We start from the raw sequence: 230686 nt of genomic DNA on the forward strand, positions 1-230686 counted from the left end.
CCGCCGGAGCCGACACCTTCGTGGCGGGATCGGGGATTTTCGGCTTTCCCGAAGCGGGCGATGCCAACCGTTACGATACCATCGTCGGAAAAATGAAGGCGGAATTGGCCAAGGTCTGATTTGTTTGAATGAATGATGAGTCCGCAAGTGAACGCGAATAAACGCAAATGTTTTTGACGATATTACTAATCAGACATGTAGGGTGCGGCTTGCCGCACCATTGATATGTCGGTTCAACCGTGCACGGTGCGGCAAGCCGCACCCTAACAATAAAACGATCAATAACTCTCCATTCGCGGACCTTTTACAGCCTCCGATTGAGAACATGCAGTCATGATTAAGAAACCCGAAATGATCCTCATCGACGTGGACGGCACCCTGGTCGACAGCGTGCCTGATCTGGCCTATTGCGTGGATGAGATGATGGATCGGCTGGGTCGACCGCGCCACGGTGAAACAAAAGTGCGGGACTGGGTCGGTAATGGGGTGGAGCGCCTGGTGCGCCGTGCCCTCATCGGCCAGCTTGACGGTGAACCGGACGAAGCCGACTATGAGCGCGCCTATCCCATCTTTCTCGATCTCTATGCTGAAAACACGAGTAAGCGTTCAGTGCTCTATCCGGGAATTCGCGAAGGTCTGGACTATTTGAAGAGACAAGGCTTTCGCCTCGGCTGTGTGACCAACAAGGCAGCCCAGTTCACCCTGCCGCTACTGCGGGATCTGGGTGTTCATGACGATTTCGAGATAGTCATTGCCGGCGATACGCTGCCGAAGAAGAAGCCCGATCCGATGCCGCTGCTGCATGCAGCCGAACAACTGTCGGCTGACCCGACCGCCTCACTGATGGTGGGTGATTCACAGAGCGATGTGAAAGCGGCCCGTGCCGCCGGTTTTCAGATTGTCTGCATGAGTTACGGTTACAACCATGGCGAGGATATCCGGCACTATAACCCGGATGCCGTGCTCGACTCATTGGCCGAGATCAGCGCGTTGTTGGAAAATGCCGCTTGAGACCTGCCCAAGTTTTGATTATGGTTAGCAGCAACTATTGACGGTAAACAATACGAAATGACCCTGCTTTCACACAACACGACCTTGATGTATGGCGCGCGATGGCGTTGGTGATTCCCGAACCAACCCGTTAAATCCCGTCGTCTGGTCTTTTGTGTGGAGAGGAAAATGACCCCCCAACAGTTCGCCGCCCTGGCGCAACAGGGCTATAATCGCATTCCCGTCGTCTGCGAGGTCCTGGCGGACCTCGATACCCCCCTAAGTGTCTATATGAAGCTGGCCCATGGCCCCTACTCGTATCTATTTGAGTCGGTGCATGGTGGGGAGAAGTGGGGGCGCTACTCCATCATCGGCCTGCCATGCCGTACCCATGTCAGGATTGACGGCCTGCAGATCGAGGTGGTGAGCGACGGCGAAGTGATTGAATCCCACCAGGTGGATGATCCATTGGCCTGGATCGAGTCCTTCCAGCAACGCTTCAAGGCCGCCGAGCTGGAGGATTTACCTCGTTTCAATGGTGGTTTGGTGGGCTATTTCGGATATGACATCATCCGTTACATAGAACCCAAACTGGCCGATTGCCCCAATCCCGATCAACTCGGGACGCCCGATATTCTGTTGATGGTTTCGGACGAAGTGGTGGTGTTCGATAACCTGTCGGGGCGGATGTTCGTCATTGTGCATGTGGATCCCACCCAGGGAGGCACTCTGGCGTCGGCCGAATCGAGGATCCGCGAGTTGGTATACGCCATGAGGCAGCCCGTACCCCGGGAGAGTTGCGGTCCTGAAAGAATGGTCAATGAGTCCGATTTCGTCTCCGGGTTTACCGAACAGGGCTACAAACAGGCGGTGGAACGGATCAAGGAGTATATCCTTGAGGGTGACTGTATGCAGGTGGTCGTCTCGCAGCGTCTTTCCATCCCGTTTCAGGCACCGCCCATCGATCTCTATCGGGCCTTGCGTGGACTCAATCCTTCACCCTACATGTACTACCTCAATCTTGACGGTTTTCATATCGTAGGCTCCTCGCCGGAGATCCTCACCCGTCTCGAGGATGGGGTGGTAACGGTACGCCCCATCGCGGGTACCCGCCGGCGGGGACATACGGAAGAGGAGGACAAGGCCCTGGAGGCTGAGCTGCTGGCGGATCCCAAGGAGCTGGCGGAACACCTGATGCTGATCGACCTCGGACGCAACGACACCGGTCGCGTGGCGAAGATCGGAAGTGTGGAGTTGACCGATAAGATGATCGTCGAACGTTACTCCCATGTCATGCATATCGTCTCCAACGTCATCGGAGAGTTGCGTGACGGTATGAGTGCCATCGATGTCCTGCGGGCCACCTTTCCCGCCGGTACGGTAAGTGGGGCACCGAAGATCCGCGCTATGGAGATCATCGATGAGCTGGAGCCGGTGAAGCGGGGCATCTATTCCGGCGCGGTCGGTTATCTCTCGTGGAACGGCAATATGGATACGGCCATCGCCATCAGGACCGCGGTCATCAAAGACGAGACCCTGCACATCCAGGCCGGCGCGGGGGTGGTTGCAGACTCCATCCCCGAACTGGAGTGGAAGGAGACCATGAACAAGGGGCGGGCGGTGTTCCGCGCGGTGGCTCTGGCAGAGGCTGGGCTGGATCGGCATGCCTGTGATGAGGAGGCGTAATCATGTTGTTGATGATCGATAATTACGACTCTTTCACCTATAACCTGGTGCAGTATCTGGGTGAACTCGGTGTCGAGGTCAAGGTGGTGCGCAACGATGGGATTACGGTAGGGGAGATCGAAGCCATCGCCCCCGACCATATCGTCATCTCTCCCGGGCCCTGTACACCCAACGAGGCCGGCATCTCCGTGGAGACCATCCGTGCCTATGCCGGACGCATACCGATCCTGGGTGTCTGTCTTGGCCATCAATCCATTGGCCAGGCCTTTGGCGGCAAGATCGTGCACGCGCGGGAGGTGATGCACGGCAAGACATCCCCCATTTTGCATGCCGGGGCAGGCGTCTTCAGCGGACTGGAAAATCCCTTCGAAGCGACGCGCTACCACTCCCTGGTGATCGAGAATGAGAGCCTGCCCGCGTGTCTGGAGATAACGGCCTGGACAGAGAATGAGGGTGAGATGGATGAGATCATGGGTGTACGGCATAAGGAACTGGCAATCCAGGGGGTGCAGTTTCACCCCGAATCCATCCTCACCCGTTATGGGCATGACCTGCTACGCAACTTCGTCGAGGGACGTTAGGTTTTTAAAGTCCGCAAATGAACGTAAAAAGACGCAAATGATGTTCTGGGTGTAGTGTGCGGCTCGCCGCCCCGACAACAAATCCCAAGGGCGATTCCTTCGGGGCGCATCCCTTTAAGGCAATACTCCTTCTTTATCCACCATCCGATGCTGTAGATTATTGCATGAACACTTCAGGCCGTATGCCGTAACTCTCAGCAGATTCCAGGCGCAGTATGCGATCCTTTTCGCCCTCCGGCTGGTTTGCCAGATCGAGTAGCCGGGGTGTGATAAAGCGGCGCTTGCGTAGGTCGTAAACCATGTTGACCAGGGGCTCCAATAGGCCTTCCTCGGGCGACTGGACCACGATAGCCAGGCGTTCGCTTTCCAACGCCACCACTGAGCCCACCGGATAGATGCCGACACACTGAATAAAGTGCTGCACCAGCTTTGGATCGAAATGGGAACCGCTCCACTCCATCATGCGCTTCAGCACCACGCTTGGCAGTTGTCCCTTATGGTAGACTCGATCGCTTGTAATGGCGTCGTAGACGTCCACTACGGCCGCCATTTTCCCGTACAAACCGGTCTCATCACCATGCAGTTTGCATGGATAGCCACTGCCGTCGATGCGTTCATGGTGCTGCGTCACGACTTCCAGCGCGGTGGCGGATATCGTTTCCACGCCGTCAACCAGGCTGTGGCCAAGATTCACATGTTCGCGTATGACCGCGAACTCTTCATCGTTCAGACGCCCCGGTTTATTCAGGATCTTATCGGGAACACGCATTTTGCCGATATCGTGCAATAATCCACCAATGCCCAAATCCCGAATAATCGACTCTTCCAATCCAAGTTGTTTCGCAAATGCGATCAGCAATACCGACACACTCACAGAGTGCTCAAAGGTGTACTTGTCCATCTGACGGAGGCGGGTCAATCCCAGCAGGGCGTCTTCGTTGCGGAATACCGACCCCATCATATGCTCCACGACCGGCGACACGCGTTCAGCATCGATCCTTTTACCCAGCTTGATGTCCGCCATGATCCCCGTGATCACACGCTCGGCCTCTTGCTTGACCGCACAAGCCCGCTGCCGCTCCTCCGCCACCGAAATACGTTTCTGCCTGTCTTTCGGACATTTAACCTCTTTTTCAACCGTCTCTTCCGGCTGTGGATCCGAGGCCTGGGTTGCAATCCGCACATCGACGTCAAGACCCTTCTCCGTATCAATCAAAATTTGACTGAGTTTTACGCCACGCAATTTACGTACATCATCCATATCTTTGATGAGGAAGCTATTTCTTGCGAAAGGGTGATCCAGCCATGAGCAATCCAGTTTATGGACATACATGCCCGGTCTGATTTGTTGCGTGGTAATCTGTTTAATCATTTCACTGGAGTAGTACCATAAAAACAGTGGTATTGTCGCAATGGTTGTTGTCGGCTAATTTGAACTTTGCTTGAGTTATAAAATGTTAAATAGAAGGAGCATTCCGATTTGTAATGCGTGCATTTTATGTTGTTCTTTATAAATAGGATTTTTATCGTACTTTTTGCGATAGGCAGCGGTAGAGACTGCCGACCAATTACCCGATATGCGAATAAAACGGCATCTGTCGTGCATGACCCGATTGTTACAGATCAGGAAAATAGTGACTATTTACCCTCGATGTGTCAGAAGGTCCTTCAGTTAAAGTCTATCCGGCCGATACACGTTGTAGTTCAATCTGTCTTTAAAGGCACCTACCGCGATGAAAATCAATCTACCGATCAAGGATCAGGAATCCTCGGTAGCATCGGACGCTGAACTCATATCGACCACTGACCTTAAAGGTATCATCACTCAGGCCAATCAGGCCTTTGTTGACATCAGTCAGTACTCCCGGGATGAACTGCTGAATACCAACCACAATATCGTTCGCCACCCGGATATGCCGCCAGAGGCCTTCGCCGATCTATGGGAGACGCTGAAGCGGGATGAGTCCTGGATGGGGATTGTGAAAAACCGCAGCAAGGATGGCGGCTATTACTGGGTGGACGCCTATGTGACGTCGGTGTATGAGGGTGAGGCCAAGGTGGGTTACCAGTCGGTACGTGTCGCTCCCAGCCGTGAACGGGTGGCACGGGCGGAGAAACTCTATACATCCCTGCGCAAAGGCCGCATACCCTTCGTGCTGCGTTTTCGGCCCGGCAGCACACTGCGTCAGTTTTTCTGGCTGGCGTTGATCTTCAGCCTGCCGATGGCGCTCTTCTCGTTATTGGGTGGCTGGTCATGGTTGCCACAGCTGTTGGGTTGGATGGGCGGCATAGTGATCAGCTATGGCGTGGCATCAATTGCGACCCGCGAAGTGAGACAATCGGCGGCGCGGGCCAGGCAACTGGTGAATAACCCGATCATGCAGTATGTCTATACGGGCAATATGAGCGATGTCGGTGCAGTGGAGTTGGCGGGAGTGATGGTGCAGGCGGGATTGAGGACCGTGCTCGGACGCCTGGATGAAACCGCGAAACAGTTGGCGTCTGATGCCTGTAAATCGGCGGAAACCGTTGCTGAAGTCGGTAATGAGATCTGTCGACAGCGCTCCACACTCGAGCAGATGGCCACCGCTTCGGAGGAGATGTCCCATTCCATCGTCGAGGTGGCCAAAACGGCAGAGAGCGCGGCCGATACTACCAGAAAATCGAATGATGCGGCCACCGCCGGAAGGTCGGTCGTCGGGGAAGCCATGGATATGATCAACAGCATGGCCGGCGAGGTCGAGACGGCGGCTGAGACGATCCGGACCCTGGAATCGGAGAGTGACGCGATAGGCAAGATACTCGACGTGATCAGGGAGATAGCCGAACAGACCAATCTGTTGGCGCTGAACGCGGCCATCGAAGCGGCAAGGGCCGGTGTACATGGCCGAGGCTTCGCGGTGGTGGCGGATGAGGTCAGAACCCTGGCGGACCGCACCCAACGATCGACGGAAGAGATCAATCAGATGATCGAAAAACTGCAGCGACGGGCCCATGAGGCGGGCCGGGTGATGGATGAGGGCAGCAACCAGGCGCGGGTCGGTATCGATCAGTCGAGCAAGGTTGTCGATGTGTTGAATGAGATCACGGGGATGATTACCGAAATCAGCGACCTCAACCAGATGGTGGCCACCGCCGCCAATCAACAGAGCATCGTCGCCCAGGACATCAGCGGTAACATCCACTCAGTGGGAGATGCTGCACAGACCAATGCCCGTAGCGCGGAGGCCATGACCGAACTCTCCAAGGATCTTGCCGGGCTGGCTGAGAACATGCGCTCCGTGGTTCGCGGCTTTAGGATCTGAGCGCTCAACAAAGCCGAAATTTACACAAGAAAGCTATTAAGCGATGTAAGCTCATGTGATGTCTTGTGAAAGCAGACGAGGATCAGGCATTATTCAGAAACCTGATATCCGGTAGGCCTCAATGAGCCTGAAGCAGAACCCGGTATAATGTTCGAAACTGCTCTCAATATTCTGACTCAATATAGAGCCAACGCTTGGGATCAATCTATAACCGCTCGCGTAAAGTCGCTGGATTATCGCCAACAAATCCTCACTTGTCCTCCAGCACCTGTCCGATCATCAAGTTGAATGCAATGTAAGGGTTACCTCGCGCGGCATGCGTTGCCGGCATTGGGTTGTTCTCTGAATGTTGCCTCATTAAATTTATAAAAAGTACATTCTGGGCGGGCGCCTTAATTATCTCTTTGGTGATTGTATTGAGGTGGATTATCAACAAGGCTATCGATTTCATTAAAGTCGAAATCCTATTAAAATGCCTTGGTTCCGGATAACAGGCCCTAGAGGAGACGATCCGTGGAAATGCAGCAAGCAATAAAAAAAGTGCTGGCCCGCCAGGACCTCGCCGCCGATGAGATGACTGCCGTGATGCGCAACATCATGACCGGTAATGCCACCCCGGCCCAGATCGGAGGATTTCTTGTCGGCCTGCGCATGAAAGAGGAGACTGTCAGCGAAATCGCCGCTGCCGCTTCGGTGATGCGTGAGCTGGCCTCCGGTGTCTCCATTGCTGATCTTTCGAATACGGTAGATATCGTCGGTACGGGCGGTGACGCTTCGGGCACCTTCAATGTCTCGACGGCCTGCATGTTTGTTGCCGCGGCCGCCGGCTGTCATGTGGCAAAACATGGAAACCGTTCGGTCTCTTCCAAGTCGGGCAGCGCCGATGCGCTTGAGGCCGCAGGCGTCAGGCTCGACCTGTCGCCCCAACAGGTGGAACAGTGCGTGCGTGAAGTGGGGGTTGGCTTCATGTTCGCCCCCGGCCATCACAGCGCGATGAAGCACGCCATCGGTCCGCGCAAGGAGATGGGTGTGCGCACCATCTTCAATGTACTGGGACCACTCACCAATCCCGCGGGGGTACCGAATCAGCTGCTTGGCGTTTTCGACAGCGACTTGCTTGAACCCCTGGCGGAGGTGTTACAGCGACTGGGAAGTCGGCATGTCATGGTGGTTCACTCCCATGACGGCCTGGATGAGATCAGTATCGGGGATGTCACCGATGTGGCGGAGTTGAAAGATGGCCAGATCAGGCGTTTTACCATCCAACCCGAGCAATTCGGTCTGCAGCGCAGTTCGCTGGATGCCATTCGGGTCACCGACGCTGCGGGGAGCCTGGCCATGATCCGCGGGGTGCTGGAAGACAGCCCCGGACCGGCGCGGGATATCGTGGTGTTCAATGCCGGGGCCGCTATCTATACCGCCGGCCTGGCTGAGAATCTGCAAGCGGGTATCGAGAAGGCCAATCACGCCATTACCAGCGGTGAGGCCCGCAACCGTCTCGATCGCCTGGTGGTACTGACCCAGAGCTTTGAGTGATCATGACCGGCACTCCCGATATTCTGTTGAAGATCACCCGGCGCAAACGGCAGGAGATCAGTGAAAGGGCATCGCTACGATCCATCGCCGAGCTGGAGACGCAGCTATCTCAGGCTACTGAACCGCGCGGCTTTGCGGATGCGATTGTAGGCAAACTGGCGGCAGGCGAGTCGGGTGTGATCGCCGAGATCAAGAAGGCGTCACCCAGCAAGGGTGTGTTGAGAGAGTATTTTGAGCCTGCGCAGATCGCTCAGAGCTATGCTCAAGGCGGGGCTGCCTGCCTCTCTGTATTGACCGACATCGACTTCTTTCAAGGTAGCGATCAATATCTGCAACAGGCGCGGGCCGCCTGCAATCTGCCTGTTATCCGTAAGGATTTTATTATCGATCCCTATCAGGTCTATGAGGCGAGGGCGATCGGTGCAGACTGTATTCTATTGATCGCCGCCTGTCTCGATGACCGGCAGCTCAACGGATTGAATGATCTGGCCCACCAGTTGGGCATGGATGTCTTGATCGAGGTCCATGATGGCGAGGAGTTGCAGCGGGCCTTGCGGGTGGACAACCGTCTGATCGGCATCAACAACCGCAATCTTCGGACCTTCGATGTCAGTCTCGACACCACTTTGGCGCTGCTGCCCATGCTTCCACCCGACAGGATCGTGGTGACAGAGAGTGGCATTCTGACAGTCGAGGATGTTGCCCTGATGCGCAGCCATCAGGTAAACGCCTTTCTGGTGGGCGAGGCCTTAATGCGGGCCGAAGATCCGGGGGCGAAGCTGGCTCAACTCTTTGCCTGATGCGTCGCGCCGACCGCCTCTTTCGCATCAGCCAGGAGCTGGATACGAAATGCTATCTTACCGCCCGGGAGCTAGCCCGCATGCTCGAGGTATCACAACGTACCATCTATCGCGATATCGATGCCCTGTCGGCGTCCGGTGTCCCCATCGAGGGCACGGCAGGTGCCGGCTATCGCCTATGCGAGGGATTTCGCTTGCCGCCCTTGATGTTCGATGACGAGGAGCTGAGTGCCCTGTTGCTCGGTATCCGTATGGCGCAGGCCTGGTCGGATCGTGATCTGGCCGGGGCGGCGGCTCGGGTGCGACGCAAGATTGAAAGAATAGTACCGCAACGGTTGCGTCCGGTGCTCGAAGATGAGGCCATGCTGGTGCCAGACATACATCTGTCCGAAAGGGTGCGTGAGCATGTCGCGATATTGCGCCAGGCCATTGCTGTTAAATGCAAAGTAAAGATGGGATACCAAAGGGTGGATGGTGTTAAATCCGAACGTATTGTCTGGCCCCTTTGTCTCTTCTACTGGGGTGAGAAATGGACCTTGGGTGCCTGGTGTGAGCTGCGTGGTGCGTTTCGCCATTTTCGACTCGACCGGATAGATGACATTTTACAGACGGGTACCCGTTTTAACCCCGAGGAGAGACGCACACTGAACGATTTTCTCCTGGTCGTGGGTGCCACCGCTGATGCCTGAGTGCGGCTCCGGGAACACTCAGGCCACGGGAAGACCGCCAAGACCTGGGCGCGGCGGGTAAAGCCGGCTCAGGAGACCTTCCCGCCGGTTACCGCTTACGCCGTTTAACGGCTTTCAATCTATCTTCCAAATCATCGATAACAGATTCGGCCGATTTCTCCCTTTTCTTCTGTTTGACGGTTTTATCCAGTGTAGAGACTGCCTCATCTCTGTTGTCGATCGCCATATGGCTGTCAGCCAGTTGCTCGATCCGCCGCAATAGAGAGACTGGGATGCCTCCTGGCATGTCATCAGGTGGACAAGCGCTTCGCTGTTTGTCATCTATCCGGTTGCAACATATGTATAGTTTCTGCTTGGTGTCCTGATGACATGACATGGTTTGTTATAGTTAGGTCCAAGCCAGTCACCTTTGTCAGCGCCCAACTATGAATAATCACTAACCGGTGATAAACAATTCACCGAACTGAAGAGCGGATGGTATGGGCAATACTGACACAATGGTGTCAGTAGCCGTGGAGTAACATGGTTTCACTGGACAACCACCGACCGGGAGTAGTGTGACTATGGAACCAAGAATCAATCTCATCACTCTGGGGGTAAAGGCCCTGAAACAATCCATCGGGTTCTATGAGGCCCTCGGTTTAACACGCTTCGATTTTGACAGCCAAGAGGTTGCCTTTTTTCAGCTGCAGGGTAGTTGGTTGGCGCTCTATCCGAAACAGGCCCTGGCGGATGATGCCAATGTTTCCGGCCAGGGTTCCGGTTTTCCCGGTTTCACCCTGGCGCACAATGTAACCAGCCGGGAGGCGGTGGATAGGGTAATGTCAGAGGCATTGAGCGTCGGTGCGCGGTTGGTGAAACCGGCCCAGGAGACCTTTTGGGGCGGATACTCCGGTTACTTTGCCGATCCGGACGGTTTCCTGTGGGAAGTGGCCTATGTGCCCCACTTCTGGATAGGACCTGATGCCGGAGAAGAGGAATGAGTGGCGATAAACGGTGTCCATGGTGTCTGGGGAATGAAGAATATATGCAATATCACGATGTGGAGTGGGGTGTCCCCTCCCATGATCCGCGCCACCTTTTCGAAATGCTTGTTTTGGAGGGGGCCCAGGCCGGCCTCTCCTGGTTGACCATCCTGCGTAAGCGTGAGGGCTATCGTCGCGCCTTTCATGATTTTGACGTGGAGCGGATTGCTCGCTATGACGACGGAGACGTGGCGAGGTTACTCGCTGATCCAGGTATCGTGCGTAACCGGCTCAAAGTGGCTTCGACGATCGATAATGCCAGAGCCGTGTTGGAACTGGAGTCGGGGGAGGGATTGGCCAGGCTGCTCTGGTCATTCGTGGATGGTGAGCCGATCCACAACCACTGGCGCAGCCTGCAGCAGGTGCCGGCTTCCACACCTCTATCCGATACGATGAGTAAGGAGCTCAAACGACGCGGATTTCGCTTTGTCGGCAGCACGATCTGCTATGCCTTTATGCAGGCAGTGGGGATGGTGAACGATCATCTGCTCAGTTGTCCGCGACATCGGACTGTCGCCGGAAATGCTGAATGAGGCGCGCGGGTCGGGATTGGTATGCGGCATCCGCCGCCCCGGCAGCGGGTACTTGGGCAGCCGGGGGATTTGTGGAACCCGTGTTCAGCGGGTGCCGAAGACGACGATGGTCTTGCCCTTTACGCTGATCAGCCCCTGCTCTTCCAGGTTCTTCAGTACCCTGCCTGCCATCTCACGGGAACAGCCGACAATACGGCCGATCTCCTGACGGGTAATACGGATCTGCATACCGTCGGGATGGGTCATAGCGTCCGGCTCCTTGCACAGATCGAGCAGCGTTCTGGCGATACGACCGGTCACATCGAAAAAGGCCAGATGCCCGACCTTGTTGCTGGTCTGATTGAGACGCTGTGACAGCTGCGCCCCCATGGCATACAGGATGTCTTTGGTATAATCCTTGAGATCGTGGTTGAAGAGCTGTTCCAGTCGCTGATAGCTGATCTCCGCTATCTGACAGGATGTTCGCGTGCGAACCATCACACTACGCTTGGGTTCGGGGATGAAAAGACCCATCTCGCCGACAAATTGTCCTTTGTTGAGGTAGGTGAGGATAATCTCCCGACCGTCTTCATCTTCGATGTAGACAGCTACCGAGCCTTCCGTGATGTAATAGAGGATATCCGCCGGATCACCGATATGAATAATCTCGGTATTCTTGGGGTAACGTCGGCGATGACAAAAGGAGAGGAATCGCTGAAGATACTCAGGTTCCTGCGGTGGCGGTTTTATGATCGTCATGATCTTGGGACTCTTAGCTGTTGTGGGGAGAGATCAGCCTGCAGAATGATCCAGCTATCTGCCTGTCGGCAGGTTCAGGTGATCTTCATCGCAGTAAAATCTGAGCCCTCTTCCGTAGTTTTATTGTCGTCGTCTCTAAAAAGAGTTTAGGATCTAGTTTAGCAACCCTTTTCAACTTGTCGAATGTACAACCTTCAGTATATTCAATAGACGCATAGTTTAACAAAAACAATAGTTCATTAATTTAACGCAATTCATACTAATCATCTATCCCCGGTGTCACATCTTCGCTGGCTTCGGGGTGGATAACTGGAGCAGCTGATGAAAGCACGGGTCGTATGGGTGGAGGATTCTGTGATGATGGGGGAGTCCGGGAGTGGTCATGGGATTGTGATGGACGGTCCGCCAGAGCATGGTGGCCGCAATCTGGGCGTCAGGCCGATGGAAATGCTGCTGCTTGGCATGGGGGGGTGTACCGAATTCGATGTGTTGTCGATTTTACGTAAATCCCGCCAACAGGTGACCCGTTGCGTGGTGGAGCTCGAAGCAGAGCGGGCACAGCAGGATCCCAAGGTATTCACCCGAATCCATGCCCATTTCATCGTTTCCGGCAAGGGACTTAGCGAAAAACACGTGGCCCGCGCCATCTCGCTAAGTGCTGAGAAATACTGTTCCGCATCCCTGATGCTTGGAAAGAGCGCTGAGATCACCCACGACTATGAGATCCGCGATGAGCAATGAGGCCGCCGCCTTTGACAGTCTGATCGCAGACTACTACAGGGTGTGGTTCCGTTTTCATCCGGTGGCGGCTGTCTATGCATCGGTGCCGGGCTACGAGGGGCTGCTGGCAGCCGATGGGGACGACGATATGGGGGCGCTGGCAAGCCTGATCAGTAATCTCCTGGTGAGCCTCAAGGAACTGGACTATGATGCCCTGGATGCTGATCGTCAGCTTGATCTGCAGCTGATCTACGGTACCGCAATGGTTGAGCACCGTTTGCTGCTCGAGCACGACTGGCGCCATCGGGATCCCGCCCGCTATCTCCCATTGCATCTGCTCCAGGAGCTGGTAGTGCGCCAGCCGGAGAAGTTGTGCGAAGCCCTGATGGGAGTATTGGAGAAGACCCCCAACTACCTGCGGGATGCCAGAGGGCGGCTGGGAGAGCTTCCGGGACTGGTCTCCACTCTGTGGCTGGCCGATGCCCTGGAGACAGCGGAGAAGGGCGTGCCCTGGCTGAAACGGCTTGGCAGGGATCTTCCGCAGACCCATGAATGCTGTGCCGACAAGGGACGTTTGCAGTCCCTCAGCAGCCAGGCAGCGGAAGCCGTGGATGATTTCAAGCTGGCGATGATCAAAGATCTGACCCCGTCAGCCTCGGGAACCGCCGATTGCGGAAAGGAACTGCTCGCCTGGCTGTTGCGTCACCGCGATCAGATCGATATCCCGGTAGAAGATGCCCTGGCCTATGCCCGCAGGCGATTGCACCAGACCTACGAAGAGCTGGAACGGCAGGGGATATCGCTGCAGGCTGTAAAACAGGACAACGGCAAGCAGCTCAACGGTGACTACAGATTGCAGGCCTATCGGGAGGAGGCGGCTGGTCTAAGGTCATTCCTGCAGCGGCTCGAAATCCTGCCCGACTCCCCACAGCCTCTGGCATTCCGCATTACCGACAGCTGCTTCAGGCAACCTGATTGCGGCAGCTATCTGCGCACGCAGCAGGGAGGGGTCTTTCTGATACCCCATGATCAGCAGGTCGGGGGTGGTGAGAGCCGTTCCGCCATTCGAATGCGCAATCTCTACAGCAGTTGGGCGGGGCGCCACTATCTGGCTTGGGCCGGTGGGGTCTCGGCACACAGTCTGGTGCGTCAGATCAACCCCTCCGCCGCTTTCAAAAGGGGGTGGGCCCACTACATGAGCCGAATCCTGGAGGAGCGCGGTTACTTTACCGAAAATGATCGTCTGTCGCTCTATCAGAGACGTCTGGCCCTGGCCGAACAGGCAACGATAGACCTGGAGTTTCATGCCGGTGAGATCAATAGCCGTCAGGCTCTGGAACGGCTGAAACGGCTTTCGGACATACCCTGCTGGGCGGAAGTCAGCCTGACGGCGATCTCAAGGCGCCCGACGGACGCCTTCATGGCCCTGTTGGGGGCCGAATTGATTGAACATCTCTGCCAGCGACAGCTCGAGCAAAGGCCGGGGTCCACTCTCCGTTCGTTACACGAAGAGTTACTGGCCCATGGTGCAGTGGCCCTGCCGTTGGTGGTGCAACGCGCCTGCGACCGGGAGACCTGGGAACAGGCCCTGAACGAGGTACTCTCATGAAACAGCCGTCGCAACATCTCGGCATGCGCCATGTCGCCCTGAATATCAGGGACATGGCCGCCAGCGAGCACTTCTACGTCGAGCTGCTGGGAATGGAGGTCGAATGGCGGCCGGACCAGGACAATCTCTATCTTACATCGGGATCGGACAACCTTGCCCTGCACAAGACAGCGGCGGAGTATCTGGACGAGGCTGCACAACGCCTCGACCACATCGGTTTCTTCCTCTCCGATCCCGATCAGGTGGATGCCTGGTACGACTATCTTCTGGCGGCCGGGGTGAGGATGCGCAATGCGCCGCGCACACACCGTGACGGAGCTCGCAGTTTTTACTGTTTCGATCCCGATGGCACCACTATTCAGATCATTTACCACCCACCTATCGTAGAAAACGTATCAAGTTACTGAGATAGTTGACGATGCAATATATGGTCTTATCGTCAAGACCGTACAGTTAAAACGGATACAGGAACCTGGTATGAATCGATATCTGATATGGGTGGCCAAAGCAGTGATTTTAATGCAACTGTTGTTGCTTACCGCCTGCGGCGGCGGTGGTGGCGGTAGCAGTGATGGAGACACGACTGGAACCACCTATACAATAAGCGGCACCATTACGGGGCTAACGGGCAGCGGACTGGTATTGCGGAATAACGGCGGTGATGATCTATCGCCAAACAGTGACGGCAGTTTCAGTTTTACCGTTGAGCTGAGCGACGGCAGCACATACGCGGTAAGCATCGCTACCCAACCCGCCGACCAAAGCTGTGCGGTGGCTGATGGCAGCGGTACGGTTGCCGCTGCTGATGTCACCAACATCACCATCACCTGTACCGACAATACCGGATTCTTTAGCATTGGCGGCAGCGTCAGTGGTCTGGCGGGTGATGGCCTGGTGTTGCAAAACAACGGCGGTGACGATCTTACGATCACGGCCAGTGGCGAATTCAGTTTTACCACCCAACTGGAAGATGGCAATACCTATACAGTGACGATTGCCACCCAACCCACTGGCCAGACGTGTACAGTGGTGAATGGGACTGGAACGCTTAACGGGGCCACTGTAACCGACGTTCAGATCAGCTGTCCGCCCGACGCGGATCTCACCGCGAGTGTCAGCGTGGCGGGGCCCAAGCTGTTGCGCTTCAGCTGGAACGACGTGGGGGTTGATCACTACCGGTTGCTGTACAATCCGGATGGGATCTCCGGCTTCAGCCAAGTGGGTGACAACATCACGGCAACCACTGTGGACGCGGTGATCTCTGTCCATCTGACCGACTGGGTGAATGCCAGCTACATGGTTCAGGCCTGCAGCGCCAGTGAGGATTGCGCCGATTCGACACCTGTCACGGCTTTCTCGCTGATACTCGATGCGATCGGCTATCTCAAGCCCTCATTCATCGGTTCAGAGGATCAGTTCGGCAGTAGTGTCGCAATTTCCGGTGATGGCTCAACACTGGCGATAGGCGCGCCTGAAGAGGACTCCACAGCGACAGGGATTGATGGTGACCCGGTCGTCGATACCGAAATGGCAACGAGTTCCGGCGCAGTCTATCTGTTTAGTCGGGATGGCGACAGTTGGAGTCAACAGACATACATCAAGGCGTCCAACGCCGAAGCCGGTGACAAATTCGGTTCTGCCGTGTCGCTCTCTGATGATGGACAGACACTGGCCGTCGGTGCGCTATTCGAGGATTCGGCCGCTTCAGGCGTCGACGGCAACCAGGCAGATAACTCCTTGTCAAGATCCGGAGCGGTGTATGTCTTCAACCTTTCCGGCTCGGCGTGGGCCCAGCAGGCCTATATCAAGGCATCCGCACCTGTGTCAGGCGCCAATTTCGGTAAACAGGTATCACTCTCCAGCAGCGGGACGAGGCTGGCGGTCAGCGGTGGAGGTGTCTTCGTGTTCGACCAGGGTGGCAGTGGTTGGGCTCAGCAGGCGACCCTCGAGGTAACCAGCGGCGAGGGTCCGGACGAGTTCGGCGCCGCCCTGGAACTCTCCGGTAACGGCTCGACGCTTGCAGTCGGCGCTCCGGGAGAAGACTCATCCGCAACCGGCATTAATGGCGATCAAACAAACAATGACGCGCGGGGAGCCGGTGCGGCCTATGTATTCGCCTATGACGGCGTTAGCTGGACGCAGCAGGCCTACCTCAAGGCATCAGCAACCGACAGCGGGGATGAATTCGGCAACGACGTGTCAATCTCCGCAGACGGCAGTACCCTGGCCGTGGGTGTCTGGAAAGAGGATTCATCGGCGATCGGAGTCAATGGCAGCTTCTCCAACAATGGCAGGGAGAACTCCGGTGCGGCCTATCTGTTTGAGCGTCAGGCCAATGTATGGACGCAAACCGCATACTTCAAGGCATCGAATGCCGATCCGAATGACGGGTTTGGCAATAAAGTGGCCCTTTCCGGGGACGGGAACAGCCTGGCCGTGAGTGCGGCTTTTGAAGACTCTGTCGGTCAGGGCGTCAACCGCAACCAGGCAGACGATAGCGCGACCTCTCCGCCAGGTGCGGTCTACATGTTTACACGCGGCGACACCGGCTGGTTTCAGCACTCCTATGTCAAGGCCTCGAATACGGATGCGGGATGGCCACAGCCGGGTTGTTCATTCTGTCCCGAATTAAACGATGAGTTCGGCGATAGCCTGAGCATCTCCAGTGATGGAACAACACTGGTTGTGGGCGCCCCATTCGAGAATTCGGGGGACAGTGCAAATCAGGAGGATGATACAAGTCCTTACGCTGGTGCTGTTTATCTCTACTAAGAGCTAGGTTGCAAAATCAGGGCGCCAGCAGTTCAGGTCAATGGTGACTGCCTGCTGGGCGCCCTTGCTGATCCGCCCTGCAAGAAAGGGAATATATTATTGGGAATCCTGGCGGGTTTACGCTCTTCGCTATAATTCTGATTAATCTGTCCGTTTGTGTTGGGAGTGATAGAGTGATTAAGCTCATGGGGTTAGCTTGACCTAACCTTATAGTGAACCTCGGTGGAGCTTCTCATCCTCCATCTAGAGGATTCTGTTACAGGCACCAAAAAACCCGCACATGGCGGGTTCTGTATTGGCTGGGGATGGAGGATTATTCGGCCCGTTGGGCCTCACCCCTACGGGGCCAGCTTGTGCTGTTCGTCTTCACGTTGCTCAGACGTCGAACCTCTTATCGGTTCTAATCCTCCATCCGGGCAGCTTTGTAGTGACATTAAAAAAACCCACATAGTGTGGGCTTTAATATGCTGTTGGCTGGGGATGGAGGATTCGAACCTCCACATACGGAGTCAGAGTCCGGTGTCCTGCCGTTAGACGAATCCCCAGTTGCAGGCTCGTGAGAGCCAGGCTTAGCGTTTGGAGTATTGAGGACGCTTGCGGGCCTTGTGCAGACCGACCTTCTTACGTTCCACGGCGCGGGCGTCGCGGGTCAGGAAGCCGGCTCTGCGCAGAGTGCCGTGCAGGGACTCGTCGTAGGCGTCCAGGGCGCGCGAGATGCCGTGGCGAATGGCGCCTGCCTGGCCGGTGGTGCCGCCGCCGTTGACCGTCACTTTGATATCGACCTTGTCACGGGTTTCGGTGGCATCCAGTGGTTGGCGAACCACCATGCGGGCTGTCTCCCGGCCGAAGTACTCGTCAAGGGGACGGTTGTTGACCACGATATTGCCGCTGCCTGCGGTCAGGAAGACGCGGGCGGTTGAACTTTTACGGCGTCCTGTGGTGATATGCTTGTCTGCCATGTTCGTTACTCTAATTTAAATGCTCAGATGTCCAGCGGCTGGGGCTGCTGGGCCTGATGGGTGTGCTCGGGACCGGCGAAGACACGCAGTTTTTTCAACATGGCGCGGCCCAGCGGGTTTTTCGGCATCATGCCCTTGACCGCGTGTTCTATGGCGCGTTCCGGGGCCTTCTGCAGCAACTTCTCCAGATTGATGGATTTCAGATTGCCGATGAAACCGGTGTGATGATGGTACATCTTGTCGCTCAGCTTGTTACCGGTTACACGGATCTTTTCGGCGTTGACAACGACGATGTAGTCGCCGGTATCGACGTGAGGTGTATATTCCGGTTTATGTTTACCGCGCAGGTGACGGGCAATTTCCGTGGACAGACGACCCAGGGTCTTGTCTGTTGCATCCACGAGATACCAATTGCGGCGTACCTCTGCCGGCTTCGCGCTTACAGTAGTCATCCGATGTCGCTCCGATGGAGAACTAAAAATGCCTTGAAAAAGACGGCGGATATTACATGATCCAGGAATGGGAGACAAGACCTAATCCATGATATTTAGGCCTGAGTCGAAGGCGTGTCGGTTCTCGACGATGACCGGGCGTGTGGCAAAAAAAAGCGCGACAGGGGGATGTCGCGCTGAATCTATATTTACCACCAAAGGAGGAATACTGACGCTCAATGCATCAGTATGTATGAATTATCTAATATACTAAGATTCTTGTCAAGCCAATCGCTGTGTCTTTCTGTTATTATCTTTTCCCTCAGCTCCCCAGTAGCCGATCAATAGCCAGCTAATGACAGTCAAGAGATACATTCATTCAGCCCCTGGCTTTTGTATCATATTGAATATTAAATAAATATTTTATGTTTCTTTTCAGTGTTGCGATACTTGTCGGCTTGGTTGTACTCGTTTGGAGTGCCGACCGGTTTATCAGTGGGGCGGCTGCCCTGGCAGATAATCTGGGTGTCTCACCCATGCTGATAGGGCTCACTGTTGTCGGTTTTGGCACTTCAGCGCCAGAAGTGCTGGTTTCTACCATGGCGTCCTTCAACGGCAACCCGGGCCTGGCTATCGGCAATGCCATCGGCTCCAATATTGCCAACATCGGGCTGATACTCGGTTTCACTGCCCTGTTGATCCCCCTTTCCGTCCACTCCAGTGTCTTGAAACGTGAGTATCCGTTACTGCTAGCGGTCTCGGCGATGGCTTTTCTTTTGATGTGGGATGGTGAACTGAATCAGTTCGATGGGGTAATCCTGGTCGTGACCCTGGTGGCAGTGCTGGGATGGATGATCTATACCGCCAAGACCGGGGCTGCAGACCCAATCGCCGGAGAGTTTGATGCAGAGATTCCGCACGATATACCTACCCAAAAGGCGATTGTCCTGCTTTTGGGCGGCTTGATATTTCTGCTTTTGAGTTCCCGACTGCTTGTTTGGGGTGCCTCGAATGTGGCATCTGCGCTGGGCGTCAGTGATGTCATTATCGGTTTGACCATCGTTGCCATCGGCACCAGCCTGCCTGAGTTGGCTGCCAGTATCACCAGCGCTCTGAAAGGGGAGGATGACCTCGCCATCGGCAATGTCATCGGTTCCAATCTCTATAATCTGCTGGCGGTACTGAGTATCCCGGGCTTGGTGGCACCAGGAGCCTATTCACCTGAGGTCATGGAGCGTGATCTTCCGGTGATGATGGTGCTTACCATGTTCCTCTTCTTTATGGGGCACGGTCTGGGTAAACAGGGGCGTATCAACCGTCTGGAGGGATTACTCCTGCTGCTCTGTTTCATTGGCTATCAGTCTCTGCTCTTTGTGTCACTGGTGAATGCCTGATCTATGGATGTTTCAAACCTTATGTGAGTGAGTTGTCTAATGACCAAAGCCACAAGTCCAACTAAAGAAGAGATGATTCGGATGATCGATCTGGGCAGGGCTGTGATCGAAACTGAGGCTGATGCAGTCCAATCGCTGATCCCCAGGTTGGGCGATGAATTTGCCCTGGCATGCAGTTATCTTCTCCATTGCCAGGGCAGGATTGTCGTTATCGGAATGGGCAAATCGGGTCATATCGGCAATAAGATCGCTGCGACCCTGGCCAGTACCGGCAGCCCGGCCTTTTTTGTTCATCCGGGTGAGGCCAGCCACGGTGATCTCGGTATGATAACTCCTCAGGATGTGGTCCTGGCGCTGTCCAACTCAGGGGAGACCGGCGAGTTACTGGTCATCCTGCCCCTGCTTAAGCGACTGGGTGCGCCCTTGATCGCCATGACCGGAAAACCTGAGTCGACGCTGGCAAGAGAATCCGAGGTACATATCGATGTCAGCGTTCAGAAGGAGGCCTGCCCCCTGGGCTTGGCCCCGACATCAAGCACGACTGCGGCATTGGTGATGGGTGATGCGATGGCGGTTGCATTGCTGCAGGCACGGGGTTTTACCGCCAAGGATTTCGCCCTCTCTCATCCGGGAGGCACCCTGGGAAGGCGGTTGCTTTTGCGGGTCAGTGATATAATGCATGCGGACGGGTCTTTGCCGTCGGTAGGTCTCGATGCCACATTGCATGAGGCGTTGGAAGTGATGTCGGCCAAAGGCCTGGGTATGACCGCGATAGTGGATCCGGAGGGTGGAGTGGCCGGAGTCTATACCGATGGCGATCTGCGGCGTACCTTGAACAAGCCTATCGATATACACCATGTCAAGGTGAGTGAGGTCATGACCAGCGACTGCCTGACAGTATCACCTGAGACGTTGGCAGCAGAAGCCTTGCAGATGATGGACGAGAAAAAGATTAACGGCCTGCTGGTTATTGATGAAAAACAGCAACTGATCGGTGCATTCAATATGCATGATCTGCTTAGAGCCGGTGTGATGTAGGGGGGTAGAGAAAGTGCAGGATATACATGCCAAGGCCAGTGGTGTGAAACTGGTCATTTTTGATGTCGATGGTGTGCTGACCGATGGTGGTCTGTTTCTTGGTGACGACGGTCAGGAGTATAAGTCGTTCAACTCCAGGGATGGTCACGGTATGAAGATGTTGCAGAAATCGGGTGTGGTAATCGGCATTATCACCGGACGAAGCTCTGAGGTCGTGCGTATCCGTATGGAGAGTCTGGGTATCGAGCATGTCTATCAGGGTAAGTTGGACAAACTGCCGGCCTATGAGGAGTTGCGCAATAAACTGGGCCTTTCGGATGACCAGGTAGCCTATGTGGGTGATGACGTCGTCGATCTGCCCATCATGCGGCGTGTCGGATTGGCCATCGCCGTGAATGACGCCCATCCCTTTGTTCTCCAGCATGCTCACTGGCAGACACGCCACAACGGTGGGCGTGGCGCCGCCAGAGATGTTTGCGAGATGGTGCTCGAGGCCCAGGGTAATCTTAAGACTGAGTTGGACAGCTATCTTTGAAGCGTCAATTAATCGGTCTCTTTTTTATAGGTGCGGCGCTGCTGAGCCTGGGCTGGTGGATGAATAGGTTGATGCAGCCGGAGGAGGCCCGAACGCCGGGTGTTAGACACGATCCCGATTCTTACGCCGAGGAGTTGGTTGTGCAAACCTACGATGAACAGGGTGCACTCAAACAGCGATTGCAGTCTCGGGGGATGAGGCATTTTGAAAAAACCGGGATTACCGAACTGCAACAACCGGTTCTCTGGCATTACAACCAACAGAGCCCCCCTTTGCAGATGCGGGCGCAGGATGGTCTGATCAGACGCAGTGAAGAGAGTCTCCATCTTGCCGGGGGTGTGGTTATCGATCGTCCTAGCGGCGCGGACACTGCGCCGTTGCATATTGTCACGCAGGATTTGACGCTGCACTTTGAAGATTCATTTGCTACAACCGATGGCCCGGTACGCATCGAGAGCGATGACCAATGGATGACCGCAACAGGTATGGAGGCCTGGCTGAAGGGACCGCTACGGCTCAAACTGCTGCATGAGGTGCGAGGCTATTATGAATTCCAATAGAATGAAATACGTTGTGACCTGTCTGGTGTTGCTGCTGATCATTTGGGCGCCGGGGCATGCGTTGGAAAGTGACAAGGATCAACCCATGCATCTGGAAGCGGACAGCCTTTCCGTCGATGAGGCATCCGGTGTGGTGTTATATGAGGGAAGTGTCGAGATCACCCAGGGCAGTCTGAGGATTTGGGCCGATCGGCTGTGGATCCATCGTCGCCAGGGCAAAACGGAGAAGGTCATCAGTGAAGGGAGTCCCGTTCGCTTTCGTCAGTTGACGGAGAAAGGGGATGAGGAGGTTCATGGCGAAGCCCGGCGTGTGGAGATCAACGCGGAGCGTGATGAATTGCTGTTGATCGATGATGCATCGCTTGAGCAGGGTGGCAACCGTTTTCGCAACGACCGGATTATCTACAATCGCGCCAAGGCAATGGTCAAGGCGGGTACAAGCGCGCAAGGTAAGCAACGCGTGCAGGTTGTCATCGAGCCAAACAAGCAGCCATGAGTCAGCTACAGGCCAAGGCGCTTCAAAAGCAGTATGGTAAGCGCAATGTTGTGGACGGCGTCTCACTTAGCGTGAACAGCGGTGAAGTGGTCGGGTTACTGGGGCCCAATGGGGCCGGTAAGACCACCAGTTTTTATATGATCGTCGGTCTGATCCCGGTGGATCATGGCGAGATACTTCTCAATGGGGAGGTTCTGACCGATCGGGCTATGCATATGCGAGCGCGCAGCGGTATTGGCTATCTGGCGCAGGAGCCATCGGTATTTCGACGGCTTACGGTTGAGCAGAACATTCTTGCGATTCTGGAGACAGTGGAGGTTCTGGATGCCGGCAAGCGCCGTGAAATGTGTGACCAGCTGTTGCGGGAATTCGGTATCGATCACTTGCGGGACAATCTGGCAATGAGCCTCTCGGGGGGTGAGCGCAGGCGTCTGGAGATTGCCAGAGCCCTCTCCGTCCAGCCGCGCTTTATTCTATTGGATGAGCCTTTCGCCGGTGTCGACCCTATTGCTGTCATCGATATCAAAAAGATCATTCAACATCTCAAGGCCCTGCAGATAGGCGTTCTGATTACGGATCATAATGTTAGAGAGACACTGGATATCTGTGATCGGGCCTATATCATCAATAGCGGTCAAGTGCTGGCTGAGGGCTCCACGAATGAGATTCTTCAGAATGATGAGGTGAGAAGTGTCTATCTTGGCGAAGATTTTTCTATGTAGAGATGGTTTTGTGGGGGTAATGCATCCCCTTGATTTCTAATGGATTCCAGGATTGATCCTGGAAGCTTGCAGTGACAAGTTTTAGCATTCTGGCGGGATTCCGGGGAGAAAATCTTTTTCCTCGGTGAGTTTTTTTAGCTAGAATGAAGTTAAAGACATACAAATAACATACCAGGTCCAAAGATATCATCTGCGATGAAGCAGGCGCTACAGCTCCGACTCGGACAACATCTCACCATGACACCACAGTTGCAGCAGGCAATACGCCTGCTGCAACTGTCTGCTCTCGACCTCAGTCAGGAGGTTCAGGAGGTGATCGAGACCAATCCTATGCTCGAAGTGGAGGAGGAGTTCGGTCAACAAAACAGCACTCAGGAGAATGAGGGCGCTGACAACGGGGCGGCGGAAAATTCAGCGGCAGAGGGTTCGAGCAGTAACGACATCAACAATGAACGTGAAATCCAGACTGATGCGTCTCAGGTGACTGAAGAACTGCCGGTCGACAGTGAATGGAGCGATGTCTATGACAGCTATCAGCCGACGACGGGTGGCAGTGGCGAGAGTAATGACCACGACTATTTGATACAGAACAGTAGCGCCACGACGCTACAAGACCATCTGCTGTGGCAGATGAATCTGACTCCCTTCACTCCGCAGGATATCTATGTCGCCACAACCATCATCGACAGCATCAACGAGGATGGTTATTTCACCGGAGATCTGGAGGAGGTGCTGCAGTCGCTGAACGATGAAGAGGCCACCATTGACGATGTCAAAGCGGTGTTGCATCGAATACAGGCATTCGATCCACCCGGTGTCGGCGCCCAGGGTCCTCAGGACTGCCTGCTTATCCAGTTGAATCAACTGTCCGAATCGACCCCCTATCTACAGTCGGCAATCAGGCTTTGCAAGGACCATTTCAGCCTCCTGACCGCGCAGGACCAGAACCAGATCATGCGTAGGATGAAGATCGATCAGGACGAGCTGGCGGCAGTGATGCAGCTGATTCGTACGCTCAATCCCCATCCGGGTACACTCATTGCGAGCAGCGAACCTGAATATGTCATACCTGATGTGTTCGTGAGTAAGCGCAACGGCCGATGGGTGGTTGAACTGAATGGCGAGGTGACCCCGAAACTGCGGGTAAACACCGGCTATGCCAATCTGATCAGACGCGCGGACCAGAGTAAAGACAATACTTTTTTGAAGAACCATCTGCAGGAGGCCCGGTGGTTCATTAAGAGCCTGATGAGCAGAAACGAAACTATTTTACGCGTGGCGAGTAAAATCGTAGAGTATCAACGGGGGTTCTTTGAGCATGGAGAGGAGGCGATGAAACCTCTGGTATTGAGGGATATCGCCGAGGCGCTGGAGATGCATGAATCGACGATATCCCGTGTGACGACACAGAAATATATGCATACACCCAGGGGTACGCTGGAGTTCAAGTATTTCTTTTCCAGCCATGTCAGCACCAGTGCGGGAGGTGAGTGCTCGTCTACTGCAATTCGTGCGCTGATAAAAAAAATGATTGCCGCTGAGATTCCCAACAAGCCTCTCAGTGACAATAAGATTGCCGCCCTCTTGTCCGATCAGGGTATCGAAGTTGCCCGTCGGACAGTGGCAAAGTACCGTGAGTCGATGGGTATTCCACCGTCGAACGAACGTAAACGTCTGATATAGGAGTTGAATGCGCGACTGATCACCGGCTGTTGACAGTAATCCCTTTGCGGATGCAACCAGGCACAAGGCTTATGAGGATTGCCAAACAGCATATACTGTAAATGTGGCTTGTCGCCATTTAGTCATGTCAGGCAGGGTGATGGGTAACCTCATCTAAGATAGGAGAAAATTATGCAAATTAGCGTGACCGGTCATCATGTGGATGTAACCAATGCCTTGAAAAGCTATGTGGATAGTAAATTTGAGCGCCTGGAGCGCCATTTCGATAATGTGATAAATGTTCACGTTATCCTGAGTGTGGAAAAAATGAGGCAGAAGGCAGAAGCCACAATGCAAGTGAACGGTGCGAGTGTTTATGCGGATTCTGTACAGGAAGACATGTATGCAGCTATAGATCTGCTCACGGACAGGTTGGATAGACAGGTGCTGAAGCACAAGGAGAAAATGAAAAGTCATCGCGCCGGAAGCGGCGTAAAATATGCGTCTGAATAATACGGGCTGATTGAACTGGCGAGGTTTCCATGTTTCCAAACGGTTATCTTGTGGAAGAACGGATCGGTTGCAATGTGGAGGCGGCCAGCAAGAAGCGCGTATTGGAACAGCTCGGTCAGCGACTGGCCGAGGCTGTTCCAGATCTCAATCAAGATATGGTTTTTGATGCGCTCCTTGAGCGTGAAAGGCTGGGCAGTACCGGTTTGGGCAAGGGTATAGCACTTCCCCATGCCCGCATGCCGCATATCACCGAGGCTCTCGCGGCGTTTGTCCAACTGCCGGAGGGAATCGATTTCGATGCCATCGACAATCAACCGGTTGATCTTGCCTTCGCCATGTTGGTGCCGGAAGAGGCGACCGATGAGCATCTGCAATTGTTGGCCAAACTGGCGCAGATGTTTGACGATCACGATTTCTGTAGTGAGTTGAGGCAAGCGACAACTGCGCAAGATCTTTATCAACTGATCCAGCAACGGGAAGCTATAATCTCCTCTTAATGAAGCCAATCTATACCATTCGGGATCTCTATGAAGAGCTGGCCGGCGAGCTTTCGCTGAGCTGGAATGGTGAAGGGGGGGACACTGAGATCGTTCTGGATATTGAATCTCAACATGGAAAGCCACCCGCAGGTCCCCTCAATCTGGTTCGGCCCAATCAGATCCAGGTTATCGGGCCGCCGGAAAGGGAACATCTGTTGAATGATGAAAAGGATGTCTATCATGATTATCTACAGGTACTGTTCAAGGCCTCCCCCGCATCGCTTATATTCACCGATGGACTGAAACCGCTTCAGGAATGTGAGGAGCAGGCACTGGAAAGGAGTATTGCGCTTTTCTATACCCCTCAACCCGACAATCAGGTGATAAATCGCCTATTGGAACGCTTCAGTCAGCCGGTGGGTGAAAAACTGCTGGTGCACGGGGTCTACATGGAGGTCCTTGGCAGGGGCGTATTGCTCAGCGGTGATCCGGCGATCGGTAAAAGCGAACTCGCATTGGCATTGATTTCACGGGGCCATTGTTTGATCGCCGATGATGCAACAGAGATCTACAAATCCGCCAGTAATACACTTATCGGCCGCTGTCCGAAGGTGTTGCAGGATTTCCTGGAAGTACGCGGTTTAGGGATGATTAATATCCGCGCTATGTTCGGAAACAGTGCGATAAAACCCAACAAAGAGTTGCATTTGATCATTGACCTGCTGCACTTCGATGACAAGAAACTGCATGAAATGGATCGTCTCGAAGGTTGCCATTCAAAACGCTCGATGCTGGGGGTCGATATACCGCAGACAAGTCTGCCGGTAGCCGCCGGTCGGAATCTGGCTATTCTGGTGGAGACAGCTGTGAGACAGCATATGTTGATGCTTGACGGCTACAATGCCACACAGGACTTCATCGATCGTCAACAGATCTATATCGATCAGGATCAATAAGAGACAATCATGTCCGAGGGGATCAAACTGCAAATCGTCAGCGGCATGTCGGGTTCAGGCAAGACCATAGCCCTGCATACCCTGGAGGACATGGGCTATTATTGCATCGATAATCTGCCGATTTCGCTGTTGATCTCGATGGCTGATCATCTTATCGGCAATCCGGAGGCCATTTTCAACAAGACCGCGGTGAGCATCGATGCCCGCAGTCAGTCTAGTCAGCTATCCACCCTGCCGGAGATGGTGGAGAATATCCGGCAGCGCGGGCTCGACTGTAAAATGCTTTTTCTTGATACCAAAGCCGATACATTGATCAAGCGTTTCAGCGAGACCCGTCGTAAACATCCTTTGACGAATGAACAGCGCTCACTGCCAGAGGCAATTCGTTATGAACGGGAGTTGCTGTCGCCGGTGATCGAAGCGGCAGACCTGCGACTTGATACCACCTATACCAATCTTCATGAACTGCGTGACCTGGTGCGACACCGTATCGGGGGGGATGAGGGCAGGGTATCGATACTGTTCGAATCCTTCGGCTTCAAACACGGTCTACCCAGGGATGTCGATTTTGTGTTTGATGCCCGCTGTCTGCCGAATCCCTATTGGCAGGAAGAACTCCGTGTCTACAATGGTATGGAGGCGCCGGTAGCGGACTATCTGTCGGCTCATCAAGAGGTGACCGGCATGCTTTCCGACATGATCGATTTCCTGGCCCGCTGGATACCGGCGTTCGAGGCGGATGGGCGTAGCTATCTCACTATTGCCGTGGGATGTACAGGGGGTCAGCATAGGTCCGTGTTTTTAGTGGAACGGCTGGCAAAACACTTTTCTGAGGCGGGTTTGGATGTCATGAGCCGACATCGGGAACTGTCATGACCATCGGCCTGCTGCTCATCACTCACAGCAGGATCGGGGAAGCAATGCTGGAGACCGCGGGGAAGATGCTTGAAGGTGCGCCACTGGCTGTTGAGACCCTGCCTGTCGGCATCGACAGCAATCCGGAAAAACTTGTCCAACAGGCCAGCGGATTGATCGAGCGGTTGGACCAGGGCCAGGGAGTGTTGGTGTTTACTGATATGTATGGTTCCACACCCAGCAACATCGCCTACAGTTTGGCGGACAAGGGGCGGGTAAATGTGATTTCGGGTATCAATCTGCCAATGTTGATACGAACCCTCAATTATCAAACCATGGATCTCGACGGGTTGACCGAGAAGGCGATGAGTGGCGGGAAAGAGGGAATAATCTGCTGTGAAACCCTTAATAAATAGCGAAGCGTATGTTGGATAAAGAGATTGAAATCATAAACAAACTGGGGTTGCATGCCCGCGCGGCGGCAAAACTGGTGAGCTGCGCCAACAGCTTCTCGAGCGACGTTTTTCTGAATCGTAACGGTCAGCGCGTGAACGGTAAAAGCATTATGGGCGTTATGATGCTGGCAGCCAATCAGGGCTCCACATTGCATCTTGAGATTGAAGGTAGTGACGAACAGGAGGCAATGCAGGCGTTGATCTCTCTGATCAACGAACGATTCGGAGAAGATCAGTGACGCTATCCTGCCAGGGTATAGGTATCAACACCTCTCGCGAAGTCGCGATAGGTGATGTCTATCTGCTGCAGCAGGGCATTCCGGAGGTTACTCATCGTGAGATCAGCGAGGATTTGATTCAGAGCGAAATCGAACGCTTCGAAAACGCCCTGCATATCACCAGCAACCACCTGCGTCTGGTGCGCGAACAGATACCGACCAACACGGCATTGGATATCAGTGAATTCATCGATACCCACCTGTTGATGTTGGAGGACTATGCCATCAGTCAGGCGACGATCAATCTCATCAGGGAGAATCTGTTTAGTGCCGAGTGGGCGTTACAGGTACGCAGGGATGAGTTGGTCAGGGTGTTCGACGAGATGGATGATCCTTACCTGCGAACCCGCAAGGATGATGTGGATCATGTGGTGGGTCAGGTGCAGTTTGTACTCGCGGGAGGCAAGCCGCAACAACAGAGTGACCTGAATGGGCGGATCGTGGTGGCCAAGGACCTGACACCCGCCGAGACCATCATGATGAAGAACCAGGGTGTCGTTGCCTTCGTTACCGAATTTGGCGGCCCTCTCTCTCATACCGCGATTCTAGCGCGCAGTCTGGGTATTCCCGCGGTTGTGGGTATTCACCAGGCGACCTCTCTGTTCAGGCATGGGGAACAGCTGGTGGTCGATGGGGCGCAGGGTGTGGTGCTTGCGGACCCCACACCGCGAATCCTCGACTATTATCGCCAGCGCATCGAGGAGAGGCGTCTCAGAGAGGAGGAACTGCGGCGCCGAGTCGATCTGCCGGCACTCACGATAGATGGTGAGCAGATCTTTTTGCACGCGAACATTGAACTGCCGGAAGATATTGAGATCACGCTCAATAACAGGGCAGATGGTGTGGGTCTGTTCCGCACCGAGTTTCTCTTTATGAACCGGCCAACACCGCCAACAGAAGAGGAGCAATTGGAGGCGTATCGCGAAGCCGTCAAGGGATTGGGTGGTATCCCCCTCACCATCCGTACCCTCGATTTGGGCATGGACAAGACCACCGGAAGTATCACTGACTCAGGCTGTATGCCGGCTATCAACCCTGCCTTGGGCCTGCGTGCGATTCGACTCTGCCTGAAGGAGCCCGAGTTGTTCATACCGCAACTCAGGGCGATTCTGCGTGCCTCCGCCGAGGGGCCGGTGAGATTGATGCTGCCGATGCTGTCGGGGATCCAGGAACTGAAACAGGCTTTGCGGATGATCGAGAGGACCAAGGAGGAGCTGCACAATGCGGATTTGCCCTTTGATGCCGATATCCCGATAGGCGGGATGATCGAAGTGCCGGCTGCGGCGTTGGCGGCTGACAGCTTTGCCCGCCACCTCGATTTTCTCTCGATCGGTACCAATGACCTGATTCAATATACCCTGGCGGTCGACCGCATGGATGAGGAGGTGAATTTCCTCTTCGACCCGCTCCACCCTTCTGTGCTCCATCTGATACAGCGAACCATCGATGCTGCCAACCGGGCGGGTATTCCGGTCAGCATGTGCGGCGAGATGGCGGGTGAACCTCGCTATGCAAGACTATTGATCGGTATGGGACTGCGCGAGTTGAGTATGCAGCCCAGCGCGCTGCTCGAAGCCAGGGAGTTGGTGAGACAGTCATCACTCTCAACATTGCAGCAGCGCACCGCAGAATTTTTCAGGCAGCTCGAAGCCAGCGGTGACAGCGGGCATTTCGATAGCCTGTTCGATTGAGTCAACTCCGCCTTCCGGCTTGTCTGTCAGCACTTTGATCCACGTCTTCTATATGTGCGGAGCGATCCCGGAGGAGGCTTAATCGGGTCTTTCATGACATAAAGTACAACTCACCGGTGTGCCTTTGGCAACGAAGCGGAACCTCTCCCCGTCATCATCACTGAGAAAGGTCCGGTCTGCCGCGGTCATCGAGAGGACAGTCCCCTCCAGGTTCTGTCCATGACAGCTTTTGCAGGCATTGGAGTTGTCTTCGTAGAACTCCTCGTGTTCAAGGTTCCAGCCACGACTGTTGACGTTGTGCATGCCATGGGGGCCGTCAAGAGTAAGGGGCAGGCTGGTGTGGCAGCTGCTGCATTCGCTCAGCGTCCCGGCATGACCCTGAAGCTGATTGGCAGCCAGGTTATCGTTGGCGGAAGCGAGTGGATTTGGCCAGATCGCATGGGTCGAGCCGTGACAACCTTGGCAGGCAACGCCGCCATGTCCGAGGCTGTTTCGATAGAGCGTACCGCTATTTTCAGCAAATCTCTTGTTACCGGCCAGGCGGGGTGTGGCGGTATCGATATCATCTTCCCAGGCTTGGGTCAGGCGCAGGGAATCACCCAGGTGGCTGTTCGCATCGCCGGTGTGGCAGGATTCGCAGCGGGGTTCATCCAGCCAGGGCCGCCGTTCATCGCCACCCACCGCAAGCATGCTGCCATGGCAGTCCTGGCAACTGATGCCTGCAGCACCCATTGCACCCCTGAGACATTGGGTCACCTTACCCGGATGGCACTGATAGCAGGTCTCCTCCAGGCTGCCATCTACCGGGAACAGTGCCTGGTCGGTATCCGGGTCTATTAAGCGGCCGTGGTGACCATGCATGACCTGGGACATGGTATCCACTCTCAATTGCTGGCCGGTGGGGCCTGCGCCGGTGAGATCGAGTGCCGCCGAGTAGTGGCAACCGGCACATAAAACGGGAGTTGCATTGATAAGGTCAGTGCCGTGCTCGGCGTCGTGCAGCGCCAGGATATTCCATTTCGCAGCTTGTAAAACACTGTTTGGATCATTGATGTCGTCGGGCAGGATGAAATCGATGCTGCTGTCGAGAGGGGCGGCGATCTCTCCCGCGGCATGGCAGTTCTGGCAATCCGCTTCGGAGGCGACAGGCAGCACTACATCCAGGCTGGCAAGGGCATCCGGATTATCCGACTTGCTGGCGGTGACCCGCATCAGCGGATAGGCATTCAGCTGCCCGGAATCGTCGATGGGAAGTATGGGTACGCCATCGGCGGCAAACCATTTTTTATCCGGGTCATAGTGATTGAAGGCCTGCGCATCGTTTGTGTTATAGGGATTCAGAATGCCTGGCATCGACTGGCCAAAGAGCAGGCCCTCATCCGGTGCCGGATTGAGTCCGAACAAGTCGCTGACAAAGCTATTGCCGGTGGCGGGATTGATGTCCCAGAAGTTTGTCTTGCTGACGCTTCCCGCCAGGTTTTGGCTGGTAGTGTTGATGGAGCCGTTGCCATCCGCAATGGCCAGGTAGTGGACATTGACGCTCGATGCATCGAGGATGCGGGGTGTTGCGCCACGCTCGATTACCTGGGTATGTATGACATTGAAAGGCGGAAGGATGACGAAGGTCGAGTAGTCCAGATCGGCGCAGTGCATGCCCAGATCGTTGAATGCCAATACGCGATGGCTGCCCGTTGCCTGTGATACTCCCGATCCGTTGTGGTGGTCATCATCGTCATCGTCGTTGTCATCGCCACCACCACCGCCACAGGCGGTCAATGACAGTAATATGATCAGTGCGGTCAGCCATTCCCGGTGCCGTTTCATCGTGTACACTCCCTGAACCGTAATCGTCGAGATGGTGTATTTGGGAATTATATCCTAAAAATCATGCTGACTGCACCTGTTCGTATTGTCGACCGCCATTCTATCTCCGACGGTGGTTTCGTTAGGCTCGGTATAGTTAAAAATCTATCTGATCGGCTTCACATGCCAGATTTTTTCAGCATACTCCTGGATGGTGCGGTCGCTGGAGAAATAGCCCATACGGGCAGTGTTGAGAATTGCCCGCCTGTTCCATTCGGCGGTGTTGAGATACAGCTGGTCGGCCCGGTCACTTACTTCAAGGTAGCTCTTGAAATCGGCGATTACCTTGAAATGATCTTTGTTGAGAAGATTGTCGGTGATCATACGATAGCGCGCCGGTTCTTCCGGTGAAAAGAAGCCGTTGGCGATCATGTCGATGATACGTTTCAATACCGGGTCCGAATCATAATAACGCCGGGGCTGGTATCCCTGTCGATTTAGTCTTGTAATATCTTCTGTCGTCAAACCGAAGATGAAAATATTATCGGCACCGATATTCTCTTGCATCTCTACATTGGCACCGTCCATGGTTCCCATGGTCAGGGCGCCATTGAGGGCAAGTTTCATGTTGCCGGTACCCGATGCCTCCATGCCGGCTGTGGAGATCTGTTGCGAGAGTTCCGCCGCGGGGATGATATCCGAAGCGGTGGTAACGTCGTAATTGGGGATAAAAAGGATCTTCAGGCGATCGCTTACAGCCGGGTCGTTGTCGATGACGTCGGCCACATCATTGATGAGGCGGATAATCAGTTTCGCCATGGTATAGCCAGGTGCCGCCTTACCCCCGAACAGGATGGTGCGTGGCACGTGATTTGCGTTGGGATCATCCAGTAGGCGATTGTAGAGGGCTATGGCGCGAAATAGGTTGAGCAGTTGACGTTTGTATTCGTGAATTCTCTTAACCTGAACGTCGAATAGCATGTTTGAGTCAACCTTGCTGTCCAAATAGTACAGGATCAACTTGGCAAGGCGTTGTTTGTTTGCCTGCTTAATGGCACAAAATCTCTCCTGGAAGGCACTGTCTTCGGCCAGTGATTCAAGCTGTTTTATCTGGCTGAGGTCTCTGATCCATTCCGGACCAATGGCATCACTGATCAGTGTTGAGAGCCCCCGGTTGGATTGATAGAGCCAGCGTCGTGGTGTAATCCCATTAGTGATGTTGATGATCTTGCCGGGATAGAAGCTGTTGAAATCCTTAAAGGTTGATTTGCGCAGAAGCTCACTGTGGAGTGCCGAGACGCCATTCACCTTGTGACTTCCGATGATCGCCAAGTGGGCCATGCGAATTCGTCGTCCGTTGCCTTCATCGATGATGGAGAGGCGGCGCAGGATATCCATGTCCCCCGGGTGGAGGTGGCCGAGCATCAGCAGAAAACGCCGGTTGATCTCCATTATCAACTGCAGGTGCCTTGGCAACAGTTGTTCGAAGATATCCACCGGCCATGTCTCCAACGCTTCGGGCAGCAGGGTGTGGTTGGTGTATGAGAAGACCCGGGTGGTGATCTCCCAGGCAGGTTGCCATTCGAGGTGGTGCTTGTCCATCAGCAGTCGCATCATCTCCGGGATGGCGATGGCTGGGTGGGTGTCGTTGAGTTGGATTGCCACCTTATTCGGTAGTTCGCTCAGACTGTCATGATCGGTGAAGAAGCGGCGTAGAATATCCTTCAGTGAGGCGCAGACAAAAAAGTATTGCTGCTTCAGCCGCAGGCGCTTGTTCATAGTGGAGCTGTCGTTGGGATAGAGTACCTTGGAGATGTTCTCGGACAGGGTCTTGCCGACGACGGCCTCGGTATACTCTCCCTCATTGAACCGGTTTAGATCGAAGTCCTCATAGGCCTTGGCGCTCCACAGTCGGAGATTGTTGACGGTATCGTTTTTATAACCGGGTATCGGGGTGTCATAGGCCTGGGCGATCACGACATCGCCCTCTATCCAATCAAAATGGCGCCGGCCTGTTGTATCCTGATACTCCATGACTCGCCCGCCGAAGCGGACCCGGTAGGAGACCTCTGGGCGGGGAAACTCCCAAGGGTTATCGTGTATCAGCCAATTTTCCGGCAGCTCGACCTGGCAGCCGTTTTCGATCTTCTGTCTGAACATGCCATATTCGAAACGGATACCGTAGCCGTATCCGGGAATGTTCAAACTGGCTATGGAGTCGAGAAAGCATGCGGCCAGGCGTCCGAGTCCGCCATTGCCAAGCGCCGCGTCATGCTCAAGGTTGCGTAACCGCTCAAGTTCGATGCCGAGTTTATGCAGGGCCTCGGTACACGCATCGTGAATATCCATATTCAACAAGCTGTTGATAAGACTGCGCCCAATAAGAAATTCCATCGACAGGTAGTAGACCCGCTTGGCGTCGTGTCTGTAAAAGTTACGCTGGGTCTCCATCCAGCGTTCAATCAGGCGGTCACGAATCACATGACTGAATGCCATCATCCAATCATGATCGGTGGCGGTGTAGGGATCCTTGCCAATGGTGTAGACGAGGTGATTGGAGGCCGATCGTTGGATGTCCTTTGGATCTGAGCCTAGAAAATCATACTTGAAAGCACTGTGTTTGACTTTGCTCATGACAGACGAAGCACTGTATTGGTTGTGGTACTGAACGATAAGGGTCTGAAAATAACCGGACGATTACCACTGACATATAGATTAACTATAACCCAAATCGATAATATGCTGTTGATCGAGATGGCGGGTAGAGACTATTCAAGGCCTGTTTATACTGATCCAATTGGCACTCTAGAGTGAGAAAACAGCCCTGGCCCTTCAGGTGTATCAGAGCCGATTGGTCTAGTGTGTACGGTTCCTGGAAGCGCCGTTACGCAGTGCCTGGATCAGGGGGATCCGTAACAGTAACGGTAACAGCAGTGGATAGATGAGCAGCCCCAGGATATCCGCCACCAAATCCCAGGTGGAGAATATACGATGAGGTATGAAGGCTTGCACTACCTCGATGAAAAGACCATAACCGAAGAGCGGTAGATATTTTATCGGTTTCCATTTTGATCGAGGCCATGAAAAATCGACCAGAAAGGCGAGCGCAAAAAAGGCCACAATATGGGACAGCTTGTCATTGAACTCTGTGACGACGGGGGTATCCAGGGGCGTGAACGCGAGATAACTGATCACCAGAAGCGCCATTGCCAGCAATACACGAATGGTGTGTGTGCTGAAGATGGAGGCAGCCGTAGCAACCCAATGCTTCAATTGCGCTCTTCCCTGGCAATCGCACGGTATGCGATGTCGGTGCGGTAATAGACATCATCCCAATGGATAGAGCGGGTCAATGCGTAGGCGCTCTGTTGTGCCGATGTGACGCTTTCTCCCAGAGCGGTGGCACATAATACCCGTCCACCTGTGGTGACGACCCTGTCGTCATCCAGCCTGGTGCCGGCGTGGAAGACTTTACAGGAGGGGTCGGCGGATTCAGGGAGGCCGCTGATGACCTTGCCTTTTTCATAGGGGCCTGGATAGCCGCCTGCCGCCAGCACAACACCCACGGATGCTCTGGAATCCCATTCGGTCCGCTCCTTGTCAAGCCTTCCATCCAGTGCGGCCAGGCAGTGCGCAACCAGGTCGGAACGCATGCGTAACATGATCGGTTGTGTCTCGGGGTCGCCAAAGCGACAATTGTATTCGATAACCTTGGGTGTGCCGTCCGCAGTAATCATCAATCCGGCGTAGAGGAATCCGGTATAGGGCATGCCCTCCTCGGCCATGCCCTTGACGGTGGGCCGGATTACCTGCTGCATGATCCTCTCATAGATGGTGTCATCGACCACGGGTGCTGGAGAGTAGGCCCCCATCCCGCCGGTATTGAGACCGGTATCGCCATCACCCACCCGCTTGTGGTCCTGGCTGGTTGCCATCGGCAGGATATGATTACCGTCGGCCATGACAATGAAACTGGCCTCTTCACCTTCCAGGTACTCTTCGATGACCACGCGATGACCGGCTTCGCCGAAGGCATTGCCCGCCAGCATGTCGCGGACCGCTGATTCAGCGGTAGAGATGTCCATGGCGACAATGACGCCTTTTCCGGCCGCCAGGCCATCCGCCTTGATGACGATGGGAGCGCCAACTTGGTTGAGATAGGTCAGCGCGGCATCGATCTCGGTGAAGGTCCGGTAGCTGCCGCTGGGAATGTCGTGGCGTGCGAGGAAGTCTTTGGTGAAGGATTTTGAACCCTCCAGTTGCGCCGCATCCTTGCTTGGCCCGAAACAGTGCAGACCGGCTGCTTCGAAGGCATTGACGATGCCGTTCACCAGCGGCGCCTCCGGGCCGACAATAGTCAGTCCTATTTGTTTGGCCTTCGCGAATTCGATCAGTTCATCGATCGAGTCGGCATCGATTTCCACATTCTCGAGCTTCTTTTCGAGGGCCGTGCCGGCATTGCCGGGGGCGACAAAGACCTTATCCGCCAGATCCGATTGCGCGGCTTTCCAGGCAAGGGCGTGTTCACGGCCGCCCGAACCGATGACCAGAATATTCATCAGTGACGGAAGTGGCGCATACCGGTGAATACCATCGCCATGTCATGCTCATCGGCGGCGGCGATCGCCTCATCGTCGCGCATCGATCCACCGGGTTGAATGACGGCAGTAATGCCGACCTCTGCGGCATTGTCTATGCCGTCGCGGAATGGGAAGAACGCATCCGAGGCCATCACCGAACCCCTGACTTCAAGCGAGGCGTGTTCCGCTTTGATTGCGGCGATACGCGCAGAGTTGACCCGACTCATCTGGCCGGCGCCGACACCGATGGTCATGCCATCCCTGCCATAGACGATGGCGTTTGACTTGACGAACTTGGCGACGCGCCAGGTAAACAACAGATCACGCATCTCCTGCTCTGTGGGATGCCTTTGGGTCACAACCTTGATGTGGTGGGTCAGCTGCAGATCGGCATCCTGGACCAGCAGGCCGCCATTGACCCGCTTGTATTCGGTGCGGTGGATTGCCTCACTGAGCCATTCACCACACTCCAGCAGGCGTACATTTTTCTTGCTGCTGACAGCCTCGATGGCCGCCGCCGAGATCTTCGGTGCGATGATCACTTCAACGAACTGGCGGTCGATGATGGTTTTTGCCGTCTCCCCGTCCAGTTCACCGTTAAAGGCGATAATGCCGCCAAACGCCGACTCGGGATCGGTAGTGTAGGCGCGATCATAGGCCTCCAGCATGTTGGCGCCATATGCCACACCACAGGGATTGGCATGTTTGACGATGACGCAGGCGGGTCCTTCGTCAAAACTCTTAACACACTCCAATGCGGCGTCGGTATCACCGATATTGTTGTACGAGAGCTCCTTGCCCTGCAGTTGCTTGGCCGTGGCCACGCTCGCCTCATCGATCCTGTGCTCGACAAAGAAGGCCGCCTTCTGGTGGGGGTTCTCCCCATAGCGCATGGTCTGTGCCTGTTTGAATTGAAGGGACAGCGTGCGTGGAAAATCGCTGACTTCATCCCCCAGACGCGAGCCAAGGTAGTTGGCAATGGCGGCATCGTAGCGGGCGGTATGTTCGAAGGTCTTTACCGCAAGGTCGAATCGGGTGGCACTGCTCAATTCGTTGTTGTTGTCCCTCATTTCATGCAGCACCCTGTCATAGTCGAGTGCATCGACGATCACCGTTACATCCTTGTGGTTCTTGGCCGCTGCGCGAAGCATGGTGGGACCGCCGATATCGATGTTTTCTATTGCCGTCGGAAGATCGCAATCGGGATTGGACACTGTCTCTTCGAAGGGGTAGAGATTGACCACGATCAGGTCGATACCACCGATACCGTTCTCTTTCATGACACCGTCATCGATGCCTCGCCGTCCGAGTATTCCGCCGTGAATTTTTGGGTGCAGGGTCTTGACCCGGCCATCCATCATTTCCGGATAGCCGGTATATTCTGAGACTTCGATGACCGGGATATCATTTTGCGTCAGCAGTTTTGCGGTACCGCCAGTTGAAAGGATCTCAATCTTGTTGTCAGCGAGATTGCGGGCGAATTCCACAATCCCGGTTTTGTCTGAAACGCTGATCAGGGCGCGTTTAATCGATGCCATGTTGAAGTTTCCAAGTAAGTGTAAGCCGGCTTCAGTCGAGGTCGTATTGTGAGAGTTTCTTGCGCAAGGTGCTTCGACTGATACCTAGAATGGATGCTGCCTGGGACTGGTTGCCGCCGGTATGTTTCATGACACTTTCGAGTAATGGCGCCTCCACCTCGTTCATCACCAGTCTATAAAGGTTGTTTGCACCATGCCCGTCAAGGTTATTGAAATAACGTTGCATTGCATCACTGACACACTGGCGTAAGGGTTCTGATTTCTTACTGTGTGTGACTGTCAGATACTCTTGATTCTCTTTTTTGCTAAGAACCGCATCAGTCATCATGCCGCCAATTCCCCATTGTTTTGTAGGCAATCAAAATAGTTACGGATAGCCTGCAGTTGTTGTTCCGCAGACTCTGTGTAGTTTATTTTGTTCCTAAAAACTGCGCCGTCAGGGCGCCCCCTGCTGTACCAGGCGATATGCTTGCGCGCAATACGTATGCCAAGGTACTCCCCATAAAAATCATACAGTTGCCTGACATGTCCGATAAGGATACCGGCAACCCATTCGAGATCAGGTTCCGGCATCTCACTGCCGGTGTGTAGATAGTGGTTGATCTCATCAAAAATCCAAGGGCGTCCTTGCGCAGCGCGACCTATCATCAGGGCATCGGCCCCGGTTCGTTTTAAAACAAATGAGGCTTTTTGTGGTGAATCGATATCCCCATTCGCGATAACCGGGATGTTGACTGATTGCTTGATGTCGCTGATTGTTTCGTACTCTGCATCACCTGAAAACCTGCACGCACGTGTGCGACCGTGAATGGCGAGGGCTCGGATACCTGCTGCTTCCGCGATGGTCGCGATACGTACACCGTTGCGGTTTTCGGGATCTGTACCTGTGCGGATTTTCAATGTCACAGGTACCTCGACGGCACTGACAACCGCCTCCAATATCTTTCCTACGAGATTTTCATCCTCCAACAACGCAGATCCTGCGGTGCGCTTACAAACCTTTTTTGCCGGGCATCCCATATTGATATCGATTATCTGCGCACCATTGGCGACATTGGCCCGTGCCGCTTCCGCCATCTGATGCGGATCGGAGCCGACGATCTGTACACTGACAGGACTCGTTTCACCTTCGAGATCGAGACGTCGGACAGTCTTTCTTGTTCCTCTTAGGGAGGCATCAGAAGAGACCATCTCCGAAACGGCAAGCCCAGCGCCCATCTCCCTGCAGAGTTGCCGGAAGGGTCTGTCCGTGACGCCGGCCATGGGCGCCAATAGCAGATTGTTCTCTAATTTATAGGGTCCAATTTGCATTCAGAATGCCACTCATCAGGGGGTCCGTCTTGGAGAAGGAGGGTGTGGGATACTACCGCTAATTGTTGGCGGAATCAAAGGCAAATTGAGTATGAATTGATCTGATACAAATGGCGTTTGTGGGTCTACCTGTGAATCGGCTGGAAGGGTGGTGAGTAAGCTCTTAAATCTTAGGCAGATATGTAAATGATGGCCTATAACTGGCAATCAGAAGGGAAATGTAAATTCATTGTGTAGAATTTAATTCCTTACTGATGCTGTCTGATAATCAGGTGTCGAACTTTTTTACAGTCACCTCACCGAATGTCTCTATCTCGATGCGACACCGTTAGGGTTTGCTTATGCCATTGACCTTTCATTACCGCACTGAACTATCGCTGGAGCATTGGTCGGATAGTGGCGTTGACGCGAAACTCTTATAGCCACTGTCTCACTGAATCTCAGAATGATTCTATTGTTTAAACTATTGCGGTGAATGATGGGCTATCAATCCGGGCGGATATATTATTTAACAAGATATGACTGGATTACTAAGATGAGATATTCGTTCGTAAGAGTGGCGTATAGGGATATTCAGAGTAACGTCAGAGGGAGTCGTCGGCACTTTTCCATGTGAAAGACAGTGCCATATGCTACTCACCGATAAGACCTGACAGCAGGAACCGGTATAGTGGAAGAGAAGTGACTATCTGCACTGATCCGGCAGACTGAAGCCGCTAAAGGAAGTCGAATTTGAAGCCGGTAACTTCATTGCCCGGATCTTGCAGTTCGAGTTCTACATGCATGGTTCTTAATTTTGGCATCATCGGGTTGGACTGGTATTGATCGGCCTTGTATTCATCCGGCAGGAAGGTACGCCTTGCTATGATTGTACCCATATCGTTGTAGAGGCTTAACTGCAGTCTTGGAAAGGGTTGTTGGAAGGCCGCTGCATTCACCATCTCGAGTTTGAGTGACAAAATACCCTCCTTTTCCGGGTGAGCGGTGAGGGCGCGATCACTGATGATTATCTGTTCGGTATCACGGCGTATGGGCACCTCGCAACCCGCCAGGTTGCAGACGCCCTGGAGAATCTGCCTTCCGGCATAGTGGGAGACGAGGCTGTCCCTCAAGTACCATGTGATCTGTCCGCAGAGAGGGAGCAGCAGGAGTAATGAGCCGATAATCCAATAGCCTCTGTAGCGGCTGGGTTGCGGTCTTTCAAACTCCTCCTCAAACGTAAAGCGGGTCTCCTCATCCAGCGACTCCTGTGACTGTATAGACTCTTCCTCGGTGGGGATGAAATCCTGTTCCAGTGGTATGGATTCCGGCGATATCTCTTGCTCGGGCTTCTCGTCTGATAGTATCGATTTTTCCTCAGCGGGGGATTCATCGACTGTGCCCGTCGATTCTTCTTCATCGGTCGGTACCTCGACCGGGTTTGACGAGTCAGTACCGGTAATCGTTTCTTCGCTTGATGTGCTTGGTTCTGGTTCAGCAAGAGATTCCTTGTCATGGTTATCGAATGAAATAACCTCTGCTAACCGATTATCCGCACCTTTTTCTTCGAGAAGCAGAGAGGCGGAATCCCGATCGAGTAGTTCGGACATTTGCGATTCGGTACCAGCGGCAAAATAATCCGGTTCCGTTTCGAGTCCGTCATCACGCTCAAGAAGGAATTGGTTTTGACTATCGAATTCAGAACTATTCTCATCCACTTCAAGGATTGATTCTTCACTCAATTGCTGGACGGGGGGCTCTTCGTCAGCCAAGGCGTCAAGTGACTTCTCGACTTCGCTGTCACTGACCAAGCTCGATTCAATAACAAGCCCATCCGAGTTTGCCTCCCCATTCGATGGTTGCGGGGCTGCGACGTCTCCATTCTGGTCAATTTGCGCCAACTCCTCCTGTAAATCATCATCATTGGTAAATGATGTGGGAAATTCCATAAGTTTATGCAGTGCGTTGAATACACTGTTGCATTGACAACAGCGTACTTTTCCGTCAGCGGCCTTAAGTTGTTCCGGTGTGATGCGGAACATGGTTAGACAGTGTTGGCACTGGGTAAACATGTGGCGGATTACTTTCTATCTCTGCTTCAATTAATGTTTGGCTGTTGTAATGGCTAAGGCCGTGCAGACCTTTGTGTGTATTCAATGGGTATCTTCAGTGGAACAAGGGAACAAATCCCTTGCACTATCCAATTGAGCGGTGACGAACCCTGGGTTGAGGTCGATTTTCAGGTCACCGTTCAACACCTCTACGTTAGACCGAAGCCAAACGGCAGGCAAGTCCTTTGTGGTAAATTCGGACTGATTTTAGCGGCATCCGCAAGACCTGGATATGACTATTCGCTTATTGCAGGGAAGAGTGATCATAACCCCGGAATATAGCTTTCTGTATGGATGATTTAAGCGGCTTGAGGCTGCAGTTCTCTTCGTCGCAGTACTATTGACAGCTGACTGTACCGCTCAATAGCAGCCATTCCTGTTGCCGTTTGGATGCCTCCAGGGTTGCAAATGCCTGGTAGGCAGGCGCTACCTCGGATTGTTGCTCTGCGAGTATACCGGAGAGGGCAAACCGACCGCCGGGTCGGATGAGCCGCGCAAAATCGGGGGCCAGTTGGATCAATGGGGCAGCGAGAATATTGGCAACCAACAGGTCGAACGTTCCATTTGGCAGTTCATCCGGCAGGCATGTCAGGAGTCGATCCGAAACGCTGTTCTTCTCCGCATTGTCTCTGCTGGCTATCAAGGCCTGAGGGTCATGGTCGAGGGCAACGGCGGAGGACGCACCAAGTTTCAGTGCAGCGATCGCGAGGATACCTGAGCCACAACCATAGTCTATGATGCGCTTTCCCGCCAGGTCCTGAGCGTCCAGCCATTCCAGGCAGAGTGCTGTGGTGGGGTGCGTGCCGGTACCGAAGGCCAGTCCTGGATCGAGTTTAATCACAACTGCATTCAGTTGATCGATCGAATCACCTGCCGGACATACCCACAGGCGCCGTCCGAATGAGATGGGCTTGAAATGATCCAGCCACACCCGTTCCCAGATCCTGTCTTCTATGCGTTCCCATCGGAGTCTGCCGACCATTTCGGGATCGAGGACCGTAGCAAGGGCATTGCGCAGCTTCAGCGGCTCCTGATCTCCCTCGAACAGTGCAGTGACTTGGGTATGTTGCCACAGCTGGGTCGACTCCGGTGGGGTTTCAAGCAGCGGCTGATCACCAGCGTCGCCCAGGGTGACAGACAGGGCGCCGAGGTTTTCGAAGACCAGTTCCAGCAGGGGGGCCTCCTTCTCATTGCAGTCGATTGAGAGTTGCAACCACATATTATGAGTTTTGAGTTGTGAGTTTTTAGCTATCAGTCAGTTGAGGGATAAGCCCTTCTCAACTTAAAACTCATAACTCACAACTCAAAACTCTTCTATAGTCCCAGTTTCTTTTCCAGGTAGTGGATGTTGGCGCCTCCTTCTCTGAAGGCGGCGTCACGCATGATATCCAGGTGCAGTGGTATGTTTGTCTTGATACCGCTGATCACCATCTCCTGCAGGGCGATGCGCATTCTGGCGATAGCCGAATCACGGGTCTCCCCGTGGGTGACAAGCTTGCCGATCATGGAGTCGTAGTAGGGAGGCACTCTATAGCCATTGTAAATGTGGGTGTCGACACGAACGCCTGGACCACCGGGGGTATGGAGTTGGCTGATGGTGCCGGGGCTGGGAAGAAATTTTACCGGGTCCTCGGCATTGATTCGGCACTCCACCGCATGGCCTTGAAGCTTGATCTCATCCTGTTTGTAGCTCAAGGGTTCCCCCGCGGCGATGAGAATCTGTTGTTTTACGATGTCGATACCTGTGATCAGTTCGGTGACCGGGTGCTCCACCTGCACCCGGGTATTCATCTCAATGAAGTAGAACTCGCCGTCCTCATAGAGAAACTCGAACGTACCCGCTCCCCGATAGCCGATCTGGCGGCAGGCCTCGGCGCATCGTTCACCCACATCTTTGCGTTGTTGTTCGGTAATGCCGGGCGCAGGCGCCTCTTCCACCACCTTCTGGTGACGGCGTTGCATGGAACAGTCGCGCTCTCCAAGATGAATTGCATTGCCATGGGTGTCGGAAAGGACCTGAAACTCTACGTGGCGGGGATTGCCGAGGAACTTTTCCATATACACTGTGCCGTTTCCGAATGCGGCCTCGGCCTCGGCCTTGGTCATGGCAACTGCATTCAGCAGCGTTGCTTCAGTATGCACCACTCGCATGCCTCTGCCGCCACCGCCGCCGGCAGCCTTGATGATGACCGGATAACCGATTTCGTTCGCCACATCCTTAGTGCGTTTGGCATTGTTGTCCAGCGGACCGTTCGAGCCCGGCACTGTCGGCACATTGGCCTTGCGCATGGCTTCGATGGCGGCCACTTTGTCGCCCATGGTGCGGATCGTATCGGCCTTGGGGCCAATAAAGATGAAGCCGCTGTTTTCCACCCGTTCTGCGAAATCGGCATTTTCTGAAAGAAAACCATATCCCGGGTGTATGGCAACCGAGTCGGTGACTTCGGCGGCACTGATGATGGCTGGAATGTTCAGATAGCTATCGCTGGAGGGGGCGGGACCTATGCATACGGATTCATCGGCAAGCAACACATGCTTTAGGTCACGATCAGCCTCGGAGTGTACGGCAACTGTCTTGATACCGAGTTCTTTACAGGCGCGCAGGATGCGCAAAGCTATCTCACCACGATTGGCGATTACGATCTTATCTATCATGGTTTCACTCAATCAATGATGAATAGCGGTTCGTTGTATTCGACGGGTTGACCGTTTTCAACCAGTATCTTTTTAACGGTACCGGCCTTGTCGGACTCTATCTGGTTGAGGATCTTCATCGCCTCAATGATACACAGGGTGTCACCCACAGCGACCGTTTGGCCCTCCTCCACAAACGGCTTGCTGCCGGGCGAGGGTGAGCGGTAGAAGGTACCCACCATCGGTGAGTTTACACTGTGCCCCTGAATCTCCTCGGTTGCGGCTTGCAGTTCGGGGGCGCCGGTAGTGGCAGGTGCTGCTGCCGGTGCGGGCGCCGGGGCTGCCGCAACCTGAGGCTGCATGCTGGGGATGGCTATCGTTGAGGGAATCGAGCTTTGGCGGCTAATTCTGACCGACTCCTCCCCTTCATGAATTTCGATCTCCGCGACGTCTGACTCCTCGAGTAACTCAATAAGTTTTTTTACTTTGCGAATATCCATGTTGACCTGTCTCTAAGAATTATTTGTTGAGCCGTTTGGCAGCGGCCTGCAAGGCGAGTTCATAGCCCTCCGCACCCAGGCCGGTAATGACACCTTCGGCCTTGTCAGAGAAATAGGAGTGTTTGCGAAACTCCTCTCTGGCGTGCACGTTGGAGAGATGGACCTCTATGTAGGGTATGCCTGTTCCCAATAATGCATCCCTCAGCGCCACGCTGGTATGGGTGAATGCAGCCGGGTTGATAATGATGAAACAGACATTCGATTGTTTTGCCTGATGTATCCACGCCAGGAGTTCGTGTTCCGCATTGCTTTGGCGGAAGTCAATGTCGAATCCCAACTCTCTGCCTCGGTTTTCCAGGCGCTGGCGAATGGCATCCAGTGTCTCATGACCATAATGACTGGGTTCCCGGGTGCCGAGCAGATTCAAATTCGGGCCATTCAGTACCAGGATGTTTGCCATTATCCAATATTCCAGGGCAGAGAAATACGTCTACACCCCCCAGCTATTGTTTCTGGTGCCGTTCCCCATCACAGGGATTCAGGAGGGTGGGTTATGAATCGCTAGATTCTGCAAGATCAGCGCGATTTTGTCCAGTTTCAATGCAGTACATGCCAAGATCGTCGCAAATTACTGTATGGCTCTGGTTGCGTGGGCGCTGAATTCCTCGGCGGGCTTGAATCCCACGAGCCGGTAGTTCTTGCGCTCCCGTCCATCACTGCCGTAAAAGATGATGGCAGGCGGGCCGGGTAGGCCGAAATGCCCCTGCAGCAATGCCTGGTCGATGTCGTCATTGGCGGTGACATCGGCCTGCAGCAGGTGTGTATTGGCGAGCGCATCGATCACCTGGGGATCGGAAAAGGTATATTTCTCCATCTCTTTGCAGGAGACACACCAGTCGGCATAGAAGTCCAGCATCACCGGTTTCCCCTGACTGCTGGCAAAAGCGACTTCACGTTGCAGGTCGTCCAAGCTTTTGATGCGTTTGAATTGAAGTTCCTGATGACCCTGGGCACTGCCAGAGCCTCCAGCTATGGCAATCCCGCGAAGTGGCTGCAAGGTATCCTTACCGCCTGCAGCAGCACCGACCAGCATCAATGTTCCGTATACCAGAAACACGAAACCGAGACCTTTCCACAGCTTCTGCCAACCACTTGCCTCGATCTCCAGATTGCGCAGGGCTCCCATGTAGATCGCGGAGACGATGAAGAGGATGCCCCAGAGCAGCATAGCGATATCGGCCGGAATGATACGTTCAAGCAGGATGATGGCGACAGCCAGCAGGGCGACACCGAATACGGCCTTGACGGCATCCATCCAACTGCCGGCACGCGGCAGCAGCTTACCGGCGGAGGTGCCGATTGCGATCACCGGCGTTCCCATGCCCATACTGAGGGAAAACAGGGCCAAGCCTCCCAGCAGCGCGTCACCGGTCTGGCCGATATAGATAAGCGCACCCGCCAACGGTGGTGCGACACATGGGCCGACTATCAGGGCAGAGAGAAATCCCATGATGGCAACCCCGGTGAGGGAGCCGCCCTGTTGCCTGTTGCTGACTTCGGTAAGACGGCTCTGCAGGCTGCTGGGCAGTTGCAGGTCATAGAAACCAAACATTGACAGGGCCAGCAGGACAAAGACCAAGGCAAAGGCGCTGAGTATCCATGGGTTCTGAAAATAGGCTTGCAGGTTTTCGCCGAACATTCCGGCCAGAACCCCTGCAATGGTATAGGTGATCGCCATCGCCAATACATAGACCAGTGATAGTATGAAGGCCTTTTGTGTGGTGATCTTGTCGCCGTGACCCGCAATGATACCGGAAAGAATGGGGATCATGGGAAAGATGCAAGGTGTAAATGCCAATCCCAGCCCGAGTAGAAAAAAGAGGCCGATGATAAGCAGGATTGACCCGCCTTTCATGGTTTCGGTGATCTCGTCCAGTTCAGAGATCGGCTCATTGGAGGATGCGGTCGGTGGGGTGCCGGCGGGGCTTATGGTTTCGTTTGCCTCAGCCTCGGAGATGGCTGGCAGTGCGAGGGTGAACTGCTTGTTTATAGGCGGATAGCATACGCCGATCTCGGCGCATCCTTGATAACCCACGTTCAAGGTGACCTCTGTTGCTTCCGTGCTGCTTCTTACCAGCGGCAGGATGAGGTCTATCTCGTCGTGGTAAACGGCAACTTCGCCAATGGTGCCATCGGGTCTTACCGTATCCTGCTTGATCTTCGGATCAGGCAGTGTGAACTGACCCAGGGCAATTCCCTGGTTCTCGCCTGCGGAAAGTGTAACCTTATCGTGATAGAGATAGGTCCCTTCAGCGATACTCCAGTAGAGGCGGAGATGGGTTCCATCCTCGACGGTTACCGAGAGTTTATAGGCCTCTTCCGGATCCAGCAGGTCATCTTCGATATTGTTGTCAAACAGTTGATTCGAAGCTGAATCGCCGATGTCGAATAACGGCTCAGCGACAGCTGCGGTGCGATTGCCGGCCGCCATCGGCTCCAGTGCCAGTCGTATCTCCTGCATGTGCGGGGGAAAGCAGATTCCCAGGTCCGCGCAGCCCTGAGAGCGGGCCTTTAACAATAGTGTCTCCTGGGATCCCTGCATGCGACGAATCGGGATTTCCGCAGTGGCTTTATTGCGGTAGACGGCGACCTCGCCGAAGAATTCGTCGTTCTTTATCTTGGCTTGCGATAGTTTCGGTTCTCCGATTTCTATGCCTATAGTGTCGCTGTCGAACTGGATCTTGTCGCGATACATGTAGTAGCCGTCGGCAATACGCCATTCTACGAGGAGCTTTTCCGTGCCATCGGTGCGGCCGGAGATCTGGAAGGCCTGGTCGGGCAACAACAGGTCTTCCTCGTTCCATGCCGCCATGCTCAGGCTGGATAACACCAGCAGCATCAGGAACATCGTTATTAAGTCTATTCTTTTGTGCATCTCTCCACCCAGTCGATGTAATCGTCCAGCCCCTGCTCTACAGGGACTGCGATGATTTCCGGAAGTTCATAGGGATGTTGTGCCCGGAGCGTTGCCTCCACATTGTTATATTGTTGTTTTGTTGTCTTGATCAGCAGCAGGATTTCCTCAGACTCTTCCAGCTTTCCCTGCCAATGGTATACGGAGGTTACGGGCGGGGAGAGGTTGACGCAGGCTGCCAGCCTCTGCTCTAGCAAAGACCTGGAGAGCTTAAGTGCAGTCTCCCTGTCCGGTGCGGTACAGAGAATCAAGAGGAGTGGTGTCGGCATTGGCGGAAAATACACTATCCGCATGCAACTGGCAAAATTCGCAACGGAGCAGTCGGTGTCTGCTGGGAGGATGATTCCCAAAAGTTATATGATTGCCGTGATGCATCAAGCCATATGTAATTGGCCGGGTTTGGCTCCGATGCGGAAATGATAAAGGCGGCCAAGGGCCGCCTTTATAGCTAGGCCTCTGGATCAGAGGCGGTGATCGACTCAGTTGCCGACTTTCAGGCGTCCACCCTTGCCCAGGCCACCCTTGACTGTCTGTGCCTTGTAGTTTCTCAGCGCCTTGACCATCTGGTTGAAGGAATCGGCGAAGGCTGCGGTAATCACCTTGCCTTCCGGGGTGTTGGTGAATGCGCCTGCGCCGCCAAAAGCGCCGCCACCGAACAGGCCGCCAAACAGGTTATAGTCAAAGTTCTTTGCATTACCCACAGAGGATGAAACCTGCACCCCTGAGCGGTTGTCCACCAGCAGCAGGGTGGTGGCGGCCTCGTTGGACTTCAATCCGCCAGCCAGTGCGCCGGCAACGGATCCGAACAAACCGCCGACAATGCCCTTGACGCCACCAGTGCCCTTTTCTGAGAACTGGATACTCGGATTCATGGTGTAGTCGGCAGCAACCATCTGACCCTTGCCGAAGTTACTCCCTTGGCGCATTTCTCCAGACTTCATCAGGGCGCGTTCCTGCATCATGTTATTCATCGCTCTGCCGCGTTCGACGACAACGAAACAGTTGGATTGCTGGATCATTGTGCGCAGAACCGGGACAGTGGTGCCCAGTGTGGGATAGCGATGCCTGTAGGTGGCCCACCAGGGGGCGGACTGATCTTCAACCACGGCCAGCGTGCCCAGTGTCTCATCGCAGCTCTCCAACGCGCTATTCGCGCCCTCCGAGGTTTCGCCGCCTGCGGCGCCGGTCACCGTGTGTCCGGATGATCCTCCCATTTTCGGCATTGTCGCCTCACATCCGCTCAGGCCGATGAAGGCCGCCGCCACTATGGCGGCCAGGGCGGTAAAGCCAGGTGTTCTCTGTAGATTGGTTGATAGTTTCATTTTCATCACTTTCCCTTTAACGAACAGATAATAATAATAGCTTGAATTGTGCAATTGCACTCTGGTTTCTTTATGTCGTCAAGTTTGATAAGAACATGAATATTTTTCGAAATCAATTGCCCCCAGAGCGTTGAATTCAAGCTGATTCAACCCTTGTGCAGAGCAATATGGTCTGTCGGCAAGGTGAATCCGACGACCAGGCATGGAGTCTTGTATGGGCCTGGCTCCCCGCGTAAGCTCTCCCGTTATGAATCCTCTGTTACTCTTTTTGCTGTTGTTTGTAGGCGTTCCGCTGGTGGAGCTCTACTTTCTTATCGAGGTGGGTTCCCAGATCGGTGCTTTTTCGACGATTTTCCTGACTGTTTTCACTGCCTTGCTCGGTGGTTGGATGGTGCGAACACAGGGCTTTTCAACCCTCTCCAAAGTGCGTGGCTCGATGGATCGCGGGGAAGTGCCGGCCTTTGAGATGATGGAGGGTGCGGTATTGCTGGTGTGTGGATTTCTGTTGCTGCTCCCGGGTTTTATCACCGATGTGGTGGGTTTTGTGTTTCTGGTTCCCCCCGTACGGCGATGGTTGATTACATTGGGATTGCAACAGGGTGGCGTCATGGGTCCGGCGGGACCGCCGCCCAATGGATCGGACAGAAGCCCGGAGAAGCGGGTGATCGAAGGTGAATTCAAGCGCGAGGATGATGAATAACAGGCCCTAACACATCCCGGCGTGTGCCGGGATGGGATCGGATTGCCGGTTAGGGATAGATTTCCGGGACAAATGTCTGGTCGGTGATCGGTGGCCTTACGTAACCTACATCGGGGGCGCGATGAGGAAGTTCGATAGGTTCGGGGGTCAAATCCTTGTAGGGGATCATGCTTAAGAGATGGGCGATACAGTTCAGCCGGGCGTGTTTCTTGATATCGGAGTTCACCACATACCAGGGTGCCTGTTTGATATCGGTGTGGGCAAACATCTCATCTTTTGCTTTAGAATATTCCAGCCAACGGGAACGGGACTCAAGATCCATCGGACTCAACTTCCAGCGCTTGAGAGGTTCTTCCAGTCTGCTTTGGAATCTTCGCTCCTGCTCCTCATCGGATACGGAGAACCAGTATTTGATGAGGATGATACCGGATCGTACCAACATGCGCTCAAACTCTGGGCAGGAACGCATGAATTCCTGATATTCATCCTCGCTACAGAATCCCATCACCTTCTCGACGCCTGCCCGGTTGTACCAACTGCGGTCGAACAGCGCCATCTCGCCGGCAGCGGGCAGATGAGGTACGTAGCGTTGGAAATACCACTGGGTCTGTTCCCTTTCCGTGGGGGCGGGTAGGGCGACCACGGGGCAGATACGTGGACTGAGGTGTTGGGTGATCCGTTTTATCACGCCGCCCTTTCCGGCCGCATCCCGACCCTCGAAGATGACAACGACTTTCAGGCCCTTATGTTTGATCCACTCCTGAAGTTTGACAAGTTCGAGCTGCAGTTTGAACAGCTCCTTTTCATATACTTTGTTGTTGATTTTTTTTGGTTTTTTGCTTGGTGCCTTTTTTTTCGATTCAGCCATATCAGCCTCCCAGTCTCACGCTTTATTTAAATTGTTAAAGACACTGGTTGTACGTGTAATAAACCTGTAGGTTACACGATTTCCAGCAGTTCAAGATCGAAGTTCAGTGCTTCTCCTGCCAGCGGGTGATTACCGTCAATCGTCGCATCCTTGTCGCTGAGAGCGGTAACAACCACATTGAAATGTTCACCATTCGGGCTTTGCGCCTGAAGATGCATGCCCACCTCGATATTCAGATCATCGGGGAAGTGCTCCAGTGGAACCTTCTCGATGAGGGCGTCGTTACGCTGACCATAGGCATCATCAGCGGGAATATGGATCGACTTCTGGTCACCGACCTGCATACCCTCCACGCCCGTTTCGAAACCGGGGATCACCGCTTTCTCGCCAAGGGTGAATTCGAATGGCTCCCGATCTACCGAAGAATCGAATTGGGTTCCGTCATCCAGTGTGCCGGTGTAGTGGATGCGGACGGTATCACCCTGTTTGGCTTGCCTCATGATCTGCCTCTTGTTGTATAGCTGTAGTGTAAATACGGTAATTATCACACAGATTAGGCTAAACGTGCTGGATAGGTGGCAATCTGCCGCTAAAAATCTCCTCAGGCAGCCTTGACTAACAGCTTTTTCCCTCTATTATTAGCACTCAGTTCTGGTGAGTGCTAACAGCCTTGCCTGGTAACAAGAACCCAATATCGATTTTTCAGAAAAACCATTTAATGAGGAGAATCAGTCGATGAATATTCGTCCGCTGCACGATCGCGTGATCGTTCGTCGTATGGAAGAGGAGCGCACCAGCCCGGGTGGCATTGTGCTTCCTGATGCAGCTACCGAGAAACCCGTTCTTGGTGAAATACTCGCTGTCGGCAACGGTAAGGTCACCGATAGCGGTGAGGCTCGGCCGTTGGATGTCAAGGTCGGGGATAAGGTGCTGTTTGGCAAATACTCCGGCACTGAAGTGAAGTTGGGTGGTGAGGAAGTTCTCGTCATGCGTGAAGAAGACATCATGGGTGTGATCGAAGACTAATCCCTGAACTTTCGAACACAGAACGATACAGGTAATACCTGGTAAAGATTCTCAACATTTACCCAAGGAATTAAGACATGAGCTCAAAAGAAGTACAATTTGGTGATGACGCCCGTCAACGTATGATAAAGGGTGTCAATATTCTGGCCAACGCTGTGAAGGTGACCCTTGGCCCTAAAGGCCGAAATGTGGTGTTGGAGAAAAGTTTCGGTGCCCCGACCATGACCAAAGACGGCGTCTCCGTGGCCAAGGAGATCGAGCTGTCCGACAAGTTTGAAAACATGGGTGCGCAGATGGTGAAAGAGGTCTCCTCTCAGACCTCGGACGTTGCCGGTGACGGCACCACCACTGCAACCGTCCTGGCCCAAGCCATGGTGCGCGAAGGCCTGAAGGCTGTCGCGGCAGGCATGAACCCGATGGATCTCAAGCGTGGTATCGACAAGGCTGTATTGGCGGCCGTGGATGAGTTGAAATCGGTTTCCCGCCCCTGCTCCGATGACAAGGAGATCGCCCAGGTCGGTACTATCTCTGCAAACTCCGACGTCAATATTGGTGACATTATCGCCGAGGCGATGCAAAAAGTGGGTAAAGAGGGTGTAATCACCGTGGAAGAGGGATCAGCGCTGCAGAACGAGCTGGATGTGGTCGAAGGCATGCAGTTTGATCGCGGTTACCTCTCACCCTATTTCGTTACCAATCAACAGAGTCAGTCGGCCGAACTGGAAGACCCCTATATCCTATTGCATGATAAAAAGATCTCGAATATCCGCGATCTTCTGCCGGTGCTCGAAGGTGTGGCCAAGGCCGGCAAGCCGCTGCTGATCATTGCCGAGGACGTGGAAGGTGAGGCCCTGGCCACCCTGGTCGTCAACAATCTGCGTGGAATCGTCAAGGTCACTGCGGTTAAAGCGCCCGGGTTCGGTGATCGCCGCAAAGCCATGTTGCAGGATATCGCAATCCTCACCGGTGGCACCGTGATTTCGGAAGAGGTCGGCCTCTCTCTTGAGAAGGCCACATTGGACGATCTGGGTAACGCCAAGAAGGTAACTATCTCCAAAGAGGAGACAACCATCATCGACGGCGCCGGTGCAGAAGGCGATATCAAGGCCCGTGTCGAGCAGATCCGAGGCCAGATCGAGGAGACCTCCTCCGATTACGATCGTGAAAAGCTGCAAGAGCGTGTCGCCAAACTGGCAGGTGGTGTGGCCGTGATCAAGGTCGGTGCTGCCACCGAAGTTGAGATGAAAGAGAAAAAGGCGCGTGTCGAGGACGCCCTGCATGCCACGCGCGCTGCTGTCGAGGAGGGCATCGTGCCCGGTGGTGGCGTCGCACTGGTGCGCGCACTGCAATCGATCGAAGAACTGTCGGGTGAAAATCACGATCAGGATGTGGGTATTGCGATCGCCTGCCGCGCCATGGAAGAGCCGCTGCGTCAGATAGTCGCCAATGCGGGTGGCGAGCCCTCAGTTGTGCTCGACAAGGTTCGCGGCGGAGAAGGCAATTATGGCTTCAATGCCAGCAACGACGAGTACGGCGATATGATGGACATGGGTATCCTCGATCCGACCAAGGTAACCCGCTATGCATTGCAGAATGCCTCCTCCGTGGCCGGCTTGATGATCACCACCGAATGCATGGTGGCAGAAGAGCCGAAGGACGAGGCTGCTGCACCGCCAATGGGTGATATGGGCGGCATGGGTGGCATGGGTGGCATGATGTAATCCGCCCCACAGGCAGATAACCTGTCGAAAAGCCCCTCGCCCCTACAGGCGTGGGGCTTTTTGCATTGTACGAGTAAATATTTTCCCGCTTGTGCCGTTATTTGTATTGGTTGAGGATTTTTATTTTTGACGGAGGGATGCGTCTTCCTATCGGGGAAAAGTCATGTTCAGGAATATAGGTATCACACCGCGGTTTGTCATTGCTACAGTCCTGGCTGTTGTTATCGTTCTTGCGATCACCCTCTCGGCCGCCTTTAACTTCATGGGTGGTGCACTGCACTCGGCGGAAGAGAATGAGATGCAGGAGATCTTTAAAACCGTAGTGGCAGGGATCGAGTCTGAAGGGCGTCTCGCCAAGGCGATGAGTGCCTTGGTTGCCGGTATTCCAGAGGTTCAGAGCTATTTCGCCAATCGTGACCGCGCCGCGCTGGAACAGCTCTTCGTGCCTGGCTTCCAGGTATTGAAAAAAGAGTATGGCGTGCGACAGTTTCAGTTTCATGAACCGCCGGCCACCTCTTTTCTGAGGGTTCACAAGCCGGCCAAGTTTGGCGATGATCTTTCCTCTTTCCGTCTCACCGTGGTGGAAGGTAATAAGAATAAAAAGGCGATACAGGGCCTGGAGGTGGGTGTTGCCGGTCTCGGTGTGCGGGGATTGGTGCCTGTCAGTCATGATGGTCAGCATGTAGGGACCGTGGAGTTCGGCATGTCTTTCGGCCAGTCTTTTTTCGACGAGTACTCCAAAAGTCATGAGATCGACATGGAGCTCTACATCAACCGCAACGGCACGATGGATAGGTTTGCCACCACCATGGCGGGGAATGAGCTTGTCGCTATGCAGCAACTGAAGAGTTTGGGTACCGACAAGCACATTTTCGACAAGGGCGAACTCGACGGCAAGCCTGTCGCCTACTATGCGGCACCGGTAAAGAACTACTCAGGTGAGTCCATCGGTGTATTGGTGCTGGCAAAAGATCGTAGCTATTTCGCGGACTCCATGTCGAATCTGATGATGATGGTGATTGGATTGGGTCTGCTCTCCGTATTGCTGATCGGGTCGATGGTGTGGCTGATCAGTCGTGGTGTGGTGAAACCGATTTGCGATGCCGCCGTAGCGATGGAAGGTATTGCCTCTGCTGAAGGTGATCTTACCGTACGCATGGACGAGTCGGGATCTGACGAGGTAACGCGGCTTTCACGGGCCTATAATCTTTTTGCCGACAAGACCGAGGGAATGATCAAGAAGGTCTCCAATGCGACAGCGAATCTGAGTATCCGGATTGGTGATTTCGCCACCCTGGCCGAGCATACCCGGGACGGCATCACCAAACAGCACGAGCAGACAACGCAGGTGGCGACAGCGATGACAGAGATGTCGGCGACCGTGCATGAAGTGGCGCAGAATACCACCCAGACTGCAGAGGCTGCACGGCAGGCCGACCAGCAGGCCAACAGCGGACGGGACGTGGTGAATGCAGTTACCAGCAGCATCGATTCTCTGGCTTCCGAAGTGGGCAGGGCGGTAGAGACGGTGCAGCATGTAGAGCAGGACAGTGAACGTATCGGATCGGTGCTCGACGTCATACGCGGAATCGCGGACCAGACCAACCTGCTGGCACTGAATGCAGCCATTGAGGCGGCCCGTGCCGGCGAGCAGGGACGGGGTTTTGCCGTGGTGGCCGATGAAGTCAGGACCCTGGCCAAACGCACTCAGGACTCCACCGAGGAGATCCAGGAGATGATCGAAAGCCTGCAGACAGGCGTCAGAGAGACGGTCACGGTCATGGAGACCAGCCAACAACAGGCTGCCGAGAGTGTCGACCAGGCCGGTCGTGCACATGAGGCCCTCGAGGAGATAACCCGGGTCGTCGATACCATCTCTCAGATGAGCTCCCAGATTGCAACCGCAGCCGAGGAACAGAGTGCGGTGGCGGAGGATATCAATCGCAATATCGTCGACATTACCCATGTGGCGGAAGCGACCTCCCAGGATTCGGCCAAGAGTTATGATGCGAGTGAGGCGATGTCGAAAGAGGTCGACCTGCTGGGTAAGTTGTTGTCGGATTTCAATACCGGGGATGCTCACTCCAATCACCTGCAGCAGGCGATGGCCGCGCATCTGAGCTGGAAGACCAAATTGCGGGGTTTTCTGGATGGCAAAGGATCCCTGGATGAGCGGGTCGCCTATAATCACAAGGCTTGCGGTTTTGGAATCTGGTATGAAAATGTGGGGCGTAAAGAGCTGTCCCATATCAGCGAAATAAACCAGATAGAAAAGCCGCACAGAGAGCTGCATGAACTGATCAAGCGTATAGCCGACCTCAAGGACAGGGGTGATATGCAGGCTGCCGAGAGGGAGTATCAGCGGGTTGGTCCCCTCTCTGAAGAGATCGTACGCATGATGCAGACCATTCAAAGCAAGCTGAACTGATCTTTGTATACAACCTGGCCCGCTGAGACATCTTTGCCTGCTCAGCGGGCCTTGTCATTTATATATCGGTGCGATACTGCGCTGCTGTTTGCTGGTATGGATAGAGCTCATCGAGCGGGATGGGCTGAGTATTGGCCTGAATAATCTGACAATGGTGGCGCCTAAGCGCCCGTGGATGAGGTACGCCGCATGAGTGAGCGATCAGCCCGCTGCCATAGTGAATCTTATCGACAAAATTCTTTATTCGCTGTGCCTTCTGTTGTGGATTGAGTCCCCGCTGAAGTCGCTTGTTGTGGGTGGTGATGCCCGTGGGGCAGGTGTTTCTATTGCACTTCAAGGCCTGGATGCAACCCATTGCAAGCATAAAGCCACGTGCCGATGTGACAAAATCCGCGCCAACGCAGAATGCCCAGGCGGTTTCCGAAGGCGTGATCAACTTGCCTGATGCGATCACCTTGATGCGATCACGCAGGCCATATCGTTGAAGGATATCGACTACTTTCGGCAAAGCCGCCTTGATGGGCAGCCCGACACTGTCCATCAGTGGCATCGGTGCAGCGCCGGTGCCACCGTCGCCACCATCGATGGTGATGAAGTCCGGTGCGCAGGCAATACCACATTGATGTATCTTTTCGCACATCTCTTCGAGCCAGATATGGGTTCCGACCACGGTCTTGAAACCAACCGGCTTGCCGGAGAGGTCGCGCACTAGATTGATAAAGTCCAATAACTCTGAAAAGTTGGAGATTTCGGGGTGACGATTGGGTGATATCGAAGCCTCGCCCACCGGGATGCCGCGTATCGCTGCGATCTCTTCGGTGACTTTCCTGCCCGGCAGTATGCCGCCCTTGCCCGGCTTGGCGCCCTGGCTGAGTTTTATCTCGAACATCTTAATCCGGGGGATGGCTGAAATCTCTGTCAGCCTCTTCTTGCAGAAACGGCCTGCTTGATCGCGTACGCCGTATTTGGCGGTGCCTATCTGAAATACCAGGTCGCAGTCCCCTTCCAAATGATAGGGTGAAAGACCGCCTTCACCGGTATTCAGCCAGCAATCGGCCAGTTTAGCCCCACGAGAGAGGGCGCGAACCGCCGGGATTGAGATAGCGCCATAACTCATGCCGGATATGTGGATCAGAGAAGCTGTCCGGTATGGCTCTCTGCAACCGGCCCCAATGATCACCGGCGGTGCATGGGCGGCATCGCTTGCCAGGGTGGGAAACGGGGTGTTGACGAACAGGATCGTGCCTGGCGTATTCAGCGATTTGGTGGAGCCGAAGGCGATGGTATTGTCGACCCCCGCAGCGGAGTGGTAGACCCACTCCCGTTCTGCCCGGTTGAATGGCATCTCCTCCCTGTCCATGGCAAAGAAATATTGTCTGAAAAACTCGCCCAGACGGTTGAACAGGGAGCGAAAGCGGCCGATTACCGGAAAATTATGACGGATAGCGTCCCTGGTCTGTGATAGGTCGATGATGAACAGGATGACAACCAACAATGCAGCACAGCCGATGACGAAGATAAACAGTGCTGAGAGTGCCGCTACACCCTGCATTGAAAAGAAACTGATCCAGTCCATCCCAGGTACCAACTGTATGGTGTATTGCCTGATTGTTATACGCAACGGAGAGGGGCTTGGATTTGGATCAGTGTTGGCAGGCCCTGGGAGCGGAGTCTCATGGTTCCACTTAAGGAAGCTCTGATCCAATCAGGGATTCCGTATCATTAAGCCGGAAAAAAACTGTTAGACTGGCAAAACAGTGGGAATAGGCACGGGTAAAATCAGTAAGTATCGAGAAATGACCGGATGATACCCTGTGTAGTATTGGATGATAGAAACATTACCACCCTGAATCTGACATGGGTTTGCGTGTGAATCTGCAACAAGAGACAGAAAAACAGTGGCAGCAGTGGCAGCAGAAACTGAATGAAGCGGGACTGCCGATACCCCAGGAGGCCGAATTTCATCATGCTGCGCTGAAGGTTTGGGAGGCAAGCGATTATGTGGTGCAGTGTGCGCTGCGTTATTTGGAATTGCTGCCGGATCTTTATCGAGATGGGGATCTGAAGCGTTCCCTCAGTGAAGGCGAAATGTCGCAGCGTCTTGCACTCGTGTTGGAGAGTGTCAGCGATGAAACGGGGCTTTCACAAACACTCAGAGAATTTCGTCGCCGTCAAATGGTGCGCATAATCTGGCGGGACCTTGCCGGATTGGCGTCTCTGGATGAAACCTTGGAGGATCTTTCCGCACTGGCGGACAGTTGTATCGATCGGGCGTTGCAGAAGCTCTATGCCTGGTTTTGTGATCAGATGGGCACACCTCGAAATCAGGAGGGAGAAGCGCAATCGCTGGTGGTCCTTGGAATGGGTAAACTGGGTGCCAGGGAGCTCAATCTGTCCTCAGATATCGATCTGATCTTCGCCTATCCGGAAGGCGGACAAACCGATGGTGTACGGCAATTCACCAATGAGCAGTTTTTTATCCGCCTCTGCCAGCGTCTGGTCCAGGTGTTGGACAATCATACCGGTGACGGTTTTGTGTTCAGGGTGGATACCCGGCTGCGTCCCTTTGGCAGTGTCGGGCCCCTTGCCATGAGTTTTGCCGCCATGGAGAGTTACTATGGCTCGCAAGGGCGGGAGTGGGAACGCTATGCCATGATCAAGGCGCGCGTAGTGGCGGGTGATTCGCGTGCCGGGGATGAGTTGATGGCCCTGTTGCGCCCCTTCGTCTACCGTCGATATCTCGATTTTGGAGCGATTGAATCCCTGCGCGAGATGAAGCAGTTGATCAGCAATGAACTGCATAAAAAAGGCATGGAGGCCAACATCAAGCTTGGTCCCGGTGGTATTCGTGAGATTGAGTTCATCGGTCAGGCCTTTCAGCTGATTCGCGGTGGCCGGGACAAGGAGCTCCAGATCAGGCCTATCCTGCTTGTGTTGCAATGCCTGCAGGAGCGGGGGCTGTTGCCGGAATATGCGGTGCAGGAGTTGAGTGAATCCTACCGGTACCTGCGCCTGGTGGAGAATCGCCTGCAGGCATGGCAGGACAGGCAGACCCATCTCCTGCCGGCGGATGAAGTAGGCAGGCTGCGCTTGGCCCGATCCATGGGATATGCCTGCTGGGATGACTTCTCCAGCCAGCTTGAGCACTACCGCAGACGCGTTCAGGGACACTTCGATATGGTGTTCGCCGCGCCGCAGACATCGAGTGACGAGGAGACTCAGCCACTTACCGGGGTCTGGCACGATAGTGTCGATCAAGAGCAGGCGATTGAAGCCCTGCGGGCAGCAGGTTTCAGTAATAGTGAACAGGCGTTACGTCAGTTGCATACATTTCGTGGCAGCCATGCCTACCGTCGACTGAGTACCAAGGGACGGGAGCGACTCGATCAATTGATGCCGTTGCTGCTAGAGGCTGTGGGGCAATCGGGGTGGGCTGACGATACACTGCATAGGGTGACCGGCCTGCTCGAAGCGATCGCCCAGCGTACCGCCTACATCGCGCTGTTGGTTGAGAATCCGTTGGTACTCTCACAATTGGTCAAACTGACGGCGGTTAGCCCCTGGGTTGCCAATATGCTGACCCGGCACCCCATCCTGTTGGATGAACTACTCGATCCAAGGCGGCTCTACTCCCCGCTGAAGCGTGCTGAACTCAATGTGGAATTGGCGGATCAGCTTGCCCGTATCGATGAGGATGACCTGGAGAGCCAGATGGAGTTGCTGCGTCTCTTCGCGCAGAGTAACAGGCTGCGGGTTGCGGCGGCGGACATCGCCGAGCAGATTCCTTTGATGGTGGTCAGTGACTATCTGACCTGGACTGCCGAAAGTGTCATTGAGCAGGTAATTCGACTCACCTACCGGGAACTGGTGCGACGCCATGGCCGGCCCCCGGGGCTGGCCCGTGATGAGACCGGTTTTGCGGTTGTCGGTTATGGCAAACTGGGTGGTATTGAATTGGGTTTCGGTTCCGATTTGGATATGGTTTTCCTGCATGGCTGCGCCGACAGGAACGCCTTCACGGATGGTGAAAAGCCGGTCTCTGTGGATGTCTTCTATGCCCGAATGGCGCAACGCTTTATTCACATCATGACCACACGGACACCCTCCGGCATTCTCTATGATGTGGATATGCGGCTTCGGCCCAACGGCAATTCCGGAATGATGGTCAGCTCGCTTGAGACATTTGAGACTTATCAACACAACAGTGCCTGGACCTGGGAGCATCAGGCACTGGTGAGGGCACGGGTAGTGGCGGGTGACAAGCGGATCAATGACCGCTTCGAAGCGATCCGTCGCCAGGTGCTCGGCAGGCGGCGGGATCCTGCGCGGTTACAGGGTGAAGTGGTGGAGATGCGCGAGAAAATGCGAGCCAGCCTGGATAAGAGCAACCCGGATCAATTTGATCTCAAGCAGGGAACCGGCGGTATCGTCGATATAGAATTTATGGTTCAATACACGGTCCTCCGGTGGGCGCACGACTATCCCGAACTCCTGGTGTGGACAGACAACATTCGTCTACTGGAGACCATGAGCAAGCTCGGCCTGCTGAACGATTATGCGGCTGAGCGGATGATGGGGATCTACAAGGTATTGCGCGCGGCCTACCATCGTAGCGCATTACAGGATCTGCCGGCTCTGGTCGAGATTGAAAAACTCGCCGAAGAGCGGGCGTTGGTACAGGACATCTGGTCCTGTCTTATGCAAAACAAAAAAACTGAACGAGAGATGTTTCAATGATGTCGACAATGGCAGACCGTGACGGTGTCATCTGGCTGGATGGCAAGATGGTTCCATGGCGTGAAGCTAAGACCCACGTCCTGACTCATACTTTGCACTATGGCATGGGGGTCTTCGAAGGTGTGCGGGCATATCACGCAGAGAAGGGCACGGCCATCTTCCGCCTGCAAGACCATACCGACCGGCTGTTTCGCTCCGCACATATCTTGAATATGCCGATGCCCTTTGATCGTGAAACCCTCAATCAGGCCCAAATAGCGGCGGTCAGGGAGAATGATCTCGATTCAGCCTATATCCGGCCGATGTGTTTCTACGGTTCCGAGGGGATGGGGCTGCGGGCCGACAATCTCAAGGTACACTGCATGGTGGCCGCATGGGAGTGGGGCGCTTATCTTGGGGCCGAGAATATGGAGAAGGGTATCCGTATCCGCGTCTCCTCGTTTACCCGTCACCATGTCAACATCACCATGTGCCGGGCCAAGGCGAACGGTAACTATATGAACTCCATGATGGCGCTTCAGGAAGCCCTGCATGACGGCTATGATGAGGCCTTGCTGCTGGATGCCGAGGGTTATGTCATGGAGGGTTCCGGTGAAAATATCTTTATTGTACGGGATGGCGTTATCTACACTCCGGATCTGACATCGGCACTGGACGGTATCACGCGAAAGAGTGTCATCGAATTGGCTGAACAGCGGGGCTACAAGGTTATCGAAAAGCGGATAACACGGGACGAGGTCTACATTGCGGATGAGGCGTTCTTCACCGGCACCGCGGCTGAGGTGACACCGATACGCGAGGTGGATAATCGCCCTATCGGCAATGGTGGTCGTGGCCCGATCACGAAAATATTGCAAAAGGACTATTTCGATCTCGTTCACGGGCGTCTTGCATTCCACCCGGAATGGCTCGCATATGTCTAATCAGGAGTATTGAGGATGACGCAAACAGAGACTCAAGCAACACAGCAAGATGCGCAAAAGGTCACGCGAAATGATTTGCCTTTGAGCTGTCCAAGGCCAGGTGAGGCATTGGCCGGATTACACCCGCGGGTCTATCTGCCCATTGAAAAGACCGGCAGTGCTGTCTGCCCCTATTGCGGGACCCGCTATCAGCTGAGCGATTAGATATAGAGGTACTGGTTCGCACCGTTCCCTGGTAAAGACAAGTGCCTGCTACAGATCCTACCGTTATTGACCTGGCTACGGTGAACAGACAGCAGCGTAAAACTGGCAGATCTATACTGGTGCTTTCTGTTTGCGATTATTTGGGTTCATTCACGGTCTTTGTTTCTGCATAGAAAATTTCAGATTACGCATTAACACACTAGCCGCAAGTCTTTACGGGTCTTTGCATGATATAGCCTGGGCTATACTCGATCCTTCATATGTTGTTCAAACGTCAACACATGGGTTTTAGTAGGATCTAAAGGGGAAGATGTATGGCTTTCACTTCAACCGGTCATATTCTGAAACGGAGCATAGCAATACTGGTATCTTCGTTATTTACGACAGCTTGCCAGCAGAGCGGAGAGAATCAGCAGAGTCTACCTGAGTCTAACGCTGACTATGAAAAAGCAGTGGAGATCACTGAGCGCAGGCATGCCCAACCTGTTTCGGTCAACTACCCTGAGACTGGCGTCGATGTCGGTTGGGGCTGGGATTCAGATGAAGGCTTACCACAGCCGAATGTCTGCATCGAGTATTCCATCGAAGAGGATAAAGGTCAGACCAAATATATGACCATGACCGAGGTATCCGACAGTCGTCAGCTGATGCAGAGCATGAATATTTCAGCCGCCGCATCGGTGAAGACCATCGCCTACAAGGCAAGCGGTAGCGCAAAGTTTGCGAAAAATACGAAAATAAACAGTTTCAGTTCCAACTTTGTGTTGAATGTGTCGGTGGACAATGGAGTTCGCTATGCAACACCGCTCTTGCCTGGCAGCCGCGGCGAAATCAAGGATCCGGAGACAAGAAAGACGCTGCCGGATGCAGGTTCCATCCGTTTGACCTCAGAGGCACTGCGGCTTGCGAAGAAACGCGATCTGACCGCCTTTCTGAACTATTGCGGTGACTCTTATGTAGCGGCGCTATATGGGGGGGCACGCCTGACTGCGGTCATCACAGTAAAAACGAGCAGCAAGAAGGAGAGTCAGGAAGCGTCCGCCAGTTTCAGCGGTTCCGGTTGGGGTGTGAATGTAAAAGCGAGCGCCAACGGTAAAAAAGTAGGATCCATTGAAAGTAAAAATGTCAGCATGCGTTTCTACCAGTCAGGCGGGCGAAAGGATAGGATTCCCGCATCGAAGGAGGACTTGCTGACAAAACTCGATACAATCACTACCGAAGCCAGCGACTACCCGGCCTACTATCGCGTTACCTTGATGCCTTATTCGGCCCTTGCCAATTGGCCGGAACGAACTATTACGCTCGATCTGTCGGAGCTTGATCAGCTTGCCGATTATTGGGCGGCGTATTTGAAACTGTATGAGGATATCGAACATATCCTCGACCAATCAGATAAGTTTCAGGCGCTAAATGGGGAGGGACTGCTTATCCCTTTGAGCAGTGATGAAGACGCTATCAAACAACTGGAAAGCCTTCAGGATCTGGTGCTGGCGGACTTGAGTCGATTGCGGGATGATGCCCTGCAGTGCAGTATGCCGGAAGATGATTGCAGTTTTCGCGAGGAGCGATACCTGTCACCCTATGCCTACCGCATTCAGATGCCCCTGCCGATGGATATCACAGAGGCGAACAAGCAGTGTCCTTGCGCTGATACCGGTCCCAAGGGTGAAAAGGCCAAGAATGCCGCCAGATTGGTTGATTACTATATTCGCAACCCGGTTAAACAGCTTTGTCTCGGCAATCCGGTCGATCCAGGCTGTCTCAGTAATGCCGCTATTGATCTTTGGGAGAAACGAGTGGGCAAGCGACTCATTGAATTGCCTGATGATGAAACTGCGGCCAAACTCAATAATTTTATCATCAATAGGGGAGAGCAGGGCGATGACTGGTTGGATGTGAATGAATCTCCACCCTATGCATGGCTCGATTCCGTCCACATCGAGGAGCACGAAAAGCCGCTGGATAAGCTATTGGCCTTAATAAAAGAGCGATAAATATATTGATTCCTGTCACATTACGCTCTGAGAATCAATGTTGCCAAACCTTGGCAGGTTTCCGAGAATTATTTTCAAGTTTACCTTGAATCACAACCGATGGTCAGTTCGATATGCCTAAATTCAGTGTTTTGACCTGGCTGGTAATTATCGTTGCACAAGTCACATACGGCTTGTTGGTCTATGCGATTACCCGCAGTTACTATGAAGATACAAGCGTGACAACCAGTCAGTTCCCTGCCGCCTCGCCCGACCCGGCGACCTATCCGCAAGTGGGTTCGTTCGATGCAGTCATGCAGCCGGCGGTAAAACTCCAACCTTCTTCTGAAGCCCTGACAACTGATGATCCGGCATTGATAGCCCGTCTTGCGGATGATTACTTTATGCGGAAGGAGTATCCACAGGCGATTGAACTGTATGAGCGTGCATTACGGATCAACCCGGATGATGTGGAATCCCATAACGATCTCGGGTTGTCACTGTTCTATATCGGACAATCTCAACGCGCGGTGGAGGTATTGCAAACCGGCGCCTCCAAGCAGCCCGATTTCCAGCGTATACAGTTGACTTTGGGGTTTGTGCAGGCACAAACGGGAAACAAAGAGGCGGCTTTTGCGGCATTCAACAGGGCGATAGAGTTGGGTCCTGAGAATACCGTGGGACAGGAAGCCAGGCGCATGTTGAGTGAAATCGAATAGTTGGGTACAGATTCTGTTGTACTCTATCACCCAACCGGGCTGGCGGCGGCGTGAACAGTGGTGGCTGCGCCACAGATTTCATCGGTACAGACGGCGCCTGCATTATCTGCGGTGGCGGGGTTTGTACCTACAATTGATCTATGGAGGTGAATTGGGCTATAGCTCTGCCTGATGTATACCACTATTGCCTGATTTTGGTATCCGGGTGCATATTGATCACCCCGTTTCGCTCCAATATACCGATTTTATCGCCGGACGGATCTGTGATCACAGGAACGACTTCCTGGAACAGGGGTCTGCGCACGAATTTCAGTTTCCAACCGAATCCCTCCGCTTTTTGCAGTGCCAGCAGTTGGAGATTATTCAGCACTTCATTGAGGTTGTCGGGGATCGGTTTGTCTCCTTTTCGGTTTTCCAGCACCATATAACTTCTCCTAATTTCCATTTCCATTTGCATATGCATATGCAGTAGCAGTATGTATGCGACTCAGCAAGGATGATAAATTATACGCCATCCCGTTGTATATGAAATAATTAGATTCCTGCACATAACACACCGAGAAATTTGATGATTATCCCAAACTGGCGGTCGAATGCGTGAAACACCCCTGAGCATGCCGCATGTATGCCTCTTCATTCTCAAGTTTGGCGACGGCGGTGTGGAACGGATGATGGTCAATATCGCCCGTGGATTGTCACTTATCGGTGTCCGGGTCGATTTCATCGTCAAAGAGACCGATGCCCCCTACTTGCACCTGTTGCCGCCGGAAGTGCGGATCATCAGGTTTCAGGTATCAAAGCAGAAGGCGGCGTTACCGAGGCTGATAGACTACCTGAGGAATAATGATCCGCATATTTTACTTTCCGCGAAGATATTGGATGATCAGGTGGCTTTACAGGCGAAACAGCGCCATGCCGGTCGAACCCGTTTTTTTCTACGGCCCGGGACAGCCCTGTTATCAAGAATGAAGGCGCGCGGTACACATCCGCTTCGTCGCTGGTTGAAGAAACGACAACTGGTTTCACTGTTCAGCAGGGCGGATGGCGTGGTTGCGGTCTCCCAAGGGGTGGCTGATGAAGTGGTGGAGATCAGCCATATTCCACTGGACAAAATCAATGTCATCAAGAATCCGACCATCACGCCGGAGCTTTATCAGCAAGCGCAGATGTCCGTTGACGATGAATGGCTGGCACCGGATCTGCCCCCGCTGATTCTCGGTATTGGGGGGTTGCGCAGGCAGAAGGACTTTCCGACCCTAATGCGTGCCTTTGCCCTGGTGCGGAAGCAATTGCCCTGCAGGCTGATGATCCTCGGCCAAGGCAACAAGGAGGAACAACTGTTGAGCCTGGCTCAGGAGCTGGATTTGGGTGAGGATTTCCGGCTTCCAGGATTTGTCGATAACCCCTATGCCTATCTGAAAGCGGCAAAATTGTTTGTTTTATCTTCGCTTTGGGAGGGGTCGCCCAACGTGTTGACCGAGGCACTCGCACTCGGTATCTCCTGTGTGAGTACCGACTGCCCGTCCGGACCCTATGAAGTTACCCGTGGGGGTGAGGTAGCGCCATTGGTGCCGATGGGTGATCCTGAAAGACTGGCCGAAGCCATGTTACAGACCCTCAGGCAACCACTGGATGCAAAACGCCTGAAGGAGGCCGTCAGTGACTACACGCTTGAGAAGAGCGCCCGTGGTTATCTGGCCGCGTTTGGGTTGACTGTGCCACAGGTAATCGATGGACAATAAACCCCGGATTGCCTGTTTTCTGGCCACATCCGGATACAGTGGCGTGGACCGGCTTGCAAAAAATCTGCTACCGGGAATGGCGCAGGCAGGCCACCCGGTCGACCTTCTCAAGATTGGCAACCATGGCCCCTATCTCGATACACCTCTCAGAGAAAACTTACAGGTTATCGAGTTCAATGCCCGGCATGTCTATACTGCACTGCCGGAACTATTGAGGTACTTGAAACGGGTTCGTCCCAATGTATTGTTGACCGACAAGGACCGGGTCAACAGAACCGCCATATTTGCCCAGGCATTAAGCGGTGCCAAGACACGCCTTGTGGTTCGCAGTGGCACCACAGTCAGTGCCAATCTGGCCAGCAGAGGCCGTTTTGATCGTTTCGTGCAGCGCAATTCGATGCGCTATCTTTATCGACGGGCCGATGCCATTTTAACCCCGTCAAAAGGCGCGGCTGATGACTTCGCTTCGACCATCGGTATACCCCGGGAACGGATATCCGCGGTGCCAAGTCCACTCATTACGCCTCAATTTATGCGTCAGTTGGATGAGCCCTTGGATCACCCCTGGTTCGGGCCGGGAAAACCTCGGGTCATTCTGGGCGCAGGTGAACTATGCCGGCGTAAGGACTTCACAACCCTGATCCGGGCTTTTGCGCTTTTGCCCGAAAACTATGATTGTCGCTTGCTGATACTTGGCGAGGGGCGTGCCAGGACAAGGTTGGAACAGGAGATAGATCGACTTGGTCTTGGAGATCGAGTCAGCCTGCCTGGGTTTGTGGCCAATCCCTATCCATATATGAAACAGTCGTCTCTGTTCGTGCTCTCCTCATTATGGGAAGGGATGGGGAATGTACTCGTCGAGGCGATGGCCGCAGAAACACCGGTCATCTCCACAGACTGTCCCAGCGGCCCGGCGGAGCTGTTGGGCGGTTTATCCGGTGAGCTGTTGGTGGCGCCCGGCGATGCTCCCGGGTTGGCAGAAGCGATGGTGCGTCAACTGGACAATCCGCTTTCGAAATCCGAACTGCTGGCTGCGGTGGATTCCTATCGGCTGGAAAGCAGCGTCGCAGGCTATCTTGCCGCGATGGGGCTGCCGGTGGAGTGATTTCCATTTTCTGTGTTGACTGCACCCACGCCACATCGCCCATCAAAGCAACTCACCCCGCAGTGTTGGAATGACACTGCCACCCACAGCCACCTCTGGCGCACCGTTAAGCATTCGTGCACGTAACATGACCAATGACGGCCTACGGACTTCGTGACCTTGTTCAATCCGCAATGAAAGAACGGATTCAGGGTAGAGCTTATGCGCCAATAGATAAGCACCGAGAAAAGCCGCACCATTCCCTGTCGCCGGATCTTCTCTTACCCCATGCGCTTCGAAAAAGAACCTTGCGGATAGGTCATTCTGGGGGTGAAGGGTCTGGCTGCAGAAGAGATAGACAAGCGGTGGGTAACCCTGTGCCAACAGCGGGGCAAACACCTCTAGATTTAGCCGACTGCGACGAAGCGCATCAAGAGTGGATAGAGGAACAATCATCGCCGATGTGCCTGCGGAGATTACCTGGATTGGCGCTCTCGTATCGATCTCTTGTGGTGATAGACCGAGCGCTGCCGCGACCGGTTCAAGAGGCGTCGTCGCCTCCAGCGACATTGGCGGTGCCTGAAACCAGGCAACCTCCCTTCCGTCAGCATCTGTCTCAAAGGTGACCGGAACCTGTCCCACGGACAGGTTGAGACGTACCTGTGTAGACAACTCAGGCTCAACATGATGGCGAATCACCCAGGCTGTTCCGAGTATTGGGTGCCCGGTAAAGGCTATCTCTCTCGCCGGGGTGAAGATCCTTACGTGATATCCGCCATCAATCTTTGGATCAGAGGCAACAAAGGTCGTTTCGGAGAAATTCATCTCTGCAGCGAGTTGCTGCATCGTTTCGCTAGCTAGCGGGTCTGTACCGACGAAGACCGCGAGCTGGTTCCCTGAGTAAGGGTGCTCCGCGAAAACATCAACCATGTAAAAACGATGAGTCATGATATTGAATGCCGGTTAAAAAAACCGGTGTTAAGTATAGTGATGCTGATTGTAGTTTAGATTGACACGTTTGATCTAAGCGTACTGTTATCTCTTGAGACAGGGACAGGGCAACCTGCTAAAGTCTACACCCATAAGCTGAATGAATGCCTAGTTCAAGTTTACTTATCATATTTGGAGCCAGCGATGTCGGAGACACCGGCCTGGAACTTGCCACCCGGCTCGGCAGGAAGTTAGGCAAACCGGGTAGGGCGGAAGTCACACTGATAGACGCAACCCGGAGCCATGTCTGGAAACCGCTGCTGCACCAAGTGGCGGCAGGCACCTTCGATCCGGCCCAGCACGCCCTCGGATACCTGGCCCATGCCCGCTGGAATCACTATCGCTTTCGTCTTGGCGTCATGAGCGACCTGGACCGGATTGGGCGCAAGGTGATTCTTGCCCCACTCTATAACGACAAGGGTGAGGAGCTGATTCCGAGTCGCAGCTTCGCATATGATTACCTGATTTTCGCTGTCGGCAGTGTGAGTAATGACTTCGGCATTCCCGGGGTCCAGGAGCACTGCCTGATGCTTGATACCAAGTCCCAGGCAAGCGCCTTTCAGCAACAGCTGTTGGAGGCATTGATTCGTGCCAACACCCAGCATGAACCCTTGCAGGAAGGGCAGCTGGACGTGGCAGTCGTTGGTGCCGGTGCTACGGGTGTTGAACTGGCGGCGCAACTGCATCAGGTTACTCGCCAGATTGCCCAGTACGGTTTCGAGATCATTGAACCGGATCGGCATGTGCGGCTGCACATCCTCGATGCGGGGCCGCGTATTTTGCCCGCCCTGCCAGAGAAGCTTTCAGGTCAGGTCCAACTGGAGCTGGAAGGGCTCGGGATTCAGGTGCATGTCTCCGAAACGGTCACCGAGGTGACAGCAGAGGGGGTTCACACTGCATCCGGACAGGTGATCCCGGCCGCTATCAAGGTTTGGGCAGCAGGCATCAAGGGACCGGACTTCCTTGGTAAACTCGGTCTTTCAGCCAATCGTATCAATCAATTGAAGGTCAATGGAGACCTGACGTTGGAAGACGATGATCGCATATATGCCATCGGCGACTGTGCCGCCTGTGTCATGAATGAACAGGGTGATCTGGTGCCGCCCCGTGCCCAGGCAGCCCACCAACAGGCATCTTTCGTTGCCAAGGCGCTGGAGAGGCGGATCAAGGGCCAATCGTTCAACAAGCGTTATGTCTACCGTGATTACGGTTCTCTGGTTACCCTTGGGCGCTACAGCACCGTTGGCAGCCTGATGGGAGCGATCACCGGCAGCGTACGGGTCAGTGGTTGGATTGCCCGTTGGGTCTACCTCTCCCTCTACAAAATGCATCAGCTGACCCTGTTCGGGTGGTGGCGTACAGGGCTGACTACCCTTGCCCGCATGCTACGGCGGAGTATCGACCCGGCAATCAAGCTGCATTAGTAGTAGCGGGTGGTACAATCGACATTTGTTGAAGTCAATTCAACGGCAAAGGCGCTTCTTCAATCCCAATGGAACGACTCCTCGTTACTTTGCTGAAACATAGTCTGTTGCCTGTCATGCTGGTGGGTATTGCCGCCTGCGGTGGTGGAAGTGGTGGCGGTGGTGACAGCGATACTCTCTCTCCCACGGGTGATACCGACGGGGATGGATTGACCAATCAGGCGGAGTCAGAACTTGGCACCGATCCTCGGGTTGCCGATTCTGACGGTGATCGCATTTGGGATCTCACTGAAGTATTGATGTTCGATACCGATCCTCTCACCGCGGATACGGATGGTGACGGTATTTCTGACGGTGCTGATCCCCAGCCGACCCAGTTCACACTCTCTCCAGTCGATCCCGGCAGCGGCTTGTCGATTGAGTATGGGGTGTTTACAAACAATGCCGCTGGCACTGACAGGCAACAGATCAGTTCAACCAGATACCAGGAGAATCATGTCGTCTATGCGCCGAATGACGCACCCGGCTCACCCTTTCTGATCTATCAGACCTATCTCGAGGATAGCAACGAAGATACGCTGTATGACGAAGGGGATCTGCCAGGCAGTGCCATCGCAGTCATGAATGTGGATGGCAGCAATCCGAGATTTCTCACCGACATCGATCCCGTGACAGGATTCGTTGCTTCCAACCATGCTGTCGATGCGACACCTGAACCCTCGCCCGATGGTGAATACATAATCTTTGTCAGCGATCGGGATGATCCGGGCAGCTTTCAGCTTCGTCTCTATGTTATGAATATCGATGGAACAGAGCAGAGGCCGGTCAACTATGCCTCGAATCCTCCGGATATCGCCGATGGCGAGATCGATGCCGATCCGTTCTGGGGAAATGGAGATATTATCACTTTCAAACGACAACGGTTCGGTACTCGCCAGGAGTTCAGCCGGGTCTATACCGCAACAATCGACAGAACTACGATGACCCTGACCGGTGTGGTTGAGCGTACTGCCGGTAGTAACACGGTGTTGGCAACACCCAATGGTCCCGGTGACTTCGATCCGAAACTTTCCCCGGACACCACACTGATCGCCAGCTATCGTCACCTATCGGACAGCGTCGCGCTGTTTGGCGATTACGATATCTGGGTAGGACCACACACGCATGCAGCACAGCCCACTGACGCATCAATAATGTTTGTGGAGCAGGATCCCGATTTGGCAAGCCTGTTCCCCAGGTGGAACCTGACTGGCGACAGGCTGGCTGCCTGGCAATTGGATACAAATGCCGTAAGTGCAGGGCGGGACCCGTTGGATATCGTGGTCTACGACTTGACCATACAGACTTCGCCTTTTTCGGTTACTGCCGAAAAAACCAACATTACGCCAATGAATGACGGTTGGTTTGAAACCATGCCGTCCTGGCAGACGGATCCAACCAGGGCCGACGAACTGATCTACTCGGCATCGAGATTGTTCTGAGATTAATATATTCCCAATTGGGCTGGTGTTAACGGGCCATCGCCCCATTCATGGTATAGATTTAATCCTCAGTGGAAGCAAGGCAATAGCAAGCCGGGTTATCACTCCCTGTGCCATGCAACTTGGAATGATGCCTTGGATTGTCTTGAATTTCGATCATGGATCGAAGCTGTATCCCAGCCCCTCTATATCCTTGTGGAAATGGTCGCCCACCAGCGCGGCCAATTCGTCTGTGTAGTAGCTTCGGTAGTCTTTTTTTCTGTCCGTCGCCTTGCGTTTGTGAGGCAGCTTCAGGTTAGGTACACCGATTCGCTGAGTGATGGTATTGAAGTCATCGCTCAGATTCTCGTAGTGGCCGATGAAATCGACCAGGACTTTACCTTCGAGATCGATCAGATAGTCGAGCTGCGACTGAATCGATGTATCGACATGGTATTGATAAGGTCTTTCCGGGTCGAGTTTCCAGCGCATGAATTGTCCGAAGTCATCGAGATGGGCAATCAGATGGGGGCGTTCGCGGCGAATATGGTGGTAGGAGCTGACCTGCAGATCCCAGGGATTGCGCACAATCGCAAACTTGAAGAGCTGTTTGAAGAATGGTTCAGGCAGCATCTCCTTGGCGGCGACGATGCGCGAGTGTCTGGGGAACTTGCTGCCCAGCCGATGACCGCTGAGGTGGCTGAGGCGTGAACAGACGAACATGGGGTAATACCAGGGATCGCGCCAGCGCAGGGATTGCAGGGCCGCACGTACACTGGTACCGCCGGTTTTGGCGATATGCACAAATAGAAAGTTGTATTTGACTGACAACAGCATCGATATGTCTCTTATGACCTAAGGCCAGTTAACAGGCCCTTTCAGGCCTTGGCAAGGCCCATGATTTCCAGATAACGGCTGGCGCTCTGGTGGGCATTGTATTCCTGTACGGACTCGCGCAGAAGGGTTGACTCAGGCGGGTTGTCGAGCACGCGCTGCATGGCCTGGGAGAGCGCCTTCCAATCGCCGACCGGGACCAGTGGCGCAATGCGCCCCCGATCGAGCAGTTCACTCGGGCCGCTGGGGCAGTCGGTGGATACCACAGGGGTGCCCAGCGCCATGGCCTCGGTCAATACATTCGGAGAGCCTTCCCATCGGGAAGAGAGCACAAACAGATCGGCCCGTTTCATATAGCTATAGGGATTGGTGGTGAAACCGGGTAGCGCCAGCGCCTTACTGATGCCCAACTCATGACTTAGGGTGAGCAGGTTTTCCCGCTGGCGTCCGTCACCCAGGATGATGAGCCTGCAGGGCCGGTGTTTGCGAAGATCCGCAAAGGCGCGCAACAGGGTGGCGAAATCCTTCTGCAGCGTGAGACGCCCGACAGCGAGAATCAAGGGATCTTCGGACTCATTCTCCCAGGTGTGTGGTGCCGGAGCTGACGCCGCCTCTATCATGCGGGGTGTGATGACCGGGTTGCGGATCACGACAACCTTTTCCTGATCGACACCGGAAATCGCCAGGGTATCTTGCCTGACACCCTCGGATACCGCGATGATGCGGTCGATGTGGGGGTAGAGCAGGCGGATCGGCTGCTGACGTAAAAACAACCGCCAGCGTGACTTATGGGCGAATGCGGCAGTCAGATTGGTACCCAGGCGCAGTACCAGTCGGGTATTTGAAGCGCCCGCCAGGGCGCGGGCGATGACCGCCATGCGTCCGGCCCTGTCCTTCGCCGCGAGCAGGCAGGGAGGCCGTATCCGTCTCAGATAGCGGGTGAGGGGTATGAGGCTGGTGGCGGTGTGACGAGTACCCAGATCGATGCGGTTGACCGCGGGATGAATCTCATCCAGATGCCTGCTTCGGGTCTTGATCAGCAGCAGATCGATATGCAAGCCACGCTCGGCCAAGGCGTTCACAAGATTCAGCACCATGCGTTCCACACCACCCTCACCGGAGAATGATGCAAGAATCGACAGGTCCGGATGCACCTCAGCCTGCCTGCTCATGTTCTCCCCGCCGTTTGGTCGGACGGTATGTTGCCAGTCCGAAGGCGAGCGTGGCACCGGCGATGATCAACCAGTAAAATCGCCAGTTCCAGTGCAGGTGTCTGAAGTCGGTCAGGCTATAGATAGCGATGAGCATAAAATTACTCATCAGGAATGCGAGAAAATAGATCGAGACTCTTTTCCGCCGGTAACTTTCCATCAGTTTAGAGATCATCACACCGCTGACCAGGGCTACCAGTACGATACCCAGCATACCCAGCTGAAAGACCACTTCCAGATAGGCGTTGTGAAGATGATCGAAACTGGAACCCGGGGGATCTTGCAGGGCGATATCGTTTTCCGCCTCAACCAGGGCGTGGGTTGTGCCAGGACCCCATCCGAATAAGGGTCTCTCCAGCCATTTCCGCAAGCCGAACTGCCACAGATGGAGGCGATAGGAGGAAGAGCCCAAGGGGGCGTTTTCGAGCCCCTCGTTGACGATGGCGCTCCACTCGTTGCTTTCACTGGCGATGCGCTGGCTGATGGTGTTCCAGTTCACGCCGAGGATGACGGTGGCAACCACTATCAGACCGATAATAGGGTAGCGCAGCCGGATTGGACTGTGTTGACGGGGCGGGCCGGCAAAGCGCAGGGTCAAAAAGAGTATTGGCAGGGCAAACAGCATCGCCAGCCAGACCCCCCTGGACTGGCTGATGATGAGACCCTGGGTGAAAAACAGTACGGCCAGCAGGGTCAGGCCCAAGCGCAATGCGACCCGCCGTCGGGTAGTGCCGTGTTTAGCGTCGATCCAGTACATACCCAGCGCCATTAAACCGAGTATCGCTGCAGCGCAGTCAAAACCCAAGATGATGGGCTTGCCGAAGTGGAGCCCTGTGCGTACGCCTTGTAAGGTCTGCGTCAGGGTTTCGCCATCCAGGGCTGTGATCATGCCAAGAGCGAATCCGCTGAACATCAGGGAAATGCTGATCGGGATGCGATAGGTCGATTGGCTTAACCACCAGGCCGGAATAAAAAACAGAAACAGTTGAATCCAGTCCCTGGCCTGGTTCAACTGGGTCTTCTGTTCAGCGACGATCTCCCCGGTGGACCAGTAGGTGCGTACCAGGATATAGATGATGGCCAGGAGGCAGAGCCAGGTGATGGACTGGGACAAGAGGTTTCTCCATGCCTGCCTCGACAGCATCAAGCCGATAATCATCAGGCCCAGCCCCAGATTGGCGCCCGCGATGCTCAACAGGGCGAAGAACGAGAACAGATAGAGGCCGATCAGGCCGATCCAGTTGCCGATCTGCTCAAACTTTGTTGTAGGTGCGTGTATCGGGATAAGGCTTGCCCGAAATATCTCCAACATAACCTAGGGCCTGTTAACACTAATCCAATCGGCCCTGCTGGGACTATTTTTTTGTCCAGCAAGGCAGAATGAGCGAGGTGTAGTTATGCTACATGAGCGAATGATAACGCCGCTGGGTGCAAAAACAGCCCCAGCCCTTCGGGTTGGGCCTGAAAAAGCGCCACTCGGCGTTGCTCGTCGTTCATTTGGAGTGACCAAACCTCTCTCCTCGCGCCTTGATTGGCGTTTTTTCAGGCCCAACAGGGCCCACCAGATTAGTGCTAACAGGCCCTAGTACCTGTACAGATCAATTTCTCAGACCGATCGCGCGGGCAATGCCTGCCGCTCTGTTGGTCCAACTGTAGGCAGCGGCATCCTGCCGCGCCTGCTGCGCAAGTTTAACTGCCAAGCGGTGATTGTGCATAAGTGTTTTTACCGCCACTTCCCAGGCTGCCGGGTCTTCCGGGGGCGCCAACAGAGCATTCCGGCCATGTTCCAGGATCTCTCTGATGGGCGGGATGTCGCTGGCGACAATCGCCCTACCCGCGGCCATGGCCTCGAACAGTTTCATCGGGCTGATCGCGTCGGCATGGCTCAATGACTGTTGGTAGGGCAGCACAACCAGCTCGCTCTCCGCATAGAGTGATGCCACCTCCCGGTGGGGAACGGCTGGCTGGTGATGCAGATTGGGTAATTCCGTCAGTCGATCCTCGCAATCACCCACCAGGCGCACTTCGCCGCTGCCGCTCGCTGCCAAGTGGCTCAGGATCTGCAGGCCGCGATCCCTGCTGATTCTACCGAGATAGATGATCCTGGGTCTGGCGAGTCGTTCCGGCTCAAGGTCGGGGAGTTCCTCGAAGCGCCGCAAGTCGACGCCGGATGGGCTGACATGGATGCGCGTTTCATCGGCACCCGCGGCCACCAGGGCCGCCGCTGCGCTTTGGCTGATCGGAATCAGGCAACCGATCAGTCTCCGGCGATGATAATCGATGATCTTGTCTAACATCCCCTTTTGATGCATCGGTTGCAGCGTGTGCACCTCGAAGTGGTGGGAAATACCCTGCGCGCCCAATCCCAGGCTAAGTTCGGGTGAGCGAACAAAGACCGCTCGAGCCCTGCGCAGCTGACGTTTATAGAAACGTGGGAAAAGTGATGTCGGCCAACGACGGTGCAGTAGCTGAACACCCCGAATATCGGGTGTGTTCGAGATCCCCATCTCCTCGCATCGCTGCTGCGGGGTAACCGTCTTGTGCCAGGGAGGCAGGTAGAGCCGGGTCTTTACCCCGATTTCCGCCAGGGCGGCGACCGTATGTAAGGTCTGGATCAGATTGGCTCGGTTGCGGTGCAACCGGCTGCGGCCCAGATAGATCAGCTCGGGATTGTCGACTTTCTGCATGCGTTGAAACTTTAAGCTAACGGCTAACGCTAACATATTCGCCGGCCAGCTTGTACTATAGGCGGAATTCAGGGCCGATTGGATGCATGTTAACAGGCCCTGACGGGACTATACGCAGAATTCGGTCATCCGCCACCTAAAATACCGTGAAATTGTCTGATCTTGAGAATCCGTCGATCCTGATCGTTCGCCTGAGTGCCATCGGTGATATCGTGTTTGCCACGCCTTTGATACATGCCATACGGCGCCGTTATCCAGAGGCGCGCATCAGTTGGCTGGTGCAGGCGGAATCGAAAGACCTCCTGGAGTGCCATCCGGAGTTGGACCAGGTTCTCGTCTGGCCGAGGCAGGCGTGGGAAAGTCATTGGAAAAAGCGACGTTGGCTGGATCTGTGGCAGGCGATCCGTCAATTCAGACAATTATTAAAGGTGCATCGTTTCGATGTGGCGCTGGATGTGCAAAGTTTGATGAAAAGTGGCTTTCTGACCTGGTTGTCAGGTGCCGAACACCGTATCGGTCTGGGTTCCAGGGAGGGTAGTCAGTGGCTGATGGATCAGGTCATAGCGAAGGGCGGGGAGCCAACGCGCATCGCATCTGAATATCACCACTTCGCCCAGCAGCTCGAACTGCCTGTGGATGAGTTCGAGATGCACATCGGTCTGAGTGATGAGGATAACTCCCAGGCGGATGCCTTGCTGACGGCACATGGACTTGAGCGGGGTTTCATCGCGATCTGTCCTTTCACCACCCGGCCGCAAAAGCACTGGTTCAACAGTTCCTGGAATGAGTTGCTGGCTGCAGTCGGGCAGCGATGGCAGTTGCCCGTAGTCATGCTGGGTGGGCCGGGTGACAGGTCATCTTCATTGGCGATTGGAGAGAGGAATCAGGAGAGTCTGATTAATTTGACTGGTGAAACAACCCTGCGCCAGGCGGCCGCCCTGATCAGAAGGGCCAAGCTGATAATCGGCGTCGATACTGGTTTGACCCATATGGGGATAGCAATGAATCGTCCCACTCTCTGCCTGTTTGGATCGACCCGGCCCTACCTCGATACAACGCACGATAATGCTGCAGTGATCTATCATCCACGGCAATGCTCACCCTGTAAACGCAAACCCACCTGTAACGGATCATTCGACTGTATGCGGGATATCAAAGTCACGGAGGTGATGCGTCACGCGTCCCGCCTGGCCGGACTCGATGGGAGGGTGAGGTGAGGGTTCTGCACATCGAGGCGGGGATGCATCTCTATGGTGGTGCCAGGCAGGTCGTTTATCTGTTGTCTGGCCTGCAGCACCATGGTATTGAATCACACTTGGTCTGCCCGCGTGGTAGTGCGGTGGCGGAGGCGGTACGCGAGATTGGCGTTACGGTGGAGGAGATACCCATGGGCGGGGATCTCGATTTGGGGCTGATTTTTCGCCTCAAACGCGCCATCCAAGGCGCTACCCCCGATCTGGTGCATATTCACAGTCGACGCGGAGCCGATATCCTGGGTGGAGTTGCGACACGCCTGTGCGGGATCAAATCAGTACTGTCACGACGAGTCGACAACCCCGAGCATCCGGTGTTGGTGATGGCGAAATATCGCCTCTATGATCGTGTAATCGCCATATCTCAGGGTATTGCCGATGTCTTGAGCGAGGAGGGCGTGCCGGCGGAAAAGCTGGTCTGCGTACGTAGTGCCGTTGACGTGGATCTCTATCAGCAGCACTGTGACAAGGCCGGGTTCAGTGCGCAGTTTGATCTGGCCGAGGATGCCTTGGTCATGGGTGTGGCTGCACAATTGATACCCCGCAAGGGGCATCGTTATCTGTTGCATGCACTGCCGAGGCTGATACAGTCATTTCCTCATCTGCATCTGCTGGTGTTCGGCAAGGGGCCGTTGCGTGAGGTGCTTGAACAGCAGATAGAGGCATTGCAGCTCCAACAGCATGTGACCTTGGCCGGTTTTCGCGATGATCTGCCACAGCTCCTGCCCTGTCTCGACCTGTTGGTGCATCCAGCCTTGATGGAGGGATTGGGTGTTGCCTTACTGCAGGCGGCAAGTGCCGGCCTGCCCATCGTGGCAGTTGAAGCAGGCGGTATGCCGGAGGCGGTTGAGGATGGGGTGAACGGTTTGTTGGTGCCGCCGGGCAGTGATGAGGCCTTGGCTGACGCAATCCATCAGTTGCTGGATAACGAGGAGCTGCGCCGGCGGATGGGTGAGTCCGGCAGGGAGAAGATGCGGCGCGGATTTTCCGTGGAGCAGATGGTGTTGGGGAATCTGGCTGTCTATCGGGATCTGTTGGATCTCCCTGAGGTGACGGGTTAGGGCCTGTTAGCACTAATAATGTCAGGGATACATTCGCTCCAGCTGATCGGCAGTAAATCCTTTGGTGGCGCGGAACGTTGGTTTCAGCGTTTTTCGCTGGCTCTGGCAGAGATGGGAAATCCGACGGAAATCGGTGTACGCCGTGGCCATGAACTCGATGGGGACCACTGGTCAGACCTGATCCGACATGCGCTTCCGATGCGTACGGTATGGGATCCGCTGTCGCGATTCGAAGTGAGACGACTGGTCAGGCGGTTGCAACCGGATATTGTACAAACCTATATGGGCAGAGCGACACGACTGACCCATCTTTCGCCCGCGGGCAATACGGTACACGTTGCCCGGCTCGGCGGATACTATAAGGTGGACGGTTATCGACATGCCCATGCATGGATCGGCAACACCAAAGGTATTTGCGACTACCTGTTACAGGCGGGACTGCCGAAAAACCGTATCTTCCACCTCTATAATTTTGCCGAACTGCCCGTGCCGGGGCTGCCGCCGGAAAGCTTAAAGAAGGATCTCGGCATTCCTGAGGATGCCTGGGTGTTGATGACCCCGGGAAGGTTTGTACCCTTCAAGGGGCATCGGTTCCTCCTCGAGGCGCTTGCCGGTTTGCCGGCTATAGTGGCCGGACGTCCCGTATGGCAGGTGATTTTGGGTGATGGCCCGCTGAAGCAGGCATTGCACGATCAGGCCAGGGCATCCGGTATCGATGAACGAATTGTCTGGGCCGGCTGGCAGCTCAATCCGGATGCCTACTATCGCCTTGCGGATTTGATCGTATTTCCCTCCACATACGCCGAGCCCTTCGGCAATGTCATTATCGAGGCCTGGGGTTACGCCAAGCCCTTGGTGACATCGGCCTCCATGGGCGCAAGCGAGGTGGTGCGGCATGAAGAGGATGGGCTGATGTTCGAGTGTGAAAATGCACTGGCATTGTCACAGACGATTGAACGGGCATTGAATGACGACGCACTCAGGCAGGGAATGGCTGAGAACGGTCGCCAGCGGGCGGTAAGAGAGTTCGCCCGGGATACCATCATGCAGGCCTATGTGGAGCTCTACCATTACCTGTTGGAGCATCGTTAACCCCCTTCACTTCATAACCACGTAATCCATTTGCTATTGTATAGCCGCGAATAAACGCCAATCACCGCAAGTTATCGCAAATGGTCTAACACTCTCCCGGAGGGAGAGGAAGTTAACGGGAAAGCCGCGAGTTTTGTATTGCAATGAACTGCTGACTTTATTCTCATTGCAGATAATTTGCGTTTATTTGCGGTTTGTTCTTCCAAAGTTCAATCCCAAATCAGATAAGTCGGTTTTTTATATGCAGGGCGATCCATTTACGGTAGTAGCGTAGCAGTGGCGCCAAACCAGGCCAGAATGGCACTCCCCTTTTGAGCAGTGGCAGAAAGGGCAAGGCATAGACAAACACTCTTGACGGACCGAGGTAGCTGTTGCTCGATTCAGCGCGATTGTTGATGCGTCTTGCCGTTTTCACGAGTGCCTCACCACTTTCAAGACTCTGAACATGAAGTTCCATAGATGGGTGGGAAGGTCGGCAAACATGGCTGCTTTCCAGGGTGCATTGAGTAAGTTGTGCCACACGGCGCGCGGATGAAGCAGCAGGCCACCAAGCCTGACGGGTGGTGATTTCAGGTTCAAGATGTTCTCATGGCCGAAGTCTTCACTATGGGCAAGCCCTGTAATATGCTCAATTTCATCTCTTGTGGGATAGATGATGGCCCGTTCCAGGAGTGCGAAGCCGTAAGGGCGCAGTTGATCGAAGTTCACACCCGTCAAGCGGTAAGCATTGACAAATGCTTCTGTGCTCGATTGTACGCCGGCATGTATTTGTTTGATTGATTCATTGCATTGTATCTCCGCCACTCGATCAGCGCTGTCATTTGGTTTCAGTATCGGCGATATCATTCCGTCGTCATCCGCATAGCCTGTGGTGGTGGCTTCCAGAGATCGCGCACCCTGTTCAAAGAGCTCTTCGAACTCGGTGGCTGTCTTAAATGCCTCCGGGTCACTATTGGCTTCGTACAGCAGGCCATGGACTCTGTTATCCTCACCGAATTCCTTATGTATCTTGCCGACAAAAGCGAAATAGTAACCGGACATCTTAGGGAAGTCGTCCCGATGGCCAAACGCACTCTTGAGATACTTCTGGATCGTCCCGTTCCATCCGATATCCACAAAGGCGACAGTGTCGTGGGAGAAGAATCCGAGCTGTTCCAGGTAGCGTTCAAGGCGCTCCCGGCAAAGGCTGCCGTATGCACTGATTTTGTGCTGTACTTCAGGGTCATCGAGAAAATCCTTCAGGCGTCTGTCCCGATGGTCTGTGAGAGGCTGATCCATCTCTTCGAAACCGTGGCGATGGGCCAGTGATTCGAACTCCTTCCTGTGCAGGCCAAAGGTTTTCAGTATCGACAGAAGGCCCTGCTGTTTTGGATTGAACAGCGCCATGCGCGCCTGATCGAGGGTCATGCCCTGGCTGATCGATGCGGCCATAATGGTTTTTCTGGACGCATAGAGATATTCACCCTGCGGGCAATCGTCACCCTTCCACATGGAATAGAGCTGTTGGAAGATAAATCCGTCTCTGGCAACGAAATAGAGTTTGTCTATCCGGTCCCGTCTGACAGCCTCTGTCAAGCCGGCCATGAAGATATTGAATAGGGGGCCGAGCCGATGGCGCCCATATTGGTAGAAAAAGCCGGATTCAACCTGGTTGCCCTGTTGTTGCGACAGTAGTGCATCGTATACCTGCGAGAACCACATGCCGGGCCAGGGGCCGCCGTAGTGACACATCTCGTGATGGAGTATTTGATGCTTGCGCCGTGTCAATTCATGCTTTTCATGCAGGTGCAGGCCGATCCCGCCCTGCGCCAGCAGCGCCTGACTGTCGGAGATCGGATTGTCTCCGATATGCAGCAGCTCCTCCGGCCGCCATTTATGTTGCTCCAATATATGCTGAAACAGTTTGCCGGAGTGTTTGCATAAGCCTGACTCTGAAGAGACATGGAGTTCGTCCAACCGGTCCAGTAATCCTTTTTCGCTCAGGATCTCCCGGATATGCCGTTCTCCCAGGTACATGTCCGATGTGGCGATGACCTTGAGATCGTGCTGTCTGATCCAGCTCAGCAATTCAACCATGTCCGGTTTGACGTAGAGTGCTAGACACTCCATCTCTACCTCGATTTTATGAATCAGGGTAGCAAGCAGGTCATTGGGAGTGTCGGAATTCAGCTCATTTACCCAGTCGTTGACCAGGTCGTCGAAATGGCACTCTCCGTCTCCACTGTTTTCACGCGCTGCCGCACGTAAATGCTGTTCCGCATTCTGCCGCGCCTGCCATACGCTTTCCGTGTTATGGTCTCCGCCCAAGATCGCCGCAAGTTCACGGCATACCGCCATCTGTACAGCCTCAGGGGGTTCGATGACCCGGGCCAGCAGCGTGTCGAAGATATCGAAAGAGACACATTTGAGCCGTGCACGATTTTTCAGTATGACCGCCTTGGTTTCTGCTATATCGTGTATGCGATGGGCGTTTCTGTTCAGAAACCGTGTCACCCGGCTTCGGAGGCGCTGTATGGGGCCTACTATCCTGTTTCCCAGTCGGTACGATGTGCTGTTATAGATGGCGGATATCTGCTGTTGATAGTTCTTTTCTGTTTGCCTGATTTGTTGCGTCAGCAGATTTATATGTTGCTTATGGGATGCTTCTCTTTGATTGACGGTGGTTTGCACATTGTCACCCAACCAGCCTATCTGCTCTGTGATGAGCAGTAGATTTTTGTCGCTGTGCTGTCTGGAGTGGGTAAGTATTTCAGGGATCGAGTCACTCAATAGCTGAGCGGTTTCAACATTGGCCGCGACAGGATTCTCCTGGATGGTATTGGTATCGTGTATTCGGTATTGCACCAGTGCGCTGTCGGCCAGCAGGGCAGTCTTGTAGCCTGCAAAGATCAGCCTCAGGACGAATTCATAGTCGTGCACGTAGCGATAATCGGCGAAGCCGCCATGCTTATCGTATATCTCGCGACTGAAAAAGAAGTTCGACGTGGTAATCAACAGATTGCCCTTGCACAGACCGGTGAGCAGCTGGCTGTTTTCCCGATAGTTGTCGAGCAATCCTGTGTACCATTGATTCCAGTGGCTGTCCGGGTCTGCCATGGGTGTGCCATCGGCAGTGATGGGTTGCACACCGGTTGCCAGGAAGGCGATGCCTTCCTGCGTTGCTTTGGCGTGGAGTTGCAGCAGTCTGTCTCGACTGTAGATGTCATCCGAATTGAGTATTGTCAGGAAGTCTCCCTTTGCCAGTGCCAGCCCCTCGTTGATGGTGTTGTGGGCGCCCTGGTTTTGTTTGTGCCGGCTACTATGAATTCGTTTATCTGTATAACTGTTGATTACACTCCATGAGTCATCATTGGAGCAATCATCGATGATTATCAGTTCCCAGTCACTGAATGATTGCCGGAGCACGCTCTCGATCGCCTGCGCAATGTAGTGTGCATGGTTATAGGAGGGGATGATTACGCTGATTGCTGGCATCTACAGAACAGGCCCTGGGAAAAGGCGTTAGTATAGCTGCCACAGGGGGATGTGAAAAAGGGTTGTTGACCGGCCCTAGTAGGGGTCCGGAATCACTTTTCGTTTTTTGAAGCGCCGATGTATCCAGAGATATTGTTCAGGCGCATAATCGATGGCCTTCTCAATCAGACCGTTGATGCGCGTGGCATCCTGCACTGCGTCCCGGGTTGGGAAGCCGGTCAAAGGTGGATGTATGATCAGGCGGTAGCAACTGCTGTCCTGCTTACGAAAGCCGCTGAACAGAATAACATCGGCGCCACTGATCTTTGCCAGGCGGGATGTGGCTGTATTGGTGCCGGCCGGTTCACCGAAAAACGGCGCCAGGGTACTGTTACGTCCTTTGAAACTCTGATCCGGGGCATACCAAACAGGAAGATTCTGCCTCAGCGTCCTCACCACCTGGCGTATATCGTTGCGCGGTATCGCCGCTTCGAAGCGTATGCGACGATTTCGACTGAATGCCCATTCGATGACCGGGTTTTCATGTGGTCGGTACATCACCGCTATCGGTTGGAACAGGCTCAGCAGCCTTCCGGTAATCTCCAGGTCGGTGAAATGGGCACTCAATAATATAACGCCTTTACCTCTGTCCAGGCTCTGTTGCAGGTGTTCAATCCCCTCGATATCGATCAGTGATCGCAGTTTGTCATCATTGGCCCACCAGGCGAATCCTATCATCACGATGCCGATACCCAAGGAATGGAAGTGCTCGCGCAGCAGTGCTTCGCGTTCGGTTTCGCTCATCTGGGGAAAACAGATGCTTAGATTGACAGCGGCTATATGTCTACGTTTGGCAGATAAACGGTAAACTAGCTTGCCGATTAGACGACCTATGAGTAGTGCCGGCCGAAAGGGAAGAGACTGACTCACCAGCCATAATACGCCCAGACCCGCCCATGTGGGCCAGTAGAGTGGGGAGTAGGGGGAGTGTTTACGCTTTTTTGCCATCAGCCGCAGTACATCAACCTGGATTCAGCTTGTTACCTTTATTGCGTCGATTGTTTATTATGCACTGATCTGTCGTTAATACCCATTGAGTAAAGAATTGTACTTATTCAGGTAAAAAGGCCCCATTGGATGTCGAAACACAGGTTCCATGGTCATTATATTCCGGTGGGGTATACCGCACCGGCTTACTCCGGGCAGGTGATATGTCATTGAGCGGTGGATAAGTTGCCTCAAATATCATTTGGCAGAGATTTTCTTGCCGGAAACACCCTCAGTGTATAATGTCGCTTAATCCGTAACCCAGCTGATATGTTAACTGTTTGATGCAATTTCATCTTCCCGACTTTAGTCAAGCGCATGTCCTGGTGATAGGCGATCTGATGCTGGATCGCTATTGGCAGGGTTCTGCCGCCAAGATCTCCCCCGAAGCACCGGTGCCTGTGGTACATGTGAGCGATAGTGAAGAGCGCCCAGGCGGTGGCGCCAATGTGGCGCTGAATATGGCTTCCCTGGGCGTCAGGGTGGGTCTGTGCGGCCTGGTGGGCGAGGATGAGGCGGGCGCCGCCCTGGCAAAACATCTTGAACAGGCTGGCGTGGCCTGTCATCTGCAGGTGGAGAAAGGTTTGCCCACCATCACCAAGCTGCGTGTGATCAGCCAACATCAGCAATTGATCCGACTCGATTTCGAGCAGCCGCTATGGGAGTGTGATCTGTCCGAGCTCGAGCGACTCTGGCTGCAGCAACTGCCCGCTACTGAGCTGGTGATTCTATCGGATTATGCCAAGGGTACCCTGCAACAGCCACAGCGCCTGATCGATGCTGCCAATGAGCGGCGCATACCTGTCCTGGTGGATCCGAAAGGTGGGAATTTTTCCAAATACAGGGGTGCCACCCTGCTGACCCCCAATCTGAAGGAGTTCGAAGCGGTTGTGGGTCGCTGCAGATCGGATCAGGAACTCAACGACAAAGGCGTTGAGCTAAGACAAAAGCTCAATCTGAAGGCCCTGCTGATCACGCTTAGCGAGCGCGGCATGCTGTTGATCGATGAGGATGCCCCGCCATTGCATCTGCCTACCCGTGCTCGTGAAGTGTTTGATGTGACCGGCGCCGGAGATACGGTAATCGGAGTGCTTGGCGCCGGCATCGCTGCAGGCATGCCCGTTCAGGAGGCAGCCGGATTGGCGAATGTGGCCGCTGGCCTGATGGTGGCGAAGCTTGGCGCCGGCAGCGTCTCCCTTGGTGAGTTGAAGGGCGCCCTGCGTAGGCAGGGGGACTTCCATACCATCCTGAGCCGGGATCAGTTGCGCGAGGCTACGGATGAGGCGCGCTATCAGGGTGAAAAGATAGTCATGACCAACGGTTGTTTCGATATTCTGCATGAGGGGCATGTAAGCTATCTGCAGCAAGCCAAGCAACTGGGTGACCGTCTGGTGGTTGCCGTTAACGATGACGATTCCGTGAGGCGCCTGAAGGGCGAAGGGCGGCCGATCAACAGTATCAAACAGCGGATGGCGGTGTTGGCCGGCCTGGCATCGGTGGATTGGGTTGTGCCGTTCAGTGAAGATACACCCGAGTCATTGATCTGTGACATCAAACCCGACCTTCTGGTGAAGGGCGGGGATTATCGGCCGCAAGAGATAGCCGGCTATGATTGTGTAGTGAAAAACGGCGGTGAAGTGAAAGTTCTCGAATACCTCGAAGGTGTCTCCACCAGTCGTATTGTCGAGGCCATGCGCGATGCAGAATGAGACCGGCGCACCATCCGGCCCCGGCATGACAGGTCGCGAACTCTATCTGCGACTGTTAAAGCGTGTACGTCCCTATTGGCGCCAGTTCAGCGGTGCGTTGGCCGCCATGGTGGTGTTGGCATTGACCGAGCCGGCCATCCCCTGGCTGATGAAGCCGATGCTCGACGGCAGTTTTGTGGAAAAAGATCCGGCGATTATCTTCTGGTCGCCGATCCTGTTGATCCTGCTCTTCTCCATCCGTGGCATCATGAACTTCATCAGCGGGGTCGCCTTCGAGTGGGTTGCCGGCAAGGTGGTACTGGATCTGCGTAGAATGATGATTGAGCGAATCCTGACCATGGGGACGCCCTATTTCGATGCACATGCCACCGGGAGCCTGATTTCAAAGGTGACCTTCAATGTCAATCAGGTGACCATGGCGGCAACCAAAGTGCTTACGACCCTGGTCAAGGATACGATCATTATCATCGGTCTTCTCGCCTATATGCTCTATCTCAACTGGTTGTTGACCCTGGCCGTATTTATGGCAATGCCGATTATTGTTGTCGCGGTACGTTATCTGGCGATACGGCTGCGGCGGGTGAATCGGGCCTTGCAACAGACCATGGGAGTGATGACCCAGGTTCTCGAGGAGTCGATCAGGGGGCACAAGGTGATAAAGATCTTTGAAGGTCGGCCCTATGAACAGCGGCGATTCCTGGAACGTGCGAATTGGGTGCGCCGCTATAACATGAAGAGCAAGGTGGCCGGTTCCGCGCACATGCCTTTGGTTGAATTTGTCGGTGCCGCGATGATAGCGGCATTGGTCTATGTCAGTACCCACCAGACCGCAGCCGGGGAGTTGACCGTTGGTGGTTTCGTCTCTCTGATGGTGGCCATCGGATTGCTGTTTTCACCATTGAAAAGGCTCACCGGTATCAATCAGCCGCTGCAAAAGGGATTGGCGGCGGCAGAGAGCGTGTTCAGCCTGGTGGATGAGCAACCCGAAGCCGATAACGGTACCCGTTCATTGGAAAATGTCGAGGGAAGAGTCTCATTCGATGCGGTCTCTTTCCGTTATCCCGCTATGGATAAGGATGCCTTGAAGCCGATCAGTTTCGAGATGGAGCCTGGTTCGACGGTCGCCCTGGTTGGGCATTCCGGTGGAGGTAAGACAACCATCGCCAACCTGATCCCCCGCTTTTATACTCCAACCGGTGGGAGGATCCTGATTGACGGTATCGATATCCAGGAGTTGAGTCTGATCAGTTTGCGCAGGCAGATCTCCTATGTGGGTCAGGATTCGGTATTGTTCGATGATAGCGTGGCGGCGAATATCGCTTATGGCGCTGTCGGCGAGGTCAGCCATGAGCAGATCGTCGAGGCGGCTAAAAGCGCTTACGCCCTGGAGTTCATTCAACGCCTGCCTGATGGATTCGATACCGTAATCGGTGAGGATGGGATTCGTCTTTCAGGTGGGCAGCGTCAGCGTCTGGCCATTGCCCGGGCGCTAATCAAAGATGCGCCTGTCCTGTTGCTCGATGAAGCGACCTCGGCATTGGATACAGAATCGGAGCGGTATGTCCAGGCAGCCTTGAAGACCTTGACTCAGGAACGAACGACACTGGTGATCGCACATCGCCTTTCCACCATTCAGCATGCAGACAAGATCCTGGTGATTCAGGACGGCGAACTGGTTGAAGAGGGTAAGCATCAGCAATTGATCGATCAAAAAGGCGTCTATTATCAACTCTGCCACCATCAGTTCAGCGACCAGTTTGAGAGTTTGGAATAAACAAACCGAGACGGAACGTCGATGCGGTATCTGTATACACTCATTTTTACACTGCTGGTCCCGGTCTATTTCCTGCGGCTCTATTGGCGGGGTTTCAGGGCGCCTGCCTACAGGCAGCGTTGGCTGGAGCGATTGGGTATTTTCGATACACCTATTGAGCAGGGCGGTATTTGGGTGCATGCGGTTTCGGTGGGTGAGGTGCTTGCCGTTGCCCAACTGGTCGGGCGTCTTCTTGACCGCTACTCCGACTTGCCTTTGCTTATAACCACCACCACACCCACCGGCGCGGACCGGGTCAAGGCACTGTTTGGCAATGATGTGACTCACCTCTATGCGCCGATCGATCTGCCGTGGGTGGTAAAGCGCTTTTTGACGGCTTTCCAGCCCCGGCTGCTGATACTGGTGGAGACAGAGATATGGCCCAATCTGATCTGCCACGCCAAACTCGAGGGTGTGCCTACTTTGCTTGCCAATGCCAGACTTTCAGTTAGGTCTGCCCAGGGCTATCATCGGGTCGCAGGCTTGACTCGTGAGGCATTGCGTAATCTTACCGTGATTGCCCCTCATGCGGAGGCGGATGCAGAGCGTTTTCATACGCTGGGTGCTAAACCCGACAAGATCGAGGTGACGGGGAGTATCAAGTTCGATGTGCATCTGCCGGGGAGTCTGTTGGAGCGGGTCGATGTGTTGCGGCGTGAGTGGGGAGGGCAACGACCGGTATGGATCGCAGCAAGTACCCATGAGGGTGAAGATGAGTTGATATTGCAGGCGCACGCCACCGTTCAACAGCATCTTCCCGAAGCGCTGTTGGTTTTGGTCCCCCGCCATCCCGAACGATTCGAACGGGTTGGACATCTGGCTGAAGAGGCTGGTTTTAAACTCGTAAAGCGTACTCAGCAACGACCCTGCGATAATGATACAGCCGTCTTTCTTGGTGACACAATGGGTGAGTTAACCCTTTTCCTGGGCGCATCGGACGTAGCTTTCATCGGTGGCAGCCTGGTCCCCCACGGCGGCCACAATATACTGGAGGCGACCGCCCAAGGTGTCGCTGTTGTGTTTGGTCCTCATATGTTCAACTTCAGTGAAATCAGCGAGCTGTTTCTTCAACACCAGGCAGCGGTTCAGATCGATTCCGCCGAGGCGCTGGCCGATCAGGTGAGCCGTTGGCTCAGTGACGCCAGTGAACGTAGTCGTGTGGGTGAAGCGGGCAGGGAGTTGGTGGAGCAGAACCGCGGTGCGCTGGATCGTTTGACCCAGCTTGTGGACAGGCTGCTGGTGAGCTGAGTGTTAGGGCCTGTTAACACTAATCCAATGCACCCTGTTGTGCCTGAAAAAGCGCCAATCAAGGCGCACCCCAAGGGCACTTCCTTCGGGGCGCAACCCGAAGGGCTGGGGCTGTTTTCGCCCCCAGCGGCGTTATCATTCGCTCATGTAGAATAACTACACTACGCTCATTCTGCCTTGCTGGGCACAAAAACAACCCCAGCAGGGCGTATTGGATTAGTGTTTACAGGCCCTAGTTCACGATATGGGCGGAAAGACCACAGGCGGTGGCTTGGTGCCGGTACCTGTAGTCTCTGCAACAATGGATTTGGCGTAGGATTGGCCCAGTGCAAAGGCCTGCTGCTGATCCATCTCAGATATTGAGTCGGCGGTCTCATCCTCTTTCTTCATATAGAGGGTTTGGGTGGGGAAAGCGAATTCAATCCCCAGTCTTTGCGCCAGGCGCAATATATCGAGCATAAAGCGATGTCGTTCCCGCAGTTCGGTATTCCATTCCGGCGTCTCCCAAAAGACATACAGCAGCACATCGAGAGATGAAGCGGCAAATTCATTCAGATAGGCATGGTAGTAGTCCTTGCGCATATACGGATGCTGCCTTACCAACTCTCTGACTCCTTCGCAAAACGCCTCGATACGATCGGGTGGTGTGTCATAGGTGAGTGACAACTTGCACGATAGGCGTCGATAGCGTCGCTCACCCATGTTGTCCACCGTGGCGGTTATGAATTTGGAGTTGGGTACCGTCACCACCGAATTGTAGAAGGTCCTGACCCGGGTACTGCGAAACCCGATTCGTTCGACGGTTCCCTCCACATCGTCGACAACGATCCAGTCACCTACGGAAAAGGTGCGGTCCATCAGCACTGTTACCGAACCGAACAGATTCTGCACCATATCTTTTGCCGCCAGGGCAAATGCCAGACCACCCAGCCCGAGGCCTGCCAGCAGACTCGATATGTCGATATTCAGGTTGTCGGCAATGAATACAAAGCCGATTACTGTGATGAATACCTTGAGGGTGCGGGGTATAAGCGGAACCAGTGCGTCATCCAGTTTGTTGGCTGACAGCTCTGCCTGTTTGTGCAGATAAGCAGAGACCAGGTCGACCAGTCGATAGGCGGCCCATACCCCGGAGATGCTGGCCAGGAACTTTACCGCCAACAGCAACACCAGCATGACACTTTCGGGCAGGCCCATCAGGTTGATGCTGCCCCACCAGACGATAGCCATCGCCATCAGACCGAGGGGGCGTAAGATATCCTCTGATATCTCTTTGAACTCGTCATGGCGGGTGCCTTTGCGCCAGCGGCGAACGCTGGTTTTGAGGAAGAATGTGATGAGCTTGTCGATGATAACGCCGGCCAGGATTGTCAGTAGAAGACCGATCCATTGCCAGTTTTGCAGCAGGAAAGTGGATTGTTTCAGTGGTAGGGGCACCTTTTGCCGCAAGCGGATATGCCAGGGGACATATGAGGCTTCATCGTCCTTACCACTGACACGTTCTGTGGTTGCGACTTCATCCATGATGAGCGGCAGGCTGTTGATTGTATTGCGATCGAAAAGCCATCGTCCGGAATCGGTGCGGGAAATGGCCACCTCACCTCTCTCATAGCGCTTGAACAGATACCTCGATCCATCGACACGATTAGGTATCTTTTCAACATCGATGATCTTTGTGCGATCGAGCACCTCCAGCAGCATCCAGGCCAGATCCTGTCCCCGCTCTTTTCTCACGATTGGGTTGATGTCGGAAAGATCGAGGGTGGATACCGCCTCCTCTATTCTGTCCGGCGCGCCACGTTTGATATCGTTCATTGCATGGAGGAAGGTCTCCATGGTGGCGCGGGGGGATTTCAGGTTTTCCGGAACGGCCTCCTTGGTGCTGACTTCTGGATCTGACGTCTTTTCCGAAGCCTGCTCAGCCCAGCCTGAATCTGCCGCAGTGAGCAGAATTACGATTAAAATCAATTGCTGCCATATGTTTTTAAAGTGCATGTTCCCACAACTCATTTTCTGTAATTGGCGGCTATTTTAGGGTCGAAACAGAAAATATTCATCCAATGCGTGGATTAAGTTCCCGCAATCGATGCCGATATCAAGTATGAAACTTCGGGATTGATCTCGTAGGGTCTGCCGGAAGCCCTCATGTGGATACCATCAAGGAAGGTTTTTATTGAGTTTGAGTCAGCTATGCCCGTGATGGAGTGTGATGGAGCACGATGGTGGTGACCATCGCTATTGCATAAGCCCGAGAGCGGACACTGACCGGAGCCCCGTAGGTTGTAGTTTCAATCAGATCTCATCTTGCTCTGTAGCATGATTACTACAGTCAGTGAAATTGCAGGGGGGTTGATATGAATGAAACCGGTCTTACAAATGGGGGCTTCCTGTACGGTACCCTGGAAGTCTTCGCCATCGCGTTGCTTCTGTTACTGGCTGGTCTGCTCGTTGCAGTCATCGTTACCTACATCTATGACATTACGCAGACCAAGACGGCGATTCGCCGCAACTATCCTGTGATCGGGCATTTCCGTTATTTTTTTGAACACCTTGGTGAGTTCTTTCGGCAATATTTCTTTGCCATGGATCGTGAGGAACTGCCATTCAATCGTGCCCAGCGGGCCTGGGTATACCGGGCGTGCAAAGACTTGCCGAATACTGTTGCCTTCGGTTCAACCCGGGATATTCGTCGTCCCGGTTCGATTCTATTCGTCAACTGTCCCTTCCCGACCTTGGGAGAGGACGCAGTGCCGTCTGGAGCGATCACCATTGGTGAAGGTTGCGACCATCCCTATACCACCGATTCGTTGTTCAATATTTCCGGAATGAGTTATGGGGCGCTGTCGAAACCGGCTGTATTGGCACTCTCAATGGGGGCAAAGAAAGCTGGCAGTTGGATCAATACAGGCGAAGGAGGCGTCTCTCCCTATCATATCGAGGGTGGTGCGGATATCGTGTTTCAGATCGGCACTGCGAAGAATGGTGTGCGTGATCTGGCTGGCAACCTTAGTGACGACAAACTCCGTGAAGTCGCGCGTATTCCACAGATAAGGATGTTCGAGATCAAACTCAGCCAGGGTGCAAAGCCGGGTAAGGGCGGCATTCTGCCTGCTGAAAAGGTTACCCGGGAGATCGCGGAGATAAGGGGTATTGCCCTTGGTGAGGATGCCATCAGCCCAAACCGGCATGTCGATATATGCAGTAACAACGATCTTATGGATATGATCAAGCGGGTAAGGGATGTCACGGGAAAGCCGGTTGGGTTCAAAACCGTGGTCGGCGGCCCTCATTGGTTGGATGGATTGTTCAAGGATATCAAAGCCAGGGGAGTGGAGTATGCACCGGACTTCATTACCCTCGATGGCAGTGATGGCGGGACGGGCGCAGCGCCGATGCCGCTTATCGATGCGGTCGGACTGTCATTGCGGGAGAGTCTCTATATCTTAGTGGACAAACTCAATGCGCATGGTCTGAGAAAGCGCATCAAAGTCATTGCTTCGGGAAAACTGATAACGCCCGCGGATATTGCCTGGGCATTGTGTGTAGGGGCGGATTTTGTCACCTCTGCCCGTGGTTTCATGTTTGCGTTGGGCTGTATCCAGGCTTTGCAATGCAATAAGAATACATGCCCTACCGGCATCACGACCCATGATCCAAAACTGCAACAGGGGCTGGTGCCTGCGGTGAAGGCTGAGCGCATAGCGAACTATGTGGGCCACCTGGTGCACGAGGTTGGTGTCATAGCCCACTCTTGCGGTGTCAAATCACCCCGCGAACTGCGGCGATGTCACGCCAGGATCGTAACCGCGGATGGGCCATCGGTTGCACTTGATGAGCGTTTTCCACCGGTAAAGGAGAGCGAGGCATAAGTCGGGCTGCTCTGTTCTCAGGGCTTGGCGCTGTTCGGATACGACTATTTTGGCACTACTGTCTTGGCTCCTTGTTCGGTGCCCAAAATCAGTACGTCGGCACCGCGCATAGCAAAGATACCGGTCGTGACCACACCCGCGATGGCATTGATTGCATTCTCCATCTCCCTGGGCTTCATAATCTCAAGATTATGGACGTCCAGGATGGCATTGCCGTTATCGGTGACGAAGTTTTCCCGCCAGATAGGGGTGCCGCCCATTTTAACCAGCTGCCGCGCCACATGGCTGCGAGCCATGGGAATAACCTCGACCGGGAGTGGAAAAGAGCCCAGCACATCGACCAACTTGCTTTCATCCGCTATGCAGATGAATTTTTTACTCGCCCCTGCGATGATCTTTTCTCGGGTGAGTGCACCACCTCCGCCCTTGATAAGATTAAGATAGTGATCCGATTCGTCGGCACCGTCGATATAGATATCAAGCTCTCCCGCGGCATTAAGGTCCAGTACGGGGATGCCGTGACCCTTCAAGCGCTCCGACGATGCCTCCGAACTCGAGACTGTGCCTTCGATCTTACCTTTGACACCGGCCAGATAGTCGATGAAGTGATTAACCGTTGAACCGGTACCGACACCTATGATGCCGCCTTTGACATATTCAAGCGCAGCCTCTGCGGCCTGTTTCTTAAGATCGTCTGCATTCATTCTATTCTCCTGATGCGGTCATTTAACTGGCCCGCAGAAATAATCACCGCACCGAACAACGTCATTATCACAGTTCAGATTAGAGGTCCAAAAAGTAAATTATGGGTGGCAGATGGCAAAGATCGGTCGATAATTTTCTGCGGCAGCCCCATAATCCGGAAAAGTAACTACACATTGGCCCAAAATATAGGGTTGATATTGTGTTACCAAAGCTTTTTCTTCGAGTGTGCGTAATAATAACCATACCAATGAAGAAAGTCAGGTCCACTGGTGGGATACAGGCTGTTACCATGCCATTGTCATCAAGGGTGTCTGTTATCGGATGAGTTCATGCCACAACGTTATATAGAGAAAATACTACGCGCCCGTGTCTATGATGTCGCCAGGGAGACCCCCCTGGATAGAGCCAATCGTCTCTCGACACGACTCGATAATCATGTTTTCCTCAAGCGAGAGGATCTGCAACCGGTATTCTCGTTCAAGCTGCGCGGTGCCTACAATAAAATGGTTAACCTGCCAGACACGATCAAACGCCAGGGTGTGGTCGCGGCATCAGCAGGCAATCATGCCCAGGGTGTTGCCCTGGCGGCGCAAGAACTGAAAATTCAGGCTTTGATCGTGATGCCTAAGACGACACCACCGATCAAAGTGCAGTCGGTAAAGAGTTTCGGCGCGAAGATAATCCTCGCCGGAGACTCCTATGATGCGGCCTATACCCGTGCACAGACAATTGCCCAGGAAGAGGGATTGACCTTTATACATCCATTCGATGATGCAGAGGTCATCGCTGGCCAGGGAACGATTGGAATGGAGCTGATGAGACAGCATCCGTCACCGCCCGAGGCGGTATTCGTCCCTGTCGGCGGGGGTGGTTTGATTGCCGGTGTGGGTGCTTACATCAAATATGTCTACCCTCATGTGAAGATTGTAGGTGTTGAGCCTGAGGACGCACCATCACTATATACTGCATTGGCTGCAAAGCGGCGTGTAAAGCTCAAGCAGGTGGGGATTTTTGCGGATGGTGTTGCGGTAAAACAGGTGGGCAAAGAGACCTATCGCATCGCAAAACAGGTGGTGGATGAAGTGATCTTGGTGAACACGGATGAAATCTGCGCCGCAATCAAGGATATATTTGATGATACCCGTACCACGGCTGAGCCTGCCGGGGCCTTGTCGATTGCCGGGTTAAAGCGATATGTGAAGCGCGAGGGGCTCACCGGTAAAAACCTCATAGCCATCAATAGTGGTGCGAATATCAACTTCGATCGACTGCGACACGTGGCTGAACGTGCCGAGTTCGGAGAGCGAAGAGAAGCGCTGTTCGCTGTTCAAATACCGGAACAGCCCGGTAGCTTTCTGCGTTTTTGTAAACTGATAGGAAAACGCAGCATCACTGAGTTCAATTATCGTTACAGTGATCCAAATCGTGCACAGATCTTTGTTGGCATTGAATTGAGCAACGGTGACGAGGAAAGACAAGCATTGTTCCAGCGGTTCATTGATAAGGGATATTCCATTGTGGATATGACCGATAACGAAACAGCCAAACTGCATATCCGTTATATGGTTGGTGGACACGCCCAGGGTCTTGAGGGAGAGAAGCTGATACGATTCGAGTTTCCCGAAAGACCGGGTGCACTGCTCTATTTCCTGAATAATTTGGGTACCGACTGGAATATCAGTCTGTTCCACTATCGTAACCATGGCGCCGCCTATGGACGTGTGCTTATGGGTATTCAGTTATCGAAAGCGGATAGAAACACCCTCCTCAGGCGCTTAAAGAAACTCAACTATCCGTTTTGGGATGAAACCGATAATCCAGCTTACAAATTGTTTGCGGGTGCCAGCTAGGTTCTCCATCATGATCGGTATGTCGGATCTGCTTCGTCTATGGGATGTGGTATAGACACTATGATCTCCCGTAACGTATGCCACATCCATGCGGTTGCTATCGAGTGATGTCGTTAACGTTGTTTATTGCGTTTTATGTGTCTGCGTGAGTCTTTGTAACTATATGATATTAAAGGTAAAAATAACAATTATTGTGGTACGGTACAGGCGGTAGCGCAGACAATAAAAAACCCCGCAGAGCGGGGTTTAGTATAGTTAAGAAATAACAGACTTATCTGGCTGTTCTTTTCTTACGTGGCGTCACTTTCCTGGGACGCGCAGGTCTCTTCTTAGCGACCTTCTTTTTAGTTGCCTTTTTCTTAGCAACCTTCTTCTTTGCGACCTTCTTCTTGGTTGCCTTCTTCTTGGCCACCCTCTTTTTGGTTGTAGCTTTCTTTTTAGCTACCCGTTTCTTTGCTGTCTTTTTGGCAACTCTCTTTTTGGTTGCCACCTTCTTCTTCGTGACTTTCTTCTTGGCTGCGACTCTCTTCTTAGTCGTTGCCTTCTTCTTGGCGACCCTTCTCTTTGCGGGTGCCTTCTTGGTTGTGGTTGAACGTCTAACAGTTGCCTTCTTTTTGGCGGCCTTTTTCTTCGCCATTTACATTCCCTCCCGAGAGAACTACCTGAATAGATGAACTGAGTATAATTCAGCTTTTAAAAAAATCCAGAATAGATGGTAATCTTTTATCAATTATTTCAAATCGTTGTTGATATGCAACACTTGCTAAGTGATGTTGATGGGTATCGATGAGTCTAAATATGATGATCTAAACATCCAGTTTATATGTTTTTGCTATTTGAACTTGTATATCGCTGCTTCTGTTATGACAGCATCGAGTGGTATATCCCAAGGCTTTACCGGTATTTGTGATTGCTGTTGAAACTCATGCGCCAAACCAACCAGTGTGGGGCCTTTTAGATGGCTGCGTTTTCTTTGAAATGCAAATGTCCGGTCATAGTATCCACCTCCCATACCCAACCGATTCCCTTTTTTATCGAATGCAATCAGGGGCACGAACACCAGATCAAGAGTCCATGGCATGATCAGCTTGCTATGATTGTGATTCGGTTCAGGAATACCAAATCGATTTGTTGTCAAGCTTGAACGAGATGTAAAAGGCGCAAACCATAGCCCACGGGATGGCCGCTCTCGCAGCACGGGCAAAAAAGTGGATTTGCCAGTATCCAGTGCAAGTTGCAACAAGGGTGACGGATCCATTTCACCCCGTACGGCGATATAAAAAGCGATGCGACGGCTATGTCTGAAGGGCTTGTAGTTTGCAGCCAGTCGGAGGACCTTTCGGCTATGGAGCTTGAGTGTTTGTAGGCTCAGCTGCTGCCGGTGAGCCTTGATTTGACGGCGGATATGGTGAGCTTGCATGGTTTGAGCGGGGTTGTATAAGAGACATCCCCCACCTGTGCCGTCGCAAACCGCTGTTCTTGAACCAGAGGGTTCAAGTGGGAACAACAGAAGAGCTTCAGGCTTCCCGCTAGGATGCGGACATGCACACCGGCCCTTTCATCATGCTCCCTGGGTAGATGTTAGGCTCAAGAAAATACCCTGGTTGCTTACGAACACCGCAGGGGATGTCATACCTCTAGGCTAAACCTATTTTGATCAAAGTTCCAGTTGATTGGTTGTATTGAGTGCAATCTCAATCTTTTCTTGTAGATTTTTTATACGACGCGATATGTTCTGCGAGCCATTTTCCTTGCTTTGCTGGCTGGAGAGCAGATCATTGGCAATATTGAGCGCGGCCATAACGGCAACCCGCTCAGTGCCTATGATACGCCCGTTCTGCCTGATCTCGCGCATCTGGCCATCGAGATAAGCAGCGGCTTGTAAAAGGGATTCTCGTTCTTCCGGCAGGCAGGAAATACGGTACTCTTTATCGAGGATATTGACTGTTACAGGCAATCGATCGTTGCTCACTGGGGTGTTTCCATGGATTTCAGTCGTGTAATCATGGCTTCAACCCTGGCACGAGCCAGCTCTGTCTTTTCGATGAGCGCGGCGCGTTCGGATACCAGGTTATCCTGTCTGACACGCAGTGATTTATTCTCATCTTTAAGGTAGGAGCAGGCCCGTATAAGCTCTTCAACCCGGATTTCAAGCTTCCGCAGGTCCAAATCCGCCGGATTTTGTGTCTCTTTCTCAGTCATGGCCAACAATATAGTGGTCAGATACTGGCGGGTCAATCTCTACATCTGCATGTTATGATTTGTTTCTAGGGCCTGCTAACACTAATTTGATTGTCACTGCCAAGACCCTGTTTTTTATCCAGCAAGGCAGAAGGAGCGTTGTGTAGTGGATCTACATATGCGACCGATAACACCGCTGGGTAAAAAACAGGGCCCTGGCCCATCGGGTTAAGCCCCGAAGGAAGTGCCCTTGGGGTACGCCTAAAAAAGCGCCGCCCGGTATTACTCGTCACATATTTGGAGTCACCAAATAACGCTCCTCGTGACTTGAATGGCGCTTTTTCGAGTGCCACAGTGGCAATCAAATTGGTATTAACAGGCCCTTAATCATAGAGGAAAATGTAAATGATTGAGAATCGCCAAATGCCCGATTATTCACGTCTTGTAGGGGCGTTGAGCTCAATCGGCCTAGATCTTGGCGCCAGCGAGATCCATGGCGTGATTTGTGGTCTGGTGTGTGCCGGTACCATTCAAAGCCACATCGATTGGATGACGGCGCTGTTCAAGGATTGGCCTCAAGAGGATCTGTTGGCGCGCGAGGCCAGAGAGATGATCGGTGAACTTTACTATATATCTCGTGACCAGATTGGCAATGATGATCTGACTTTCATGCCCTATCTTCCGGATGATACTCAACCCATTACCGCAAGGGCCAAGGCCCTGAGTGAATGGTGTGAAGGGTATCTGTATGGTTTGGGCATGTCGGGTATCACGGATCAGCAACTCGAAGGTGATGCCAGAGAGGCATTGCAGGATATTACCCATTTCACCCGGCTCGACTATGAATTACTCGAGTCGGGTGAGGCGACTGAACAGGCTTATGCAGAACTACAGGAGTTCCTGAAAGTGGTGACCTTGCTTATTTGGGGAGATCTGGCGAAAGTTCGGGAGCTCGACCATGGTGAAGAGTGAATTCAAACGGCGGCGACGTGAACTGATGCGCATGATGGGGCCGGGCAGTATTGCCATACTGCCCACGGCGCCGCAGCTGATTCGCAACAGAGATGTGCACTATCCTTACCGGCCCGACAGTGATTTCTATTATTTGACAGGTTTTCCCGAGCCGGAGGCTGTGCTGGTCCTGATTCCGGGAAGAAAGCAGGCGGAGTATATTCTTTTCAATAGGGAGCGCGATCCGGTAAAGGAGCAGTGGGATGGGGCCATAGCGGGACAGGAAGGCGCTGTCGATGACTATGGAGCAGATGATTCCTTTCCAATCGGAGATTTGGATGACATTCTGCCGCGCATGCTTGAACAGTGTGAGCGCATCTTTTACATCATGGGTTGTAATGCAAAGTTCGACAAACGACTCTCTGAGTGGATCAACGCCATTCGTTGTGAAGCGCGCAGCGGTGTTCAGGGACCGGTCGAGATCATTGCGCTGGATCACTATCTGCACGAAATGCGGTTATACAAGAGTCGATCCGAGCTGAAGGTCATGCGCCAGGCTGCAAGGATTTCCGCCAAGGCGCACAAAAGGGTGATGCAAGTCTGTAAAGCGGGTTTGTGGGAGTATCAGCTTGAAGCTGAGTTTGTGCGTGAGTGTGCACATCAGGGCGCCAAGTCCCAGGCCTATCCCCCGATTGTCGGTGCTGGCTTAAATGCCTGCACGCTGCACTACATTGATAACATGGACAAGGTTGCCGACAAACAGATGTTGCTGATCGATGCCGGCTGTGAAGTGGACTATTATGCCTCTGATATCACACGTACTTATCCGGTAAACGGCAGCTTCAGTAAGCCACAGCGAGAGTTGTATGAGTTGGTACTGGCGGCACAGGAGGCTGCGATTGCCAAGGTAAAGCCGGGTAACCATTGGAATGATCCCCATGATGCCGCAGTACGGACCATTACCAGGGGCTTGATCAAACTGGGAATACTTAAGGGTACACTGGCTAAATTAATTCGCGAAGAGAAGTACAAGGCTTTTTTTCCGCATCGCACCGGGCATTGGATCGGTATGGATGTACATGATGTGGGTGATTATAAAGTCGACGGAACCTGGCGTTTATTGGAACCGGGCATGGTTTTGACAATCGAACCCGGTATATACATACCCGCCGGCTCCAAGGGTGTGGCCAAGAAGTGGTGGAACATCGGCATCCGTATTGAAGACGACGTGGCAGTGACCAAAGATGGCTGTGAGGTCTTGACCAAGGATATTGTAAAAACAGTGGCTGAAATTGAGGCCATTATGGCGGCATGATATGGCAGATAGTTTTGATCTTCTGATCGTTGGTGGCGGTATGGTGGGCGCCAGTCTGGCGCATGCGGTCAGTGGGCAGGGATTGAGGATCGGTGTCATCGAAGCCTGGCCGTTCGACTCCTCGGCTCAGCCCAGTTTCGATGACAGAGTGCTTGCCCTCTCCTGGGGCAGCCGTATCATCTTACAGGCAATGGGTGTTTGGGATGACATTCAGGTCGCCGCCGAGCCGATATTGGATATCCATATCTCCGATCGCGGTCACTTTGGTTTTACCCGACTCAATCACCTGGATGAAGGAGTCGAGGCTTTGGGTTATGTGGTAACCGCTCGCGCACTGGGCCAGGCTTTATTACAGGATCTGGTGAATCATGACGCCATAAAAATGATCTGCCCGGCAAGACTGAAGAGTTTTGCAGTATCGGACAGAGATGTTGAAGTGCGCATCAGCCAGGATGATGGCGAGCAGGTTCTGAGCACGCGTCTGCTGGTTGCTGCAGACGGTGGTAATTCCCTGGTCAGGCAATTCCTGTCGATTCCCCTGAAAGAGAAGTCATACGGCCAGACCGCGATCATTGCCAATCTGCGTGCTGAACAAGCGCATCAAGGAATCGCTTATGAGCGATTCACCAATACCGGACCCCTGGCACTGCTGCCCATGCGTGATGATCGCCTTTCCATGGTGTGGACGGCAAAAGATGACCAGATTGCGGAACTGATGGCGTTGCGGGACGAAGCGTTTCTGCTCAGGTTGCAGGACCGTTTCGGTCATCGTCTCGGGCGTCTGTATGAATTGGGTAAACGGGTTGCTTATCCACTGAGTTTACGACAAGCGGTTGAGCAGGTCAGCTCCCGCGTGGCCCTGATCGGAAATGCCGCTCACGCGATTCATCCGGTAACGGGGCAGGGCTTAAATCTCGGTCTGCGAGACGTCGCCGTGCTGGCGGACCTGGTGTCCGATGCCGCGCAGAGGGGGCAGGATCCGGGTGATATCGAATTATTGAAGGAGTATGCAAATTGGCGCAAAAAGGATCAGAACAGTGTAGCCATGATCACCGATAGCCTGGCACGGTTTTTCGCTAATCCGTTCGGTCCGTTACGACTGGTTCGGAATCTGGGTATGGTGGGTCTTGATGTTGTTCCCAGTATGAAACACCTGGTGGCGCGTCAATTCATGGGATTGAACGGACGATTGCCAAGATTGGCGCGGGGGATATCACTTGATTAAAGATATGTACGATCTGATTGTCGTGGGCGGTGGCATGGTGGGGGCCGCATTGGCCTGTGCCCTCGCTGATGCCGGATTAAACATCTGCATCCTTGAAACGAGAGAGCCTCAACGCAGTTGGCCAAAGGATGAAGTCGATCTTCGCGTCTCTGCATTGACCCGTGCATCACAATGCATGCTTCAAAATCTAGGTGCCTGGCCGAGAATGGCTGAGATGCGTGTAAGCCCATACACCGATATGGAGGTATGGGATGCGGAGGGTAGCGGTCGAATTCATTTCAGCGCGTCTGAAATTGGAGAATCCGATCTGGGCCATATTGTGGAAAACCGCGTCACCCAGTTGGCGCTATGGGAAATACTGGAGACACTACCCAATGTCACTTTACGTCATCCTGCCGGTGTCGCGGAGTTACAGTTGGATCAACTTACGGGTGTCGTTATGCACGATGGTGAGCAATTGAGAGCTAAACTCATCGTGGCGGCAGACGGTCGTGATTCACAGTTGCGTGAGATGGCGGGTATCGACACAAAAGGGTGGGATTACAATCAACATGCCATTGTCGCTACGGTCAAACCATCACGCCATCATCAGCGGATGGCCAGACAGCGCTTCATGCCGCGAGGACCTCTCGCACTGCTTCCTATAGATGACGGGCGCTGCTCCATCGTATGGTCGACGTCACCGCAGCAGGCAGACGAATTGATGGCGCTCTCCGATGCATTGTTCTGTGATCAATTGACCCGTGCCAGTGAGGCTGTTCTGGGTGAGATAATCGATGTTGGACCACGCGGCCTCTTTCCGCTGCGTCTTGGGCATGCCCAAAGCTATTGTCTGCCCGGATTTGTCCTGGTGGGTGATGCGGCCCATGCGATGCACCCCTTGGCGGGACAGGGGGTCAATCTCGGATTCATGGATGCCATGACCCTCGCTGATGTAGTCATTGACGCCTATCGCACAGGTAGAGCAATTGGTTCTATCACCACATTGAGACGGTATGAGCGGGCGAGAAAGGGACCGAATATGGCCATGTTGGCCGCAATGGATGTCTTCAAACGCATTTTCAGCAACGACGTGATGCCGCTTAGACTGATTCGCAACCTCGGTCTGGATGTGGCGAATCGGTCCGGAGTTATCAAGCATCAGCTGATTCGTCGTGCCATGGGGATGAGTGGTGAACTGCCTTCCCTTGCCAGAGTCCGAATGCATTAGTGTAGGGCGCTACACCAGGACCTGTTAACACTTACCCATTAGTCGCTGCTACAACCCTGCAAATTAGGTCTGAACAGGCCCTGGGTGACAGCTGTCGAAGTTGCTTGCAAACCCTTGATCGGTGGTGAAACGGGACCGCCTATAAGGTTTTTCGCGATTGGCAAGCGGTTTGCGGCAAGGTATAGTCGTCATCTCGATCCACCCCCGTGGGAGAGGCCGGCCCAAGCCGGCGCCGAAGGCGCAATCCCGCCCGGAATCGCTCAGGCAAAAGGACCGTGGGGGGGAAGTCACCCTGTAAAGGTCAACCAACGGGGGATTTAGGTCGACTCTGGAGAGCGGTGTGACAACACCCACCGAAGGGGCAGGCGCTCTATAGTGCTGTTTGGACAGGCGGTAAATAGTGATTATCACCATGCCGAAACAAACAACAACGGCGCCAAACTCTCAGGTTTTGGACAGAGGGGCGGCGCGGATGGGTATTCATCCGCGCCGCCCCTTTTCACGTTTTGGACCTGGAGAAGGCAATGACTAAGCAGACTGTACTTTACGCTACGCACCAGGCAATGGGGGCCCGACTGGTTCCTTTCGGCGGTTGGGATATGCCTTTGCACTATGGTTCCCAATTGGAGGAGCATCATCAGGTGCGGCGTGACGCGGGTATGTTCGATGTATCGCATATGACGGTGGTCGATATCAAAGGCGATGGTGTTAATCCACTTTTACGCTATCTGTTGGCCAACGATGTGGATAAGCTGAAGCAAAAGGGCAAGGCCCTCTACACCTGTATGCTCAACGATACGGGTGGCGTGGTGGATGACCTTATCGTCTACTATCTGCATGACAGCTGGTATCGCCTGGTGGTGAATGCAGGCACCACGGAGAAGGACCTGGCATGGTTGGCGCAGAAATCCGAAACCTACGATGTGAACATCACACCCCGTCGCGATCTCGCCATGATCGCAGTACAGGGTCCCAATGCGCGATCAAAAGCGCTGCCACTGATGTCCGACATTCTGCGCCAGGCAGGCGCTGACCTGAAACCGTTCAATGCGGTTACCGATGGCGATTGGTTCCTGGCCCGAACCGGTTATACCGGTGAAGACGGTTTTGAGATCATGCTGCCAGGTGATCAGGCGGCACCCTTTTGGCGGCAATTGCACGATGCGGGTGTTGAGCCATGTGGGCTTGGTGCTCGGGACACACTGCGTCTGGAAGCAGGTATGAATCTATATGGCTCCGACATGGACGAGGAGACCTCGCCCCTGGAATCCGGGCTCGGTTGGACCATCGCCTGGGACCCGTCGGAACGCGATTTTGTCGGCAGATCAGTGCTGGAGCGACAGCGCAATGATCCGAATAGGCGGCGTTTCATCGGTTTGGTATTGACCGGACGTGGGGTACTGCGTAACCATTTGAAGCTGTACGATGCCGAGAGAGAGGTCGGTGAGATCACCTCCGGTGGATTTGCCCCAACATTGGAGCGATCCATTGCTTTTGCCCGGGTCCTGCCCGATATCGGTGAGACCTGCGAGGTTGAAATGCGTGGAAAACGGCTCAAGGCGCAAGTGGTCAAACCGCCCTTTGTACGCAACGGCAAGGCCGTCATCGACTTATAATCCGGAATGCAATTAACCTCGGGCTGAATCTGTAACTAATCTTCTTGAAGGTAAGAAATATGAGCAATACACCTACTGACAGACGCTACGCCAAATCCCACGAATGGATTAAAGATGAAGGCGATGGCAGTTATACCATCGGTATCACAGCCCATGCACAAGAACTGCTGGGTGATCTTGTTTTTGTCGATCTGCCTGAAGTGGGTTCCCAGGTCGAGGCCGGTGGTGACTGCGCGGTCGTTGAATCGGTTAAGGCCGCTTCCGATGTCTATAGTCCGGTAACGGGCGAGGTCATCGCTATCAATGAAGCCCTCGATGGGGCACCTGAAACCATCAATGAAGATGCCTACGGTAGCGGTTGGATGTTCAAGGTGAAAGTAACGGACACTGGCAGTATGGATGAGCTTCTCGATGCCGATGGTTATGATGCGGTGATCGCCGAAGAGGAATGATACAGGGTTTGTATCGATTATCCCTGCTGCGAGTCGTGGACTCGCCGGCATATTGAGATATGTTTTAAGACGAGACAGCTATGCCATTCATCCCCCACACAGAAGAAGATATTCAAGAGATGCTGACTGCCATCGGGGTCGAGCATATCGAGGCGTTGTTTGATGAGATACCCAAGGAATTGCGCTGCGGAGAACTAAACACGATACCAGCAGGAATATCGGAAATGGAACTCTCCAGGCTGATGCAGGCGCGGGCCCGTACCGATGGACAGCCCCTCTGTTTCATTGGGGCGGGTGCCTACGATCACCACATACCGGCGGCGGTCTGGGAGTTGACTACCCGGGGTGAGTTCTATACCGCCTATACGCCTTATCAGGCTGAGGCGAGCCAGGGGACCCTGCAACTGCTGTATGAATATCAGTCGATGATGACGGCAATAACCGGTATGGATGTCTCAAATGCATCGCTCTATGATGGTGCTTCAGCTCTGGCTGAAGCGGTTTTAATGGCAGTCAGAGCGAATCGCAAATCAAAGTCAAAACGCATTCTTATCCCTCACAACCTGCATCCAGCCTATCGCAAGGTGACCCATACGATAGTACGAAACCAGCAGATCGAGTTGGTTGAGGTGGCATATGACAGTGAGAGTGGCGAAATCGACAAGCAGGAACTGGAGCGCTATAGCGGTGAGGACTATGCCGCGTTGGTTATCCCGCAACCTAACTTCTTCGGTGTGCTGGAGGCGGTCGACGAGTTGACGGATTGGGCGCACGCAAACGGTATGTTGGCGATCGCAGTGGTTAATCCGCTCGCTATGACGGTTTTGAAACCGGCTGGAGAGTGGGGCGAGCAGGGCGCGGATATCTGTTGTGGAGAGGGACAGCCGCTGGGAGCGCCATTGGCTTCCGGGGGACCCTATTTCGGGTTCCTCTGCTGCACGCAAAAACTGGTACGTCAGATGCCTGGCCGTATTATCGGTAAGACAGTGGATATGGATGGAAAACCCGGCTTTGCCCTCACACTGCAGGCGAGGGAGCAGCATATCCGGCGTTCAAAGGCGACTTCCAACATCTGTACCAACCAGGGCTTGATGGTAACCGCCGCCACCATCCACATGACCCTCATGGGTAGCGAGGGTCTGCAGCGCGTGGCGGGCGCGAGCCATGCCAATACCGATAAACTGACCCAGGCGCTGACATCACTGCACGGTGTCGAGAGCGTGTTCAATGGCGCGGTCTTTCATGAACGAGTGGTGCGTCTGCCGATTGCCGCAAAGAAGGTACTGCGCGCGCTGGCGGCACATAATGTACTAGGTGGATTTGACCTCGGTGATGATTATCCCGAGTTGGGCGATGCGATTTTGGTATGCGCTACTGAGTTAAGAACCGACAGTGATTTGGAAAACTATCGGAGCAAATTGGAGCGGGTGATCGCATCCCAGGTGGAGACCCCCTGTCAGTTGAAACCCGATTGGTAATGGTGGCGATATGATATACGAACATTCACGAAAGGGGCGCCGAGCGACAGCGCAGGCACCGCGGGAGCAGGCTGAGCTGTCAGGTATCCCGTCGGCATTGCGGCGTGAAACTCAACCACGCCTGCCGGAAGTTTCCGAGATGCAGGCGGTACGCCATTTTACCCGTCTGTCACAGAAGAATTTCTCAATCGATACCCATTTCTATCCGTTGGGTTCATGCACCATGAAATACAATCCACGGGCCTGCAATACCTTGGCAAGCCTGCCCGGGCTGATCGGCAGACACCCCTTGGCGCCCGCGACGCACAGTCAGGGTTTCATGGCCTGTCTCTATGAGCTGCAGGAGATACTCAAAACTGTAACCGGTATGCACGCGGTCTCCCTGACTCCTGCCGCAGGTGCTCAAGGCGAGTTTGCCGGTGTTGCAATGATTCGTGCGTACCATGATGCCAGAGGCGATACGCAGCGCAGCGAGATATTGGTGCCGGATGCGGCCCATGGCACCAATCCGGCCTCGGCTGTGATGTGTGGTTATAAGACCAGGGAGATACCCACCGGAGCCGACGGGGATATCGATGTGGATGCGTTGAAGTCGGCGCTGGGTCCCCAGACCGCCGGTATAATGTTGACCAATCCATCCACCGTGGGTGTATTCGAGCGGCGTATCAAGGAGATTGCCGAGCTGGTACATGCCGCGGGTGGTCTGCTCTATTACGATGGCGCCAACCTGAATGCAATTCTGGGCAAGGTCAGGCCGGGTGATATGGGATTCGACGTCATTCACATGAATCTGCACAAGACCTTTTCCACACCGCATGGCGGAGGTGGTCCGGGTGCGGGTCCGGTGGGGGTCAGTCAACGTCTCGAACCCTACCTGCCGGTACCTATGGTCGATTTGGACGGCGGTGACTACCGCTGGCTGACGGAAAAGGACAGACCCGCATCCATAGGCCGTCTTTCCGCATTCGCCGGAAATGCCGGGGTGTTACTGCGTGCCTATGTCTATGCCCGCCTGTTGGGACGCGAAGGGATGCACCGGGTTGCGGAGTTTTCCACACTCAACGCCAACTATCTGCTCAAGCGTTTAATGGAGGCTGGCTTCGATGCCGCCTACCCCGAACGTCGCGCCAGTCATGAATTCATTCTTACCCTGAAGCGGCAAGCCAAGGAGTTGGGAGTCAATACCATGGATTTCGCCAAACGCATGCTTGACTATGGCGTGCATGCTCCAACCACCTATTTTCCCTTGTTGGTTCCGGAGTGTCTGTTGGTGGAACCCACAGAGAGCGAAGCGAAGGAGGAGCTTGATAATTTCGTTGAAATCATGACGAGTATCAAGCAGGAGGCTGAAACTCAACCCGAGCTTGTCATACAAGCGCCCCACAGCATGCCGGTAAGGCGGCTCGACGACGTGCGTGCTGCGCGGGAACTCGACCTCGCCTGGAGAGGAGATGAGTAGCTGTTGTCTGCCGGGCTTTTAGTCCGCAAATGAACACAGACTAATGCAAATGATTCTGTGTGTTTTATTAGTCCGCCAATGAACGCAAATAAACGCGAATCCAGATAGATAATCCTCGTTCCCACGCTCCTGCGTGGGAATGCCTACATCAGGTTGGGTGGTCTGGCTGAGGGATTCGACATGGTATGCATTCCCACGCGGAGCGTGGGAACGAGAATACGCAAATAAACGCGAATCCAGATAGATTCAAGCTTGAGTAATCTATTTACGGACAGGTATTGGGGAGCTGAGAGGTCTTCTGTCCTGGATAAATTACTGTTGTGGTGTGTAAGGTTAAAAATACCGCTTTGCATCCACGTTTCAACAATTTTTTTATACTTAACCGATATCGGCAAGGAGTAATCATGTCGGCCTTGATCTGTGGTTCTTTCGCCTTTGATACCATTATGGTCTTTCATGACCATTTCAAGCATCATATCCTGCCGGAACAGGTGCATATCCTGAATGTCTCCTTTCTGGTGCCCGACATGCGAAGGGAGTTTGGAGGATGTGCCGGAAATATTGCCTACAATCTGAAGATGCTCGGTGGCGAGGGTAAACCTGCGGGTACCGTGGGTGACGATTTCGCCCCTTATGCAAAATGGATGGATGAGTGTGGTATCAGCCGCGAGCAGGTGTTGGAAGTCCCCGGTAACTATACTGCACAGGCCTATATCACCACAGACAAGGATGATAACCAGATTACCGCCTTTCATCCGGGAGCGATGAACCAGGCCCACCAAATAGATGTCTCAACGATCGATGGTTGTACGCTGGGCATGGTATCGCCGGATGGCCGGCAGGGTATGATTGAACATGCCGCGCAATTTGCCGAGAAAGGCGTGCCGTTTATATTTGACCCCGGTCAAGGCATGCCCATGTTCGACGGCGATAGTCTGATGACCTTCACCGAACAGGCCAGTTGGCTCGCCTTCAACGATTATGAAGCGATGTTGATGCAGGAGCGTACCGGAAAAAGCCTGAAACAACTGGCGCAGATGGTGCAGGCGATTATCGTAACCCGTGGCGGGGAAGGCTCTGAAATCATCACCAGGGATAAGGTCTTTTCTATCCCTGCCGCACCGGTGAAAGCGGTGGTTGATCCAACCGGCTGTGGCGATGCTTACCGTGCTGGCGTGTTGTACGGGCTGATGAATGAGATGGACTGGGAGACGACCGGCCGAATCGCTGCATTGATGGGCGCGATCAAGGTCGAGCAGGCGGGTACACAGAATCATTATGTATCGCCGGATGAGATTGGCCATCGCTTCGAAAAGGCCTTTGATTATAAGTTTAAATAGAGAAAAGCTATGTCCGGACATTTTACAGAGAGCGATTTCGTACCCCTTAATCTTGCAATACTGACAGTATCGGACAGCCGTACTGAAGAGACTGACAAGTCAGGTCGGACCCTAAGGGAAAGGGCCTTGGATACAGGCCACCAGGTGGTTGACAAGCGTATCGTGCCAGACGATGTTTATCAGATGCGCGCGGTGGTTTCAGCCTGGATAGCTGACTCGAATGTGCATGTGATCATATCCACCGGGGGTACCGGTATTACCGGGCGAGACAGCACCCCGGAAGCACTGCAGCCGCTGTTTGATAAATCCATCGAGGGTTTCGGTGAGCTCTATCGCGCAATCTCCCTGGAGGAGATCGGCAGCTCCTCGATGCAGTCCAGGGCGATTGCCGGCCTGGCCAACGGCACACTGATATTTTGCCTGCCCGGATCCACCGGGGCTTGCCGCACAGGGTGGGAAAAAATCTTGAAATCCCAGCTTGATATACGTACCCGGCCTTGTAATTTCGCACAAATGTTTCCCCGCCTGTTGGAGAGTTAAGATGGGTGATTGCGATAGCCATCAAGCTCAGCTGAAACCGGTCGATGAGGCGCTGGCCTTCCTGCTCGATCAGGTCAAACCCATTACGCAACATGAGACACTGGCCCTGGATGAGTCTTTGGGGCGTGTACTGGCGGCGCCGGTTAAAAGTCAGGTCGACGTTCCACCCTGGGATAACAGCGCCATGGACGGTTTTGCAGTCAACAGCAATGATCTCCAAAGTGATGATGTCAGGCTGCATGTCGCTCAACGCATACCCGCCGGATCGGTGGGGACGTCACTCGAGACTGGGACTGCGGCGCGCATATTTACCGGTGCGCCGGTGCCTGAGAACGCCGATGCCGTGGTCATACAGGAGGTTTGCAGGATCGATGGCGAAGAGGTCGTGATCATGGAAAGTCCTGCTATAGGCGCCAATATCCGCAAAGCTGGAGAGGATATTCTGCAGGGCGAGGAGATATTGCCGGCGGGTACCAGGCTTGACCCACAGCACCTGGGATTGGCCGCTTCGGTGGGGGTGGCAGAGTTGACGGTATTTCGTCGGCTGAAAGTGGCGGTTTTTTCCAGTGGTGATGAGCTGGTGATGCCTGGAGAAGAGTTGAAGGCCGGGCAGATTTACAACTCCAACCAATTTACCTTGAGCGGTATGTTACAACGATTGGGTTGTGAAGTGATTCAGCTTGGGATTGTGGAAGATACATTCGAGGCGACATGCGATGCCCTCTCCCGTGCCGCCGAGGAGGCTGACCTGGTATTGGCGTCGGGTGGCGTTTCCGTGGGGGAGGAGGATCATGTCAAGCCCGCGGTGGAGCGGCTGGGCTCGCTGGAACTCTGGAAAATCGCCTCCCGTCCGGGCAAACCACTGGCATTCGGTTATATCGGGGAGACACCTTTTATGGGTGCGCCGGGGAATCCGGTGTCGCTGTTTGTCACCTTCTCCCTCTTCGCCAGGCCGTTCATTCTGCGCATGCAGGGACTATCCGGTGAGGTCCGTCCCAAACCTGTCAGTGTCATTGCCGGATTCGAGAAGGCCGCCACCGACAAGCGTCAGGAGTACGCCCGCGGACGTCTGGAGCTGAACGGGCAAGGGCAGGCGGTCGTCAAACTCTACCCCAATCGCTCGTCCGGTGTATTAAGCTCCGTAGTGTGGGCAAACGGACTTGCAGTATTGCCACCGCTTACCGCCATTAAGCCAGGTGATCCTGTGGATTTCATACCCTACAATGAGTTGATGACATGATTCAGATCCTCTTTTTTGCCCGATTCCGCGAGGAACTCGGTGTTGCGACCGAACAATTCGAGTTGGACGGCCTATCCTCCATTGGCGATCTTCTTGAGGCCTTGTGCGGACGCGGAGATGTGTGGGCCCGACTCTTTGCCGAGGATCAAAGGGTAATGATGGCAGTCAACCAAGAGCTGGCCGACAGAAATACACCCCTGAAGTCCGGTGACGAGGTTGCCTTCTTTCCGCCTGTGACCGGAGGTTGAAGGTTGAATAGCGTATCCATACAGGCTGACCCACTCGATCCCAATCATGAGGTGGACCTGTTATGCGGTAATGATCCCTCCATCGGTGCAGTCGTGACATTTATTGGCCTGATGCGAGACATCAACGAGGGTGACAGGGTGGAAGGGTTATACCTCGAACACTATCCGGGTATGACAGAACGTGCCCTGCAAAAGATTGTGGATGAGGCAAACAGCCGCTGGGAGATCCAGCATTGCCGCGTGGTTCACCGTGTAGGCGCCTTGTCGCCCACCGAGCCCATCGTACTGGTAGCGGTGGCGAGCCGCCATCGCAAAGAGGCCTTCCTGGCCTGTGAATTCATTATCGACTATCTAAAAACCAAGGCGCCGTTCTGGAAAAAGGAGACCACAGCGGAGGGAGAGCGTTGGGTGGATGCAAGAGAGAGTGACGATACGGCTACCCTGCAGTGGCAAAAAGGCGACTAAACAGAGGCTTGAACAAACAACAATTCCAGTCAGATCATCAAAAGCTATTGAATTGGCCGCATATAGGCACGAATCACAGCAAACTATGGCAAATGGCATGACAATGTACCTGTCCACCACATAGTACACTACCTAGCCAAAGCGCTCGTTTAGCATAACATTGAAGACCCCTGCTCACGTTAACAACAGTTTGCCTTTATCTGCGGTGATTCGCGTCCATTCGCGGCTTGTCTTTCCGCGGTTTTCCGCATGATAAAAAAGGAAGTAATAAGAAGGAAAAAGGCGAGTCTGAGTAGAACTGATCGTATGCTTGTAGGTAACTCGGTTGATGGGGGATTATCAACCGGGATGCGCGGGTGCATCCCGGTTCGAAGTTGAGCTACTTCTTGTTTGAGTGGAGCAGAACCTGTTCGAAGATATTTCTTTTGATGCGGCTGCGAATAGGCTCGGGTAGATTGTGCCATGCCTTGGCAACTTCGACCGCTTCATCGTCCATCACTGTGGTTGAGGATTCACCGAACATCAGCCATGCGGGATTAACGTCCAGAACCTGTGCGATCTCATCGATCTTTCTGGGACGAAGGCTCTTGCCATTCTCGATTTTCTGTATCACGGCCTGGTTGGTTCCGGCGCGGAGCGCCAACTCCTCCTGGGTCCAACCTCTTTCCCGTCTTTTCCTGCGTAGTCGAGAGCCTAAAGTATCCATTTCCCGCGGTATGTATGTTTCAAATTTTTGTGCGTGTACGTAGCTCATGGTCCTTCCCGTTAAGATGCCGATGTGGGTTTGCATCACCTGTACGTGGTAGCGGCGTAGCGTTCAAAAACTTGACACTTTGAAGAAGTCCGTCATGACGCTTGCGAAATAAATTCCAGTACATCGGGAAAATGTGACCAAATTCACAGTATCCTAACACGTTATATGTGCCATGAAATTGAGGATTTACGATTTCCCGGCACATTGGCGAACGCCATTCCTGTGATACCATGCACCCCCATGATCACATATCCAGTTATCGATTCCACCCTGGTAACCCTGGGGCCGGTGAGTATCCACTGGTATGGAATGATGTACGTCATCGGCTTTCTCGGAGGCTGGTGGCTGGGTCGCCGCCGGGTGGGAAGGCCGGGTATGATATGGGACGCCGATCAGGTCGACGATATGGTCTTCTATATCGTCCTCGGTGTGGTTCTGGGGGGGCGTATAGGATATATCCTTTTTTACAACCTCAGCGGATTTCTCGCAGATCCCATGATCCTGATAAAGGTATGGAGCGGTGGGATGTCATTTCACGGTGGCCTGTTGGGTGTGTTGCTGGCAATGTGGTACTTTGCCCATAAACATGGCCGCACGTTTTTTGAGGCGACCGACTTCATCGCGCCTTTGGTCACCATCGGTTTGGGGGCCGGCCGGATCGGTAATTTCATCAATGCGGAGCTGTGGGGCGGCGTCACTGACCTGCCCTGGGGAATGCGTGTTCCCTGTGGCGTGGCGGAAGGGCTCTGTACGCGGCTAGGATTGCCCTTGGATGCGGAGTACTCGCTCCCTGTCCACCCCAGTCAACTGTATGAAGCCTTCCTGGAGGGATTGGGGCTATTCCTGATCCTGTGGATCTTCTCGGCCAGAGCAAGGCCGAGAATGGCGGTTTCCGGGCTGTTTTTGCTCTGTTATGGGATATTTCGATTTATGGTCGAATTCGTTCGCATGCCCGACCAGCACATCGGATATCTCGCATTTGACTGGTTGACCATGGGGCAGCTTCTGACGCTGCCGATGATGATGTTTGGTGCCTTGCTGTTCTACCTGGCCTACAGGCCGAAGAACAGCCATGGCTAGCTTTTTTCCAGCAGGATATTGAGATGAGATTTGTTTTTGTAACTCACCGGGAAGCGTCGGCATGAAACAGTATCACGATCTGATGCGCCATGTACGCGATCACGGTGTCGACAAAGAGGATAGGACAGGTACGGGAACCCGGAGTGTATTCGGTTATCAGATGCGCTTCGATCTGGATGACGGATTCCCGCTATTGACCACCAAACGCCTCCATCTACGTTCCATAATTCATGAGCTGCTGTGGTTTTTGCAAGGCGACACCAATATCCGTTATCTGCAGGAGAACGGCGTAACCATCTGGGATGAGTGGGCGGATGAAAATGGTGATCTGGGCCCTGTATACGGCTATCAATGGCGTTCCTGGCCGGCACCGGACGGGGGACATATCGACCAGATCAGTCAATTGATCGGGCAGATAAGAAAAAACCCAGACTCGAGACGCCTGGTTGTCTCAGCCTGGAACCCCGCACAGGTGGAACATATGGCCCTGCCTCCCTGCCACTGCCTTTTTCAGTTCTATGTGACCGAGGGCAGGCTCTCCTGCCAGCTCTATCAGCGCAGTGCCGATATCTTTTTAGGTGTGCCGTTCAATATCGCTTCCTATGCACTGCTGACCATGATGGTGGCCCAGGTGACCGGATTGCAGCCAGGTGAGTTTGTGCATACCTTCGGTGATGCCCATCTCTACAGCAACCACCTGGAACAGGTCGATCTCCAACTCAGCCGTGAACCCCGGAAACTGCCGAAAATGAAAATAAACCCGGCGGTGAAGTCGATTTTCGATTTCCGTTTCGAGGATTTCGAGCTGGTTGACTACGATCCCCACCCCCATATCAAGGCGCCCGTGGCGATATAGTGAGTAGTCTTGAGCAAACAGCCTGCCGGATTGCAATCCCACTGCACCACACCAGTATTGACAGTGTTGGCAGGGCAGGTTGAATGAAGCCGATGATTTCCCTTATTGCAGCGGTGGCCAATAATGGTGTGATCGGGGTGGACAACGGTTTACCCTGGCGACTGCCCGCGGATCTCCAGCATTTCAAGTCGCTGACCATGGGCAAGCCCATTATCATGGGGCGCCGTACCTGGGAGTCTCTTCCGGGTCTCCTCCCCGGACGACGCCATATCGTCGTCACCGGTAATCGGGATTACCGGGCGGTAGGTTGTGAGCTCGTTCATTCAGTGGATGAGGCGCTGCAAGTCGCCGGTGAGGTACCGGAAGTCATGATTGTCGGAGGCGGAGGTCTGTATCGGCAGATGCTGCCGCGTGCCAACCGCCTCTATTTGACGCGGGTCGAGGCTGATGTGACGGGAGACGCCTTTTTTCCTGAAATAGACTGGAGTGAATGGCAAGAGGTCAGTCGTGATTCCCATCCTGCGGATGGGCGTAATCAGTTTGCCTATACCTTTATAGTATTGAATCGCGTCAACGTTTGATCGGGCAGGAGATCTGATAGGGTTTTGCCGGTTTGTTTTTACGCAGGCGCAGCGCTGTGAGCTCACCTCCCCAAAAGCAGCCGCTATCCAGACAGCAGATGTTGGCGCTCTGGCGGTAACCCAGGGTAGACCAATGGCCGAAAATGATGCGGTCATTTTTCGTCAGGCGTCCTGCTGCCTCGAACCAGGGGATCGCGCCGTTGTTCCGCGCTTCAGGGGGACCTTTCTCATTTAATGAGATACGACCGTCCCGGCTGCAATAGCGCAAACGGGTGAAACAGTTGGTGATGAAACGGAGCCGATCCATACCATCGAGGTTCTCCGACCAAAGGTCCGGTTGATCGCCATACATGACCCGGCAGAATTTTCCGAACTTGGGGCCGCGCAGGACATTTTCCAGTTCCCGGGCACATTTCATGGCGGTGGTTAAATCCCACTGCGGCGGTAATCCGGCGTGCACCATGCTGTATCCCTTTTTTTTATGGTGGGCCATCATGGGTCTGTGACGCAGCCAATCGATCAACTCCTGCCGGTCATGCGCTTCAAGAATATCCTTAAGGCTACCGTATTTATAGTGGCTGCGATTGCCTTGGGAGAGCGCCAGCAGATGCAGGTCATGATTACCCAGTACGGTGATTGCCTGATCACCCAGTGACTTCACGAAACGAAGCACTTGCAATGATTTGGGGCCGCGATTGACCAGATCTCCCGCAAACCAGAGCTTGTCCTTGGATGGATCGAATTGGATTTTCTCAAGCAGCCGCTGCAGCTCGTCGTAACATCCCTGAATGTCACCAATGGCATAGATCGACATCAGATCGCCCCGAGTCGAAACAGTTGCCTGTCGTGAATTTTAACCAGCAGGAGCTGGGCGCAGATGGCGCCGATAAGAGCCAGAAACATATCCGTCTGGGTGTCCCATGGATCGCCCTGGGTGCCCAGAAACGCCTCTGCTGCCTGTTCACTCATCAGTGCCACCCACCACTCGATCAGCTCATAGAATGCACTGAAAGCGAGACAGAAACAGACACAGAGAAAAAACAGCCAACGACCTGGTTTCAAGGGTGAGCGTCGCAACAATATCTCCCGCGCCAGCATGGCGGGTACGAATCCCTGAAAAAAATGTCCAATCCGGTCGTAGTGGTTGCGCGACAGTTCATAGCTGTCTCTGAGCCAGTTGAACAGGGGCACCTCGGCATAGGTGTAGTATCCGCCGATGATCAGTATGACGGCATGAAGCGCAAGCAGACGGTAGACCAGGATGGTCAAGGGAAAGCCTTGCCGGGTGTAATAGAGGAGTGGCAATCCGATCATGACGGGCAGGGTTTCCAGAAACCAGGTATAGCGGTCAGCGACCGGGTCGAGGCCGCTGAGAATGAGCAGCGAGGCAACACCGCCACCTAACCAAAGCAGTTCACTTTGAGCTTGCAGAGCCATGGTTACCTATACTATGTGGTTCGATTACAGATCAGTCGGTTGTTGTTTCTTAATGAAGACTGCCCGGACGGGCGAGGGAGAAGGGCGGTATCAGGGCGTCGAAATGGTTGCCCTGGCCATCGATCATGTCATAGCTCCCCTGCATACTGCCTACTGGCGTGTCGAGAACGGTACCGCTGGTGTAGCGGAAGGTTTCACCGGGATTGAGTTGGGGCTGTTCGCCCACCACGCCCTCACCTCGGACCTCCTGCACCTTGCCGTTGGCGTCAGTGATGATCCAATGCCGGTTCAACAGGCGCGCACTCGATTGACCGTCGTTTCGTATGGTTATGGTGTAAGAGAAGACAAAGCGATCTTCATTGGGGATTGATTGCGATTCCACGTAACGGGTTTCGACCTGAACATCAATCTGGTGCTGTGATTCCTTATCCATATATACGTGTTGACTCTGCTCTGGCATGTTTACGACTTCATATACTGCAAGGTTACTGAGGGGATGGATTGAGTGCAATGGGTTAAGAATTAAATGCCGGTGCCGATATTGGGGTTAAGTTACCAATTTAGAGTGTCAGCGAGTGAGAAACGTAAGTTTGACAGTCCTGCTGCTGTTGTTCAGCTCCGTCTGCTGGTCGGCGGAATCAACACAACAATCCCAGGCGCTGGTTTCAGCCGCCATGTTGGGGGATGTCGTTCGCATTAATGATCTTCTGGCGCAGGGTGTCGATGCCAACGGCACCAATCCTTCCGGCAGGACTCCCCTGCATATCGCGGCCTTCAACGGCAACCTGAAGAGCGTCAAGGCGCTCCTGGCCGCGGGTGCGGATCCCAACCTGGCGGATAGCAGAGGGATTACCCCGATTATGGAGGCGTCGGCATTTGGACATCTCGAGATTGTACGTTTGTTGTTGCAACGTGGTGTCGATGTGAACGCCTCTGATCAGGCGGGTAATACCGCCCTTGGTCTGTCGAACAGGGGTAAGCACGAAAAGGTGTCCGCCCTGCTTACTGAAATGGGTGCTATGGAGAGTCAGGATAAGGATGCCAAGTAGTGCTGTCTGGCAGATTGGTTTGATACTGATCAGTGTTTAGTAAGTAAAAGGATAAAGTGGCTGAATATTGAACAGTAACGTGAACAGGGTCTAAGTTAAGCTGGAAAACTACACGAATAATCTTAATTAAGTTATTGAATAGGCTTGTAAGGTAAATGAACAGACATCATCAACATCGTAAACCGGACTTCTTCGCCGTGGTCGTGGTGTTGGTCATGATCGGCTTTGGTCTGACATTGGCAGTACAAGTCAGTTTGGTTGATCGGCATCAGGTCGTGGACAGCGAGGTCACCGAGGTTGTACCCAAGGCGGGTTAGAAAACACCGCCGGCCTCAGAGATAGAACACCGATTTAGTCATCAATTTCGACGTCACTTTCATTGCAGCTTTGATGGGTGCGGGCAGATTCGCCCCGCCAGCCTCGAGCGCCACCGTTGCATGGTGGATCTCGTCCTCTTTCATCTGCTCGAGTATGGCAAGGCTCTTCTGATCCTGTGCCGGAATGCGTTGCATATGGTCATTCAAATGGGCCTCAACCTGATGTTCGGTCTCCGCCACGAAGCCAAGACTCCATTTGTCACCGGCCAGTCCCGCGGCTGCGCCGATCATGAATGAACCGGCATACCAGAAAGGGTTGAGCAGACTCTTCCGGTTATCCAATTCGTTGAGGCGGGTTTCACACCAGGCCAGGTGGTCATTCTCCTCTTGTGCCGCACGCTCCATGGTAGCGCGGATTTGCGGCAGTTTCGCTGTCAATGCCTGTCCCTGATAGAGGGCCTGGGCGCAAACCTCGCCGGTATGGTTGATCCTCATCAGGCGTGCAGCCAGATCCCGTTCCTGTTCGCTCATCTCCGCTTCATTGATGGTCTCGGCCGGATTGGCGCGCTCAGTCACCTGAGGCCGTCCGAACAGGGTGCGCAGGGCGCTGTCGATGCCGATCATGAAGTGGTCGGCGGAATTGAATCTTCGCTCTTTCATCCTAGGGCCTGTTAACGCTCATCCAATCGGCTCTGCTGGGACTATTTTTGTCCAGCAAGGCAGCAGCATGAGCGATGTGTATGTGTTCTACATGAGTGAATGATAACGCAGCTGGGCGGAAAAATAGACCCAGCCCTTCGGGTTGCGCCTGAAAAAGCGCCACTCGGCGTTGCTCGTCGTTTATTTGGAGTTACCAAACCTCTCTCCTCGCGCCTTGATTGGCGTTTTTTCAGGCGCAACAGAGCCGATTGGATGAGCATTAACAGGCCCTGAAAACATAGCTTTTTTCTTCAATGGGATACAGCTGTAGTCAGTAATCCTTTTAGCGCATCAGCCGGGCCATTGTCGATAGATAAGCTCGATAGGGTGCATGACCCGGACCTGTAGCCCGGCATCAGCGATGAGCTGGCGCAACTGCATTGCGCAGCCCGTATTGCTGGTGACGAGGATATCGACTTGGCCGGCTTGTAATTTTTCGATTTTCGCCTCACCCAATGTGGTTGAGAGTGAAGGTTGGGTGAATATATAACTCCCTGCCGCACCGCAGCAGACGCTATTGTCTGCCAATGGAAAGATCTCAGCCTGAGGGATTCTCTGCAGCAGCCTCATGCCGCCGTCATCACGACTGCTGCATGGGGTATGCACTGCAACTCTACCCGCATAGGGTTTCAGGGTGGGTATCTCCGTATCCGGCAGGGAAAGCAGGAGATCCGTCAGGCTGACTACAGGGATTTCACTGGCCTGCTGCTCCTGTAATTCAAGCTCACACGCGCTGGCCAGGGTAACCAGGGCTCGGGCATGGCTCCTTGCGGTTTGTTGCCGATTGGTCGAGCAGTATCGCTCCGCGCTCTCTTCAAATCCGTTGTGGCGATGTATGGCGCCGCAGCAACACTGCGTCTGCGGTATTTCGACCGCATAGCCAAGCCGGCGCAGCAGCGCCATAGCGCTTTCGAGGAGGGTCTGCTCCACCTGGGTGGAAACACAGCCGGTGAAAAGCTGTACCAGTCTTCCCTTGGGCAGGTCAGCGGGATAGAATCCGGCCTGGATGACGGCCGCGCCAGTGAGTTGTCCGCCCAGTTCTGGCAGACGTCTGTATCTGTCAGGCAGCAAGGCGGTAATCAATTGTGTAACCCCCAACTGTTTCACTAACCGGTAAAGTCGACTGATGCGTGCCAGTCGTTTCGGCTCTGTCAACTGAGTAAAGAGCCACCGCAAGAATGGTCTGCCTCGCTTGCGTCTGGCGATGAGGCTGCGGCTGGCATCCAGCAGTTGACCGTATCTCACCCCGGACGGGCAGGCGGTTTCACAACGGCGACACCCCAGGCAGCGGTCAAGGTGGGTCTCGGCGGCTGTGTCGAGATCGAGCTCACCCTCAGCCAGGGCCTGCATCAGGCTGATGCGGCCACGGGGCGAGTCAGCCTCGTTGGCAAGCAGCTGATAGGTCGGGCATTCGGGGAGGCAGAGGCCGCACTTTACACAGCGGTCCGCTTCGGTCAGCAGCTGATCAGGGGTCACGGTTAGATTGCGCGGGGCCGGAATTGATGAAACAGGCTCTATCATAACGGTTAATCGTCGTTGTATCATCGCCCGTGTGTCTTAAAGACTTTATTTGATCCATGTCCTACTATCGCCACCATCTTTTCTTTTGTGTCAATGAGCGTACCGATGGCCGTCCCTGTTGTGCCCAGCATGGGGCAAAGTCGATGCGTGACTACATGAAAGGTCGGGTCAAGGCGCTGGGGCTTACCGGGCCTGGCGGTGTCAGGGTCAATACCGCAGGCTGCCTCGATCGATGCGACAAGGGGCCTGTGCTGGTGGTCTACCCCGAGGCGGTCTGGTATACCTTTGTCGACCACGAAGACCTGGACGAGATCCTGCAATCCCATCTGATCGAGGGCAAGGTGGTCGAACGCCTGCTGGTGGGTTGATTATCGGCGGTGACCGATATGTGATTCCTGTCAGGATTGTATGATTCATTGCTAAAGAGGCGGGGAGAGCTGCCGCTAGTTTACTGACGCCGTGGTCGTAGGATCATAGCTGGTTTTTGGTTCCTTGATAAAAGCGTGAAGTGCGTCGGTATCGGGGAGAAAAAACAACCGGGTGATTGCTTATAATCACTTGCAATACCCGATTGATTGTATACTATTAAGAAATTAGTCTAAGTTTCTGCCCTTAATGGTCTGTTTCCTATGGGATTTTGGAGTTTGCCATGTCAGGTTTAGCCCGCTTATTAACCGTTCTGTCTCTGATGCTGCTGCTCGCTGCCTGTGGCGGTGGCGACCCCGATGTGCCTTGGGATTCATCCACAACAGGTGACACGGCTGATGGTGAGACGATTGACGATGCCGGTACTGCCGGGGCTGACATCTTTATCGGCAGCGGTTCAGGGAGTTCTTTCAATGCGGGTACCTTGGACATCGCGGTGACCTCACTCGCGGCAGGCGGTCAGACAACGATTACGGCAACCCTCGCCGATTCAGCGGGCAATCTTTACCAGGAGGCTGCCAACGTATCTTTTAACACGGATTGTTTTTCGACAGGATTGGCGACTATAGATACGCCCGTAGCTGCGAATGGTGGAGTGGTGACCGCTACCTATATCGCCCAGGGCTGTTCAGGTGCAGATAGCGTGCGGGCAACAGTTACAGTCAATGGTGATACCACAACAGCATCTGGTACGATCAATGTACAGCCCGCCGAGATCGGTTCAATGGAGTTTGTATCTGCTGAGCCTTCACTCATCGGCCTCAGAGGTGTTGGCCTGACCGAGGTCTCCCGGGTATCCTTCAGGGTACTGGATCAGAACGGTAATCCGGTTACTCAGCAACGGGTCAATTTCAGATTGAGTACCGATGTTGGCGGAGCGAGAATTGCTGTAGGGGCGGAGAGCGCAGTCAGTGATGTCAATGGATTGGTGGGAACGGATGTCAAATCAGGTACGATACCCACGGCGGTTCGAGTCACCGCCTCTTTGGATGCCAATCCACTGATCTCCACCCAGTCAGATGGTTTGATAATCTCAACCGGTATTTCCGACCAGAACAGTATGACCCTTGGTCCTGAGATATTTAATCCAGAGACCTGGCAATACAACGGTGTGGAAGTTGCCCTAACTGTCCATGCTGCCGACCACTTCAACAACCCGGTTCCTGATGGCGCCTCGGTCTATTTCACCACCGAAGGCGGACAGATCCAATCCCAATGCCAGATCGAAAATGGTAGATGCAGTGTCAATTGGACGAGTTCAAATCCACGACCGCAAGAGAATGATGTGCCTGACGGTATGGCGGGGCGGATCACTATCCTCGCCAGCATGTTGGGGGAAGAGAGTTTCATCGACGCCAACGGCAACGGTGTCCTGGATAACGGAGATCCCGCATTCGCTGACATACCCGAGGCATTCCGGGACGATAACGAGGACGGCGCCAAACATCCATCCCACGAGGAATTTGTGGATTTCAACACCAATGGTATCTATGACGGTGTCGGCAGCGATCCCAACTACAATGGCGTACTCTGCTGTGATACTGCTGCCGTGGCCGCGGCGGAAGCGGCGGTGGCCTCTGGTGAAGACCCAGGGGTCTGTTTCGGCGTCACGCCAGCCACTTTACCTGCCTGCAGCAGTGAAAAGAATATCAATGTACGAGAACAAACATTCATGATTATGGCGGAGAGTTTCGCCAGTATTACACTAATCGAGGGTGCGGTGGCTGCAGGCTCCTCGGCAACATTCGAAATAGTAGGTGCTGAAACTGGACAGATCATGCCTGCGGATACAAGCATTGCGGCCGAACTCGAAGAAGGTGACATAGATGACTCGTATTCGGTGCCAAATTCTGCTTTTAATGCCAGGCTAGGCAATCGAGGAGGATCCGATGAGTTCACGTTTAACATACCAGTCGACGCGATAGGTCCTCTGACGATTTTAGTAACAACACCAAATGGAAACGTCACTCGGCTAGATGTCATTTTTTAATCAATCATTATTTTAACTTTTATTATTTCAATGTTGGGTTATGTAGCAAGTAACCTCCGATACAGCATCTACGTGCTCTCCACATGGGATGGGGAGCCGGATTCTTACCCAAGTCTATTTTTAGTTGAGCCTTATTCAATTACGAATAGCATTTGGTTTCACCTTCCTGCCTGGTCTGTCTGGTAACTCAGTTATCCTTTGTATCGGCAAGCTACCACTTGACGCTCCTCCATCGCACAGCCACAATGCCCCGATCTTCAATCATCGGCAGGAACTTCCAGTTATAAGGCTACAGTGAACATTAGCGAACCACTGGTCAAAATCCGCAATCTCCACTTCGCCCATGGCGACAGGGCCATCTTCAACGGGGTGGATATCGATATCCCCCAGGGCAGGGTGACCGCCATCATGGGGCCCAGCGGCACCGGCAAGACTACCCTGTTGAAACTGATCGGGGGGCAGTTGCGTCCCAGCCGGGGGACGATCGAAGTGGATGGTCAGGATGTGCACAAGCTCTCCCGCAGGGCGCTCTATCGGCTGCGCATGCGCATGGGGATGCTGTTTCAGAGCGGCGCCCTGCTGACCGACCTGAATGTCTATGACAATGTCGCCTATCCGCTGCGTGAGCATACCGACCTGCCGGAGTCGATGATCCGGCGACTGGTGCTGATGAAGCTTGAGGCGGTCGGTCTGAGAGGCGCTCGTGAATTGATGCCGTCCGAACTCTCCGGCGGCATGGCGCGCCGGGTGGCCCTCGCCCGGGCCATCGCCCTCGATCCGATGATGGTGATGTACGACGAGCCTTTTACCGGCCAGGATCCGATCTCCATGGGGGTGCTGGCGCAGCTGGTGCGGCGCCTCAACGATGCGGCGCGGCTCACCAGCGTCCTGGTCTCCCACGACGTGGAGGAGACCGCCGGCATATCCGATATGATCTATGTCTTGTCCGGGGGCAAGGTGATCGAGTCCGGTACACCGCAGGCCCTCGGGGTGTCCCAATCGCCGGCGGTCAAGCAGTTCATGGGTGGGCTGCCCGACGGTCCGGTCCATTTCCACTATGCGGCACCCGCCCTGAACGATGATCTGCTGAGTATGCGGGGGGCGACATAGTGCTCGATGCATTGGCCCGCTTCGGCCGCCTGGGACTGGCGGCGATGGAACGTCTCGGACGCGGACATCTGTTGCTGATTCAGATTCTGGCGGGTATCACCAGTCTGCTGCCCAGGCTGGGATTGCTGATCACCCAGATCCACAGTATCGGCGTGCGGACCACCACCATCATCGTTGTCTCAGGTCTGTTTGTCGGCATGGTGCTCGGTCTGCAGGGCTATTACGTGCTGTCCCAATTCGCCGCCGAGGACAGTCTTGGTGTGATGGTCGCCGCTTCCCTGGTGCGGGAGCTCGGCCCGGTGGTCACCGCCCTGCTGTTTGCCGGACGCGCCGGTTCCGCCCTTACCGCGGAGATCGGTCTGATGAAGGCCACCGAGCAGCTCTCCGGCCTGGAGATGATGGCGGTCGATCCCATTCGTCGAATTCTGTCACCGCGGTTTTACGCCGGATTCATCTCGATGCCGTTGCTGGCCGCCTTGTTCAGCGCCGTGGGCATCATCGGCGGCTATTTTGTCAGTGTCGGGCTGCTGGGGGTCGACGAGGGTGCCTTCTGGAGTCAGATGCAGGCCAAGATCGACTGGAACGAGGATATAATAAACGGGGTGATCAAAAGTCTGGTATTCGGCTTCGTCTGCACTTGGATCGCTCTTTTTCAGGGGTATGACACCATCCCCACTTCAGCCGGTGTCAGTCAGTCGACCACCCGTACCGTGGTCCATTCCGCATTGGCGGTGCTGGTACTGGATTTCGTCCTGACGGCACTGATGTTCGGAGATTAGTCATGAATACAAGAGGATTGGAGATAACCGTTGGCGCCTTCATGGCGGCTGGACTGGTTGCACTGTTTTTTCTCGCCATGCAGGTCAGCAATCTGGCCAGTATAACCGCCAGCGAAGGTTATGAAGTGAAGGCCAGGTTTGACAATATCGGCGGGCTCAAGGTGAGATCCCCTGTCTCCATGGCGGGGGTGCGCATCGGCCGGGTGGTCGGTATCAGTTATGATCAGGAGAATTTCGAGGCGGTGGTTACCATGTCCATCGATCCGGCGTACAGTCAGATCCCGGATGACAGTATCGCCAAGATCTATACCTCCGGACTGCTGGGTGAGCAATACGTCGGGCTCGATCCCGGGGGCAGTCTGGAGAGCCTGCAGGGCGGCAGTGAATTGATGATGACCCAGTCCGCATTGGTGTTGGAAGAGATTATTGGTCAATTTCTGTTCAGCAAGGCGGAAGAAAACGCCATCAAGGATGAGCTTTAACCTATGACTATCACTAAAGTTGAACGGGATGGAGCATTCCGGTTTCATGTCCAGGGTGAGATGACTTTTTCGAGTGTCAAAGATCTATTGCTGCACTCCAATAAACTCTTCTCCGCGGTCGAGGAGTTGGAGGTCGACCTCTCCCAGGTCGATCATGCCGATAGCGCAGGATTGGCACTGGTGCTGGAATGGATGGCACAGGCAGCCGAGCGAAATGCCAGAATTGTTTTCACCGGTGTACCGGAATCCATGGTCTCCATTGCCCGCCTGTGCCAGGTTGAGTCGTTGCTGGAAGAGTGCACTTGAAGCGTAAAAAACGCGAATAGAGTGGAATGGCCGCCGTTTTTTTATAATTAGGCCTTGAAATATGATCAATTTTGGGATTGAATAATCAGTCCTATCCAGATGCCCCCCTCGATTTGTCTTTAAAGCTTGTCTCACGGTGCCGTTCTGGATTCATAGCGAGAATTAATGAAGCGGGATGACTCCGCTCAGCAATCCCCGATCATTCAGTTGGAGATCCTCAATCTATGAGTGAGCAGATTGTTCATGTAACAGATGATTCGTTTGAATCAGAAGTGCTTCAGTCGACGCAGCCGGTGCTGATCGACTACTGGGCGGAATGGTGCGGTCCGTGCAAGATGATTGCGCCGGTGCTGGATGATATTGCCGATGAGTATGATGGCAAACTAAAAGTGGTCAAATTGAATATTGACGAAAATCCCAACACACCACCCCGCTACGGCATTCGTGGAATTCCTACGTTGATGCTGTTTAAAGATGGTGAAGTTGAGGCAACGAAAGTGGGCGCAGTCTCTAAATCGCAGCTCGTGGCATTTATCGATAGTAACCTTTAAAAAAATCTCAGGCGTCGGACGTGCCGTCGCTGTCTGCCAAACAGAGTTCTCTGTAGACCACCTCGTTTCGTCCGGTAGCGCCTGATTAGTGAATCAACCAATAACCTCAAACTGCCCTGTGTGGCCAATCTCCCTTCCAACGGATTTCCCAGAATAGAACAACGCCTGAAAAATTATGAATCTGACTGAACTCAAGAAAAAGCCGGTATCCGATCTGGCTAACCTCGCTACCGAGATGAAAATCGAGGGAATGGCACGGACCCGTAAACAGGATCTGATATTTGCGATTCTCAAAGCCCATGCAAAGAAAGGCGAAAGTATTTTTGGCGACGGGGTATTGGAGATTCTGCAGGATGGGTTTGGTTTTCTGCGATCGGCGGATAGCTCCTATCTTGCGGGACCAGACGATATTTACGTCTCACCGAGTCAAATCCGGCGCTTCAGTCTGCGCACCGGTGATACCATTTCCGGCAAGATCCGCCCGCCAAAGGATGGTGAGCGTTACTTCGCACTGCTCAAGGTCGATGAGATCAACTACGACAAACCGGAAAATGCCAAAAGCAAGATTCTGTTCGAGAACTTCACCCCCCTGTTTGCCAACCAGCGTTTCCACCTGGAGATAGGCAACGGCAGTACAGAGGATATCACCGCGCGTACCATCGATCTCTGCGCACCGATCGGTAAAGGACAGCGTGGTCTGATCGTATCGCCGCCGAAGGCGGGTAAAACCATGATGTTGCAGAACATCGCCCAGTCGATCACCCATAACCATCCCGAATGCTATGTCATGGTGCTACTCATCGACGAACGCCCGGAAGAGGTTACCGAAATGGCCCGTTCTGTGAGGGGCGAGGTGATATCAAGTACCTTCGACGAGCCTGCTACGAGGCATGTGCAGGTCGCTGAAATGGTTATCGAAAAGGCCAAGCGGCTGGTTGAGCATAAACATGACGTGGTTATCCTGCTGGATTCGATCACGCGGCTTGCACGGGCCTACAATACCGTCGTCCCCTCATCCGGCAAGGTGCTGACCGGCGGTGTCGACGCCAATGCGCTGCACCGGCCGAAGCGTTTCTTTGGTGCCGCCCGTAATGTGGAGGAGGGGGGTTCCCTGACGATCCTTGCCACCGCCCTGGTGGATACCGGATCCCGGATGGATGACGTGATCTACGAAGAATTCAAGGGAACAGGCAATATGGAGGTCCACCTGGACCGGCGCATTGCCGAGAAACGTATCTTTCCCGCCATCAATATCAACCGTTCCGGCACACGTCGCGAGGAGTTGCTGATGAAGCCGGATGAGTTGCAGAAGATGTGGATTCTGAGAAAGATTCTTCATCCCATGGATGAGCTTGCGGCCATGGAGTTTCTCTACGACAAGTTGAAGGTCAGCAAGACCAACGACGAGTTCTTCGAGGCGATGAAGGGTTAGCGACTACCGGCGTCTATGGGTCTATTGGCACATATTAAGTCATCACTTTGTCAATCTGTGTCTAATATCGATAAACCCCCTGTTGTCTCGTGTACAAGCCTTTGCCGCAACGTGTGGCTTGTAAAAAAGGCGAACTAAAGCCATTCACTGGTTTCAATACCCCATATATCATCCAAGGAATGCGGGTTGATTTCCTGCCATACCGGGTTGTTGCGTGGACGATTTCCAGACTATTCGGTGCGACAAGCCGCACCCTACACTTCCACTACCCCGTATTTCCTCGTTCCCACGCTCCAGCGTGGGAATGCAGACCTCAGCACAATAGGAAAACTAGGTATGGATTCCCACGGGGGACCGTGGGAACCAGAATATAGCTACTTGTGGGGGTAAGGGAGAGATGGTATCTACATTGGTTTAGTGGTATCACCCGGATTGCGGCCCACCATCCTTTTGTGCCATTAATCTACCCTGCCGATCTACTATTTTTTAAGAACGGATTTTAGTCGTCATGTAGCCGCACTTGGGTCGCAGACACCTGTTCCTGCCACCCGGGGATGCGCATTTAACCAGAACCGGTTACATTGTTAGCAAGCTAACTAGCCACTGAAATAAAAATGAAAGCCATGATATTGGCCGCTGGTCGAGGCGAGCGTATGCGGCCCCTGACCGACAAACTGCCCAAACCGCTCCTGCCGATCGCCGGCAAGCCCCTGATCGTTCACCATATCGAAAGGCTTGCCGAGGCGGGTTTTAACGAGCTGGTCATCAATCATGCCCACTTGGGGGAGATGGTCGAAGCTGAACTCGGAGATGGCGCTGCCTGGGGGGTAGAGATACGCTATTCTCCTGAATCCGTGGCATTGGAGACTGGAGGGGGGATCTACCATGCGCTTCCCCTGTTGGGAGAGGGACCTTTTTTAGTGTTGAACGGCGATATCTGGTGTGATTTCGATTTTTCAGGCATGGACCTGAAACAGAAAGATGTGGCGCATCTGGTGTTGGTGCCCAATCCCGACCACCACTCGCAGGGGGATTTCCAGCTGAAACAAGGTCGGGTAAGTCAAGGCGGTGAGAGGCGCCTGACCTTCAGTGGGATTGGCGTCTATCATCCGCGACTGTTTGCATCCTGCAGGCCTGAAGCATTCCCGCTGGCGCCGTTACTGAGAGTCGCCATGGACAGGGGACGGGTATCGGGTGAGTGCTTCAGCGGCCTGTGGATGGACATCGGTACACCTCAAAGGCTAACTCGGTTGGAGCAATTGATCATGCAGGACAGGCCTGACGCCATCAGTGAATCGTGATGTCGATGACAACAGGATCCGAACGCATTAGCCTCAACCCCATCGATGGTATGTAAACGGCCGTTGTTCAATACTGGCGTTTTGGGTCAATGGAGAAACCATGGGACAGGAAATAGAATCGAGTGAATTCTCTGCGCACGATTTCGCCGAGTTTCAGCGCCGTCTCAAGCGAGAGACCGAACTGCTGGCCGAGTGGTTCGATGCGGGTGTATTCACCTCGGAAGGGGCCGTCGGGGGATTTGAGCTCGAGGCCTGTCTGCTCGACCGAAGGGCGGGACCGGCACCACTCAATCAACCCTTGTTGGAAAAGCTGGATGAACCTTTGGTGGTCCCTGAACTGGCGACCTTCAACGTCGAAATAAACAGCACGGCCAGGCTGCTGCAGGGAGATGTGTTTGAAAGAATGGCCGAAGAGTTGCAGCGGGTCTGGGACAAGTGCAATCGTTTGGCGCAACCACTGGGCGCCAGGATGGGCATGATCGGTATTATGCCCAGTCTTCAGCAACAGGCACTCACGCTGCATAACATGTCCCCCCTGAATCGCTACCAGGCCCTCAATGAACAGGTATTCAAGCTGCGACACGACAGACCATTGTTGGTACATATTGAGGGTAGAGAGACCCTGGATCTGCAACATGATGATGTGATGCTTGAGTCGGCGGCAACGTCGTTTCAGATCCATTTTCAGGTCGATGAAAAGAGCGCGGCGAAACTCTACAACCTTTCGAAAATAGCCTCAGCGCCGATGGTGGCCGTGAGCGCCAACTCCCCCTATCTGTTCGGTCACGATCTGTGGGACGAAACCCGAATACCCTTGTTTGAACAATCCATCGCAGTGGGGGCATCCGATTTGACCAAAAGAGTCAGTTTCGGCATCCGCTATGTTTATGAGTCGATGATGGAGAATTTTCTGGCCAATCTGCAACGCTATCCCGTACTGCTGCCGTTGTTGATGGATGAACCGGCCGAGAAGCTTGCCCACCTGCGGCTGCATAACGGTACCATCTGGCGATGGAATCGCCCGTTGATCGGTTTTGATGACAGTGGCAGGCCCCATTTGCGGATTGAGCATCGCGTGGTACCCGCGGGGCCAAGTGTTAGCGACTGCATTGCCAACACCGCCTTCTATTTCGGTCTTGTGAGCGGCCTGGCGAATCGCTACGAATCGCCGGAAAGCGACATGGGATTTATCCGTGCGCGAAGCAACTTCTACAATGCGGCACGGGAAGGTCTGCAGGCGGAGCTCTTCTGGTTCAACTGGAAAACATGCCGTGCCAAAGAGTTGATCAGGGAACAATTGCTGGGGGTGGCAAGAGAGGGATTGACGAGCCTCGGTATTGAAACGGCCTCTATTAATTTCTGGTTGGACATTATTCAGCAACGGGTCGTTCGTGGCATCAATGGCGCCACATGGCAGCGGCAGTGGGTGTCGCGTCATGGTATGGATTTTCAAGCCTTGATGGAGGCCTATCTCGAACAGCAGGAGAGCGGCAAACCGGTACATGAGTGGTCGCTGGATTAGTCTTATCAGGCCGAGTGGTGGCCCGATATGAGAAACCCGGGCTAGTCTCATCGATTCAGGTAAACTATGAGTATGCTGCAGGAATTCGATTATCTACCAGACAATCTGTTGGCCCTGGAGGCAAATCAGCTCGCCGCTCACCTTAGCGGTCCAACCCTGATTCATCTGCCCGGTAGAAGAGCACAACCGTTATTCGTCTCTGTGCTGATGCACGGCAATGAAACAGTCGGCTGGGAGGCTATACGGACCCTGCTGGCCCGTTATCAGGGAGGGCGGGATCTGCCACGGGCCCTGAGCCTGTTCATCGGCAATGTCAATGCGGCGGCCCGGGGGTTGCGCCTGCTGCCCGGGCAGCCCGACTACAACAGAATTTGGTGCGGCAGTGAAGTGGCTGAGACGCCTGAACATAAGGTTATGGAGCAGGTTGTTGAACGCATGCGTGAACGCAAGCCGTTTGCCAGTGTTGATGTGCACAACAACACCGGTCTGAATCCCCATTACGCCTGTATCAATCGATTGGATACCCGTTTTTTTCATTTGGCACTGCTGTTTTCCCGTACTGTGGTCTACTTTTTACGGCCGAAGGGAGTGCAGTCGATGGCCTTTGCCGATCTCTGCCCCTCGGTGACGCTGGAGTGCGGTAAGGTCGGCAGTGCCCACGGTGTCGAGCACGCAAGGGATTACCTCGAAGCCTGCCTGCATCTGGCGGAACATCCTCAGCATGCCGTGAGTCACCTCGATATCGATCTGTTTCATACCGTGGCTCAGGTCAAGATATCGTCGCTTACCAGCTTTGGTTTTTCACCGGGGGAGAGTGATATCGTTCTGGCTCCCGATATCGATCATTTCAATTTTCGTGAATTACCTGCGGGAACGCTGTTCGGCTGGATAAATGGCGTAGGTCTGGATGCCCTGGATGTCAGGGATGAACAGGGCGAGGCGGTGGTTGGCGACTATTTCTCCATTGAGGATGGTCAGCTCTGTCTGCACCGCTCAGTGATGCCCTCCATGTTGACCAAGGACCTCAATGTCATTCGACAGGATTGTCTCTGCTATCTGATGGAGCGTTATGATTCCCACCTGGCGCAACCGGTTTCCAATGCGTCAGGCTCTGGTTGATTGTCGAACCTGGCAGCTACCCCTGGATCAAGGGATTCGCCTGCAGATCCGCATGATAGGAGGAGCGCACCATAGGGCCGCTGGCAACACTGGAAAAGCCCATCTCCTGCGCGATCTCGCCCAGTTGCTCGAACTCTTCCGGCGAGACGAAACGGTCGACAGGCAGATGGTCCTTGCTTGGTTGCAGGTATTGGCCCAGGGTGAGCATCTCACAGCCGTGCTGGCGTAGTGCCTGCATGACTTCGAGTACCTCATCCCGCGTTTCCCCCAAACCCAACATCAGCCCTGACTTGGTGGGTAGATCCGGCTGACTCTGCCTGAAACGCTGTAACAGATTGAGTGAACCCTGATAGTCCGCTCCGGGGCGGGCTTGTTTATAGAGTCGTGGAACCGTCTCCAGATTATGGTTGAAGACGTCGGGCGGATGAGCTGACAATGCCTCAAGCGCCGGTTCGATGCGACCACGAAAGTCAGGCACCAGGATCTCGATCCTGATCTTGGGTCGTCGTTGGCGCACTGCCGATATGCATTGCGCAAAATGATTCCCACCGCCATCGCGCAGGTCGTCACGGTCGACCGAGGTAATGACCACATAGCTGAGTTCCATCGCGGCAATCGCCTCAGCGAGTTGTACCGGTTCATGCGGATCGAGGGGTTTGGGTTTGCCGTGGGCGACGTCGCAGAAGGGGCAGCGGCGGGTACAGATGTCCCCCATGATCATGAATGTTGCCGTGCCGTGGTGGAAACATTCGCCGAGGTTGGGGCAGGCGGCCTCTTCACAGACTGAACTCAATCCTCGTTCACGCAGGATGCGGCGAATGCGGCTGACCTCCTTGCCGAGCGGGGCCTTGGCACGGATCCACTTGGGTTTGCGCGGGAGGGTCTGCTGCGGTTCTACCTTGACCGGGATGCGCGCCAGCTTGGACTTGCCGCGTTGGTGACTTTCCGGTGTGGTGCGGGATGGCGGCAGGATGTCTTTGTCGAGGCTCATGGGTCTACTTCTGTATCGATGAAGGTCAGAGTGTAGCCTAAAGTTTGCGCCAGATGGTGGGGCAATTTTCGGCCGAGTGTGGCCAGGTCCGCATCTATCTGTTGATCGACCAGCTGGGTTACCTTGAGTCCGGGGTAACCGCAGGGATTGATGCGCGTGAATGGGGCGAGATCCATGTCCACATTCAGGCTGAGTCCGTGAAAGCTGCAACCCCGTCTTATCCGCAGGCCCAGCGAAGCCACCTTGCTTTCAGCGATATAGACACCGGGGGCGTCTCGGCGTGCAACCGCCGCGATGCCATACTCGGCCAGGAGTGATATCACCGCCCCTTCCAGATGGCCGACCAGGGTGCGAACGCCTATGTGGGCGCGTCGCAGATCCAGTAAAAGATAGGCGATAAGCTGTCCGGGACCGTGATAGGTGACCTGGCCGCCCCGGTCTGTCTTGATCACAGGGATATTGCCGGGATCGAGGAGATGTTCTGTTTTGCCGGCCTGTCCCAGGGTGAATACAGGTGGATGTTCGACTAACCAGAGTTGATCCGGACTCGAGGCATCGCGTGCATTGGTGTAGTCCTGCATGGCCTGCCAAGTCGTTTGGTAGGGCTGCAGCCCGAGTTGCCGGACCAGGAGATGAGAGGACACTTCAAGCGCTTCCGAGTGTATTGACGGATTATTGATTGGTGCGGTGGGCACTACAGCGCCATGACCACTTTTTCGTGGGCGCTGAGATCGAGGTAGATGGCATCGAGCTGGGCCTTGCTCTCCGCACGCAGGGTGATGGTGACAGAAACCCATTTCCCCCCTTTACTGAGCCGGCTGTTGACCGAGGTTTCCAGGAGCGCCTCCGTATGACGGCTTACCAGTTCCACAATCATCGCCTCAAATCCCGGCTCCGCCTTGCCCATCACCTTGATCGGGAAGTCACAGGGGAACTCCAGCAGTGTCTCTTCATCCTGGCTCATGATGATTTGGTCTTCACTCCAGCCACAACAGTGCGCTGTCTTTGATCAGCTGCCAGATATTGCCGTCGGCAATACTCTTCAGCGCCACCAGGGGGGCTTCAGTAACCGGTTCTCCATTCAGGGTGATACTGACATGACCGAGTACCTCTCCCTGTTTGACAGGGGCCATGATTTTCGGTTCGATCTCCAAGCGGGCATCGAGATTTTGATACTGGTGACGCGGAATGGTCACATTCAGGTCCTGACCGAGGCCGAGAGGCAGTTTCTCTTTATCCCCCTTCCAGATGCGCGCCCGGTTGAGCACCTCTCCTGCTGTGTAGAGCTGGTGGGTTTCATAGAAACGAAATCCGTAATTGAGCAGGCTTTGACTAGCCTGGGCTCTGGCCTCCTCTCCCTTGGTGCCCATCACCACTGAGATGAGGCGCATGCTTTCACGCTGGGCGGATGCCACCAGGCAGTAACCCGCCGCCTCGGTGTGGCCTGTCTTGATACCGTCGACACTATTGTCCCGCCACAGAAGCTTGTTTCGGTTGTGTTGGGTTATATCATTGAATACATAAGACCTGTCACTATACCAGGGGTAGTATTCAGGGAAATCGCGGATGGTGGCCGCCGCCACCTTGGCTATATCCGCAGGCGTGGTGTAGTGGTCATCGTCGGGCAGTCCGGTACTGTTGATGAAATGGGTGTTCGTCATGCCGAGTTCCCGGGCGATGTTGTTCATCAGTTCCGCAAAGGTGGCTTCGCTGCCGGCGATATGCTCGGCCAGTGCAACGCAGGCATCGTTGCCGGATTGAATGATCATTCCCTTGACCAGATCGATGACTTTGACTTTTTTACCGACCTCGATGAACATCCGCGAACCCGGTGTACGCCAGGCCTTCTCGCTGATCAGTACACTGTCTTCCAGGTTGATATTGCCCTGTTTCAATTCGCGAAATACCGCGTAAGCCGTCATGATTTTGGTCAGGCTCGCAGGCTCAAGCCGATTGCTTGCACCTTTTTCGGCAAGCACCTTGCCACTGTGAAAATCGACCAATAGATAACCTGAGGCGGCGACATCCGGGGGTGCCGGTGTTGGAACGGCGGCATAGGTTGCAAACGTTATCAGGCAGGAGAGCCACAACAGAGCGGTTTTTATGAATCTGGTCGGTGACAGTCGATGCATGGGTAGGGGTAATATCGTTGGCATAGTGATGCGCTATTCTATTTATCCTTCAGCGAATGACAACATGCGGGTTGGCAATTCCGAGTTTGCCGAGTTTTTGGCTCAGATGGTCAGCAAGCTCCACACTGGCAATCGGCCCCACCTGCACCCGATAGACCGGGCGTTCCGGGTGCGCGCTGTCTTCTATGAGTACACCCGCCTGTAAATGTTCCTCCAGCCTCTTTTTCAGGCGTTGTGCGTTCTCGGAACTGCCGAAGGCGCCAACCTGCAGGAAGAGCTCAGGCAGCATGTTGCCTTTTCTCAGTTTCACCGGTTTAGTCCTGACCGGCTCTATCTTGCTGCCGGGATCGAGACTGACCACCTCGACCAGGCCTGTTCCCTCACCGGTAATGCCCAGTTTCCAGGCTGCGGTATAGGAGAGGTCGATCAGGCGATTGTCATGAAATGGGCCGCGGTCGTTGACCTTGACCACCACACTGCGGTTGTTTTTCAAATTGGTGACGCGGACATAGCTTGGCAGGGGCAAGGTCTTGTGGGCTGCCGTCATGGCATACATATCGTAGGTTTCGCCGCTGCTGGTGCGCTGGCCGTGGAATTTACTGCCGTACCAGGAAGCGATTCCGCGGGCATTGTATCCCCGGCCATTGGTCATTGTGTAGTAGCGCTTGCCGAATACCTCATAGCTCTCGGGATTGCCATACCGGCTTTTGGGTTCGTCCTTGGGTACCGCATCGGGAATGGTTGCCATATCGGCGGGAGGGGGGTGGCGGTGACTGATGCCATCCCGGGCTGGGCTGCGTCCAACCTTGCTGGTGCTGCATGCGCTGATCAAGATCATCCCGCAGAATGCGACCACAATGGTCTTCGTCAAAACCCCGGCAGGCAATTGTATGCTCAAGCTTGTCATTATCTACTTGACTGCATCGGCCGCCTGTTTGGCGGCATTGATCTCCTGACTCAGTTGATAGACGGCCATGGCGTAGAGGTTGCTGTGATTGTAGCGTGTTATGACATAGAAGTTGTGCAGCCCCAGCCAAAACTCATGTTTCTCACCGGCATCCAGCTTTATCAGGCTGGTCAGTGTCCCGGGGGCGGGTGATTTGCCGTTCACCGGGCGGACGCCTTTGGCCAGCAGTTTGCCTACCTGGATGCTGGGCTTCATCCCGGCTTCGACAAAGGATTGCAGATCCTCTCCGCCATCGGTGAGCAGGGTAACGGGTTGGTTGGGTTTCCAGCCATGGGTTTTGAAATAACTGGCAACGCTGGCGATGATATCGGCATTGCTGTTCCACAGATCACGCCGGCCGTCGGCATCGTAGTCTACCGCGTATTCGCGATAGCTGCTGGAGATGAATTGGGGCTTGCCCATGGCGCCGGCATAGGATCCCATGGCGCTTTCGAGGTCGACTCGCTCTTCCCTGGCCAGCAGCAGGAACTCTTCCAGTTCGCGGCGAAAGAATTTCGCCCGTTTCGGATAGCCGAAGGCGAGTGTGGTCAGGGCGTCGATGACCCGGTAACGACCAGTGTGTTTGCCGTAACGGGTCTCCACACCGATGATGGCGACGATAATCTCGGCCGGTACGCCATAGCGTTCGCTGACGGAGGTCAGCAGGGCCTCATTCTCCTGCCAGAATCTGACCCCGCCTGCAATCCGGTCCGGCTTGAGAAAGATGGGGCGGTATTCGTGCCATGCCTTGGATTCAGCGGGGCGGGTGATTGCCGCGATGATGTCATCCCGAAAGGTTGTGCTGTTCAACAATTGCTCAACCCTTTCTGCGTTGAAGTTATGCTTGTTCGCCATCTCAAGGGCGAATTTTTTGAATTCTGTCGTCTGCCTCTGGGTGTGGGCGCATGCCTGTGTGGTCAGGATGAGGGTGAACAGGGGCAGAAGAAGGAGTCGGGTAATGAGTTGCATGATCGTTTATGTCGGTAGTAGTTTTTTATGGGTATGAATAGACATCAGCATACCGAAGCTGGCAAGAATGGTCACCAGGGATGTGCCTCCGTAACTGATCAGAGGTAAGGGTACACCTACTACCGGCAGTAATCCTGTGACCATTCCGGCATTGACGAAAAGATAGACGAAAAAAACCAGTGATAGTGATCCGGCAAGGATTCTGCCGAAGGTGTCCTGGGCCTGAGTGGCGATATAGAGCCCGCGCATAATGATAAAGAGGTAGAGAGAGAGTAGCGCCAGCACGCCCACCAGTCCAAACTCCTCGGAGATGACCGCGAAGATGAAATCGGTATGCCGTTCAGGTAGAAACTCCAGGTGCGACTGGGTACCGTTCAGCCAGCCCTTGCCGCTGATGCCGCCGGAGCCGATGGCGATTTTCGACTGGATGATATGGTATCCGGTACCCAATGGGTCGCTCTCCGGGTTGAGGAAGGTCAATACCCGTTGGCGCTGGTAATCGTGCATGAAGTACCAGGCGACTGGTCCGAGCGCAGCCATCAGCAAGCCTATGGCGCTAATCACGCGCCAGCTGATGCCGGCCAGAAAAAGGGCGAACGTACCAGCGGTCGCCACCAGGAGCGCGGTGCCCAGGTCGGGCTGTTTTGCGATCAGCAAAACTGGAATCAGGGTGAACAGGCCCGCAATTATCAATCGGGAAGGATTGGGTGGCAGGCGGTGTTCGGCCAGATACCAGGCGATCAGCATCGGCAGGGTGAGTTTGAACATTTCCGAGGGTTGAAAGCGGAGAAACCCGAGATCCAGCCACCGTTGGGCCCCCTTTCCCAGCTCACCGAACAGGATCACCAAAATCAACATGAGGACCCCGGCAGCATACAAAAAGGGAGACCAGCGACGTAAATTGGCGGGATGGATCTGGGCAAGTGCGATCATGGCGGTAAAACCGAATCCCAGGCGTATCAACTGCTTTTGCAGCAGTATCATCTCTTTGTCGCCGGCGCTGTAGAGGATGCTCAAACCAACACCTGACAGGATCAGTAAGCCGGTCAATAGTGGAAGATCGATATGCAACCAAGCCAGCAGTCCGCTGGCCTGCGCCGGCTGTGATTCGTAGAAGGTGGTGTAGTTCCTACCCCGCATCAGGTGCTCCGATGAGATAACGATCCATCACTTTGCGTGCTATGGGCGCGGCAACTGAACCGCCATGGCCGCCATTCTCGACAACCACAGCGATGGCGATACTGGGATCTTCAGCGGGTGCGAAGGCGATGAACAGGGCATGATCGCGTTTGCGTTTTGCAATCGTCTCTTCGTCATACTCTTCATCCTGTTTTATGCTGAATACCTGAGCCGTTCCGGTTTTGCCGGCAATTCGATAATGGTCGGTATGGATTGAGCGGGCGGTACCCCGGACGCCTTCGACGACCTGCGACATGGCATGAATGACCTGATTCCAGTGCATCGGGTCGAGCTGATGAAGGTCGTCCACAATCTTCGGACTCTCTATCAGTGTACCGTCGGGTTTTTCAATGCTATCAACGACTCTGGGGCGGATATGATGACCGCGATTCGCCAGGGTTGCAGTGGCGGAGGCGAGCTGCAGCGGGGTCGTCAGAAAATAGCCCTGACCGATACCGACGATCAGGGTCTCGCCTGGATACCAGGGTTCACGTTGTTTCTGCTGCTTCCATTCACGGCTCGGCATCAGGCCTGATAATTCGCCATCCAGGTCGATATTGGTGGGTTGGCCGAAGCCGAAACCGGTCAGGAATTCATAGAGTCTGTCGATGCCGAGTGTGCGCGCCAGCTCGTAATAGTAGACATCGCAGGACTCCACGATCGCCCGCTCCAGATCGACCTTGCCATGCCCCCATTTTTTCCAGTCACGATACTTGTGGTCTTTTCCCGGGAGCTGATAGTACCCGGGACAGTAGTTCTCCTGATGATAACCCACCACGTCGTACTCCAGGCCGGCGAGACCGATGAAAGGTTTAACGGTGGAACCCGGTGGGTATTGGCCACGGATGGCGCGGTTGAATAGGGGATTGTCGAGGGATTGCTCCAGCTCCCGGTAGGCCTTCGCACTGATACCCTCGACAAACAGGTTGGGATCGAATCCCGGTTTGCTGACCAGGGTCAGTACACCGCCGGTTTTGATATCGATGGCGGCGACGGCGCCGTTGTAGTCGCCCAGCGCCTCCAGGGCCGTAGCCTGCATATCCATATCCAGGAAGAGCCGCAGATTATCCCCGGGTCGCGGAGGTTGATTCTCCAGTACCCGCAATACCCTGCCCTTGGCGTTGACCTCTACCTGTTGCAGACCGACATTGCCATGCAACATGCTCTCATAACTTTTTTCGACACCATTCTTGCCGATGAAATTGGTGCCCCTGTAGTTGGAAGTGTCGATGATCTGGAGTTCTTGCTCGTTGATGCGACCGACATATCCCAGTAGATGGGCGGTCTTCATGCCTTGCGGGTAGTCGCGCAACAGGCTTGCTTTGACATCGACACCTGGAAAACGGTGACGATTGACAGCGATACGGGCAACCTCCTCATCCTCCAGGCGTACCCGAATCGGAATACTGTCGAACCGCCTGCGCTGTTTGCGCAACTGATGGAATCTGTTGATATCATCTTCATTTATGTCAATGATTTCACTCAGCTTTTGAATCGTGTAATCAAGGTTTTCAGTCCTCTCAGGGGTGATCTCCAGACTGTAGGCGGGGAGGTTTTGCGCCAGAATGGCGCCATTTCGATCATAGATCAGGCCGCGTGTCGGAGGGAGGGGTTCAAGTTTTACCCGGTTATCCTGGGACAGGGTGGTGTAGTGATCGTGGTTTTCCACCTGCAGGTAGAAGAGACGCCCAACCAGGATCAGCAGAACCAGAAGGACAAGAGTGCCTGAGGCGATGGCGCGCCCCAGAAACAACTGGCTCTCATGTAGATAGTCCTTGATCGAGGATTGGGGCAATCGAACCTCCCAGGGTCTGTCAGTGTTGATTCAATCGGTTCTGCCGGGGCTGTTTTTTTACCTCCAGCAGGACTGAATGGGCGCTGTGTAGTTATTCTACTATGAGTGAATGATAATGCTGCTGGACGCAAAAAACGCCCCAACCCCGCGGGTTTTATCTGAAAAAGCGACACTCAGCGCTACACATCGTTCATTTAGTATCACCAAACCTCTCTCCTCACGCTTTGTCTGATCCTTTTTTAAGGCACAACAGAGCCGATTGGATCAGCTTTAAAAAAACTAGCTGATGTGGAAACGGCGTCGCATGTCCCGAAGAATAATAAAAACCCAGGGCCATAGCAGGGTGCTGATCAAAGGTGTTATCCAGTACCAGAGCGAGGGAGTCGGATAGCCTGCCGCTCCCGTTGACCACAAAGCCAGCAGACGTTCCACGAGTAGCAGGATAAAAATCGTGAAGACTTGCTGACGCAACGGCATGACACGGACTCGCAGATGCAATTTCAACATAATATAGGCGATTACCGAGAATCCCAGGGCATGCTGGCCTAGCAGCGTACCGGTGAGTACATCCAGCAACAGGCCTGTTGTCCAGCTGATACCGACGCCAATGCGTTCAGGCACGGCCATGCACCAGTAGATCAGGATCAGGGCGACCCATTGCGGACGATAGGCGGTGGCCCACTCGGGCAACGGAATGATGGTCAGGATAAACCCGATCAGCAGGGTTAAGGTGATGATATAGTTGCGGGATTGCGCTTGATTGATCACTCGCCCGCCTCCCCGGTCGGTGCAGTTGACGCCGGTAGCGCTTCGTCCTCCTCTGTTGGCATGGAATCCGCAACGATGTCGGGATCCAGGGTCCATACCAGTAATACTTCGCGTATGCGATCCAGATGGGCGGTCGTTTGTGCGATAACCGAGGCGAAGGGTTGTCCAGGCTCGCGCCTCACATCAATCACTTCGGCCACGGGATAGCCGGGCGGAAAGCTGCCCCCCATACCTGAGGTGGTCAGCAGGTCGCCTATCTTGATATCGGCATTGTTAGGAAGATGGGGCAGTTCGAGACGGTTGATCAAGCCGGTACCCAGGGCGATGGTTCGCAGACCGTTGCGGCTGACCTGAACCGGGAGGGCATGGGCGGCATCGGTGATCAACAGCACACTGGCGCTGAACGGGTTGATATGGGTTACCTGTCCGACTACGGCATTTGCATCGACCACCGGCTGGCCTACGAACAACCCTGAGGTTTTCCCTTTGTTTATCAATACTTGTTGCCGGAATGGGTCCTGTTCCACGGCGACCAGCTCTGCGATCAACACCCGGTCTCCAACCTTGAACGAAGAGTCCAAAAGGCCTCTCAGGCGCATGTTTTCCGCTTCCAGGGCTTCGAATTTCTGCTGTCTCGCACGCAGCAGCAGATTTTCCGCATGCAGCCTGTCGCGCTCTGCCTCGAGTTCGCTGCGACTATTGATGGCGTCACTGGCGGACTCACTTAAAAGTAGGGGCAACGAGGCGAGATATTGCACCGGGAAGAGCAGTACCGAGAGTCCGGAGCGTAGTGACTCCAGATGGTTGTAGCGATGATCCAGGACCATGATTGCGATGGACAGCAGCACGGCAGCCACCAGCCTGGTGGTGATCGAGGGACCCTGTGTAAAAATGAGTTTAATGGCTGAATGACTCCACTTTCAATTCACTGGCTCCCTGCATCGTGCTAATGGTGTCGTTATGGGATTCGGTCTCCATCCAGTTGCAGGGGGGCAGACGCTAAGGCTCTAGTCAACCATAAAGAACTCGCCACCACGCTCATCGATGAGCTCCAATGCCCGGCCACCACCACGCGCCACGCAGGTGAGTGGATCCTCTGCAACGATGACGGGCAGACCGGTCTCTTCCTGGAGCAGCCGGTCGATATCCTTGAGCAGTGCGCCACCGCCGGTCAGAACGATGCCGCGTTCCGCCACGTCGGCGCCCAGTTCGGGGGGAGTCTGCTCGAGGGCGGTCTTTACCGCGCCCACGATACCTGAGAGCGGTTCCTGCAGCGCCTCAAGGATTTCATTACTGTTGAGGGTGAAACTGCGCGGAATACCTTCGGCCAGATTTCGGCCCTTTACATCGATCTCCTTGACCTCATTGCCGGGATAGGCAGAGCCTATATCATGCTTGACTCTCTCTGCGGTGGCTTCACCGATCAGTGTGCCGTAGTTACGGCGCACATAGTTGACGATCGCTTCGTCAAAGCGGTCGCCACCCACGCGCACGGAATTGGCATAGACAATACCGTTCAGGGAGATGATCGCCACTTCGGATGTGCCGCCGCCGATATCCAGCACCATCGAGCCCCGGGCTTCGTCCACCGGCAGGCCAGCGCCGATTGCCGCTGACATCGGCTCTTCAATCAGGTAGACCTCTCTCGCCCCTGCGCCGGCCGCCGACTCCTTGATGGCGCGCCTCTCCACCTGGGTGGAGCCGCAGGGTACGCATACCAACACGCGGGGACTGGGGCGGATGATGCGGCTCTCATGCACCTTATGGATAAAGTACTGCAGCATCTTCTCGGTGACGGTGAAATCGGCGATAACCCCCTCTTTCATCGGTCGGATGGCGGTGATGTTGGCGGGTGTTCGCCCCAGCATCTTTTTGGCGTCCTCACCCACGGCAACAACCGATTTTGCACCACCGGGACCGCGGTCCTGGCGGATCGCGACCACTGAGGGTTCATTAAGTACGATGCCCTGGCCACGGGCATAGATCAGGGTATTGGCGGTACCCAGGTCAATGGATAGGTCATTGGAAAATATGCCACGTATGCGTCGGAACAGCATGGATCTCTTGTCTTTTTCTCTATTGGTAAAGGCTTGGCCGAAACGTGGGCAGTTAGCGATCTGGAAGTTAGCTGAAAACCCTGCTCTGGCCAAACCGAAAGTCGGTTAATCTATCAATGGTACAGGAGTTGGGCAAGAATGGGGATGGTCAATTGAGCACAATTGGCCAAATAAATGGTGACTGTAAATAAGGTCTCTACCCCGATCAGGCTCGCGTTCCCTTGCAGGCTGAATCACAGCAGGGGTGAGGCCTGAAGCCTCACCCTGCCACCGGAGCCGGTCAATCCTTCTCTTCAATGCTGGTAGCGATCAGCACACCGTTGTCAAAGTTACCTTTCACCTCAATTTGTTGACTGGTGAAGCTGTTGTCATCCACGCCGGAGATATCAATGATGATACCGAAGATCTCGATTGTCGATGGACCAGCGGAATTGGGCGCGCCTTTGACCTCTGCGTTGTGGTTGGGGGGCACGTTTTCCAATTCCAGTTTGCTCGCTACAAGCATACCGTTGTCGATATATACCTTTGCCTCCAGATAGTCGGAGGAGATCAGTTGTTCCAGGGTGAAGGAGGAGCTCTCACCGACGTCGCTCTCCATGATGGTGGAGCTATCGACCTTGATAGTCTGGCCCAGCAGGGTCACTGTGCCGGCGGCGGTATCGACGTTGCCGATCCCGAGGAGACCACTGATTTCTCCACGCTCTGATGATGTGGCCTTCAGCTCAATCTCTTCGGCGAGCAGAATATCGCCGTTCATAACGCCTTCAACCTCTGCGATGCGCCCTAGCGCAAGTTGGCTGGCGGCCCCACTCAGAGAGGTGGCGGATGCGTCCACGACCTGTCCGTTAAGGGAGAAGAGATTATTAGCATCGAGCGCCTGTGTGATCTGGCCTTCAATCTCAACCTCTTCACCGTCTTCCGCCACCACACGACTGCCGTCACCTTCGATTTCGATGGAATCGGCAACGAACAGGCCACCGCTAAAGCTGTTACCTTCAACCTCGACAAATGTGCCTGCGGGCGGAATCGACGGGATGCTCGAGGCATCGATGACCAGACTGCCGATCTGGAATTGACTCCCGGAAACCGCACTGATTACTCCCGAGACCTCCAGTTCGCCACCTGCCCAGGCAAGCGACTTGACCTCTATACGGGTCGCCAACACGGTACCGGTACCATCGGTGAAACCGCTAACCTCCACTTCGCTATTGACCGGCAGGTTCTCCAGCGTTGTGGCATCGATCTGATTTTCATAAACCGTATCCCCGTCCACGGTAATGATTTGATCCATGACCTCGAGGGTGTTGTTATTGGTGATATCGTTGCTGCTGACTACACCCTCTATCAGGCTGTCGTAAGATACCGAGTCCGCAATACCGGATGCATTTGAAGCATCACTGCTGCCGCTGATGCTGACCACCATGCCGATCGCCAGGTCGTCCTGGGTCGCAGCCATATTGTTGACGGTAAAGCTGGCGTCGTCGGTATTGAATTCGATACCGTTGACAAAAATGGAACCGAAACTGGTTACTCTGCCCTGGGTGATACCGGTGCCGCCGATGCCGCCATCGGCGACTTGTGGACCACCGCCGCCACCGCAACTGGTGAGTCCTGCTACCGCAGCACCCATTGCCACCGAAATCAGGATCTTACGAATAAGACTATTCATCCTTTATTACATCCTGTTCGAAATAGTAGATGCCGATTCCGGCCTGTTTACGGCCGGTGCCATCGACATCAGGGTTGAGATCTCGATCGTGTTGAGACAGATACTTGTCGCACTCCACCAACAGGGACTGCGACATTTCAGCACTCATATTGCGAAATTCGATAAGCGCCTCTATGGGGAGGTTATCGTAAGCGACCTTGCGCTGAAAATAGGGAGTTCGCGAGCCTTGCTGTAAATTATGATCGATGGTGTCAATCAATAGTTGCACGTCCGTTCCCAGAATATGCAGTTTTCCTGTCTCACCGGTACGCGGAACATAGCCATCGCTGAGGAGCGTGATTTTACCGCTCTCATCCTTGGCGATGGTGCCCACCCTGATCAGTTCGTCGTAGATCGCACGGGGCGGTACATCACCGCTGTGTTCCTTGACCAGTTTACTGAAGCTCGCCTTCCCTTTGTCGAAGTAGAGCGGTGCCGGGGTGCCTTTCTTGGTTTGAAAGCGGGGATCACGCAGCCAACCTGAAATGACCCTGGCGGCGCGGTTATATTGATGCGCAATGGCGCTATCGTCGGGGGTGTCGATTTTTTGTAATCGGCTTACCTCTTTACGGGTTAGCCCTGTAATGACAGATACTCTGGAAACCGTCTGTTTTCGGCCGGGGATACCAAACTCCTTGGATGCCACGTCCATAAAGGTCCATTTGCTCAGATCGGCAAAATCTCCATAAGTAAAGCCGTTTCGCAGCATCAGCCTGACCAGCGGTCTGAGCAGCTTGAGAATGGATGCAGTAAGTGTTTTGCGAATCTCGTCCATGGGCGTTAATTACCGGGTGATTCTGTTTATCAATTTATCTGACTACTCTATATCCCAGCTATGTCTGGATGTCGTTGATATTTATCGCCTGTCAGGCTTGTTTTTTTTGTTACTGCAGTTTCCATCCGAACCGTTCAGCTGAACGCCATGCTGCATTATCGCCAGCAGGGCAGTCAGTGTCTGGTGTTGGGAATTATATCCCAATGCTTTCCTGAATTGAATTGTAGACCTAGTTGTCACTTTTCAGAAGTTGAATTTGGATCACACTTTAATGTGAGGCATTAACTTCCTGTTTTTTTAACATTTATAAGAATTCCACCTAAATTAATGTCCTGCTTGGCCCTGTGGATCTCAGGTATCCGCCAGGGAACGATGATCTGATTCTCAACGGGTATATGCTCGATCCGAAGACCCAACTACATCCTTTATTGGGCTATTTCCAGTTCAATCATCATGTATCGGCGCGGAGAATATGGTAGATTTGCCCATTTTTCAGAGCAGGTAGCAGGCGGATGTCTCTAGATAAGTCCGATGTCGAAAAAATTGCCCATCTGGCACGGATGGCCCTCGATGAGTCGCAGATCGATGCCTATGTCGAGGATCTCAGCAATATCCTCGATCTGGTGGAGCAGTTGGAAGCGGCGAATACCGATGCCATCGAGCCGATGTCCCATCCGCTCCACATGGCCCAACGCATGCGGTCGGATGAGGTGACCGAAGGCGATTGCCGTGAGGCCAACCAGGCTGTAGCGCCCAAGACTGAAAACGGCCTCTATCTGGTACCAAAGGTCATCGAATAACGGGCCCCGAGAATATGACCGGTCTGACCGTAATCTCTCAGATATTGATTGGACACAAATCATACTATGCATAGTAAAACCATTGCTGAACTGGGCGCCGCAATGCAAGCCGGAGAGTTCTCCAGCGTTGAACTGACACGCCATTTTATCGAGCGCATCGAGCGGTTGAACGGAGATCTCAATGCCCTGATCACCCCTACCCCGGATCAGGCGCTGGCGGAGGCCGAAGCCGCTGACAGGGTTATCAGGTCCGGGCAGGCCGGTCCCCTGACCGGGATTCCCCTGGTGCAGAAGGACATCTTCTGTACCAAAGGTGTGAAGACCAGCTGTGGTTCCAGGATGCTGGATAGTTTCGTCTCACCCTATGATGCGACGGTAGTGGAGAGGCTGAAACAGGCCGGCACGGTCACCCTGGGCAAGGCCAACATGGATGAGTTCGCCATGGGGTCTTCCAATGAAACCAGTTACTATGGGCCAGTACGCAATCCATGGGACCGGGATAGGGTGCCGGGAGGCTCGTCAGGGGGATCTGCTGCGGCAGTAGCCGCGAGGCTTGCAGTTGCCGGTACCGGTACCGATACCGGTGGTTCCATTCGCCAGCCGGCGGCACTGTGCGGTATTACGGGTCTCAAACCGACCTATGGACGGGTTTCCCGCTTTGGCATGATCGCCTTTGCCTCAAGTCTCGATCAGGCGGGCCCGATGACCCGTAGCGCCGAGGATGCCGCTATGCTGCTGCAGGCGATGGCGGGATTCGATTCCAGGGATTCAACCTGTGCCGATCAACCCGTGTCTGACTATTCGGCTACGCTGAACGACTCTTTGCGGGGACTGAAAATCGGTCTCCCCCGAGAGTATTTCGACGCGGGACTGGACAGCGCCGTTGCGGCATCCATCGATGGTGCGATCGATCTTTACAAACAGCTGGGCGCCGAAGTGGTCGACATCAGCCTGCCAAATACGGCCTTGGCGGTGCCGACCTACTACGTGGTTGCGCCGGCGGAGTGCTCATCCAATCTATCCCGTTTCGACGGCGTACGTTTCGGTTATCGCTGTGAAGACCCAAAGGATCTGGAAGATCTCTATAAGCGTTCCCGGGGAGAGGGCTTCGGCGCAGAGGTCAAGCGCCGTATCCTGATCGGCACCTACGCCCTTTCCGCCGGTTACTACGATGCCTACTATCTGAAAGCGCAGAAAACCAGACATCTCATATCCGACGATTTCAAGCGGGCCTTTGAAACGGTCGACGTAATCATGGGTCCGACCACGCCGACGACCGCCTTTGCCCTGGGCGAAAAGACCGATGACCCGGTGACCATGTACCTGAACGATATCTACACCATCGCCACCAATCTGGCCGGGCTGCCGGGGATATCCATTCCGGTGCAGCCGGTCGGCGGATTGCCTGTCGGGTTGCAGATTATCGGCAACTATTTCACCGAAGGAAAACTACTGAATGTGGCTCACCGGCTTCAGGCGGAGACGAATTGGCACCTTCAGACGGCTGAAGGTTTTGCATGAGTTTGGGCCGATCGGATGAGTGCTATCGGTCCCTGACTGGTCAAAGGCATCAAATCAAACAGTTTTAGAGAAAAGATATGCAGTGGGAAACCGTTATCGGGCTTGAGATTCATACTCAACTGGCGACCAGGTCAAAGATCTTCTCCGGCGCCTCGACCGCCTATGGTGCGGATCCAAACACCCAGGCCTGTATCATCGATCTGGGTTTTCCCGGTGTACTGCCGGTGCTGAATGAGTCGGCGGTGGATATGGCGCTCAAGTTCGGTATTGCGGTGAATGCCGAGATTGCGCCTCGATCCATATTCGCGCGCAAGAATTACTTCTATCCCGATCTTCCTAAGGGTTACCAGATCAGCCAGTTTGAGCTGCCGATTGTCGGCAAGGGCTCCATCGGCATAGATCTGGAGGATGGCACGCATAAAGTGATCGGGATAACCCGTGCACACCTTGAAGAGGATGCGGGAAAGTCATTGCACGAGGATTTCCATGGTATGAGCGGGATCGATCTCAACCGCACCGGTACTCCGCTGCTGGAGATCGTATCAGAGCCTGACATGCGCTCCATCAGGGAGGCGGTGGCCTACGCCCGCAGGATCCATCAACTGGTGGTCTATCTCGGGATCTGTGACGGCAACATGCAGGAGGGCTCATTCAGGGTCGATGCCAATATCTCTATTCGGCCCTACGGCCAGGAGGTCTTCGGCACGCGTACCGAGCTTAAGAACATCAACTCGTTTCGCTTCATGGAACGTGCCTTGAATTACGAACTGGAGCGCCAGATCGATCTGATCGAGGGTGGTGGCGAGGTTGTCCAGGAGACCCGGCTCTACGATGCCGATCGGGACGAAACCCGCTCCATGCGCAGCAAGGAGGAGGCCAACGACTACCGTTATTTCCCCGATCCCGATCTGCTGCCGGTCGAGATCGGCGAGGAGCGACTGCAACGGGCCAGGCAGGGTATGCCTGAATTGCCGGATCAGAAGCGGCAGCGCTTTGAATCAGAATACAAGCTGAGTGCAACGGATGCACTGACGCTGACCCTGAGTCGGGCAATGGCCGATTACTATGAAGAGGTGGTTGCAAGCGGTGGAGATGCCAAGACAGCAGCCAATTGGGTTAACGTTGAACTGGCGGGGGCATTGAACAAGACCGGACTTGATCTGGCGCAATCGCCGGTCAGCCCAAAACAGCTGGGTGGCTTGCTGCAGCGTATTGCGGATAACACTATTTCGGGGAAGATCGCGAAACAGGTGTTCGAGGCCATCTGGAACGGTGAAGGGGATGCAGATACCGTGATCGAGGCAAAGGGTCTTAAGCAGATTACGGATAGTGGTCAGATTGAGAGGATCATCGATGAGGTGATCGCCGCCAATCCCAAGCAGGTGGAACAGTTCAGGGCGGGTAAGGAGAAACTGCTCGGATTCTTCGTCGGGCAGGTGATGAAGCAGACCCAGGGCAAGGCCAATCCGGGGCAGGTCAACAAGATCTTGATGGCTAAGTTAAAAGACTGATCGGCGATGGGGCTGCCTGTCATCGATGAAACACTGTGATGATTTAAGGTGAAAAGGTATCCGTGATGCAGGAATCTGTGGCAAGACGTATGAGATGGATTCTGGCAACGCTTATTTTACTTTCTCCCGTAATCACAACCGCTGCAATCTGGCAGGACATGGATACATCTGAACTGGCGGCAAAAGGTCTCGACCTGTCATCCGTTTACTATCGCCGACTGGGGGCGGACAGCTCCGCGTTGAGGCAACGGCTGCTGCAGGCGCCGTTGCAGGATACAAGTTCTTCCGGCATTGAACTTGAGCTGCCGCTGCCCTATGGATCGATGCAGCGCTACGCCGTTGAGGAGTCACCGGTGATGGCTGAATCGCTGGCTCACCGCTATCCGGAAATACGCACTTACAGGGTGAGGGGAGTGGACGATGCCGCCAGTAGCGGGCGCCTGGATCTGACACCGCATGGCTTTCATGCCATGCTTACAACGCCGGCAGGGACTGTGTATATCGATCCGGACGGGGAAGGTGGCTATCGGAGTTATTACAAGCGTGATTATGCGGCTGTACAAGGTGATCGATTATCTCCCTTGGTCTGTATGCATCGCGATGGTCAACCGGAGAGTGATCATTTGGCCACAGCGTTTTCGCAAACCCTGGCAAGCAGAACTGTCAGTGGCGCACATCGCCGGGTCTATCGCCTCGCCGTGGCGGCAACAGGTGAATACAGCGCTTTTTTTGGCGGCACTGTCAGTGCCGCCCTGGCGCAAATCGTCACCACGATCAATCGGGTGAACCAGATCTATGGCCGTGACCTGGCCGTGCAGTTTCAACTGGTGGGGAATAACGACCGCATAATCTTTACCGATCCAGACTCGGATCCCTATACCCAGACCGCTGCCGGTATCGGTTTGATGCTGATCGAGAATCAGCAGCAACTCGATTTCATGCTTGGCGCGGACAGCTATGACATCGGCATTCTGTTCGGCACGGTCGGTGGCGGATTGGCCAGCGTGGGTTCCCTATGCACAATCTACAAAGCTCAGGCATATACCGGTACGCCTATGCCGGATAGCGACGGCTTCTATATCGACTTTGTCGCTCATGAACTGGGCCATCAATTGAATGCAACGCACTCATTCAATGGCACTACGGCGAGTTGCGGTGGTGTCAACAGAGTGGCAAGTGCCGCCGTGGAACCGGGTAGTGGTTCAACCATCATGAGTTATGCCGGCATTTGTGCCGAGGAGAACCTGCAGGCCAATTCTGACGCCACCTTTCATGCCGTCAGCATTCAGCAGATGAACGAGTTTATCACCCATGGCGAAGGCAATCAGTGCGGTCAGTTGACAGTCACGGGAAACAGCGCCCCGAGTGTCGATGCAGGCCAGGAAGGCGATGACGGCAGTCTCAGCATACCTGCCGCAACACCTTTCATGCTGAATGGCATGGCAAGTGACGTGGACGGGGACAACCTCTCCTATCAATGGGACGGGATGGATGCGGGGGGTGTTGCCGGTGCAACGGATGCATCAACCATTGGTACCGATCTGCCCGACGGCAGCAATCCGTTGTTCAGATCATTTCTGCCTAAACAAACTGCGGTGCGCTATTTCCCACGATTGAGTCAATTACTGACACGACAGGAGGATATTGGCGAGACCCTGCCTCAATCCGCTCGAACACTCAATTTCAGACTGACTGTGAGGGATGGTGAAAGTGGTGTCGCCAACGATGATATCACTATTCAGGTGGATGGCGATCAAGGACCCTTCAGGATAACCGGTGGGGATTTGAACCGTTCGTCTACCTATATGGGTGGTGGCTCGCATACCCTTGAATGGTCAACCGCGGGCACCGAGGCAAGCTGCCCAACCGTACATGTTTCACTCCTTAGTCTGAGTTCAGGCAATCCACCTGCAACATTCTGCAATATGCACGACAGCGGATTCGACCAGTTGTACCTGGGCGAGTTTTCCAATAGCGGTTCCGCCAACATCGTACTGCCGAATGTCTCTGTTGAGTATGCCCGTGTCATGCTCAGTTGCTCGGATAATATATTCTTCGCACTCTCCGATGCCACGCTAAGCATTGCAAGTGCAGAGGCGGCCCTTGGTAATGACTGTCAGCCGTTGGACGGAGAAGATCTGGAACATGGTGTGATCTTCAACGATGCTGACGGAGCGGAAAAGTTTGATAGCCCTGGTGGGGGCGGCCAACTGTTCTGGATACTTTTTGTTCTGACCTTTGGCGCTGTCTATCATTCGGCTCACTCAACGAGCAAGCCAGGCCGGACTTAGTGGAATCCATTGAAGATTGCGGCTGTTTCCATCTTCCCCATAAGCATTGACTATAGATTCAGTTAAGTCTTGCCTGTTTTGTCAGATCGACTGTCGAGCACTCCTCATTTCAACCCTGCACTTTGTATAGTTGTCGCCTATGGTTTCGATCAGAATTTGGTCTTGGACAAGATAGATTGCTTGGTGAATAGTTAAGCGCATGCGATGTCTGGGGTTGCCGGCGGAAAGTCAAAAGGAAATGTGTTTTCTCTTCCGATGCTCCATGGGAGCCTGCAAGTAGCTCCCTCCTTAACGGTGGCACACAGGTCGATGTTGCTTGTGGTTGCCAGCCACATCCAATCATAGTCAGAGGAGGAATTGCATGTCTATTATCAAGCCTGCGTCAGGTCTATTTGCAGTCTCCATACTCATCTTTTCACAAGGCATTGGTGCGGTAGGATTGCCGGCTGTTTCAAATGTTCATCAAGCAAAGGTGTTGCCTGAAACCGGTGAACTGTCCAGTGCCATTACGACCGGTAAACCTGATGTATGGTTGCGTTTGCGTTACGAGGAGGTGGAGGACGACATTCCCGCCGGCTCTCCACTTGCCGGTACAGAAGATGCCGACCTGTCGAGCCTGCGGGCGGCGCTTGGCTATACCTCAGCCCGTTTCCACGGCTTCTGGGCGCGGCTGGAGTTGGAACTCAATAGGCGACTGGGCAGCGATAGCGCACTAAACGTTGACGATGACCTAACCTTTCCCCCTGGCCCGGCGGGTTCGAGAATTGCCGAAGGTCATGCGCTGATACCGGATAATAATTTCGAGGAGATCAACGAGGCCTTCATCGGTTGGCGCAGTGCAACCGGTGGTTGCCCGAATGCACCTGGCGCCTGCAATGGCCACACCTCATTTAAACTGGGCCGGCAGTCGATCATTTACGATAATCACCGATGGGTGGGTAACATCGTATGGCGGCAAAATTTTCAGTCATTCGATGCATTTCGTTTTGACAACAGTTCAATCAACAACCTTACCTTTTCATATGCCTATGTTGATCGTGTAAACAGGCTGTTTGGCGATGACTCCCCGTTCAGGGAGTATGAGATGAATAACTCCCATCTCATAAATGTCGCGTATAAGTTGCCATTCGGAAAGTTGAGTGGATACGGTTATCTATTGGATTACGATGATAATTCGCGAACGCCTTTTCCTGAAGGTGTCGGTGTCGGACCCGGAATAACCAATTTCGACTCGGATACCTGGGGTTTGCGATTTACCGGGAAACATAGGCTACATGACAATTTAACCCTGTTGACGGAACTTGAGTGGGCAAATCAGGACCCGAGTGGTGATGCAGCTTCTAATCTCGATGATAACGATTACACCAATATCGAAATAGGAGGCGTTTTCGATGTGGCGGGTAAGCCGGTGGTGTTAAAGGTTGGGCAAGAGGTGCTGGAAGGAAATGGAGTCAATGCCTTGCAGACACCCCTTGCAACAGTACACGCCTTCAATGGTTGGACAGATAAATTTGTTGGCGCACCCGGAGGGTCGGCCACGCCGGCAGGGGGACTGGTGGATACCAGTGTCACCTTGGTCCTGAAAGGTTTGATGTCAAGCGTGATTGGTCCATCAAAGCTGGTTGTCCAATACCACAAATTTGAAGCTGATAATGTTATCGGCGGAGTTGACGATTATGGCGATGAATGGGGGGTGTTGTTTGCCAAACCCTTTGATAAAAAGTGGTTGGGTCTTATCAAGTTTGCCAGTTTTGAGGATGGCGGAGATGGTTTCAGCTTTGACACCGATAAGATTTGGTTGATGGGGCAATACCGCATGAAATAGACAAAAGCGTTGTCATCACCAACTGCTGGATGCAGTTGGTGACGCAACCATTTCTGATGATGGATTTCTATCGACGGTTTAGCGCCACCTTCGGTAGTTTCGCGGTCTTTGGCATAGTAAATGCAAATAATCTCCTGGTTATCCGCCATTCTCAGCTATCTGCCCTCACCCGACCTCTTCCTCAAGGTGGGTGTTGTAAGTGAAAACCGCAAATAGACGCAAATTTAATAAGTCCGCAAATGAAGGCAGGTTTGGCTTTTTTTGACGGTCCTGTATGGAGACCTTAGGTAAGGGTTTATGTTACACCTTATACATCTCACTATGGTCAGGTCACTGATTCAGTGGCTGGATACTGTGGGTAATCAGGGCTAAACGTTAGTGAAGCTGACCGCCCCCTGATTAATCCGCCATTTACAGTATGGAATTACCATTATTGTCAGAAATAGCTGACTGATATTCGACTGCAAAAAGGCATATCTATTTTTACCGCTTAAGCGCCGTTGGTGCATTTCTGTAACGGATTTTCGTGATGGTGTATTTCCGTGGGATGCCAATAATGACAATGACTTGCGTAATCATGAGGCTTTCTATAGCCAACTCCTATAGCGTTAATCAGATTTAGGTCTTGGACAAATAGTGATGCGTGGTAAATAGTTTCATTTAATGGTAGCTGTCTAGACATTATGAAAGATAGCGTCAAACCATATCGGCGCATGGGAACGGTAATAATGACTAAGCGGCGATAACCTGAATTATTGAATGCGTATGGCAACGGGTATGGATGTTGCTAATAATCGTTTGACCAGTTGATCCACTAAGCATGAGGAGAGGGGGTACAGATGCATATTGAACCAGGCGTTGTCGAAGGCGCAAAAATAGCACTTAGCGTTGTAACGGCCGCAGGCGCGATCGGATATGCGGCCAAACTTGCGTTGAGTACCGTTAAGCAGGATGGTATCACTACGATTGCTATTCGCAGTGTGATCACGACTCTGCTCGTCTTTTGCTTTTTTGAGGTATTGCCGCATTATCCGGTTGGGGTGTCTGAAGTTCACTTCATCCTTGGCGCAACACTGTTTTTGATCTTTGGTGCAGGGCCTGCAGCGATAGGGTTGGCAACGGGACTGCTCATCCAAGGGCTTTTGCTGGCGCCGGCTGACTTGCCTCAATACGGTATGAATGTAACCTCTCTACTTGTACCGCTGTTGCTGGTTGATGCCTTGGCGCGTCGTCTGATCCCGGCAAAGACCGCCTATAAAGATGTCAAGTATGGGCAGGCACTGGCTCTCTCAACCGCTTATCAGGGTGGTGTTATCGCCTGGGTGGCATTCTGGGCATTCTACGGTAACGGTTTCGGTGCCGAGAACCTGATCCAGGTAGGGTCATTCAGTGTTGCATATTTGACGGTCATTGTAATAGAACCGCTGCTGGACCTTGCGATTCTTGCAACTGCAAAGTCACTGCATCAACTCAAAGACAGCAAGCTATTTCACTCACGTCTCTATCGTGCAGCTGTATAACCTGTAGCAGTAAGAGGCCTCCTGACTGAGGCCTCTTATTTTTGCGTGCCGGAAATCAACCTTGAGTAGTAATGTCAAGTCAGCTGTGTCGGGATGAGAAACATGATGGCTGCCCGGGATCCCCACAGGTTTGTCAACGATCTTGGTGACGAGGCGGTCGAGCGCCTTATAGCCCGTTTGGAAAGTCGGGCAAAGGATAGTGTTTTTACAAGTCTCATTGATAAATACTCATCGCAGTTGATACTTACTGACCCTGCAAAGGTGTTGGAGGTTGGTTGTGGTACGGGGGCAATGATTCGGTCTTTCGTGCGCAGTAAAGACTTCAATGGTCATGCTGTCGGCGTTGATCAAAGCGGTAGCTTCATTAATGCTGCAAAATCATTTGCCCGCTATGAGCATCTTGAGAATAGGCTGCAATTTCAGATTGGCGATGCGCATAATCTTGATTTTCCATCCGCCAGCTTCGACACCGTTATTGCCAATACCCTGATAAGCCATGTTTCCGATCCTGCACGTGTGCTGGAAGAGATGGCGAGAGTAGTATGGCCTGGCGGCATAATCGCTGTTTTTGATGGCGACTACGCTTCGCTGACCTATGCATTTCCTGACCACGATTTCGGCCGGCAAATGGATAGTGCGCTGGCAACTGCTTCGTTCAACAACCCCAGAGTCATGCGTGACTTGCCGAGAATGCTGGATACATATGATCTTCAACTTGTTAGTGCTTGGGGCGATGCGGTGGTTGAGATTGGAGAGGGAAGCTATTTCAAATCTTTTGCTGAAACCTATGCGCCTTATGTAACGAGTTCAGGGTTGATGGCCGAAGACGATGTCGATAGCTGGTTGTCTGTACAGCGTGAAGCCATGGAGTCAGGGACATTCTTTGCGTCATGTAACTATTACACATATCTTTTACGTCGCGTATAAGTTGCCACGACCGCATACTTTCTGCCGTTAATCATCACAAATCAATTGGTTATTCTTTGCTGCCTGACAGGTAATAGGCAGTGCCTTAGTCCTTGGTTGTCTTGTGGTCGACTGTAATAGGGACATGAAAAATGATCAGATATATCTGACTGTCGTGAAGTATGTCTGAAATGGTTCCCTGCCAGGTAAGAACAAATGTCAAAACAGGAAATATACTATAGGGAAAAACTATAGATTCTATATAAATTAGCTCTTTGACAAATAGAAGTATCAGGTAAAAATTATTGTTACGGGCTATCCGTTTCTCTGTTGATTCAAGATTGTCGGGGTCCGGCTCTCATAAGTAAATTAGCATGTTATGCGGTTGTTCCTGTAACAGGAATTGCGCACAAGACAGCATGAAACATGCAGAACAATTCAGAGAAGTCAGCAAAAATAAAAAAATATGAAGGTCAAAACTATACTATCCGCTTTTTTTCTGGTATCGGATTTTATAACAATATCTGTTTTTGCTGATGAAGTGCCGGGTGTGAATGGTTATGTGAGAGTCGGTATTATCGAAACAAAGGATCAGGCAGGTGAAAGTGCGAGAGGTTCGGCGCTGGGTGGCAAGCTGGGCTATATCACGCTAGGGCCTGTTAACACTAATCCAATGCGCCCTGTTGTGCCTGAAAAAGCGCCAATCAAGGCGCACCCCAAGGGCACTTCCTTCGGGGCGCGAGGAGAGAGGTTTGGTTATTCCAAATGAACGACGAGCAACGCCGAGTGGCGCTTTTTTAGGCATACCCCAAGGGCACTTCCTTTGGGGCGCAACCCGAAGGGCTGGGGCTGTTTTCGCCCCCAGCGGCGTTATCATTCGCTCATGTAGAATAACTACACTACGCTCATTCTGCCTTGCTGGGCACAAAAACAGCCCCAGCAGGGCGTATTGGATTAGTGTTAACAGGCCCTAGATTGGCGTGGCCTGAGTGCTGGCCTATCCATATACACTACACAGGAACTGGCGGATAATGAAAATGGAGATTTCTTTGCCACCGATAATAAAGGGTACACCCTGATAGGCGAAGCCTATGTAAAGGGTGCTTTGCACTATACGACACTCAAGTTGGGACGATTCGAGATCGATACGCCTCATGCGGATACCGATGACATAAGAATGGTACCGAATACATTTCAGGGTGCGGTGATCAGCAATGAGGATATTGTTGATACTGCAGTTTCTATCGTCTTTCTGGATGAGAGGGCGGGTGTCGATGCGGATATACCGGAAAAATTTGAAGACATTAATGGTGACGACGGTTTATTTGCCTTAGGCATCGAGTACTATGGAATCGATGATGCTGCATTGCAGGCATGGTTCTATAAAGGCAGAGATCTTGCAAGCCTGATCTATGTCGAAGGCATATATGAAACAGAGCAGGTTTCCATCGGCTTTCAGTTTGGCTCGCAATCGGATGATACGATGGATGATAGCGGGCCGGACGGTGAAGTCTATGGCGTAATGGCGAGTTACACTGTGGATGGCATTGTTTTGTCAGCTGCCTACAACGATGTCTCAGGCACTGTGATCGACGGTTTCGGCGGCGGTCCCTATTTTACATCCGCGGATGATCATACCATTGGTGAGGTTGAAGACCAGCAGGCGGTAACCTTGGGATTTGAATATGTCGGGATACAAGGATTAACCCTGGGGTTGATGTATGCGGATTTCGATAGCGGGTCAAATGAAACGGATTACTATGCCATCTATGAATCGGTTGAAGATCTTGCGTTTGAATTTATCTATACGGATCTGCATGAAGAGGGTCATTTCGTGCGCCTGATGGGCAATTACTATTTTTAGCGGTTTACAAGCAGAGGTTTTCAGTAATCAGATTGCATGCTGGATTAGGGTTTTCTCGCTTTGATAAAGCACTCGTACGAGTGCATTGAATTGTCCTATGCAAACTAAATTTACAGACCAGCAGTTATCAGTGCCTGCCATAGCCAGCTCGGATGTGGAATTGCGGGCCTGCCTGCAGTGTGACTACTGCACACCAAATTGTCCAACATTCAAATTGCTGGGTGATGAATACGACAGTTCGCGTGGACGTGTCTATCTGATAAAGGGGCTATTGGAGAATGAGGATAAGCCTGACCAGAGGACGGTTGACTATATTGATCGTTGCCTTTCCTGTCTTGCCTGTATGTCCACATGCCCGTCAAGCGTCCACTATCAGCATCTTATGGATCATGCAAGGGAGGTGATCGAACGGAAACATCACCGCAAGCCTGTGGACCGGCTTTCACGCTGGTTGTTGGCAAAGATACTACCCTATCCGCAACGCTTTCGTCTGGCGATGCGGGCGGCAAGAACGATCAAGCCTGTAGCCTCGGTGCTGCCCGGCCCGATTCGTGGCATGGTTGATTACACCCCAGACCGGCTTCCGCCACCGAGCCCGAATGATCAACCGCAAGTGTTTCCGGCACAAGGTGAGTGTATTCGACGTGTAGCATTGTTGAACGGTTGTGCGCAACAGGCTTTGAATACGGATATAAATGACGCGACTATTCGTATTCTTCGCAGGCACGGTTGCGAAGTTGTGATACCACGTGGTGCCGGCTGCTGCGGGGCATTGACGCACCATATGGGTAAGACGAATGAGAGTCTTGCGGCAGCTGCAAAAAACATACAGGCATGGATGAAAGAGCTGGAAGGCGACGGGCTGGATGCAATAGTCATTAACACAAGTGGTTGCGGTACAGTTATCAAGGATTATGGTTTCATGTTTCGAAACGATCCTTTGGCGCAGCAGGCGGCAACTATCGCAGGTTTGGCAAAGGATGTAACTGAAGTGCTTTCAGAGATCGAATTAAACTATCTAATCAAACCTGGTCTGCGCATTTCCTATCATGCGACGTGCTCTCTGCAATTTGGTCAAAGAATAAGATTCACGCCAAGAAAGCTATTGAAATCGGCAGGTTTTACTGTACTTGAGCCAAGGGACTCACATACCTGCTGCGGTGCGGCCGGTACCTACAATTTATTGCAACCGGAGATCTCCAGGCAGTTGAAAGAGAGCAAGCTAAAGGAGTTGGAAACAGGATCCCCTGCAGCGATCGCAGCTGGAAATGTCGGCTGTATGGTGCACCTGGCATCAAGTACAGGAATTCCTGTTGTACATACGGTGGAACTGCTCGACTGGGTGACAGGAGGGCCAGTGCCCCGATCCTTGAATGATATCTGTAGCGAAGCAGGTTAAGCAGCTGCTTTGGTTTATCAATCAGGAAGTTGTTCCGGGCATCGAGGATTGGCAATCAGTTTGCACAGTGCGTGTATATGCGATGCTCGCTAATTGTGGCTGTTAGGTGTGCATACTTCTGACATCGGGCAAGGGCCGGTCCGTTTTACTGGCGTATCGTGACACCCTTCCACGCCCCATTCCGCAGCCAGTCCCTTGAACGCCAGAGAAGCAGGACTCTTGTACGAATCCTTACGGCTGATAAGCGTGATTGTGTGGTGCGGGAGTTCTGGAATCAGCATAACCGGAAATATCTCATTTTGTTGGCAGGCGATCGTGTTGGGGAGTATGGTCGCGAGCCGGCCTAATCGTAGAACCTCGATAATCGTACTTAGCGAGTTGGTCTCAATTGCAATCGAAGGTTTGATATCGTGTTCCAGGCAATACAGGTCGATGTGCCTGCGTAATGCAAAATCGCTATTGAGGAGTGCCAGCGGTTCCTGTTCAAGGGTGTGTTGATCCAAAGGAGTTTCTTGTCCGGCGTATTGGTGGGTCGATCCAACCGCCAAGTTGAGTGGTTCTATGAACAGATGTTGAGTCTCTATGTATTCATAATTGGCGGCTACGGTAAGTGTATTCGTGAATGCTATGCCGATATCGATATTACCAGCCAGAACGCCGCTCTCAATATCATCTTGCGGCATCTCATAAGTGCCTACGGAAATACCGGGATAACGTTTGTTGAATCGATCTATCAGTGGCGCTGCAAGATAATCCGTGATCGGTGTCATGCCAAGGCTCAGAGATCCGCGGCTCAGGTCCTGCAGCTCCTGAATGGCCCGCTTCCCGGCATCCAGCTCACCTAGCGCTCGACGGGCATAACTGATGTAAACCTCACCCGCATCAGTAAGGTGAACGGTACGACCTGTACGATCCAGCAGCTGTGTTTCGAGAGACTCCTCCAGTTGCTTGATTTGTTGCGACAGTGTGGGTTGAGAAACAAACAGTGTTTCTGCCGCACGGGTAAAACTGTGATGTTCTGCAACCGCCAAAAGATAGCGTAGCGAACGAGGGCACATGATATTTCTATCCATAGCCAACCCCTATGGAAGTTATAAAAAAAGCGGATTTTGCTAATCACTCCATGATGAGTCCTAGTGTAGACCAATTTTAAATTTGTGGTGGGGATCAGCGAATAAATCTTTGCCTTGCGAAATTAAATTACTTTTTCCATGTAAATCAACGGGGCAATTCGTGATGACCATAGCCATCGCCTATAGAGCTAATCAGAATTAGGTCTTGGACAATTATTGTGACCTGGTAAATAGTTTGACTTAACACGATTAGAGAATCGCGCACTTCGTGAATTATTAAGAACGACTTAAGTAAGGTGAATTTCCGCTGTGAAACAGATCATTCATCGATTGCTTAAGTATCAAAACAGTATATGCGAAATATGTAATTAAACATTAGGTAATAAATACAAGCTTTTAAAACCTAATCATAAGGAGGTCACGCGACCATGTCATCAGCCATCAGACAAAAAGTGATGAAACATCTGGAGATCGTCAAACAACTCCAGCCGTCTCTACACCAGGAGACTCATGCGCCCTCTCCTGATCAGGTCGATAACGAACACTATCGGGCCTATACACGTATGTCGCATGATGTCGGTGGTGAACCGGACGTACCAATCACATGGGAAGAGAAAGAGGAAGAGGTATGGGAGCACAACACCTTCGTAACATGTGAGGTGTTGGCTTGGCGGGGTATTTGGAATGCCGAGGAGAGGCGCCGCAGGCAGAATGTGGATGTGGGACAGACAATGTATCTGGGTTTGCCTTATTACGGTCGGTGGTTGTTGACCGCAGCAAGAATATTGGTCGACAAGCAATACATAACGCTCACCGAATTGTCCGACAAGATTGATGAGGTCAAAAAACGCTATGAGTAAACCACACTACGATCGAGAGCATCACGTCAAGAAGGCTACGGGTATCGGTGATCCCCAATGTTTTAAAGGCGAAGCCGGCGCGCCAAAGTTCAAGGTTGGCGACAAGGTAAGGATTCGGGATCTGCCCGATATATTTTATACCCGTACCCAGGTCTATACCCGCGGTGTACCTGCAACTGTCGCCGAACTGGTGTATGAAAGTCCCGCCCCGGAGGATGAAGCGTGGGACAACACTGACAAGGTGGTTTGGTTCTACAGTCTGGTGTTCAAGCAAAAGGATCTGTGGCCGGACTATCCGGATGCATTTGCAAATGACACTGTAGAAACCGAATTGCCTGAACGCTGGCTTGAGCCGCTGTAGCCGTGCCTGCCGATTGAGCACAAGACGTTTGTTTGGATAAAGAATCAGAGAGGATAGACAAATGGCGGAGAAACATAAACCTGCACCAATGGTTGATGAGGTCAGTGAATTTGAGGTGCTCGAAATCGCCGTTCGCGAACTCGCTATCGAAAAAGGCCTCTTCACCGCTGAGGACCATCAGCGTTGGACTGAATATATGCATACACTCGGGCCACTTCCGGCGGCACGCCTGGTTGCCAAGGCTTGGTTGGATCCGGAATTCAAGAAGCTGGCTGTAGAGGATGGGGTCAAGGCCAGCCTTGAAGTCGGAATTGACTGGGTCAACAGCATGCCGACCCATTTCGGCACACCCAGTGACTACTGCAATCTGCGTGTACTCGAAGACACGCCAAAGTTAAAACATGTGGTCGTATGTACGCTCTGTTCATGCTATCCACGTCCCATCCTCGGGCAATCGCCGGAGTGGTACCGGACACCGAACTATCGCCGACGCCTGGTGCGCTGGCCGCGACAGGTGCTCGCGGAGTTTGGGCTTCAAGTGCCCGAAGACGTAGAGGTTCGGGTAGAGGACTCGAATCAGAAATCACGATTTATCGTGTTGCCCGTACGTCCCGAGGGAACCGAAGGGTGGAGCGAGGACCAGTTGGCAGAGATCGTGACACGGGACTGCCTGATCGGTGTGGCTGTGCCGAAGCCCGGCAAGACAGCCAATGATCCGCGACCTGTGCGTCCGGCCGTCAATCCATACCACCACTAGGAAGTCCCATGGCAGAGATCAATCCAAAATATTTCGAACTCGACAAAGAGATGCGCGACCGCAATCTGGATGAGTCGACGCCTGTTTCACTGCTGGAAGATGTCAAAGGCAAGGGGCGGGTCTGGGACGATCTGTGTGAGCAGTATGGTGTGGACAATCCCGATCCTCCATGGCGGATCACCCTGGAAGCCACCTGCGATATGCTTGCCGGTGGTTATTGGGAAACCTTCAATGTCTGCAAGCCCAAGGAGGAACGCAATCCGGAGCAGGAACAGGAACACCTCGACGCCGTTGAAAGACGTTGGGAAGAGGATCAACTGGTCAACAAATACTATGACGAAGTGCCTTTCCCGGAAAGACAGTTGCTGGCGCTGGCGCATACGATGATCCGGCGCGGACTGTTTAATGAGGAAGAGTTGGCGCGCCGCATGGAAGAGATCGATCGACGTTTGAACAGCGCCTGATCGTGGAGATGCCGCTTTGCAGTCGAGCGACTGTTTCGCTCGATTGTAGTTCACCCGTTCGACACAGAGGTGAAACGGGTGGGCTGGAGACAGCATCCAAACGCAACAGTCAATTAAACCATCGGGGTGGCGAGGAGAGATCGATGCAGATCCGCTTGCTGTTTGGAGTGTGCATGGCCCCGCTGCATATGCAGCAACTATCAACACTTGACACAGAGGATAGATTGAATGTCTATACGCGGAGTCCGCATTAAGATTGAAGACCTTAGCCATCGCTATACTTCAAAAAGCCCGATCACATTCGACAAGGTCAATCTGGAAGCGAAGCATGGTGAGATCATTGTCATTATCGGGCGTTCCGGTTGCGGTAAATCGACCTTGTTGCATATTCTTGCAGGGTTGTTGAAACCGACGGATGGCTCTGTTCGTCTTGACGATACCTTGGTGACATCGCCATCGCCGCAATGGGTCATGATGTTCCAGGCGCCCCATCTTTTTCCCTGGATGAAGGTGTCGCAAAATGTGGGCATCGGCCTGCACTTTGCGGGTTGGGATGAGCCCAGGATGCGTGAAAGGGTTGACGATGCACTCAGCCTTGTCGATCTTCAGGACTATGCCGATAACAACGTGCAGGACCTGTCGGGTGGTCAGCAGCAACGTGTGGCGCTGGCGCGCTCACTGGTTATGGAGCCCGAACTGTTGCTTCTGGATGAACCCTTCTCGGCGCTCGACGCCTTTACCCGCGCATCTCTGCAACATGATGTTCGATCGATCGCAAAACGCCTCGGCTTCAATGTGGTGATCGTGACCCACGATATCGACGAGGCGGTCCTGATGGCGGATCGGGCACTGATCATGGCGGGCTCTCCCGGCAAGATCTACGACGAGCTCGAAGTCAATCTCCCCGATCCACGTGAGCGGCACGACCCGAATGTGCAGGCAATGCGGACACGCCTGATGGAGGCCTTCAAACAAGCCGCTAATGAGTACCCAAGCGCTTCCGGCAAGGATGCTGGTGACGAATCAAGTCCACACAGCGTCACGCAGCATGCCTGACCCTGCATAAGTCGGAATATCCGATTACCTAACGGAGGATATCGAAGATGAATGAGCAGAAGCAGCTTATAGATAAGTACGGTGACGGAATCAACGATCCCGATCTCGTCCTGGAATACGATCCCCTATTCAAGAACGTGTTAGGTAGTGGCGTTGATAGGCGTGATTTTCTGAAAATGGGTAGTCTTGCGGCGATGAGCAGCCTGATTCCTTCGGCAGCGACCTTTGCCCAGGAGAAGAAATGGGATCCGGTGGTTCGTATAGGTTATATCCCGATCACCGATGCTGCGGCGCTCCTGGTGGCCCATGAGTTGGGTTATTTCAAGAAAGAGGGTATCGATTCCGTTCGCCCGACCCTGATACGTGGTTGGTCACCCCTGGTGGAGGCGTTTGCCTCGCACCGATTCAACCTCACCCACATGTTGATTCCGATTCCGATCTGGATGCGTTACAACAACAAGTATCCGTTGAAGATCACTGCCTGGGATCATACCAATGGCTCCGCAATCATCGTGCACAAGGATAGCGGTATAAATACGCCAAAGGATTTCGGCGGTAAGCAGTTTGCCGTGCCCTATTGGTATTCAATTCATAATATCGTCTCGCAAAAGATCATGAAGGAGGCCGGTATCAAACCTGTGATACGGCCGCAAACCGCAAAACTGGCCCCTGATGAGTGTAATTTCCTGGTGCTCAATCCACCTGAGATGCCGCCTGCCCTTGCGGCCAAGTCGATTGATGGTTACTGCGTGGCCGAACCCTTCAATGCCCTGGGCGAGATCAAGGCGGGTGGAAAGGTGTTGCGCTTCACGGGTGATGTCTGGAAAGGTCATCCATGCTGTGTCGTAGTCATGCATGAGGCCGATGCGATGGATCCTGATCGTGCAGCCTGGGCTCAGGGTGTCCACAACGCGATTATCGCTGCGCAAATCCATCTCGGAGAAAACAGAGAGGAGATGGCGCACATGCTCTCCCGTAACGGCAAGAAATATCTGCCGTTCCCGAAGAAAGTCATCGAGCGGGCAATGCTGTTCTACGATCCCGCCTACTACAGCAACCCGGTGGCGATCAAACATCCGGAATGGGGTATGAACCGAATCAATTTTCAGAGTTGGCCCTACCGTTCCGCCACTGAACTCGTCGTTTCGGATCTGAAGAATACTGTACTCACCGGCGACGCCAGTTTCCTTGACGGGCTCTCACCGGAGCATGTGGCTGATGATCTGGTCAACTACAAATACGTGAAGAACGCCCTCGAAGCCAATCCGAAATGGAAGAATGACCCGAGCGTGCCCAAAACGGGCGACCCCTACTCCAGAGTAGAGGTGGTTAAACTGTGAGTGAAGATGCCGCATCTTTCAAGGTGGGCGAATCCCGACCGTACCGCGTCCTGAAATCATCAGGGCGCGGCTTATACAACTTCTTTGGTGGGTTGGCGATCCTGTTCGTCTTCTGGTGGATTGGCGGTTATTTCATATCCATCAATCCAACCACCGAACACTTCGCGGCATTCGGGCCGATTCCCACTTTTAAGGCATTTCCCGAATTATGGTCCTCCGGCACGATTCAGAGTGCGATAGCCGCAAGTGGATATCGTTTGGGTTTGGGCCTGCTGATTGCGATAGTAATTGGTGTGCCGATCGGAATTCTGATGGGCCGAAGCAAGCGCTTCCGCGAAATAAGCAATTCACCGTTTCAGCTGTTGCGCATGATCAGTCCGTTGGCTTGGATGCCGCTTGCGGTCATTGTTTTTGCAACCTGGAATCAATCGATCATTTTTCTGATTGCAATTGCATCGGTCTGGCCAGTGGCCTTTGCCACCGCCGCAGGTCTGGCGAAAATCGATCCGGCCTGGTTCAAAGTGGCGCGCAATCTGGGCGCTACGCCCATACACATGATGACCAAAATCATTCTGCCGGCCATCAGTTTCGATGTGTTTACTGGTATCCGGCTGGCGCTGGGTGTGGCGTGGATTGTATTGGTGCCGGCGGAATATCTGGGAGTCACCTCCGGTCTCGGCTACTCAATAGAAGACGCCAGGGAAACATTGTCATACCACCACCTTACAGCCATCGTGCTGGTGATCGGTGCTCTCGGTTACATCCTCGACAGTACCTGTGTGTTACTGATCAAACATTTCAGTTGGCACCGTGGAGATGAATCGTGAGCCATCAAAGCGAGGAGATAAAAAAAGCGTGTTCACCCGTTGGAGAGGTTTTTAAGCAATGAGTAATGATACCGCACCTGCCGGGTTGAATATCATCAACAGCATGATGGGTGAAAACGCATCGCAACGCCTATTAAAATCGTCCTGGCGGGGATTGTTGAATTTCATTGGCGGGCTCGCGATCCTGTTTGTGGTCTGGTGGTTTGGCATCTACCTGATATCTTCAAATACATCTACTGAACATTTCGCTGACTTTGGGCCGATACCTGCAATTCAGGCGATCCCCGTATTATGGGAAGAGAACACGATACAGAGTGCGATTACATCCAGCGGCTACCGTTTGGGTAGTGGATTGTTGATTGCCATATGCATCGGGGTGCCCATCGGCATTTTGATGGGACGCAGTAAGCGGTTCCGTGAATTGAGCAACTCACCCTTTCAGTTGCTGCGCATGATCAGTCCTCTCTCTTGGGAACCCATCGCGGTTATAGTTTTCGCAACATGGAATCAGGCGATCATATTCCTGATAGCCATTGCATCGGTTTGGCCTATTGCGTTTGCAACCGCAGCCGGTCTGGCCAAGGTCGATCCTGCCTGGTTTAAGGTGGCGCGAAATCTTGGCGCCAAACCCTGGCATATCGTGACACAGATTATCATACCGGCGATTACATTCGATGTGCTTACAGGTGTACGTCTTGCGCTCGGTGTGGCATGGATCGTTCTCGTTCCTGCAGAATTCCTTGGTGTTACTTCCGGTCTTGGCTACTCGATTCAAGATGCGCGTGAGGGTCTTTCGTACGACCATCTCATGGCGTGGGTGCTTATCATAGGTGCTATCGGTTACATCCTGGATAGCTCCTGTGTGATGCTAATCAAGCGCTTCAGTTGGCATCGTGGAGATCAGTGACATCTCGTAGTCTATGACGCGATAACAGCAACCTGAAAGGCTTGGTATCAAGCATATGTTGTGTGCTGGCGGATGCGAGGTAAATGTGATGAGCAGATCGAGATTCAGCGAAGAAAAGATCTTGGCTGTATTGAAGGAAGCAGAGGAGTCGGATGAGAAGATCACTGAAATATGCAGCAAGCATGGGATCTCCGATGCCACATTTTACAAATGGCGGTCGAAGTATGGAGACCAGTCAGTCAACGACTCAAGGCGCTTGAAGCAGCTCGAGGATGAGAATAAGCGACTTCGAGCGCTCGTTGCCGATCTCGCCTTACGTAATCAGGCGTTAAAGCGCGTGGTATCGAAGAAGTGGTGAACACCAAAGAGATGAATGTGGCAGGCATATTGTTTGGTTTTGCAGTGACAATGCATTAGAGAGAGAGGCGACAACTTCATGTCACAGAATTATCACATCGTTTGCTTGACTGGAACACGCGAAAAGTTACAGATGGCTGCAATGTTCGCATCGGTGGCGGCTGCCACGGGTGATCAGGTTACTGTCTTTTTTTCAATGAATGCATTGCCCTTCTTTATCAAGAATTCGGTACAGGATCCACCGGTGGAAGGCCGGTTTGGTGAATTGATGAATAACGAAGTGGGTGTGCCGCCGTTCAAGCAATTGTTTAAAAGTGCGGCGGAATTGGGCGATGCCAAGCTTTTGCCCTGTTCCATGGCCCTTGATCTGTTGAAGATTACCAAAGAGGCTCTTGATCCCGAGTTTGGTCCGCCGACAGGGCTGACCCGCTTTCTTAACGATGCGGAAGGCGGGCAGCTGCTCACATTTTGATTCGATAGCGGCTCAAACTATTTCAGCAAGAGGATATTGTGAATGAGTGAATTTAAAACCATCGATGCTCGAGACACTTTTTGTCCCGGGCCGCTAATGGAGCTTATTACCTATATGAAGCAGGCGGCAGTGGGCGATACCCTCGAACTGTTATCGACCGATAATGGAACGGCATCCGATGTTCCCGAGTGGATCGACAAGGTCGGACACGAAATGATCAGTAGTGAGAAGGTCGGGGAGGTCTGGCACCTGAAGGTTCGCAAGCTCAAATAGCGGTAGGTGAAGAGGAGTGGATTGGTTACTTGTTAATCAACGGCTCAGCTGGTTTAACAAATGAGATTTGTCTGACCAAGGGTCAGAGATCTCCTGTAATAGTGGATTAGGAGAGTGCAATGAGAATCTTAGTCGTCGGTGGTGGCTGCGGTGGTACCATATTGGCCAACAACCTTGCGCGGCGGCTGGCCAGCGAGATCCGCAGTCGGAAGGTCAGAATCACACTGCTTTCGGCCTCGGATAAACACATGTATCAGCCGGGTCTGCTGTATGTGGCGTTTGGACAGATGATGCCTGACGAACTGTATCGCGATCAGGAGAGTCTGCTTGAGCCCTCGATTGAGTTTCATGTGGATCCGGTCGAGGCGTTCCATCTTGATCAGAACAAGGTCACAACAAAAAGCGGTAAAATACATGAGTATGACGTGATGGTTATCGCAACCGGTTCACGTATCGTGCCTGAAGAAGTGCCGGGTCTGGTCGAGGGTTCTGAAACCTTCTATTCCGAGGCGGCTGCCGTGAAGATGTTCAAACGTCTCCGTGAGTTTGAGGGTGGCAAGGTTGCGATTGTCGTCGGTGTCCCGCACAAATGTCCGATCGCCCCGGTGGAGGTAACTTTCTCCCTACACGACTATTTCAAGACGCGCGGTATCCGCGACAAGGTGCACATCAAGTACCACTATCCGATCGGTCGTATCCATACCATTGAAAATGTCGCCAAATGGGCAAAGCCGGAATTCGACCGCATTGGCGTCGAATATGAAACCCTGTTCAACGTCAAGGAAGTGGATGTGGAGAATCAGGTGGTAAAGAGCGAAGAGGGTACCGAGACCGCGTATGATCTGCTTATCTCCATACCGCCGCATAGAGGAATGCCGGTGATTGAACGGGATCAGATGGGCGATGGCGGCTGGATACCCACTGATCGGTACAAACTCACCATGGAGGGACATGACAATGTCTATGTATTGGGGGATACCACCAACCTGCCGGTCAGCAAGACCGGTTCTGCGGCGCATTTCGAAGCCGAAGTGGTGGCCGAGAACATCGCTTCGATTATCAAGATCGGTACACCCGTACGTGATTATGACGGTAAGGTCTACTGTTTTATCGAGGCAGGTCATGATAGGGCGACCTATGCCATGTTCAACTATGAGAATCCACCCGACCTGAAGGCGCCCAATAAATCGATGCACTGGTTTAAAATGAGCTATAACAAAATGTATTGGACCAGCGTCCGCGGTCTACTTTGAGGAGGCGTGGTTATGACTGCTCAGACTGAATCACCTCAACCCGCAAACACCGTTGATCGTGAGGAGCTTGCCCAGGAACTGGAGCAGCTATCAGAACTTGCGACACTGGTTTTGTCGGCGCGGGATGCCTTGTCGGACGATATAGTTTCCCGTGTCGCTTCGGCATTGAGTGAAGGTATCACACTACTTGACCGCCTTACCCGCAATGAGGGTCTTATGCGCTTGTTGCAGGTGCTCGATAAGCCGGAGACTCAGCATCTGCTGCTTGGACTCTCCACTGCGCTCTCACAAATGAGTCGGGAAATCGCAATCTCACCGCCCGCCAAAGGTGGTCTCGGGGGGGTTGTCAAACTGGCGATGGAACCTGGCACGCAAGAGGGTCTGCGATCGCTTTCGCTGCTGGGTAAGTATTGGAGTGACAGCATGCGTGAACTACACCGTAAGGGCGGTAATTGAACGAAAAAAGCTACTGATTGTGATGGGCTGCCGGATGGTGCTGTCAACGGACGGTTTATTCGATAAGCAGCTTGAGAGGCTGCATCTCTTTATACATGATAACGAGAGGCTTTCTGCTGGCAAAGGTGAGAATACGGGTGCGCGATGGATAAAACAGATGGCTGCACAGGAACATGTGCATCTCCTCTCCACGCAGTAGAAACTCCTTAAGGCGAAGGATGTTCCTCATATCCACATCATCCTGCAGTGGGTGCTTGTAATGGTTCAATACCAAGCTATCATCGTACAGCGCCAGTTGCGGGATCTCATCGTGATGTCCCAGCAGCTCGTGTTGTGCCTGTTTGCGCAGGCGGGTGGAGAGGATCAACCCGGCCCGGTCTTCTCCGAATAGCCAGCTGATATCCCTCTCTTCATCGTAGTCGGCACTGTGTTCGCCAAAGGCGAGGCACCAGCCCCTGTAGTAGGCGTTGTATCGCTTGACGATCCGTGAGTCATTCATTGTATGATCAGGGTGTTGTTACCGTGCCATGCATTACCAGGTGGGCTGGGAAGCAAAAAGATATAAAAACAATGAGTAATCTTCGGCTGGCCTTTATAGGTGGAGCAATCTGGCCAGCTCCTCATTATGCAATGGATCGATCCTCATACTACTTAAAACGTTCTCTGCATACAATCTTCAAAGAGTGGGCTTACTGCGGCTGCACGCTGAATGTCATCTAAAACACCAGGTTCATCACCAGCATCATGACGGTCAGAAACAGTAGTGTCATGATGCCGCCCGCCCGCATAAAATCAGATACGCGATACCCTGCAGGCCCCATGATCAGTGCATTCACCTGGTGCGTGGGGATCAGGAAGGAGTTGGATGTGGCGATGGCAACGGTGAGCGCGAAAACGGCTGGGTTGCCGCCGGCGCCAATGGCGATATTCACTGCCAGCGGAACCAGTAGAACCGTCGCGCCCACATTGGACATGACCAGGGTGAAAAAGGTGGCGAGCACCGCAACCGACAACTGGATAATCCAGATCGGCATGTCTCCCACTACCCAAAGCACCTGATCCGCAATCCATTTTGCTGTGCCGGTGGTCTCCACTGCGAGACCAAGCGGTATCAGGGAGGCAAGTAAAAAGACCGTCTTCCAGCTGACCGCTTCATACGCTTCATCGATATTGAGGACGCCGGACAGCACCATCCCAATGGCACCGGTGAGCAGTGCAACCGAAAGACGGATGTCGGTAAACAGTACCATTGAGAGCGCGATGCTGAAAAACAGCATTGCCCATCCCACCTTGTGTGGGCGCAAATCCTCATGGGGGTATTCAGTGGTAACGACGACGAAATTTTTATCTTTTTCGATCCTCGGGAGAACATCCCATGGGGTGTGCACCACCAGGGTGTCTCCCGCCATAAAGGGCATGTTACGGATATCCTCCCCCTCACGCAGGGTTTCTCCGTTGCGGTGTAATCCGATCATGGCAAGGCCATAGGTCTTCCGCATCCACACATCACGTGCGCTCTTGCCGATGAGTGATGAGCCGGGCGGTATGACCACTTCGGCAATACCGGCCTTGTTGGCAGAAAGGTCATTGGAGAATGTACGCAGGGTAGGGCGTCTTTTAAGCTTGAATACCTCGGCGAAGCTGGCCAGGGAATCCGGATCGGCAACCACTCCCAACACCATGCCGGCTTCAAGATCGACATCCCGGGCCAGGGCTCCCGGACCGATTCGGTTCGCCTCGCCCGACAGCTTTGTCGCGATCACCCTGACCCGATAAGCGGTCTCGATATCATCCAGCTGCTTGCCGATCAGGCCGCTCTCATCGGTGACAACCACCTCTGACAGGCTGTAGCGCAAGCCGTAGACATCCTGGAAATACTGCATCGGATCGGTACCGCTGGTGCTGCTTTCACTCTTGGTTTTCGGCAGCACGAAACGTCCGGCCAGTAGGAAGTAGATGATCCCGCTGACAATCAGGGCAATCCCGATCGGCGTGACAGAAAAGAGTCCCCAGGTCTCCATCTGTTGGTCGGCGGGCAACGCCTTGTTTGAGGTGAGGATCAGGTCGTTGAGCAGAATCAGCGGGCTGGAGCCGACCATAGTCATGGTGCCGCCGAGAATAGCGGTAAAGCCCATCGGCATCAGCAGGCGGGACATGGGCAGGCCGGAACGGGCGGAGATGCGCGATACTACAGGAAGAAACAACGCAGCCGCGCCCACGTTCTGCATGAAAGAAGAGATGAATCCCACAGTGGCGGATATGATCGGGATAATCCTGCCCTCAGTGGTGCCGCCGGTCTTGAGTATGAATGAAGCGACACTGCCCATGATGCCGGTTCTATCCAGGCCGGCACCGATGATCATGACTGCGATGATGGAGATGACGGCATTGGATGAAAAGCCATCGAACAGATGCCTGTTATCGACCAGCCCCTGATCGAGTCCCATCAGTGGTGCAAGCAGGGACGAGAGGCCCAACAACACCATAATACTGGCTGCGGCAACATCCACCCCGACGACTTCGAAGGCAAACAGGTAGATGGTCAGCATCAGGATGGCCCCTACCCAGGCGATCTCGACAGTGGGGGATAGATTGGCCAGCAACAGTGCTGCGATGAGGAAGATGGCGCTTGCAATGAGCTGTTTAAGTGAGAGGAGCCTGCCTTGGCTGGGCATCGATTGCTGGTTGTTTGATGGTGTCATGCGATTACTGCTTTAAAAACTAGGGTTCGTGGGTGCTCGAACTGTCACCATCCCCGTGGCGCAAATGAAAAATAGTGCTGCACTGCACATTCCGATATGGAAATGCATTCGGGTTAGAATGGTGCGATATCTTGCAATTTCGGCCGATAGATGGCCTGAGAATCGGGGTATCCTGCCTAATGATTCAGATATTTTCAAATAAATAATAATGTCTTAATATTCCTTTATGGAATATTCAAATCTACCTGACCTGAAACATCTGGCGACATTGAGAGCGGTCGTCGAACAGGGTGGCGTTTCGGAGGCCGCCCGACTACTGCACATCGGCCAGCCTGCGGTGACCAAACGGTTGCGTGCCCTTGACGGTTGTTATGCGGCGAGTTTGATGCAGCGGCAAGGGCGTAATCTACAGCTTACCCCGGCAGGGGAGCGGGTCTATGCCTTTGCGCGACTGATGTTCGATCATCAGGCCTCCCTTTTGGATGATCTGGAGTATCTGCGGTCGGGTCTGAACAGACTGCGCCTCGAAGTCACCTTCGCAATCGGCGAACATCTATTGCCGAGCCTGCTGCTGAACTTCTCCGATAATTTTCCTCAGTACAGGATAGAGAGCCGCATGGGTTACAGTCGGCATATTCAACGCCGACTCGCTACAGGGCTCTCCGATTTGGCATTACTTGAGCAGGCCCCTGACCATCCCGAGGTCTTGGTGCAGAAGTGGCTGGACGATGAACTTGTACTGGTTTGCGGTCTGGGGCACCCACTTTGGGGCAGTGGACTGTTGCCGGTAACAGAGTTGGGAGATTTACGCTATGTGCTGCGCGAGTCCCAGTCGTCCATGCGGATCACCCTGGATAAGGCGCTCAGGGATATCGGCATCGATCAGTTGCCCATTGCCATGGAAGTGGGATCGACGGACACCATCGTGGAGATGCTGCAACATGGGGGGCATGTGAGTTTCCTGCCCCGTTTTGCAGTCGACGATGCCCTGAATGCCGGCACCCTCTACCATATAAAAATACAGGGACTTCGTATCAACCGTACCCTGTGGATTGCCAGAACCCGTTCGAATTTAAAAAATGCCGTGGCTGAAGCGTTTATCCAGTTGCTGCGTAAGAAATCATGGAACGGATAGACCGGCGTTTGGTTTCACCGGCCCTGCAAGGCGCAGATGACCACGGCATGAACTTACTACGCCTCCGGGCCGATCTCTATTTCGGTGTTCGACTGCTCTGTAATGCGCAAAATCTGCAATAGCACCGGTTGTTTCAGAGCGACGCCTCAATCTCGAAGTTGACTGAATGTGTAGTCCTGCCCTTTCTGCGGTTGATGGCAGGCAAAGCAGGCCGATGCGGCTTTATCGCCGACAACGCGATTTGTTGGGTCGCCACCGCCAAACCCCTCGAAGCCCCATCCGCCGGTTGCTGCGAATTTAGCGGAATCTTTATGCATCACACCCAACACCTTGCGTCTGCTCTCGGTGACGGCATTGTCGGTACGCACCGTATCCAGAAGGTCGAAGATGATGACGGCCCCATCAGGGAAGAGTCCTTTCCGGTAGCCCTCAAGCGCCTTGTCGTTGGCATAGATGTGATGAATGCCGCCAAATGCATTGAACAACGGATGGCCTTCTTCAATCACCATGCTCTTGACGTGATGCCAGTTACGATAATCTGTCGGGTAGGGGACATTGGATTCTGTCGCCAATGCAACGGATGCCGTTACCCATAATGCAGTAAATAAGTGTGCTTTCATCAATCTATCCTCCTTATGGAGTTGGCGGTTAGCGTAAACGGAACAGCAGATATGTCGAAAATACGGTATTTTATATATAGTAAGTAGTCCTAACATTTAAGGTTAATACAAACCCTGTCTGTGTTTAGCGCACATTTAAGCCGTCATCATGCGGCAGCTTCATGCTCCGGGCAGTCTACACGCAGATGCCGTTCCGCCATGGGTGCATCGACGAAGGCACAGAAGTGCGGGGTCTTGGTCCCGGGGGCAACGTTCTTACGGAAGTGGTGACAGCTTACACAGGTCCGTTGCGGTGCGATCAGCTCGCGCTGCTGAAGCTGGCTGATCATTTTGATGACCAGTCCCAACAGTACTTGCTGCTCGTTCTGGGTAAGACCCAGAATGATGGGCTCGAAGCTTGCCGGCCACTTCTGTGCGGCCTTTTTACCTTTGGCTGTGACCTTAAGCGTGATCGCCCTGCCATCCGCAGTGTCTGCGTATTTCCTTACCAGCGCCTTTCTTTCCAGGGCACTGACGGCATCGCTGGCGGTAGCCTTGCGAATCCCGGAATGGGCCGCCGCCGCGGTGAGTCGTGTGCCCTGCGGCCGGCTGACGACAAAGCGAAGTAGATCGGCCTGGGTCGGAGACAAGCCAGCCGCCTCGGCTGCTTGCCAGTCTAATTGTCGCGCCACTGATGCCAGTCTTGTGAGCCCGTCGGCGATTCGGCGGGTGAGTGGTTCTGTGATCTCATCGAAGTTCATAGTTAGGAATCCTAACAAAATAACCGGGCTGTGTCAATCTCATATTGCGGTTCCTGCAGTCGGGTGCCCTGGGGCATTGTCATACCTCAACGGTATCAACCGGAAGAGGATAACCACTACCAGGCAGGCGTAAGATAAATTGATGGTTACCGTGACATTCTGTCATTTAGCTATGACTATTTGTCATTATTGCTCCATATTTTCCGGTATTTTTAAGTTGCCGATTTTTTTAACCGAATAATTTGATCTATAAAAATTTCCCAACTAACCTTGCATTGTGCGCCCACTGTTTTTCGTTCAAATAGCGGAACCCTTAGTGGGTGATCAAACATCTTCTACGCCAATTCGACTCGCCCAAACAGCCTTGGTATCCGATTACCGAGGAGGTGATCATTCGTACCAAGAATAATTACAGCGTCTGTGTTGCCGGGTTAGTGGTCAGATCCAAGTTAAGTAAAAAATATTTCTAAAACTTAATGTAAGTTGGGAAGGAGAACAATATGCTCAGGTCCCTTTTGATAGATGCGGAAAAGTGTACGGGATGCGTGCAATGTGAATTGGCGTGTTCCTATGAAAATGAAGGTGAGTTTAATCCTGCCAAATCACGAATCAGGGTTTTTACATTCCACCATGAAGGGCGTTTTGTTCCCTATACATGCACACAATGCGCTGAAGCCTGGTGTATGCAGGCCTGTCCTGTTGACGCCATTACGCTGGATGCCGGTACTGGGGCGAAGGTTGTCAATGCCTCCGTCTGTGTCGGCTGCAAGGTCTGCACCATCGCCTGCCCCTTTGGCACCGTCAACTACAGCAGTGGCAGTGGAAAGGTGGTCAAGTGTGATCTCTGTGGCGGAGATCCCGCGTGTGCCAAGGCCTGTCCGACAGCTGCGATCACCTATGTGGACGCGGATCAGACGGGATTTGAAAAGATGCGTGCCTGGGCGGGTAAAACCGATGCCGGCAATGCTGCAAGTGCGTAATTCTGGAGGTATATAGCTATGTCATGGGCTGGAAAAATTCTTCGCGTCAACCTGACTCAAGGTACCTGCACCACCGAGGCGCTCAATCGTCAATGGGCACAGGAGTATCTCGGCCAACGCGGCCTGGCATCCAAGTATCTGGTTGAAGAGATCGACCCGCAAGTCGATCCCCTGAGTCCCGAAAACAAGATGATCATGACCACCGGACCCCTGACCGGGACCATGGCTGCGACCAGTGGTCGCTATTCGGTGGTTACCAAAGGGCCGCTTACCAACTGTATAGCCTGTTCCAATTCCGGGGGGTTTATCGGTGCCGAGATGCACTTCGCCGGTTGGGACATGATCATCTTTGAGGGTAAGTCGCCAAAACCGGTTTACCTCTATTTGGTCAACGACAAGGCGGAATTGCTTTCCGCTGAAGAGATATGGGGGACTAGTGTCTGGCACACCGATGAGTGGCTGCATGCAAAACACCAGGACCCGATGCTGCGTATCGCAGCTGTCGGACGTTCCGCCGAGGCGGGTTGTCTCTATGCGGCAATTGTCAACGACCTGCACCGGGCGGCTGGCAGATCCGGTGTCGGCACCGTCATGGCCTCCAAGAATCTCAAGGCGGTGGCCATCCGCGGGACTAAAGGGGTTGCTAACATTAAGGACCCGTCCAAGTTCATGCAGGCTGTCAACGATGGGAAAAAGGTGCTTGCCGACAACGCGGTTACCGGACAGGGATTGCCTACCTACGGCACCCAGGTGCTGATGAACGTGATCAACGAGATGGGCGCCCTTCCCACACGCAATATGCGTGAAGTACAGTTCGAGGGGGCGAACAAGGTTTCTGGTGAGGCGATGCACGAAAAACGTGCCTCGGATGGCAAGCCCAACCTGACAACCAATGCCGGTTGTTTCGGTTGCACCATCGCCTGCGGGCGTATCTCCACCATCGACAAGGGTCACTTCTCCATTGAAAACAAACCCGAGTATTGGGGCAGTTCCGGTGGCCTGGAATACGAGGCGGCATGGGCATTGGGGCCGGATACCGGCGTCGATGATCTGGATGCATTGACCTATGTTAACTTCATCTGCAACGAGGACGGATTCGATCCGATCTCATTCGGTGCCACCCTCGCGGCGGCTATTGAACTCTTCAAGATCGGCGCCATCACCACCGAGCATACAGGCGGACAGGAGCTCTCTTTCGGTTCTGCCGAGAACCTGGTTTGGGGTGCTGAGATTCTGGTCAAGGGCGAGGGCTTCGGCAGGGACCTGGGGCTGGGATCCAAGCGCCTGTGCGAGAAGTATGGACACCCCGAGCTATCCATGACGGTCAAGGGTCAGGAGTTCCCCGCCTACGATCCTCGAGGCATACAGGGTATGGGACTCGCGTATGCTACCTCAAACCGCGGTGCGTGCCATCTCAGGGGCTACACGGTGGCTTCCGAGATTCTGGGAATCCCGGAGAAAACCGATCCGTTGGAGACCGATGGAAAGGCCGGACTAGTGAAGGCCTTTCAGGACGCTACCGCCGCGGTGGATTCCAGTGGACTCTGTCTGTTTACCACTTTTGCCTGGTCGCTGGAGGATATCGCGCCCCAGGTGAATGGTGCCTGCGAAGGTGACTGGACCGCGGAGCGCATGCTGGAGCTGGGAGAACGGGTGTGGAACATGGAGCGGGACTTCAATCTGCGGGCCGGCCTGACCGCCGCGGATGATACCCTGCCGCAACGCCTGCTGAAAGAGGCGGCCAAAACCGGGCCTGCAGAGGGTCGTGTCAACGACCTGGACAAGATGCTGCCAGAGTATTACGAATTGCGCGGCTGGACGGCGGACGGTGTGCCCACTGATGCTACCCGTCAGCGGCTTGGCCTGACCTGACATGGCAGGAGATGTCAGATGCAATATATCGTAATCGGTGCCGGCCCGGCCGGTGTTACGGCCTGTGAAACCCTGAGGAGCCAGGACCCCGCCGGTCAAATCACTTTGATCGGCGGGGAGCCGGAACCGCCCTATTCACGCATGGCCATACCCTACCTGCTGGTGGAACAGATTGATGAACGGGGTACCTACCTGCGAAAGAGCGAGGACCACTATAGCCAAAATCGGATTGAACATATCAGGATGGCGGTGACTCAGGTGCATTCTGAACAGCATCGTGTCACCCTGGCCGATGGGAGCAGCCTGGAATACGATCGCCTGCTGATCGCCACCGGCGCCACGCCATTGAAGCCGCCGATCCCCGGTATCGACCTGGATGGTATTCATAACTGCTGGACCTTGGAGGACGCCCGCGCCATCGTGGCACGCGCCAAGCCGGGATCGCCTGTGGTGCTGATAGGCGCGGGTTTCATTGGCTGCATTATTCTCGAAGCCCTGGTTGAGCGCGACGTGAAGCTTACGGTGGTGGAGAAAGGCGACCGGATGGTTCCCCGCATGATGGATAACGTGGCCGGGAATCTGTTGAAAAACTGGTGCGAGAAGAAAGGGGTGCGTATCCTGACCAGCAGCGGAGTTGTCGGTTTCTCTGAATCAGGCAGTGGTTTGAGTGTCGATCTGGACAGTGGCGAGAGTCTGGCCGCGGACCTGGTGATAACGGCAATGGGGGTACGCGCGAATATCGACTTCCTGGCCGGATCGGGTATAGAAACCGACCAGGGTATCCTGGTGAATGACCATCTGCAGACCAGTTGGGAGGATATTTTCGCTGCCGGGGATGTTGCCCAGGGGCGTGATTTTTCCACCGGAGCTGATAGTGTCCAGGCGATTCAGCCCACCTCGGTTGAACACGGTCGTATCGCGGCAATCAACATGGTCAAGGACCAGGCGATCACGCATCAGGGCAGCCTGAACATGAATGTCCTGGATACCCTGGGCCTGATCTCCAGCTCTTTCGGTCAATGGATGGGCGTCGAAGGCGGTGACCAGGCAACCCTGTTGGATGAGGGTGAGTTCCGTTATCTGCAACTGCAGTTCGACGGAGACTACCTTGTCGGCGCCAGCAGTCTTGGGCATACCCAGCACATCGGTGTGCTCAGGGGATTGATTCGGAGTCGTGTCCCGTTGGGGGAATGGAAGGATCGCCTGATGAAGGATCCAACCCGCTTGATGGAGGCCTATCTCGGTTCCGTACAGGGTGCAAGTTGATTGGATGTCCGAGGTGAACGTCGAATTCAAACTCTATGCAAGCTTAATGACGTACCTGCCGTCTGGTGCGACCGATCATGCTGTCAATGTCACGCTATCCGAAGGCGCAACCATCTTTGATTTGATGGAACGCTACCAGGTCCCCCGCGAACAGGCCCACTTGGTTGTGTGTAACGGCCTGTTCGTGCCACCCTCGCAACGTGAGACCTATCGGTTACAGGATGGAGATGTCATCGCTCTCTGGCCGCCAGTCGCTGGTGGATAATCCCGACCAGTCCCGCTGACTGGTGCAGAATCCATGGTCAGCCGCACCAGCAGTCGGATGATGACAATTGCCCACGCAGAGTTTCTGCGCAGCCTGTCGCCACTCAAGCAACACTACCAGATCGAGATCGATGAAGCCCGAAGAGAAGTTGAGATCTCCTGCCGGGGGCTAAGAGCTGTTCTACAATTGCATGAAATGGGGCCGGTCAAACTGGGTTCGCTCACCATGCCATCACTGAAAGTTTTTTTTAGATTTGAAGATTCGGCCGTTGACGAAATATCACAGTTTTGGGCGCGCTTTGACCTTTGTTTCAGGAGAGGAGGAGGTTGAACTGGATTAGAATCTGTTTCGATAAAAAAAGTTCTGCTAACCAAGGAGGATAACACATGAAAAGAGAACAACAACGCTACGGAATATCGGGCATCTTAATTGTCCTGTTACTGATCCCCTGCCTGGTCCTTGCAGGGGATAAACCCTATGAACGTGTAGTCGTATTCGGCGACAGTCTTTCCGATCCCGGCAATGCTTTTTTTCTATCCGGGATCAACCTCAAACCACCCTATTCGACCCTGGATGAATTATTGATACCGGATGCGCCCTATGCACGAGGCGGTAATCACTTCAGTAACGGTCCCACATGGATTGAGCGGCTGGCAAAAAAACTCGATGTGGGAGGCAGTGCGAAACCTGCCTTCAAGGGCAAGAATGGCAAAAAACTGAAAATGACCAACTATGCCGTCGGTGGTGCCCGTGCCCGGGATAACGGTATCGATATCAACCTCAATACACAATTGAGCGCCTTTCTCAGTGATTCCCAGGGAGTGGCATCGATGGATGCGCTCTATGTTATCGCACTGGGCGGTAACGATGTAAGGGACGCCGTTGCCGCCCTTTCCGTCGATCCCACAGGCCAGGCCAGTAATGATATTCTGCAGGATGCACTGATCGCGCTATCCGATTCGATCATCGCACTGCATGGGGCTGGCGCGACAAAGCTGTTGATTGTCAACTCGCCTGATCTCTCTCTGACCCCGGCGATAAAACGCCTTGATAGCCTGTTCCCGGGTACCGCCCTGGGGGCGGCCGTGGCATCGCTGCAGTTCAACCTGAATCTTGCCGCGTTACTCGATGATCTCAGCTTGGTATTTCCAGCATTGGAGATTGCGCAACTGAATGTTTTTCAGACGCTGCACGAGATCGTGGACGATCCCGATGCATTTGGTTTGAAGAATGTAATTGATGCGTGCGTGATGCCTAATCTACCCCCTTTCGCCTGTAAAAAACCGAAGCGTTACCTGTTTTGGGATGGCATCCATCCAACCCGGGCCACTCACCGGATCTTTGCCAGGGAGGCTGCCGAGGTCCTCAATCTGGGCGGGGATGAGGATCGAGACTCCTTCGAGGATCAGGATGGTAAAGAAAGGGGGATGAGAGGCAGAAAATGATCGCCAATACCCACGGGAATATTCCTGTCAGAAAGTAGCTGTACTGAAAATGAAATGATAACCCTCGGCCATCCCTAAGCTGGACGGAACCCTTGTTGCTGCCTGTCCGATGAGTCGGTCCCATCAGCTGGGCTGGCGTGGCAACACACGAGTGTCATCTCATCAGATTGGAATTGGATTCATTTGAGGTTATGTTTTTGTTGTTGTTCAATAGGATCATGCTGATCATCTAATATCGCAATGCATGAAAACCCGGCAAACATATTGTGTTGAAGATCGTATCAGGAGCACAGACGGGAGTGGATAGAGCGGCATTGGATGCCGCCATAGCGTATGGTGTCGAGGCTGGCGGATGGTGCCCCCATGGCCGCCTGGCTGAAGATGGCGTCATACCCGAATGCTATCCGGTTACGGAACTGGCCAATGCAGGATATACGGAACGCACCCTGCAAAATGTCATCGATAGCGATGCTACACTGATTATCTATTTCGGTTATCTCTCAGGCGGTACGGAGCAAACGCTCGTCTTCTGCATTGCGCAGAGGAAGCCCTATCTGTTGATCGATGCCGAGGAGCTGAACAGGCGGCGCGCGGCAGAACGGATTCAGCAATTCATTGCTGACAAAGGGATTGCTGTCTTAAATGTTGCCGGGCCGCGGGCAAGTGGAGAAGCCTCGGCATATGACTATGCGAGAACGGTTCTGGAGTCAGTGTTGAGAACCCGCTCCATAAATCCGTCGGATCGATGTTAAGTACCACTCAAGCCTTGATTGGTGCAAGGATAATGCGGATTCGGTATGGATAAGAAAAATGCCTTGATTACAGGTAACAGCAGTGGCCTTGGATTGGGGCTCAGCAAAGTATTGTTGGCCCGTGGTTACAGGATTTTCGGCTGCAGCCGGCGGGGTTGCGATCTGCCGGGTGAGATCGTCGATGTTCATTGTGACCTTACCGAATTTGACGCCATTGCACAGAAGCTTGAGCAACTGCTGCAAGGGATTGAGACGCTGGAGTTGGTGGTGCTCAATGCCGGTATATTGGGTGAGATCAAGTATATCAGCAAGACTTCATTGGATGAGTTGCAACAGATCATGGACATCAATCTTTGGCCGAATAAGATAATCCTGGATTGGTTGTTGCAATCGCATATCAAAGTCGATCAGATCCTGCTGCTATCATCCGGTGCAGCCATTTTGGGTAATAAGGGATGGGGCGGGTATGCGTTATCGAAATGCGCGCTGAACATGCTGGGACGCCTGTATGCGCACGAATTCCCGGCGACCCACATTGCTTCCATTGCGCCGGGCCTGATCGAATCGGATATGATGGATTATCTGTGTACCCAGGCGGACAGCGAGGAGTATCCCGCATTGCAGCGACTTCAGCAGGCTAGAAGAGATGGTGCAGTGCTTTCGCCGGTCCAGGGCGCTGAACGGATCCTGGAAACCTTGTCACGCCTGAAGGAATTTGAAAGCGGTAGTTATATCGATCTCAGGCAGATTCTGGCCCCGGATGAGTATCATGCACTGATCGAGGCGAGAAACAGGGTATGACTTTGCCGACCTTTTTGAGGGAGATATTGCTGCTGGCATCCCTGGTACTGCTGTTGTTTCTGGCAATTGCACTCTACCTCTATCTTAACCAGACCAACCTGATTCATCTGCCCGATCTTCCGTCGAGACGTGTGGCTGCCACGCCGCATCAGGTGGGGTTGGGTTTTGAGTCGGTAGACCTGATGACCGCGGATAACGTGAAGCTGCACGGTTGGTTTATTCCCCATGAGAGACCTCGCGCAACACTGCTGTTTTTTCACGGCAATGCAGGCAATATCTCCCATCGCATGGAATCCCTGGCACTCTTCAACGCATTGGGGCTGGCGATATTGATCATCGATTATCGCGGTTATGGCAACAGTGAAGGGAAGCCGTCGGAAAAAGGGCTCTATCGGGATGCGGAGGCGGCATGGCGTTATCTGACTGAGATAAGAGCGCTGCCCGAGAAGAAGATCCTGCTCTTTGGTCGCTCACTTGGCGGCGCGGTTGCCGCCTACCTTGCGACTCATAATGATCCAATGGGCGTAGTCCTGGAGTCGACCTTCACTTCCGTCCCGGACATGGCCGCTGAACTCTATCCCTGGTTGCCTGCCCGCTGGCTGGCGCGCTATCACTACAATACCCTAGAGCGAATGGCCGCCATCGACAGCCCGGTGATGATTATTCACAGCCGCCATGATGAGATCATACCTTTCGATCATGGTCGCCTGCTGTTTGAACGCGCCCATCAGCCGAGACGTTTTCTTGAACTGAGCGGTGACCACAATTACGGTTTCATGCAGGATCTTGATCGATATCGGGATCACTGGGATGATTTTATACGCTTGGCAAGTAAAGAGCAGACCGGATGAAGACAATACCAATACGAAAAACCAAAATCGTAGCCACTATCGGCCCTGCCTCCGATTCGGTCAAAATCCTCGAAGAGATGATTGTGGCCGGCATGAGTGTCGCCCGGCTCAATCTATCCCACGGCAGTTATGCTGAACACAGCCAGCGTATCGGGTGTATCCGTCAGGCATCGGATAATCTGCGGATACCGGTAGCAATCATGATCGATACACGGGGCGTTGAGATCCGTACCGGAAAGATTCGCCAGGGAAGCGTTGAATTGACTTCGGGTGATACCTTTTCCATCTTCACCGACGGCCGTGCCGGTGATCAGCAAGGGGTTTCAGTCACCTACCAGCGTTTGCATCAGGAGGTGAATCCCGGCGATGTGATTCTACTCGATGATGGAGCGATGGAACTCACCGTGCAATCGATCCTTGATCGGGAGGTTCGCTGCAAGGTTGTATTGGGCGGAGTGCTGAAAGAGAACAAGGGTGTCAATCTACCCAATACCCAGCTTTCCATGACGGCTGTGGAGCCGGAGCATCGTGACGATATCCTTCAGGAGCTATCCTTCGCGGCGGAGAACGACGTCGACTATATCGCCGCTTCGTTTATTCAGGATGCCGATGAAGTCAACCGGATGCGGAAAATCCTGATCGAGAAAGGGGTGGATATCCCGATCATCGCCAAGATCGAAAACCGCGCCGGAATAAACAATCTCGAGGCTATCGTGGCGGCGTCGGACGGGATTATGGTGGCGCGGGGCGATATGGGGGTGGAACTGCCGATGGCGGATGTGCCGAGTATGCAGAAGAAGATCATCCGCATCACGGTGAGTAACGGCAAGCCTGTGATCACCGCCACTCAGATGCTGGCTTCGATGGAGCACAATCCAAAGCCGACCCGTGCCGAGGCGAGTGATGTGGCAAATGCCATTCTGGATGGTTCCTCCGCAGTGATGTTGTCCGGCGAATCGGCTATGGGCGACTATCCTGTGGAGTCGGTCAGGACCATGGAGATGTTGGCGATCCGTACCGAGGCATCGCTGCGTGAGTATGGCTATCTGCAGCATATCATTCCCCACCATTCCAACGTGGTGACCGAAGCGGTCAGTCATTCGGCCGTCAATATGGCCGATCGATTGAAGGCGGCTGCCATCATCAGTCTGACCGAGACGGGTTTCACCTCGAGGCTGATCTCCAAGCATCGGCCCGAGTGTCCCATACTGGCAGTCACCCAATCACCGAGAGTGACCCGGCGGCTGTGTATGAACTGGGGGGTAGTACCCATTCTTTTTCAGGAGGAGAGCACGGATGAGGCGAAGATCGCCTTTTGCATCGAACAAGCCAGAAAGCGTGGCCTGCTGAACAGTGGCGATATCGCCATTGCCACCAGTGGCTACAGTCAAACCACCGGTGGTACGGATCTGATCCGGGTGATGACTGTCGACGGGCCTGAATAGCGGTAGAGGTAAACTAGAACTTGAGTTTGTTCTGAATAGCTGGATAAAAGACAGGCCGCAAATGGACGCCAATCACCGCAAATTCATGAAAATAGTTTGGTATTAAACCGTGTGTAACCACCATCATGCTGTGTTAATGGATCATTTGTGATTTTTTAGCGGTGATTGGCGTTTATTCGCGGCTTACTAAGGCCTGGTTCATGCGTTCATCTTCCCCTAATTTCCACGCTCCTGCGTGGAACTCATATCTTGCCCTGATGCCCTGCCTACCTATGCATTCCCGAGTTGGGGTAGTGTCAATTATCTTGCGCACTTTTTCTTTGGTGATGGCTCCGGTTGCTACTCAGGCTGCTGAGAAAGCAGCTTCTTGATCCTTCTCTTTCAATAAATCCATATTCATGTACTTACGGGTTCCCCAAGTGGTCGCGGATACATGACGCAATCGTGCAGCAACCAACATTAGGGCTGAGTGTCCGTCAGGAAAAGCACCCACCACCTTGGTGCGACGCCTGGCTTCCTTGAGTAATCGCTCCATTGGGTTGTTGGTCTTCAGCTTCAGCCAATGCTGCGGTGGGTAAGCATAGTAGGTCAACGTCTCATGGATCGCTGTCTCTACCTGCTCAGCCGCTGTACCGAGTTTCTTCGCTTTGAGTTTTTCAACGACGTCCTGAGCCTTGCTTGCTGCCGCCTCTCGGCTCTCCTGCGCATGGATGGCCTTGAGCATCGCCGAAACCTCTCGCATCTTGCTACGGGGCGTGTGGGAGAATACGTTGCGATAAAAATGCACCACGCAGCGTTGCCAGTCGGCTTCAGGAAAGACCTCGGCTGCCGCTTCACTCAGACCCATGCAGGCGTCGGATATAATTAACCTGACACCCTTCAGGCCGCGTTTCTTGAGATATTTGAGAAAACCCAGCCAGCCTGATTTGTCTTCTTTATGCCCTTCCTGTACGCCCAGAACACGGCGAAAACCCGCTTGATCTACGCCGATGGCTGCCAACACGGACACGTTCTTGATCTCGCCGCCCCAGCTGCGTTTCAGTACGATACCGTCCAAGTAGACGTAAGCATACTCACCTTCGATGGGCTGGGTCCGCCAGCGCTCAATGTGCTGGTAGACCTTTTGGTTGAGCTTGGAGACGGTACCTGAGGATACCCGAGTACCCCATAGGGCCTCGGTGATATCCTCGATTCGGCGTACCGATACCCCGGCCAGGTACATCTGTACGATGGCTTCCTCAATCGAGATATCTCGACGCCGATACCGCTCTATAATAGCGGTTTCAAAGGTTTGCTGGCGTAAACGCGGCATCTTGACCTCGACCTCGCCGGCTTTCGTGTGTAACTTGCGCTTATAGTGGCCAGCTCGCGTATCGATGCGATCCGGCGAGTGCTCATAACGCCGCGCCCGGCACATCTCATCAGCTTCTGCATCCAGCATCTGATTCAAGGTCTCTTCAACCGTGCCCCTAACCATTTCATCTAAATGGGTTCGGATCTCGCTCTCATCAATCCGGATCACTTTGCTCATCGGTTTCGTGCTATCTTTTTCCATGGTGGTTCCTTATGGTCTGTACTGTGGTTTGGCGATTACAGTTTTAACAGACCGGAGCCACCCCCTCAAAATATGTGCACGTGATAATTTACGTTATCCGAGTTGGAGCGTGGGAGCGATATAAAAATTGCGTGAATTTGCGGTGATTGGCGTCCATTTGCGGCTGAATCAATGGCCTGGTTTAAGGGATCATCAACCAGGAAGCGCGGACTTACCCATGAATTTATTCCGGCACTGGCTCTAATAGATTCTGTATTGCGGCTGTACCTGATCATCCTGCCAGATGTCGTCAGGACTTACGTATTCGTCACGCAGATTGAAGGGTACCCCCACACTGTCGAAACAGTCGTAAACAAGCTCTGAGCAGATATATTTCCGGTCTCGGGTGCGGCGGCTGATCTTGAACAGGATGCGAATTCCAATGCGAATGATCTCGAAATTGTCATAGGGTTTGGTGAGTTCGTCCATCCCATAGCTGATAGCCTGGTTAAGCTTTTGTTTGTCAACCGGCGGATCCACCCTTGCAATCACGATGTTGCCTTTGTAGGGACGGTTTTTACCGTGGTAGTCGCGCAGATACTTGGACAGCGGCGCCAGACGCACACCTATCATCGTCTCGCTCTCCAGGACGAAGACCCGCTCCAGGGTCGGATCCTTATAGATCATGCCGACATGACTCCAGACGGATTTGGTGAATTTCTGTACTGCCTGTGAAAAAAAATATGATCCTGAACAGAAGACCAAGTCGCCTGTCTGCAACTCATCTCGCATTACACTGTAGGGTTGTACCTGGAGGTGCTCAATCTCTTTTTTTGATATCGTCTCAGCCATAGAGTGCCTCCCTGATTACTTGGGGCAAGTGTCTGATAAGCCGCGCAGTCGGTGTTGAAAGGAACTTTATTGGTTCTATATCGTAATATAGATATGGCATCAATAAACAGATTGTTTTTTTACAAAATCATCCCCTGGTTCCCACACTCCTGCGTGGGAACGATATGAAAGATACACTCTGTGATGAATGTGGTTTTGGCTAAGCATGCTTACTCAAAGCCGCATATATTTTATCAATGAGAGTTTGGTTTAGAGCATTGCGACGATACTGGATGATGGAGTGGGGCGAGGATATCGTTGATCAAGCCCCGCCAGTATGTATCCATACCGGCGGGTGATAGGGCGCTTAGCTCATGTTGCTTGCGACAAAGTCCCAGTTGACCACCTTCCAGAACGCCTCCAGATAGGCGGGGCGAGCATTACGATAGTCGATGTAGTAGGCGTGTTCCCAGACATCGGCTGTCAGCAAGGCCTTCTTGCCTGAGGTCATGGGTGTGCCCGCATTCGATGTGTTGAAGATTTCCAGGCTGCCGTCTTCGTTCTGCACCAGCCAGGTCCAGCCGGAACCGAAGTTGGTTGCCCCGGAGGTGGCGAACTGTTTCTTGAACTCGCCAAAGGAGCCGAAGGCCGCATTGATGGCATCCGCCAGGGCGCCACCGGGCGCATTGTCATCGTTCGGGCTTCGCAGACAGTTCCAATAGAAGGTGTGATTCCAGATCTGTGCCGCGTTATTGAATACACCGCCGGATGATTTCATGATGGTATCTTCCAGGGAGGCGTTCTCAAACTCAGTGCCGGGTATCAGGTTGTTGAGATTGGTCACATAGGTGTTGTGGTGCTTGCCGTGATGAAACTCCAGAGTCTCTTTGGAAATGACGGGTTCCAGTGCGTCGATTGCATAGGGCAGGGCGGGTAGTTCATGTGCCATGGCATGGTGCTCCTTCTTTAGATATGAATTCTTGTTGTGATCCTCGTAATCGAGAGATCCGGTCTATAACCTAGTAGAATGGTCAGCTATTCTAGCGGTGCTGATCCCGGGATGCAACAGGGGGTGTTGTGGGGGAAAATAATACCACTCTTATTGGGTTTGAGTAGCCGGGTTTGGTGTGGCATAGCGTTTTATTGGCTCGGTAATATGGCTGGCATGGAAAATGTTATTGTGTGCATGCAATCTGGCCTCAGGTTTTGGATGAATGAAATAGTTGGAGGTTTATGGACGCGGTCGAACTGAGTATCTTCTCCTCACGCCTGGAGGCGGTTTGTGACGAGATGGGTGCGGTGCTGCGCAATGCCGCTTTCTCGCCCAATATTCGCGACCGGCTCGATTTCTCCTGTGCGGTGTTCGACGCCAAGGGCGAACTTTGCGCCCAGGCGGCGCACATACCTGTCCATCTCGGCAGCATGGCCTACGCCATGGCGGACATTGTCGCCAGGGTGGAGTGGCACGAGGGCGATATGGTCGTGCTCAACGATCCCTTCATGGGTGGCACCCATCTGCCCGATGTCACCCTTATCGCACCCCTTTTCCATGCGGGTCGCTTAACTGCGTTTCTGGTCAACCGTGCGCACCATGCCGATATCGGCGCCAGTTCGCCAGGTTCGATGCCGGTCTCCCGCTCCCTCGATCAGGAGGGACGTGTGATACCGCCGGGCAAGCTTATCAGGGGAGGGGCTCTCGATAACCGTTTTCTCTCCATGATCACGCGCGCCAATCGCAATCCTGGTGAGTCTGAAGGCGACTTCGCGGCTCAGATCAGCGCCAACAGGAGTGGTTTGAAACGGCTTGCACAGTTGATCAACGAATGGGGCAGGAGTGCCTTCCTGCTTGGATTGGAGGCGCTCAATGCCTATGCGGAGCGCCTGGCGAGGGAGGCGCTTAAACGGATACCGGCAGGTGAGTACAGTTTCAAGGATCTGATGGATGATGACGGTCAAGGCAATGGAGATATTCCAATTCAGGTCAGACTGGACGTGAAGCCGGAACGGATTCTGGTGGATTTCAGCGGTACCGCCGATCAGGTTCCGGGAAACATCAATTCACCCCTGTCGGTGGCCGCCGCCGCGGTCTACTATGTGTTTCGTTGTCTGATGCTGCCGCAAACACCGGCCTGCGCAGGCAGTTTCAGGGGCATCGAATTGCATGTCCCACAGGGCTGTCTGCTGAACGCCAAACGTCCGGCTGCAGTTGCCGCGGGTAATGTTGAGACCAGTACCCGGGTTGTGGATGTCGTATTGGGCGCCCTCGCCCAGGTATTGCCTGATGAGATACCCGCCGCCAGTCACGGCAGTATGAATAATCTGGCGATGGGGAGTGTCAGTGGGGAATTTCCCTGGGACTATTACGAAACCATAGGTGGCGGCATGGGGGCGGGAAAGCAGGGCGGTGGACTGCATGGTGTGCAGACCCACATGACCAATACACTGAACACGCCAATCGAGGTGATCGAGACGCGTTTTCCAGTCAGGGTCGTCAGCTACGGTTTACGTCGGGGCTCGGGCGGTCAGGGCGTCAGAAGGGGAGGCGATGGTCTGGTCAGGTGTTTCAGATTTCTCGCGCCGACTCAAGTAACGCTGTTGACCGAAAGACGTGTCCATCCACCCTGGGGGTGCGTCGGCGGTCAACCCGGTGAGGCAGGGATCAACAGCCATAACGGAACACCCCTGCCGGCCAAGATCGCATTGACGGTCGAAGCAGGCGATACTGTCACCATTGAGACGCCCGGTGGAGGTGGTTGGGGTGTCATTCCGGTTCGGCCGGCATGTTCTCATCCCGGGTCTTGACCAGAGGCGGGATGGCGCACCCCGGCTCCGGATTGTGCTGACTCGGCTTGTCTGCAGTTAAGCGAGAGCTTGTTTGTATTGGGGTGTGATCAAGCTCAAAGCCTCATGACTTTTTGTCACCATCTCTTCAATCATAGGTGCTACGGTTTCCGCACTCAGACCCGTCATCTTCCAGGCGAACGGGTTGATAGCCCATAGCATCTCTTCGATGTTAAGACCGACCATATCCCCGTTTGCGATAGCCTTGGCGATATGCACAAGGGACGTCTCCAGTTGATAATCGCCCGCCTGCTGAGGATGATCATGGTATCCGGCCACCGCTGCGAAACTGTCGGGCAGGCCCCATGAGCGCATCAGTTCGGAGCCCACATCCAGATGTGTGAAACCTAGAACCTCGGCCTCGGTCTGCGCCAGTATCCAGTTATCGCCGCCGGTGATATAGAGGATATCGGTGGCTTTTTCTGGCAATGTGAGATAGATCACCAGTCGCCCCACATCGTGCAGCAGACCCATTACGAAGAGCCGTTCGCTGTGCAGCACGTTAGATTCTTTAGCCAGGGTTTGTGCCATCACCCCGGTGGTGACTGAATGTTGCCAATACTCTGTCATGTCGACCAGCTGCTTGGGAATGCCGGTGAAGGTGCGCATGGCGGTGGCCGCCATGACAAGGTTCCGTAACTCGTCTGCACCGACGATGGTGATGGCGCGGGAGAGGGTTTCGATCTTAGCCGGCAGACCGTAAAACGAACTGTTGACCACGCGCAGCAGCCGGGCGGAGATATCGGCATCCTGACTTATGATATCGGCAACTTGTGTTGAGGAGTAATTGCCGGACCCCATCAGCTGATTCACGCGAATACAGATATCGGGCAGGGAGACCAGATGATCAAGATCTTTGACGAGCGTTTTTGGATCCATCATGCGTGTACCTCAGTTTGATGGGTGGAAAAATTCTTCTTTATCTTCTATGTACCGGCAATACTTACAAAGAATTTATGGATTTTATCAATGGTGGACTCTGGAAATGAGAACTGGTTAGACATTATAGACGACCTCTGACGGGATCAGGCTGGATCGGTCGGTAGATCGACCGCATCCGTAGAGCGGTTCTGTGCACCCTCAAGGTTGCTGTTCAATAGCGATAAAAATGCATCTCCATAGCGCTCGAGCTTGTGATCCCCTACGCCTGATATCAGTGCCAGCTGCTGTTTGTCCCTTGGTCTCTTTACCGCCATCTCTATCAGGGTTGCGTCGTGGAAGATCACATAGGCCGGCACCCCTTGTGTCTGTGCGAGTTCGAGGCGAAGGTTTCTCAATGCCTGCCATATGGCTTGATTGCTGTCGCTGATTTCAGCAATGCGGGGTTGTTTGCGTTGTTGTTTAGCACCCATTTTTCGTGCCTTGCGCAACATCAGCCGGGTCTCGCCCCGCAGCACCGGCCTGCTTGCCTGGGTCAGGCGGAGCCCGCCATAACCCTCCAGGTCGACAGTCAACAGGCCACGGGCAATCAATTGACGATATACAGTACGCCATTCGGTGGCAATGAGATCTTTACCGATACCGAAAGTACTGACCCGATGGTGGCCGAATTGCGATATACGGTCACTCTCCTTGCCCAGCAGGACGTCGATCAGGTGATTGACGCCGAAGCGCTGGCCGGTCCGATGTACGCAGGAGAGGGCCATCTGTGAGGCGATGGTGGCATCCCAGGTCTCGGGGGGCTGCAGGCACGTATCACAGTTACCGCAGGGGTGTTCGAGATGATCGTCGAAATAGGCGAGGAGCGTCTGGCGGCGGCAGGTGGTGATTTCGCAGAATGCCAACATCGCATCGAGTTTGTGGCGTTCTACACGTTTGTGCTGCTCGTCAGCATCGGAAGAGGCCTGCATCTGGCGTAGGGTGATGACGTCCTGCAGTCCATAGATCATCCAGGCATCCGCAGCCTGCCCGTCGCGGCCGGCACGTCCCGTTTCCTGGTAGTAGGCCTCGATACTCTTCGGCAGGTTGAGATGGGCGACAAAACGGACATCGGGTTTATCTATGCCCATACCGAAGGCGATGGTGGCGACGATCACCACCCCTTCGTCGCGCAGGAATCGGGTTTGGTGATGCTGACGGCTCCGGTTGTCCAAGCCGGCATGGTATGGGAGGGCATCGATCCCGTTTTCTTGCAGCCAGGCGGCGATCTCATTTACCCGTTTGCGAGAAAGACAGTAGACGATACCGGATTCGTCCGGGTGTTCCTGGTGGATGAATCGTAGCAGGCGTTGCTTGGCATTGCCGTCATTCTCGCTGATCTGATATCGGATATTGGGCCGATCGAAACCGGCGAAGAACTCACCGGCCTGCTGCAGGGCCAGGCGTTGTACGATCTCTTTGCGTGTCGGTTTGTCCGCAGTGGCTGTGAGGGCGATTCTGGGGGTTTCGGGGAAACGTTCGTGCAGCTGTGAAAGCTGTATGTATTCAGGACGAAAGTCGTGTCCCCAGTGGGAGACACAATGGGCTTCATCTATGGCAAACAGGGCAATCCGTGACTGCATGAGCAGATCGAGCATGCGGGGTGTCAGCAGTCGTTCCGGTGCGATATAGAGAAGGTCGAGTTCTTCCCGGAGGAGTTGCTGTTCTACCTGATGGGCCTCCTCGGGAGCCAGTGCCGAGTTGAGAAATGCGGCGCGAACCCCATATTGACGCAGGCTGTTGACCTGATCCTGCATCAATGCAATCAGGGGCGAGATGATTATGCCGGTGCCCGCTCTCACGATTGCGGGTATCTGGTAACAGAGTGATTTGCCGCCACCGGTGGGCATCAACACAATGGCGTCGCCGCCATCGATCAAATGGCTGATGATTCGATCCTGTGGCGGACGGAAGTCGGAGTAACCAAAGGTATGCCGCAGCACTTCACGTGCATGCGCCAAGCCAGGGTTTGTCGGAAGAGTCTCAGTCATCCGTGACATTATCCTTTCCTTTTTCTTGTGTGTCAGCGTTTTTCACACTGACCAATCAAGACAGTTCAGTACGGATCGAACTGCGCCTTATGGGACGGCAACTGTTGCCTGAAGCTGCACAGCCTGCATCGATAGGGTGGTGCATCAGCCCATGTCCCGCCTAATCCTGTACCAGTAGGATTGTGTACCAGGCTTGTTCCAATGTCACTACATATACAATGTTATGGCATGACACATAAAAGGGCTTGGTGTAGGCTCGGACGTGGGATTGTTATCCGGATTCAGTTTGTATGTGTGGACTCTGTGGTGAACTGCGTTTCGATGGTGGGCCTGCCGATCTGTCGGCTATCGAGAGAATGAACGAAAGATTGCGCCAGCGCGGTCCCGACCATGGCGGGAGTTATAGCGACGGCGCATTGGGATTCGGCCACCGGCGGCTATCCATCATCGACCTGTCCGAACACGCGCATCAGCCAATGCTGGATCAGGAGCTGAGTCTGGCACTGGTATACAACGGCGCCATCTATAACTACAAGGAACTCAGGACAACCCTGCAAGGGCTTGGTTATCACTTTTTCTCCAGTGGCGATACCGAAGTGATTCTCAAGGCCTACCATGCCTGGGGTGAGGATTGTGTCGACCGGCTGCACGGTATGTTTGCCTTTGCGGTATGGGATTGTCAACGGCAGCGTCTGTTTCTGGCCAGAGACCGTTTCGGGATCAAACCTCTCTACTATACCCAGAACGGGAGGCGTTTCAGATTCGCTTCCAACACCCAGGCGCTGTTGGCTGCGGGCGGTGTGGATACCGTAATCGATCCCGTTGCCCTGCATCACCAGTTTACCCTGCACGGCGTGGTGCCGGCACCGCTGACCATCTTTCGGGGTGTACGCAAACTGGCGCCGGGTCACTGTATGGTGATCGAAGCGAATGGTACGGAACGCATTCGCACCTATTGGCGCTATCCCGCCACCCGTCCCGAAGTGCCGTTATCGGACGGGGAGTGGCTGGAGGCGATACACGACACGCTTCGCGAAGCGGTGTATAAACGCAATGAGATTGCCGATGTGCCTGTCGGGGTGTTGCTCTCCGGCGGTCTCGATTCCAGCCTGCTGGTGGCATTACTGGCAGAGTCCGGCGCCAGGGATTTGAGGACCTTTTCAGTAGGTTTCGAAGATCAGCCGGAAGAGAAGGGGAGTGAGTTCGAATACTCTGATCCGGTGGTCGAGCGATACGATACCCAGCACCATAAGTTCCTGGTACCCAATAGCGAGGTGTTGAAACGGTTGCCTGAAGCGGTGGACAACATGGCCGAACCGATGTTCGGCCAGGATGCGGTGGCCTTCTATCTGCTCGGAGAACAGGTCTCCCGGCAGATCAAGGTGGTGCAGTCGGGGCAGGGGGCCGATGAAGTCTTCGGCGGCTACTTCTGGTATTCGCGCATCATGCAGGAGCACAATGGCGAAGCGGTGGAGAGATTCGCCAAACACTACTTCGACCGCGATCACGATGAGTACTTGCGCATGGTCAGTGCGGAGTATGGAGGCGCCGACTATACGCGGGAGCTGATTGCCGAGCGGCTCAGCATGTCCGATGCAGAGACATTGATCGACGCCGTATTGCATTTGGATCAGACCATGCTGATTGTCGATGATCCGGTGAAGCGTGTGGACAATATGACCATGGCCTGGGGATTGGAGGCGAGAGTACCCTTTCTCGACCACCACCTGGTTGAGCTGGCGGCTCGCTGCCCGCCTGAGCTGAAATTGCGCGAGGGAGGCAAATATCCCCTCAAGGCGATGGCCAGGGGCATCCTCCCTGACGCGGTAATCGATCGTCCCAAAGGCTACTTCCCGATGCCTGCCTTGAAATATGTGCGGGGTGAGTTTCTCGAGTTCATGCGCGGCATACTCGATACCCGGGAGGCGAGGCAACGGGGGGTCTTCCAGCAGTCATATATCGACATGCTGATGGCCGCGCCGGAGATGCACCACACCCGAATACGCGGCAGCAAGTTGTGGCATATCGCGTTGTTCGAGTACTGGCTGCAACGCAATCTTCATCAGGCAAGGAGTATAGGGTGAAGCGTTATTTGCTACTGGCTATGGCGGTATCTGTCAGCGGGTGTTCAGATCCGGTCGATGTCGCACTCTTCAACTACCAGGGTTGTCGCAAGCAGATGACAGTGGAGTTTATCGACCAGGGGAGTGATCCGGTTGCCGCCAACATGAAAGCTAAGGCCTACTGTGAAGAGCGGATGGAAAAGTAGGGAATTCTCTGTGTCGTGTCTATTTCTTCAAGGGAGGGATATCCGCCTTGGAGACAGCCAGTAATGCTTTTACCGCATCCGGGCAAAACTGCTTTCCGCTCTCAGATTCGATCATCTTCAATGCATCTTGTTTGCTGATCTCCTGCCGGTAACTGCGAGTCGAGGTCATGGCATCATAGGCATCCACTACGGAAATAATGCGCGAGATGACCGGTATCTCATGACCTTTCAAGCCATCCGGGTAACCACTGCCATCCCAATGTTCGTGATGATGCAGAACACACTCTGCGACCTCGTTGAGTAGCGGGTGTGCCAGGGTGCGTAGCATATTCGCACCGATACTGGCATGGGCCTTGATGCCATCGTACTCATCTCCGTTGAGCTTGCCGGGCTTGAGCAGGATGTTATCGGGTATGCCGATCTTGCCGATATCATGAAAACCCGCAGCCAGCGAGAGTACATTCATCTCGTGCTTTTGCAGATTGAGATGCTTACCAATTCGCTCCGATAGTGAGACAACCCTGTTGCAGTGTTCCAGGGTGTAGTTGTCCCTTGCTTGCAGGGCATAGTGGAGAATCGGTTCCAGTTTAAAACCGATATGATCTTCAAGCAATGAAACACTTTTTTGTAAATTGTCGATATCTTCCTTTTGTATCACAATTCTCTGCCAATTATGCAACCTGTATTCCGGTTAAGCTTAAGATTACTAAATGATTTTACGTCACTTGGGATCTATTTCAGTCGTTTAATTCCCTTGTTGTCGTTGTGTTCATTGTGGTTTTGCCTGCACCAACAATAACCGGCATTCATCGATTCGCCGGTAAGTGTATCTTGTCAGCTGCCTGCAGTTCGAATCAGACATGCCGGACCGGCATAGTTGGATCTGTGTCGACAACTTCTCAAGCCCTGTCGGGTCAAAAGGTGTACGCTTGGATTATTACGGGTTTTTTATCCCGGCACAAATAGATAGAATTCCCTGATAAAATCGTGTTTGAATCTTACAGTAAGCACCCCATATAGACACGATAACCCATATTGTGAGGTATACACGATGGATGTCTTGGACAGAATCAAAGAGCAGGTCGAGCACAATCCGGTAGTTATCTACATGAAGGGTACACCCCAGTTCCCTATGTGCGGCTTCTCATCCCGTGCTGCCGCTGCCCTGCAGGATTGCGGGGTGCCATTCGCCTACGTCAATGTGCTCGCCGATCAGGAGATCTTCGAGAACCTGCCGCGCTATGCCGATTGGCCGACCTTCCCACAGATCTACATCGATGGTGATCTGATCGGCGGTTGCGACATTACCCTGGAGATGCACCAGAGTGGTGAATTGAAGAAAATGATGGAAGAGGCGGCAGCCAAAGTTGCGCCGACAGGCGACGATCAACGCTAATGACCAAATGGGATACCCGCTTTCTCGGGCTGGCGGCCTATATCTCAGCCTGGAGCAAGGATCCCTCATCCCAGGTCGGCGCTGTTATCACCGATGGGAACCGCATCATCTCACTTGGCTACAACGGATTCGCAGCCGGTGTGGAGGATAAACAGGAGCGGCTGGGCGACCGCGACTGCAAGCTCAACCTGACCATTCATGCTGAAGAGAATGCAATGATCTTCGCCAAGCGTGATCTCACCGGCTGTACTGTCTATGTCACTCATCCGCCCTGCCCGCGCTGTGCATCAAAACTGATCCAGGAGGAGGTGGGGCGTATCGTCTACATCGCACCCAGTGGGGATTTTCTCTCCCGATGGGCCGACGACCTGAAACTCTCCAGCGAAATGTACCGCGAAGCCGGTGTGGAAGTCACCGGCTATGCAATGGAAGAGATCAACCACGACAATGCCCAGATCACCATTGCGCCGGGCGGATTTTTCAAGAAGGTGATGAACCTTTTTCTGCACAGTGATGATTGAGCGGCGCAGGGCCTGTTAACCGGTCGTGGTGGGCGCACGGTCGGGCATTAGTCAGTGATTCTAAAATTGGATTAGCTTTGCTCGTCTGCTAACTGTCCAGTAAATCGGTCAGTGCACGGAAGAGATCGGTTTCGGTGAGCATGCCGGCGACATGTTTGTCATCGCCGATAACCGGCAGACAGCCGATCCGGTTGTCGTTCATCTGCTTGGCCGCCGAGGCAAGGGGAGTGCTTGCAAAAGTGGTGAATACAGGGGTATGCATGACTTCGGCGATCTCCACCGGAGCCTCTTTGAAATAGCGGGCAGCGAGTTGAAGATCCCGTCGTGTCACGATGCCGACCACTTGGTTCTCGTTGTCTACAACCGGCAGGTGGTGCATGTTTTTCTTTTCCATGATCTCGAAAGCCAGATCATAATTATCCTCTTGCTGAACGGTGATGGGTGTGGAACTCATATAGTCGCTTACCAGCATCGGTATCTCCTCTGATGTATTGGTGTTATAGCCATCCAAGATGTGATGGTGAATCGTATATCTGAACTTTAGACGATAAAACACCTGTCTGCGTCTATCCGCCAACAGGTTGATAAAGTCTAAATGGCCCATGAGTGAATCCCGGCTGATGGATGAATATGAAAAGGGTCAGACGGGTACCCGCCGAAGTGGTCATGATTTTAGGCTGATAAATGTCCGGTTGGTAAATAACCTCTCCATCATTCCTGAAAAAACAGTATTTTTGTTCCATAATAAATACTTAGACTGGAAAAATAACCACATGAATAAGGGGAAGTTTGATGTCCAAGAAGAGTAAATCAAGTAATGCACTGCAAGACAAAATTCAGAAAAAACTTAAAAAAAGATTCACCACCTCTGACCATCACAAAGCCCTGAAGGCCAGGGTGGATGTGTTGGAGAAGGAGTTCAAGGCATTGCGAAAGCTGCTGGACGAAGGTGCCAGAAAGGCTTCGCCGGTAACCAAGCGACGTACCGTCAATAAACCTGCGGCGAATAAACCTGCGGCCAGCCAGTCAGCGGCCAAAAACAGGAATAATCTCCAGATGATTAAAGGCATCGGCGCTGTCATCGAGAAGAAACTACAGGAATATGGGGTTAAAAGTTATGCCCAGATTGCAGCCTGGAGTAGTGCGGAAATTGAGGATTTCTCACAAAGGCTGAACTTCAAGGGGAGAATCGAGCGGGAGCGCTGGGTCGAACAGGCAAAAGAGCTGATAGCCAAGTAGACTTTTAGTTTGGAGCGGCAATACTTGCTGTCAAGGAGGTCTCGATGTCCCCATTGAGCCACTACCCCCATATGATCGCTGCCGGGATCGAATCCGCAGGCCGAATGCAGGTGGTCGCGCCATTCGATCTGGCTCCGATCGCAACCATCGACACTGTGGATGAGAATGGTGTGGAGCAGGCCTTGACTGTTGCGCGTAATCTGTTTGATGAACGTGACGGATGGTTGGCGTTGTCGGATCGGATTGCAATCCTGAGGCGAACCGCCGAGCTGATGGCCGAAAGGGCTGAGTCACTGGCACTGGAAGCGGCAAGAGAGGGCGGCAAGCCCCTCATCGACTCACGTATCGAAGTGGCGCGTGCTATTGATGGTATTGCAATCTGCATCGAGACTCTGCGCACCGAAGCCGGTGAAGAGATTCCCATGGGGGTCAATCCTGCATCCAGCGGACGGGTCGCATTCACCCACCGGGAGCCGATTGGGGTGGTGGTGGCCGTCAGTGCCTTCAACCATCCCCTCAACCTGATTGTGCATCAAGTCGCTCCGGCGGTTGCCACCGGTTGCCCCGTGATCATCAAGCCGGCCGAGGATACCCCGCTCTCCTGTATGCGATTCATCGAGATACTCAGAGAAGCGGGCCTGCCTGCGGCGTGGGCGCAGGCGCTGGTCACCGCGGATCTGGAGGTTGCAGGGAAGTTGGTGACCGATCCCCGGGTCGATTTCTTCAGTTTCATCGGCAGTGCGAGGGTGGGTTGGCATTTGCGATCCCATTTGGCGCCAGGCACGAGATGCGCTCTCGAACATGGTGGCCTTGCACCGGTGATTGTTGAAGCCGATGCCGATCTCGACGATACCCTGCCGCTGCTTGCCAAGGGTGCCTTCTACCATGCCGGACAGGTGTGCGTGTCCGTGCAGAGGGTGTTCGCCGATCAGTCGATTGCGCGCCGTATCGCGGATGGCCTGGCAACCGAAGGAAACAGTATGCGAGTGGGCGACCCGACACTCGAGGAGACAGCCATAGGTCCGCTGATCCGGCCCCGTGAAGTGGAGCGAATCCATGCCTGGGTCAGCGAGGCGATAGAACAGGGCGCTGAACTGATCTGTGGCGGCCAACCCTTGTCGGAAACCTGTTATCAGCCGACAGTGCTCTACAATCCACCGGTGGACGCAAAGGTGAGTACCCAGGAGGTCTTCGGACCGGTGGTTTGTGTCTATGCCTATGATGATATGGATCTGGCCATCGATCAGGCCAATGCCTTGCCCTTCGCCTTTCAGGCGGCGGTCTTCAGCAATAACCTGCAGCGATCGCTGCGAGGTTATAAACGCTTGCACGCATCGGCGGTGATGATCAATGATTTCACCGCCTTTCGTGTCGACTGGATGCCCTTTGCGGGTTTGCGCCAGTCAGGTATGGGCGTTGGCGGCATACCCCATACCATGCGTGATATGCAGATTGAGAAGATGATGGTGATCCGCTCTGACGAGTTATGACTCTTTTTTCGCTGCCGGGTTGATATCTTCGACCCGGCAAACAAGGCTGCCCTGGCTGAGTCTGGCATTTACCCGGTCACCTCTCTCGACTTCGCTGCTGGCATGAAGGATATGGCCATCCTCTTCACGGCTGATTATGGCATAGCCCCGGCTCAGGGTATTCAGCGGGCTGAGGGTGTGCAGGTCTCTTGCCAGTTGGTTCAATTTCGTTCGGCTATCCAGAAGGCTGCGTTCCATGGCGCGTTGCAGCCTTTCCGCAAATAACTGATAGTGGTGGCGCTGATTCTCGATGCGTTGTTGCGGGGATAGGCGCGTGAGGCTGGACCACAGCTTTTCCAATCTGTGTTGCAAGTTAACGAGGTAGAGCTGCTGGGTTTGTCTGAGGCGCTGGTTGAGTTCGTCAAGCCGTTGAGCGCGTTGTTGCAGGCGTTGGCTCGGGTGTTGCCTGAGGAGACGGTTCCGGAGTGTGGAGAGCTGCTCCTGGTGATGTCGTAAACGTCTCGTCTGAATCAGGTCAAGACGTTGGCCTAGCTGGTGCAGCTGCTTCAACCAGGCTGCCTGGTCGGGAGATACCAGTTCAGCCGCCGCCGATGGCGTGGGTGCCCGTTGGTCGGCGACAAAGTCGGCGATGGTGAAGTCTATTTCATGGCCGATACCGCTGACCAGTGGAATCCTGGATGCATGAATGGCACGGGCAAGACTTTCGTCGTTGAATGCCTGCAGGTCCTCCAGCGATCCGCCGCCGCGACTCAGGATCAATACATCGCATTCATTACGCTGATTGGCCAGTTGCAGCATATGCACCATCTGTTGTGCCGCCCCTTCACCCTGGACCTGGACCGGATAGATGACCACAGGCAATGCGGGGAAGCGTCTCTTCAACACGGTGAGCAGATCCCGAATCGCAGCGCCGCTCGGTGAAGTGATAATACCGACCTGCCTCGGCATGCCGGGGATTGCTTGTTTGTGAGCAGCATCGAAAAGGCCTTCCGCTGCAAGTTTCTGCTTGAGCTGCTCAAAGGCAAGTCGCAAGGCCCCTTCTCCTGCCGGCTCCATATGTTCCGCGATCAGCTGGAACTCGCCACGTGCTTCATACAGGCTTACCTTGGCGCGCAGCATCACCTGCTGCCCGTTCTCCGGTTGAAAACGCAGTCGCTGGCGCTTCATGCGGAACATGGCGCAGCGAACCTGGGCGATCTCATCCTTGAGGCTGAAATAGATATGCCCGGAGGCCGGTTGAGCCAGGTTGGAGATCTCGCCACTGATCCAGATCAGCGGAAAGCTGTTCTCGAGTACCGAACGTGTTTCACGCACCAGGCGGGAAACCGTATAGATATCTCTCTGGGGAATGTCGCTGGTTGTCGTATTCAAGCTGGCTGTTTCTTCAGGCTGGATTCTAACGCTTCCGGTTGTAACGGACGGTCAAAGTAGTAACCTTGAAATATCCTGCAGCCATTGTCACGCAGAAATTGCAATTGTTGCTCTGTTTCGACGCCGACTGCAACAGCTTCGATCTCCATCTGATGAGCGATGGTAATGATTGTCTGTACCAGTTTGGCGTCTTTGGGGTCGCTGGCGATATCCCTGATGAAACTACGGTCGATCTTCAGTTCATCCAGTGGCAACTGTCTCAAGTAGGCGATAGAGGCATAGCCTATTCCAAAACTGTCGATACAAAATCTGACCCCAAGCTGCTTCAATGCGAGAATCTTCTGTTTCGCCTCATTGAGGTTTTCCGCCAGGGTGTTTTCATGGATTTCCAGGGTCAGCCTGTTCGGGTTGAATGAGGTCTCCCTCAAAATAGTCTTGACCTGATCGGTAAAACTGACCTGGTGAAAATGTATAGCGTTGATGTTGACTGCGATGCGTCTGAGATTGTTCGGTTCCTGCACCCATGGTTTGCTCAGCATCAGGGCATGTCTCAGCACCCACTCGCTGATCGGCAGGATCTGTCCCGATTCCTCGGCCGCGGGAAGAATGATATTGGGTTTGATCTCACCCTGTTGTGGATGATTCCAGCGCAACAGCGCTTCAGCGCTCACCAACTCTTCCTCGCTGTTGTACTGGGGCTGGAAATGGAGAAGTAACTGGTCGTTTGCCAGTGCCAGCCTGAGGTCGTGCTGCAGACGCAGATGCTCCTCTGCCGCCTGCTGCATCCCCGGAAGAAAGAAGCGGATGGTATTGCGACCGGCATCTTTGGCCCGGTACATCGCGGTATCGGCAAATTTGAGGATATCGTCAGCGGTTTCATTGTTCATCGGGAAAATCACGATACCGATACTGGGCGTGATGTGAAGTTCGTTACCGCTGATCGTAAAAGGCTCCGATATGGTCCTGAGAATCTTATTCGCACCTTGTTGGGCCTGCTGCGCCGCCAGCTGAGGGTCCCCGCTCAATTCAGAAAACAGCACCACAAATTCGTCGCCACCGAGTCGGGAGGCAGTATCTTCATCGCGGATCTGCTCAGTCAATCTAATGGCCACCTCCCGCAGCAGCAGATCCCCGATATTGTGTCCCAAGGAGTCGTTAATGGTCTTGAAATGGTCCAGGTCCATAAACATGACCGCGCCACGGTGGTTGTGTCGTAGGCAGCGAGCCCTTGACTGACTGAGGCGATCCAGCAATAAGCGTCTATTCGGCAGTTCGGTAAGGGCATCGAATGTGGCCTGGTGTTCCAGTCGGTCCATTGCGTGCATGCGTTCGATCTCGGCACTGACCCGGGCGGCGATAATATCCATCACATCCACCCATTCATGTTCCATGAACAAGGGTTTGCTCGATGTAACCCAGGCGATACCTGTTACCCTGCCTGTACGATCCTTGATAGGTGTGCCGGCATACCCCTGGGCCTTCAGTAAGACCAGATTCTCGTCGCCGGGAAACAGGTCTTGCACTCCCTGTGTGTAGAGCTGGGCACCATCTTTGATCACGACATCGCAGGGCGTTCCTGCCAGTGTGTATTCAAAATCATCAATGGATTTGTTGTTGACAATGGTTGCCAGGGCCTTGATACGGTTGTTACCGATCAGCTCGCCGATATTGGCCCCATCGGCATCGAACCAGCGGCAAAGTTCCTGTGCGACATGCTTGAAGAAATCACCGTCGGTGATGCCCACCATACTGCGCATTAGCGTATGCATGGTGTCGGCTGCCCGCTTTCGATCAGAGATATCCTGATGGGTGCCGCAGGCGCGAGTGGGGCGGTTGCTGCTCGGCTCATGTTCCACGGCGCCGCCTGAACCCTCGATCCATATCCAGCGGCCATCGCTGTGGCGCATTCGAAACTCTACGTTATAGGGAATGCCATCCTCGATATGCTGCATAATGATCGGCATCACCCGTTCTCTATCCGCTGGGTGTAGGCGGCTGCGCCAATCCTCGATATTGCCTTTCAGGTCGTCCGGCAACAATCCCAGCATATCCATCCATCTGCTGTTCACCGTCAACTCGTTTGTGGTCAGGTTCCAATCCCAGAAGCCCAGCGTGGCGCCTTTGATGACCAGGGAGAGTTGTCTTTCCGTATCCCGTTGCAGGCTGATGTCCATGATCGAGACAGGAATACGGCGAGCCTCGTCAATGGTGTGTGAGAGAGGAAAAGAGATCAGCAGCTGAATCGGTCTGCCATCGGCTGCAAGCATGGAGATCTCCGCAGTGAATACCCGTTTTTTTTCGCTGCTTGCGATGAGAAACTCCTTGAATGCGGTGAACACATCAGGCGTGTAGCTCTCCGGCAGCCAATGTTGCAGTTCATACAAAGTGTCGACGGCGAAAAGCCGCAGGGTGGCCGGGTTTGCGTTCACGATGCGGATCAGCTGAATATATTCAGCAAGCTCTTGTGGATGGTTGTCTAAATAACTGCGGATATCCTTCACGCCTGAGTCGGTGAGTTCCTGCAGTTTGATCAAGGCCCTGGAGCTGTCACCCTCACAGAGCGCAATGGCAACGCCGTTGAAGAACTGTCGATATTGTGCCTCCTGGGTAATTAGTTTTTGACTCTTGCGGCTGTGTTTCAGGCTGAGGATCTGCGCCAGGATAAACAGTGCGATGATCACAAGACTGCTCATCAGGAGCACCTGCAATATCCAGGTCGGTATCTTCTCCTCTATGGTTGTTTCCGGCTCGAATAAGCTCCTCAGGTTTTGTTGGTAGGCTGAAAGGTCATCGATTTTCATGATCGCCAAATGGTATTCCAGTCGTTTCTTTATATATTCGGCGCTGGGTGATTTTCGCGATATGGCAAGACGTATATCCTGAGGCATCAGTACAATGGGGCTGGCGATGGCAGGGTAGATATGACCCCGTGTAGCGCCAAACAGGCGGTTGACCAGGCCGGCGTCCGCGTTCCCTAGGGAGACGGCACGCAGGACCCTGTCATAGGTGTCGTATTCGATGAGATCACAGGTGATGAGGAACGATTCGCACAGGGATTCAAGACCACCCGCACCAGTGATATACACATCATCCCGCAATACGGCGATACGTTTACCGTCCAGGTCAGGAAACGACTTGACCGGTGACGTTTCAGGAATGAAAATCTGCGCCCAATTGCTGACAAGGCCTTGCTCGATGAACAAAAACTGTTGTTGTCTGGCTGTGTTGATTGCTACGGCCGGCAGCAGGTCTATCCTGCCGGTGGCAAGGCGCTGCAGGTTTTCGCTCCAGGTGCCGGCTACGTAATAGAGTTTCCAGCCCTCTTTGGAAGCGATTTCATTGAGAGTCTCTATGAACAGACCACCGGGACTCCCTGTCTGATTGAGAGTGACGAGGGGTGGATTGTTATAGATGCCGACTTTTAACAAAGTAGCCGACTGATCGGCTTGAATGGCGTCTACTAAAAGGATTGAAAAGAGCAGGAAATACCTTCCAATAGTATTGACAGCTCGTCTCCGCATAGTCGCAGTTCCGGTGAAATACAGTCCTTACCAGAAGCATAGCGCTTTGAAAATCGAATGTTGGGTAATATTTCATGTTGCAGGGGCCTCATTACCTTTATCGGTTCCTGCCTAACCTGGCGCCGGACGGAGTCAGTCAGACAATGTGTAGTGAGGGGTAGATCGCCAGGCTCGCGATAGCGTTTTGTTGAGCCTCTATATTTTTGATTTATAGGATATTTATGGTTAACGGTTTACCGACCAACCGGCACCTCCTATAATGCCCGGTTTATTTCACCCCACCTGCCGGAATAAATGCTATGCGTGTAATCGAGGAAGCCCTCACATTCGACGATGTACTTCTGGTACCGGCCCACTCTCAGGTGCTCCCTAAAGATGTAGATCTACGGACCAAGCTGACGCGTGGGATTGAGCTCAGTATCCCCCTGGTTTCTGCAGCCATGGACACCGTGACCGAGGCCCGTTTCGCCATTGCACTGGCCCTGGAAGGGGGTATAGGCATCGTGCACAAGAATATGACCCCGCAGCAGCAGGCCGCCGAGGTCGCCAAGGTCAAGAAATATGAGAGCGGCGTCATTCGTGAACCCATAACGGTTGGGCCCTATGTCAGTATCGGCGAGGTTGTCGAGCTGACCCGCGCGAGAAATATCTCCGGGGTACCGGTTGTGGACGGTAAAGAGTTGGTCGGCATTGTCACTGGCCGGGATCTGCGATTCGAGCGAAAGATGGATGACCCAGTACGTAACATTATGACTAAAAAGGAGAATTTGGTTACAGTCAAGGAAGGTGCGAGCCGCGACGAGGTACTGCAACTACTGCACAAACACCGTATCGAGAAGGTGCTTGTGGTGGATGACGATTTCTCACTGCGCGGCATGATTACGGCAAAGGATATTCAGAAGGCCAAGGACTATCCTGGCGCCTGTCGCGATGAACATGAACGTCTCAGAGTGGGCGCCGCGGTGGGTGTCGGCAAGGGTACCGAGGAACGGGTGGATGCGCTGGTCAAGGCCGGTGTCGATGTGGTGGTGGTGGATACCGCCCACGGCCACTCCCAGGGTGTGCTTGACCGGGTTGCCTGGGTTAAGAAGGAGTATCCCGATGTGCAGGTGATCGGCGGTAATATCGCCACCGGGGAAGCGGCCAACGATCTGATCAAAGCGGGTGCGGATGCGGTCAAGGTGGGAATAGGTCCCGGTTCCATCTGTACCACACGCATCGTTGCCGGTGTGGGTGTGCCCCAGGTGACTGCGGTAACGAATGTTGCCAAGGCCCTTGAAGGCACCGGCGTGCCGCTGATTGCCGATGGCGGCCTGCGCTACTCAGGGGATATCGCCAAGGTCCTGGCTGCAGGCGCCTATTCGGTCATGATCGGAGGCATGTTTGCCGGTACCGACGAGGCTCCCGGCGAGGTGGAGATCTACCAGGGCCGCTCCTACAAATCCTATCGGGGTATGGGTTCACTGGGCGCCATGTCCGGCAAGGATGGCTCAAGCGACCGATATTTCCAGGAGACCAATGAAAAGGAGAAACTGGTGCCGGAGGGTATCGAGGGCCGGGTTCCCTACAAGGGGCCTGTGGTCGGTGTCATCTATCAGGTGATCGGCGGGATCCGCTCCAGCATGGGTTATACCGGTTGTGCCAACATCGATGAGATGCGCACCAAGCCGGTGTTCGTGCGGGTCACCAATGCGGGGGTTACCGAGTCCCACGTCCATGACGTCGCCATCACCAAAGAAGCCCCCAACTATCGGCGCGATTGACATGACGACTGATATCCATGCCCATCGGATCCTGATCCTCGATTTCGGCTCCCAATATACCCAGTTGATCGCCCGCCGCGTGCGCGAGGCGGGTGTCTATTGCGAGATCTATCCCTACGACAATCCCGATCAGGGATTAAGCGGCGTGAAACCGGCCGGTGTCATCCTCTCCGGGGGGCCGGAGACGGTAACCTCCAATGAGGCGCCGGCGGCGCCAAACGAGGTATTCGAGCTTGGCGTACCGGTATTGGGAATCTGCTATGGCATGCAGACCATGGCGGCTCAGCTTGGTGGCGAGGTGGCATCGTCAGACAGGCATGAGTATGGTTACGCTCAGGTGCGCGCCAGGGGCCACTCCCGGCTGCTCAGGGATATCGAGGACCATACCAGCAAGGAGGGATATGGGTTGCTGGATGTCTGGATGAGTCATGGCGATCGCGTGGAGTCCCTTCCCGAGGGATTCAGGGTGATCTGCGAGACGGAGAATGCACCCATCGCCGGTATCGCCGATGAATCCCGTGACTACTATGGTCTGCAGTTCCATCCCGAAGTGACCCATACCCGCCAGGGCCAACGCATCATCGAACGTTTTCTGTTCGAAATCTGCGGTTGTGAGGTGTTGTGGACGCCGGGCAAGATCATAGAAGACACCCTCCACCATGTGCGTGAACAGGTTGGTGAAAAGCAGGTCGTGCTGGGTCTCTCCGGTGGTGTCGACTCCTCCGTCGTGGCGGCGATGCTGCATCGTGCCATCGGCGATCAGCTGACCTGCGTGTTTGTCGATAACGGCCTGTTGCGCCTCAATGAAGGCGACCAGGTGATGGCCACCTTCGCCGAACATATGGGTGTCAAGGTGGTTCGGGTGAATGCGGAGGATCGCTTTCTCAAGGCGTTGAGCGGGATTGCCGAACCTGAGCAGAAGCGCAAGATTATCGGCAACCTCTTCATCGATATCTTCGAGGAGGAGGCCGGCAAGCTGGAAGATGTCTCCTTTCTCGCCCAGGGCACCATCTATCCCGATGTGATCGAATCGGCGGGCGCCAAGTCTGGCAAGGCCCATGTCATCAAGTCCCATCACAATGTGGGGGGGCTGCCCGACTATATGAAGCTGGAGCTGGTCGAGCCCCTGCGCGAGCTGTTCAAGGACGAAGTCCGCAAGATCGGTGTTGAACTGGGTCTGCCCTACGAAATGATCTACCGCCACCCCTTTCCCGGACCGGGTCTTGGGGTGCGCATCCTCGGCGAGGTGAAAAAGGAGTATGCCGATCTGCTGCGGCAGGCCGATCACATCTACATCGAAGCGCTCTACAAGCACAATCTCTACGACGAAGTCAGCCAAGCCTTTGCCGTTTTTCTGCCGGTCAAGTCTGTCGGTGTGGTGGGGGACGCCAGGGCTTATGAGTATGTCGTCACTCTCAGGGCGGTGAAGACGGTGGATTTCATGACGGCCAAGTTCGCTCATCTGCCATTCGAGTTTCTCGAAGAGGTGTCACGCAGAATCATCAATGAGGTCCAGGGTATATCCCGGGTGGCCTACGACATCTCCAGCAAGCCGCCTGCCACCATCGAGTGGGAGTGACTGGAATTTTTAACCTATTGATATTTAATAATAAAAACAATCCTATTGATAATATATTCTGCATCATCAATGGTATATTTCATGGTATTTCCCGCGCGTTGTAGCACGAGAAGCAGCGATACCATGAGAGTCAGATTGGTGCAGTCATGGTATTTTTGAAGCTCGACTGAGCGGATATTTTCTAACAGCTTTATGGGCCCCAGAGTGTGCACAGGGGAACCGCCCACACGCTGCTTCCCAAGAGATATGGTTTTATCGCCATCGTAATGATCGACTCCTGCAGCGATTTGATTGCCGGTCAGGTCGACTCATTTTATAAATCCACGTAGATCCCTTTCTTTGACTGTCGCCGAGGCCTTGGCTTCGACGCCGAGGGGTGTCCAGCACAATTCTCGATCACGCACCAATTCGATTTTATCCAGGGGCCTTTAACTATATTCGATTGACGAAATATATGGTGCAGGATATATTCGGCTACATGAATATATCCCCCTTAACGCTATACCCCGCCATCGCGCACGAAATACGCCTGCGCTGCCTCCTGCTACTCCTTGAACACGGTGAACTCTGCGTCTGCGAGCTAACGCACGCCATCGGAGCGGCTCAACCGACCATTTCCCGTCATCTTGCGCACCTGCGTGAGGTGGAGCTGGTGAGTGACCGCCGAGAGGGTCTGTGGATCCACTACCGGATCAACAATGAGCTTCCTGCCTGGGTGACCAATGTATTGCGGGAAACGGCTGATGGTGTGAAGGGAGTGGCCCCGTTTACGGAAGATCTGGCTGCATTGGAAAGCATGCCGAATCGTCCCGGCGCACCCCGTTGCGCATAACTGTATTTCATTAGCCCATCGAACCCGAGGAGGGAATTGATTGTGACCGACAAAACATACAACGTGTTGTTCCTCTGTACCGGCAACTCTGCCCGCAGTATCTTCGGCGAGAGCATCATCAATCGATTGGGTCGCGGCAAGTTCCGAGGCTTTAGCGCCGGCAGCCACCCTAAAGGTGAGGTCCATCCGGGGGCTCTCTATGAACTGCAGCATAACAATTACATGACTAATGGGCTCCGCAGCAAGGACTGGGAAGAGTTCGCCGCCCCGGATGCGCCGCAGATGGATTTCGTCTTTACCGTCTGCGACAAAGCCGCAGCCGAGGTCTGCCCGGTTTGGCCAGGCCAACCGATGACAGCGCACTGGGGTATCGCCGATCCTGCTGCTGTCGAAGGCGACGAGATAACCCGGCGAACTGCATTCGCTACGGCTTTTCGTGAGTTACAAAACCGCATCTCGATTTTCGTCAACCTGCCACTTAATTCGCTTGATCAGTTGCGTCTGCAGGAGAAGCTGGACGAGATTGGCCGCATCCACGTCTCCGACAAGGATTCGGCTGCCTGACCATGAGTGCCCAATGTGAAGTCACTGCCAAGCGTGCGGCTGGCAGTTCGATGAGTCTGTTCGAGCGTTACCTGACGGTGTGGGTCGGGCTGTGCATTATCGTGGGCATCGCACTGGGGCACTGGTTCCCGGTGCCGTTCCAGGCTATCGGTCAGATGGAAGTGGCGCAGGTGAATCTGCCGGTGGCCGTACTAATCTGGCTCATGATCATACCGATGCTATTGAAGGTCGACTTCGGGGCCTTGCACCAGATGAAGGAGCACTGGCGTGGTATTGGCGTAACGCTCTTCATCAACTGGGCCGTGAAGCCTTTTTCGATGGCGCTGCTCGGTTGGCTATTCATTCGTGGTGTGTTCGCGGACTACCTCCCCCCTGACCAGCTTGATGCCTATATCGCCGGACTGATATTGCTTGCGGCCGCGCCTTGCACGGCGATGGTGTTCGTCTGGAGTCGTCTCTCTGATGGCGATGCCAACTTCACTCTGACCCAGGTGGCCTTGAACGACACCATCATGGTGTTTGCGTTTGCACCCATTGTCGGGCTGCTGCTCGGCCTGTCGGCGATCACCGTGCCCTGGGACACGCTGTTCCTCTCGGTCGTGCTCTACATCGTGTTGCCGGTGCTGTTCGCGCAATGGTGGCGGCGACGCCTGCTGCGATCGGGTGGTGAGGCGGCATTGCAGGCGCGGCTCGATCAATTACATCCGGTCTCACTCATCGCCTTGCTGTCGACGCTGGTGCTGTTGTTCGGTTTCCAGGGCGAGCAGATTTTGAGTCAGCCACTGGTGATCGTCATGCTCGCGGTGCCGATCCTGATCCAGGTCTATTTCAACTCCGGTCTGGCGTACCTGCTGAACCGACATTTCGGGGTCGCCCATTGCGTGGCGGCACCCTCAGCCCTGATTGGGGCGAGCAACTTCTTCGAACTCGCCGTTGCCGCGGCCATCGTGCTGTTCGGTTTTGATTCGGGCGCGGCGCTCGCGACCGTGGTCGGTGTGCTCGTTGAAGTACCGGTCATGCTGTCGGTGGTGAAAATCGTCAATAAAACAAAGGGCTGGTACGAGACTGGCACGTCAAACTGAGAAAAGTAACTATGAAATCAACACTCCTGTCTTTGCTGATGGCTATTGGCCTGACTATTTCACCGTTCGCCTGGGCTAAACCAGATTACCTGGTTGATGCCGACTGGCTTGCGGAACACATCGACGATGACAACCTGGTCGTTCTGGAGGTGCGTTACCACCCACACCGTTATCACAGCGTTGGGCATATTCCGGGTGCCATTCAGGTCAAGCGTTTTAAAGACCTCGCAGACAACCAGTCGCTGACCGTTAAGCGCTTTCCGTCCCGCGAGCAGTTTCAGCAGACGCTGCGCAACTGGGGCGTGACCATGAATTCCACCTTGGTGATCTATGACGATACGCGCACGGTCACCAGTGCGCGACTGTGGGTGTTACTCAAGCTGTACGGCTTCCCGATGGAACAGGTAAAGGTGCTCAATGGCGGCACAATTGCCTGGTCGGCCTTTGAAGAGATTACCCAGGAGCCGACCAGAGCACGGGAGCCGGGTAATATTGAACTCGCCCCGGCTGATCGGTCGATGTTTGTCGAGTTCCCGGAAGTCTACGACTACGTTTCCGAAGGTAAGACATCGGATATCGTACTGATCGACGCGCGCCCCACGGATCGCTATGCCGGTGGTAGCCATCATGGTGTAGCCGAAGGTCATATTCCGGGTGCGATCAACATCATCAGCATGGATGGCACCGATGGGCAGTCGCAGACCTGGCGCTCGGATGAAGTCCTCGCCGACATGTACAAGTCCGTACCCAAAGACAAGACCGTCTACGTGTACTGCGATGATGGTTTTCGCATGAGTCTTGCCTACCAGCAACTGACACACCTGGGTTACCAGGATGTGCGCCTGTACAACGGTGGCTGGTCGCAGTGGGGCAACTGGCTGGATCTGCCGACCGTCACCGGTGACAAGCCGTTTGCGGGCGATTTCGAACTATGAAGCGCTGGATCGCAAGCCTGTTGCTGGGCCTTTATTCGATCAGTGGCTGGGCCTTTGAATTCAAGGTCGAGCCGGTGGCGGACAATGTCTACGCCGTCGTCGGTGAGATCGGTCCGCGCACACCGGAGAACCATGGCCTCAACAACACCTTGGGATTCGTGGTAACCGATGAGGGTGTGGTGCTGGTCGGCTCCGGCGCTACCCCGGCTGGCGCGAAGCTGGTGGAGGAAGCGGTGGCCAGTGTTACTGACAATCCGATCCGCCTGCTGGTGAATATCGGGGTGCAGGATCACCATTGGATGGGCAACAGCTACTTTGCAGACAAGGGTGTTCCCATCAAGGCGCTGGCCCGCACGGTCGATAGTCAGCGCCAACAGGCCGTAGCGCATATCGGGCGTTTGTCTTCCCAAGTTGGAGACGAAGCCAAGACCGTCGTCCCAACCTACGCGACAGACATCGTGGATGCCGACAGACAGACCTTCGAGTTTGGTGACGTGACCTTCGAGTTGCTGTGGCCAGGGGATGGTCATTTTGTTGGCGACGCGGTGCTGTGGTTGCCGCAGACACGCACCGTGTTCACTGGGGATTTCGTCTTCCTCGGGCGCCTGCTGGGCATTCATCCAACCAGTCCAGTCGCGAAATGGCAGCAGTCGTTTCACGAGATTGAGAAGCTGGCCGCTGCGCATGTAGTGCCTGGCCATGGTCATCCTGCTGACATGGCGAAGGCAAAAGCCGAGACCGGTGACTACCTCGATTGGCTGATCACGGGCGTGAGTAAGGCGTTGGAAGACTGGCAGGATCTCGGCGACACCATCGAGCAGATGGGTGATGCCCCGGCATTCGCGCATCTCCAGTTCTTCGATGGCTGGCACAAGCGCAATGTGCACCAGACCTATATGCAACTGGAGGCGGCGAGGTAAGCACCATGGCTGTAGTCCTGCAGTCCACCATCACCTGTCCCAAGTGCGGTCATGTCGCTGCAGAGGCCATGCCGACCGACGCCTGCCAGTGGTACTACGAATGCAAGGGTTGCGGAGAGTTACTCAAGCCGTTGCAAGGCGACTGCTGCGTGTTCTGCTCCTATGGCACCGTGCCGTGTCCGCCTGTGCAGTTGGAAGGCAAAAACGCCTGTTGCAGTTCCGGCTGCTGTGATTGAAACGATTTATAAGAGGTAACAGAGATGAAAAAAATCAAGGTATTGGGTTCAGGCTGCAAGAACTGCGAGACAACCGCCAAGCTCATCAGCATTGCTGCCGAGCAGGCCGGGGTCGAGATCGAACTGGAAAAGGTCACCGACATGGCGCAGATCATGGGCTACGGGGTGATGTCCACGCCCGGCGTCGTCGTAGATGGAAAGGTTGTGTATGCGGGCGGACTTCCCGGTCCGGATCTGGTGCGTAACTGGATCACCCAGGACTGATACCGAGGTTCGGCAACGTGAGTACACATCCCTATGACATTCTGGCCTTGCCCAAACAAGGGCGACTGATTTTCACCCCGTGCCCCGGTACCAAATGTGTAGATCTGACCACATCGGTCAGCGAACTTCACCAGGCCGGCGCAGATGCCATCGTCACCATGATGACGAATGAAGAACTGGCCAATTTCGAGGTTTCTTCCCTGCCGGATGTCGTCCGGCAAAACGGCATGACCTGGTTTCATTTTCCCGTAGAGGATGACGCAGCCCCTGCCGAGGACTTCGAGCAATCCTGGCAGGCGAGCAAACCCGACGTGCTGGCGCTGATTGAACAAGGTAAATGTGTGGCGATTCACTGCCGGGGCGGTTCGGGTCGCACCGGCTTCATGGCGGCGGTGATTATGCGGGAGATGGGCATGGACCAGGCGCAGGCAACCGACATGGTGAAAGGTCTGCGTCCCAATTCACTGAAGCTGCCGGCGCATATTGAGTACCTCGCAGCGCATTACGACAAAAAATGATAAGAGGAGACAGTTCAATGACAGTAAAGATCGGCATCAATGGGTTTGGCCGCATGGGCCGCCTGGGATTACGCGCCGGCTGGGGGAAGGAAGACATTGCTGTCACCCAGGTGAACGAGATCGCTGCGGATGCTGCCGGTTCGGCACATCTGCTCAAGTTCGATTCGGTGCACGGAACCTGGGCCGAAGAGTGCAGTGCTGATGGAGACGCCATGGTCATCGGTGGCAATCCAGTCGCATACACCCGTAATGCAACCATCGGCGAGACCGATTGGTCTGGCTGCGATATCGTCATCGAGGCCACCGGGAAGCATCACAAGAAGCCTGAATCTCTGAACACCTACTTCGATCAGGGCGTGAAGAAGGTCATCGTGGCGGCACCGACCGAGGGTGCGCTGAACATCGTTTACGGCATCAATGACCATCTCTACGATCCCGCACAACACCATCTGGTCACAGCGGCCTCCTGCACAACCAATTGCCTGGCGCCCGTAGTCAAGGTGGTACACGAGAAGATCGGTATCGTGCATGGCTGCATGACCACTATCCATGACATCACCAACACCCAGACTATCGTCGATAAAGGTCATAAGGACCTGCGCCGCGCCCGTGCCTGCGGTCAGTCTTTGATTCCAACGACGACCGGATCGGCAAAAGCGATCACCAAGATTTTCCCGGAACTGACCGGCAAGCTGAATGGCCATGCGGTGCGTATCCCGCTACTCAATGCTTCTCTTACCGACTTCGTATTCGAAGCGGCGCGGCCGGTGACGGCAGAAGAGGTCAACGGATACTTCAAAGAGGCCGCCGAAGGTGAGCTGAAAGGAATTCTCGGATACGAAGAACGTCCACTCGTGTCGGTGGATTACTTGAATGATCCACGCTCGTCGATCGTGGATGCATTGTCCACCATGGTGATCGATAGCACCCAGGTGAAGGTCTATGCCTGGTACGACAACGAGTGGGGCTATGTGAACCGGATGATGGATATCGCGGTCATGATCGCCCGGAGTCTGTAAGCCAGTGAAGGCGATCGATATCGAATGGCGCCACCTGCAGGTGGAAGGTGAGACCTGTGAACGTTGCGGGGACACTGGTGTTCTGTTGCGCGGGTTGGTTGCCAATCTGAATAGGGAATGCGCACCTCGCGGAGTTCAAGTGACACTGACGGAAACCTTGCTCGGACCGGAGTCTATCCAGGAGTCGAACCAGGTGCTGATCGATGGGCAACCGCTGGAGGCCGGCACTCCGGCTATCCAGGTCGGCAGCAGTGCCTGCGCCTCCTGTGGCGATCTGACTGGGCGCGAGGAGTCTTGTCGGACCCTGGAGTTGGGTGGCGAGTCGTTCGATGTGCCACCCGCCTACCTGATTCGCGGCGAGGTCTGCCGCCTGGGCCAGTGCTGCTGATGGATACTGGCACCCGCAATTACCTTACCGTTACCGCTGGCTACTGGGCCTTCACCATCACCGATGGCGCCATCCGCATGCTGGTGGTGCTGTATTTCCATCTGCTTGGTTATTCGCCCTTTGAAGTGGCGATGCTGTTTCTGTTCTACGAGTTCTTCGGCATCGTCACCAACCTGGTGGGCGGATGGCTGGGTGCGCGTATCGGGTTGAACCTGACGATGAACATCGGCATGGCGATGCAGGTGGTGGCGCTGATGATGCTTACCGTGCCGGATGCCTGGTTGTCTGTGGCTTACGTGATGGCGGCGCAGGCCTTGTCAGGTATTGCCAAGGATCTGAACAAGATGTCGGCCAAGGCGTCGGTAAAACTCATTGCCGGCGACGGTGGTGAGTCAAAGCTTTTCAAATGGGTAGCCGTTCTGACCGGTTCCAAAAATGCGCTCAAGGGCGGTGGTTTTTTCGTTGGTGCCGCGTTGCTTGAATGGATCGGCTTTCGTGGCGCATTGATTGCATTGGCCGGCATGCTGTTTGTGGTGCTGATCGTGACGGCAGTCATGCTGCCTTCGGGTGTCGGCAAGATGAAATCCAAGCCGAAGTTTACCCAAGTGTTTTCCAAAGTGCCTGCGATCAATTGGCTGTCGGCGGCACGTTTTTTTCTGTTTGGTTCACGCGATGTCTGGTTTGTCGTGGCCTTGCCGGTATTTCTGGTAGAAGTAGCCGGCTGGTCAGCGACTGGCGTGGGTACTTTTATGGCAGCCTGGGTCATCGGTTACGGGTTTGTGCAGGCATCAGCGCCAAAACTGATCCGGCGCAGTCATCATGGGCAGGGACCGGGTGGCGGTACCGCAAGGCTGTGGGCCTTCGTGCTGGCGGTATTTCCAGCCGGTATCGTCATTGCTATGCAGCAGGGTTGGCCAGTCGAAACCGTGCTGGTCGCTGGATTGATTCTGTTCGGCATTGTCTTTGCGATCAATTCGGCGGTGCACTCCTACCTGATCCTGGCCTATTCCGATTATGACAAGGTGTCGATGAACGTTGGTTTTTACTATATGGCCAACGCGGGTGGCCGCCTGGCAGGCACGGTCTTGTCCGGATTGGTCTACCAGACGCATGGACTGGAGGGCTGTCTGTGGCTGTCATCGGGTTTTGTGTTGGCTGCAGCCATGCTTTCCTTTGCGCTGCCCTCGGTTCGGCCTGTTGCCGGAGAACAACCCCGTGTTTGATCATCTGGCCAGTCTAGTCGTTTATCAGTGGCTGGCTTTGTCGCCAGAAAGCCACCTGGGGGCGGCGCTGCATTTCTTCGTCATGGACGTCGCCAAGATCTTCGTCCTGCTGGTGATCGTCATCTACGTGATGGGTCTACTGCGCGCATTGCTGTCGCCCGAGCGGGTGCGCGAGTTCGTGCGCGGTCGGCCGGACTGGCAGGCGCGCGGCTTCGCGGTCACGCTAGGGGCGGTGACGCCATTCTGTTCCTGCTCCTCGGTGCCGCTGTTCATCGGTTTCGTCGAGGCAGGTATTCCGTTGGGCGTGACCTTTTCGTTCCTGATTGCCAGTCCGATGATCAACGAAGTGGCTGCGGTGATCCTGGTCGGGATCCTGGGCTGGAAGCTGGCAGCACTGTACGTAGGAGCTGGGCTGCTGGTGGCCTGGTTCGGCGGCATCGTTATGCAGTCCTTCAAACCCGAACGCTGGGTGGAGGAGTACGTCTGGAAGATCCAGATGGGCCAGGCGGACCTGCCGGAGCCAGACCGGTCGTTTGCCGGTCGCCACCGTTATGCCGTGGCCGAGGTCAAGGAGATCGTCGGCCGCATCTGGACATGGGTACTGCTTGGCATTGGCGTCGGCGCACTGTTCCACGGTTTCGTGCCGGAGCAGTGGGTCGGCGACAACCTGGGCGGCGATGCCTGGTATACGGTACCGGCTGCCGTCCTGATGGGCATTCCGCTGTATTCGAACGCCACCGGTGTGATTCCGGTCGCTGAGGCGATGCTGACCAAGGGGGTGGCCGTGGGGACTACGCTGGCGCTGATGATGAGTGTTGCTGCCCTGTCGCTGCCGGAGATGCTGATCCTGCGCAAGGTGATCAAGTGGCAGGCACTGGCGCTGTTTGCCGGGGTGCTCGCGATCGCGTTCACGCTGGTGGGATGGGGCTTTAATGTCATTGCCTGATAATTATCGCGACTCGTGCTTGAAACCGTACTGGCCTGTCCCGAATGCACCGTTATTTGGGTATTGAAAAAGGTAACATATATGCTACTATATGGGTCATATGATCGAGGTTAGAGAGTACCTGGATGCTGAGGAAAAAAGTCCTTATGCCAAATGGTTCGATCGTCTGAGTGTGGCCGCTGCGGTCAAGGTGACGACAGCCGTCCATCGGATGGAGCAGGGCAACTTCTCTAATGTGAAAGGTGTGGGTGCCGGCGTCTATGAGTTCAGGATTGATTTCGGTCCCGGTTATCGGATCTATTTTGGCAAGGACGGCGACCGGTTGGTGATATTGCTCGCGGGCGGTACCAAGAAGCGGCAGGACGCCGATATCACTGCCGCGAAAGCTAACTGGCGCGACTATAAGCGACGGAAACGGCAAGAGGTGACATGATGGCTTTGACGAAAGATTTTAAGGACACCATACAGGCACGCGCCCAACGGGATCCGGCGTTTCGCAAGGCCCTGCTGCAGGAAGGGGTCGAGTGCCTGCTTGCTGGTGATGTCGATACCGGCAAGGCAGTGCTGCGTGACTATATCAATGCGACGATCGGGTTCGAGGAACTCTCCCAGGTCTTCGACAAGTCAAGCAAGAGCCTCATGCGCATGTTCGGGCCAAAAGGTAATCCCCAGGCGAGTAACCTGTTTGCAGTGATCCAATACCTGCAGGAGCAGGAGGGCATTCACCTGGAAGTCAAAGCCCGGAAGGTGGCCTAAGGTGCTGTGTATCAGTGTTCAATCTGCATTTTTTTCGAGCATTTTGAAGGATTTTCTGAGCATGGTATTTTTCATGGTATTCTCATTTAGCTGGAAAATAAGCCATTGAATATAAAAGAAAAAAAGGCTTATTTACAATAGAGTGGGAGTGACCGGTACTGGCAGGCAATGTCGGGCAACGGCAGGCATCAAGCATTGGTCTATACAGAAAGAGAACATAATGAGAATATTGCCATCTCCATGGAAAGGAGAGCGATATGTCTCACGTTGCGAACAGGGAAGTCGCACCACCCGGGCCGCTGTATCGACGCCACCGGCCGGAACAGAAACTTCTCTATCAGATCATCGAACGCCATTACCCGGCGTTCAGGGACGTGATGGCCGCGCAGGGCAGGCCCTTGCCCCGGCACGTACAACAGGAATTCGTCGATTACCTCAAATGCGGCTGCCTGGAGCACGGCTTCCTGCGGGTACAATGTACGTAATGTCACCATGAACAACCTGGTTGCGTTCAGTTGCAAACAAAGAGGTTTCTGACCAAGCTGCGGCGCAAGACGCATGGCAGAAAGTGCCGCACTGCTGGTCGATGAGGTGTTACTGGAACAACCGATACGCCAATGGGCGCTGAGTTATCCTTTTCAACTAAGATTCCTGTTTGCCAGCCGCTCGTAACTGATGGGTCGGGTGCTGGTGATCGTGTATCGGGCCAGCTGATACAACAAGCGGAATTCACCCGGCAAACCGCGCAGACCTTTGCGGTGACGCTAATCCAACAGTTTGGCAGTGCACTCAATCTAATGTGCATTTCCACTTGCTGTTTCTGGACGGCGTTTACACCACCACGACCTGGGGTAAGAGCCGGTTTCATCGTACCAGCGCACCCAAGCAGCAGGAATTGACGTCACTGGTGTATACGATCAGATACCGGGTTGCCGGATTTCTGGAACGGGAAGGAATCCTTGAGCGAGATATGGAAAACAGCCACCTGAACCTGGAGGCGGGTGACGAAGACCCCATGCAACAGGTACTGGGCTGCTCGGTGAGCTACCGCGTTGCCGTCGGCCCCCAACAAGGCCGCAAGGTGTTCAGGTTACAGGCCATCCCTTCCTGGGGAAAGGATGAGCGTTTATTCTCCTCTATCCTTTACAAACAACCACCCTGTTTCGACCGCTGTTCTTGGCCTCGTATAGATTCTTGTCGCAGGTCTTCATCCAATGCTTCCAATCTCTAACTGAACTCAAGCCAGCCACGCCAATACTGACTGTTACCTTACGATCGGGTATTAATGAAAGATTTTCAATACCCTTTCGTATTTTTTCTGCCATGTCGATGCTATTGGCTTCATCGGTATTGTAGAGCAGAATCAAAAATTCCTCTCCGCCGATTCTGAATATTTTGTCACTGTCTCGGAGGAAATCCTTCAAGAATATTCCAAGCTGTACGAGGACGTGATCGCCAATATCATGGCCTAGTTCATCATTAATCTTCTTGAAATGATCAACGTCCATGATGATTAGTGTGAATGGAGTATTTGTTCTATTAGCTTGATGTATCGCCTGTTCCAAAGAGTCTTTAAGTAGTGTTCTATTGTACAGATTGGTTAGCTTGTCAGTAATCGCCTGCTTTTGCAGCTCGCTATATTGCATGGCTATGATATGAAGAAAAATAGCTGAATATGCACTGACCAATAAGAATGTTACGGTGAATCTGGTGGCTTCGTGTATCTCAAAGAGTTGCCAAGCTTGTGGCAAATTAACCAGAGCAAATAAAATATTTGACATCCATGCCTGACGCTCTGTCATCATAAAGTAATATAAAAGTACTGTTGAATAGCACCAATAGGTACCGGTTATTCCAAGTAAATTTGTTAGATAGGCTACAAAGAAAGTCGTAAAAGGGGTTAACCAGATAAACGTATAGATGGTTTTATATGTTTTCCTATGACAGCTCCAGGCAACCAAATAAAGACTCAACGAGGTAATTACAGCGCCTATACCAATTCCTACGTGTTGATAAGTCAGGTGATAATAAGCAAAAGGCAATATCAGGGTTCCGGCGGTGACAGAAAGCCAGAATGTGGATCTAAGATGAAAATCTGTTTGATACCGGGAGGTTAAATCTTCCATATATGTGTGGAACCTATGGTTATTTTAAATGTTTATTCCATAATAACATTTATTTATAAAGGCACCTGAATACATCTTGCGCCAACAAATTTGCTGATAACAGCTTCGAGTTATTCCGTAATAAGGACACGCAAAGATCTGTTTCTTGATGGTATAAATCAGATTATTCCTTGGCAAAAAATTTACTGCTGCCATTGAATCTTTCAATCCCGATTCCGAGAGTGCAGGTTGACATTTAGAAAACCTGTTTAGCCCTAAGACCGAAAGGCTCCTTTACCGATAAGGTCGATACGCACACACTTCATAGCGTCCAGAAGAGACTCTTCTTTAAAGGAATAGGCCGGATATCCGGAAGCAATCATGCCTCAGAACAAAGAGTCATGCAAAATGGAATGGGATGCAGCCCTTTACAGATGTTAATGGACCGCGCCTGGTCATGGTGCAAATCAAAGAATATTACTACTCTAACCATGAAGAGGAAAAATGCGCATAAAGATAATATGAATATGGACGATATCACAATAGATTGACAGTTCACATCTAATGGAGGGGATTCACTGTGATCGGTAATTACAATAATGTTAGTACATCTCGACCAGAGGGAATTGAGAAAAAGCGCGCCTGGCTTGTAGGTGGCGGTATTGCATCGCTGGCGGCGGCTGCGTACTTGATAAGAGACGGCCATATGGCCGGCGAAAAGATCACTATTTTGGAACAGCTCGATATAAATGGTGGTTGTTTGGATGGTAGCGGCAATGCCATCGACGGCTACATTATGCGCGGTGGGCGGGAGATGGAGGCTCACTATGAGTGTACATGGGATCTGTTTTCGTTTATTCCTGACCTGAAGCGTAAAGATCCTGATGTGCCATTCACCAGCCCTGAGCCAGAACTTGTTTCCGACCCGGAACGTACAGTTTTAAAGCGGATTCGTGATGTCAACCAATGGGACCCCAACTCTTCAAAATGCCGTCTGATGAGTAACTGTGGTGACCCGGATCGAGACCCTTCTTTAGGGCTCTCCTCGAGCCATGTGATGGAACTGACGAAGTTGACCCTGAAGACTGAAGAAGAACTTGGTGCAACAACCGTGGAAGAGTTTTTTTCAGATTCTTATTTTAAAACCAATATGTGGTATTTCTGGACATCGATGTTTGCCATGGAGACATGGCACTCGGTAGTCGAGATGCGGCGCTATATGCTGCGCTTCATGCACCTGATGCCGACGATGAGCATACTGGAACATATTCTGTTTACCACCTACAACCAATATGAATCCATGGTTTTGCCTCTGCAAATCTGGCTTAAGGGTAAGGGCGTTAACTTTGATACGAAAACTCAGGTCACTGATCTGGACATCGAGATTGTCAACGGTGAAAAGACCGTGACCGCTATTCATCTGCTGCGTGGCTCTGCAGAGACGAGTGAAACGATTGCCACAACAGCAGACGACCTTGTGTTCGTTACCAATGGCTCAATGGTGGAGAATTCCACTACAGGCAATACTCATGAACCTGCAATTCTTAATCGGGAGACCGGTGCTTGCTGGCAGTTGTGGAAAAATATTGCTGCAAAAGATCCTGCTTTTGGCAGGCCTGAGGTTTTTTGCTCAGACATCGACAAAAGCAAGTTTGTCTCTTTCACCATTACTGCGACAGACTCGCCGATTGCGGATTTGCTAAAAGAATTTACCGGCGTGGATCCCTATTCCCACAAAGCAGTGACCGGTGGCATCATGACGATCAAGGATTCGAGCTGGCTCATGAGTGCAACCTGCAACCGACAGCCGCAATACAGGAGTCAGCCCGTCGGTGACTACCAGCCAAAACAGCACAAGGATGACCCGGACAAAAACGTACTGGCTATCTGGGCCTACGGCCTGTTTCCGGACAATATTGGTGACTTCGTGAAAAAGAAGATGAGCGATTGTACCGGTGAAGAACTGCTTACAGAGCTACTCTACCATTGGGGAGCCAAAGACCAGATTCCCGCTATTATGAAGACGGTCAAAGTTGTCCCTTGCATGATGCCATATATCACCAGCCAGTTTTTACCACGCGTCAAAGGTGACCGTCCGGAAGTTATTCCTGAAGGAAGCAAAAACCTTGCCTTTTTAGGGCAGTTCGCCGAGATACCTGATGATTGTGTATTTACCGTCGAGTATTCAGTTCGCTCGGCAATTATGGCTGTTTACAAACTACTTGGCATAACGGATAAGACCCCGCCAGAAATTTACTCCTCCAAGGACGACGTGCATGTAATCATCAAGGCGAGCGAAACGATGTACAACGGCAGCATTCCCGGAGAACACATTCTGAGCCATCTGTTGAAAGGTACAAGCCTGCAAGGCTTGCTGAAATGATCTGGTGAGTAACTAATATTGTCTTTCCTAATCTGTTATTTATAACGACCTTGGAAACCACGACTCATGTTGAATAACCAATTTATGGATCATAGTATAAAAAAAACGATAAAGCCTTTGGTTCTACTTCTATCCGTTGTTGTTTTGTGTATATACACAACCGCCGGAATAACAGCACAAGACACAACGGATCCACAGACGGGAAAAACCATCATTTTGGCTATTGATGGTGGGGGAATTAAAGGGGTTATACCTGCGACATTTATTCAGCATATTGAATCCTCGTTAAGGAAACCGTCCTACCAGTTATTCGATGTAATAGGAGGAACATCTACCGGCGGCATAATCTCTGCCGCTCTCACCACACCCAAAAAAACCACTGGCAGCCCTTACACCGCCGAAGAAATAGTAAATATATACAGCCATGATGGTGACAAAATATTTCTGGCTCAGGGGTGTAAGATTGATCAGTGCGCCACCTACTACGCCGATAACGGTAAGGGAGGAGGGGTTGAGCCCTACTTGCAAAAAATGTATGGCCAGGACGTTTCACTTATTAGTAGTCGCGATAAAATACAATCTTTAGCCGGCAACCGCGTAAAACATTTGTTCACTACTTCTTACATTGTGAATAACAGCCAGAAAAAAGTATCAGAACCTGTTCGCGGCGAAAACTTTGGTCCCTATCTTTTTAACTGGTTTGATGCTGTCAATAGCCCTGCTACCGATAACTACTATGTATGGGAGGCCGCCAGGGGAACGAGTGCTGCCCCAACATATTTTCCCATTGCTAATGTGGGTGGTAAAAAATCCCCCAGGTCTGCAGCGGCCAACAAGTGGGTAGTTGACGGTGGAACCATGTCTAATAACCCCGCTATTTGGGGCGTCACGGAAGCCTTAAGAACAGGTTTGGCCTCGCGCCTGGAAGACATAGTTGTTATTTCCCTGGGGACGGGAATATATAAAGGTGGTGCAGGTGTAGGCATTAATAGCAATGCGATAACGGATATAGTTCCAGTAGGTGGTAATTGGAGCACGACCCCCTGGATGGTCGAGAAGTTGGACGACCTTGAGGGCGCCGATCACAATAGGGGTGTATTGATAGGCATCGTGCTTGATGCCGTTCAAACGGTCACAAACAGCCAGTTGACTGCCTTGAAACAAGCAGGACTCAAATATTATCGGCTCGAGCCTGATCTCACCTACACGCAAAGTCATATGGATAACATACATCCGCGCAATATTCAGTCATTAATTGCAACCGCTAATGTGTACATAGAAGGAGAAGGGGCAGAAACATTCAAGGCTATTTTGAATGAATTGCAGTAACGAGTAGTAGCGCGAATACGAACACCGCGAATATCTGGGTTAAAACTTGCGAGCTTAAAGCTTAAAAAGCTTAATGGGACACCCGTTAATTGTGTCGATACCAGACTCTATTTCTAACTCTGTTTAATACCGACTATGCCATGACAAGACGATAACTGCGCAATACTGCACGCTGACCTCGATGCCAACTCTTTTTCTGCGTCTGGGCATATGCCTTGATTCGATCAATTGCACCCAATACCGAAAAGTAATTTCGATTGTAGTATCTGACGCTTGTCAACCAGGCATCCGGATTCAAACCAATCCTCTCTAGGATTGGTGCAAGTTCACTTGGTATCGCACCTTTTTTATCCTCGCGTATGGCTCGCCCTGTCCAATCTACCAGGCACAGATAGTCATTCAGCTCAAAATCAATGCACTTCACGGAGCCTTTCTCTCTCCCGCTCTTAAAAGGATGAAGCTTTGTCGGTTGTCGTTTTGGCCCCAGCTTGGCTTTGTTCTCGGATCGTCGCTCGGCATAAGCCTCGATGCGTTCTTGGACCGATGTGAAATCCGAACGCTCCGGTGTCTCTGCCAATCCTGCCCGGATGGGATTGAGATCGACATAGCTCATGCAGGTTAGCAGCGCTCCTTCGTCCAGCAGGGCCTGACTCTTGAACCGTCCTTCCCAGAATCTTCCCTTGCAGTTGTCCTCCGCATTGGCTTGTAGTGCAAGGTGTTCGTTCAAACAACGCATGAACCAGCTGATATCATAAAGGCGTAATCGCCACTTCTCTATCAGCTCTGATAGTGCTTCCCATTCCGCCCTGCTCATCACCTCACCCGCCAGATAACGATCTGCCAGCATGTGGCCTTTATATAACCGGTTCCATTGTTCGATAACCTGCTGATCCGTCATACCGTTGGCCTTGTCGGCATCCACATGCAGAACAACATGATAGTGGTTGGATATGATGGCATAGGCACACACGTCGATAGCGAAAATGTCGACTAATTCCTGTAGTCGGTCGAGCACCCATTGGCGACGATGTTCAAAACTTTGGCCTGTATAGGGATCTTCACCACACAACCAGGCACGGCGTACGCAGCGGGAGATACAGTGATAGTAAGGGGTGGCTTCCAGGCTGACTAAGGTTTCGCGAGCGCGTGTCATCACAACCTCCTTGTTGTCCATGATGATTTCCTTTAACCCTACATCTCGTAGGGTGAGTTCGCAAGATTTTTACGGGTGTCCTCAAGATTTAGAGTTAGGACAGCGGTCATCAAGACCTAGTGGGTGCAGAGGTGGTGGGGGTTCTTAAATCTCATCAGGGCTCGGTGCGTATTACGCACCATTGAGAAGCCGGATATATGTCTAAGACCGTATTTCTCTCAGGCTGTCATCCGTTGGGTAAGTGGAAATAATTATGATCCAGTAATTACTTGACTTACTTGGGGCGTCCATATATGTCCTTATTTTTCTTATTTTTCACCCTTCCCAATTACAGGCTATAGTTGGAATTACTCGAGAGTAAGTATTTGAGAGGAGGAGAAAGAGATGCGGCAGTACACACAGGTTCTCACGAGTTTACTAATATTATTTGCTGGAATCTTTGCTGTAAGCGGTGCTATGGCAAATCCCTATAAGCAGATGGGTGGGATGTACGGAATGCAACCTGCTGGCATGGCAGGTTATGGAAAGCATATGGGAAGCGATCGGGGTGGAATGCACCATGGGCATCATTATGGTCACCACGGTGGTCACAGTAAGCTGCTGAGCCCACACTGGAAGACGACACTTACCCCAGAGCAACGGTTTCGTATTGATAAGATGCACTTGGATTTCACAAAGGCGAAAATGACCTTGAAATCTAAAGTAAAGGCGTTAAAGACGGAACTCGCCATATTATCTACTGCCGATCAGCCGAATTCCGCGGCAATTGACAGCAAAATCGAAGAACTGCTGGATGTTAAGAAGAACATCATGCGTATCCGTTACTCACATATCGTTAACATGCGCTCGGTGTTGAACAACGAGCAGCGACTATCCTATGACCTGGATGTCCTCAAGAGAGCGAAGCTAGGCAAAAAAGGTAAAGCAAGACACCATTAGTAAACAGTAAAGGGGTGGAGCGAATGATAATTATTATTCGCTCCGCCCCCATTTTCTCTGCTTTCTCGTTTTTCTCTGAGTGCCGCTCTTAACTCACAAATGAAGCCTTCAACATCGACATCGAGACCTGCAGTGCCTGCGGCGGTGCCATGAAGGTGATTGCCTGTATTGAAGATCCGGTAGTGATCAAGCAGATTCTCGATCACCTGAAGCATTAAGCAGAAGCCAGTAAGCCCAGAGGGCTGCCCAAATGCCGGGCGCCACCGACTAAGTCGCACCACCATCCGTCAGCTACTGCTGGACCGGGGTGAAGCTATTCACCGTTATAGTGCGGCAACCACACCTTGGCACGCAGTCCGCCCTCCGGTCGATTCATCAGGCTAAGCTTTCCGCCATGGGCATACACGATGGTTCTCGCCACAGCGAGCCCAAGTCCGGTCCCCCCGGTTTCGCGATTGCGTGAGGCCTCCAAACGGTAGAAAGGAGTGAAGACCGCTTCCAGGCTCTCTTCCGGGATACCGGGGCCTACGTCATCGATGACGATTTTGACCCCCTCACTGAGTTCATTGAGCCTGACGGCGACGGACGCACCATACTTCAACCCATTATCGATGAGGTTGTTCAAGGCACGCTTCAGTGCGATTGGTCGACAAAGAAAGATCAATTTTTCGGGGCCTGTGTAATTCACATCACCACCCAGATCGGCATGGTCATCCAACAGGCTTGTCAGCAAGGCGGCCAGATCGGTCGACCTGGCGGCTTCGTCCGCCGCCTCGTCCCGTGCAAAGCCAAGGGTGGCGGAGAGAATGGACTCCATTTCAGCCAGGGTGGCGAGTGTCTTCTCCCGCATCTCGTCATCTTCGATATATTCGGCCCTGAGCCGCAATGTGGTGATCGGTGTACGCAGGTCGTGTGAGACCGCGGCCAGCATCTGCGATCGGTCGGAGATATGCCTCTGCAGGCGCTCCTGCATCTGGTTGAAGGCTCGTACGGTATTGCGCACCTCGCGCGGTCCCTTCTCCGCCAAAGGCGGTTGCGCCTGACCGAGACCGAAACGGTTGGCCGCATCGGCGAGTTGCGCCATCGGGCGTGCCATCCTTCTTGAGATATAGAGGCCACTGAGAATCACCAGTACCAGCAACAGTGCCAACAACTGCAGGGTCTTGCCCGCCCAGGGCGGCGGTCCCTCGAAATTGTCTGTGTGGACGTTGAGCCACTCCCCCTCCCACAAGCGGATGGATATGCTGACACCGCCGAAATCGCGTGGGTGACCCGGCTTATGCCGGTCATCCCGCTTATCGCGGAATCCCCTCTCATGCCCATCGAAGGCGATACGCACCCTGACTGACGACTTATCGTCGAGATGCAGCCGGCGTCTCAATTCGTGTGAGATCCTGTGTTCCAACGGGTGTCTGGGCGGTGAGTTCACACGTGGCTGATCACCCAACACGATATCGTCACCCTTGCCGGCAACCCGCTCGATGATTCGCAGACGCTCCTCGTCATCCGCATCCTCCAGCAGGCGCGCCAGCGTCACCACGCGATCCAGTAGATGAAATCGATTGCGCTCGTCGAAACGCTCCCGGCGTTCGTCATGCAGCAGCCAGGCACTTCCGATGATCAACACCAGTGTCATGGCAATCAGGAGCGACAGCGTGCGCCCCGCCAACGTATCAGGCCACAGGTGCATGGTGCTTCACCTTGGGGACGAAAACATACCCGCCACCGCGAACGGTCTTGATAATCTGCGGGTTCCTCGGCGGATCGCCGAGCTTGCGGCGCAGGCGGCTGACCAGGGTATCGATGGAGCGGTCGAAGGCCCGTGAATCCCGCCCTCTCGCCAGATCGAGCAACTGATCCCGACTGAGCACCCGACCGGGACGGGTGACGAACGCCATCAGCAGGGCGAATTCCGCTGTGCTGACCGGTACCAGGGTCTGTGCCGGATCGATCAGCTCCCGTGCTTTCGGCAGTAGCGTCCAGCCATGAAACTCGAGCCTCTCCGGCGCCTCCTGATTGACCCGCTCATGCGCGCCAGCGGTACGGCGTAGGATCGCCTTGATGCGAGCCAGCAGCTCTCTTGGATTAAACGGCTTGGCCAGGTAGTCATCGGCCCCCATCTCGAGACCGACGATACGATCGGTCTCCTCCCCCATCGCCGTCAGCATGATCACCGGAATGTCGGATTCGGCACGGAGATTCCGGCACAGCGACAGACCGTCTTCGCCAGGCATCATGAGATCGAGGACGATCAGGTCGATGGCGGCGTCGGCCAACACCCGTTTCATGATGACGCCGTCCGCCGCCGTTGTGATGCGATAGCCGTGGTCGCTGAGAAAACGCTCGATCAACTCGCGGATCTCCGCATGGTCGTCGACGACCAGGATGTGGGGCTGCTTATCCATGGTAGAGAGTCTACCGCAACTCATCGTGCCGCCGTAGGGAACTTTGTGACCGATTATGGCAACCGGACCGGTTGACACATGTCGTCACAAAAAGGCCCTTTTCTGACAACTTCCGAACACATTTCAGGCGTGAAATAGCAATTGTCGAAGAGACACACCCACTACAACACGAGGATTAATTCATGAACAAGATAGCAAAATACACCGCTATTTCCGTTGTCGTCGCCGCTACCGGACTGACCGCTTTTGGCGCCACCGCCGGCTGGGGAGACTATCGCGGCAACTGTGACCGTACAGACATGGGCGACAGACATACCATGATGATGAAACGGATGAAAAAGAGTGAGTTGATGGCAGATCGCGATCTGAATCTGACTTCAGACCAGGCCAGGACGCTGGTTGAAGCGCGACTGATCATGCGCGGCAACGATCGACTCAAGGTAGGCCAGATCAGTGAGAAGGACGAGGAGACCTATCTGGTCGATATCGTTACGGTAGACGACTCGCTGGTACGACAGATAGAGGTTGACCGGGACAACGGCCTGCCGCGTGGACCTTTCGGGCCCAAGCGTTAATTCTCAGGCGTATCACCACGGAAACGACCCGCCTGGGCGGGTCGTCAGCTTTTAGAAAATCAGACAATAGATTTAGGGAACACAATGAACCGAATCAATACACGACAATGGTCAACACCCATCATTATCGGTACCGGCATTTTTGTCGCCATATCCGGCGTGTTGATGTTTTTGGGCGTACACAACCCCATTGAACAGGCCCATGAATGGATCGGCCTAGCCTTTGCCTTCGCCATTGTTCTACACATACTCAACCACTGGCCTGCATTTAAAAACTATTTTACGCAGCGACAGGCTGTCACGATTGTAGGTGCTGTCGCGATTGCGACCTCTGTTTTCATCGGCTCGTCGATGACCCAGACTGGAAGCAATCCGATGATGAGCATGATTCGAAGCTATGAAAGCGCCCCGCTGACCGAAGTTGCCCCACTCCTTGATGAACCTGCCGACGGTGTGATGGCGAGATTCGAGGCAGCGGGTTTCAGTGTCGGGGATACGGATATGTCCATAGCGCAAATTGCGGCAGCCAACGGCGCCGATCCGAAAGCTTTGATACGAATACTGTTTAACTAGGACCTGGTGACAAATCTCGCTCTAAGACAGAGGGATTGCAGAAATCGATTGATCAGAGGATTTTTTACCGGGTTGAATGGTACTTACTTAATAAGTGGTCATGGTAAGGGTGATATGAGGATATTCTCTGATTTCATTCATCGTAATGGTGGGGCCCTGCCCCCACCAAAGCAGGTTAAAAACATGCACGAATTCTCATACTGCAGATCCTGCCTCCAGTTTTCTGTCTTGATATGCAGGGGTGTTGCGGTTATTCTCCTCAAACTTTCCATTGGCCCTGATTACCTTGCCAACGTTTCGGGTTGCCTCAAGGTAGCGACCTGATTCTTGATTACCCTACTGGTTTAGTGGATTGACCTCTCCATTGGTTAGCCCCTGAAATATAACGAGAAAAATGTCGGGGAGTGCAGATAAGCAAGAAAAGGACATGTTGATTTTGTAGCCAATACAGTTCTGATTGTATGGAGCAGGCAATAGTATGAGCATACATCCCACCGCCATTGTTGATACCGGCGCTGAACTGGGTCGCAATGTTTCCGTTGGACCCCACTCAATAATCGGACCCCATGTGGTCATAGGTGATGATTGCTGGATTGGGCCGCAGGTTGTCATCAATGGACCAACCAGGATCGGAACAGGGAACCACATTTACCAATTCGCCTCAATCGGTGAGGCGCCTCAGGATTTGAAATACGCGGGAGAGCCGACGCAGCTGGAGATTGGCGACCGCAACACCATTCGTGAGTGTGCCACGATTAACCGCGGTACGGTCAATGGTGGCGGGATCACCCGGGTGGGGGATGACAATCTACTCATGGCCTATATCCATATTGCCCATGACTGCACGGTTGGTAACGGGACGGTTTTCTCAAACAACGCCTCACTGGCGGGCCATGTTGACATCGGAAACCAGGTGATATTGAGCGGTTTCACCCTGGTTCATCAGTTCTGCTCTGTCGGTGACCACGCCTTTACGGGAATGGGGAGCGCCATCTCGAAGGATGTGCCACCCTACCTGATGGTGACGGGACATCCCGGTCAACCACACGGCATCAACAGCAAAGGGCTTGAGCGACGAGGCTTTTGCGCGGATGCGATCAAGGCGATCAAGCGTGCCTACAAGGTACTCTACCGATCCGGACTGCCGTTGGAAGAGGCGAAGCGTGAGATCGCGGCCATGGCCGATGAGGTTGAGGAACTTGCATTGTTTTCCCGATTTCTGGAACATTCCCGGCGCAGTATTATTCGATAGTGAATCACCGCTTCTGTTTCAGCCGTTCGCCACTTCACGAATAACATCCAGAATCCGATCGATCTGCGCATCCTTCAACTCGGGAAAAACCGGTAGCGACAGACACTGCCGAGAAATCCGCTCACTGACCGGAAGTGAGAGTCCCTGACACACATTGATAAAGACCTCCTGCTGGTGAAGCGGGATGGGATAGTAGATGGCACAGGCGATCTCGTTGTCGCCTAGAGCCTGCTGTATGGTATCTCGATTTTCCGCCAGCAGGGTGTACTGATGATAGACGTGATGGCCGATCCCATCCTCATAGGGAGGCGTAATCCCTGGCATCTCTGCCAGTGCAGCGCTGTAACGGTTGGCAACGCGGCGTCTATTCTCGTTGTAGTTGTCGATACGCTTCAACTTCACTCGTAAAATTATTGCCTGCAGCTCATCAAGGCGGCTGTTAAAGCCAATCTCGGAGTGATGGTACTGTTTCCAGCTGCCATGGTTACGCAATACTCGAAGGTGCTCTGCCAGCTCGGCGGAGTTGGTGGATACCAGACCACCGTCCCCGTATCCCCCAAGATTTTTACTGGGAAAGAAACTGAAACAGCCTGCCAGGCCTAAGTTACCAGTCTGCCTGGCGTTTATGTGTGCGCCAAATGACTGCGCACAATCTTCAATCACCAGGAGATCGTGTCTCTCGGCGAGTGACTGGACGGTGACCATGTCGACAGGTTGTCCGAAAATGTGGACAGGCAGTATTGCCCGGGTCCTTTCGGTGATGGCGTCCTCTACCTGGTTGAGATCCATATTGTAGGTTTGTGGATCGATATCGACAAAAACCGGCATAGCACCTAGGTAACGGATCGCCTCGGCTGTTGCGATGAAGGTGAAGGGAGTGGTAATTACCTCGTCACCTTCCCCGACTCCGGCGGCAATCAATGCCAAGTGAAGTGCGTCGGTACCGGAGGCGACGCCAACAGTGTGCTCTACGCCCAAGTATTCTGCACACTCCTTTTCAAAGGCGCGTACATTAGGTCCGAGTATGAACTTAGTTTCTTCCAGTCCTGCCAGAAGACCATTATCGATCTCCTCTTTGAGATCGAGATATTGCTGCTTGAGGTCTACCATCGGGATCATGATCTTCACCTGGCAGTGTCAACCGCCCAGTTGTTCGCTAATATCGATTGCCGTCTTTAGCGCCTCTCGTCCATCCTCGCCGGTAACTGGCGGCAAGGTGTCATTCCGGATAGCATCGAGAAAAGCGCGTAACTCAGCCATGATGGCATCTGAATTCTCAAAAACACTCTCTTCACTGGTGATTTCAGGAATACCGGGAAATATCTCCTTCTCTCCCTTGCGATGAATACTAAGGATCTTGTTCTGGAAATCGATCGAGATATAGGCGTCAGGTTGAAAGATGCGCATTTTGCGCTGTGGTTTCATGCTCACCCGGCTGGCGGTAACGTTAGCCACGCAGCCATTCTCGAATTTAATCCTAGCGTTTGCGATGTCATACTCCTCGGTCAATACCGCCCCCCCTTTGGCGTCTATTGACGCAATGGGAGAGCCCACCATTTTTTGGATGATATCAATATCGTGGATCATTAAATCCAGCACCACATTGACGTCGGCGCCACGTAGAGTAAAGGGAGCAAGACGATGGGATTCAATAAATTGCGGATCCTTGAGAACACCCTCAAGTGCCAGTACCGCGGAGTTGAAGCGTTCCAGATGCCCCACCTGAAGTACCCGCTGCTTGCATCGGGCAATTTCAATCAGTGCATCCGCTTCTGCAACGGTAACGGTGATCGGTTTTTCCAGCAGCACGTGAATACCGCTATCGAGAAATTCTTTAGCAACCTGATGGTGAAGCTGAGTCGGCACCACGATACTGACGGCGTCCACCTTGTTCAAAAGCTCGTGATAGTCGGATAACGCCTCTGTGTTGCACTCCTTGGCAACATTGGCGGCCGTATCAGGATCGATATCGACCACGGCGACCAGTTCCGAGTCGTCCAGTGCGGCATATTTTTGGGCATGGAATCGGCCGAGATAACCAACACCGATTACAGCGGTTCTTATTTTATCCATTTCTGTGTGAGCGCTATCGTATGTTGAATTAACAAATTTAGCTTATTAAGCATACCAACAGGGACTGTCCCCCCCTATTGAATTAGGGATTCTAAATTAAAGCAATGTGAAGAATACCGCAAAAAAAGTTGAACGCTTGAGCAGATATTATGTGGACTCACGCAGGATACCAATGACAAAAAGAGGTTTCCAAGTCGGCGAAACGGGTTCGAATCCCGTAACCCGCTCTAATATTCTTGTTTCTCAAAACCCCCCAATCATAACTTTGTAAATCCGCTCAACCAATCTCTCTACAGGGTGGAGAGGGGGCAAGTGGCCATTCTTATATTGGGTCCAGGTCGTTGGTCTCGGCGAAGAGAAAAGTGGGGGTGACCCGTTAAATGACACATCGTACCGAGTAGCTATTTCACTGCGTAACACACGTCAGCTGCATCCGCTAGTGGTGTCCATTCTACTGGGCCCGGCTTGATGCGTTCAATCGCAATACCCAGACGCAGTTACCAGACGGCGAGTCAACTCAAGCCAAACAGGACATGAGGCGAGGTGAAAGGGACGCCATTATCGGTTCGGATCGCCGCAGGGAGGCTAAACTCCCGGTACAAGCGCCCGAATACCGGTAATGCGCCGCTCACCTGCGTGGAATCCAGGGCTTCGCAGTCCAGCAGATCCGTTCCAGTGTGGCGTGAATGGTGCCAACCGCCGGCGGCTTGAGACAGAGGAGCGTGACATCCTGAAAAAGGCCGCAATATACTTCGCTAAGGAGTCCGGGTGAAGTACGGCTTTATTCGGAGCCATCGCCATGAGTTTCGGGTGGCAACGATGTGCCGGGTGCCCAATGTCCATCCGAGTGGCTTCTATGCATGGCCCAAGAGCCCGTTATCCAAACGGGCCAGGGAAGATCAGCGGCAAACCGGTCTACACGGTACAGCAACTGAAGGATAGGTTGCCTGGTGGCATGTTGTCCCAATTCAGCCGGAAGGCCGGGAAGTCAGTGTGAGGGGGTAGATTCAACAGGAAATACGGGCTGTTGAATCGATTGAGG

General features: G+C 53.7%; 220 protein-coding genes, 1 tRNA gene, 2 other RNA genes, 3 pseudogenes and 2 riboswitches (1 of these 228 cut by a window edge). Of the genes and pseudogenes, 144 read left to right on the forward strand and 82 right to left on the reverse strand.

Going from position 1 to position 230686, the window contains the following annotated elements; genetic code table 11:
• From rpe to AB8516_RS14185, 4 genes are all read left to right on the forward strand, one after another.
• On the forward strand, positions 1 to 119 hold the 3' end of the coding sequence (gene rpe / locus AB8516_RS14170) for a ribulose-phosphate 3-epimerase (RefSeq protein ID WP_108291440.1). The gene continues 574 nt to the left of window position 1, outside the view; 119 of the gene's 693 nt are visible here — the last part of the coding sequence; the start codon falls outside the window, past its left edge; its stop codon occupies positions 117 to 119.
• A 214-nt stretch (positions 120 to 333) separates the two neighbouring features.
• Positions 334 to 1011, forward strand: a complete 678-nt coding sequence (locus tag AB8516_RS14175) for a phosphoglycolate phosphatase (RefSeq protein WP_369161621.1) — start codon at positions 334 to 336, stop codon at positions 1009 to 1011.
• Positions 1012 to 1179: 168 nt separating this feature from the next.
• Positions 1180 to 2676 carry an anthranilate synthase component I gene (gene trpE, locus AB8516_RS14180; RefSeq protein ID WP_369161623.1) on the forward strand — a complete coding sequence of 499 codons (1497 nt, stop codon included), beginning with the start codon at positions 1180 to 1182 and terminating at the stop codon, positions 2674 to 2676.
• 2 nt (positions 2677 to 2678) lie between these two features.
• Positions 2679 to 3257, forward strand: a complete 579-nt coding sequence (locus AB8516_RS14185) for an aminodeoxychorismate/anthranilate synthase component II (protein ID WP_369161625.1) — start codon at positions 2679 to 2681, stop codon at positions 3255 to 3257.
• 157 nt (positions 3258 to 3414) lie between these two features.
• Here the strand turns inward: AB8516_RS14185 and AB8516_RS14190 are convergent, their stop codons facing one another.
• Positions 3415 to 4629, reverse strand: a complete 1215-nt coding sequence (locus tag AB8516_RS14190; RefSeq protein WP_369161627.1) for an HD-GYP domain-containing protein — start codon at positions 4627 to 4629, stop codon at positions 3415 to 3417.
• A gap of 361 nt (positions 4630 to 4990) precedes the next feature.
• Between AB8516_RS14190 and AB8516_RS14195 the strand changes: the two genes are divergently transcribed.
• The 4 genes from AB8516_RS14195 to AB8516_RS14210 all read left to right on the forward strand — a co-directional run bounded on the left by AB8516_RS14195 (position 4991) and on the right by AB8516_RS14210 (position 9587).
• The gene (locus tag AB8516_RS14195) at positions 4991 to 6562 is read left to right on the forward strand and encodes a methyl-accepting chemotaxis protein (protein WP_369161629.1); all 1572 of its coding nucleotides are present in this window, start codon (positions 4991 to 4993) and stop codon (positions 6560 to 6562) included.
• A 513-nt stretch (positions 6563 to 7075) separates the two neighbouring features.
• Positions 7076 to 8098: an anthranilate phosphoribosyltransferase gene (gene trpD, locus AB8516_RS14200; protein ID WP_369161631.1), complete on the forward strand. Its 1023-nt coding sequence runs from the start codon at positions 7076 to 7078 to the stop codon at positions 8096 to 8098.
• Positions 8099 to 8100: 2 nt separating this feature from the next.
• Positions 8101 to 8898, forward strand: coding sequence for an indole-3-glycerol phosphate synthase TrpC (gene trpC / locus AB8516_RS14205; protein WP_369161633.1), 798 nt, complete (start codon positions 8101 to 8103; stop codon positions 8896 to 8898).
• Positions 8898 to 9587, forward strand: a complete 690-nt coding sequence (locus AB8516_RS14210; RefSeq protein WP_369161635.1) for a helix-turn-helix transcriptional regulator — start codon at positions 8898 to 8900, stop codon at positions 9585 to 9587. Before trpC ends, AB8516_RS14210 begins: the two co-directional genes overlap by 1 nt.
• Positions 9588 to 9675: 88 nt before the next feature.
• Here the strand turns inward: AB8516_RS14210 and AB8516_RS14215 are convergent, their stop codons facing one another.
• Complete coding sequence (locus tag AB8516_RS14215) at positions 9676 to 9873, reverse strand: hypothetical protein (protein ID WP_369161637.1); 198 nt, start codon at positions 9871 to 9873, stop codon at positions 9676 to 9678.
• Positions 9874 to 10150: 277 nt separating this feature from the next.
• Here AB8516_RS14215 and AB8516_RS14220 point away from each other — a divergent pair, with 277 nt between their 5' ends.
• Entirely contained in the window at positions 10151 to 10570 is a 420-nt protein-coding gene (locus AB8516_RS14220; protein WP_369161639.1) for a VOC family protein, read from the forward strand.
• Positions 10567 to 11145, forward strand: a complete 579-nt coding sequence (locus tag AB8516_RS14225; RefSeq protein WP_369161641.1) for a DNA-3-methyladenine glycosylase I — start codon at positions 10567 to 10569, stop codon at positions 11143 to 11145. The genes AB8516_RS14220 and AB8516_RS14225 overlap by 4 nt, the downstream gene beginning before the upstream one ends.
• 84 nt (positions 11146 to 11229) lie before the next feature.
• Here AB8516_RS14225 and crp read toward each other — a convergent pair whose 3' ends face one another.
• Entirely contained in the window at positions 11230 to 11883 is a 654-nt protein-coding gene (gene crp, locus AB8516_RS14230; RefSeq protein WP_069123708.1) for a cAMP-activated global transcriptional regulator CRP, read from the reverse strand.
• A gap of 321 nt (positions 11884 to 12204) precedes the next feature.
• Here crp and AB8516_RS14235 point away from each other — a divergent pair, with 321 nt between their 5' ends.
• The 4 genes from AB8516_RS14235 (at position 12205) to AB8516_RS14250 (ending at position 16984) form a co-directional block, all read left to right on the forward strand.
• Positions 12205 to 12624: an OsmC family protein gene (locus AB8516_RS14235; RefSeq protein WP_369161644.1), complete on the forward strand. Its 420-nt coding sequence runs from the start codon at positions 12205 to 12207 to the stop codon at positions 12622 to 12624.
• Complete coding sequence (locus AB8516_RS14240; RefSeq protein ID WP_369161646.1) at positions 12614 to 14212, forward strand: DUF885 family protein; 1599 nt, start codon at positions 12614 to 12616, stop codon at positions 14210 to 14212. The genes AB8516_RS14235 and AB8516_RS14240 overlap by 11 nt, the downstream gene beginning before the upstream one ends.
• Positions 14209 to 14619: a VOC family protein gene (locus AB8516_RS14245; RefSeq protein WP_108291413.1), complete on the forward strand. Its 411-nt coding sequence runs from the start codon at positions 14209 to 14211 to the stop codon at positions 14617 to 14619. The genes AB8516_RS14240 and AB8516_RS14245 overlap by 4 nt, the downstream gene beginning before the upstream one ends.
• Positions 14620 to 14689: 70 nt before the next feature.
• Entirely contained in the window at positions 14690 to 16984 is a 2295-nt protein-coding gene (locus AB8516_RS14250) for a hypothetical protein (protein WP_369161648.1), read from the forward strand.
• Positions 16985 to 17280: 296 nt separating this feature from the next.
• Here the strand turns inward: AB8516_RS14250 and AB8516_RS14255 are convergent.
• The 4 genes from AB8516_RS14255 to rplM form a co-directional block, all read right to left on the reverse strand.
• Positions 17281 to 17410, reverse strand: a non-coding RNA gene (locus AB8516_RS14255) — RtT sRNA.
• Positions 17411 to 17455: 45 nt separating this feature from the next.
• Positions 17456 to 17529: transfer RNA gene (locus AB8516_RS14260), tRNA-Gln, on the reverse strand.
• 24 nt (positions 17530 to 17553) lie between these two features.
• A complete protein-coding gene (gene rpsI, locus AB8516_RS14265; protein WP_069123729.1) occupies positions 17554 to 17943 on the reverse strand; it encodes a 30S ribosomal protein S9 in 390 nt (129 codons plus the stop codon).
• Between the two features lie 23 nt (positions 17944 to 17966).
• A complete protein-coding gene (rplM, locus tag AB8516_RS14270) occupies positions 17967 to 18395 on the reverse strand; it encodes a 50S ribosomal protein L13 (RefSeq protein ID WP_069123733.1) in 429 nt (142 codons plus the stop codon).
• 404 nt (positions 18396 to 18799) lie between these two features.
• On the opposite strand from rplM, the gene AB8516_RS14275 reads away from it, so the two are divergent.
• The 14 genes from AB8516_RS14275 (at position 18800) to ptsP (ending at position 30008) form a co-directional block, all read left to right on the forward strand.
• Entirely contained in the window at positions 18800 to 19768 is a 969-nt protein-coding gene (locus AB8516_RS14275) for a calcium/sodium antiporter (RefSeq protein ID WP_369161651.1), read from the forward strand.
• A 39-nt stretch (positions 19769 to 19807) separates the two neighbouring features.
• Entirely contained in the window at positions 19808 to 20806 is a 999-nt protein-coding gene (locus AB8516_RS14280; protein WP_369161653.1) for a KpsF/GutQ family sugar-phosphate isomerase, read from the forward strand.
• Positions 20807 to 20819: 13 nt separating this feature from the next.
• Complete coding sequence (gene kdsC / locus AB8516_RS14285; protein ID WP_069123743.1) at positions 20820 to 21341, forward strand: 3-deoxy-manno-octulosonate-8-phosphatase KdsC; 522 nt, start codon at positions 20820 to 20822, stop codon at positions 21339 to 21341.
• Complete coding sequence (gene lptC / locus AB8516_RS14290; RefSeq protein ID WP_369161657.1) at positions 21338 to 21901, forward strand: LPS export ABC transporter periplasmic protein LptC; 564 nt, start codon at positions 21338 to 21340, stop codon at positions 21899 to 21901. The genes kdsC and lptC overlap by 4 nt, the downstream gene beginning before the upstream one ends.
• Position 21902: 1 nt before the next feature.
• Positions 21903 to 22397 (forward strand): lipopolysaccharide transport periplasmic protein LptA, encoded by a 495-nt coding sequence (gene lptA, locus AB8516_RS14295; protein WP_369161659.1) that lies wholly within the window; start codon positions 21903 to 21905, stop codon positions 22395 to 22397.
• Positions 22394 to 23119, forward strand: a complete 726-nt coding sequence (lptB, locus tag AB8516_RS14300; RefSeq protein WP_369161662.1) for an LPS export ABC transporter ATP-binding protein — start codon at positions 22394 to 22396, stop codon at positions 23117 to 23119. Before lptA ends, lptB begins: the two co-directional genes overlap by 4 nt.
• Before the next feature lie 195 nt (positions 23120 to 23314).
• Positions 23315 to 24802 (forward strand): RNA polymerase factor sigma-54, encoded by a 1488-nt coding sequence (locus AB8516_RS14305; RefSeq protein ID WP_369161664.1) that lies wholly within the window; start codon positions 23315 to 23317, stop codon positions 24800 to 24802.
• 171 nt (positions 24803 to 24973) lie between these two features.
• A complete protein-coding gene (raiA, locus tag AB8516_RS14310; protein WP_108291397.1) occupies positions 24974 to 25294 on the forward strand; it encodes a ribosome hibernation-promoting factor, HPF/YfiA family in 321 nt (106 codons plus the stop codon).
• Positions 25295 to 25323: 29 nt separating this feature from the next.
• On the forward strand, positions 25324 to 25791 hold the full coding sequence (ptsN, locus tag AB8516_RS14315) for a PTS IIA-like nitrogen regulatory protein PtsN (RefSeq protein WP_108291395.1): 468 nt from the start codon (positions 25324 to 25326) through the stop codon (positions 25789 to 25791).
• Positions 25791 to 26729 (forward strand): HPr(Ser) kinase/phosphatase, encoded by a 939-nt coding sequence (gene hprK, locus AB8516_RS14320; RefSeq protein ID WP_369161667.1) that lies wholly within the window; start codon positions 25791 to 25793, stop codon positions 26727 to 26729. Before ptsN ends, hprK begins: the two co-directional genes overlap by 1 nt.
• 9 nt (positions 26730 to 26738) lie before the next feature.
• A complete protein-coding gene (gene rapZ / locus AB8516_RS14325; protein WP_369161669.1) occupies positions 26739 to 27605 on the forward strand; it encodes an RNase adapter RapZ in 867 nt (288 codons plus the stop codon).
• Positions 27602 to 28000: a PTS sugar transporter subunit IIA gene (locus tag AB8516_RS14330; protein WP_108291389.1), complete on the forward strand. Its 399-nt coding sequence runs from the start codon at positions 27602 to 27604 to the stop codon at positions 27998 to 28000. Before rapZ ends, AB8516_RS14330 begins: the two co-directional genes overlap by 4 nt.
• 8 nt (positions 28001 to 28008) lie before the next feature.
• On the forward strand, positions 28009 to 28278 hold the full coding sequence (locus tag AB8516_RS14335) for an HPr family phosphocarrier protein (RefSeq protein WP_069124123.1): 270 nt from the start codon (positions 28009 to 28011) through the stop codon (positions 28276 to 28278).
• Positions 28275 to 30008 carry a phosphoenolpyruvate--protein phosphotransferase gene (gene ptsP / locus AB8516_RS14340; RefSeq protein WP_369161671.1) on the forward strand — a complete coding sequence of 578 codons (1734 nt, stop codon included), beginning with the start codon at positions 28275 to 28277 and terminating at the stop codon, positions 30006 to 30008. Before AB8516_RS14335 ends, ptsP begins: the two co-directional genes overlap by 4 nt.
• A gap of 78 nt (positions 30009 to 30086) precedes the next feature.
• Here the strand turns inward: ptsP and AB8516_RS14345 are convergent, their stop codons facing one another.
• From AB8516_RS14345 to AB8516_RS14420, 16 genes and pseudogenes are all read right to left on the reverse strand, one after another.
• Positions 30087 to 31832, reverse strand: coding sequence for a cytochrome C (locus tag AB8516_RS14345; RefSeq protein WP_369161673.1), 1746 nt, complete (start codon positions 31830 to 31832; stop codon positions 30087 to 30089).
• Between the two features lie 144 nt (positions 31833 to 31976).
• Positions 31977 to 34445 (reverse strand): glycogen/starch/alpha-glucan phosphorylase, encoded by a 2469-nt coding sequence (locus AB8516_RS14350; RefSeq protein WP_369161675.1) that lies wholly within the window; start codon positions 34443 to 34445, stop codon positions 31977 to 31979.
• Positions 34446 to 34667: 222 nt separating this feature from the next.
• Complete coding sequence (locus tag AB8516_RS14355) at positions 34668 to 35084, reverse strand: VanZ family protein (RefSeq protein WP_369161677.1); 417 nt, start codon at positions 35082 to 35084, stop codon at positions 34668 to 34670.
• Positions 35081 to 36370 (reverse strand): phosphoribosylamine--glycine ligase, encoded by a 1290-nt coding sequence (gene purD, locus AB8516_RS14360; RefSeq protein WP_369161680.1) that lies wholly within the window; start codon positions 36368 to 36370, stop codon positions 35081 to 35083. The genes AB8516_RS14355 and purD overlap by 4 nt, the downstream gene beginning before the upstream one ends.
• Positions 36370 to 37929 (reverse strand): bifunctional phosphoribosylaminoimidazolecarboxamide formyltransferase/IMP cyclohydrolase, encoded by a 1560-nt coding sequence (gene purH / locus AB8516_RS14365; protein WP_369161683.1) that lies wholly within the window; start codon positions 37927 to 37929, stop codon positions 36370 to 36372. The genes purD and purH overlap by 1 nt, the downstream gene beginning before the upstream one ends.
• Before the next feature lie 31 nt (positions 37930 to 37960).
• Positions 37961 to 38257 (reverse strand): DNA-binding transcriptional regulator Fis, encoded by a 297-nt coding sequence (gene fis / locus AB8516_RS14370; RefSeq protein WP_108291377.1) that lies wholly within the window; start codon positions 38255 to 38257, stop codon positions 37961 to 37963.
• Positions 38254 to 39240 carry a tRNA dihydrouridine synthase DusB gene (gene dusB / locus AB8516_RS14375; protein WP_369161686.1) on the reverse strand — a complete coding sequence of 329 codons (987 nt, stop codon included), beginning with the start codon at positions 39238 to 39240 and terminating at the stop codon, positions 38254 to 38256. The genes fis and dusB overlap by 4 nt, the downstream gene beginning before the upstream one ends.
• A 716-nt stretch (positions 39241 to 39956) precedes the next feature.
• Complete coding sequence (locus tag AB8516_RS14380; protein WP_369163292.1) at positions 39957 to 41168, reverse strand: DUF3426 domain-containing protein; 1212 nt, start codon at positions 41166 to 41168, stop codon at positions 39957 to 39959.
• Positions 41169 to 41192: 24 nt separating this feature from the next.
• Positions 41193 to 41291, reverse strand: a pseudogene (locus AB8516_RS14385) (MJ0042-type zinc finger domain-containing protein); the annotation flags it as partial.
• Between the two features lie 376 nt (positions 41292 to 41667).
• A complete protein-coding gene (prmA, locus tag AB8516_RS14390; protein WP_369161688.1) occupies positions 41668 to 42549 on the reverse strand; it encodes a 50S ribosomal protein L11 methyltransferase in 882 nt (293 codons plus the stop codon).
• 95 nt (positions 42550 to 42644) lie between these two features.
• The gene (gene accC / locus AB8516_RS14395) at positions 42645 to 43985 is read right to left on the reverse strand and encodes an acetyl-CoA carboxylase biotin carboxylase subunit (RefSeq protein WP_108291371.1); all 1341 of its coding nucleotides are present in this window, start codon (positions 43983 to 43985) and stop codon (positions 42645 to 42647) included.
• 8 nt (positions 43986 to 43993) lie between these two features.
• Positions 43994 to 44464, reverse strand: a complete 471-nt coding sequence (gene accB / locus AB8516_RS14400; protein ID WP_108291369.1) for an acetyl-CoA carboxylase biotin carboxyl carrier protein — start codon at positions 44462 to 44464, stop codon at positions 43994 to 43996.
• 19 nt (positions 44465 to 44483) lie between these two features.
• Positions 44484 to 44924, reverse strand: a complete 441-nt coding sequence (gene aroQ, locus AB8516_RS14405; protein ID WP_108291367.1) for a type II 3-dehydroquinate dehydratase — start codon at positions 44922 to 44924, stop codon at positions 44484 to 44486.
• A gap of 168 nt (positions 44925 to 45092) precedes the next feature.
• Positions 45093 to 47399 (reverse strand): protein-disulfide reductase DsbD, encoded by a 2307-nt coding sequence (locus tag AB8516_RS14410; RefSeq protein WP_369161691.1) that lies wholly within the window; start codon positions 47397 to 47399, stop codon positions 45093 to 45095.
• Positions 47384 to 47707: a divalent-cation tolerance protein CutA gene (cutA, locus tag AB8516_RS14415; RefSeq protein ID WP_108291496.1), complete on the reverse strand. Its 324-nt coding sequence runs from the start codon at positions 47705 to 47707 to the stop codon at positions 47384 to 47386. Before cutA ends, AB8516_RS14410 begins: the two co-directional genes overlap by 16 nt.
• A 210-nt stretch (positions 47708 to 47917) precedes the next feature.
• The gene (locus tag AB8516_RS14420) at positions 47918 to 48760 is read right to left on the reverse strand and encodes a CsgG/HfaB family protein (RefSeq protein ID WP_369161693.1); all 843 of its coding nucleotides are present in this window, start codon (positions 48758 to 48760) and stop codon (positions 47918 to 47920) included.
• A gap of 214 nt (positions 48761 to 48974) precedes the next feature.
• Here AB8516_RS14420 and AB8516_RS14425 point away from each other — a divergent pair, with 214 nt between their 5' ends.
• Positions 48975 to 49460, forward strand: coding sequence for an FxsA family protein (locus AB8516_RS14425; protein WP_369161695.1), 486 nt, complete (start codon positions 48975 to 48977; stop codon positions 49458 to 49460).
• A 49-nt stretch (positions 49461 to 49509) separates the two neighbouring features.
• On the opposite strand, the gene ppk2 is transcribed toward AB8516_RS14425, so the two are convergent.
• Positions 49510 to 50328 (reverse strand): polyphosphate kinase 2, encoded by an 819-nt coding sequence (gene ppk2 / locus AB8516_RS14430; RefSeq protein ID WP_108291361.1) that lies wholly within the window; start codon positions 50326 to 50328, stop codon positions 49510 to 49512.
• 71 nt (positions 50329 to 50399) lie between these two features.
• Entirely contained in the window at positions 50400 to 50828 is a 429-nt protein-coding gene (locus AB8516_RS14435; protein WP_108291359.1) for a peptidylprolyl isomerase, read from the reverse strand.
• 235 nt (positions 50829 to 51063) lie between these two features.
• Between AB8516_RS14435 and AB8516_RS14440 the strand changes: the two genes are divergently transcribed.
• The 3 genes from AB8516_RS14440 to AB8516_RS14450 all read left to right on the forward strand — a co-directional run bounded on the left by AB8516_RS14440 (position 51064) and on the right by AB8516_RS14450 (position 55503).
• A complete protein-coding gene (locus AB8516_RS14440; protein WP_108291357.1) occupies positions 51064 to 51354 on the forward strand; it encodes a co-chaperone GroES in 291 nt (96 codons plus the stop codon).
• 77 nt (positions 51355 to 51431) lie between these two features.
• On the forward strand, positions 51432 to 53075 hold the full coding sequence (groL, locus tag AB8516_RS14445) for a chaperonin GroEL (RefSeq protein ID WP_369161698.1): 1644 nt from the start codon (positions 51432 to 51434) through the stop codon (positions 53073 to 53075).
• 163 nt (positions 53076 to 53238) lie between these two features.
• On the forward strand, positions 53239 to 55503 hold the full coding sequence (locus tag AB8516_RS14450; protein WP_369161700.1) for a methyl-accepting chemotaxis protein: 2265 nt from the start codon (positions 53239 to 53241) through the stop codon (positions 55501 to 55503).
• Between the two features lie 58 nt (positions 55504 to 55561).
• On the opposite strand, the gene AB8516_RS14455 is transcribed toward AB8516_RS14450, so the two are convergent.
• Positions 55562 to 57079 carry an FMN-binding glutamate synthase family protein gene (locus tag AB8516_RS14455; protein WP_369161702.1) on the reverse strand — a complete coding sequence of 506 codons (1518 nt, stop codon included), beginning with the start codon at positions 57077 to 57079 and terminating at the stop codon, positions 55562 to 55564.
• Between the two features lie 281 nt (positions 57080 to 57360).
• Here AB8516_RS14455 and glnE point away from each other — a divergent pair, with 281 nt between their 5' ends.
• From glnE to AB8516_RS14480, 5 genes are all read left to right on the forward strand, one after another.
• Positions 57361 to 60240, forward strand: coding sequence for a bifunctional [glutamate--ammonia ligase]-adenylyl-L-tyrosine phosphorylase/[glutamate--ammonia-ligase] adenylyltransferase (glnE, locus tag AB8516_RS14460; protein WP_369161704.1), 2880 nt, complete (start codon positions 57361 to 57363; stop codon positions 60238 to 60240).
• On the forward strand, positions 60240 to 61163 hold the full coding sequence (locus AB8516_RS14465) for a branched-chain amino acid transaminase (protein WP_369163293.1): 924 nt from the start codon (positions 60240 to 60242) through the stop codon (positions 61161 to 61163). The genes glnE and AB8516_RS14465 overlap by 1 nt, the downstream gene beginning before the upstream one ends.
• A 15-nt stretch (positions 61164 to 61178) precedes the next feature.
• Positions 61179 to 61367 (forward strand): zinc-finger domain-containing protein, encoded by a 189-nt coding sequence (locus AB8516_RS14470; RefSeq protein WP_069123826.1) that lies wholly within the window; start codon positions 61179 to 61181, stop codon positions 61365 to 61367.
• Positions 61368 to 61681: 314 nt separating this feature from the next.
• Entirely contained in the window at positions 61682 to 63361 is a 1680-nt protein-coding gene (locus AB8516_RS14475; RefSeq protein WP_369161706.1) for a hypothetical protein, read from the forward strand.
• A 113-nt stretch (positions 63362 to 63474) separates the two neighbouring features.
• Entirely contained in the window at positions 63475 to 64059 is a 585-nt protein-coding gene (locus tag AB8516_RS14480; protein WP_369161708.1) for a tetratricopeptide repeat protein, read from the forward strand.
• A gap of 181 nt (positions 64060 to 64240) precedes the next feature.
• Here the strand turns inward: AB8516_RS14480 and AB8516_RS14485 are convergent, their stop codons facing one another.
• On the reverse strand, positions 64241 to 64483 hold the full coding sequence (locus tag AB8516_RS14485) for a hypothetical protein (RefSeq protein WP_369161710.1): 243 nt from the start codon (positions 64481 to 64483) through the stop codon (positions 64241 to 64243).
• Positions 64484 to 64652: 169 nt separating this feature from the next.
• Here AB8516_RS14485 and AB8516_RS14490 point away from each other — a divergent pair, with 169 nt between their 5' ends.
• Positions 64653 to 65801, forward strand: coding sequence for a glycosyltransferase (locus AB8516_RS14490; RefSeq protein ID WP_369161712.1), 1149 nt, complete (start codon positions 64653 to 64655; stop codon positions 65799 to 65801).
• Positions 65791 to 66906: a glycosyltransferase gene (locus AB8516_RS14495; protein WP_369161714.1), complete on the forward strand. Its 1116-nt coding sequence runs from the start codon at positions 65791 to 65793 to the stop codon at positions 66904 to 66906. The genes AB8516_RS14490 and AB8516_RS14495 overlap by 11 nt, the downstream gene beginning before the upstream one ends.
• A 42-nt stretch (positions 66907 to 66948) precedes the next feature.
• On the opposite strand, the gene AB8516_RS14500 is transcribed toward AB8516_RS14495, so the two are convergent.
• Positions 66949 to 67833 carry a PhzF family phenazine biosynthesis protein gene (locus AB8516_RS14500; RefSeq protein ID WP_369161716.1) on the reverse strand — a complete coding sequence of 295 codons (885 nt, stop codon included), beginning with the start codon at positions 67831 to 67833 and terminating at the stop codon, positions 66949 to 66951.
• 146 nt (positions 67834 to 67979) lie between these two features.
• Between AB8516_RS14500 and AB8516_RS14505 the strand changes: the two genes are divergently transcribed.
• A complete protein-coding gene (locus AB8516_RS14505; protein ID WP_369161718.1) occupies positions 67980 to 69299 on the forward strand; it encodes an NAD(P)/FAD-dependent oxidoreductase in 1320 nt (439 codons plus the stop codon).
• Between the two features lie 68 nt (positions 69300 to 69367).
• A complete protein-coding gene (locus tag AB8516_RS14510) occupies positions 69368 to 70780 on the forward strand; it encodes a hypothetical protein (RefSeq protein ID WP_369161720.1) in 1413 nt (470 codons plus the stop codon).
• Between the two features lie 156 nt (positions 70781 to 70936).
• Here AB8516_RS14510 and AB8516_RS14515 read toward each other — a convergent pair whose 3' ends face one another.
• The 4 genes from AB8516_RS14515 to AB8516_RS14530 form a co-directional block, all read right to left on the reverse strand.
• The gene (locus AB8516_RS14515) at positions 70937 to 71596 is read right to left on the reverse strand and encodes a sulfotransferase family 2 domain-containing protein (RefSeq protein WP_369161722.1); all 660 of its coding nucleotides are present in this window, start codon (positions 71594 to 71596) and stop codon (positions 70937 to 70939) included.
• A 41-nt stretch (positions 71597 to 71637) separates the two neighbouring features.
• Positions 71638 to 72765: a glycosyltransferase gene (locus AB8516_RS14520; RefSeq protein ID WP_369161724.1), complete on the reverse strand. Its 1128-nt coding sequence runs from the start codon at positions 72763 to 72765 to the stop codon at positions 71638 to 71640.
• Positions 72749 to 74116 carry an O-antigen ligase family protein gene (locus tag AB8516_RS14525; protein ID WP_369161726.1) on the reverse strand — a complete coding sequence of 456 codons (1368 nt, stop codon included), beginning with the start codon at positions 74114 to 74116 and terminating at the stop codon, positions 72749 to 72751. The genes AB8516_RS14520 and AB8516_RS14525 overlap by 17 nt, the downstream gene beginning before the upstream one ends.
• A gap of 286 nt (positions 74117 to 74402) precedes the next feature.
• The gene (locus AB8516_RS14530) at positions 74403 to 75491 is read right to left on the reverse strand and encodes a glycosyltransferase (RefSeq protein ID WP_369161728.1); all 1089 of its coding nucleotides are present in this window, start codon (positions 75489 to 75491) and stop codon (positions 74403 to 74405) included.
• A gap of 146 nt (positions 75492 to 75637) precedes the next feature.
• Here AB8516_RS14530 and AB8516_RS14535 point away from each other — a divergent pair, with 146 nt between their 5' ends.
• From AB8516_RS14535 to AB8516_RS14545, 3 genes are read left to right on the forward strand one after another with little or no spacing between them, the layout of a single operon-like run.
• Complete coding sequence (locus AB8516_RS14535) at positions 75638 to 76708, forward strand: glycosyltransferase family 9 protein (protein WP_369161730.1); 1071 nt, start codon at positions 75638 to 75640, stop codon at positions 76706 to 76708.
• Complete coding sequence (locus tag AB8516_RS14540; RefSeq protein WP_369161732.1) at positions 76705 to 77805, forward strand: glycosyltransferase; 1101 nt, start codon at positions 76705 to 76707, stop codon at positions 77803 to 77805. The genes AB8516_RS14535 and AB8516_RS14540 overlap by 4 nt, the downstream gene beginning before the upstream one ends.
• Positions 77806 to 77823: 18 nt before the next feature.
• Positions 77824 to 78897: a glycosyltransferase gene (locus tag AB8516_RS14545; RefSeq protein ID WP_369161734.1), complete on the forward strand. Its 1074-nt coding sequence runs from the start codon at positions 77824 to 77826 to the stop codon at positions 78895 to 78897.
• A gap of 220 nt (positions 78898 to 79117) precedes the next feature.
• On the opposite strand, the gene AB8516_RS14550 is transcribed toward AB8516_RS14545, so the two are convergent.
• The 3 genes from AB8516_RS14550 to lpxL form a co-directional block, all read right to left on the reverse strand.
• Positions 79118 to 79312 carry a hypothetical protein gene (locus AB8516_RS14550; RefSeq protein ID WP_369161736.1) on the reverse strand — a complete coding sequence of 65 codons (195 nt, stop codon included), beginning with the start codon at positions 79310 to 79312 and terminating at the stop codon, positions 79118 to 79120.
• Complete coding sequence (locus AB8516_RS14555) at positions 79309 to 82371, reverse strand: glycosyltransferase (RefSeq protein ID WP_369161738.1); 3063 nt, start codon at positions 82369 to 82371, stop codon at positions 79309 to 79311. The genes AB8516_RS14550 and AB8516_RS14555 overlap by 4 nt, the downstream gene beginning before the upstream one ends.
• A gap of 75 nt (positions 82372 to 82446) precedes the next feature.
• On the reverse strand, positions 82447 to 83358 hold the full coding sequence (gene lpxL, locus AB8516_RS14560) for an LpxL/LpxP family Kdo(2)-lipid IV(A) lauroyl/palmitoleoyl acyltransferase (protein ID WP_369161740.1): 912 nt from the start codon (positions 83356 to 83358) through the stop codon (positions 82447 to 82449).
• 323 nt (positions 83359 to 83681) lie between these two features.
• On the opposite strand from lpxL, the gene hldE reads away from it, so the two are divergent.
• The 3 genes from hldE to waaA are packed head-to-tail and all read left to right on the forward strand — an operon-like array spanning position 83682 to position 88167.
• Positions 83682 to 85106 (forward strand): bifunctional D-glycero-beta-D-manno-heptose-7-phosphate kinase/D-glycero-beta-D-manno-heptose 1-phosphate adenylyltransferase HldE, encoded by a 1425-nt coding sequence (gene hldE, locus AB8516_RS14565; RefSeq protein ID WP_369161742.1) that lies wholly within the window; start codon positions 83682 to 83684, stop codon positions 85104 to 85106.
• A complete protein-coding gene (msbA, locus tag AB8516_RS14570; protein WP_369161744.1) occupies positions 85096 to 86880 on the forward strand; it encodes a lipid A export permease/ATP-binding protein MsbA in 1785 nt (594 codons plus the stop codon). Before hldE ends, msbA begins: the two co-directional genes overlap by 11 nt.
• Before the next feature lie 21 nt (positions 86881 to 86901).
• On the forward strand, positions 86902 to 88167 hold the full coding sequence (gene waaA, locus AB8516_RS14575; RefSeq protein WP_369161745.1) for a lipid IV(A) 3-deoxy-D-manno-octulosonic acid transferase: 1266 nt from the start codon (positions 86902 to 86904) through the stop codon (positions 88165 to 88167).
• Between the two features lie 237 nt (positions 88168 to 88404).
• Here the strand turns inward: waaA and AB8516_RS14580 are convergent, their stop codons facing one another.
• The gene (locus tag AB8516_RS14580; protein WP_369161747.1) at positions 88405 to 90162 is read right to left on the reverse strand and encodes a mechanosensitive ion channel family protein; all 1758 of its coding nucleotides are present in this window, start codon (positions 90160 to 90162) and stop codon (positions 88405 to 88407) included.
• 359 nt (positions 90163 to 90521) lie between these two features.
• Here AB8516_RS14580 and AB8516_RS14585 point away from each other — a divergent pair, with 359 nt between their 5' ends.
• Complete coding sequence (locus tag AB8516_RS14585) at positions 90522 to 92036, forward strand: FMN-binding glutamate synthase family protein (RefSeq protein ID WP_108291309.1); 1515 nt, start codon at positions 90522 to 90524, stop codon at positions 92034 to 92036.
• Between the two features lie 44 nt (positions 92037 to 92080).
• Here the strand turns inward: AB8516_RS14585 and rpiA are convergent, their stop codons facing one another.
• Entirely contained in the window at positions 92081 to 92740 is a 660-nt protein-coding gene (gene rpiA, locus AB8516_RS14590) for a ribose-5-phosphate isomerase RpiA (protein WP_108291307.1), read from the reverse strand.
• A gap of 330 nt (positions 92741 to 93070) precedes the next feature.
• Here rpiA and ilvA point away from each other — a divergent pair, with 330 nt between their 5' ends.
• Complete coding sequence (gene ilvA / locus AB8516_RS14595) at positions 93071 to 94591, forward strand: threonine ammonia-lyase, biosynthetic (RefSeq protein WP_369161750.1); 1521 nt, start codon at positions 93071 to 93073, stop codon at positions 94589 to 94591.
• A gap of 271 nt (positions 94592 to 94862) precedes the next feature.
• Here ilvA and AB8516_RS14600 read toward each other — a convergent pair whose 3' ends face one another.
• From AB8516_RS14600 to AB8516_RS14620, 5 genes are all read right to left on the reverse strand, one after another.
• Entirely contained in the window at positions 94863 to 95228 is a 366-nt protein-coding gene (locus tag AB8516_RS14600) for a histone H1 protein (RefSeq protein WP_108291303.1), read from the reverse strand.
• 195 nt (positions 95229 to 95423) lie between these two features.
• On the reverse strand, positions 95424 to 96011 hold the full coding sequence (locus AB8516_RS14605) for a 5-formyltetrahydrofolate cyclo-ligase (protein ID WP_108291301.1): 588 nt from the start codon (positions 96009 to 96011) through the stop codon (positions 95424 to 95426).
• Between the two features lie 24 nt (positions 96012 to 96035).
• Positions 96036 to 96220, reverse strand: a non-coding RNA gene (gene ssrS / locus AB8516_RS14610) — 6S RNA.
• Positions 96221 to 96248: 28 nt separating this feature from the next.
• Positions 96249 to 96563, reverse strand: coding sequence for a cell division protein ZapA (locus AB8516_RS14615; RefSeq protein WP_069123888.1), 315 nt, complete (start codon positions 96561 to 96563; stop codon positions 96249 to 96251).
• Positions 96560 to 96793 (reverse strand): TIGR02449 family protein, encoded by a 234-nt coding sequence (locus tag AB8516_RS14620; RefSeq protein ID WP_108291484.1) that lies wholly within the window; start codon positions 96791 to 96793, stop codon positions 96560 to 96562. The genes AB8516_RS14615 and AB8516_RS14620 overlap by 4 nt, the downstream gene beginning before the upstream one ends.
• Before the next feature lie 384 nt (positions 96794 to 97177).
• On the opposite strand from AB8516_RS14620, the gene AB8516_RS14625 reads away from it, so the two are divergent.
• The 13 genes from AB8516_RS14625 to moaE all read left to right on the forward strand — a co-directional run bounded on the left by AB8516_RS14625 (position 97178) and on the right by moaE (position 110311).
• The gene (locus tag AB8516_RS14625) at positions 97178 to 97744 is read left to right on the forward strand and encodes a UPF0149 family protein (RefSeq protein ID WP_369161753.1); all 567 of its coding nucleotides are present in this window, start codon (positions 97178 to 97180) and stop codon (positions 97742 to 97744) included.
• Positions 97731 to 99038 (forward strand): Xaa-Pro aminopeptidase, encoded by a 1308-nt coding sequence (pepP, locus tag AB8516_RS14630; RefSeq protein ID WP_369161755.1) that lies wholly within the window; start codon positions 97731 to 97733, stop codon positions 99036 to 99038. Before AB8516_RS14625 ends, pepP begins: the two co-directional genes overlap by 14 nt.
• A 1-nt stretch (position 99039) precedes the next feature.
• Positions 99040 to 100263, forward strand: a complete 1224-nt coding sequence (gene ubiH / locus AB8516_RS14635) for a 2-octaprenyl-6-methoxyphenyl hydroxylase (RefSeq protein ID WP_369161757.1) — start codon at positions 99040 to 99042, stop codon at positions 100261 to 100263.
• Positions 100256 to 101473 carry a UbiH/UbiF/VisC/COQ6 family ubiquinone biosynthesis hydroxylase gene (locus AB8516_RS14640; protein ID WP_369161759.1) on the forward strand — a complete coding sequence of 406 codons (1218 nt, stop codon included), beginning with the start codon at positions 100256 to 100258 and terminating at the stop codon, positions 101471 to 101473. The genes ubiH and AB8516_RS14640 overlap by 8 nt, the downstream gene beginning before the upstream one ends.
• A gap of 197 nt (positions 101474 to 101670) precedes the next feature.
• A riboswitch (glycine riboswitch) is annotated at positions 101671 to 101759 on the forward strand.
• A 32-nt stretch (positions 101760 to 101791) separates the two neighbouring features.
• Positions 101792 to 101942: riboswitch (glycine riboswitch) on the forward strand.
• Positions 101943 to 101997: 55 nt separating this feature from the next.
• Complete coding sequence (gene gcvT, locus AB8516_RS14645; protein WP_369161761.1) at positions 101998 to 103089, forward strand: glycine cleavage system aminomethyltransferase GcvT; 1092 nt, start codon at positions 101998 to 102000, stop codon at positions 103087 to 103089.
• Between the two features lie 59 nt (positions 103090 to 103148).
• Complete coding sequence (gene gcvH / locus AB8516_RS14650) at positions 103149 to 103541, forward strand: glycine cleavage system protein GcvH (protein ID WP_108291289.1); 393 nt, start codon at positions 103149 to 103151, stop codon at positions 103539 to 103541.
• An 80-nt stretch (positions 103542 to 103621) separates the two neighbouring features.
• Complete coding sequence (gcvPA, locus tag AB8516_RS14655; RefSeq protein ID WP_369161763.1) at positions 103622 to 105019, forward strand: aminomethyl-transferring glycine dehydrogenase subunit GcvPA; 1398 nt, start codon at positions 103622 to 103624, stop codon at positions 105017 to 105019.
• A 10-nt stretch (positions 105020 to 105029) separates the two neighbouring features.
• Positions 105030 to 106478 (forward strand): aminomethyl-transferring glycine dehydrogenase subunit GcvPB, encoded by a 1449-nt coding sequence (gene gcvPB, locus AB8516_RS14660; protein WP_369161765.1) that lies wholly within the window; start codon positions 105030 to 105032, stop codon positions 106476 to 106478.
• A 404-nt stretch (positions 106479 to 106882) separates the two neighbouring features.
• Positions 106883 to 107818 (forward strand): carbohydrate kinase family protein, encoded by a 936-nt coding sequence (locus AB8516_RS14665; RefSeq protein ID WP_108291283.1) that lies wholly within the window; start codon positions 106883 to 106885, stop codon positions 107816 to 107818.
• Between the two features lie 9 nt (positions 107819 to 107827).
• The gene (gene moaB / locus AB8516_RS14670; RefSeq protein ID WP_369161767.1) at positions 107828 to 108358 is read left to right on the forward strand and encodes a molybdenum cofactor biosynthesis protein B; all 531 of its coding nucleotides are present in this window, start codon (positions 107828 to 107830) and stop codon (positions 108356 to 108358) included.
• A gap of 1 nt (position 108359) precedes the next feature.
• Entirely contained in the window at positions 108360 to 109598 is a 1239-nt protein-coding gene (gene glp, locus AB8516_RS14675) for a gephyrin-like molybdotransferase Glp (protein WP_369161769.1), read from the forward strand.
• Complete coding sequence (gene moaD / locus AB8516_RS14680) at positions 109595 to 109846, forward strand: molybdopterin converting factor subunit 1 (protein ID WP_108291277.1); 252 nt, start codon at positions 109595 to 109597, stop codon at positions 109844 to 109846. Before glp ends, moaD begins: the two co-directional genes overlap by 4 nt.
• Before the next feature lie 3 nt (positions 109847 to 109849).
• Complete coding sequence (gene moaE / locus AB8516_RS14685; protein ID WP_108291275.1) at positions 109850 to 110311, forward strand: molybdopterin synthase catalytic subunit MoaE; 462 nt, start codon at positions 109850 to 109852, stop codon at positions 110309 to 110311.
• Between the two features lie 379 nt (positions 110312 to 110690).
• On the opposite strand, the gene AB8516_RS14690 is transcribed toward moaE, so the two are convergent.
• On the reverse strand, positions 110691 to 111065 hold the full coding sequence (locus AB8516_RS14690; RefSeq protein WP_369161772.1) for a helix-turn-helix domain-containing protein: 375 nt from the start codon (positions 111063 to 111065) through the stop codon (positions 110691 to 110693).
• 240 nt (positions 111066 to 111305) lie between these two features.
• Here AB8516_RS14690 and lgt point away from each other — a divergent pair, with 240 nt between their 5' ends.
• From lgt to folA, 3 genes are all read left to right on the forward strand, one after another.
• Entirely contained in the window at positions 111306 to 112145 is an 840-nt protein-coding gene (lgt, locus tag AB8516_RS14695; protein WP_369161774.1) for a prolipoprotein diacylglyceryl transferase, read from the forward strand.
• Between the two features lie 61 nt (positions 112146 to 112206).
• Positions 112207 to 113001, forward strand: a complete 795-nt coding sequence (locus tag AB8516_RS14700; RefSeq protein ID WP_369161776.1) for a thymidylate synthase — start codon at positions 112207 to 112209, stop codon at positions 112999 to 113001.
• 83 nt (positions 113002 to 113084) lie between these two features.
• Positions 113085 to 113582, forward strand: coding sequence for a type 3 dihydrofolate reductase (folA, locus tag AB8516_RS14705; RefSeq protein ID WP_369161778.1), 498 nt, complete (start codon positions 113085 to 113087; stop codon positions 113580 to 113582).
• On the opposite strand, the gene AB8516_RS14710 is transcribed toward folA, so the two are convergent.
• The 3 genes from AB8516_RS14710 to apaG are packed head-to-tail and all read right to left on the reverse strand — an operon-like array spanning position 113572 to position 115452.
• Positions 113572 to 114396: a symmetrical bis(5'-nucleosyl)-tetraphosphatase gene (locus AB8516_RS14710; protein ID WP_369161780.1), complete on the reverse strand. Its 825-nt coding sequence runs from the start codon at positions 114394 to 114396 to the stop codon at positions 113572 to 113574. The genes folA and AB8516_RS14710 overlap by 11 nt on opposite strands.
• Positions 114396 to 115019 (reverse strand): DUF2238 domain-containing protein, encoded by a 624-nt coding sequence (locus AB8516_RS14715; RefSeq protein WP_369161782.1) that lies wholly within the window; start codon positions 115017 to 115019, stop codon positions 114396 to 114398. Before AB8516_RS14715 ends, AB8516_RS14710 begins: the two co-directional genes overlap by 1 nt.
• 49 nt (positions 115020 to 115068) lie before the next feature.
• Positions 115069 to 115452 carry a Co2+/Mg2+ efflux protein ApaG gene (gene apaG / locus AB8516_RS14720; RefSeq protein ID WP_369161784.1) on the reverse strand — a complete coding sequence of 128 codons (384 nt, stop codon included), beginning with the start codon at positions 115450 to 115452 and terminating at the stop codon, positions 115069 to 115071.
• Positions 115453 to 115594: 142 nt separating this feature from the next.
• Between apaG and AB8516_RS14725 the strand changes: the two genes are divergently transcribed.
• Entirely contained in the window at positions 115595 to 116068 is a 474-nt protein-coding gene (locus AB8516_RS14725; protein WP_369161786.1) for an ankyrin repeat domain-containing protein, read from the forward strand.
• Positions 116069 to 116223: 155 nt separating this feature from the next.
• A complete protein-coding gene (locus AB8516_RS14730) occupies positions 116224 to 116385 on the forward strand; it encodes a hypothetical protein (RefSeq protein ID WP_154723060.1) in 162 nt (53 codons plus the stop codon).
• Positions 116386 to 116400: 15 nt separating this feature from the next.
• Here the strand turns inward: AB8516_RS14730 and coq7 are convergent, their stop codons facing one another.
• A complete protein-coding gene (coq7, locus tag AB8516_RS14735; RefSeq protein ID WP_369161788.1) occupies positions 116401 to 117045 on the reverse strand; it encodes a 2-polyprenyl-3-methyl-6-methoxy-1,4-benzoquinone monooxygenase in 645 nt (214 codons plus the stop codon).
• Positions 117046 to 117375: 330 nt separating this feature from the next.
• Positions 117376 to 118560, reverse strand: coding sequence for a (Fe-S)-binding protein (locus AB8516_RS14740; protein ID WP_369161790.1), 1185 nt, complete (start codon positions 118558 to 118560; stop codon positions 117376 to 117378).
• Between the two features lie 101 nt (positions 118561 to 118661).
• On the opposite strand from AB8516_RS14740, the gene AB8516_RS14745 reads away from it, so the two are divergent.
• The 11 genes from AB8516_RS14745 (at position 118662) to AB8516_RS14795 (ending at position 129623) form a co-directional block, all read left to right on the forward strand.
• Positions 118662 to 118973, forward strand: coding sequence for a ferredoxin (locus AB8516_RS14745; RefSeq protein ID WP_369161792.1), 312 nt, complete (start codon positions 118662 to 118664; stop codon positions 118971 to 118973).
• A 281-nt stretch (positions 118974 to 119254) separates the two neighbouring features.
• A complete protein-coding gene (locus AB8516_RS14750; protein WP_369161794.1) occupies positions 119255 to 121021 on the forward strand; it encodes a hypothetical protein in 1767 nt (588 codons plus the stop codon).
• 294 nt (positions 121022 to 121315) lie between these two features.
• Positions 121316 to 122131, forward strand: a complete 816-nt coding sequence (locus AB8516_RS14755) for an ABC transporter ATP-binding protein (RefSeq protein ID WP_369161796.1) — start codon at positions 121316 to 121318, stop codon at positions 122129 to 122131.
• The gene (gene mlaE, locus AB8516_RS14760) at positions 122131 to 122910 is read left to right on the forward strand and encodes a lipid asymmetry maintenance ABC transporter permease subunit MlaE (protein WP_108289798.1); all 780 of its coding nucleotides are present in this window, start codon (positions 122131 to 122133) and stop codon (positions 122908 to 122910) included. Before AB8516_RS14755 ends, mlaE begins: the two co-directional genes overlap by 1 nt.
• 2 nt (positions 122911 to 122912) lie before the next feature.
• Entirely contained in the window at positions 122913 to 123392 is a 480-nt protein-coding gene (gene mlaD / locus AB8516_RS14765) for an outer membrane lipid asymmetry maintenance protein MlaD (RefSeq protein WP_108289799.1), read from the forward strand.
• Positions 123393 to 123395: 3 nt separating this feature from the next.
• Positions 123396 to 123698 (forward strand): lipid asymmetry maintenance protein MlaB, encoded by a 303-nt coding sequence (locus AB8516_RS14770; protein WP_108289800.1) that lies wholly within the window; start codon positions 123396 to 123398, stop codon positions 123696 to 123698.
• A gap of 224 nt (positions 123699 to 123922) precedes the next feature.
• The gene (gene trxA / locus AB8516_RS14775) at positions 123923 to 124249 is read left to right on the forward strand and encodes a thioredoxin TrxA (RefSeq protein WP_069123976.1); all 327 of its coding nucleotides are present in this window, start codon (positions 123923 to 123925) and stop codon (positions 124247 to 124249) included.
• A 175-nt stretch (positions 124250 to 124424) separates the two neighbouring features.
• A complete protein-coding gene (rho, locus tag AB8516_RS14780) occupies positions 124425 to 125681 on the forward strand; it encodes a transcription termination factor Rho (RefSeq protein WP_069123978.1) in 1257 nt (418 codons plus the stop codon).
• A gap of 614 nt (positions 125682 to 126295) precedes the next feature.
• A complete protein-coding gene (gene murU, locus AB8516_RS14785; protein ID WP_369161800.1) occupies positions 126296 to 126982 on the forward strand; it encodes an N-acetylmuramate alpha-1-phosphate uridylyltransferase MurU in 687 nt (228 codons plus the stop codon).
• Between the two features lie 100 nt (positions 126983 to 127082).
• Complete coding sequence (locus tag AB8516_RS14790; protein ID WP_369161802.1) at positions 127083 to 128504, forward strand: glutamate--cysteine ligase; 1422 nt, start codon at positions 127083 to 127085, stop codon at positions 128502 to 128504.
• A gap of 72 nt (positions 128505 to 128576) precedes the next feature.
• The gene (locus AB8516_RS14795; protein WP_369163295.1) at positions 128577 to 129623 is read left to right on the forward strand and encodes a M14 family metallopeptidase; all 1047 of its coding nucleotides are present in this window, start codon (positions 128577 to 128579) and stop codon (positions 129621 to 129623) included.
• 16 nt (positions 129624 to 129639) lie between these two features.
• Here AB8516_RS14795 and lipA read toward each other — a convergent pair whose 3' ends face one another.
• The 13 genes from lipA to AB8516_RS14860 all read right to left on the reverse strand — a co-directional run bounded on the left by lipA (position 129640) and on the right by AB8516_RS14860 (position 142943).
• Positions 129640 to 130614 (reverse strand): lipoyl synthase, encoded by a 975-nt coding sequence (gene lipA, locus AB8516_RS14800; RefSeq protein WP_369161804.1) that lies wholly within the window; start codon positions 130612 to 130614, stop codon positions 129640 to 129642.
• Complete coding sequence (gene lipB, locus AB8516_RS14805) at positions 130611 to 131258, reverse strand: lipoyl(octanoyl) transferase LipB (protein WP_369161806.1); 648 nt, start codon at positions 131256 to 131258, stop codon at positions 130611 to 130613. Before lipB ends, lipA begins: the two co-directional genes overlap by 4 nt.
• A 50-nt stretch (positions 131259 to 131308) precedes the next feature.
• Positions 131309 to 131578 (reverse strand): YbeD family protein, encoded by a 270-nt coding sequence (locus tag AB8516_RS14810; RefSeq protein WP_069123989.1) that lies wholly within the window; start codon positions 131576 to 131578, stop codon positions 131309 to 131311.
• A 13-nt stretch (positions 131579 to 131591) separates the two neighbouring features.
• Entirely contained in the window at positions 131592 to 132770 is a 1179-nt protein-coding gene (locus tag AB8516_RS14815) for a D-alanyl-D-alanine carboxypeptidase family protein (RefSeq protein WP_369161808.1), read from the reverse strand.
• Between the two features lie 25 nt (positions 132771 to 132795).
• Positions 132796 to 133653 (reverse strand): septal ring lytic transglycosylase RlpA family protein, encoded by an 858-nt coding sequence (locus AB8516_RS14820; protein ID WP_369161810.1) that lies wholly within the window; start codon positions 133651 to 133653, stop codon positions 132796 to 132798.
• A gap of 3 nt (positions 133654 to 133656) precedes the next feature.
• The gene (gene mltB, locus AB8516_RS14825; RefSeq protein WP_369161812.1) at positions 133657 to 134661 is read right to left on the reverse strand and encodes a lytic murein transglycosylase B; all 1005 of its coding nucleotides are present in this window, start codon (positions 134659 to 134661) and stop codon (positions 133657 to 133659) included.
• A gap of 6 nt (positions 134662 to 134667) precedes the next feature.
• Complete coding sequence (gene rodA / locus AB8516_RS14830) at positions 134668 to 135801, reverse strand: rod shape-determining protein RodA (RefSeq protein WP_369161814.1); 1134 nt, start codon at positions 135799 to 135801, stop codon at positions 134668 to 134670.
• Positions 135791 to 137635, reverse strand: a complete 1845-nt coding sequence (mrdA, locus tag AB8516_RS14835; RefSeq protein WP_369161816.1) for a penicillin-binding protein 2 — start codon at positions 137633 to 137635, stop codon at positions 135791 to 135793. Before mrdA ends, rodA begins: the two co-directional genes overlap by 11 nt.
• A gap of 279 nt (positions 137636 to 137914) precedes the next feature.
• Positions 137915 to 138403: a rod shape-determining protein MreD gene (gene mreD, locus AB8516_RS14840; RefSeq protein ID WP_369161818.1), complete on the reverse strand. Its 489-nt coding sequence runs from the start codon at positions 138401 to 138403 to the stop codon at positions 137915 to 137917.
• Complete coding sequence (gene mreC / locus AB8516_RS14845; protein WP_369163296.1) at positions 138400 to 139305, reverse strand: rod shape-determining protein MreC; 906 nt, start codon at positions 139303 to 139305, stop codon at positions 138400 to 138402. The genes mreD and mreC overlap by 4 nt, the downstream gene beginning before the upstream one ends.
• 105 nt (positions 139306 to 139410) lie before the next feature.
• Complete coding sequence (locus AB8516_RS14850) at positions 139411 to 140460, reverse strand: rod shape-determining protein (protein ID WP_108289810.1); 1050 nt, start codon at positions 140458 to 140460, stop codon at positions 139411 to 139413.
• A gap of 280 nt (positions 140461 to 140740) precedes the next feature.
• Entirely contained in the window at positions 140741 to 142129 is a 1389-nt protein-coding gene (locus AB8516_RS14855) for a DUF5666 domain-containing protein (RefSeq protein ID WP_369161821.1), read from the reverse strand.
• A complete protein-coding gene (locus AB8516_RS14860; RefSeq protein WP_108289812.1) occupies positions 142122 to 142943 on the reverse strand; it encodes a DUF6502 family protein in 822 nt (273 codons plus the stop codon). Before AB8516_RS14860 ends, AB8516_RS14855 begins: the two co-directional genes overlap by 8 nt.
• Before the next feature lie 512 nt (positions 142944 to 143455).
• Here AB8516_RS14860 and gatC point away from each other — a divergent pair.
• The 10 genes from gatC (at position 143456) to glcF (ending at position 156580) form a co-directional block, all read left to right on the forward strand.
• Positions 143456 to 143743, forward strand: coding sequence for an Asp-tRNA(Asn)/Glu-tRNA(Gln) amidotransferase subunit GatC (gatC, locus tag AB8516_RS14865; RefSeq protein ID WP_108289813.1), 288 nt, complete (start codon positions 143456 to 143458; stop codon positions 143741 to 143743).
• Between the two features lie 66 nt (positions 143744 to 143809).
• Positions 143810 to 145264 carry an Asp-tRNA(Asn)/Glu-tRNA(Gln) amidotransferase subunit GatA gene (gatA, locus tag AB8516_RS14870; RefSeq protein ID WP_369161823.1) on the forward strand — a complete coding sequence of 485 codons (1455 nt, stop codon included), beginning with the start codon at positions 143810 to 143812 and terminating at the stop codon, positions 145262 to 145264.
• Positions 145265 to 145341: 77 nt separating this feature from the next.
• Positions 145342 to 146775, forward strand: a complete 1434-nt coding sequence (gene gatB, locus AB8516_RS14875; RefSeq protein WP_369161825.1) for an Asp-tRNA(Asn)/Glu-tRNA(Gln) amidotransferase subunit GatB — start codon at positions 145342 to 145344, stop codon at positions 146773 to 146775.
• A gap of 89 nt (positions 146776 to 146864) precedes the next feature.
• Positions 146865 to 149066 (forward strand): reprolysin-like metallopeptidase, encoded by a 2202-nt coding sequence (locus AB8516_RS14880; RefSeq protein WP_369161827.1) that lies wholly within the window; start codon positions 146865 to 146867, stop codon positions 149064 to 149066.
• A 361-nt stretch (positions 149067 to 149427) separates the two neighbouring features.
• Positions 149428 to 150891, forward strand: coding sequence for a hypothetical protein (locus tag AB8516_RS14885; protein WP_369161829.1), 1464 nt, complete (start codon positions 149428 to 149430; stop codon positions 150889 to 150891).
• An 839-nt stretch (positions 150892 to 151730) separates the two neighbouring features.
• Complete coding sequence (locus AB8516_RS14890; RefSeq protein WP_108289818.1) at positions 151731 to 152411, forward strand: energy-coupling factor ABC transporter permease; 681 nt, start codon at positions 151731 to 151733, stop codon at positions 152409 to 152411.
• A 93-nt stretch (positions 152412 to 152504) separates the two neighbouring features.
• Entirely contained in the window at positions 152505 to 153338 is an 834-nt protein-coding gene (locus AB8516_RS14895; protein ID WP_108289819.1) for a methyltransferase domain-containing protein, read from the forward strand.
• A gap of 445 nt (positions 153339 to 153783) precedes the next feature.
• Positions 153784 to 154086: a hypothetical protein gene (locus AB8516_RS14900; RefSeq protein WP_369161832.1), complete on the forward strand. Its 303-nt coding sequence runs from the start codon at positions 153784 to 153786 to the stop codon at positions 154084 to 154086.
• A 309-nt stretch (positions 154087 to 154395) separates the two neighbouring features.
• Entirely contained in the window at positions 154396 to 155181 is a 786-nt protein-coding gene (locus AB8516_RS14905; RefSeq protein WP_369163298.1) for an OprD family outer membrane porin, read from the forward strand.
• A 97-nt stretch (positions 155182 to 155278) separates the two neighbouring features.
• Complete coding sequence (gene glcF, locus AB8516_RS14910; RefSeq protein WP_108289822.1) at positions 155279 to 156580, forward strand: glycolate oxidase subunit GlcF; 1302 nt, start codon at positions 155279 to 155281, stop codon at positions 156578 to 156580.
• Between the two features lie 89 nt (positions 156581 to 156669).
• Here the strand turns inward: glcF and cynR are convergent, their stop codons facing one another.
• Entirely contained in the window at positions 156670 to 157653 is a 984-nt protein-coding gene (gene cynR, locus AB8516_RS14915) for a transcriptional regulator CynR (RefSeq protein ID WP_369161835.1), read from the reverse strand.
• Between the two features lie 428 nt (positions 157654 to 158081).
• Between cynR and AB8516_RS14920 the strand changes: the two genes are divergently transcribed.
• From AB8516_RS14920 to AB8516_RS14980, 13 genes are all read left to right on the forward strand, one after another.
• Entirely contained in the window at positions 158082 to 158513 is a 432-nt protein-coding gene (locus AB8516_RS14920; protein ID WP_305782096.1) for an SH3-like domain-containing protein, read from the forward strand.
• A complete protein-coding gene (locus AB8516_RS14925) occupies positions 158506 to 158874 on the forward strand; it encodes an SH3-like domain-containing protein (protein WP_369161838.1) in 369 nt (122 codons plus the stop codon). The genes AB8516_RS14920 and AB8516_RS14925 overlap by 8 nt, the downstream gene beginning before the upstream one ends.
• Before the next feature lie 61 nt (positions 158875 to 158935).
• Complete coding sequence (gene scnC / locus AB8516_RS14930) at positions 158936 to 159631, forward strand: thiocyanate hydrolase subunit gamma (protein ID WP_069124026.1); 696 nt, start codon at positions 158936 to 158938, stop codon at positions 159629 to 159631.
• 8 nt (positions 159632 to 159639) lie between these two features.
• Positions 159640 to 160095: a hypothetical protein gene (locus AB8516_RS14935; RefSeq protein ID WP_369161840.1), complete on the forward strand. Its 456-nt coding sequence runs from the start codon at positions 159640 to 159642 to the stop codon at positions 160093 to 160095.
• A 228-nt stretch (positions 160096 to 160323) separates the two neighbouring features.
• On the forward strand, positions 160324 to 161151 hold the full coding sequence (locus AB8516_RS14940; protein WP_108289824.1) for an ABC transporter ATP-binding protein: 828 nt from the start codon (positions 160324 to 160326) through the stop codon (positions 161149 to 161151).
• Between the two features lie 47 nt (positions 161152 to 161198).
• Positions 161199 to 162491: an ABC transporter substrate-binding protein gene (locus AB8516_RS14945; RefSeq protein ID WP_369161843.1), complete on the forward strand. Its 1293-nt coding sequence runs from the start codon at positions 161199 to 161201 to the stop codon at positions 162489 to 162491.
• Between the two features lie 50 nt (positions 162492 to 162541).
• The gene (locus AB8516_RS14950) at positions 162542 to 163318 is read left to right on the forward strand and encodes an ABC transporter permease (RefSeq protein ID WP_369163299.1); all 777 of its coding nucleotides are present in this window, start codon (positions 162542 to 162544) and stop codon (positions 163316 to 163318) included.
• Between the two features lie 58 nt (positions 163319 to 163376).
• Positions 163377 to 164225 (forward strand): ABC transporter permease, encoded by an 849-nt coding sequence (locus tag AB8516_RS14955; RefSeq protein WP_369161845.1) that lies wholly within the window; start codon positions 163377 to 163379, stop codon positions 164223 to 164225.
• 88 nt (positions 164226 to 164313) lie between these two features.
• The gene (locus AB8516_RS14960) at positions 164314 to 164583 is read left to right on the forward strand and encodes a transposase (RefSeq protein WP_369161847.1); all 270 of its coding nucleotides are present in this window, start codon (positions 164314 to 164316) and stop codon (positions 164581 to 164583) included.
• Positions 164584 to 164661: 78 nt separating this feature from the next.
• Complete coding sequence (locus AB8516_RS14965) at positions 164662 to 165054, forward strand: DsrE/DsrF/DrsH-like family protein (RefSeq protein ID WP_108289829.1); 393 nt, start codon at positions 164662 to 164664, stop codon at positions 165052 to 165054.
• A gap of 42 nt (positions 165055 to 165096) precedes the next feature.
• On the forward strand, positions 165097 to 165327 hold the full coding sequence (locus AB8516_RS14970; RefSeq protein ID WP_108289830.1) for a sulfurtransferase TusA family protein: 231 nt from the start codon (positions 165097 to 165099) through the stop codon (positions 165325 to 165327).
• Positions 165328 to 165446: 119 nt separating this feature from the next.
• Positions 165447 to 166580, forward strand: coding sequence for an NAD(P)/FAD-dependent oxidoreductase (locus AB8516_RS14975; protein ID WP_369161849.1), 1134 nt, complete (start codon positions 165447 to 165449; stop codon positions 166578 to 166580).
• A gap of 12 nt (positions 166581 to 166592) precedes the next feature.
• Entirely contained in the window at positions 166593 to 167036 is a 444-nt protein-coding gene (locus AB8516_RS14980; RefSeq protein WP_108289832.1) for a hypothetical protein, read from the forward strand.
• A gap of 55 nt (positions 167037 to 167091) precedes the next feature.
• On the opposite strand, the gene AB8516_RS14985 is transcribed toward AB8516_RS14980, so the two are convergent.
• Positions 167092 to 167535, reverse strand: coding sequence for a hypothetical protein (locus AB8516_RS14985; RefSeq protein WP_369161851.1), 444 nt, complete (start codon positions 167533 to 167535; stop codon positions 167092 to 167094).
• Positions 167536 to 167752: 217 nt separating this feature from the next.
• Positions 167753 to 169738, reverse strand: a complete 1986-nt coding sequence (locus tag AB8516_RS14990) for an SLC13 family permease (RefSeq protein ID WP_369161853.1) — start codon at positions 169736 to 169738, stop codon at positions 167753 to 167755.
• 226 nt (positions 169739 to 169964) lie between these two features.
• Between AB8516_RS14990 and AB8516_RS14995 the strand changes: the two genes are divergently transcribed.
• Both AB8516_RS14995 and AB8516_RS15000 read left to right on the forward strand, forming a co-directional pair.
• Positions 169965 to 170873, forward strand: coding sequence for a LysR family transcriptional regulator (locus AB8516_RS14995; protein WP_369161855.1), 909 nt, complete (start codon positions 169965 to 169967; stop codon positions 170871 to 170873).
• Positions 170861 to 170995 carry a hypothetical protein gene (locus tag AB8516_RS15000; RefSeq protein ID WP_369161857.1) on the forward strand — a complete coding sequence of 45 codons (135 nt, stop codon included), beginning with the start codon at positions 170861 to 170863 and terminating at the stop codon, positions 170993 to 170995. Before AB8516_RS14995 ends, AB8516_RS15000 begins: the two co-directional genes overlap by 13 nt.
• Before the next feature lie 24 nt (positions 170996 to 171019).
• Here the strand turns inward: AB8516_RS15000 and AB8516_RS15005 are convergent, their stop codons facing one another.
• Together AB8516_RS15005 and AB8516_RS15010 are read right to left on the reverse strand one after the other, a co-directional pair.
• Positions 171020 to 171493 carry a cytochrome P460 family protein gene (locus AB8516_RS15005; RefSeq protein WP_369161859.1) on the reverse strand — a complete coding sequence of 158 codons (474 nt, stop codon included), beginning with the start codon at positions 171491 to 171493 and terminating at the stop codon, positions 171020 to 171022.
• Between the two features lie 146 nt (positions 171494 to 171639).
• Complete coding sequence (locus tag AB8516_RS15010) at positions 171640 to 172233, reverse strand: MarR family winged helix-turn-helix transcriptional regulator (RefSeq protein ID WP_369161861.1); 594 nt, start codon at positions 172231 to 172233, stop codon at positions 171640 to 171642.
• Positions 172234 to 172733: 500 nt separating this feature from the next.
• Between AB8516_RS15010 and AB8516_RS15015 the strand changes: the two genes are divergently transcribed.
• The 10 genes from AB8516_RS15015 to pyk all read left to right on the forward strand — a co-directional run bounded on the left by AB8516_RS15015 (position 172734) and on the right by pyk (position 181910).
• Positions 172734 to 173213 carry a 4Fe-4S dicluster domain-containing protein gene (locus tag AB8516_RS15015; RefSeq protein WP_108289838.1) on the forward strand — a complete coding sequence of 160 codons (480 nt, stop codon included), beginning with the start codon at positions 172734 to 172736 and terminating at the stop codon, positions 173211 to 173213.
• A gap of 18 nt (positions 173214 to 173231) precedes the next feature.
• Positions 173232 to 175085, forward strand: coding sequence for an aldehyde ferredoxin oxidoreductase family protein (locus tag AB8516_RS15020; RefSeq protein ID WP_369161863.1), 1854 nt, complete (start codon positions 173232 to 173234; stop codon positions 175083 to 175085).
• Positions 175086 to 175103: 18 nt separating this feature from the next.
• Positions 175104 to 176351 (forward strand): NAD(P)/FAD-dependent oxidoreductase, encoded by a 1248-nt coding sequence (locus AB8516_RS15025; protein WP_369161865.1) that lies wholly within the window; start codon positions 175104 to 175106, stop codon positions 176349 to 176351.
• Positions 176352 to 176364: 13 nt separating this feature from the next.
• Positions 176365 to 176616, forward strand: a complete 252-nt coding sequence (locus tag AB8516_RS15030; protein WP_108289852.1) for a sulfur carrier protein ThiS — start codon at positions 176365 to 176367, stop codon at positions 176614 to 176616.
• 33 nt (positions 176617 to 176649) lie between these two features.
• Positions 176650 to 176946, forward strand: coding sequence for a hypothetical protein (locus AB8516_RS15035; protein ID WP_369161868.1), 297 nt, complete (start codon positions 176650 to 176652; stop codon positions 176944 to 176946).
• A 56-nt stretch (positions 176947 to 177002) separates the two neighbouring features.
• A complete protein-coding gene (locus tag AB8516_RS15040; protein WP_369161870.1) occupies positions 177003 to 178061 on the forward strand; it encodes an SGNH/GDSL hydrolase family protein in 1059 nt (352 codons plus the stop codon).
• Between the two features lie 266 nt (positions 178062 to 178327).
• Positions 178328 to 178813, forward strand: coding sequence for a putative molybdenum carrier protein (locus tag AB8516_RS15045; protein ID WP_369161872.1), 486 nt, complete (start codon positions 178328 to 178330; stop codon positions 178811 to 178813).
• 45 nt (positions 178814 to 178858) lie between these two features.
• A complete protein-coding gene (locus tag AB8516_RS15050) occupies positions 178859 to 179614 on the forward strand; it encodes an SDR family NAD(P)-dependent oxidoreductase (protein ID WP_369161874.1) in 756 nt (251 codons plus the stop codon).
• Positions 179611 to 180465 carry an alpha/beta hydrolase gene (locus AB8516_RS15055; protein ID WP_369161876.1) on the forward strand — a complete coding sequence of 285 codons (855 nt, stop codon included), beginning with the start codon at positions 179611 to 179613 and terminating at the stop codon, positions 180463 to 180465. The genes AB8516_RS15050 and AB8516_RS15055 overlap by 4 nt, the downstream gene beginning before the upstream one ends.
• On the forward strand, positions 180462 to 181910 hold the full coding sequence (gene pyk, locus AB8516_RS15060; RefSeq protein WP_369161878.1) for a pyruvate kinase: 1449 nt from the start codon (positions 180462 to 180464) through the stop codon (positions 181908 to 181910). Before AB8516_RS15055 ends, pyk begins: the two co-directional genes overlap by 4 nt.
• Positions 181911 to 182253: 343 nt before the next feature.
• Here pyk and AB8516_RS15065 read toward each other — a convergent pair whose 3' ends face one another.
• The 3 genes from AB8516_RS15065 to AB8516_RS15075 all read right to left on the reverse strand — a co-directional run bounded on the left by AB8516_RS15065 (position 182254) and on the right by AB8516_RS15075 (position 185224).
• Positions 182254 to 183441, reverse strand: a complete 1188-nt coding sequence (locus AB8516_RS15065; RefSeq protein WP_369163301.1) for an IS256 family transposase — start codon at positions 183439 to 183441, stop codon at positions 182254 to 182256.
• Positions 183442 to 183705: 264 nt separating this feature from the next.
• Positions 183706 to 184296 (reverse strand): YiiX/YebB-like N1pC/P60 family cysteine hydrolase, encoded by a 591-nt coding sequence (locus tag AB8516_RS15070; RefSeq protein WP_369161880.1) that lies wholly within the window; start codon positions 184294 to 184296, stop codon positions 183706 to 183708.
• A 346-nt stretch (positions 184297 to 184642) separates the two neighbouring features.
• The gene (locus AB8516_RS15075; RefSeq protein WP_108289847.1) at positions 184643 to 185224 is read right to left on the reverse strand and encodes a superoxide dismutase; all 582 of its coding nucleotides are present in this window, start codon (positions 185222 to 185224) and stop codon (positions 184643 to 184645) included.
• Between the two features lie 284 nt (positions 185225 to 185508).
• Between AB8516_RS15075 and AB8516_RS15080 the strand changes: the two genes are divergently transcribed.
• Complete coding sequence (locus tag AB8516_RS15080) at positions 185509 to 187077, forward strand: hydantoinase B/oxoprolinase family protein (protein WP_369161882.1); 1569 nt, start codon at positions 185509 to 185511, stop codon at positions 187075 to 187077.
• Positions 187078 to 187134: 57 nt separating this feature from the next.
• Here the strand turns inward: AB8516_RS15080 and AB8516_RS15085 are convergent, their stop codons facing one another.
• Positions 187135 to 187998 (reverse strand): HDOD domain-containing protein, encoded by an 864-nt coding sequence (locus AB8516_RS15085; RefSeq protein WP_369161884.1) that lies wholly within the window; start codon positions 187996 to 187998, stop codon positions 187135 to 187137.
• Between the two features lie 143 nt (positions 187999 to 188141).
• Positions 188142 to 190025 carry a DNA helicase RecQ gene (gene recQ, locus AB8516_RS15090; protein WP_369161886.1) on the reverse strand — a complete coding sequence of 628 codons (1884 nt, stop codon included), beginning with the start codon at positions 190023 to 190025 and terminating at the stop codon, positions 188142 to 188144.
• 290 nt (positions 190026 to 190315) lie between these two features.
• On the opposite strand from recQ, the gene AB8516_RS15095 reads away from it, so the two are divergent.
• Positions 190316 to 192109, forward strand: coding sequence for an N-acetylglutaminylglutamine amidotransferase (locus tag AB8516_RS15095; RefSeq protein ID WP_369161888.1), 1794 nt, complete (start codon positions 190316 to 190318; stop codon positions 192107 to 192109).
• Entirely contained in the window at positions 192106 to 192294 is a 189-nt protein-coding gene (locus tag AB8516_RS15100) for a hypothetical protein (RefSeq protein WP_108289643.1), read from the forward strand. The genes AB8516_RS15095 and AB8516_RS15100 overlap by 4 nt, the downstream gene beginning before the upstream one ends.
• Before the next feature lie 19 nt (positions 192295 to 192313).
• Here the strand turns inward: AB8516_RS15100 and AB8516_RS15105 are convergent, their stop codons facing one another.
• Positions 192314 to 192952 carry an HD-GYP domain-containing protein gene (locus tag AB8516_RS15105; RefSeq protein WP_369161890.1) on the reverse strand — a complete coding sequence of 213 codons (639 nt, stop codon included), beginning with the start codon at positions 192950 to 192952 and terminating at the stop codon, positions 192314 to 192316.
• A 393-nt stretch (positions 192953 to 193345) separates the two neighbouring features.
• Here AB8516_RS15105 and grxD point away from each other — a divergent pair, with 393 nt between their 5' ends.
• Positions 193346 to 193690, forward strand: a complete 345-nt coding sequence (gene grxD, locus AB8516_RS15110) for a Grx4 family monothiol glutaredoxin (RefSeq protein ID WP_108289641.1) — start codon at positions 193346 to 193348, stop codon at positions 193688 to 193690.
• Positions 193690 to 194211 (forward strand): dCMP deaminase family protein, encoded by a 522-nt coding sequence (locus tag AB8516_RS15115; RefSeq protein ID WP_108289640.1) that lies wholly within the window; start codon positions 193690 to 193692, stop codon positions 194209 to 194211. The genes grxD and AB8516_RS15115 overlap by 1 nt, the downstream gene beginning before the upstream one ends.
• 88 nt (positions 194212 to 194299) lie before the next feature.
• Here AB8516_RS15115 and AB8516_RS15120 read toward each other — a convergent pair whose 3' ends face one another.
• Positions 194300 to 194815, reverse strand: coding sequence for an HPP family protein (locus AB8516_RS15120; RefSeq protein ID WP_108289639.1), 516 nt, complete (start codon positions 194813 to 194815; stop codon positions 194300 to 194302).
• Between the two features lie 188 nt (positions 194816 to 195003).
• On the opposite strand from AB8516_RS15120, the gene AB8516_RS15125 reads away from it, so the two are divergent.
• Both AB8516_RS15125 and AB8516_RS15130 read left to right on the forward strand, forming a co-directional pair.
• Complete coding sequence (locus AB8516_RS15125) at positions 195004 to 195450, forward strand: hypothetical protein (RefSeq protein ID WP_108289637.1); 447 nt, start codon at positions 195004 to 195006, stop codon at positions 195448 to 195450.
• 44 nt (positions 195451 to 195494) lie between these two features.
• A complete protein-coding gene (locus AB8516_RS15130; protein ID WP_369161894.1) occupies positions 195495 to 196940 on the forward strand; it encodes an aldehyde dehydrogenase family protein in 1446 nt (481 codons plus the stop codon).
• Here the strand turns inward: AB8516_RS15130 and xseA are convergent.
• Entirely contained in the window at positions 196935 to 198311 is a 1377-nt protein-coding gene (gene xseA, locus AB8516_RS15135) for an exodeoxyribonuclease VII large subunit (protein ID WP_369161896.1), read from the reverse strand. The genes AB8516_RS15130 and xseA overlap by 6 nt on opposite strands.
• Positions 198308 to 201832, reverse strand: a complete 3525-nt coding sequence (locus AB8516_RS15140; RefSeq protein ID WP_369161898.1) for an EAL domain-containing protein — start codon at positions 201830 to 201832, stop codon at positions 198308 to 198310. The genes xseA and AB8516_RS15140 overlap by 4 nt, the downstream gene beginning before the upstream one ends.
• Before the next feature lie 299 nt (positions 201833 to 202131).
• On the opposite strand from AB8516_RS15140, the gene guaB reads away from it, so the two are divergent.
• From guaB to AB8516_RS15225, 17 genes and pseudogenes are all read left to right on the forward strand, one after another.
• On the forward strand, positions 202132 to 203595 hold the full coding sequence (gene guaB, locus AB8516_RS15145) for an IMP dehydrogenase (RefSeq protein ID WP_369161900.1): 1464 nt from the start codon (positions 202132 to 202134) through the stop codon (positions 203593 to 203595).
• A 1-nt stretch (position 203596) separates the two neighbouring features.
• Positions 203597 to 205174 (forward strand): glutamine-hydrolyzing GMP synthase, encoded by a 1578-nt coding sequence (gene guaA, locus AB8516_RS15150; protein WP_369161902.1) that lies wholly within the window; start codon positions 203597 to 203599, stop codon positions 205172 to 205174.
• 478 nt (positions 205175 to 205652) lie between these two features.
• Positions 205653 to 206006 (forward strand): metalloregulator ArsR/SmtB family transcription factor, encoded by a 354-nt coding sequence (locus AB8516_RS15155; protein WP_369161904.1) that lies wholly within the window; start codon positions 205653 to 205655, stop codon positions 206004 to 206006.
• Between the two features lie 42 nt (positions 206007 to 206048).
• On the forward strand, positions 206049 to 206570 hold the full coding sequence (locus tag AB8516_RS15160; RefSeq protein WP_108289614.1) for an arsenate reductase ArsC: 522 nt from the start codon (positions 206049 to 206051) through the stop codon (positions 206568 to 206570).
• Positions 206571 to 206572: 2 nt separating this feature from the next.
• Positions 206573 to 207652 carry an ACR3 family arsenite efflux transporter gene (gene arsB, locus AB8516_RS15165; protein WP_369161907.1) on the forward strand — a complete coding sequence of 360 codons (1080 nt, stop codon included), beginning with the start codon at positions 206573 to 206575 and terminating at the stop codon, positions 207650 to 207652.
• 11 nt (positions 207653 to 207663) lie between these two features.
• Positions 207664 to 208587, forward strand: a complete 924-nt coding sequence (locus tag AB8516_RS15170) for a sulfurtransferase (RefSeq protein ID WP_369161909.1) — start codon at positions 207664 to 207666, stop codon at positions 208585 to 208587.
• Positions 208584 to 209507, forward strand: coding sequence for an MBL fold metallo-hydrolase (locus tag AB8516_RS15175; RefSeq protein ID WP_369161911.1), 924 nt, complete (start codon positions 208584 to 208586; stop codon positions 209505 to 209507). Before AB8516_RS15170 ends, AB8516_RS15175 begins: the two co-directional genes overlap by 4 nt.
• A gap of 5 nt (positions 209508 to 209512) precedes the next feature.
• Positions 209513 to 209743 (forward strand): GDCCVxC domain-containing (seleno)protein, encoded by a 231-nt coding sequence (locus AB8516_RS15180; RefSeq protein ID WP_369161913.1) that lies wholly within the window; start codon positions 209513 to 209515, stop codon positions 209741 to 209743.
• Between the two features lie 24 nt (positions 209744 to 209767).
• Positions 209768 to 210007: a thioredoxin family protein gene (locus AB8516_RS15185; RefSeq protein ID WP_369161915.1), complete on the forward strand. Its 240-nt coding sequence runs from the start codon at positions 209768 to 209770 to the stop codon at positions 210005 to 210007.
• A gap of 17 nt (positions 210008 to 210024) precedes the next feature.
• The gene (locus tag AB8516_RS15190; protein WP_369161917.1) at positions 210025 to 210525 is read left to right on the forward strand and encodes a dual specificity protein phosphatase family protein; all 501 of its coding nucleotides are present in this window, start codon (positions 210025 to 210027) and stop codon (positions 210523 to 210525) included.
• Between the two features lie 17 nt (positions 210526 to 210542).
• A complete protein-coding gene (locus AB8516_RS15195; RefSeq protein ID WP_369161919.1) occupies positions 210543 to 211544 on the forward strand; it encodes an ArsJ-associated glyceraldehyde-3-phosphate dehydrogenase in 1002 nt (333 codons plus the stop codon).
• A 4-nt stretch (positions 211545 to 211548) separates the two neighbouring features.
• The gene (locus tag AB8516_RS15200; protein WP_369161921.1) at positions 211549 to 211932 is read left to right on the forward strand and encodes a DUF2703 domain-containing protein; all 384 of its coding nucleotides are present in this window, start codon (positions 211549 to 211551) and stop codon (positions 211930 to 211932) included.
• Complete coding sequence (arsJ, locus tag AB8516_RS15205; protein WP_369161923.1) at positions 211932 to 213155, forward strand: organoarsenical effux MFS transporter ArsJ; 1224 nt, start codon at positions 211932 to 211934, stop codon at positions 213153 to 213155. The genes AB8516_RS15200 and arsJ overlap by 1 nt, the downstream gene beginning before the upstream one ends.
• Entirely contained in the window at positions 213148 to 214101 is a 954-nt protein-coding gene (locus AB8516_RS15210) for a permease (RefSeq protein ID WP_369161925.1), read from the forward strand. Before arsJ ends, AB8516_RS15210 begins: the two co-directional genes overlap by 8 nt.
• Positions 214102 to 214201: 100 nt before the next feature.
• A complete protein-coding gene (locus AB8516_RS15215) occupies positions 214202 to 214534 on the forward strand; it encodes a type II toxin-antitoxin system RelE/ParE family toxin (protein WP_369161927.1) in 333 nt (110 codons plus the stop codon).
• Positions 214534 to 214857 carry a DNA-binding protein gene (locus tag AB8516_RS15220; protein WP_108289604.1) on the forward strand — a complete coding sequence of 108 codons (324 nt, stop codon included), beginning with the start codon at positions 214534 to 214536 and terminating at the stop codon, positions 214855 to 214857. Before AB8516_RS15215 ends, AB8516_RS15220 begins: the two co-directional genes overlap by 1 nt.
• 257 nt (positions 214858 to 215114) lie before the next feature.
• Positions 215115 to 215971 (forward strand): annotated as a pseudogene (locus AB8516_RS15225) (transposase zinc-binding domain-containing protein); the annotation flags it as partial.
• A 22-nt stretch (positions 215972 to 215993) separates the two neighbouring features.
• Here the strand turns inward: AB8516_RS15225 and AB8516_RS15230 are convergent.
• Entirely contained in the window at positions 215994 to 216983 is a 990-nt protein-coding gene (locus AB8516_RS15230) for a GGDEF domain-containing protein (RefSeq protein ID WP_369161929.1), read from the reverse strand.
• A 559-nt stretch (positions 216984 to 217542) separates the two neighbouring features.
• On the opposite strand from AB8516_RS15230, the gene AB8516_RS15235 reads away from it, so the two are divergent.
• Both AB8516_RS15235 and AB8516_RS15240 read left to right on the forward strand, forming a co-directional pair.
• On the forward strand, positions 217543 to 219345 hold the full coding sequence (locus AB8516_RS15235) for an oleate hydratase (RefSeq protein WP_369161931.1): 1803 nt from the start codon (positions 217543 to 217545) through the stop codon (positions 219343 to 219345).
• Between the two features lie 66 nt (positions 219346 to 219411).
• Positions 219412 to 220674, forward strand: a complete 1263-nt coding sequence (locus AB8516_RS15240; RefSeq protein WP_369161933.1) for a patatin-like phospholipase family protein — start codon at positions 219412 to 219414, stop codon at positions 220672 to 220674.
• 133 nt (positions 220675 to 220807) lie between these two features.
• Here the strand turns inward: AB8516_RS15240 and AB8516_RS15245 are convergent, their stop codons facing one another.
• Positions 220808 to 221827, reverse strand: a complete 1020-nt coding sequence (locus AB8516_RS15245) for a transposase (protein WP_369161935.1) — start codon at positions 221825 to 221827, stop codon at positions 220808 to 220810.
• A 384-nt stretch (positions 221828 to 222211) separates the two neighbouring features.
• Between AB8516_RS15245 and AB8516_RS15250 the strand changes: the two genes are divergently transcribed.
• Positions 222212 to 222766 (forward strand): Spy/CpxP family protein refolding chaperone, encoded by a 555-nt coding sequence (locus tag AB8516_RS15250; protein ID WP_369161937.1) that lies wholly within the window; start codon positions 222212 to 222214, stop codon positions 222764 to 222766.
• On the opposite strand, the gene AB8516_RS15255 is transcribed toward AB8516_RS15250, so the two are convergent.
• The 3 genes from AB8516_RS15255 to AB8516_RS15265 all read right to left on the reverse strand — a co-directional run bounded on the left by AB8516_RS15255 (position 222763) and on the right by AB8516_RS15265 (position 225171).
• Entirely contained in the window at positions 222763 to 222981 is a 219-nt protein-coding gene (locus tag AB8516_RS15255; protein ID WP_369161939.1) for a hypothetical protein, read from the reverse strand. The genes AB8516_RS15250 and AB8516_RS15255 overlap by 4 nt on opposite strands.
• Positions 222982 to 223079: 98 nt before the next feature.
• A complete protein-coding gene (locus AB8516_RS15260; RefSeq protein ID WP_369161941.1) occupies positions 223080 to 224456 on the reverse strand; it encodes an ATP-binding protein in 1377 nt (458 codons plus the stop codon).
• The gene (locus AB8516_RS15265) at positions 224440 to 225171 is read right to left on the reverse strand and encodes a response regulator (protein WP_369163303.1); all 732 of its coding nucleotides are present in this window, start codon (positions 225169 to 225171) and stop codon (positions 224440 to 224442) included. The genes AB8516_RS15260 and AB8516_RS15265 overlap by 17 nt, the downstream gene beginning before the upstream one ends.
• Before the next feature lie 182 nt (positions 225172 to 225353).
• Here AB8516_RS15265 and AB8516_RS15270 point away from each other — a divergent pair, with 182 nt between their 5' ends.
• The 3 genes from AB8516_RS15270 to lpxA all read left to right on the forward strand — a co-directional run bounded on the left by AB8516_RS15270 (position 225354) and on the right by lpxA (position 227571).
• A complete protein-coding gene (locus AB8516_RS15270) occupies positions 225354 to 225746 on the forward strand; it encodes a hypothetical protein (RefSeq protein WP_369161943.1) in 393 nt (130 codons plus the stop codon).
• A gap of 84 nt (positions 225747 to 225830) precedes the next feature.
• The gene (locus AB8516_RS15275) at positions 225831 to 226319 is read left to right on the forward strand and encodes a DUF4405 domain-containing protein (protein WP_369161945.1); all 489 of its coding nucleotides are present in this window, start codon (positions 225831 to 225833) and stop codon (positions 226317 to 226319) included.
• 478 nt (positions 226320 to 226797) lie between these two features.
• Positions 226798 to 227571 carry an acyl-ACP--UDP-N-acetylglucosamine O-acyltransferase gene (gene lpxA / locus AB8516_RS15280; RefSeq protein WP_369161947.1) on the forward strand — a complete coding sequence of 258 codons (774 nt, stop codon included), beginning with the start codon at positions 226798 to 226800 and terminating at the stop codon, positions 227569 to 227571.
• A gap of 18 nt (positions 227572 to 227589) precedes the next feature.
• Here the strand turns inward: lpxA and AB8516_RS15285 are convergent, their stop codons facing one another.
• Both AB8516_RS15285 and AB8516_RS15290 read right to left on the reverse strand, forming a co-directional pair.
• Positions 227590 to 228690 carry a DegT/DnrJ/EryC1/StrS family aminotransferase gene (locus AB8516_RS15285; protein ID WP_369161949.1) on the reverse strand — a complete coding sequence of 367 codons (1101 nt, stop codon included), beginning with the start codon at positions 228688 to 228690 and terminating at the stop codon, positions 227590 to 227592.
• 18 nt (positions 228691 to 228708) lie between these two features.
• Positions 228709 to 229644, reverse strand: a complete 936-nt coding sequence (locus AB8516_RS15290; RefSeq protein WP_369161951.1) for a Gfo/Idh/MocA family oxidoreductase — start codon at positions 229642 to 229644, stop codon at positions 228709 to 228711.
• A gap of 712 nt (positions 229645 to 230356) precedes the next feature.
• On the opposite strand from AB8516_RS15290, the pseudogene AB8516_RS15295 reads away from it, so the two are divergent.
• Positions 230357 to 230562 (forward strand): annotated as a pseudogene (locus tag AB8516_RS15295) (IS3 family transposase); the annotation flags it as partial.
• Positions 230563 to 230686: the final 124 nt, after the last annotated feature.

This window comes from Candidatus Thiodiazotropha sp. LNASS1, from assembly GCF_964212655.1.
Classification (GTDB): domain Bacteria; phylum Pseudomonadota; class Gammaproteobacteria; order Chromatiales; family Chromatiaceae; genus Thiodiazotropha.

Bases quoted from the DNA above. Each gene is read 5' to 3' on its own strand.
- AB8516_RS14175 (WP_369161621.1), top strand. From the start codon at position 334: ATGATTAAGAAACCCGAAATGATCCTCATCGACGTGGACGGCACCCTG.
- trpE (WP_369161623.1), top strand. From the start codon at position 1,180: ATGACCCCCCAACAGTTCGCCGCCCTGGCGCAACAGGGCTATAATCGC.
- AB8516_RS14185 (WP_369161625.1), top strand. From the start codon at position 2,679: ATGTTGTTGATGATCGATAATTACGACTCTTTCACCTATAACCTGGTG.
- AB8516_RS14190 (WP_369161627.1), bottom strand. From the start codon at position 4,629: ATGATTAAACAGATTACCACGCAACAAATCAGACCGGGCATGTATGTC.
- AB8516_RS14195 (WP_369161629.1), top strand. From the start codon at position 4,991: ATGAAAATCAATCTACCGATCAAGGATCAGGAATCCTCGGTAGCATCG.
- trpC (WP_369161633.1), top strand. From the start codon at position 8,101: ATGACCGGCACTCCCGATATTCTGTTGAAGATCACCCGGCGCAAACGG.
- AB8516_RS14210 (WP_369161635.1), top strand. From the start codon at position 8,898: ATGCGTCGCGCCGACCGCCTCTTTCGCATCAGCCAGGAGCTGGATACG.
- AB8516_RS14215 (WP_369161637.1), bottom strand. From the start codon at position 9,873: ATGCCAGGAGGCATCCCAGTCTCTCTATTGCGGCGGATCGAGCAACTG.
- AB8516_RS14220 (WP_369161639.1), top strand. From the start codon at position 10,151: ATGGAACCAAGAATCAATCTCATCACTCTGGGGGTAAAGGCCCTGAAA.
- AB8516_RS14225 (WP_369161641.1), top strand. From the start codon at position 10,567: ATGAGTGGCGATAAACGGTGTCCATGGTGTCTGGGGAATGAAGAATAT.
- crp (WP_069123708.1), bottom strand. From the start codon at position 11,883: ATGACGATCATAAAACCGCCACCGCAGGAACCTGAGTATCTTCAGCGA.
- AB8516_RS14235 (WP_369161644.1), top strand. From the start codon at position 12,205: ATGAAAGCACGGGTCGTATGGGTGGAGGATTCTGTGATGATGGGGGAG.
- AB8516_RS14240 (WP_369161646.1), top strand. From the start codon at position 12,614: ATGAGCAATGAGGCCGCCGCCTTTGACAGTCTGATCGCAGACTACTAC.
- AB8516_RS14245 (WP_108291413.1), top strand. From the start codon at position 14,209: ATGAAACAGCCGTCGCAACATCTCGGCATGCGCCATGTCGCCCTGAAT.
- AB8516_RS14250 (WP_369161648.1), top strand. From the start codon at position 14,690: ATGAATCGATATCTGATATGGGTGGCCAAAGCAGTGATTTTAATGCAA.
- rpsI (WP_069123729.1), bottom strand. From the start codon at position 17,943: ATGGCAGACAAGCATATCACCACAGGACGCCGTAAAAGTTCAACCGCC.
- rplM (WP_069123733.1), bottom strand. From the start codon at position 18,395: ATGACTACTGTAAGCGCGAAGCCGGCAGAGGTACGCCGCAATTGGTAT.
- AB8516_RS14275 (WP_369161651.1), top strand. From the start codon at position 18,800: ATGTTTCTTTTCAGTGTTGCGATACTTGTCGGCTTGGTTGTACTCGTT.
- AB8516_RS14280 (WP_369161653.1), top strand. From the start codon at position 19,808: ATGACCAAAGCCACAAGTCCAACTAAAGAAGAGATGATTCGGATGATC.
- lptA (WP_369161659.1), top strand. From the start codon at position 21,903: ATGAAATACGTTGTGACCTGTCTGGTGTTGCTGCTGATCATTTGGGCG.
- lptB (WP_369161662.1), top strand. From the start codon at position 22,394: ATGAGTCAGCTACAGGCCAAGGCGCTTCAAAAGCAGTATGGTAAGCGC.
- AB8516_RS14305 (WP_369161664.1), top strand. From the start codon at position 23,315: ATGAAGCAGGCGCTACAGCTCCGACTCGGACAACATCTCACCATGACA.
- raiA (WP_108291397.1), top strand. From the start codon at position 24,974: ATGCAAATTAGCGTGACCGGTCATCATGTGGATGTAACCAATGCCTTG.
- ptsN (WP_108291395.1), top strand. From the start codon at position 25,324: ATGTTTCCAAACGGTTATCTTGTGGAAGAACGGATCGGTTGCAATGTG.
- hprK (WP_369161667.1), top strand. From the start codon at position 25,791: ATGAAGCCAATCTATACCATTCGGGATCTCTATGAAGAGCTGGCCGGC.
- rapZ (WP_369161669.1), top strand. From the start codon at position 26,739: ATGTCCGAGGGGATCAAACTGCAAATCGTCAGCGGCATGTCGGGTTCA.
- AB8516_RS14330 (WP_108291389.1), top strand. From the start codon at position 27,602: ATGACCATCGGCCTGCTGCTCATCACTCACAGCAGGATCGGGGAAGCA.
- AB8516_RS14335 (WP_069124123.1), top strand. From the start codon at position 28,009: ATGTTGGATAAAGAGATTGAAATCATAAACAAACTGGGGTTGCATGCC.
- AB8516_RS14345 (WP_369161673.1), bottom strand. From the start codon at position 31,832: ATGAAACGGCACCGGGAATGGCTGACCGCACTGATCATATTACTGTCA.
- AB8516_RS14350 (WP_369161675.1), bottom strand. From the start codon at position 34,445: ATGAGCAAAGTCAAACACAGTGCTTTCAAGTATGATTTTCTAGGCTCA.
- purD (WP_369161680.1), bottom strand. From the start codon at position 36,370: ATGAATATTCTGGTCATCGGTTCGGGCGGCCGTGAACACGCCCTTGCC.
- purH (WP_369161683.1), bottom strand. From the start codon at position 37,929: ATGGCATCGATTAAACGCGCCCTGATCAGCGTTTCAGACAAAACCGGG.
- fis (WP_108291377.1), bottom strand. From the start codon at position 38,257: ATGATGACTGATGCGGTTCTTAGCAAAAAAGAGAATCAAGAGTATCTG.
- dusB (WP_369161686.1), bottom strand. From the start codon at position 39,240: ATGCAAATTGGACCCTATAAATTAGAGAACAATCTGCTATTGGCGCCC.
- AB8516_RS14380 (WP_369163292.1), bottom strand. From the start codon at position 41,168: ATGGAATTTCCCACATCATTTACCAATGATGATGATTTACAGGAGGAG.
- prmA (WP_369161688.1), bottom strand. From the start codon at position 42,549: ATGTGGTTGCAACTCTCAATCGACTGCAATGAGAAGGAGGCCCCCCTG.
- accC (WP_108291371.1), bottom strand. From the start codon at position 43,985: ATGATAGATAAGATCGTAATCGCCAATCGTGGTGAGATAGCTTTGCGC.
- accB (WP_108291369.1), bottom strand. From the start codon at position 44,464: ATGGATATTCGCAAAGTAAAAAAACTTATTGAGTTACTCGAGGAGTCA.
- aroQ (WP_108291367.1), bottom strand. From the start codon at position 44,924: ATGGCAAACATCCTGGTACTGAATGGCCCGAATTTGAATCTGCTCGGC.
- AB8516_RS14410 (WP_369161691.1), bottom strand. From the start codon at position 47,399: ATGCACAAAAGAATAGACTTAATAACGATGTTCCTGATGCTGCTGGTG.
- cutA (WP_108291496.1), bottom strand. From the start codon at position 47,707: ATGCCGACACCACTCCTCTTGATTCTCTGTACCGCACCGGACAGGGAG.
- AB8516_RS14420 (WP_369161693.1), bottom strand. From the start codon at position 48,760: ATGAAACTATCAACCAATCTACAGAGAACACCTGGCTTTACCGCCCTG.
- AB8516_RS14425 (WP_369161695.1), top strand. From the start codon at position 48,975: ATGGGCCTGGCTCCCCGCGTAAGCTCTCCCGTTATGAATCCTCTGTTA.
- ppk2 (WP_108291361.1), bottom strand. From the start codon at position 50,328: ATGGCTGAATCGAAAAAAAAGGCACCAAGCAAAAAACCAAAAAAAATC.
- AB8516_RS14435 (WP_108291359.1), bottom strand. From the start codon at position 50,828: ATGAGGCAAGCCAAACAGGGTGATACCGTCCGCATCCACTACACCGGC.
- AB8516_RS14440 (WP_108291357.1), top strand. From the start codon at position 51,064: ATGAATATTCGTCCGCTGCACGATCGCGTGATCGTTCGTCGTATGGAA.
- groL (WP_369161698.1), top strand. From the start codon at position 51,432: ATGAGCTCAAAAGAAGTACAATTTGGTGATGACGCCCGTCAACGTATG.
- AB8516_RS14450 (WP_369161700.1), top strand. From the start codon at position 53,239: ATGTTCAGGAATATAGGTATCACACCGCGGTTTGTCATTGCTACAGTC.
- AB8516_RS14455 (WP_369161702.1), bottom strand. From the start codon at position 57,079: ATGGACTGGATCAGTTTCTTTTCAATGCAGGGTGTAGCGGCACTCTCA.
- glnE (WP_369161704.1), top strand. From the start codon at position 57,361: ATGGGTTTGCGTGTGAATCTGCAACAAGAGACAGAAAAACAGTGGCAG.
- AB8516_RS14465 (WP_369163293.1), top strand. From the start codon at position 60,240: ATGTCGACAATGGCAGACCGTGACGGTGTCATCTGGCTGGATGGCAAG.
- AB8516_RS14470 (WP_069123826.1), top strand. From the start codon at position 61,179: ATGACGCAAACAGAGACTCAAGCAACACAGCAAGATGCGCAAAAGGTC.
- AB8516_RS14475 (WP_369161706.1), top strand. From the start codon at position 61,682: ATGGCTTTCACTTCAACCGGTCATATTCTGAAACGGAGCATAGCAATA.
- AB8516_RS14480 (WP_369161708.1), top strand. From the start codon at position 63,475: ATGCCTAAATTCAGTGTTTTGACCTGGCTGGTAATTATCGTTGCACAA.
- AB8516_RS14485 (WP_369161710.1), bottom strand. From the start codon at position 64,483: ATGGTGCTGGAAAACCGAAAAGGAGACAAACCGATCCCCGACAACCTC.
- AB8516_RS14490 (WP_369161712.1), top strand. From the start codon at position 64,653: ATGCGTGAAACACCCCTGAGCATGCCGCATGTATGCCTCTTCATTCTC.
- AB8516_RS14495 (WP_369161714.1), top strand. From the start codon at position 65,791: ATGGACAATAAACCCCGGATTGCCTGTTTTCTGGCCACATCCGGATAC.
- AB8516_RS14500 (WP_369161716.1), bottom strand. From the start codon at position 67,833: ATGACTCATCGTTTTTACATGGTTGATGTTTTCGCGGAGCACCCTTAC.
- AB8516_RS14505 (WP_369161718.1), top strand. From the start codon at position 67,980: ATGCCTAGTTCAAGTTTACTTATCATATTTGGAGCCAGCGATGTCGGA.
- AB8516_RS14510 (WP_369161720.1), top strand. From the start codon at position 69,368: ATGGAACGACTCCTCGTTACTTTGCTGAAACATAGTCTGTTGCCTGTC.
- AB8516_RS14515 (WP_369161722.1), bottom strand. From the start codon at position 71,596: ATGCTGTTGTCAGTCAAATACAACTTTCTATTTGTGCATATCGCCAAA.
- AB8516_RS14520 (WP_369161724.1), bottom strand. From the start codon at position 72,765: ATGAGCAGGCAGGCTGAGGTGCATCCGGACCTGTCGATTCTTGCATCA.
- AB8516_RS14525 (WP_369161726.1), bottom strand. From the start codon at position 74,116: ATGTTGGAGATATTTCGGGCAAGCCTTATCCCGATACACGCACCTACA.
- AB8516_RS14530 (WP_369161728.1), bottom strand. From the start codon at position 75,491: ATGCAGAAAGTCGACAATCCCGAGCTGATCTATCTGGGCCGCAGCCGG.
- AB8516_RS14545 (WP_369161734.1), top strand. From the start codon at position 77,824: ATGTCAGGGATACATTCGCTCCAGCTGATCGGCAGTAAATCCTTTGGT.
- AB8516_RS14555 (WP_369161738.1), bottom strand. From the start codon at position 82,371: ATGCCAGCAATCAGCGTAATCATCCCCTCCTATAACCATGCACACTAC.
- lpxL (WP_369161740.1), bottom strand. From the start codon at position 83,358: ATGGCAAAAAAGCGTAAACACTCCCCCTACTCCCCACTCTACTGGCCC.
- hldE (WP_369161742.1), top strand. From the start codon at position 83,682: ATGCAATTTCATCTTCCCGACTTTAGTCAAGCGCATGTCCTGGTGATA.
- msbA (WP_369161744.1), top strand. From the start codon at position 85,096: ATGCAGAATGAGACCGGCGCACCATCCGGCCCCGGCATGACAGGTCGC.
- waaA (WP_369161745.1), top strand. From the start codon at position 86,902: ATGCGGTATCTGTATACACTCATTTTTACACTGCTGGTCCCGGTCTAT.
- AB8516_RS14580 (WP_369161747.1), bottom strand. From the start codon at position 90,162: ATGCACTTTAAAAACATATGGCAGCAATTGATTTTAATCGTAATTCTG.
- AB8516_RS14585 (WP_108291309.1), top strand. From the start codon at position 90,522: ATGAATGAAACCGGTCTTACAAATGGGGGCTTCCTGTACGGTACCCTG.
- rpiA (WP_108291307.1), bottom strand. From the start codon at position 92,740: ATGAATGCAGACGATCTTAAGAAACAGGCCGCAGAGGCTGCGCTTGAA.
- ilvA (WP_369161750.1), top strand. From the start codon at position 93,071: ATGCCACAACGTTATATAGAGAAAATACTACGCGCCCGTGTCTATGAT.
- AB8516_RS14600 (WP_108291303.1), bottom strand. From the start codon at position 95,228: ATGGCGAAGAAAAAGGCCGCCAAAAAGAAGGCAACTGTTAGACGTTCA.
- AB8516_RS14605 (WP_108291301.1), bottom strand. From the start codon at position 96,011: ATGCAAGCTCACCATATCCGCCGTCAAATCAAGGCTCACCGGCAGCAG.
- AB8516_RS14620 (WP_108291484.1), bottom strand. From the start codon at position 96,793: ATGACTGAGAAAGAGACACAAAATCCGGCGGATTTGGACCTGCGGAAG.
- AB8516_RS14625 (WP_369161753.1), top strand. From the start codon at position 97,178: ATGATTGAGAATCGCCAAATGCCCGATTATTCACGTCTTGTAGGGGCG.
- pepP (WP_369161755.1), top strand. From the start codon at position 97,731: ATGGTGAAGAGTGAATTCAAACGGCGGCGACGTGAACTGATGCGCATG.
- ubiH (WP_369161757.1), top strand. From the start codon at position 99,040: ATGGCAGATAGTTTTGATCTTCTGATCGTTGGTGGCGGTATGGTGGGC.
- gcvT (WP_369161761.1), top strand. From the start codon at position 101,998: ATGACTAAGCAGACTGTACTTTACGCTACGCACCAGGCAATGGGGGCC.
- gcvH (WP_108291289.1), top strand. From the start codon at position 103,149: ATGAGCAATACACCTACTGACAGACGCTACGCCAAATCCCACGAATGG.
- gcvPA (WP_369161763.1), top strand. From the start codon at position 103,622: ATGCCATTCATCCCCCACACAGAAGAAGATATTCAAGAGATGCTGACT.
- gcvPB (WP_369161765.1), top strand. From the start codon at position 105,030: ATGATATACGAACATTCACGAAAGGGGCGCCGAGCGACAGCGCAGGCA.
- AB8516_RS14665 (WP_108291283.1), top strand. From the start codon at position 106,883: ATGTCGGCCTTGATCTGTGGTTCTTTCGCCTTTGATACCATTATGGTC.
- moaB (WP_369161767.1), top strand. From the start codon at position 107,828: ATGTCCGGACATTTTACAGAGAGCGATTTCGTACCCCTTAATCTTGCA.
- glp (WP_369161769.1), top strand. From the start codon at position 108,360: ATGGGTGATTGCGATAGCCATCAAGCTCAGCTGAAACCGGTCGATGAG.
- moaD (WP_108291277.1), top strand. From the start codon at position 109,595: ATGATTCAGATCCTCTTTTTTGCCCGATTCCGCGAGGAACTCGGTGTT.
- AB8516_RS14690 (WP_369161772.1), bottom strand. From the start codon at position 111,065: ATGAGCTACGTACACGCACAAAAATTTGAAACATACATACCGCGGGAA.
- lgt (WP_369161774.1), top strand. From the start codon at position 111,306: ATGATCACATATCCAGTTATCGATTCCACCCTGGTAACCCTGGGGCCG.
- AB8516_RS14700 (WP_369161776.1), top strand. From the start codon at position 112,207: ATGAAACAGTATCACGATCTGATGCGCCATGTACGCGATCACGGTGTC.
- folA (WP_369161778.1), top strand. From the start codon at position 113,085: ATGAAGCCGATGATTTCCCTTATTGCAGCGGTGGCCAATAATGGTGTG.
- AB8516_RS14710 (WP_369161780.1), bottom strand. From the start codon at position 114,396: ATGTCGATCTATGCCATTGGTGACATTCAGGGATGTTACGACGAGCTG.
- AB8516_RS14715 (WP_369161782.1), bottom strand. From the start codon at position 115,019: ATGGCTCTGCAAGCTCAAAGTGAACTGCTTTGGTTAGGTGGCGGTGTT.
- apaG (WP_369161784.1), bottom strand. From the start codon at position 115,452: ATGGATAAGGAATCACAGCACCAGATTGATGTTCAGGTCGAAACCCGT.
- AB8516_RS14730 (WP_154723060.1), top strand. From the start codon at position 116,224: ATGAACAGACATCATCAACATCGTAAACCGGACTTCTTCGCCGTGGTC.
- coq7 (WP_369161788.1), bottom strand. From the start codon at position 117,045: ATGAAAGAGCGAAGATTCAATTCCGCCGACCACTTCATGATCGGCATC.
- AB8516_RS14745 (WP_369161792.1), top strand. From the start codon at position 118,662: ATGTCCTACTATCGCCACCATCTTTTCTTTTGTGTCAATGAGCGTACC.
- AB8516_RS14750 (WP_369161794.1), top strand. From the start codon at position 119,255: ATGTCAGGTTTAGCCCGCTTATTAACCGTTCTGTCTCTGATGCTGCTG.
- mlaD (WP_108289799.1), top strand. From the start codon at position 122,913: ATGAATACAAGAGGATTGGAGATAACCGTTGGCGCCTTCATGGCGGCT.
- AB8516_RS14770 (WP_108289800.1), top strand. From the start codon at position 123,396: ATGACTATCACTAAAGTTGAACGGGATGGAGCATTCCGGTTTCATGTC.
- trxA (WP_069123976.1), top strand. From the start codon at position 123,923: ATGAGTGAGCAGATTGTTCATGTAACAGATGATTCGTTTGAATCAGAA.
- rho (WP_069123978.1), top strand. From the start codon at position 124,425: ATGAATCTGACTGAACTCAAGAAAAAGCCGGTATCCGATCTGGCTAAC.
- murU (WP_369161800.1), top strand. From the start codon at position 126,296: ATGAAAGCCATGATATTGGCCGCTGGTCGAGGCGAGCGTATGCGGCCC.
- AB8516_RS14790 (WP_369161802.1), top strand. From the start codon at position 127,083: ATGGGACAGGAAATAGAATCGAGTGAATTCTCTGCGCACGATTTCGCC.
- AB8516_RS14795 (WP_369163295.1), top strand. From the start codon at position 128,577: ATGCTGCAGGAATTCGATTATCTACCAGACAATCTGTTGGCCCTGGAG.
- lipA (WP_369161804.1), bottom strand. From the start codon at position 130,614: ATGAGCCTCGACAAAGACATCCTGCCGCCATCCCGCACCACACCGGAA.
- AB8516_RS14810 (WP_069123989.1), bottom strand. From the start codon at position 131,578: ATGAGCCAGGATGAAGAGACACTGCTGGAGTTCCCCTGTGACTTCCCG.
- AB8516_RS14815 (WP_369161808.1), bottom strand. From the start codon at position 132,770: ATGCCAACGATATTACCCCTACCCATGCATCGACTGTCACCGACCAGA.
- AB8516_RS14820 (WP_369161810.1), bottom strand. From the start codon at position 133,653: ATGACAAGCTTGAGCATACAATTGCCTGCCGGGGTTTTGACGAAGACC.
- mltB (WP_369161812.1), bottom strand. From the start codon at position 134,661: ATGCAACTCATTACCCGACTCCTTCTTCTGCCCCTGTTCACCCTCATC.
- rodA (WP_369161814.1), bottom strand. From the start codon at position 135,801: ATGCGGGGTAGGAACTACACCACCTTCTACGAATCACAGCCGGCGCAG.
- AB8516_RS14850 (WP_108289810.1), bottom strand. From the start codon at position 140,460: ATGCTGTTCCGACGCATACGTGGCATATTTTCCAATGACCTATCCATT.
- AB8516_RS14855 (WP_369161821.1), bottom strand. From the start codon at position 142,129: ATGAATAGTCTTATTCGTAAGATCCTGATTTCGGTGGCAATGGGTGCT.
- AB8516_RS14860 (WP_108289812.1), bottom strand. From the start codon at position 142,943: ATGGACGAGATTCGCAAAACACTTACTGCATCCATTCTCAAGCTGCTC.
- gatC (WP_108289813.1), top strand. From the start codon at position 143,456: ATGTCTCTAGATAAGTCCGATGTCGAAAAAATTGCCCATCTGGCACGG.
- gatA (WP_369161823.1), top strand. From the start codon at position 143,810: ATGCATAGTAAAACCATTGCTGAACTGGGCGCCGCAATGCAAGCCGGA.
- gatB (WP_369161825.1), top strand. From the start codon at position 145,342: ATGCAGTGGGAAACCGTTATCGGGCTTGAGATTCATACTCAACTGGCG.
- AB8516_RS14880 (WP_369161827.1), top strand. From the start codon at position 146,865: ATGAGATGGATTCTGGCAACGCTTATTTTACTTTCTCCCGTAATCACA.
- AB8516_RS14885 (WP_369161829.1), top strand. From the start codon at position 149,428: ATGTCTATTATCAAGCCTGCGTCAGGTCTATTTGCAGTCTCCATACTC.
- AB8516_RS14890 (WP_108289818.1), top strand. From the start codon at position 151,731: ATGCATATTGAACCAGGCGTTGTCGAAGGCGCAAAAATAGCACTTAGC.
- AB8516_RS14895 (WP_108289819.1), top strand. From the start codon at position 152,505: ATGAGAAACATGATGGCTGCCCGGGATCCCCACAGGTTTGTCAACGAT.
- AB8516_RS14900 (WP_369161832.1), top strand. From the start codon at position 153,784: ATGAAGGTCAAAACTATACTATCCGCTTTTTTTCTGGTATCGGATTTT.
- glcF (WP_108289822.1), top strand. From the start codon at position 155,279: ATGCAAACTAAATTTACAGACCAGCAGTTATCAGTGCCTGCCATAGCC.
- cynR (WP_369161835.1), bottom strand. From the start codon at position 157,653: ATGGATAGAAATATCATGTGCCCTCGTTCGCTACGCTATCTTTTGGCG.
- AB8516_RS14920 (WP_305782096.1), top strand. From the start codon at position 158,082: ATGTCATCAGCCATCAGACAAAAAGTGATGAAACATCTGGAGATCGTC.
- AB8516_RS14925 (WP_369161838.1), top strand. From the start codon at position 158,506: ATGAGTAAACCACACTACGATCGAGAGCATCACGTCAAGAAGGCTACG.
- scnC (WP_069124026.1), top strand. From the start codon at position 158,936: ATGGCGGAGAAACATAAACCTGCACCAATGGTTGATGAGGTCAGTGAA.
- AB8516_RS14935 (WP_369161840.1), top strand. From the start codon at position 159,640: ATGGCAGAGATCAATCCAAAATATTTCGAACTCGACAAAGAGATGCGC.
- AB8516_RS14940 (WP_108289824.1), top strand. From the start codon at position 160,324: ATGTCTATACGCGGAGTCCGCATTAAGATTGAAGACCTTAGCCATCGC.
- AB8516_RS14945 (WP_369161843.1), top strand. From the start codon at position 161,199: ATGAATGAGCAGAAGCAGCTTATAGATAAGTACGGTGACGGAATCAAC.
- AB8516_RS14955 (WP_369161845.1), top strand. From the start codon at position 163,377: ATGAGTAATGATACCGCACCTGCCGGGTTGAATATCATCAACAGCATG.
- AB8516_RS14960 (WP_369161847.1), top strand. From the start codon at position 164,314: ATGAGCAGATCGAGATTCAGCGAAGAAAAGATCTTGGCTGTATTGAAG.
- AB8516_RS14965 (WP_108289829.1), top strand. From the start codon at position 164,662: ATGTCACAGAATTATCACATCGTTTGCTTGACTGGAACACGCGAAAAG.
- AB8516_RS14970 (WP_108289830.1), top strand. From the start codon at position 165,097: ATGAGTGAATTTAAAACCATCGATGCTCGAGACACTTTTTGTCCCGGG.
- AB8516_RS14975 (WP_369161849.1), top strand. From the start codon at position 165,447: ATGAGAATCTTAGTCGTCGGTGGTGGCTGCGGTGGTACCATATTGGCC.
- AB8516_RS14980 (WP_108289832.1), top strand. From the start codon at position 166,593: ATGACTGCTCAGACTGAATCACCTCAACCCGCAAACACCGTTGATCGT.
- AB8516_RS14985 (WP_369161851.1), bottom strand. From the start codon at position 167,535: ATGAATGACTCACGGATCGTCAAGCGATACAACGCCTACTACAGGGGC.
- AB8516_RS14990 (WP_369161853.1), bottom strand. From the start codon at position 169,738: ATGACACCATCAAACAACCAGCAATCGATGCCCAGCCAAGGCAGGCTC.
- AB8516_RS14995 (WP_369161855.1), top strand. From the start codon at position 169,965: ATGGAATATTCAAATCTACCTGACCTGAAACATCTGGCGACATTGAGA.
- AB8516_RS15000 (WP_369161857.1), top strand. From the start codon at position 170,861: ATGGAACGGATAGACCGGCGTTTGGTTTCACCGGCCCTGCAAGGCGCA.
- AB8516_RS15005 (WP_369161859.1), bottom strand. From the start codon at position 171,493: ATGAAAGCACACTTATTTACTGCATTATGGGTAACGGCATCCGTTGCA.
- AB8516_RS15010 (WP_369161861.1), bottom strand. From the start codon at position 172,233: ATGAACTTCGATGAGATCACAGAACCACTCACCCGCCGAATCGCCGAC.
- AB8516_RS15015 (WP_108289838.1), top strand. From the start codon at position 172,734: ATGCTCAGGTCCCTTTTGATAGATGCGGAAAAGTGTACGGGATGCGTG.
- AB8516_RS15020 (WP_369161863.1), top strand. From the start codon at position 173,232: ATGTCATGGGCTGGAAAAATTCTTCGCGTCAACCTGACTCAAGGTACC.
- AB8516_RS15025 (WP_369161865.1), top strand. From the start codon at position 175,104: ATGCAATATATCGTAATCGGTGCCGGCCCGGCCGGTGTTACGGCCTGT.
- AB8516_RS15035 (WP_369161868.1), top strand. From the start codon at position 176,650: ATGGTCAGCCGCACCAGCAGTCGGATGATGACAATTGCCCACGCAGAG.
- AB8516_RS15040 (WP_369161870.1), top strand. From the start codon at position 177,003: ATGAAAAGAGAACAACAACGCTACGGAATATCGGGCATCTTAATTGTC.
- AB8516_RS15050 (WP_369161874.1), top strand. From the start codon at position 178,859: ATGGATAAGAAAAATGCCTTGATTACAGGTAACAGCAGTGGCCTTGGA.
- AB8516_RS15055 (WP_369161876.1), top strand. From the start codon at position 179,611: ATGACTTTGCCGACCTTTTTGAGGGAGATATTGCTGCTGGCATCCCTG.
- pyk (WP_369161878.1), top strand. From the start codon at position 180,462: ATGAAGACAATACCAATACGAAAAACCAAAATCGTAGCCACTATCGGC.
- AB8516_RS15065 (WP_369163301.1), bottom strand. From the start codon at position 183,441: ATGAGCAAAGTGATCCGGATTGATGAGAGCGAGATCCGAACCCATTTA.
- AB8516_RS15070 (WP_369161880.1), bottom strand. From the start codon at position 184,296: ATGGCTGAGACGATATCAAAAAAAGAGATTGAGCACCTCCAGGTACAA.
- AB8516_RS15075 (WP_108289847.1), bottom strand. From the start codon at position 185,224: ATGGCACATGAACTACCCGCCCTGCCCTATGCAATCGACGCACTGGAA.
- AB8516_RS15080 (WP_369161882.1), top strand. From the start codon at position 185,509: ATGGACGCGGTCGAACTGAGTATCTTCTCCTCACGCCTGGAGGCGGTT.
- AB8516_RS15085 (WP_369161884.1), bottom strand. From the start codon at position 187,998: ATGATGGATCCAAAAACGCTCGTCAAAGATCTTGATCATCTGGTCTCC.
- recQ (WP_369161886.1), bottom strand. From the start codon at position 190,025: ATGACTGAGACTCTTCCGACAAACCCTGGCTTGGCGCATGCACGTGAA.
- AB8516_RS15095 (WP_369161888.1), top strand. From the start codon at position 190,316: ATGTGTGGACTCTGTGGTGAACTGCGTTTCGATGGTGGGCCTGCCGAT.
- grxD (WP_108289641.1), top strand. From the start codon at position 193,346: ATGGATGTCTTGGACAGAATCAAAGAGCAGGTCGAGCACAATCCGGTA.
- AB8516_RS15115 (WP_108289640.1), top strand. From the start codon at position 193,690: ATGACCAAATGGGATACCCGCTTTCTCGGGCTGGCGGCCTATATCTCA.
- AB8516_RS15120 (WP_108289639.1), bottom strand. From the start codon at position 194,815: ATGGGCCATTTAGACTTTATCAACCTGTTGGCGGATAGACGCAGACAG.
- AB8516_RS15125 (WP_108289637.1), top strand. From the start codon at position 195,004: ATGTCCAAGAAGAGTAAATCAAGTAATGCACTGCAAGACAAAATTCAG.
- AB8516_RS15130 (WP_369161894.1), top strand. From the start codon at position 195,495: ATGTCCCCATTGAGCCACTACCCCCATATGATCGCTGCCGGGATCGAA.
- AB8516_RS15140 (WP_369161898.1), bottom strand. From the start codon at position 201,832: ATGCGGAGACGAGCTGTCAATACTATTGGAAGGTATTTCCTGCTCTTT.
- guaB (WP_369161900.1), top strand. From the start codon at position 202,132: ATGCGTGTAATCGAGGAAGCCCTCACATTCGACGATGTACTTCTGGTA.
- guaA (WP_369161902.1), top strand. From the start codon at position 203,597: ATGACGACTGATATCCATGCCCATCGGATCCTGATCCTCGATTTCGGC.
- AB8516_RS15155 (WP_369161904.1), top strand. From the start codon at position 205,653: ATGAATATATCCCCCTTAACGCTATACCCCGCCATCGCGCACGAAATA.
- arsB (WP_369161907.1), top strand. From the start codon at position 206,573: ATGAGTGCCCAATGTGAAGTCACTGCCAAGCGTGCGGCTGGCAGTTCG.
- AB8516_RS15170 (WP_369161909.1), top strand. From the start codon at position 207,664: ATGAAATCAACACTCCTGTCTTTGCTGATGGCTATTGGCCTGACTATT.
- AB8516_RS15175 (WP_369161911.1), top strand. From the start codon at position 208,584: ATGAAGCGCTGGATCGCAAGCCTGTTGCTGGGCCTTTATTCGATCAGT.
- AB8516_RS15180 (WP_369161913.1), top strand. From the start codon at position 209,513: ATGGCTGTAGTCCTGCAGTCCACCATCACCTGTCCCAAGTGCGGTCAT.
- AB8516_RS15185 (WP_369161915.1), top strand. From the start codon at position 209,768: ATGAAAAAAATCAAGGTATTGGGTTCAGGCTGCAAGAACTGCGAGACA.
- AB8516_RS15195 (WP_369161919.1), top strand. From the start codon at position 210,543: ATGACAGTAAAGATCGGCATCAATGGGTTTGGCCGCATGGGCCGCCTG.
- arsJ (WP_369161923.1), top strand. From the start codon at position 211,932: ATGGATACTGGCACCCGCAATTACCTTACCGTTACCGCTGGCTACTGG.
- AB8516_RS15215 (WP_369161927.1), top strand. From the start codon at position 214,202: ATGATCGAGGTTAGAGAGTACCTGGATGCTGAGGAAAAAAGTCCTTAT.
- AB8516_RS15220 (WP_108289604.1), top strand. From the start codon at position 214,534: ATGGCTTTGACGAAAGATTTTAAGGACACCATACAGGCACGCGCCCAA.
- AB8516_RS15230 (WP_369161929.1), bottom strand. From the start codon at position 216,983: ATGGAAGATTTAACCTCCCGGTATCAAACAGATTTTCATCTTAGATCC.
- AB8516_RS15240 (WP_369161933.1), top strand. From the start codon at position 219,412: ATGTTGAATAACCAATTTATGGATCATAGTATAAAAAAAACGATAAAG.
- AB8516_RS15245 (WP_369161935.1), bottom strand. From the start codon at position 221,827: ATGACACGCGCTCGCGAAACCTTAGTCAGCCTGGAAGCCACCCCTTAC.
- AB8516_RS15250 (WP_369161937.1), top strand. From the start codon at position 222,212: ATGCGGCAGTACACACAGGTTCTCACGAGTTTACTAATATTATTTGCT.
- AB8516_RS15255 (WP_369161939.1), bottom strand. From the start codon at position 222,981: ATGCTTCAGGTGATCGAGAATCTGCTTGATCACTACCGGATCTTCAAT.
- AB8516_RS15260 (WP_369161941.1), bottom strand. From the start codon at position 224,456: ATGCACCTGTGGCCTGATACGTTGGCGGGGCGCACGCTGTCGCTCCTG.
- AB8516_RS15265 (WP_369163303.1), bottom strand. From the start codon at position 225,171: ATGGATAAGCAGCCCCACATCCTGGTCGTCGACGACCATGCGGAGATC.
- AB8516_RS15270 (WP_369161943.1), top strand. From the start codon at position 225,354: ATGAACAAGATAGCAAAATACACCGCTATTTCCGTTGTCGTCGCCGCT.
- AB8516_RS15275 (WP_369161945.1), top strand. From the start codon at position 225,831: ATGAACCGAATCAATACACGACAATGGTCAACACCCATCATTATCGGT.
- lpxA (WP_369161947.1), top strand. From the start codon at position 226,798: ATGAGCATACATCCCACCGCCATTGTTGATACCGGCGCTGAACTGGGT.
- AB8516_RS15285 (WP_369161949.1), bottom strand. From the start codon at position 228,690: ATGATCCCGATGGTAGACCTCAAGCAGCAATATCTCGATCTCAAAGAG.
- AB8516_RS15290 (WP_369161951.1), bottom strand. From the start codon at position 229,644: ATGGATAAAATAAGAACCGCTGTAATCGGTGTTGGTTATCTCGGCCGA.